Origin of the sequence: Bradyrhizobium sp. 137, assembly GCF_023074095.1 — a bacterium.
Classification (GTDB): Bacteria; Pseudomonadota; Alphaproteobacteria; order Rhizobiales; family Xanthobacteraceae; genus Bradyrhizobium.
This window is the reverse complement of record NZ_JADPKU010000067.1, coordinates 1-228,191: the sequence shown is the minus strand read 5'-3', so window position 1 is coordinate 228,191 and position 228,191 is coordinate 1. Positions and strand designations below refer to the sequence as shown.

Below are 228,191 nucleotides of genomic sequence, written 5' to 3'. Positions count from 1 at the left end.
CCTCGAGGACGAAGGCGCCAGATCGCGCGACCTGTTCCGGCCGGGCGCCCTGCCTGGCCTGCTGCCGCCGGGCACCTATCGCTTTGCCAATTCACCGCACGATGCACGGCTGGCGGCACTGGCCTTCGCGCTCGGCAGCTACCGCTTCGCCCGCTACCGCAAGGCTGACCGGCCCGGCGTCCGGCTGGTGCCGCCTGATGGCGTCGACGCGACCGAGATCGATCGCGTGGCCGATGCGGCGATGCTGGCACGCGATCTCATCAACACGCCGGCCAACGACATGGGACCAGAGCAGCTCGCCGCAGCCGCGCAGGCGCTCGCCGCCGAATTCGGTGCAAGCTTTGCCTGCACCATCGGTGACGATCTGAAGACGAATTTTCCGCTGATCCATGCCGTCGGTATGGCCTCGAGCCGTGCGCCGCGACTGATCGACATCGGCTGGGGCGATCCGGCTCATCCCAAGGTGACGCTGGTCGGCAAGGGCGTCTGCTTCGACACCGGCGGACTCGACCTGAAGCCGTCGAGCGGCATGCTGATCATGAAGAAGGACATGGGTGGCGCCGCCAACGTGCTGGCGCTCGCAGGCATGGTGATGCATGCGAAGCTGAAGGTCCGATTGCGCGTGCTGATTCCGGCCGTGGAGAACGCGGTCGCCGGCAATGCCTTCCGCCCCCTCGACATCTTCACCTCGCGCAAGGGCATCACGGTCGAGATCGGCAATACCGACGCGGAAGGCCGCCTCGTCCTCGCCGACGCGCTGGCGCTGGCCGATGAGGAAAAGCCGGAGCTGCTGATCGATTTGGGCACGCTGACCGGCGCGGCACGCGTTGCGCTGGGGCCGGATCTACCGCCTTTTTACACCAATGATGAGACGCTGGCGGCCGACGTCGCACGTTGCGCGGTGAGGGAGAACGATCCGTTGTGGCGCATGCCGCTGTGGCCGCCTTACGATGCCTGGCTGGACTCCAAGACGGCAACCATCACAAATGCCCCGTCCGGCGGCTTCGCCGGCTCAATCACCTGCGCGCTGTTCCTGCAACGCTTCGTCGAGCATGCCAGGAGCTGGCTGCATGTCGACATCTACGGCTGGACGCCGTCGGCGAAGCCGGCGCGGCCGGAGGGCGGCGAGTGCCAGGCTGCGCGCGCTCTCTATTCATTGCTGAGTGAGCGCTATGCATGATCCACGGCTGACGCCGGTGCGGGGCGACATCGCCGCGAAATATCTCCAAGGCAAGGTGGAGGCGAATCGCTTCGTCACTGGCGAGGAATTCGAGGTGGTCGAGGCCATCGCGGCCGTGCGTGAGCAGCCATCCTCGAATGCGACGTTGATGACCGAGGCGCTGCGCGGTGAGCGCGTCACCATTTACGACCGCAACGGCGAAGGCTGGGCCTGGGGCCAGCTCAATGCCGACGGCTATGTCGGCTGGCTGCCGGATGCAGGCCTGGCTCGCCCCGCGGCAACGCCGACCCACGTCGTCAGTGTACTCCGGACGTTTGCGTTTCCCGGCCCTTCAATCAAGCTACCGCCGGCCGACACGCTGGTGCTTGGATCAAAGCTCACGATCGTGCGCGAGCATGGGGCCTTCGCGGTGACGCGCGACGGAACGTTCTTGCCGAAGATCCATCTCGTCCCGCTCGATCATCGCGAGCCGGACTTCGTCGCCGTCGCCGAGCGCTTCGTCGGCACGTCCTATCTCTGGGGCGGCAAAAGCAGCTTTGGCATCGATTGCTCGGGCCTGGTGCAAGTCTCGCTGACTGCTGCCGGCATCGGCTGCCCGCGCGACAGCGACATGCAGCAGGCAGGCCTCGGCCGCGCGCTCGAGGCGCATGAGTGGGACAAGCTGCAACGCGGCGATCTGATCTTCTGGAAGGGCCACGTTGCCATCGTGCGCGACGGGGCCACCATGGTTCACGCCAACGCCTATCACATGGCCACCGTGATCGAATCGACCGGGCCGGCGATTGCGCGGATCAGGCAAGCCGGCAGCGAGGTCGTCGCGATCAAGCGGCTCGCTTAATCTCGCAGCGGCGGGCGACACCTCTCCCGTAGCGAGAGGTGAAGCACTACGTCGCCACCGAGCCGTTGCCCGCAGTCTCCAGCCGGAACGCGGCGGCGAACAACGCTCGGGTGTAATCCGTCTTCGGGTTCTTGAATAGCTCGGCGGCCTGCCCCTCCTCGACCACCTTGCCGCCGCGCATCACGATGAGATGGCTGGCGAGCGAGGCGACGACGCGCAGGTCGTGCGAGATGAACATGTAGGTGAGCTCGCGCTTGCGCTGGAGCTCGCGCAACAGATCGACCATCTGCGCCTGGAACAGCATGTCGAGCGCGCTGGTCGGCTCGTCCAGCACGACGAAATCCGGCTCCAGCACCACCGCCCGGGCGATGCTGATGCGTTGGCGCTGGCCGCCGGAGAATTCATGGGGATAGCGAAAGCGCGTCTCTGGATTGAGTCCGACATCCTCGAGCGCCTTGACGACGCGGCCCTCGCGCTCCTCACGCGAGAGATTCGGCTGATGCACGGAGAGCCCTTCGGCGATGATGTCGGCGACCGACATGCGCGGGCTGAGCGAGCCGAACGGGTCCTGGAACACGATCTGCATGTCGCGCCGGAAGGGCCGCATTTCCTTGAAGCGCAAGCCCTGGATGTCCTTGCCCAGGAACACGATCCGGCCGTTCGACGAGATCAGCCTTAGCAATGCGAGCCCCAGCGTGGTCTTGCCCGAGCCGGATTCGCCGACGACGCCGAGCGTCTCGCCCTTGCGCACGGCGAGGCTGACGCCGTCGACCGCCTTGATGTGGCCGACCGTCTTGCGCATCAAGCCGCGCTTGATCGGGAACCAGACCCTCAGATCGTTGGCCGACATCACTAACGGCGCACCCGGCTGCGGCGGCGCCGGATCGGGCTTCGGCTCCGCCGCGAGCAGGTCGCGCGTATAGGGATGCTTCGGGGTCTTGAAGACCTGCTCGACCGGCCCGTGCTCGACGATCACGCCGCCCTTCATGACGCAGACCGTATCGGCGATGCGGCGGACGATACCGAGATCGTGGGTGATGAAGAGCAGGCTCATGCCGAGCCGCGCGCGAATCTCAGCGAGCAGCGCCAGGATTTGCGCCTGCACCGTGACGTCGAGCGCGGTGGTCGGCTCGTCCGCAATCAAGAGGTCCGGCTCATTGGCGAGCGCCATCGCGATCATCACGCGCTGGCGCTGGCCACCGGAGAGCTGGTGCGGATAGCTCTTCAGCCGCGTCTCCGGCTCGGGAATACCGACCTGGGTCAATAGCTCGAGCGTCCGCTTGCGCGCCTCGGCATTGCTGGTCGAATTATGCAGCTGGATCATCTCGCCGATCTGCGCCTCGATCGTGTGCAGCGGATTGAGCGAGGTCATCGGCTCCTGGAAGATGATGGAGATGTCGCTGCCGCGAATCTCCCGCATCTGCTGCTCGGACTGCTCGATCAGCTCCTGCCCCTTGAAGCGGATGCTGCCGGAGGGATGCGAGGCGTTCGGATAGGGCAGCAGCTTCAGGATCGAGAGCGCGCTGACCGATTTGCCGGAGCCGGATTCGCCGACCAGCGCCACGCATTCGCCGCGCTTGATCTGGAACGAGACCTTGTCGACCGCGAGCGTGGTAGCGCCGCCCTGGTGGAAGGCGACCGAGAGATCGCGCACGCTGAGCAGAGGCTGGTTGATCGCGTCCATTGGCTCACCTGAACGTCTTGCGCGGATCGAAGGCGTCGCGCACGGCTTCGCCGATGAAAATCAAGAGCGACAGCATGATCGCGACCGAGAAGAAGCCGGAGAAGCCGAGCCAAGGTGCTTGCACATTGGCTTTCGCCTGGGACAGCAATTCGCCCAGCGAAGGCGATCCCGGCGGCAGGCCGAAGCCCAGGAAATCGAGCGCCGTCAGCGTCATCACCGAGCTCGACACGATGAAGGGCAGGAACGTCATGGTCGCGACCATGGCGTTCGGCAGCAGGTGGCGGAACATGATGACCTGATTGGACACGCCAAGCGCCCGCGCCGCCTGAATGTATTCGAAGTTGCGCCCGCGCAGGAACTCGGCCCGCACGAGACCTACCAGTGAGACCCAGGAGAACAGCAACAGGATGCCGAGCAGCACGAAGAAGCCGGGCACGAGGACCGAGGACAGGATCAGGAGAAGGTAGAGCGAGGGAATCGCCGTCCAGATCTCGATGAAGCGCTGGAAGATGAGATCGACCCGACCGCCGAAATAGCCCTGCACCGCCCCCGCCGCGATGCCGATCACCGACGAGATGATGGTGAGACACAGGCCGAACAGCACCGAGATGCGGAAGCCGTAGATCAGTCGTGCGACCACGTCGCGTCCCTGATCGTCGGTGCCGAGCCAGTTGTATTCGAGGTTGCGGCAGCTCTTCAGCCCCTTCTTCTCCACCACCGGCTTGCATTGCTTCTCGGTCAGCATCCAGGTCGGCGGCGACGGCGCCGGCGTCGGCAGGTCAAGATTGTGGGTGTCGTAGGAATAGCGGATCAGCGGCCAGACGATGCTGCCGCCCTTGTCCTTGATCAGCTTCTGCAAATAGGGATCGCGGTAGTCGGCCGCAGTCTCGAAGTCGCCGCCGAAGGTGGTTTCCGAATAGGTCACGAAGGCGGGCCAATAGAGCCGGCCGTCGAACTTGATCAGGAAAGGCCGGTCGTTGGCGATCAACTCGGCGAACAGCGAGACCACGAACAGAATAATGAAGATCCAGAACGACCAATAGCCGCGGCGGTTCGCCTTGAAGTTCTGCCATCGCCGCCGGTTGAGCGGCGAAGGTGCGAACGACTTGCGCGTGATTGGAACGACCTCACCTAGCGGAGACTGCGTCGTGGTCTCGATCGGCGTCGGCGCGGTAATTGTCATCAGACCTCCCGCGCCTCGAAATCGATCCGAGGGTCGATCCACATATAGGTCAGGTCGGAGATCAGGTTGATCACGAGGCCGACCAACGAAAAGATGTAGAGCGTGCCGAACACCACGGGATAGTCACGGTTGAGCACGCTCTCGAAACTGAGCAGCCCGAGCCCGTCCAGCGAGAAGATGGTCTCGATCAGCAGCGAGCCCGAGAAGAAGGCGTGGATGAACGTCCCTGGAAAACCGGCGATCACGATCAGCATCGCATTGCGGAACACATGGCCGTAAAGCACCCGGCCCTCGCTGCACCCTTTGGCGCGCGCGGTCATGACATATTGCTTGCGAATCTCGTCGAGGAACGAATTCTTGGTCAGGAACGTCATGGTGGTGAACGCGCCGAGCCCCATGGCGATCAGCGGCAGCGTCAGATGCCAGAAATAATCGAGGATCTTCCAATACCAGGGAAACTGCGACCAGCCGTCCGAGGTCAGTCCACGCAGCGGGAACCAGTTGAAGAAGGAGCCGCCGGCAAACAGGATGATGAGGAGGATGGCGAACAGAAATCCGGGAATGGCATAGCCAAGCACGAGCACGGTCGACGTCCAGGTGTCGAAGCGCGTGCCGTCCTTGACCGCCTTGCGGATGCCAAGCGGGATCGAGATCAGATAAGTAATCAGAGTCAGCCAGATCCCGAGCGAAATCGAGACCGGCAGCTTCTCCTTGATCAGCTGGATCACGCTGACATCGCGGAAATAGCTCTTGCCGAAATCGAAGCGCGCGAAATTCCAGACCATCAGGAGAAAGCGTTCCGGTGCCGGCTTGTCGAAACCGAACTGTACCTCGAGCTTCTTGATGAAGTCAGGATCAAGACCTTGCGCGCCGCGATATTTCGAGTTGATAGCGTCGCCACCGGCCCCGACTTGCCCCGGTGCACGCTGAGCGAAGTCGCCGCCGCCCGATATGCGCGAGCTGCCGCCGGTGTCGGCGCCGGAGAGCTGCGCGATCACGCGCTCGACCGGGCCACCCGGCGCGAACTGCACGACGATAAAGGACACGAAGAGAATCCCGAGCAGCGTCGGGATCATCAAGAGGATGCGGCGGGCGATATAGGCGCTCATGATTATTTCGCCTGCTCGAGCTTGGCGGCCTTGGCGGGTTCATGCCACCAGATGTCGGGTGCGCCGACGCCGTTGGCATAACGCGGCAGCTTCTGAGGGTGGCCGAACTGATCCCAATAAGCCAGCCGGTGCGTCTTGTTGTACCATTGCGGCACCCAATATCGGCCGGCGCGGAACAGACGGTCGAAGGCGCGGCACGCGACGGTCAAATCTTCTCGGCTGTCCGCCGCCATGATCTTTTCGATCATGGCGTCGATGGCCGGGCTGGCGACGCCTGCGAGATTGTATGAGCCTTTGGTCGCAGCGACCTGCGAAGAAAAGAATGCGCGCATGGCGTCGCCCGGCGTCGCCGACATGCTGAAGCGCTGGATCGTCATATCGAAGTCGAACTCTTCCTGGCGCGCCCTGTATTGCACGGCATCGACGAGGCGCACGCTCGCTTCGATGCCGAGCGTCCCCAGGTTCTTGATGTAGGGCGCGTGGTGCGGCTGGAAGGAGGGCTCGTCCAGCAGGAATTCGATCCTGAACACCTCTCCGTTCGGCAGCACCCGCTTGCCATCCTTGATCGGGACACCGGCTTCGTTTAGCAATTGCTGCGCCTTGCGCAGCAGGCTCCGGTCTTGCCCGGAGCCGTCCGAGACCGGCGGCGTGAATGGGACCGCGAACACGTCGTCCGGCACATGGCCGCGAAACGGCTCCAGCAGCTTCAGCTCGTCCGGCGAAGGAGGCCCGTCGCCCGCCATGAGATCCGAGTTCTGGAACGGTGACACCGTACGGGCATAAGCGCCGTACATGATAGTCTTGTTGGTCCACTCGAAGTCAAAGGCATTGATGAGGGCTTCGCGCACGCGGGGGTCTTTGAACTTGTCACGCCGCGTGTTGATGAACCAGCCCTGCGCGCCTGACGGCGTTTCGTCGGGCACGACCTCGAGCTTGACGCGACCATCCTTGACGGCCGGGAAGTCATAGCGCGTCGCCCAGATGCGTGAGGTGAATTCCTCACGGTAGAGATAGTTCTTGCCGGTGAAGCCTTCGAAGGCGACATCACGGTCGCGATAGAATTCATAACGCACGACGTCGAAATTGTAGCTGCCGCGGCAAACCGGCAGATCGGCAGCCCACCAGTCCTTGACCCGCTCGAATTCGATGTAGCGATTGACCTCGAATCTCCCGACCCTGTATGGCCCCGAGCCGAGCGGAATATCCAGCGTCGATTCGTCGAACGGCCGGGACGTGTAATACGCTTTCGAAAAGATCGGCAGGCCCGCGGCATAGAGCGGCACGTCGCGCGCCCGCCCCTTGGCAAAGGTGACGACGAGCGTGGAATCGTCGATCGCTTCCGCGCTCACCATGTCGCGGAGCTGCACGATGAGCAGCGGATGCCCCTTGGTCTTCAGCGCGGTCAGTGAGAACGCGGCATCATGCGCGGTGAGCTTGGTGCCGTCGTGGAATTTCGCCTCCGGCCGCATCGTGAAGCGATAGACCAGCCGGTCCGGCGATATCTGCACGGATTTGGCGGCCAGCCCGTACATCGCGTCCGGCTCGTCACTCGCCCGCACCATCAGCGGCGAAAACGTCATGTCCATGCCTTGCGCGCCGTCGCCCTTGAGGATGAACGCATTGAGCGAGTTGAAGGTCTGGTAGGACTGGTTATACGATTTCGCCGACGGGATGAGCGAGAACGTGCCGCCCTTCGGCGCGCCCGGATTGACATAATCGAAATGATGGAAATCGGCGCGATATTTGAGATCGCCGAACGCCGAGATGCCGTGGGCCTCGGGCGGCATTTCCGATGCCGTTGCACCGCGCTGCCAGGCGGCGCCGAGCGCACCGGCGGCACCCAGGGCAAGCACATGCCGGCGTGAAAGCTGCGCCATGCGCAAAGGCTCCCTCAAGAGCGTCTTCCGATCCGCGCCGCTTTTTCGGCGTCATACCACCACAGCGTCGGCAGGCCGGACCGTCCATATTTCGGCATTGGCTCGGCGTGGCTGAAGCGATCCCAGCGGGCATAGCGCGCGAACGGATAGGTGAACTGCGGAACCACGTAGAAATTCCAGAGCAGCACGCGATCGAGCGCGTGGGTGGCGGCGACGAGGCCAGCGCGATCCTTGGCGAAGATCACCTTCTCGATCAAGGCATCCACGGCAGGGTTCTTGATGCCGATGGTGTTGCGCGCACCAGGCACGTCGGCCGCCTGCGAGCCCCAGAACTCGCGTTGCTCGTTGCCCGGCGAGAGCGACTCGCCCCACTGATCGATGATCATGTCGAAGTCGAAGCTGCGCAGCCGGTTCTGGTACTGCGCATCGTCGACGGTACGAACCGACGCATTGACGCCGATTCGCTCCAGCGACGGCTTGTAGAACAGTGCGATTCGCTCTGATGAGGGATCCTGCACCAGGATTTCGATCGTCAGAACCTTGCCCGAGGCGTCCACCAGCTTGTGGTCGCGGACTTCGAAACCGGCCTCTTTCAGCAGCTTTGCCGCTTCGCGCAGATTGGCGCGCACGGCCTCTGGAGTGCCGCCGACCGGATTCTGGTAAGGCGTGGTGAAAACTTCCGGCGGCACCTTGTCCTTTACTGTTTCAAGGATCTGCAGCTCCTCCCCCTGGGGCAGCCCGGTCGCGGCGAGTTCCGTGCCTTCGAAATAGCTGTTGATGCGCTTGTACTGACCGAAGAAGAGCTGCTTGTTCATCTCCTCGAAATCGAAGGCATAGTTGAAGGCGCGCCGCACCCGCGCGTCCTTGAATTGGGGACGCCTGATGTTGACGACGAAGGCCTGCATGCGGCCGGAATCGTTGATCGGAAATTCTTCCTTGATGACCCGCTTCTCCGCGACGGCCGGGAAGTCGTAGGCCGTCGCCCATTGCTTGGCGGAGTTTTCCGCGATCCAGTCGGCCTGGTCGGCCTTGAAGGCTTCCAGCGCCACGAGGTTGTCACGGAAGAACTCGAAGCGCAGCTCGTCGAAATTGTTGGTGCCGATCTGGCTAGGGAGATTGGCACCCCAATGATCTTTCACCCGCTCCAGCTTGATCGAGCGTCCCGCCACGAATTCCTTGATCCGGTACGGCCCGGAGCCCAGCGGGATCTCCAGCGTGGTCGCGCTGACGTCGCGTTTGCGCCCCTGGGCGTCGGAGCCTTCCCACCAATGTTTCGGCAGCACGGTCAATTCGCCGACGATGGTCGGCAGTTCGCGGTTGCCCGGCCCGTCGAAGCTGAACTTGATGTCGCGCTCGCCAACTTTCTCCGCCTTGGTCACGTGGCGATAGTAGGACGCGTACATGGGGCTCTGCTGCTTGAACGTCTCCAGCGAGAAAATGACGTCCTCCGGCGTCACCGGCTTGCCGTCATGCCAGCGGGCTTCCTTGCGCAGGCGATAGATCACCCAGGAAAAATCGTCCGGATGTTGTGCCGCCTCGGCAAGCTCGCCGTACTCGGTCGCCACCTCGTCCTGCGCCCGGGTCATGAGCGTTTCGTAGATCATCGCCGCGGCTGGAGCGAGGGAGCCCTTGATGCCGGCGACCGCGAGGTTGAAATTGTCGAAGGTGCCGATCGATATCAGGCGGGCGACGCCGCCTTTGGGCGCATCCGGATTGACGTAATCGAAGCGCTTGAAGTCGGCGGGGTACTTGATATCGCCGAACAGCGACAGAGCATGGCGCCAGGGAAGCCCGTTTTCATTGGCTGATTGCGCCGCTGCCGTGCCGATGACGGAAACGCGGCCCATGGAACCGAGGGCGGGGATAGCTGCGGCCGCAGTGCCGGTGAGCAGGAGATCGCGTCGGGTAATGGCCAAATCAACATTCCCTGTCTTGAAGGAGGCTACTCCTTTAAGTTCCCAATATAGGCGAGGTTTCGACCGAGTATGTTGCTTTTTGCTCATCTTGAAAGCCCAGCCGGCCTATCGGATGCGGCCAAACGCCCCGATAACGTCGCCGCGAGGCCGGATAAGCAAACGGCCAGGCTTTTCAGCCTGGCCGCAGATTCCAAGAGAGAATTTTGAGGCTTACTTAGACGCCGTCGGCAGCGGCTGCGGATGCTCCGACAACGAATTCAGATAGGCAATGACGTCGGCCCGCTCGGAATCCTTCGGGATACCGGCGAAGCCCATTGCAGTGCCCGGGATGAAGCCCTTCGGATTGGCGATGAACTTGTTGAGATCGTCGAACGTCCAGGTGCCGCCCTTGGCTTTCATGGCGGCCGAGAAGTTGAACCCGCGGCCTTCGCCCTTCGGCTCGCCGACAACGCCATAAAGGTTCGGACCGACGCGATTCGGGCCGCCCTTTTCGAAGGTATGACAGGCTCCACACTTCTTGGCGGCCGCCGCGCCCTTTTCGACGGAGGCGGTCTGGAGCAGCTTTTCGATCGGCTCCGAGGAGGCTGCAGCGGCGGCGCCGCCCTCCTTGCCGTGGCCAGCATCTTCCTTCACCGCGATTTCGAAGCCCGGCTTTTCCGGCATCTTCGGCGAGAAAAGCGCCTGGGCGGTGAAGCTCGTCACCAGCAGCACGAGACAGGTGCCAAGAACAGCACCGAGAATCTTGTTGAGTTCGAAAGAATCCATTTCCGGCCAGGCCCCACCGCAAGAAGGAAACGGCGGCCCAAGCGGCCGCCAGGACGAGCCTCGGGAGAAAACGTTCCTTATTGTTTCCCCGAGTTTTGTCATTGAGATATCGGTTTGCCCCGGGTCTGGCAACCCGTATAAGCGACCCGGCTTTCAGCCCGTCCCCACGCCATTTCTCGGCGCGGAAAGCGCTCCGTTTCCAGGCCCTTGACCCAATGATCGATCCCCGCATCCTGGTGCTGATCCCGGCCCGCATGGCCGCCACCCGCCTGCCCGGCAAGCCGCTCGCCGATATCGCGGGCCTGCCGATGATCGTGCACGTGCTGCGCCGCGCCGAGGCCGCTGCAATCGGCCGGGTCGCGGTCGCAACCGACACGGCGGAGATCGCCTCGGTCGTCACAGCCCATGGCGGTGAGGCGGTGATGACCCGCCCGGACCATCCCTCGGGCTCGGACCGCATCCACGAGGCCATGCAGAAGCTCGATCCGGACGGCAAGGCCGAGATCGTGATCAATCTCCAGGGCGATTTCCCGACCATCACGCCGCAGACCATCCGCGAGGTGCTGCCACCCTTTACCGAGCCTGCCGTCGATATCGTGACGCTGGCCTCGCAGATCCACACCGAGGAGGAGGATCTCGCCCCGAGCGTCGTGAAGGCGGTGGGCTCGCCGATCGGGCCGCGGCGGCTGCGGGCGCTCTATTTTACCCGTGCCACGGCCCCCTACGGCGACGGACCGCGTTACCACCATATCGGACTCTACGCGTACCGCCGCGCGGCGCTGGATCGATTCGTGTCGCTGCCACGGTCTCCCCTGGAAGTTCAGGAAAATCTTGAGCAACTCCGGGCGGTGGAAGCCGGCATGCGTATCGACATCATGGTCGTCGATAGCGTGCCCCGTGGCGTGGACACGCCGCCCGATCTCGAAACCGCGCGCAGCATCCTTTCCAAATCCTGAGCCGCTGTTACAAGACCGACCATGAGCAAGCTGAAAGTCGCATTCCAGGGCGAGCCTGGGGCCAATTCCCACATCGCCATCGTCGAGGCCTATCCTGAGGCCGAGCCGATGCCCTGCGCCACCTTCGAGGACGCGCTGTCAGCGATCTCGTCCGGCGAGGCCGATCTCGGCATGATCCCGATCGAGAATTCGGTCGCGGGCCGCGTCGCTGACATCCATCACCTGCTGCCGGCGTCCGGCCTCTTCATCATCGGCGAATGGTTTCTGCCCGTTCGACATCAGCTGATGGCGGTGAAGGGTACCAAGCTCGACGACGTCAAGAGCGTGGAGAGCCATGTCCACGCACTCGGCCAGTGCCGGCGCATCATCCGCAAGCTCGGCATCAAGCCAATCGTGCACGCGGACACTGCCGGCAGCGCCCGCGACATTTCCGAGCGCAAGGACAAGACCGTCGCCGCGATCGCGTCGCGCCTGGCCGCGAAAATTTACGGCCTCGACATCCTCGCCGAGGACATCGAGGACGAGGCCCACAACACCACGCGCTTCGTGGTGCTGGCGCGCGAGCCGAAATGGGCAGCCCAAGGCTCGGGCTCGCTGGTCACGACGTTCGTCTTCCGGGTGCGCAATTTGCCGGCCGCGCTCTACAAGGCGCTCGGCGGCTTTGCCACCAACGGCGTCAACATGACCAAGCTCGAAAGCTACATGGTCGACGGCAATTTCTTCGCCACGCAGTTCTATGCCGACGTCGACGGACATCCCGACGACAAGGGCCTCGCCTTTGCCATCGAGGAGCTGAAATTCTTCTCGCGCGAATTCCGCATTGTCGGCGTGTATCCGGGGCATCCGTTCCGCGCGACGTTCAACGAGGCGCAGGATTGATAACTGTCGTTCCGGGACACGCGAAGCGTGAACCCGGAACCTCGAGATTCCGGGTTCGATGCTTCGCATCGCCCCGGAATGACGGTGAGTGACTAGGACGCCTGCTTCGCCAGTCCGAACGCCTCCGCCAGCAGCGAATATGATTTCTTCCGCGCCTCGTGGTCATACACGGCGGTGATCACCATCAGTTCGTCCGGCTTGCTCGCATAGATCAGCGGCTGAAGCTTCTTCTGCACGGTTGCCGGGCTGCCGACGAACAGGCGCGAGCGGTTGCGGAGGATCGAGATGCGCTCGGCGTCTGTATAGGGATAGGCCAGCGCCTCCTCGACGCTCGGCAGCGGAAGATATTGACCGCGGTCGCGGCGAAGGCGGTTGAGGTCGAAGGAGCTGGCGAGCCTTTCCGCCTCCTCATCTGTGTCGGCCAGGATGGCCGCGACCGCGAGGATCGCATGCGGGCTGGCGCGCCAGGCGGAGGGCTGGAAGCGGTTGTGGTAATGCACCATCGCATCGATCGCGTCGTGGGAAGCGAAATGATGGGCGAAGGCGAAGCCCATGCCGACCTGCGCGGCGAGTTCCGAGGAATAATCGCTTGAGCCGAGCAGCCAGATCGGCGGCAGGGCGGTGTCGTCAGGCATGGCGACGACGCTGTTGTAAGGGTGGCCCGAGGGGAATTCGCGGGTCTCCCACAAGATCAGTTCGTGCAGCCGCTCCAGAAAATCGTCGCCCTCGCGGCGGTCGAGCCGGCTGCGCAGCGCGTAGGCGGTGGCGCCGTCGGTGCCCGGGGCACGGCCGAGACCGAGGTCGATACGTTCGGGAAACAGCGCCTCCAGCATCTTGAAGCGCTCGGCCACGACCAGCGGCGCGTGGTTGGGCAGCATCACGCCGCCGGAGCCGACGCGCAGGTGCTTCGTCACCGCCGCGATCTGCCCGATCATCACGTCGGGCGCGGGGCTCGCGACGGAGGCGAGGTTGTGATGCTCGGCGAGCCAATAGCGGAGATAGCCGAGCCCGTCGACGTGGCGTGCCAAATCGATGCTGTTGCGCAGCGCCGCGGCGGGCTTGGTACCGGTGGTGACGACCGACAGGTCGAGGACTGAGAGCGGGATCATGGCGCGTTAACGTAACGAAGGGCTGCGCGGCGGCAATGGCAGGCTGCGCAGGCCTGACGTGTAAGGGCTTCGCGGGTACGCTGAGACACCTGATTGGGACAATTGTTACCTCATGTGCCAAAATTCGGTCTGCCCACCTGCCAAATCGGAACGAAGAAAAGAGCAATATCGACAATAGAACTTTTGTATCAATACATTACGTCTCTGGATGGTTTTTCCCAATGAGATCGCAAACTGCGCCAGAATTCCTTCTAGTCACATCCTGGTGGGCAATTTCCCATCCCTGATGGGCTGTCGACTAGACCGCCTTTGCCCTATTTTAGGTCTCCGCGAGGTAGACGACCGCCGGCCGAAATTCGGAGTGAATGGTGCCATGACTGACGTGACGACGCCTGGCCAAGCCAACGGGCAAGACGGGCACCTGAAGCGGCCTGCGATTTCCTTCGAGTTTTTTCCGCCCAAGACCGAGGAGATGGAGCGGAATCTCTGGGACACCATCAACCGCCTCGCCCCGCTCGACCCGCAATTCGTCTCGGTGACCTACGGCGCCGGCGGCTCGACCCGCGAGCGCACCCATTCCACCATTTCCCGCATCCTGAAGGAAACCGCGCTGCTGCCGGCGGCGCATCTGACCTGCGTCGGCGCCTCGCGCGGCGAGATCGACGAGATCGTCGACCGCTATCACGAGGTCGGCGTCCGCCACATCGTGGCCTTGCGCGGTGATCCCGTTGGCGGCATCGGCACGCCCTACTTCAGTCATCCCGACGGCTACCAGACGTCCGCCGCACTCGTTGCCGGCATCAAGAAACGGCATTCCGACATCGAAGTGTCCGTATCCGCCTATCCCGAGAAGCACCCCGAGGCGCGCGACTTCGATGCCGACATCGACACGCTGAAGGCCAAGGTCGATGCGGGTGCGTCGCGCGCGATCACCCAGGTGTTCTTCGATAACGACCTCTACTTCCGCTATCTCGACCGCGTCCGCGGGCGCGGCATCAACATCCCGATCGTGCCGGGCATCATGCCCATGCACAATTTCAAGCAGGCCCGTAATTTCGTCACCCGCGCTGGCACCACCGTTCCGGACTGGTTCGCCGCGAAATTCGAGGGCCTCGATGACGATGCCGAGACCCGCAAGCTGGTGGCCGCAACCGTTGCGGCCGGCCAGGTGCAGAAGCTCGCCAAGCACGGCGTCGACACCTTCCATTTCTACACCATGAACCGCGCCGATCTCGTGTTCGCGATCAGCCATTTGCTCGGCATTCGCGCCAAGAGCGCGCAGAAGGCGGCGTAAGACAACATGACCGTAACCATCTCTCCCAAGCGAACTGCCCTGCTCAACGCCGCGCGCGAACGCATCCTCGTGCTCGACGGCGCCATGGGCACGATGATCCAGAACCTCCAGCTCGACGAGACCGCCTTCCGCGGCGAGCGCTTCAAGAACTTTCACCGCGACCTGCGCGGTAACAACGATCTCTTGATCCTGACCCAGCCGCAGGCGATCGAGGACATCCACGCCGCGTACTTGCGCGCCGGTGCCGACATCGTCGCGACCAATACGTTCTCGACGACCTCGATCGCGCAGGCCGATTACGACCTCGCAGACATCGTCTACGAGATGGCGCGTGAAGGCGCCCGCCTTGCAGGCAATGCGGCAAGGCGCGTCGCGGCCGAGGACGGCAAGCCGCGCTTCGTCGCCGGCGCCATCGGGCCGACCAACCGCACCGCCTCGATCTCGCCCGACGTTTCCAATCCCGGCTATCGCGCCGTCACCTTCGATGATCTGCGCCAATCCTATGGCGAACAGATCCGTGGCCTGATCGACGGCGGCGTCGATCTGCTGCTGGTCGAGACCATCTTCGATACGCTCAACGCCAAGGCGGCGCTCTACGCGATCGCCGAGATCACGGAAGAACTCGGCGTCGACATGCCGGTGATGGTATCGGGCACTATTACCGACAAATCCGGCCGCCTGCTCTCCGGACAGATGCCGGAAGCGTTCTGGAATTCGGTGCGCCACGCGAGGCCGATCACCATCGGCTTCAATTGCGCGCTCGGCGCCGAGGACCTGCGCGCGCATATCGCCGATATCGGCCGCGTCGCCGATACGCTCGTCTGTGCCTATCCCAATGCCGGCCTGCCGAACGAGTTCGGCCAGTATGACGAGAGCCCGGAGTACATGGCGCGCCTGATCGGCGAATTTGCCCGTGACGGCCTCGTCAACATCGTCGGCGGCTGCTGCGGCACCACGCCGGACCACATTGCAGCGATCGCCGCCGCGGTGGCCCCGCACAAGCCGCGCATCGTGCCGGAGATCGCGCCGCGCTTGCGGCTCTCCGGCCTCGAGCCGTTCGTGCTGACGGATGCGATCCCCTTCGTCAATGTCGGTGAGCGCACCAACGTCACAGGATCGGCCCGCTTCCGCAAGCTGATCACCGCCGGCGACTACACTGCCGCGCTGCAGGTCGCGCGCGACCAAGTCGAGAACGGCGCGCAAATCATCGACGTCAACATGGACGAGGGCCTGCTCGATTCCGAGGCGGCGATGGTGACCTTCCTCAACCTCGTCGCCGCCGAGCCCGACATCGCCCGCGTCCCGGTGATGGTCGATTCCTCGAAATTCTCGGTGATCGAGGCCGGCCTGAAATGCGTGCAGGGCAAGCCGGTCGTCAACTCGATATCGATGAAGGAAGGCGAGGACAAGTTCATTCACGAGGCCAAGATCGCCCGCCGCCACGGCGCGGCCGTGGTCGTCATGGCGTTCGATGAGGTCGGCCAGGCCGATACGTTCGCGCGCAAGACCGAGATCTGCAAGCGCGCCTACGACATCCTGGTGAACCGGGTCGGCTTCCCGCCTGAGGACATCATATTCGATCCCAACATTTTTGCGATCGCGACCGGCATCGAGGAGCACAACAATTACGGCGTCGACTTCATCGAGGCGACGCGCTGGATCCGCCGGAACCTGCCCGGCGCGCACATCTCCGGCGGCGTGTCCAATCTGTCGTTCTCGTTCCGCGGCAACGAGCCGGTGCGCGAAGCCATGCACTCGGTGTTCCTATATCACGCCATCAAGGCCGGCATGGACATGGGCATCGTCAATGCCGGGCAGATGATCGTCTATGACGACATCGATCCGGAGCTGCGCCAGACCTGCGAGGACGTCGTCCTCAATCGCGATCCGGGTGCGTCCGAACGTCTGCTGGCGCTCGCGGAAAAATTCCGCGGCAAGAAGACGGAAAGCAAGGAAGCCGATCTCGCCTGGCGCGAATGGCCGGTGGAGAAGCGGCTGAGCCACGCGCTGGTGCACGGCATCACCGAGTTCATCGAGCAGGATACGGAAGAGGCCCGCAAATTGTCCTCGCGCCCGCTCGACGTGATCGAAGGACCGCTGATGGCCGGCATGAACGTGGTCGGCGACCTCTTTGGCGACGGCAAGATGTTCTTGCCGCAGGTGGTGAAGTCTGCGCGTGTCATGAAACAGGCGGTTGCTTATCTCATGCCGTTCATGGAGGAGGAGAAGGCGCGCAATCTTGCGAACGGCATCGGCACGGAGGGCTCCTCGTCCGCCGGCAAGATCGTGCTCGCGACCGTGAAGGGCGACGTTCACGATATCGGCAAGAACATCGTGGGCATCGTGCTCCAGTGCAACAATTTCGAGGTCATCGATCTTGGCGTGATGGTGCCGGCAGCCAAGATCGTCGAGACCGTGAAGGCGGAGAAGGCCGACATCGTCGGCCTCTCCGGCCTGATCACGCCCTCGCTCGACGAGATGGCATTCTTCGCTGGCGAATTGCAGCGCGAAGGCCTCAAGCTGCCGCTGCTGATCGGCGGCGCCACCACGAGCCGCGTGCATACCGCGGTGAAGATCGACCCGAGCTATCGCGCCGGCCCGGTCGTGCACGTCAACGACGCCAGCCGCGCCGTCGGCGTGGCCTCCGCGCTGCTCTCGCCGGAGAAGCGCGAGGCCTATGCCGCCGAGGTGCGCGCCGAATACGCCAAGATCTCGGAGGCGCATTTGCGTGCGCAGGCGGACAAGAAGCGGCTGAAGCTGGCGGCTGCCCGCGCCAACCGCGTGCCGGTGGACTTTGCAGCAAACAAGCCGGTGAAGCCGACCTTCCTCGGCATCAAGAGCTTCGACGATTACGACATCGCCGAGCTCGTCGACTGCATCGACTGGACGCCGTTCTTCCAGACCTGGGAGCTCGCCGGGCGCTTCCCCGCCATTCTCCACGACCCCAAGGTCGGCGAGGTCGCGCGCTCGCTCTACGACGATGCGCGCAAGATGCTCGACACCATCGTGAAGGAGAAATGGTTCCGGGCACGCGCGACGATCGGCTTCTGGCCGGCGAATGCGCAAGGCGACGACATCGTGCTCTATGCCGATGAAAGCCGGACCAAGAGCATCGCGACGCTGCACACGCTGCGCCAGCAGCTCGAAAAGCGCGAGGGCCGCTTCAACGCGGCGCTCGCCGACTTTGTCGCGCCCGTCGGCACCGGCGTGCCCGACTATGTCGGCGGCTTCGTCGTCACCGCTGGCATCGGCGAGGACGCGGTCGCCGATCGTTTCAAGCTGGCGAACGACGACTATTCCTCGATCCTGTGCAAGGCGCTGGCCGACCGCCTGGCCGAAGCCTTCGCCGAGCGCATGCATGCCCGCGTCCGCCGCGAGTTCTGGGCCTATGCGCCGGACGAGGCGCTCTCCAGCGAGGATCTGATCCTCGAAAAATATCAGGGCATTCGCCCCGCACCCGGCTATCCCGCGCAGCCCGATCACACCGAGAAGGCGACATTGTTCAAACTGCTCGATGCGGAAAACACGGCCGGCGTGAAGCTGACCGAGAGCTTTGCAATGTGGCCGGGCTCGTCCGTATCAGGGCTCTATTTCGCAAACCCTGCGAGCTATTATTTCGGCGTCGGCAAGATCGAGCGCGACCAGGTCGAGGATTATGCCGCACGCAAGGGCATGAGCGTAGCGGAGACGGAGCGCTGGCTCGCGCCGGTGCTGAACTACATCCCGTCCCAGCCGGAGGCGGAAAATGCGTTTGCCGCGACGCCCGCGAATGACGAGATGCCGAAGGACCTCGCCTCGCATCCGCCGGGCTGCACCTGCGCGGTGCACCTCGTCTGGCAGAAGAAGCGCGCGGGGGCGGGCTAGGCACCCCTCCAAAACAAAACTGAGAAAACAACCCCATGCACAGTAGCGATGGGGTTGAAAAGGCTGAGCAATTTCGGTGTAGCCGAAGCCGCGTTTGCGACGTCGGGCAAAACAGGCGTAGTATTGCATCATCGGCTGCTGCGCGGGTCTTCGCAACTCGGGCCACTCAAGTCCCCACACGCATGCCGCCGATCCTCCCCTGGAGGGGTCCGGGACGAGCGTAGCTCGCCCGTGGATCGGTTCGCATGCAGCGCAGCGGAATGCGGACCGAGGTGGGGTGAAGGTCTATCCGCGCACGCACTGCCCGTGCGGAGAGATCACCCCACCCGCTCGCGCTTCGCGCGATCGACCCTCCCCCTCCAGGGGAGGGTGACGGCCTCACCCCTTCGGCGGAGCCAAGGGCTGCACGATCTCCTGGAACGGGGAGAGTGCCTCGCAGCGCTCGGCGTGCGCCGCGAGGGCCGGATAGCGCGAGGCGTCGAACAGCTGCGGGTGCGCTTCGCGGGTGAAGCGGACGACGCAGGCCACTGCAACGTCGGCATGACCGATGCGGTCGCCCAGCCAGTACGGCGTCGTCACCTTGGCGCGCTCGGCCTCGAGCACCTTCAGCACGTCCGCGATCTGTGCCTGGCAGCGCTCGACCCATAGCGCAAGCTGCTCCTTCCGCAGCACGCGCTCGTAGAGCAGGCTCACCGCCTTGTCGCCGAGGCCGGAGGCGAGCGCGCAGATGCGCAAATGGCGCCGCCGCTCGGCGCCACTGCGCGGCAGCATCGCCTTCTCGGGACCCACGAGCTCGTCGAGATAATCCAGGATGATCGTGCTCTCGATCAGCGCCTCGCCGTCGTCGAGCACCAGGGTCGGCACGCGGCGCAGCGGATTGTACGGCGCGATTTTGTCGGCATCGCCGAAGGTCGACCACGGCTTGTGCTCGAAGGCGAGGCCATAAAGCTTCAGCGCGATGGCGACGCGGCGGACGAAGGGGGAATCGTATTGGCCGATCAGGAACATGGTTCTCGCTTTTCTCGATCATTGAACAAGGCAGGGCCGATCAGTCTCCACGACCAGCTCGGTGCGGCGCAACAAAAATCTCTGAAATGGAGCATTGCGCCGGCTGCAACGAAGCGTCAGCCGCACGGTACGGACCGCCCGCTCAAAGGCCGTCCTGAATCGAGCGCTTGATGGCGGCGATCGCCGTCTCGTTGCGCTTGTACATCGTCCACTGCTTGATCCGTTTGGCGCGCACCAGCTTCGCGGCAGTCAGCACCCGCATGTGTTCGCTCAATGTCGGTGCGCTGACGCCGAGCTTTTCGGCGATCAGCAATCCGCAGACGCCGTCCTCGACCAGATCGCCGTCGGCCTGCTCGCGAAAATGCTTCCGCGGATCCCGCAGCCATTCCAGGATCTGCAGGCGGCGTTCGTTGGCGAGCGCGCGCAAGGCAACGGCAAACTTCATTTAGTCATTTTGCTAATTGCCTAATTGATGTCAACGCTCCCTTGCGCTATTCTGGGCGGTATCATGACAAAGACCATGGACATCACGCGGGAGCGGATTGCGGCGACCGAGGCGGTCATCCGTCCGCATATCAGGCGCACGCCGCTCCTAAAGGCCGATCTCGCCGATTTCGACCTGCCCGCCGCGCCCGTCACGTTCAAGCTCGAAATGCTGCAGCATTCCGGATCGTTCAAGGCGCGCGGCGCCTTCGCCAATCTGTTGCTGCGGCAGGTGCCGCAGGCCGGCGTCGTCGCCGCATCCGGCGGCAATCACGGCGCGGCCGTCGCCTATGCGGCGCAGCGGCTCGGCATTCCCGCCACGATCTTCGTGCCCGACATCACCTCGCCGGCCAAGGCCGAGCGGATCAGGGGGTATGGCGCCAAGCTCGTGATCGCGCGCAGCCGCTACGCCGATGCGCTCGCCGCGAGCGAGGCGCATGTCGCGCAGACCGGCGCGCTGGCCGTCCACGCCTACGACCAGGCGGAAACCCTGCTCGGCCAGGGCAGCGTCGGACTGGAGTTGGAGCAGGAAGCGCCTGATATCGACACGCTGCTGGTTGCGGTTGGCGGCTGCGGGCTGATCGGCGGCATTGCGGCCTGGTACGCCGGCAGGACGCGTATCGTCGCGGTCGAGCCGGAGCAATCGCCGACCCTGCACGCTGCATTTGAAGCGGGCGCGCCGGTCGATGCGCCGGCCGGCGGCATCGCCGCCGACAGCCTTGCGCCGCGGCGCGTCGGCGAATTGATGTTTCCGGTCGCGCGGTCCCATGTCGAGCGCGTCATCCTCGTCAGCGACGATGCGATCCGCCAAGCCCAGGCCGCGCTGTGGTCGCACTTGCGCCTGGTGGCAGAGCCCGGCGGCGCGGCCGCCTTTGCCGCGGTGCTCGCCGGCCGCTACCGTCCCTCAGCAGGCGAGCGCATCGCGGTTCTGGTCTGCGGCGCCAACACCACGGCGGTAAAGTTCGACGGCTGAGTGGGAATGACATGAGGGGACCACGTGGACTGCCGCGCGTTGCCCTGGGAATTGGAAGAGCGATGACGGCGGCCACACGCCGTCATTGCGAGCGCAGCGAAGCAATCCAGAATCTCTCTGCGGAGACAGTCTGGATTGCTTCGTCGCAAGAGCTCCTCGCAATGACGGCGGGGAGACAGCCGCGATTAATCAATGATCGGCACATGCCTCGCCGCCGTGCGCGACACCGTACCATCGAGACGCGGATCGTCCGCCACCTCGATCTGGCGGCGGAAGGCGCGAAAGCCGGACCGCTGGTAGAAGGCAACGGCCGATGGATGGTCGAACGTGCAGGTGTGCACCCAGACGCGGCGGACGTCGCGTGACCACGCAAGCTCCAGCGCGCGGTTCATCAGGAAGCGGGCGGCGCCGGTGCCGATTAGCCCAGCGGTGACGCCGAAATAGGTCAGCTCGCACTGGCCGGGCTCGCGGAAGTCGAGCTCGAGCAGGCCTTCGTCGCTTCCGTCCGCGACCAGGGCGTAGACCTCGATGCCAGGCGCGTGGATGATCGCAGCGAGCTCTGCATCGGTCATGCGGGCTCGTGAGAACCACAACCACTCCTCGCCGACACGGCGGAAGAGGTCGCGGTACCAGGCAAGCGCGGGGGTATCGACCTTGCGCAGGGTCCACGCGCCAAGGGGATCGTCGCGGCGCTCCGGAGGTGCGGTCATCTCCAAATGCGTGACAACCGCCGCGATCTTGCCGGCGGGCACGTCGGAATAGCCGTCCGATATCATCATCGCGGCGTCAGGGTGATGGCTTCTGCGGTAGCGGCTTCGACCGCGGGTTGGCTGTAGAGCAGCGGCACATATTGTCCGGTCGCCCAGAGCGGGGCGAGGTCGCGGTAGTGGCCGCTGAACGGATCGCCGGATTGCCCCGGCGTGTTGATGGTGCGGCTCGCGTCCCAATTGCCGACGTCGAGCACCATCCGAAACGAGGCGCCTGAGATGAGCTGGTAGTCCGAGCGGCGATAGGTGGCGGCGCGCGGAACGTTGGCTGCGCCGCCGAAGGCGAGCGGGCCCACCGACATTTGCGCTGCGGTCGCCTTGTCGGCAAGCGGGATCAGCGCGTGGTCGAACTTGGCAACATGCAGGCGGCCCCAGCGCCAGGTCGATGCATCGTCCCCGAGCTTGCCGGCGACGTCGGCAACCGCAGCGCCCAAGCTCTCGCGCAGGATCTGGTCGCGTGCGGCAGCGGGATCGGCGCCGAGCGCGGCATCAGGGGACTCGAGATAGGCGACGATCGCCGAAATGCTGGATGCCTCGGGCGCAATCAAGCCCACCGCCTTGGGCGCCGTGGTCTTCAGCAGCGTGGGGCCGAGATGATTGGCGATCCAGACCTCGAACAATGCGGCGGCGGCACTGTCGGCGGCATCGCGCGCGTCCCATGGCCTCAACAGCTCGAGACCCTTCTTCACATTGGCATCGTCCGAAGTCAGAGGCTGCAGCAGCTTGACGAGGCGCCGCCCCAGCATCGCGGTATCGTCGTTCTGCAAATCCATGGCGTCGGCGAGTGTCACTTTGCTGTTGGCCTGGAGCACCTCGACGATGCGCTGCCAGCGGGCGCTGTCGGCCCATTCGAAGCCGACCTTGCGTTCGCTGATGGGGTAATCAGGCGGAAGGTTCATCTGGTTGGCCGTGGCCAGAAAGCCCTGCTTGGGCTGATAGGCTTTTGGCAGATCGTCGAGCGACAGAAAGCCCTGCCAGTCATAGCGGCCATCGCCCGGCACCGGCATCAGACCGTCATAGTTGACGCGGCGCGGAGTCTTGCCCGCGGCAACCCAGCCGATATTGCCGCGCGTGTCGGCATAGACCTGGTTCTCCGAGGGCGCGCCCCAGCGCCGCATCGCCGCGAGAAAGCCGTTCCAGTCCTTCGCGGTCATGTAGTCGGACGAGCCGAAATAGGCGGAAGTGCCGGGCTCGAACCAGATCGAGCGCACCGCGAAGGCGCGCTTGTTGCCTTCGTCGACATGAATCACCGGACCGTGCCGGGTGAACTTCAGCTCGATGTCGCGATCGCCCTCGCCTTTCACCTGCTCGGTCTCGTTGACGATGCGCATGTCCTCCCAGCCATTGCCGTAACGGTACTGATTGGGATTTTGCGGATTGAGCTCATAGACGTAGAGGTCTTCCTGGTCGACATTGAAGATGGTGAGGCCAAAGGCGATGGTGCCGTTATGGCCGATCGAAATGCCGGGCAGCGCCGGCTCACCGGCGCCGATCACGGAAAGGCCGGGCGCGTTCAGCCCGACGATATAGCGCAGCGACGGCACGCTGTGCTCGCGATGCGGATCGTTGGCGAGAATCGGGCGTCCGGTCGCGGTGCGCGAAGGCGCGATCACCCAATTATTGGAGCCGATGGTGTCGCGCTGTTGATCGGCCGCGTCCAGATAGGTGTCGGGATCATGCGCGAGCGCGGCCTGTCGCTCTTTCGGCTGCGGAAAGGCGACGGGGCGCGTCGCAAGGTCATAGGCCGCGAGCACCGCCTTCGGGACGCTACAGGGATCGAGGCCATCGGGGACTTTCGTCGTCCAGGCCGGCTCGAGCTTGACGCGAAACGGATCGGCCTCGAGGCCCGCCGCGCAGGCAACCAGGGAGCGCTTGACCTCCGAAGCGATATTGCGGGTGAGCCCATGGCTGCGAATACGGACGACGTCGTCCGCGGTCCAGGGATCCGGCCTGGTGCCGGCGATCCTGAACTCGATCGGCAGCGGCCGCTTGCCATCGCGAACATCCGCGACATAGGCATTGATGCCGGCAACGAACGCTTCCGCGTAGGTCTTCGCCTTGGGGCCATAGGACGCCCACTCCGCGTTCATGTCGCCGCGATACAGGAACAGCCGCAGCGCCTTATCCTGCTCGGCATAGGCCGGGCCGAAATCCCTGGCGAGCAGCCCGAGCCCGCGCTTGCGCCAGAGATCGATCTGCCAGAGCCGGTCGCGCGCGGCGTTGAAACCCTGCAGAAAGAACAGGTCGTGCTCGTTACCGGCATAGATGTGCGGAATGCCCCAGACGTCGACCAGGATCCTGGCGGGCGCATTGAGGCCGGCGACATCGGTCTTGACTTGGCGCGCGTTCGAGAGCGGGTTCTCCTTTTCGCGTGCGGTTGCGCTGGAAGCGAGCAGCACGCTGCAGACCGCCGCGGTGCACAGCGCCCGCATGACCCGGTTGATATCCGTGTTCATTGTCGTTTCTCCCGTTGTTGTTATTTGAGCGAGCGACGTGAATCCGCTTACGCTTACCCCTCCCCTTCGTCGCTCGCCAGCACGCCCTTCACCGCTCTTGCCCATCCGGCCAGTTTTCGCTCGCGCGTCGCCTGGCTCATGTTCGGCTTGAAGCGGTGCTCGAGGCGCCAGTTGTCGGCGAATTTTGTCGGCTCGGGATAGACGCTCGCCTGGAGGCCGGCGAGGTAGGCGGCTCCTAAGGCCGTGGTCTCCTGGATCACGGGGCGATCGACCGGGGCGTCGAGCAGATCGGCGAGGCGCTGCATTGTCCAGTCGGATGCGGTCATGCCGCCGTCGACGCGGAGCACGACGCTGGCGGTTTCCGAGCTCGGCCAGTCCGCGCGCATCGCGGCCCAGAGATCGAAGGTCTGATAGCAGACGCTTTCCAGCGCGGCGTGGGCGAGCTCGGCAGGGCCGGTGTTGCGGGTGAGGCCGAACAAGGCGCCACGGACGCGCGGATTCCAATAGGGCGCGCCCATGCCGACGAAGGCAGGGACGAGATAGACGCTCTGCATGGAATCCGACCGATCCGCGAGCGGGCCGGTTTCGGCGGCGTGCTTGATGATGCCAAGGCCATCGCGCAGCCATTGCACCGCCGAGCCTGCCACGAAGATCGAGCCTTCCAGCGCGTAGGTGCGCTTGCCGTCGAGCTGATAGGCGACGGTGGTGAGCAGCTTGTTCTTCGACACCACGGGCGTGGTGCCGGTGTTGAGCAGCGCAAAGCAGCCGGTGCCGTAGGTCGACTTCATCATGCCCGGGCGGAAGCAGGCCTGACCGATGGTCGCGGCCTGCTGGTCGCCGGCGATGCCTGATATCGCAATAGGCCCGCCGAACAGGTCGGGCGTGCTCTCGCCGAAGCGGGCGGAAGAGTCCTTCACCTCGGGCAGCATCGAGCGCGGCACGCCGATGATCTCCAAGAGCTCGTCGTCCCACTGGCCGGTGTGGATGTTGAACAGCAGCGTGCGCGAGGCATTGGTGGCGTCGGTGGCATGCACCTTGCCGCCGGTGAGGCGCCAGAGCAGATAGCAGTCGATGGTGCCGAACATCAGCTCGCCGCGCGCGGCGCGCGCCCGCGCACCGGGAACGTGATCGAGGATCCAGGCCACCTTGGTGCCGGAGAAATAGGGATCGATGATCAGGCCGGTCTTCTGCGAGATCACGGGCTCGCGGCCGTCGGCTTTCAGCTTGGCGCAGATGTCCGCGGTGCGGCGGTCCTGCCAGACGATGGCGCGGTGCACGGCCTGCCCGGTGGCGCGGTCCCACACCACGGTGGTCTCGCGCTGGTTGGTGATGCCGATCGCGGCGATGTCCTTTGCATTGATGCCGGCCTGCGCGATCGCCTCGCGGCACACCATCACGGTCGAGGTCCAAATGTCCTCCGGCTCATGCTCGACCCATCCCGAGGCCGGGAAATGCTGCGGAAACTCGGCCTGCGCCTTCGCTGCGATCGAAATGTCGCTGCGAAACACGATGGCGCGCGAAGAGGTGGTGCCCTGGTCGATGGCGAGGACGAAAGACATGGCGGCTACCTCAGCGTTTTCTTGGCGTTTCCCTGGAAGGGATCATTGTGTCGCGGCAAGAAAACGGGATTGCCGGCAAGAGGTCAAGGCGGCTCTCCTCTTACCCTCCCCTGGAGGGGAGGGTCGACCGCGCGCAAGCGCGGGCGGGGTGGGGTGAAGCCACAGAGGCGGTCTCGCCTGCGTCGAAGAACGATCTCCGCCGCGTACTCAGAAGCACCGCATGCGCGGATGGTCTGTCACCCCACCCCGCTGCGCATTGCATGCGCAGCGACCCTCCCCCTCCAGGGGAGGGTCAGAGAAGGCGCAGCTAGATCAAGAACGATCTCCGCCGCGTACTCGGAAGCACCGCGTTCGCGGATGGTCTGCCACCCCACCCCGCCGCGCATTGCATGCGCAGCGACCCTCCCCCTCCAGGGGAGGGTAAGAGAAGGCGCGACTATGAGCGGCGATGTTTCAGTGGTTGTGTCTCCGCCTCGCGCGATCCGTACAGCTCGATGTAGATGCGTTCGAGCACGGCCATCAGATCGCTGGCGATCTCCGAATTCCAGAAACGGATGGCGCGGTAGCCCTCGCGCTCGAACCAGAGTTGGCGATCGATATCTCGTTTCGCTGTATCATCTTCATTGTGGTGCCCGCCATCAAGCTCGATGATGAGGCGCTTGGCTGGGCAGAAGAAATCGACGACGTAGGGCCCGATCGGCGCTTGGCGGCGGAAGTGCGAGCCGTCCATCGGGAGGTCTTTGAGGACGCGCCACAGCATCCGCTCGTGCGGCGTGGTGTCGGCTCTCAGTTTCTTCGCGGCGGCGCGTCGGATCGATGTTGAGACCATTTGTGTGGCTTCACCCCACCCCGCTCGCGCTTTGCGCGAGCGACCCTCCCTCTCCAGGGGAGGGTAAGAGAAGCGCTGTCTCAATGCAACTGCAGGTGGCTACACCGCTGCCGTGGTGACGCCGCCGTCGATGACGATGGTCTGGCCGGTCATGAAGCTCGATGCGTCGGAGGCGAGGTAGGCGACGGCGCCGGCGATTTCGTCGGGTTCGCCGATGCGGCGGAGCGGCGTGGTGGCGGTGCGGCGCTTCAGATTGGCTTCGTCTTCCCAGAGCGCGCGGGCGAAATCGGTCTTGACGAGGCCGGGCGCGATGCAGTTGACGCGGACGCCTTTGGGGCCCCATTCGCCGGCGAGCGAGCGGCACAGCGCGAAGTCGGCGGCTTTCGAGATGCCGTAGGCGCCGATCACGGTGGAGCCGCGCAAGCCGCCGATCGAGGAGATGATGATGACGGAGCCATTGCCGCGCTCGGCCATCTCAGGGATCGCGAGCGCGGAGAGCCAGATGTTGCTCTTGACGTTCGAGCCCATGATCTTGTCGAAGGCTTCGTCGGTGATGTCGAGCAGCGGGCCGTAATAGGGGTTCACTGCGGCGTTGCAGACGAGGATGTCGACCTTGCCGTAGTGCTTCGTTGCGCCCGAGATCAGCGCCTCGACCTCGTTCTTGCGCGCGATGTTGCAGGGAATGACGATGGCATCGCCGCCGGCGGCAATGATGCCATCGGCGACCTCCTTGCAGGCATCCGCCTTGCGCGAGGAGACCACGACCTTGGCTCCTAATTTTGCCAGCAGCTCGGCGGAGGAGCGGCCGATGCCGCGGCTGGAGCCGGTGACGACGGCGACCTTGCCGGTGAGATCGAACGGGGTGTTTTTCATTTGTTGGGCTCCGCTATGGCCGCATACTCAGTGTCATCGCCCGCGAAGGCGGGCGATCCAGTATTCCAGAGACGGCGCGGCTGGAATCGAGAAGCCGCGGTGTACTAGGTCCCCCGCCTTCGCGGGGACGACAGGCGTCATATGACTAGATCAATCCGCCCGCGTCGGCGACACGGCGCTGGTGGTAGTCGGTGTCGCCAAAGGTATTCTCGATCATGGTGAGGCGCTTGAAATAGTGGCCGATCTTCGCCTCCATGGTCATGCCGATGCCGCCGTGGAGCTGGATCGACTGCTGGCCGACGAATTTGGCCGACTTGCCGATCTGCACCTTGGCCGCGGCGATCGCATTGCTGCGTTCCCTGGCGTCCTCGAAATCACCAGCCATGGTCGCGAACATCGACATCGAGCGCGCCTGCTCGGCCGCGACGAACATGTCGGAGGCGCGGTGCTGGAGCGACTGGAACGAGCCGATCGGAACGCCGAACTGCTTTCGCGTCTTGATGTACTCGACCGTGGTCTTGAGCGACTCGTCCATCAAGCCGACCGCCTCGGCGCAGAGTGCGATGCGCGCCTCGTCGACGACGCGCTCGATCAGCGCGAGCGAATCCTCGGGGTTGCCGAGCACGGCGTCCGCGCCGATTTCGACGCCGGTGAAGGTGACGTCGGCAGCATGCAGGCCGTCCTGGGTCGGATAGCCCTTCTTAGCTACGCCTTTTGCATTGGCGGGGACCAGGAACACGCCGATGCCCTTATGATCGCGGCGCTCGCCCTTGGTGCGCGCGGTAACGATCAGGGTATCGGCGTTCTCGCCGTTGAGCACGACGAACTTCTCGCCGTCGATCACCCAACCTTCGCCCTTCTTCTTCGCCGTCGTGGTGACGTCGAACAGATCGTAGCGCGAGTTCTTCTCGAGCTGGGCGAACGCCAGCGTCTTGCTGCCGTCGATGATCCCTGGCACGTGCGCGGCCTTCTGCGCGTCGCTGCCGGCATGGCGCAGGAAGCCGCCGCCGATCACCACCGTGGCGAGATAAGGCTCGAGCACCAGCGCCTTGCCGAGCGCTTCCATCACGATCATGGTCTCTACGCCGCCGCCACCGAAGCCGCCATCGGCCTCTGCGAAGGGCAGGCCGAGCAGGCCCTGCTCGGCGAGCTTGAGCCAGACGGTTTTGCTCCAGCCGCCCTTCTCCTTCATGTACTTCTTGCGGCTCTCGAAATCGTAGGAATCGGTCAAGAGGCCGTCGATGCTTTCCTTGAGAAGCCGCTGCTCCTCGGACAGGTCAAAATCCATGTTGCTTGGTTCCTCGTACCCGGAATTTATGCTTCGTCATTCCGGGACACGCGCGGTAGCGCGTGGACCCGGAATCCAGAGGTTGTGGCGCGAGATTCCGGGTTCGCGCTGACGCGCGCCCCGGAATGACGCTAAAGCCCCAGCACCGCCTTGGCGATGATGTTGCGCTGGATCTCGTTGGAGCCGCCGTAGATCGAGACCTTGCGGTTGTTGAAGTAGCTCGGTGCGATCTGGGCGGTCCAGTCCATGGCTTCGTTGGAGCCGTCGTCCCCGTGCACGTCGTAAGGCGCGGCGAACGGACCGATCACTTCCATCAACAGCTCGGTGGTGGTCTGCTGGATCTCGGAGCCCTTGATCTTTAGCACGGACGAAGCCGGATTGGGCTTGCCCTTGCCGTGCTTGCCTTCGTCGGCGACGACGCGAAGCTGGGTCAGCTCCAGCGCCTTCAGCTCGATCTCGCAGGCCGCGAGCTTCTCGCGGAAAGCGGGATCCTGGATGATCGGCTTGCCGCCGGACTCGACCTTCGACGCCAGATCCTTGATGCGGCGGATGCGCTCCTTGGAGACGCCGACGCGGGCAATGCCGGTGCGCTCATTGCCGAGCAGGAATTTGGCGTAGTCCCAGCCCTTGTTCTCCTCGCCGATCAGGTTCTCGTAGGGCACCTCGACGTCGTCGAAGAAAACCTCGTTGACCTCGACGCCGCCGTCGATGGTCTGGATCGGACGCACGGTGACGCCTTTCGACTTCATCGAGAACACGATGAAGGAGATGCCCATCTGCTTCTTGGCACTGGGATCGGTGCGACAGAGGCAGAAGATCATGTCAGCGTGCTGGGCCAGCGTGGTCCAGGTCTTCTGGCCGTTGATGATCCATTTGTCGCCCTTGCGCTCGGCTTTCGTCTTCAGCGAGGCGAGGTCAGAGCCGGAGCCGGGCTCCGAAAATCCCTGACACCACCAATCGTCGACATTGGCGATGCGCGGCAGATACTTCCTCTTCTGCTCCTCGTTGCCGAAGGTGTAGATGACCGGGCCGACCATGCTGACGCCGAAGGCGAGCGGCTGCGGCGCCGGATAGGACTGCAGCTCCTCGTTGAAGATGTAGTGCTGCACGCTTGTCCAACCCGTGCCGCCATATTCCTTCGGCCAGTGGCTGACGCCCCAGCCCTTCTTGTTGAGAATGCGCCACCATGTCACCATCTCGTCCTTCGAGAGGTGGCGGCCCTCGACCAGCTTGCGCCGCGTATCCGGCGGCACGTTGTCGCGCAAGAACTGCCGCACTTCCTCGCGAAACGCCTGCTCTTCTTTCGTGAATGCGAGATCCATCGGATCCTCCTGTGAGCTTCGTCGTCCTGGCGAAAGCCAGACGGTGAACTATTGCAACACCTCGAAAAGTCCCGCCGCGCCCATGCCGCCGCCGACGCACATGGTGACGACCGCGTACTTCGCCTTGCGGCGTCGGCCTTCGATCAGAGCGTGGCCGGTGAGGCGCGCGCCCGACATGCCGTAGGGATGGCCGACCGAGATCGCGCCGCCATTGACGTTGATCTTGTCGGGGTCGATGCCGAGCTTGTCGCGGCAATACAGCACCTGCACCGCGAAGGCCTCGTTGAGCTCCCACAGGCCGATGTCGTCAACCGTGAGATTATGACGCTTGAGCAGGCGCGGCACGGCGAAAACCGGGCCGATGCCCATCTCGTCCGGCTCGCAGCCGGCGGAGACGAAGCCACGGAAGATGCCGAGCGGCTTGAGGCCGCGCTTGGCTGCTTCCTTGTCGCTCATGATGACGGAGGCGCTGGCGCCGTCGGAAAGCTGGCTGGCATTGCCGGCGGTGATGGTGAAACCGTCGCCGCGCACGGGCTTGAGGCCGGCGAGGCCTTCAGCGGTGGTCTCCGGACGCGGACCTTCGTCCTGCGACAGCGTGACTTCTTTCATCGAGACTGTACCGGTCGCCTTGTCGGTAACCGCCATCTGCGTGGTGATCGGCGCGAGTTCGTCCTTGAACTTGCCGCCCTGCTGCGCGGCCGCGGTGCGGCGCTGGCTCTCCAGCGAATATTCGTCCTGGCGTTCGCGCGAGATGCCGTAGCGCCTGGCGACGACCTCGGCCGTGTCGATCATGGGCATGTAGACCTCGCCCTTGATCTTGAGCAGCGCCGGATCCTGGGCGTGAAAGCCGTTCATCTTGTCGTTCTGCACGAGGCTGATCGACTCGCCGCCGCCGCCGACCGCGATCTCGACGCCATCGAAGATCACCGAGCGCGCGGCGAGCGCGATCGCCTGCAGGCCCGAAGCGCATTGCCGGTCGATGGTGGTGCCGGCGACGGTGACGGGAAGGCCGGCGCGCAGCAGCGCCTTGCGCGCGATGTTGCCGCCGGTCGCGCCCTGCTGGAGGGCTGCACCCATCACGACGTCCTCGACCTCCTTGGGATCGACCTTGGCGCGGGCGACGGCCTCGCCAATGGCGTGGCCGAGCAGGGTCGCGCCCTCGGTGGCGTTGAGCGAGCCGCGATAGGCCTTGCCGATCGGCGTGCGGGCGGTGGAAACGATAACGGCGTCGGTCAAGAGCGGCCTCCTGATGCGGTTTTGATGGATTGTGACGATTTCTGCTGCTGGCGCAATTCGTGGCGTGACAATTTTCCGACCGGCGTGCGCGGCAGATCGTCGACGAACTCGACTGCGGCCGGCAATTCATGCTTGCCGAGCTTGCCAGCGAGCTGGGTGCGCAGCTCGTCGAGCGAGAACGGTTTGGCTTCCGGCTTCAGCTTGATAAAGGCCTTGGCGGCCTCGCCGCGATAGGGATCGGGAATGCCGAGCACGATCACCTCGTGCACACCGGGGACGGTGTAGATCGCCTGCTCGATCATCTGCGGATAGACGTTGAAGCCGCCGGAGATGATCATGTCCTTCTTGCGGTCGACCAGGAAGAAATAGCCGTCCTGATCCATGTAGCCGATGTCGCCTGTGAGGAAACGGCCGTCGACGAAGGCCTCCGCGGACCCCTCCGGCTTGTTCCAATAACCCTTGGTGACGTTCGGGCCCTTGATGCGGATCTCACCGACCTCGCCCGGCGGCAGCACGCGTCTTGGATCGTCCAGCGCGACCACGTCGAGCTCGATGCCCGGCAGCATCAGACCGATCGAACCGGGCTTGTCGGGGCCAACAGGCGGATGACCGGTGCCGGGCGAGCAGGTCTCGGTCATGCCCCAGCCGCTGCGCAGCTTCTTGCCGACCTTGCGCTCGAAGAAGCTCGCGATCTCCACCGGCAGCGGCGCGCCGCCAGAGCCGATGGTGGCAAGCGAGGAGAAGTCGCGCTTGTCGAGGTCGGGCAGCGCCGCAATCGCGATCCACATCGTCGGCACGCCCGGAAAGTACGTCGCGCGCTTGATCTCGATGTCGCGCATCACCGCTTCGACATCGAAGCGCTGATGTAGCGAAATCAGATTGCCGCGGCGAAGCGAGGACAAGAGCACGACGGTGAGGGCATAGATGTGAAACAGCGGCAGCACGCAGATCACGCGCTCGACGACATCGCCGCGCGCGGCGCGCGCCGGCTTGCCCCAGACGTCGTAGATCGACACCGCCGCGGTGAGGTTGCCGTGCGTCAGCATCGCACCCTTGGGCAGGCCGGTCGTGCCGCCGGTATATTGCAGCAGCGCGACGTCATCGGCCGTCACGTTCGGCCACTCGGCCGGCGCGGCCGCGCCTTCGACGAACGCTTTGAACGTGACGATGCGGGGATCATCGGGGATCGCCGCCTGCGGCGTGCCCACCTTGCCCCAATCGTCGTCCTCGCAGACGACGAGACGATCGATCAGCCCCTTCTCCAGAAATTTCAGCGCGGTCGGCAGCAGCGCGGCAAGGTTGGAGCTGACGAGCAGGCGCGAGCGGGAATCGGCGACCTTGTGGGTCAGCGCGATCTCGCCGTCAAGCGGCGACAGATGCGCGACGCGGGCGCCGGCCTTGAGCGCACCGAAGAAATTGACGGGATGATCAGGCGTGTTGCCGAGGAACAGTGCGACCGAGTTGTTCCTGCCACAGCCGGCGCGCAGGAAGGCCGCGGCGGCACGCTCGGCCATCGCGGCAAGCGCGCTATAAGTGATGGGTCGGTCGCGAAACTCGATCGCGGTGCGCGCGCCATAATCGGCGGCGGCCTGCGACAGCAGGTCGGGCAGCGTACCCTGGACGATGGTGTCGTCCCAATGCACGCCCTCGGGATAAAACTGTTCGCCGGGATGGGTCATTAAGGTCTCAAGTCCAACAAAGCGTCATTCCGGGGCGATGCGAAGCATCGAACCCGGAATCTTGAGGTTCCGGGTTCGCCTTGCGGGCGCCCCGGAATGACTGGGAATTGGAGCGCGAAGCTCCATCAAGCCGCCTTCGACGCAGCCGCCAGCGACGCGAACGTCTTGCCCTCATCCGCGAGCCTCTTCAGGAGCGGCGCGGGCTCGAGGCTCGGGTCGTTGGTCTCCTTGGCGTAGAACGACAAGCGGTCGGCGATGTGCGTGAGGCCGACGCTGTCGGCCCAGAACATCGGGCCGCCGCGGTAGATCGGCCAGCCATAGCCGTAGAGCCAGACCACGTCGATGTCGGAGGGGCGTGCCGCAATGCCCTCTTCGAGGATCTTCGCGCCCTCGTTGATCATCGGATACATCATGCGCTCGAGGATCTCCTCGTCGCTGACGACACGCTTCTTGCGGCCGAGACGGGCCAGCGTCTCGTCGATCAGCTTCTCGACCTCGGGATCGGGCAGCGGCGCGCGGCTGCCGCCTTCATACTTGTAGTAGCCCTTGCCGGTCTTCTGGCCGAAGCGGCCGGCTTCGCAGAGCGCATCCGCGATCTCCGACTTGATGCCGCGATCTTTCCGCGAGCGCCAGCCGATGTCGAGGCCGGCGAGATCGCCCATCGCGAACGGTCCCATCGGCATGCCGAACTTGGTCACGACGGCATCGACCTGCTGCGGCAAAGCGCCTTCGAACAGCAGCTTCTCGGACTGCTTGCCGCGCTGCGCCAGCATGCGGTTGCCGACGAAGCCGTCGCACACGCCGACCACGGCCGGCACCTTTGCGATCTTGCGTGCGATATTGACAGCGGTGACCAGCGCATCGGGCGCGGTCTTCTCGGCACGCACGATCTCGCACAGCTTCATGACGTTGGCCGGCGAGAAGAAGTGCATCCCGAGAACGTCCTGCGGACGCTTGGTCGACTTCGCGATCTCGTCGATGTTGAGATACGAGGTGTTGGAGGCGAGCACCGCGCCGGGCTTGGCGAACTGGTCGAGCTTGCCGAATACTTCCTTCTTGACCGCCATGGTCTCGAACACGGCCTCGATGACGAGGTCGGCATCGCCGACGCTCTCGATCCCGACCTTGCCGTTGATCAGCGCCATGCGCTTGGCAGGCGCATCGGCCGGGATGCCGCCGCGTGCCGCGGTCGCTTCCCAGTTCTTTTGCATGACGCCCATGCCGCGCTTGAGCTGCTCTTCCCCGGTCTCGATCAGGGTGACGGGAATGCCGGCATTGGCAAATGACATCGCAATGCCGCCGCCCATGGTACCGGCGCCGAGGATGGCGACACGGTTGACCGGGCGCGGCTTAGTGCCTTCAGGGATGCCCGCGATCTTGGCGGCTTCGCGCTCGGCGAAGAAGGCATAGCGCTGCGCCTTGGACTGGTCGCTGGCGACGAGCTTGAGGAAGCCTTCGCGCTCCTTCTTTAGGCCCTCGTCGAACGGCAGGTCGATGGCGTAGCCGACGGCGTCTGCCGCTGCGAACGGCGCTTCCAGGCCGCGCGACTTCTTGGTCATGGCCGCGACCGCATTGGTGAAGATGGAACGATCGGCCTTGGCGGCCGCGAGCTTGGAATCGTCATCGCGCAGGCGGCGCAGCGGGCGCTTCTCGGCGAGCAGCTTGCGGACGAAGGCTTCGCCGCCCGAGGCCGGGCCCTCGATGATCTCCTCGATCAACCCGTTCTTCAGCGCTTCCGCAGCACCAATGGGATCGCCGCCGACGATCATCTTGACCGCGAGCTCGGGACCGACCGCGCGCGGCAGGCGCTGGGTCCCGCCCGCGCCCGGCAACAGGCCGAGCTTCACCTCGGGCAGGCCGAGCTTGGCCTCTTTCACCGCGACGCGGTAATGACAGGCGAGCGCGACCTCGAGGCCGCCGCCGAGCGCGGTGCCATGGATCGCGGCGACGACCGGCTTCGGCGAGTTCTCGATCTCGGACAGCACGTCGTTGAGGGCGGGCGGCTTCGGCGGCTTGCCGAATTCGGTGATGTCGGCACCCGCAATGAAGGTGCGGCCGGCGCAGGTCAGCACGATGCCCTTGATGCCGGGATCGGCGATTGCAGCCTTGACGCACTCCAAAATGCCGCTGCGGACCGCGGCACTCAGCGCATTGACTGGAGGGCTGTCGACCGTGACGATGCCGACTTCGTCATGACGCTCAAGCTTGACCACTTCGCTCACGGTGTCCCTCCTTGGTGGGATTAACTTTTTGTTCGATTTCGCGCTGCGGAATTTAATTCCGCATCTTGACGGCAGGGTTATTTTGAAGCACGGACGTTGTCAACGACTCCGCGCAAGAAGCAGATCAGGGATGAAGCGTACAGGAAAGAAGACTGCGACCGACCGGAATTTCGTCGTCGCGCTTTCCCGCGGACTGGACGTATTGCGCGCATTCGAACCCAATGACGGCCTTCTCGGCAATCAGGAGATCGCGGCGCGGACAAATCTGCCGAAGCCGACCGTGTCACGCCTGACCTACACGTTGACGAAGCTCGGTTATCTTGCGCCGGTTCCCCGCTTCGAGAAGTACCAACTCACGCCGGCCGCGATGTCGCTTGGCTATGCGGCGCTCGCCAATCTCGGTGTTCGGCATTTGTCCGAACCGTTCCGCGAGGAAGTGATGCGCGCGACCGGCGGCGCGGTTGCCGTCGGCGGCCGCGACCGCCACAGCATGATCTATTTCGGGCAGAGCCGGGGCAGCGAGACCGTCGGCGTTCAACTTGACGTCGGCTCCCGCGTGCCGATTGCAACCAGCGCGATGGGTCGCGCCTATTTCTGGGCACTCGATGCCGACGATCGCGCAGAACTGTCGCGTCTGCTGCGCGAGCATTACGGCAGCCGCTGGCCGAAGATGCGCGACGGGTTGGAACGCTCCGGCGAGACCGTGGCGAAATATGGCTTTGCGATTTCCGTCGGCGACTGGCACGACGACATCGGCGCTGCCGGCGTCGCGCTCAAGCTCAACGACGGAACCGGACCCTACGCATTCAATTGCGGCGCGCCCGCATTCCGTTTCACGGAAGAGCGTTTGATCAACGACATTGGACCGCGTCTGCTTGCGATGGTAAGGAACATCGAAGCGGCACTCGGGGGTCTGATGCCGCATTCAAAAAAAGACGTCAGCAAAAAGCTGAAATCAGGAGGAAAAGTTGCGCGTGTGGCCGAGGGATTCAGATAGCCTTTGTCATCACCGGGAGCGGTTCGCATCGCCCCTTCGCCCACTGATTGGTGTGGGCGAGACGAGATGACGCAGGCACAGCTCGCGCAGGGGACATCGCCCCTGCTCGCGGTTCGCGACGTCAGCGTCGTGTTCGGCGGCATCATCGCGCTCAACGGCGTGTCCTTCGACATGCACAAGGGGCAGATCCTCGGATTGATCGGCCCGAACGGCGCCGGCAAGACCACGCTCTTCAACTGCCTGTCGCGGCTCTACCAGCCGTCGTCCGGCGACATCCTGATGGAAGGCGTCAGCATCCTGTCGCGGCCGCCGCACCGGATCGCCGAGATCGGCATTGGCCGCACCTTCCAGAACGTGGCGCTGTTTCCGAACCTTTCGGTGATGGACAATGTCCGTGTCGGCGCCCATTCAAAGACCTCCAGCGACATCATCAGCGACTCCCTGAGATTGGCCTGGGTCCGGCGCAGCGAGACCAGCGTCAACAACAAGGTGCACGAAATCCTCGCTTATCTCGATCTTGAGGACGTTGCCCACACCGTGGTTTCCGGCCTGCCCTTCGGCACGCAGAAGCGCGTCGAGCTGGCGCGCGCGCTGGCGGCGGACCCGAAGATCCTGCTGCTCGACGAGCCCGCCGGCGGCCTCAATCACGAGGAAGTCCATGTGCTCGGCGACCTCATCCGCCGCATCCGCGACGATCGCCACATGACCGTGCTCCTGGTCGAGCACCACATGGGTCTCGTCATGTCGATCGCCGACCACGTCGTCGCGCTCAATTTCGGCAAGAAGCTCGCGGAAGGCACGCCCGCCCAGGTGCAGGCGGACCCCGACGTCATCAAGGCCTATCTCGGGAGCAAGGACCAATGACGACGCTGCTCAACGTCAAGGACCTGCGTGCCTATTACGGCCAGGTCCAGGCGCTCCATGGCCTGTCCTTCTCGCTGAACGAAGGCTCGCTCGTGACGCTGTTAGGGGCCAACGGCGCCGGCAAGACCACGACGCTGCGCGCGATCTGCAACATGGTGCGCTCGACCGGCGGCATCGAGTTCGACGGCAAGCCGCTGAACAACCGCTCCACCGAGAGCATCGTGCGGTTCGGCATTGCCCATGTGCCGCAGGGCCGCGGCACCTTCACCAACATGACGGTGGAGGAGAACCTCCAGCTCGGCGCCATCACCCGCAAGGACAGCGCCGGCATCGTCTCCGACATCGAGCGCATGTACGCGCATTTCCCGGTGCTGAAGCAGCGGCACACCCAGCAGGCCGGCACACTCTCCGGCGGCGAACAGCAGATGCTCGCGGTCGCCCGCGCGCTGATGCTGCGGCCGCGGCTGATGCTGCTGGACGAGCCCTCCTTCGGTCTCGCGCCGCTGGTGGTGCGCGATTTGTTCGGCATCCTCGGCAAGATCAACCGCGAGGACAAAGTGTCGATCCTGGTGGTCGAGCAGAACGCCCAGCTCGCGCTCGAACTCGCCGACCAGGCCTATGTGATCGAGACCGGCCGCATCGTGATGTCGGGCAAAGCGAAAGACATCGCGAACAACGAAGAAATCCGCAAATCCTATCTGGGTTACTGAGGGAGCGGATGATGGCAACAATGTATCGCTCTGGGTACACCTCTCCCCAACGGAGAGAGGTCGGATTGCGAAGCAATCCGGATGAGGGGGCGCAGCTCCACCGAAAGACCTTAACCCCTCACCCGCGCCTACGGCGCGACCTCTCCCAACGGGAGAGGTGGAGCTTTGATGCCGCCGCATCTCAATCCAAATTGAGCAAGCTTTAAGGAGCCGGGACGATGGAGCTTTTTACCAACCAGGTCCTGGCCGGCATCGCCACCGGTGCCATCTATGCCTGCATGGCGCTGGCCGTTGTCATGATCTACCAGGCCATCGACCATCTCAACTTCGCGCAAGGCGAGATGGCGATGTTCTCGACGTTCATCTCCTGGCAACTGATGCAATGGGGCGTGCCCTATTGGGGTGCCTTTCTGATCACGCTGATCTTCTCGTTCATCGGCGGCATCGCGATCGAACGCATCCTGTTCAAGCCTCTGGCGAAGGCGCCGGTGCTAACCAACGTCGCCGGTTTCATCGCGCTGTTCGCGATCATCAACTCCTCGGCCGGCCTGATTTGGGACTTCACGATCAAGCAGTACCCGACCCCGTTCGGCTCCGCCCCGTTCCTCGGCAGCCAGCTGATCTCGACCCACCAGGCCGGCATGATCGGCGTCACCGTGCTGCTGCTGCTCGGGCTCTATTTCTTCTTCCAGTACACGCGGATCGGCCTTGCCATGCGCGCTGCCGCCTCGGTGCCTGAATCGGCACGCCTCGTCGGCATCAACACCTCCTGGATGATCGCACTGGGCTGGGGCATGGCCTCGGCGATCGGCTCGATCGCCGGCATGCTGATCGCCCCGGTCGTGTTCCTGGAGCCCAACATGATGGGCGGCGTGCTGATCTACGGCTTCGCCGCGGCGGTGCTCGGCGGGCTGACCAGCCCGTTCGGCGCCGTTGTCGGCGGCTTCCTGGTCGGTGTCTTCGAGAATCTCGCCGGCACCTACATTCCCGGCGTCGGCAACGAGCTAAAGCTTCCGATCGCGCTCGCGCTGATCATCTCCGTCCTGGTCGTCAAACCCGCTGGCCTGTTCGGCCGGCACATCGTCAAGCGAGTTTGATCATGAGCGCAGTTGAAGATGTCGTAACGGAAGCCCCTGCCGTCGAGGCCGTTCCGAAACGGGCCATGACGCTGGGCACCGGCACCTCGCTGGTGGTGCTCGCGGCGTTGCTCATCGCGCCCGTCTTCGTCAAGAACTTCATCATCTTCCAGATGACGATGCTCCTGATCTACGGACTTGCGGTGCTGGCACTGAACATCCTGACCGGCGGCTCGGGCCAGTTCTCGCTCGGCCAGAGCGCGTTCTACGCCGTCGGCGCCTACACGACCGCAGTGCTGATGGAGCACTTCAACGTCAATTATGCGCTGACCTTGCCGATTGCCGGCGTGGTCTGCTTCGCCTTCGGCTTCCTGTTCGGGCAGCCGGCGCTGCGGCTTTCCGGGGTCTATCTCGCGCTCGCAACCTTCGCGCTCGCCACCGCGATGCCGCAGCTTCTGAAGCTGAACTTCCTCGAGCACTGGACCGGCGGCGTGCAGGGCCTCGTCGTCACCAAGCCGGACGCGCCGTTCGGCCTGCCGATGTCGCAGGACATGTGGCTGTACTACTTCACGCTCGTGGTCACGATCGCGATCTACATCTTCGCGGTGAACCTCTTGCGCTCCCGCTCGGGCCGCGCCTTCATGGCGATCCGCGACAACGAGATCGCGGCCTCCGCCATGGGCGTGGACGTCGCGCTCTACAAAACGCTGGCCTTTGGCGTCTCCGCGGCCATCACCGGTATCGCCGGCTCACTCGGCGCCATCGCCGTGCAGTTCGTGGCGCCCGACAGCTACACCATCACGCTCGCGATCTCGCTGTTCCTCGGCATGGTCGTCGGCGGCGTCGGCTGGCTGCCCGGCTCGATCGTCGGCGCGGCCTTCATCATCTTCGTGCCGAACATCGCGGAGGGCATCTCCAAGGGCCTCTCAGGTGCGGTATTCGGCGTGCTCCTGTTCCTCGTCATCTACCTCGTGCCGCATGGCGCAAGGCAGGTCGCGATTCTGGGCCAGCAACTCGCCGGCAAGCTCAGAAAGAACTGAATCCCTCTCGTCAAGCCTGTCGTTTTAACCAAGGAGAACGAATTGCATTTTGGAAGAACACTGCGAGCCGCCGCGCTGGTCACGGCAACGGCGGCCATTGCCCTCACCTCCGGCGCTGCACTCGCCCAAAAGAAATACGACACCGGCGCGTCCGATACCGAGATCAAGATCGGCAATATTATGCCGTACAGCGGTCCGGCGTCGGCCTATGGCATCATCGGCAAGACCGAAGAAGCCTATTTCAGGATGATCAACGACAAGGGCGGCATCAACGGCCGCAAGATCAACTTCGTCACCTATGACGACGGCTATTCGCCGCCGAAGGCTGTCGAGCAGGTGCGCAAGCTGGTCGAGAGCGACGAGGTGCTGGTGGTTTTCAATCCGCTCGGCACGCCCTCGAACACGGCGATCCAGAAATATCTCAACGCCAAGAAGATCCCGCAACTGTTCGTCGCAACCGGCGCCACCAAGTGGAACGATCCGAAGAACTTCCCCTGGACCATGGGCTGGCAGCCCTCCTACCAGAGCGAAGCGCAGATCTACGCGAAATGGCTGATGAAGGAGAAGCCGGACGCCAAGGTCGCGATCCTGTACCAGAACGACGATTTCGGCAAAGACTACCTCAAGGGCACCAAGGACGGACTCGGCGCCAAGGCCTCGTCCATGATCATCATGGAAGAGAGCTACGAGGTCTCCGAGCCGTCGATCGACGGCCATATCGTCAAGATCAAGGCCGCCAATCCCGACGTGCTGCTGATCTACACCACGCCGAAGTTCGCAGCCCAGACCATCAAGAAGACCGCCGAGCTCAGCTGGAAGCCGCTCCAGATCCTCACCAACGTGTCGATCTCGGTCGGCAGCGTGATGAAGCCGGCCGGCTTCGAGAATGCCCAGGGCGTGCTGTCTGCCGCCTATGCCAAGGATTCGACCGATCCGCAGTGGGCCAACGATCCCGGCATGAAGAAGTGGAACGAGTTCGTCGACAAGTACATGCCGGGCGCCGACAAGTCGGACACCAGCATGGTCTATGGCTATGGCGCAGCGTCGACACTGGCCAAGGTGCTGGAAATGTGCGGCGACGATCTGACCCGCGCCAACATCATGAAGCAGGCGGCATCGTTGAAGGACTTTGCTCCGGACACGCTGCTGCCCGGTGTCAAGATCAATACCAGCGCTACCGACTTCGCCCCGATTTCGCAGCTTCAGATGCAGCGGTTCAAGGGTGAGAAGTGGGAACTGTTCGGCGAGATCATCAGCGGCGACGTCGCCTCCGAGTGACACGCTGACGCGATAGCCGAGCCCTGAAGAGAGCCCCCGCGAACGATCGCGGGGGCTTTTTGTTGACGGAAGACGCCAATCTTGTTCAATGCGGCGCCGATCCAGCTCGGGGTGGGAGAACCATGACCGCCGTTCGTTTTCAGGTTGCGGCCCTGTCGGCCGCGCTCGCATTGTGCACTGCAATGAGCAGCGAGGCGCTGGCGCAAAAGAAATACGACACCGGCGCGTCCGACACCGAGATCAAGATCGGCAACATCATGCCCTATAGCGGCCCCGCCTCCGCCTATGCCGCAATCGGCAAGACCGAGGAGGCCTATTTCAACAAGATCAATGCCGAGGGTGGCATCAAGGGCCGCAAGATCAAGTTCATCTCCTATGACGACGCCTATTCGCCGCCGAAGACGGTGGAGCAGGCGCGCAAGCTGGTCGAGAACGACGGCGTGCTGCTGATCTTCGGCTCGCTCGGTACCTCCACCAACAGTGCAATCCGCAAATACATGAACGAGAAAAAGGTGCCGCAATTGTTCGTGGCGAGCGGCGCCTCGAAGTGGAACGATCCCAAGCAATATCCATGGACCATGGGCTGGCAGCCGAGCTACACGAGCGAAGCGCGGATCTACGCCAAGTACATCATGAAAGAGAAGCCGGACGGAAAGATAGGCCTGCTCTATCAGAACGACGATTTCGGCAAGGACTATCTGAAGGGGCTGAAGGAAGGGCTCGGCAGCAAGGCCTCGATGATCGTGCTGGAAGAGGCCTATGACACGTCGGAGCCGACGGTCGACGAGCACGTCGTGAAACTGAAGGCTGCCGGCGCCGACATCTTCATCAGCATCACCAGCCCGAAATTCGCCGCGCAGGGGATCAAGAAGGCGGCGGAGATCAATTGGCATCCAATGCAGATCATCTCCAACGTTTCGGCCTCGGTCGGCGGCGTGCTGGAGCCGGCAGGCCTCGAGATCTCGCAAGGCGTCCTGTCGGCGAGCTACACCAAGGACGGCTCCGACCCGCAATGGAACGCCGATGACGGCATGAAGAAGTTCTACAACTTCCTCGCCCAGTACAACCCCAAGGCCAACAAGCTGGATGCCGGCGTGGTGTTCGGCTATGCCGCCGCGCACACCATGGTGAAGGTGCTGCAAATGTGCGGCGACGATCTCACCCGCGAGAACGTCATGAAGCAGGCCGCAAGCCTGAAGGATTTCGAACCCGATACGCTGTTGCCTGGCATCAAGATCAACACCGCGCCGGACGATTTCGCCCCGATCGAGCAGCTCCAGATGATGCGCTTCAAGGGCAAGAAGTGGGAGCTGTTCGGCGATATCCTCTCCAGCGAGATCGGACACTGAGCGCTGTAGCGCGGCAATTCAAAATAGCCTGTGCTTTCCAAAACAACCTGTGCGCAGCTGATTGACGGCGCATCCCATCTCGCGCGCCGGAATATTTCGCATCCCCTCAAAAAAAGAGCTCCCCGCTGCGACAGCTCCGGCGGGGCGTTCTCCTTGCTGGCCGCCCGGGAAGGGTATTCAATGTGTGCCGAAGCGACGCGCAACGATCGCTTCCAATCAAGAACACGGCACATTCAAACCTACCTAGGGAGATCAAGATGCCTGCAATGCATGTGCGATTGGGGGCCTTCTCGGCTGCCCTCGTGCTGGCTGCAACCCTGTCCACGACAGCGTCCGCGCAGAAGAAATACGACACCGGTGCATCCGACACCGAAATCAAGATCGGCAACATCATGCCCTACAGCGGACCGGCCTCCGCCTACGGCGTGATTGGCAAGACGGAGGAAGCTTTTTTTCGCAAGATCAACGCCGAAGGCGGCATCAACGGCCGCAAGATCAACTTCATCACCTATGACGACGGCTACTCGCCGCCGAAGACGGTGGAGCAGGCGCGCAAGCTGGTCGAGAGCGACGAGGTGCTGCTCATCTTCAACTCGCTCGGCACGCCGCCGAACTCGGCGATCCAGAAATACATGAACCAGAAGAAGGTGCCTCAACTCTTTGTCGCCACCGGCGCCACCAAGTGGAACGATCCGCAGAACTTTCCCTGGACGATGGGCTGGCAGCCGAACTACCAGAGCGAGACCATCATCTACGCCAAATACATCCTGAAGAACAAACCGGACGCCAAGATCGCGGTGCTCTATCAGAACGACGACTACGGCAAGGACTATTTGAAGGGCTTCAAGGACGGGCTGGGCGCCAAGGCGGCTTCGATGATCGTCATCGAGGACAGCTATGAGATTTCCGAGCCGACCATCGACTCGCACATCGTGAGACTGAAAGCCTCGGGCGCCGACGTGTTCATGAACATCACCACGCCGAAATTCGCGGCGCAGGCGATCAAGAAAAACGCCGAGCTCGGCTGGAAGCCGCTACATTTCCTCAACAACGTCTCGGGCTCGATCGGCAGCGTGATCAAGCCGGCCGGCTTCGAGAACGCGCAGGACATCATCTCGTCGCAATATTTTAAGGACCCGACCGACGCGCAATGGAAGAGCGACCCGGCGATGATCGCCTGGAACGAGTTCCTGGATAAGTACTATCCGGAAGCGAACCGCGCCGACGCTTCAGTCATGTATGCCTACATCGTGAGCCAGGGGCTCGTTCACGTGCTCAAGGCCTGCGGTGACAATCTGACCCGCGAGAACGTCATGAAGCAGGCCGCCAGCATCAAGGACTATGAGCCTGGCGGCCTATTGCCGGGCATCAAGGTCAACACCTCGCCCACCGATTTCGCACCCCTCTCGCAGCTGCAACTGATCCGCTTCAAAGGCGAGCATTGGGAGCGATTTGGCGAGATCCTGAGCGGCGACGTCGGCGGCTAACCTTAACCAGTCGCTAAAGATGTAACCCCGATCGACTAAAGACGAAGCCTCTGCGGCCTTGCCGCAGGGGCTTTTCCTTGAAGCTCTCCGACAAATCGTATTGAATTGCGGCAGCGTCACCAAAACAATCAAGCCAAGAAGAAGGACGCGCACACCAAGAAAATAGGGAGATAGGAATGCCCGCTGTCACCGGCAAATTTGCGGCCGCGTCATTGGCGCTCGCGCTCATTGCGACCTCCGCCTCCACTGCATCGGCCCAGAAAAAATACGATACCGGCGCGACCGACACCGAGATCAAGATCGGCAACATCATGCCCTACAGCGGACCGGCCTCCGCCTATGGCATCATCGGGCGGACCGAAGCCGCCTATTTCAAGAAGATCAATGACGAGGGCGGCATCAACGGCCGCAAGATCAATTTCATCAGCTATGACGACGCCTACTCGCCGCCAAAGACGGTGGAGCAGGCGCGCAAGCTGGTCGAGAGCGACGAGGTGTTGCTCATCTTCAACTCGCTCGGCACGCCGCCGAACTCGGCGATCCAGAAATACATGAACTCGAAGAAGGTGCCACAGCTGTTCGTCGCCACCGGCGCCACCAAGTGGAACGATCCGCAGAACTTTCCCTGGACGATGGGCTGGCAGCCCAATTACCAGAGCGAGACGCAGATCTACGCGAAGTACATCCTGAAGGAGATGCCGAACGCGAAGATTGCCGTTCTGTTTCAGAACGACGATTACGGCAAGGACTATCTCAAGGGCCTGAAGGACGGGCTTGGTTCGAAGGCCGCGAACATGATCGTGGCCGAGGAAAGCTACGAGACGTCGGAACCGACCATTGACAATCACATCGTCAAGCTGAAGGCGACGGGCGCCGATGTCTTCGTCAACATCACCACGCCGAAATTTGCGGCGCAGGCCATCAAGAAGAACGCCGAGATCGGCTGGAAACCGACCCACTTCCTCAACAACGTCTCGGCCTCGGTCGGAAGCGTGATCAAGCCGGCAGGCTTCGAAAACGCGCAGGGTATCATCTCGGCGGCCTATCTGAAGGACACCACAGACACGCAATGGGCCAACGACGCCGGGATGAAAGCATTTCTTGATTTCATGACGAAATACTTCCCCGAAGGCGACAAGACCGACGGCGGCACCATCGTCGGCTACGGCGTTGCGCAGACGCTGGTCCAGGTCCTGAAGAACTGCGGTGACGAGCTGACGCGCGCGAATGTCATGAAACAGGCGGCCAGCCTGAAGGATTTCCGCACCGAGGTGCTGCTGCCCGGCATCAAGATCAACACCTCGCCGACCGATTTCGCGCCGATCAGTTCGCTGCAGCTGCAGCGCTTCAAGGGCGAGCGCTGGGAGCTGTTCGGCGACGTGATCAACGCTGAAGCCGGCGGCTAGCCCTCTGAAACAGATGACGAGAACACCCCCTGCGCGGCTCGCGCAGGGGTTTTTGCTTGCGCGCCGATAATGATCACGCGATTGCATAATCGAATGATGGCAGTGCCCGCTTACGCTTTGGCGCCCGATGCGGTAGGCAGGGGAGCGGCGGTATCGCCGCCATCGCTTCGCCCGAGACCCTGCCCAAGGCCTTCGTCATGACCGACCGCCGTCCCCTGCTCCGCGCACTCTACGACGCTGCCGTTGCTGCCGCCCATCCCAACGTCGTGCTGGCGCCGCACCTGCGGCCGGCGCCCAACGGACGGGTGATCTGCCTCGCCGCCGGCAAGGGCGCAGGCGCCATGGCCGCGGCCGCGGAGCGGCACTATCTCGACACCTTGAAGCTCGCGCCGGAGCGCCTCGTCGGCATCGCCACCACACGCCATGGCTATGGCGTGCCGACGCGCCGCATTCGCGTGGTCGAGGCCGGCCATCCCGTGCCTGACGAGGCTGGCCTCAAGGGTGCGGCCGACACGCTCGCGCTCGCGGGCGAGGCTGGGCCGGACGATCTGCTCCTGGTGCTACTCACCGGCGGCGGCTCGGCGAACTGGATCGCGCCGGTGGACGGCATCAGCTTCGCGCAGAAGCAGGCGGTCAACAAGGCGCTGCTGCGCTCGGGCGCGCCGATCGGTGAGATGAATACGGTCAGGAAACATCTGTCGCGGATCAAGGGCGGCCGGCTGGCGCGCGCCGGCAAAAATGCCGCCGAGATCGTCACGCTGGCGATCTCCGATGTGCCGCACGACGACCCTTCCGCGATCGCCTCCGGCCCGACCGTCCCGGATCCGACCACGCTTTCAGATGCACGTGCGATCGTGGCGAAATACAAACTCGACATCGACGACGCCGTGCGCCGCGCGCTGGATGATCCCGCCAATGAAAGCTGCAAGCCCGATGACGCCGCCTTCGCGCGCGCGCATTTCGAGCTGATCGCGCGGCCCAAGCAGTCGCTCGACGCGGCGGTGAAGCTGGCGCGCGAGTCCGGTTACGAGACCATCGACCTCGGCGCCGATCTCGAAGGCGAGGCCCGCGAGGTCGCTGCCGACCACGCCAAGCTCGCGCTGCAAGCGCGCGCGCAAGGCAGGCGCGTCGCGATCCTCTCCGGCGGTGAGCTTACGGTGACCGTGCGTGGCCAGGGGCGCGGCGGACCGAACCAGGAATACGCGCTGGCGCTCGCGGGCCTCTTGAAGGACGCGGCTGGCATCTCGGCGCTGGCCGGCGACACCGACGGCGCCGATGGCGGCGCCGGCCATCCCACCGACCCCGCCGGCGCGCTGATCGACGCGGCCACGTTCGCCAAGATGAAGGCGCAGGGGCTTAAGCCAGAGGCCTATCTCGACAACAACGACGCGACCACGTTCTTCGAGGCCACCGGCGATCTGCTACAGCCCGGCCCGACGCTGACCAATGTGAACGATATCCGCGTGATCCTGGTGGATTGAGGTCGCTCTCCACACTGCGCTGTCATTCCCCGCCACCGGGTCTCGCCTTCGGCGAGCCCGATGACAAGCTCCGGCGGGCAATCCAGTACGCCGCGGCTTCTCGATTTAGCCACGCCGGCTCTGGAATACTGGATCGCCCGGTCCCGGCTACGCTAAAGCTTCGCCGGGCTCTTCGGCGTTGGGCCGGCGAAGCGTTAGCGAAGACGGCAAGCCGGGCGATGACAGCGGAGAATGTGGCTTGGGCTTGCCACGAGACGGCTCGGTACGCGGTCCTGCCGCCCCTCAAAACTCGTTGGCGATCTTCGCGAGCATCGCGAGCAGGGTTTCGCGGTTGGCCTGCCCGAGCAGGTCGTTCAGCCGCGCCTCGTGCTTGGTGGCGACGAGCTTCTTGGCGCGGGTCAGCACGGCCTTGCCCTTGTCGGTCAGGACCAGGATGTGCGAGCGGCGGTCGTTGGTGGAGCGGATCCGCGCGCAAAGGTCGCGGCTTTCGAGATTGTCGAGCATGGCCACGAAATTCGGCCGGAGAATGCCGAGGGTGGAGGCGATCTCGGTCTGGTTACGGCCCGGATTCTTCTCGACCAGCAGCAGCACCGAGAATTGCGCCGGCGTGAGCTGGAGCGTGGCCATGCAACGCAAAAAATTCTCGAACACCTTGAGCTGTGCCCGCTTCAAGACGTAGCCAAGCTGCTCTGAGAGCTCGCCGAGCTGGAGCGCCTCGGGCTGAGCCTCGGCCGCGTCCTTGCGGCCCTTGGCCATGTCGGCCGGCTTTTCGGAGGACTTTTCAGCAGTTTTGGAAACGGTCATCGCCTCTTGCTCGTAATCCCGCTAAATTCGGCCCGATCGCCCGCGCCACGCTTGAGATTATATTTGATAATTGTTATGGACCATATCAAATATCGCCAGCGTTTTTCAATGGCTGTGAGCGGACCGTCCACCACAATGGGGGGACCGGTCCGTAATCTTTAGGGGGAGCGTCCGGTCTTGAATACCACCATCATGCTGTTCCTGGTGCAGGACGGCATCACTAATGGCGCGATCTATGCGCTGCTCGGCCTGGCGCTGGTGCTGGTGTTCGCCGTCACCCGCGTCATCCTCATTCCCCAGGGCGAATTCGTCACCTATGGCGCGCTGACCTATGCCTCGCTGGCGGCGGGCCAGATGCCGGGCACGGCAAAACTCGCGCTGGCGCTGGGCATCGGCGCCTTCGTCTTCGATCTGTTCGTGGCGCGCAAGGCGCTGCACGGGCGGCTGATCCTGCGCAGCGTCGTTGCCAACATCGTGCTGCCGGCGATCGTGCTGGCGCTGACCGTTTACTTCACCGCCCAGAAGCCGCCGGTGGCAATCTGCATCGCGCTATCGCTGGTGATCGTGGCGATGATCGGCCTGTATCTCTACCGGATCGCCTTCCAACCGCTGGCGCACACCTCCGTGCTGGTGCTGCTGATCGCAGCGGTGGGCGTGCACCTCGCGCTCCAGGGGCTGGGCCTTTTGTTCTTCGGCGCCGAAGGCCAGCGCGGACCGGCCGTGCTGTCCGGCGCCTTCACCGCGGGCGCGCTGCGCTTCACCGGCCAGAGCATCACCGTCTACGCCATCACCATTGCCTTCATCATCGGTCTCTGGCTGTTCTTCGGGCTGACACTCTACGGCAAGGCGCTGCGCGCCACCGCCGTCAACCGGTTAGGGGCACGGCTCGCCGGCATCCGCACCACGCTGTCAGGGCAGATCGCCTTCCTGCTGGCGTCCGTCATCGGCGCGCTGTCGGGCATCCTGATCGTGCCGATCACGACGCTCTACTACGACTCCGGCTTCCTGATCGGCCTGAAGGGCTTCGTCGCCGCGATCATCGGCGGCCTCGTCAGCTATCCCTTAACGGCCGTCGCGGCGCTGGTCGTCGGCATCGTCGAGGCGTTCTCGTCCTTCTATGCTTCCAACTACAAGGAGGTGATCGTTTTCATGCTCTTGATCCCGGTGCTGCTGCTGCGCTCGCTCGCCGCGCCCGCGGTCGAGGAAGAGAAGGACTGACGCGCGATGCAGAGCCGGCTTCCCATCCTCATCTTCGCGCTTGTCATGGCGGCGATCCCGTTTGTGCCCGGCATGCCGCCGTTCTGGATCGTGCTGCTCGACAATATCGGCCTTGCCGCCCTCGTCGCGATGGGCCTCGTGCTGCTGACCGGCGTCGGCGGTCTGACCTCGTTCGGGCAAGCGGCGTTCGTCGGCTTCGGCGCCTACACCACCGCGGTGCTGTCGACGAGCTACGGCCTGTCGCCCTGGCTGACGCTGCCGTTGTCGCTCGTGGTCAGCGGATCGCTCGCGGTGCTGCTCGGGCTGATCACCGTCCGCCTCTCCGGTCATTACCTGCCGCTCGGCACGCTCGCCTGGGGACTCGGCCTGTTCTACCTCTTCAGCAAGCTGGAGTTTCTCGGCCGCAACGACGGCATCTCGGCGATCCCACCGCTGTCGATCGGCGCGTTCAAAATGCTCTCTCCCGGGTCGATCTATTACGCGATCTGGGTCGCCGTCATCGTCTCGGCCCTGCTGACGATGAACCTCTTGGACTCACGCACCGGCCGCGCCATCCGCGCGCTCCGGCGCGGCCATGTCGCGGCGGAAGCCTTCGGCGTGCACACGCCGCGCGCCAAGCTGCTGGTGTTCATCCATGCCGCGGTGCTGGCCGGCCTCTCCGGCTGGCTCTACGCGCATCTTCAGCGCGCGGTGAACCCGACGCCGTTCGGCGCCCAGGCCGGCATCGAATATCTCTTCATCGCGGTCGTCGGCGGCGCCGGCTATGTCTGGGGCGGCGTGCTCGGCGCGGCGATCGTCGTGGTGCTGAAGGAGGTGCTGCAAAGCTATCTGCCGCTGATCCTGCCCGGCTCCGGCCAGGTCGAGACCATCGTGTTCGGCATCATGCTGGTGGCGCTGCTGCAGCTCGCGCCCGGCGGCCTCTGGCCCTGGTTGATGTCGTTCCTGCCCGAGCGCACCAGCGGCGGGAAGCCTGATACCTCGTTGAAGCTCGAATCACGCGCTCGCGCTGCGGGCCCATCCGGCATTCTGCTCCAGGTCGAAAAAGCGAGAAAACAGTTCGGCGGCGTAGTCGCCGTCAACAACGTCTCCTTCGACGTCCAGGCCCGCGAGATCGTCGCGCTGATCGGCCCGAACGGCGCCGGCAAGAGCACGACGTTCAACCTGATCACCGGCGTGCTGTCGGCGACCTCGGGCTCGATCTCGGTGCTCGGCAACAAGGTCGACAAGGCGCCGCCGCAGGAGATCGTCAAGCTCGGCATCTCCCGCACCTTCCAGCACGTCAAGCTCGTCCCCGACATGACGGTGCTGGAGAACGTCGCGATCGGCGCGCATCTGCGCGGCCATTCGGGGCCGATCGCCTCGATGCTGCGGCTCGACCGTGCCGACGAGGCCAAGCTGCTTGCCGAGGCCGCCCGCCAGATCGAGCGTGTCGGCCTTGCCGAGCAGATGCACCAGCTTGCAGGCTCGCTGTCGCTGGGACAGCAGCGCATCGTCGAGATCGCCCGCGCGCTCTGCGTCGATCCGATGCTGCTGCTGCTCGACGAGCCCGCCGCCGGCCTGCGCCATATGGAGAAGCAACGGCTCGCGACCCTGCTGCGCGACTTGCGCGACGGCGGCATGAGCGTGCTGCTGGTCGAGCACGACATGGGTTTCGTGATGAACCTCGCCGACCGCATCGTGGTGCTTGATTTCGGCACCAAGATCGCAGAGGGAACACCCGCGACGATCAAGAGCGATCCCGAAGTGATCAAGGCCTATCTCGGAGTGGCGGCATGAGCGCGCTGTTGTCCGTCACCGACGCACATGTCGCCTATGGCAAGGTCGAGGCCGTGCGCTCGGTCTCGCTCGAGGTTGGGGCCAACCAGATCGTCACCATCGTCGGCGCCAACGGCGCCGGCAAGACCACGCTGCTCTCGGCCATTATGGGCATTTTGCCGCTCATGGGCCGAGTCGCCTTTGCGGGCCAGGATCTGGCGCAGCTCGATATCGAGGACCGCGTCGCGATGGGCCTCGGCCTCGTTCCCGAGCACCGCGAATTGTTCGTGACCATGAATGTCGAGGACAATCTCGAGCTGGGCGCCTTCCGCATCGAGCGACGCAGGGCGAAAGCCTCGATGGAGCGGGTCTACGCCCTATTTCCGCGGTTGAAGGAGCGGCGCAAGCAGCTCGCCGGCACGCTCTCCGGCGGCGAGCAACAGATGCTCGCGATGGGCCGTGCGCTGATGGGCGAGCCGAAGCTCCTGATGTTGGACGAGCCGAGCCTCGGCCTCGCCCCGATCATCGTCGCCGACATTTTCCGCATCGTCACCGAGCTCCGCGCCAGCGGCGTCTCCGTCCTGCTGGTCGAGCAGAACGCGCAGGCCGCCCTGAAGATCGCGGACCAGGCTTATGTGATGGAGCTCGGCGAGTTCGCGCTCAGCGGCAAGGCCAGCGACATCGCGGCAAACGAGCGCGTCGCCGCCAGCTATCTTGGCTTCCAGCACGAAGGCGAGAGTGCGATCTAGATTCGAGGGGCTTCGGCATACTTGCTGTCATCGCCCGCGAAGTGTTTAGACCGGACACATCACTGACAGGTGTTCGGAGACATAGCTGACACATCAAGATGGCTGGAGTGGTCGATTCGGGAGGCCGTCCATGCCCTGGAACCAGGTGTCGGTAATGGATCAGCGACGCGAGTTTTGTGCGGCTTGCTTTGCAGGAAGGAGCGAACCGGCGGGAGTTGTGTCGGCGGTTCGGGATCAGTCCTGATGTGGGTTACAAATGGTTGAAGCGTTGGCAGGCTGGAGACCATGAACTGGCGGATCAGTCCCGCCGGCCTAAGAGGATGCCCAAGCGGAGCGTGCCTGAGATCGAGGCGCGGGTTCTTGCCGTGCGTGACAAGCATCCGGCCTGGGGCGCGCGCAAGATTGCCCATTGCCTGAAGCGCGAAGGCCCGACCGTGCCGGTGCCCTCCACGGTGCATCAGATCCTGTGCCGGAACGAGCGGATCAAGCCGAGCCAAAAGGCCGCGCCGAGCCCTTCAGGCCACCGGTTCGAAAAGGACGCACCCAATCAGCTCTGGCAGATGGATTTCAAGGGCCACACGCCGCTTACCGACGAGAGGCGTTGCCATCCGCGGCTCCTTCGGCTGACTGCCACGTCAGATGAGGCTTGTTCACGCAGGTCAGCTTGATACTAGCTGGCATTACCTCGGAACATCTTCACAAATGCTTCGAGTTCCTTCACGTTCAGATCTGAAATTGCGATGTAGGATCGCTCACGGTCTGACCATCTGACCATATTGAAGCCATTCTCAGTGCGCAACTCGAATGGCACGTCCAGGTGATGATGCACGGAGATTTCGGTCAGACTGATCACGTGCTCGCGTCTGCGATATACCAGGGTCGACAACGGAGTCCTGCCGACGACATCAACGCGTCCGCCGAGAAGTTCGAAGCCTTGAGCAGCAAGATCAACGACCGTTGGCGATTGCGTGATCCGACCGTTGAACCAGGGCTTGACGGTGTGCTTGTCCGAGGAAACGACATCAGTGGGCCGTGCTGCCATTAGCGAGCGGAGATGGCCGTCGAAGAGTTCGGCTACGACGATATCCCGCTGCGCGGTCCCGCGGAGTGCGATTCCCGTCAAGGTGCTTGAGAGGGCAGCTACGACCAAGATCGAGGCTGCCATCTTGGCCCAACTGGGCGTTCGTTGTCTCGTTTGAAGCCCAAAGGTGGCCTCGAGCCGCGATCGGAGCCGCGGCGGAAGCGGCTCCGGCGGGAATTTCTCTGCAAGCACTTTCTTCAAGGCACCAACTTCATCTGCGAGCTTCCGCAAGTCGGGGTCGCTTGCGATCTTGCGCTCGACTGCGAGCGCCACCGTGACGTCGAGTTCTCCGTCGAGATAGGCGTGAATGAGATGCACGTCATTGTCGTCGGAGAGTGTCATGAGCATCTCTCCTCCTTCATTCCTGCAATCAGCTTCTGGCGGGCTCGCGCAAGCCTCGACATCACGGTTCCGATCGGACTACCCGTGATGTCAGCGATGTCGCGATATTCGAGCCCCTGGATATCTCGCAAGACCAGTACTTCCCTGAATTCCGGCGGCAGGGCCGCGATGAACATTTCAAGTTTCGCCGCCTCGGCCGCGGCAATAAGCGCTGCTTCCGGTGATCCTGACGCATCCAGTTCACCTCCCCGCTCGGCAATGGAGCGATCACCCTCGCTCAGTTCGTCAAGGCTGACCAAAGCCGCGGCCTTTTTTTCCCTGAGTAAGGTGAAGGCAGTATTCCTCACTATCGTCAGCAGCCAGGCGCGTGCATTCGGTCCCGAAAACCGCGGCAATGCGCGAAACGCCCTGATGCACGCCTCCTGGACGACGTCCTCGGCGTCTGCACGGTTATGCGTGAGCCAGCGCGCAAACGCATGCGCGTCGGCGAGATAGGGCGCTACGACAGTCGCGAATTTCTTCCTGTCGTCGTTGGGGTTCAAGCTCATCCCCTGCCTAATCAACTCAAATATGGAACCAATTATTCCCGGTCTGCGGAAAAATAGGGGACGCTCGCTGCAGCGTTCTTCAAAGGACAAGCAGCCTCGCAACTCGGAGTACCGGCCGCAGCGGCAGCCAACCTCATTCGAATGGACTATTCCGCTGCAAGTGAGGCGTCGCAAGCAGATTGCCACATCTCGCCGCTGCAGGGCTCTTGCTGGACAAAAGCGGGCGCTTGCCTGAATCGCGACGAACGGCCTACCCGGCACTTGAATCTAACGGCACAACTGGACTCGAAGACGCCGTTGTTTATTCCCAAGCCCCGGCGAAAAAGATTTCTGGTGGCCACCGGGAATTTTTCCGCACCGGGCCAAGTTGACTGAACATCGGTACACTTGGGCAATTCCAGCATTCGCTCAAAGGGGCACCAATGGCGGCGATTAGAGGAATCGCGCGAACAGACATGGACGTGCTGTTGTGGTCCAACCCCCAACACTATGATCCTGACATCTGTCAGCTCGACATTCGGCAGCTTCCATTGGTGCAGGCATTCTTGTCCACGCTCGATGCTGAGACCCGCTGCCGCCGGTTTGGCGTGCCGGTCTCTGACGCGGTGCTTGATCTTCATGCGATCAGCGCACTCGACAATGCTGCGCTCATGCTCGGAATCTTCTCCGAACAGAGGCTTCGCGGGATGCTGGAGCTCTATCGGCGTGGCGGCTCCGACGTGATGGAGCTTCTGATGGTGGTAGAGCGAGGATCGCGTCGGCGTGGAATGGGCAGCCGCCTGCTGAATGCGTCGATGCTTCACGCCTTGAATATGGATGCTCGGAGCGTTGATCTTATCTACGCGAGCGACAACTGGCCGATGCGAAGACTTGTGCAAAGGGCGGGAGCCAGGATCGATCTTGCCTTTGGCACATTCCGTGCCCGGATCGATCTTGCGCAGAGGCCAACGATCGCAAGACATTTGGGAACTCCCATTGCCGATGATTTGCCGGCAATTCGAAGAGCTACGTGAAAGACAAATTTGGCCTCTTCTGCTCCCGAGCCTTATGAGCTGGTTCACAGAAAAGCGCAGGATACTCGGATATTTGGAGTGCAGACATGACTTTGGCAGATTACTCGTTTGGCGCATTCGCATTTTTGAACACAGCGAGACTGTTGGGCTATTTTCCCCAGATCGTGCGCGTCCACCGCGACAGCAATGGCGCCAAGGCAGTTTCAGTCTTTACCTGGCTGCTGTTCTCCGCCGCAAACATAGCGACTGTAAGCTACGCCATGATCGTCTCGCATGACGCTGCGATGGCGACCATTTTCGCGCTTAACACGCTCGGATGTCTGACCATTGTCGGTCTGACGATGTGGAGGCGAGCAGGGATCCGCAAGACGGGGGCCGATGATGGAGCGTCAAATGAGAGAATATTTGGAGCCTCAACGGAGAAAGTACCTCTACGAGCTAAGTCCCAAGGACCGCAGATTTTGGCGGAGATGGCAGATTGGCTGGTCGTTGGCCTACTCCGCCGTTCTGCTCGCTCTCATCGGCGTAGGATACCTTCTGCCTGGACCCACGAACACTGAAGTCATGCAACTTAATTCGCCAGGACAGCACATCCGCATCGTGCGATTTGGCGGATTGAATTGAAGTCGCGCGCTAAACTTCGAACCAGCGTTCCGCGCGAACCCACATCGCCGCTCCATTCGGCATGCGACCACTGTGTTTCTCAACGGGGAGTAATTGACATGACGATAGCAGATCGCATCCAAAACACTTCCTCCGATTTAACGGCTCGCAGTTACGATGGATTGATCCTGCTTGGATATGCCGCGTTCGCGGTGCTTGCGCTCGCTGCGATTTACCTCGCCGCAGAAAGTCCAGGTCTGGCCAGCGGCGATCTTGTGGCGGCGGCAGTCATGCCATGAATTGAATCATCGAGCTCGCGGTCGATCGATTGGAGCTTTGGCTGGGGAAGCTCAAACATGCAAATGGTCAAGCAGGAGCACGCCTTGAAAGCACTCTTGGCGGTCGCAGTCCGCGCGATAAAAACTCCTGCTTGAGCTCGAATAAGAACATCGCCTCCTGGCAATTTCGCGCATTTGATGCACATGGCGAGTGTATGTGCTTGCACGTTGGACTCGCGCCTCGCCGTTTGCTTCACGAGCGACGAATACTCCCCGATCGTCGCCTGTCGGTACTCCTCCACCAGAATCGTGCACTGCATATGCACGCCCTGTATAGCTGCGGCGCTGGCTCCGCAAAATCACTGCGAGTTGCAATCGCGGAGCACCCCGTTCTCCCGGCAAGCGAGGACAGGCGAAAAGCTCAGCTTGCCTTCTCGCTCTTCAACGCCGCAACCTCCGCTTCCAGCTCCGCAATCCTCGCGTCCCTCGCCGCCAGCGCAGCGGCCACATCCGCCGCATCGAACTTCTGCGGGATGTGCTGCGGGCAGTTGGTGTCCCACGCCGCGATCTTGAACAGGATCACCTGCTCCGGCCGCGCGCGATAGCCCTTCGGCATCAGCGACGCGATCAGCGCCTCGTCGTCCTCGACGACGCGCGCCTCACCCCAGATCTTCACCCGGCGGCGATGGGCGTAGTCCATCATGAAGATGTAGGCCTTGGGATTCTCCGAGAGATTACCCTGGGTGATGAACTGCTGGTTGCCGGCATAGTCGGTGAAGGCGAGCGTCTGCTTGTCGAGCACCTTGAGAAATCCCTTCGGGCCGCCGCGGTGCTGGATGTAGGGCTGGCCGTCCGCCGAGGCAGTGGCGAAGTAGAAGCTGTTGGCCTCAGTGAGGAACGCCGCGAGGTTGTCGTCGACCTCGGTGCGCCAGCCGCGCTGCTCGGCGCGGGCATAGGCCTCTCGCGAGCCCTTGCGCGCCTGAATCGCCTTCACCGCCGGCGAAAAGGCGACGTCGCTGGCATAGGTGTGGGCTGCTGTCATCGGAACGTCTCCTGAAATTCCGGCGCATTCTTCCGTCTTTCGCCAGCTAAGATGGACTTGCCAACGCCCAGAACAATCTAGCCGCTTGACACTTCACCGTTGCAATATATGCAATAATGCCATGGATCGCTTGGAAGCCATGCACGTCTTCGTCACCGTCGCCGATTTGCGCGGCTTCGCGCCGGCGGCGCGCAAGCTGCGCCTATCGCCCTCGGCAGTGACGCGGCTGATCGCTGCGCTGGAGGAACATCTCGGTGCGCGACTGTTGCAGCGGACCACGCGACAGGTGACGCTGACCGACGTCGGCACCCGCTATCTCGAGCGCGCCCGCCGCATCCTCGCCGACGTCGAGGAGGCCGACGGCTCGGCGCGGCAAGAGCGCAGCCGGCCGAGCGGACGTCTCGTGGTGTCGGCGCCGGTCGGCTTTGGCCGGCTTCATGTCGGACCGGTCATGACCGCCTACCTCAAGCGCTATCCCGAAGTCACAGCCGAATTGCGGCTGTCCGACAACCTCGTCAATCTCGTGGAAGACGCCATCGATGCCGCCGTCCGCATCGGCCATCTCGCAGACTCTTCACTCGTCGCGCGCCAGGTCGGCGAGATGCGGCGGATCGTGGTGGCCGCACCCGGCTATCTCAAACGTCACGGCGAACCCAGGACGCCGGAGGCCCTCGTCTCGCACCAGACCATCCAGTTCGGCCCTTGGTCCGCATGGCGCTTCCTGCGCGACGGCCGCGACATCGAGGTGACGCCGGCCCCCCGCTTTATTAGCAACAGCGCCGACGCGGCGCTGCAATATGCCGAGGCCGGCGGCGGCCTGACGCGGGTGCTGGCCTATCAGGCCGCCGAAGGACTGCAGCGCGAGCGGCTCAAAATCGTGCTGGCGAAATATGAGCAGCCGGCACTGCCGATCCACATCGTCTATCCGACCTCGCGCCTGCTCTCGGCCAAGGTGCGCGCCTTCATCGATCTCGTGGTGGAGACGACGCAATGGAGGTTCGGATGATGATGATGACTGTCATTCCGGGGCGGTCCGCAGGGCCGAACCCGGAATCTCGAGATTCCGGGTTCTCGCTTCGCGAGCCCCGGAATGACGGTCATCCCTCTTCGGCACCACGCGGAACGTCCCGCTCGCCCGCGCGATCACGGTATCGTCGGCCTTGATCAGGCACTGTGCGAAGCAGATCGTCTTGCCGGTCTTGATCACGTCGCTCTCGATCGAACACCAATGGCCGATCTCGGCGGAGCCGACGAAATCGACCGAGAGCGAGACCGTCACGAACGACGTGGTCCAGCCCGTCGCCTGCGCGCAGCTATAGCCCATGGCATTGTCAGCGAGCGCGGTGATGAGGCCGCCATGGATCAGGCCGCGGCCGTTGGTGTGCGGCTTCGCCAGCCGCAGGCCGATGATGACGGCCTTGTCGGTCTTCTTCGCGTAGAGCGGCTCCCAGGGCTCGGTGAGAGGGCTCTTGCGAAAGAGCGGCTCGAAGCCAGCGGGGATATCGGGTGCGGTCATGGCTGTCTCGCGTTGCTGATCGTTGGCATTGAACGCGATGGACGTGACGAACGCATCACCTACAAAGTTTTAAACGGGATTTGCGCGGGCGTTTGAAACGATCCCGCCCTCACTGCGAGGAGCCTTGCGACGAAGCAATCCAGACTGCCTCCGCGGAGAAATTTCTGGATTGCTTCGCTTCCGCCTTCGCTCTTCGAGCTACGGCGGACAAGTCGCGCGCAATGACGATGTGGACGCACCGTCCTAGAACGGCAGCCCCACATAATTCTCCGACAGCGACGTCATCGCGGCCTGCGAGTGCGTGACGTAATCGAGCTCGGCGAGCTGGATTCGAGCGCCGATGGTGCCGGTGTCAGGGAATTTGTGCAGCATCGAGGTCATCCACCAGGAGAAGCGCACGGCCTTCCAGACCCGCGCCAGCGCCTTGGCGGAGTAGGCGTCGATCCCGGCGCTGGATTTCTCGTCATAGAATTCGCGCAGCGCGCTCGACAGGTAATGCGCGTCGCTCGCGGCGAGGTTCAGCCCCTTGGCCCCGGTCGGCGGCACGATGTGCGCGGCATCGCCGCACAAGAACATCCGGCCAAAGCGCATCGGCTCGGCGACGAAGCTGCGCAGGGGCGCGATGCTCTTCTCGATCGAAGGACCGGTGACGAGGCTATCGGCCGCCTCCTGGTCGAGCCGGCGCTTCAATTCGTCCCAGAAACGCTCGTCCGGCCATTGGTCGACATGGTCCTCGAGCGAGCACTGCACATAGTAGCGGCTGCGCCTGGTCGAGCGCATGGTGCACAGCGCAAAGCCGCGCGCGTGATTGGAATAGATCAGCTCGTGGCTGACCGGGGGCGTTTCGGACAAAATGCCGAGCCAGCCGAACGGATAGACCCGCTCGAATTCCTCGACCGCCGTGGCCGGGACACTGGCGCGGCTGACGCCGTGAAAGCCGTCGCAGCCGGCGATAAAATCGCAATCGATCGTGTGGGTGACGCCGTCCTTGACATAGGTGACGCGCGGGTGAGCACCGTCGAAATCATGCGGCTGCACGTCTCTGGCCTCGTACACCGAAATGAGACCTGCGGCCTTGCGCGCATTCATCAGGTCGAGCGTGACCTCGGTTTGGCCGTAGATCATCACCGTCTTGCCAGTCGTGGCCTTCATGTCGATGCGGTGACGGCGGCCGGAGAACGCGAGTTCGATGCCCTCATGCACCAGGCCTTCGGCATGTGCCCGCGATCCGGCGCCGATCTGGTTGAGCAGCGCGACGGTGCCCTCCTCGAGCAGGCCGGCGCGAATGCGGCCGAGCACATAGTCTGGGGTCTGCCGTTCCAGAATGACATTGTCGATGCCATATGTGTGCAGCAGTTGCCCAAGCAACAATCCGGCCGGTCCTGCCCCGATGATTGCGACTTTTGTCCGCAATACTTGCTCCTTCCGATGCTGTAGGCTTTCGTCGCGGCCTGCTTGTCGCGGCGGCCGGCTGGCGATAATTATATCATATAATCGTTGAGCAAAAGGGGAGCGGTCGTCGCCGCAGCGCGACAAATCCATGCAACATGACTGACGTACATGGCGCGGCGAGGCATGCGTCAGTTCCGGCTTGAACACGCCGGCCAATTAGATAACATGTTAATTAATGAGACCGGGGCCATCGAAGCCCGCCGTCGAAAACAGGGAGAGACGCGTGATGAGGAAAGCCTGTCTGGCGTTGCTGCTGGCAGCAAGCGTGACGCCTGCGCTCGCGCAGGACAAGACCTTCGATTTGAAGATCTCGCACTGGGTGCCGGCCTCGCATCCCCTACAGAAATCGCTGGAAGACTGGGCGGCCGCGGTCGAGAAGGACTCCGGCGGCACCATCAAGGGCAAGGTGTTTCCGGCCCAGCAGCTCGGCAAAGCCTTCGACCATTACGACATGGCGCGCGACGGCATCGCCGACGTCACCTATGTCAATCCGGGGTACCAGCCCGGCCGCTTCCCAATTATCGGCGCCGGCGAGCTGCCGTTCCTGATCTCGGACGCCAAGGGCGGCTCGATGGGGCTGGATGCCTGGTACCGCAAATATGCCGAGAAAGAGATGAAGGACGTCAAGTATTGTCTCGCCTTCGTCCACTCGCCCTCCTCATTCCACTCCCGCACCAAGAAGATCGTGGTTCCCGATGACGTGAAGGGCCTGAAGATCCGTCCAGCCCACGCTACCATGGCGAATTTCGTCACTTCGCTCGGCGGCACCAATGTGCAGTCCTCCGCACCCGAAGTGCGCGACATCATCGAGCGCGGCGTCGCTGACGGCGTCACCTTCCCCTGGGGCTCCCTGGTGCTGTTCGGCATCGACAAGGTGACCAAATACGACATGGAGGCGCCGCTCTACACCACGACCTTCGTGTTCGTGATCAATAAGGACAAGTACAATGCCATGTCCGACAAGCAGAAGGCCGCGATCGACAAGAATTGCACGGTCGAAATGGCAGGCGCGGTCGGCGAGCACTGGGGCAAGTTCGAGGACGCCGGCATCGACAAGGTGAAGGCGGAATTGAGCCACGAGGTCTACAAGCTCACGGGCGAGCAGACCGCGGCCTGGAAGAAGGCCGCCGAACCGCTGGTGAAGACCTGGAGCGACGGCGCCAAGAGGGCCGGCGCCGATCCGGATGCAGCCCTTGCGGATCTGAAGGCATCCCTGAAGAAGTACAACGCGCTGGCGGAGTGATGCGCGCTGTGGCGGCGCACTCGCTGCACCTCTCCCGCTTGCGGGAGAGGTCGGCGCCTAGCGCCGGGTGAGGGCTCTCTCCTCTTGGGGGTCCTCAAATGTGGAAGCACCCTCTCCCCAGCCCTCCCCCGCAAGCGGGGGAGGGAGCGCAGCTCATCGCGGGCACATCTCGAACTCGTCGGAAGGACTCTTTCCCCATGAAGCGCGCCTGGATGGATCGCTTTATCGACTCGATCGAATGGATCGCGGCAGGCTTTGTCGGCCTCGTCGCACTCGACATCTTCCTGTCGGTGCTGCTGCGCAACACGCTGAACTATTCGATTCCCGACAGTTTTGATATCGGCCGCATGCTGCTCGGCATCCTGATCTTCTGGGGCATCGCGGCGACCTCCTATCGCGGCACCCACATCACGGTCGACCTGGTCTGGGGCAATGTCGGGCCGCGTTATCAGCGCTGGATCGACGTGTTCGCAACATTGGTGCTGCTGTTCGTGGTGACCGTGCAGACCTGGACGCTGTTCGACAAGGTGCGCGGCACCTACAACGACAACGTCCAGACTTTCGACATGCACATGCCGACCTGGCCATTCTTCGCGATCGCATGGATCGGCGACGTCTCCGCCGTGCTGCTGATCGCGATTCGCACCTACCGGCTGATCTTCCATCCCGAAGAGATGCACGATCCAAAAATCAAGGCGACGGAGTGATCATGAGCACCGATGCCGTCGCCGTAATCGGCTTCGTTTCCCTGTTTGTCCTGATGCTGCTGCGCGTGCCCGTCGGCATGGCCATGGGCCTCGTCGGCGTCTCCGGTTTCTCCTATCTGGTCGGCGCGACGCCCGCGCTAAAGCTGGTTGGCCAGACCTCGATGCGCACGGTCACCGACTACACCTTCGGCGTCATCCCGATGTTCCTGCTGATGGGCTCCTTTGTCAGCAATTCCGGCATGAGCCGCGAGCTGTTCCGCGCCGCCAATGGCTTCGTCGGGCATCTGCGCGGCGGGCTCGGCATCGCCACCGTCGGTGCCTGCGGCGGCTTTGCCGCGATCTGCGGCTCCTCGGTCGCGACCGCCGCGACCTTCTCCGCCGTCGCCTATCCGGAGATGCGCCGCTTCGGCTATCCACAGTCCTTTGCCACCGGCGTGATCGCGGCCGGCGGCACGTTAGGTGCGATGTTGCCGCCCTCCACCGTGCTCGCGGTCTACGGCATCATCACCGAGCAGGACATCGGCAAGCTCTTCATCGCCGGCATCATCCCGGGTCTGCTCGCGATGACCATGTACATGATCACGATCGGCCTGATCGGCTATGTCAGGCCCGACTTCCTGCCCAAGGGCAAGGTGCTGCCGTGGCGCGAACGCTTTGCCGGGTTGAAGGACATCTGGGCGCCGGTGCTGCTGTTCGTCTTCGTCATCGGCGGTCTCTACGGCCTGCCGTTCCTGCCGCGCTTCACCCCGACGGAAGCCGGCGGCGTCGGCGCCACCGGTGCCTTCATCATCGGCGTGCTGACCGGCCGGCTCGACCGCGAGAAAGTGCTGGCCTCGCTGCTGCAGGCGACGCGCACCGCGGCCGCGGTGTTCACGGTGCTGATCGGCGCGCTGATCTTCGGCTACTTCCTGACGGTGACGCAGACGCCGCAGAAGGTCACGGAATTCCTCACCGGGCTCGGCCTCGGTCCATACGGCGTGCTGGCGCTGATCATGGTGATGTATCTGGTGCTCGGCTGCCTGATGGACGCCATGGCGATGATCATCCTCACCGTGCCGATCATCTTCCCCGTGATCATGCATCTCGGCTTCGACCCGATCTGGTTCGGCGTCATCATCGTCATGACCGTCGAACTTGGCCTGATCCACCCGCCGGTCGGCATGAACGTCTTCGTCATCAAGAGCGTGGTGAAAGACGTCTCCTTCTCCACCATCTTCAAGGGCGTGATCCCGTTCGTGGCGACGGATTTGGTGCGCCTCGTGATCCTGATCGCTTTCCCGCTGCTGGCAACCTGGCTGCCGACGCGGATGATGGCGCATTGACGAGGTGACGCGATGACCACACCGACGCTCGAGACAAAGTACGTCTTCACCATCACAGCAAAAATCGGCGACGTCGTCAGCGCCGGCGAGACCGGGATCGGCGTGCGACGCATCATTCCGATCATCGGCGGCGAGGTGACGGGCGCGATCGCCGGTCGTGTGCTCCCCTTCGGCGCGGACTTCCAGACCATCCGTCCCAACGAGCTGATCGACCTCGAAGCCAGATACGCCTTCCAGACCGACGACGGCGCGACCGTCTATGTCGAGAACAAGGGCATGCGCTTCGGCCCGGTGGAGCTGCTGCAAAAGCTCAAGCGCGGCGAGCCGGTCGATCCGAAGCTGATCTATTTCCGCACCGTGCCGAGATTCGAGACCGGCCACGAGACCTATCGCTGGCTGATGGAACATATCTTCGTGGCGTCAGCCGCGCGCCATGCCGACCGCGTGGTGATCGATGTGCACCAGGTGATGTAAGACACACCCGGCCGTCCTCCTGGCGAAGGCCCGGACCCCTACCGCGTGATCCATCGATTGTAGACGGCCGGAGTACCGGGCAAGGGGTCTTCGCCAAAGTGCTCCTTGGGGGTATGGGTTTCGGCCTTCGCCGGGACGACGTCGCGTTTTGGAGCAGCATTCTGGCGCGCCTGGACCGCCCCCGCCTTGACTCCCCCAAAATTCGTTATACAACATAACTATTCTGGCAAGGACGCAAATGACACAGGGAAACGCCGAGACCGCTAAGGCGGGCGCCTCCGGGCTGTTGAGGATCGAGCGCGCGGACCGGGTTCTGACCGTGGGTCTGAACCGGCCGGCCAAGCGCAACGCGCTCAATGACGGCATCATCCTGGAAATCGGCGAGTGTTTTGCGTCCCTGCCCGACGATATCGGCGCGGTCGTCATTCACGGCATCGGTGACCATTTCTCCAGCGGTCTCGACCTGTCCGAGCTGACCGAGCATGACGCGACCGGCGGCCTGCTCCATTCCCAGATGTGGCACCGGGTGTTCGACCGCATCCAGTATAGCCGCGTGCCCGTGATCGCCGCGCTCAGCGGGGCCGTGATCGGCGGCGGGCTGGAGCTCGCCTGCGCCGCGCATATCCGTGTCGCCGAGCCCTCGACCTATTTCGCCCTGCCGGAGGGGCAGCGCGGCATCTTCGTCGGTGGTGGCGGCTCGGTGCGCCTGCCGCGGCTGATCGGGGTCGCCAGGATGATGGACATGATGCTGACCGGCCGGGTCTATAGCGCGACCGAAGGCGCCTCCTACGGCTTTGCGCAATATCTGACGGATGCCGGTAACGGGCTCGGCAAGGCGTTGGAGCTTGCGACCAAGGTCGCCTCCAACGCGCCGCTGACGAATTTTGCCGTGCTCCAAGCACTGCCGATGATCGCGGAGGCCAATCCGCAGACCGGCCTGCTCATGGAATCGCTGATGGCGACCGTCGCGCAGAGCGACAAAGAGGCCAAGCGCAGGATCCGCGAGTTCCTCGAACACAAGACCGCAAAGGTGAAGCCGAAGTCATGAGCGCGCAGCCGTCCTCTTCCAGCACGGAGCGCGGCGCGAGCACTTTCCCGCTGCGGCCCATCTCGTTCGGCGATCCCGTCGTCGATATCGAGCGCCGCGACGATGGCACGATCTATCTCAGGCCAAAGCAGCCGCTCGGCGACTATCCCCTCCGCATCACCGACCGCCTGCATCATTGGGCGAACACGACGCCCGACCGCGTCTTCATGGCCGAGCGCGAAGGCAGCCGCGGCTGGCGCAAGATCACCTATGCCGAGCTGCTCACGGCGAGCCGGCACATCGCATCAAGCCTGATCGCGCGCGGCCTGTCGGCGGAGCGGCCGGTCGTCATTCTCTCCGGCAATTCGATCGACCACGCACTGCTCGCCTTCGGCGCGTTCTATGCCGGCATTCCGTTCTGCCCGGTGTCGCCGGCCTACTCGCTGGTGTCAAAGGACTATGGCAAGCTGTCCTATCTGATGAAGCTGCTGACGCCCGGCCTCGTCTTCGCGGAGGATGCCGACAAGTTCGCCGGTGCGCTCGCCGCCAATGTTTCGCTCGGCACCGAGATCGCCGCGTCCTATGGCAAGGTGCCGGGCCGCGACGTCACCCTGCTCGCCCACCTCATGGCGACGCCGATCCGCAGCGATCTCGACGGCGTCCACGGCAGGATCGGCCCCGACACGATCGCGAAGTTCCTGCTGACATCGGGCTCGACCGGCAATCCCAAGGCCGTCATCAACACCCAGCGCATGCTCTGCGCCAACCAGGTGATGCTGCGCGAGACGCTCGCCTTCCTCAAGGACGAGCCGCCCGTCATCGTCGACTGGCTGCCCTGGAATCACACTTTTGGCGGCAACCACAATATCGGGCTGACGCTCTACAACGGCGGCTCGATGTATCTGGACGCCGGCAAGCCGGTGCCCGGCGGCATCGAGGAAACGGTGCGCAATCTCCAGGAGATTTCGCCGACGGTCTATTTCAACGTACCCAAAGGCTACGAATCGCTGCTGCCGTATTTGCGCGACGACCAGGGCCTGCGCGCAAAGTTCTTCGACCGGCTGCATGCGATGTTCTTCTCCGGCGCGGCGCTGTCGCCCTTCGTCTGGAACAGCCTCGACGAGCTCGCGGTGAAGGAGAAGGGCTATCGCGTGCCGATGCTGACCGGCTTAGGTGCCACCGAGACCGCGCCGTTCTTCATGTCGGTCAATCCGCGCACCAGCCGCTCCGGCCATGTCGGGCTCCCGGTGTCAGGCAATGACGCAAAACTGGTGCCGAACAACGGCAAGCTCGAGGTCCGCGCCAAGGGGCCGAACGTGATGCCCGGCTACTGGCGCCAGCCCGACATCAGCGCGAAGTCCTTCGACGAGGAAGGATTTTACAAGCTGGGCGACGCGCTCAAGCCCGCCGATCCCAATGATCTCAACGCCGGCTTCGACTTCGACGGGCGCGTCAGTGAAGACTTCAAGCTCGCCAGCGGCACCTGGGTCAGCGTCGGACCCTTGCGCGCGCGCTTCGTTGCGGCCTGCGCGCCGCTGGTGCGCGATGTCGTCATCGCCGGCATCAACCGCGACGAGATCTCCGCGCTCGTGGTGCTCGACCTCGACGGTTGCCGGCTGATCAACCCGACGCTGCCTGCCGACGATCTCGTCGTCGCTGCGCGCGACCGGCTCGTGCGCGAGGCGTTCCGCGAACGCCTGACCGGTTTCCTGTCTTCGGCGACCGGCTCCTCGACACGGATCACGCGCGCGATCCTGATGGACACGCCGCTCTCGATCGACAAGGGCGAGGTCACCGACAAGGGCTCGATCAACCAGCGCGCCGTGCTCGAGCATCGCGCTGCATTGATCGACGAGCTCTATACTGCCAATCCATCGGACCGTGTGATATCGGTCGGGTAAGAAACCATCTCTATAGGAGAACGCCATGTTGTTGAAGGATCAGGCAGCCATCGTCACCGGCGGCGCATCGGGATTGGGCGCGGCGACCGCGCGAAAACTGGCGGCGCAGGGCGCCAAGGTCGCGGTGTGCGACCTCAATGCCAAGCTCGCGGAGACGGTTGCCGCCGAGATCAAGGGCGTGGCCGTGACCTGCGATGTTTCCGATGCCGCCTCGGCCGAGGCCGCCATCGCGCAGGCGACCAAGGCCCACGGCCCGGCCCGCGTGCTGGTCAATTGCGCCGGCATCGGCGTTGCAAAACGCGTGGTCGGCCGCGACGGTCCGATGGCGCTCGCCGATTTCGACAAGGTGATCAAGGTCAATCTGATCGGCACCTTCAATATGCTGCGCCTTGCCGCCGCCGAGATGTCCAAGCTCGAACCGCAGGCAACCGGCGAGCGCGGCGTCATCATCAACACCGCCTCGGTTGCCGCCTATGACGGCCAGATCGGGCAGTCCGCCTATTCGGCCTCGAAGGGCGGCATCGTCGGCATGACGCTGCCGATCGCGCGCGAGCTCGCACAATTCGGCGTCCGCGTGTTGACGATCGCGCCGGGCCTGTTCCTCACGCCGCTGCTCGCCAACCTGCCGCAGGAAGCCCAGGATTCGCTCGCCGCCGCGATCCCCTTCCCTCGCCGGCTCGGCAACGCCGACGAGTTCGCCGCGCTCGCGCTGCACATGGTCGAGAATGCGTATCTGAACGGCGAAGTGGTGCGCCTCGACGGTTCGCTGCGCATGGCGCCGAAATAAGGCGCGTCGCATGTTCGTGAACAGGCGCGACGTCCAGATCCAGTGGGGCGATTGCGACCCCGCCAATATCGTCTACTACCCGCGCTATTTCGCGATGTTCGACGATTCGACGTCGACCCTGTTCGAGGTCGCTGGATTCTCCAAACAGGATCTGGTCCGCAAATACGGCTTGGTGGGGATTCCCATGGTCGACACGCGGGCCAAGTTTTACATCCCCTCGACCTACGGCGACTGGATCACGATCGAGACCAGAATCGAGAGCATCAAGCGCTCGAGCTTCGAGGTGAAGCACAACGTCTACAAGGGTGACGCGCTGGCGATCGAGGGATTCGAGACCCGCGTCCTGGTCGGCCGCGATCCCGTTAACCCCGACAAGCTGAAATCGGCACCGTTCCCCGCGGAAATGGTTACCAAATTCACGGGGAGTTAGAGCCCGGAGCTAAATCGCCGCATCACCAAAAGAGGGGGCTGAATTACCCCCCGATTTCTGCTTTCAAAGAAGAACGTAAAGGGAGGAATAGATGAAACGCTTTTACCTGACCGCTGCCATTACCGCGGCCGCGCTGGCGCTGCCGGCCCTGCCCGCGCAGGCTCAGACCAGCGAGATCACCATCGGCATCACCACCACCACGACCGGCCCGGGCGCTGCGCTCGGCATTCCCGAACGCAACGCGCTGGAATTCGTGCCGAAGGAGATCGGCGGCGTGCCGCTGAAGGTGATCGTGCTCGACGACGGCGGCGATCCCACCACCGCGACCACCAACGCCCGCCGCTTCGTGACCGAATCCAAGGCCGACATCATCATGGGCTCGGCGCTGACGCCGCCGACCATCGCGGTCTCCAACGTCGCCAACGAGGCCGGCATTCCGCATTTCGGCCTCGCGCCTTTCCCGATTACGCCGGAGCGCATGAAATGGTCGGTGGCGATGCCGCAGCCGATCCCGATCGTGGGCAAGGTGCTGTACGACCACATGAAGGCCAAGGGCGTGAAGACCCTCGGCTATATCGGCTATTCCGACTCCTATGGCGACCTCTGGTTCAACGACCTCAAGGTCCAGGCCGTGCCGATGGGCATCACCATCGTCGACGAGGAGCGCTTCGCCCGTCCCGACACCTCGGTGACCGGTCAGGTGCTGAAACTCGTCGCCGCCAATCCCGACGCGATCCTGGTCGGCGCCTCCGGCACCGCGGCCGCGCTGCCGCAGACCGAGCTGCGCGAGCGCGGCTATCAGGGCCTGATCTACCAGACCCATGGCGCGGCCAGCATGGACTTCATCCGCATCGCCGGCAAAGCGGCCGAGGGCGTGCTGATGGCCTCGGGTCCCGTGATGGACCCGGAAGATCAACCGGACACCGCGCTGACCAAGAAGCCGGGCCTCGCACTCAACTCGGCCTATGAAGCCAAGTACGGTCCGAACAGCCGCAGCCAGTTCGCCGGCCATTCCTACGATGCGTTCGAGATCCTCAAGCGCATCATTCCGGCTGCATTGAAGACGGCCAAGCCCGGCACGCCGGAATTCCGCGAAGCGATTCGTCAGGCTTTGCTTACGGAGAAGGAATTGGCGGCAAGCCAGGGCGTCTACAACTTCACCGAAAAGGACCGCTACGGCCTCGACGACCGCTCGCGCATCCTGCTCACGGTGAAGAACGGCAAGTACTCGCTGGTGAAGTAGCCACGGCGAAGGTTTCGCAACGAGAAGAGCCGGCCCAATGGGCCGGCTCTTCTGTTTACGGTTGAGGTAGGCAGCAGCATCGACGCCGCGCAAACAAAGCCCGGCAGCGGGAATCACTCCCGCACATCCAATTATGCAAAGCTCTCGCAAGCGGGAGAGGTGCAGCGAGCGATGGACGCGAATTGCGCCTCAAGCCGCCTGCCGCAACGGGGTCCAGGCGAACTCCGGATAATACGTGTCCATCATGCGGTCGACATAGGTCGTGAGGTTCGGAAATCCCTCGGCGCGCTTGCGCAAGGCAGATTCGAAGAACGGCGTCAGGATCCCGGCAAGTGCGCCGAAAGCGGTGGCATCGACGCCGCAGGGCCTGCTGCCCATCAGATACGACTTGTCGCCGAGCTGCACCGAGAGCGCGAACAGCGAGCGTACGGCGAGATCGACATCGTCGTCGGGCGCGTGGCGGCCCAACCCGGAGAGCAGATAATTCTCGGCAACACGGAATTGCGCGTCCTCGCGCAGCTTCTCGCGGCTATGTTCGGGCGCGCCGTCGAAGAAATGCGACGGGCCCTTGGCGAAATTGACCGGATCGACCCAACGCGCCCCGACCAGCGCCCAATAGACGTGGTGCTCGATCATCCGCTCGAACGCCCAGGCCTGTGCGCGCTCGGTCAGCGACAGGCCGGCGTCGAAATCGAAGCCGTAGCGCCGCTCGATATGGGCGCGGATGAAGGTGGAATCGGCCACCGCCTCGCCGCCGTCGTCGATGAAGGGCAGCTGCCCCTTGGGCGAAGCGGGCGGCATCGCGCGCTCCTTCCGGTAGGGCAACCCCGCCATCTTGAGCTGCACCTCCGTCTTGGTGACGAAGGGGCTGATTTCCGGCAGGCCGAAGCCGGTGCCAAAGCCGTAAAGCGTGATCATGAAACCTCTCCTGAAACTACCGAAACTGACGGAACCTATCTGCCCGCTGCTGCCACCATGGTGGCAGCAGCCGTGATATCTTCTGCGAAACGGGCCCCCTGCCAGGCGCGGCCCATGATGTGGTGGACGAGCGCGTCCGCAGCCTGGATCAGCGAGCGTGCCACCACGCTTGCGAACGCAAATCGGAGGTCAGCAGCCATGAGATCGAACGAGACGAGGCGGCTAAGCCCCCGGGCCTGCCACATCTGGGCGCGCCACAGCGGACTGGCCGAGCCGAAATGGGTTGGAATGATCATGGACAAATCCTCTTCAGTCGACGTGTTGTCCCGGTATAGAACTCCCCTGCTGCCAACATCCTGTCAGCAGCCGCGCGCCGTCTTTTGAAAAGACCACGAACAAGAGACCAGTCATGAGACGTGCCGACCGGCTGTTTCAGATCATCCAGGTGCTGAGGCGTACGCGTAAACCGCTCACGGCGGACGCGATCGCGGCCGAGCTCGAGACTTCGAAGCGCACCGTCTATCGCGACATCGCAACCCTCATCGGCCAGCGCGTGCCGATTCGCGGCGAAGCCGGCATGGGCTACATCCTGGAAAAGGGTTTCGACCTGCCGCCGCTGATGCTGACGCCCGACGAGATCGAGGCAGCAGTGCTGGGCGCGCAATGGGTCGCGGGCCATGCCGACTCCGCGCTGGCGCGCGCCGCCGAAGATTTGATGGCCAAGATCGCCGACACCGTCCCCGAGCGCCTGCGTCCCTTCGTGCTGGAGCCGGCGAGCCGCGCGCGGCCAAGCTGGAACAGGGAGCCGGACCGCCTCGACATGGCGCGCACGCGCACCCAGATCCACGAAGGCAAGAAGATCATGTTGCGCTATCGCGACGAGCAGGGCCGCCCCAGCGAGCGTATGATCTGGCCGATTTCGGTCGGCTATCTCGAAGCCGTGCGCCTGCTCGCGGCTTGGTGCGAGCTGCGCAGCGACTTCCGCAGCTTCCGCACCGACCGCGTGGTGGAGGCAACCTATCTCGACGAAAAATATCCGGAGCGGCGCGACGTGCTGCGCGCAAGATGGCGGCAGAGCCTGGTCTGGGGCCCGCCAAAGGACACGTGACCACGATGGAACAGACCTCGCCGCTCGATCCGTCGAGCTGTTGCCAGAGTTGCGGTGCCTGCTGCGGCTATTCGGCGAACTGGCCGCGCTTCTCGATCGAGAGCGACGAAGAGCTTGCAGCTATCCCGGAAGCGCTCGTCAACGCGCGCCAATCCGGCATGCGCTGCGAGGGCGATCGCTGCTCGGCGTTAAAGGGAGAGATCGGCACGGCGACAGCATGCGGCATCTACGCGGTGCGGCCGGAGGTGTGCCGCACCTGCATGCCGGGCGACGCCGAATGCACGATGGCGCGGCGGAAATTCGGGCTCCCGGCGCTAGAGGCCGTCTAAGCCGGAACGGCTACGCCGATTTCGCCGCTGATCTCGTCGTCGAGCTCGTCCTCGAGTGGGGCCAGTACCGAGAGCGGCTTGGTCGACAGCGTGATCGGCTTGCGCCCGCCCGAGAGCGACGGCGAGGATTTCGCGGCGCCTGCGCGCGACAGCGCATAGAGCGTCGAACCGACGCGGCCGCCGTTCTCGATCAGGTCGCGCTCGCTACAGCTTGCGGCGATCGCGAGCGCCAGCGAATGCAGGTGGCTGCGGCGATAACAGAACAGCGCCAGCCTGGCGCGCGCGTCAGGGGCAACACTCTCAACCAACCTGGGCAGGCCACTCTCGCTGGCGCGGTACATCTCGCCAAGGAGCTCGTCGCGGACCGGGCAGAAATCGCTTTCAAAGGTGTCGCGGCTTGAAAACATTGCAGTTCTCCCTCGTGTACGGAAGATGCCGCGCAATTCTCTAACGAAAGGTTAACCACTCTGCCCGGTAGTCACCCGGGGTCCTTGCGCCCTGGCCGCGAATCACGGGAACGCGACTGCCGCCACAGCGGCATGGCCGGGGCTTTTTATGCCGGTCAGGAATTGCCCCGCATCGCGCTAAGCCCGGCCTCAGTTCGCCGCCATGAAGATGGAGAGCCCGAAGCCGGTGAGGTGATGCAGTGCTTGGTCGACGCCGATCAGGGTCCAGAACCAGGGGTGCGCCATGTCGACACCGAAATTTGCCGAGACCAATCCCTTGGCGCGGTCGATCGTGATGTGGATCAGGAAATCGATGAATGCCACGAACCAGAATTTCGGGGCCACGATCAGGATCAGCGGCAACGCAACCGCAAGGTGAACGAGGCAGTGCACCAAAAGCGGCAGGGCCCAGCCGTGCTTCTGGTCCTTGCCCTGCGCCATCCAGGCGGTCTGGAGGACGAAATCGGCGATGATGTGCTTGAAGGTGAGCAGCAGCATCCAGCCAATGAGCGCTTCAACCGGAACCGCCGATGACATGGGTGGAAACGACAAGCTGACGCCCTCATTGACGTGACAAGAAAAATCGGAGCGTTCAGCGCAACTTCTTCTTGGACCGGTCAAACGGCCGGGACCTCTGATTTATGACATCTCCCGGGGCGGAATGCAGCCGGGGGGAACCGGAAAATCGTCAACTGTGGCTAACTGGTGATAGGATGACCAATCGCCGCGGTGGCGCCGAGTAAGGTTACCTACGGCTCGAAATTTGCATTCCGCAACCTTGGCGCTATCATTGGCGGTAGAGAAATACGTTCTTTTTTTCAGGCGTTTACGAATTACAGGCGCCCGCTGCGCTTCCCGTCCACGCGCCGCCGCCAGCCAAAGAATAAGGCCAGAGTGCTGCCATGAGTGCTGAAGGCCCCACCGCATCACCGATCGAGCCGCCGCCCCGGCGCCCCAAAGTGATCAAGACCAACCAGCAGCAGGTCTTCCTCTACGTCGTGCTGACTCTGCTGCTGTCGCTTGCCACCGTCTGGGCCGGCCGCACGTTGCTGCACAATTCGGAAACGCTGACCTTTGCCGTCGGTGGGCCCAACAGCGACGAGGCGCTGTTCGCGGCCAAGCTCGCCGCTCTCCTGAAGAACAACGCCTCGCGCTTTCGGATCAAGATTGTCAACAATGCGGACAACGGCAAGGCGATTGCACAGTTCGATCGCAAGCAGGCCGACCTCGCCGTGTTGCGCACGGACGCGAAAGTGCCGCTGCGGGCGCGCACGCTTGCGATCCTCGAGCACGATCTCGTGCTCCTGCTTGGTCCCGGCAACAAGAAGATCAAGTCGCTCGCCGAGTTGAAAAAGAAGAAGGTCGCGGTCCTCGCCGAGAACGAATCCTCGCTCGCCTTCGTCCGCAGTGTTCTCGACGTCCCCGACGGCCCCGATGCCACGAAAATCCAGATGGCGCCGCAGGGCGCAACGCTCGACAAGCTGTTTGCCCCGGCAAATGGCTTTGGCGCGGTGATTGCCATCGTCCACGCCTCCAGAGCTGTCAGGGACAAGTCCTATCAGCAGGTCGCCAAGCACGGCGGCTTCACGCTTAATGCGATCGACGAGGCCAAGGCACTGGCGCGCAAATTCCCGGGCATTTCCGACGAGACGCTGACAGCGGGCACGTTGTCGGCATCCCCGCAAATTCCCGAGGACGATCTCGACACCATCGGGCTCGAATGGCTCCTGGTCGCACAATCCAGGATGTCGCCGACCACCGCAGGCGAGCTCGCGCGCATCGTCTACGAGAACAAATCCGCGCTCGGGCTCGACAACGGCTTTGCCACCAGGATAGAGCCGGCCTCTGTCGAGAAGGACGCCTTCGTGATGGCGCATCGGGGCGCCGCCGATTACATCAACGACGACACCAAGTCGTTCATGGATAAGTACAGCGACCTGATGTATCTGGGCGCCGCCGCCCTCAGCATCATCGGCTCGATCTTCGCTGCGATCTACGCCAAGATCACGAGGATCGCGCCGGAGAAGGCCAGCGAGCTCTCCACCGCCATTCTCGACATCGGCGAGCGGATCGAGCACGCCCATTCGCTGGATCAGCTCGAGTGCCTCCAGGACGAGTTGGAGAGCATCTTGCGCGGAGCCGTCGTTGGACTCAGAGACGGTACGATCAGCACCGACGGGCTCGATACCTTCAAGCTGGGCTATGAGCTCGTCCGCGACGAGATCGGGATGCGCCGCGACTATCTGAAACGTCATGCCAGCGAGAATGAACAGGCCGCCCGCGATGCCGGTTCGCCCCACGACGACAGCAATGTCGTGGTGGTCAAGACTGCGCAGAGCGCCTGATCCGCGGGGTTTGATGCCCTCAACTCGGGCCGACGGACGTCCTGCCCGGGAGATCGACGGCGGGAACTCAGGAACCGTCACCAGCCACAACCGTTGGCTCCCGGATTGCAACCGGAGAACGCGCCATGCGTACACTCCTCGTCATCTTCCTGCTGGGAATGCTGGCGGCGGTTGGCTATTTCGCCTATTCCGCCATGGCGGTCGAAGGCGAGCCGATCCCGACGGAAGGCTATTGGGCCCTCGCGCTGGGGGCCGGATTTTCCGTCGTCGTCGGCGTTGGCCTGATGGTGCTGCTGTTTTTCAGCAGCCGCCGCGGCTACGACGAGCCACCGCATTTCAGGTAGCGTCTCAGTCTGGCGCTCCGCCAGGCACCTTACCCGCCCTCAGTGTCCGCCCTGTTCGACGACGCTGCGGCCCGAGCCCGTCGTTGACGGCCTAGGCCCGGGCGGGCACTTTGGCCCTGAAGTCCCAGCCGAGACCACGAGCCAGAACCGAGCCGCCTTCCCCATGTCCAAGCCGCTGATCTCCGCTCTGGGCCAGTTCACGGCCGCCACGGCCGGTCGCAACATGACCAAGGCGGCCTATGTGGCCGTCGGCGTTGGCGTGCTCAGCATGGTGCTGCTGACTGTCGATCCGGCTTATGAGGCGTCGCGCCGCTGGGTCGATATCCTGCTGTGGGCCTGCCTCCTCTATTTCGTATTCGAATGGCTGGTCCGGCTTCGCCATATGACGCGGCAGGGGCGGCTTACGCTCTACATGTCGTCCTCGGCCGGAATCGTCGACGCGGTCGGAGCGCTGGCCGTGCCGACTGCGCTGGTTCTCGGCGTCGAGCCGAAGACGGCATGGCTGCTCAGCGTGCTCTGGGTGCTGAAGGTGGTGCCGGGCATTCCGGGCTTGCGGCAGCTGCGCCGCGTGCTGGTGCTGGAATCGGGACCGCTGATCAGCGTGCTCGTGATCTTCTTGATGGTGATCTTCCTCGCCTCGGTCGCCGAATATTTCCTGGAAAGGGACGTGCAGCCGCAGACGTTTGGCAGCGTCCCTGCCGCGCTATGGTGGGCCGTCGCCACACTGACGACGACGGGCTATGGCGACATCGTGCCGATCACTCCGCTCGGACGCATGGTGGCGGCGCTGGTGATGATCTCCGGCCTCGGCGTGTTCGGGCTGTGGACCGGTATTCTGGCGACCGGCTTTGCCGCGGAGACCAGGCGCGACAATTTCCTCAAGACCTGGGAAGCCGTCAGCAAGGTGCCGTTCTTCGCTGCGCTCGGGCCTGCGGCCATCGCCGACGTCACCCACATGCTGCGTACCATGGAGCTGCCAGCACGCACCATAGTCATCCGCAAGGACACGCAAGGCGACTGCATGTATTTCATCGCCGCCGGCGAGGTCGAGGTCGACCTGCCCGGCAAGAAGGTGCAGCTCGGCGAGGGCGCCTTCTTCGGTGAGATGGCGCTGCTCGGCAACAACAAGCGCGGCGCCAATGTCTCGACCACGAAAGTGTCGCGGCTGTTGGTGCTCGACCTCGTCGATTTCCGCGTGCTGATGGCGCGGCATCCCGAGCTCGCCGAGACCATCGACGCCGAGGCGAAGCGGCGCGCGCTCGAAAACACATGAATGGAGACAAGAATGTCGGACGCAGCCGACGCGACCAGCCCCGTGCTCGAAATCACTGGCGCACGCGCCACCATCCGCCTCAACCGACCAAAGCATCTCAACCGGCTCCAGGCGGAGGATCTTGACGAACTGGTCAAATTGTTCGACCGGATCGAAAGCGATCCTGGTATCCGCGTGCTGGTGCTCACCGGCACCGGGCGCGCCTTCTCCGCGGGCTACGATCTCAATTCGGTGGCGGAACGCGCTGTCAGCGCACAGGAGCAGCAGAGCGCGGGCTCGGCGTTCGAGGCGGTCGTCAATCGGCTCGAGGATTTGGGCGTACCGACGATCTGCCGGCTCAACGGCGGCGTCTACGGCGGCTCGACCGACCTCGCGCTGGCCTGCGATTTCCGCATCGGTGTCGACACCGCCGAGATGTTCATGCCGGCGGCGCGGCTCGGGCTGCATTATTACCCGAGCGGCATCAAGCGCTACGTGACCCGGCTCGGCGCCGACAATGCCAAGAAACTGTTTCTGACCGCGCAGAAGATCAGCGCTCCCGAAATGCTGCGCATCGGCTATCTCACTGCCATGGTGCAGGTGGAATTCCTGGACGAGGAGGTCGACAGGCTCGCCACTATCCTCGCCGGCAACGCGCCGCAGGCGATGGGCGGCATGAAGCGCGCCATCAACGAATTCGCCCGCGGCGAGCTGGACGAAGCCGCCGCCGATCAGCGTCACCGCGACAGTATGCGCGGCGACGAGATCAAGGAAGGCATCAAGGCCTTCGCGGAGAAGCGGCCGCCGCGGTTTTGAGAGCTTGTGGGGGACGATGCCGCCACATATTGCATCGTCGTCCCGACTAGCGCGCCTCGGGCGCGCGACCCTATCATCCTCCAGCGGCCGCCGCATGCTGCGCGGCCATCTCCTCATCCGCCGCATTGATGCGCTGGAACGCAGGCCGCGATGTCATGCGCTCGGCATAGCGGACGAAAACGTCCTTCTTCGGCAGGATGCCGAACATCATGGTCCAGCTTAACGCGACGCCCCACAGCACGTCCGCCGCCGTCATGCGCTCGCCGAGCAGATACGGCCCCTTCGCCAGCTGCGCCTCGAGCGCGCCCAGCATGGTGTCGTAATCGGCATAGGGCGATTGCGTGATCGGCGCCGGCTCGCGCTGCATGAACTTGTCGATGAGGGCCGGCTCGAAGGATGAGCCGTAATAGGCAATCCAGCGCAGGTAAGGCCCGCGCAGCGGATCGTTCAACGCGGGCGTCAGCCCCGCCTGCGGGAAGAGATCGGCGAGATAGATGGTGATCGCGACCTGCTCGGTCACAAGCGCCTCGCCGTGGCGGACCGCGGGCACCTTGCCGAGCGGGTTGATGGCGAGATAGGCGGGCTTGCGCTGCTCGCCGGCTTTCATGTTGAGGACATGGAGATCATAGGGCGCGCCCAACTCCTCCAGCAACACCCGCGTGCCGGTGGCGCGGCTCTGGGGCGAATAATACAGCGTGATGCGGTTCGGATCGGTCATGGCGGGTCTCCCATCTGGCCTTTTGGCTATAGCGCAGCTTGTAGCGGATCATACCTGACATCTTGTGTCAGGTATGATCTAAGGAGATCATGCGCGCGAGCCGGATGTTGTCGATCCTCACCACCCTCCAGGCCAAGGGGCAGGTCACCGCGCCCGAGCTCGCGGAAGCCTGCGAGGTGTCGGTGCGCACGATCTATCGCGACATCGATGCGCTCGCCGCGTCCGGCGTGCCTGTCTACGCCGACCGCGGCGCGGAGGGCGGCTATCGCCTGCTTGACGGCTATCGCGTGCGGCTGAATGGACTGTCGCAAAGCGAGGCAGGCGCGCTGTTCCTGGCGGGATTGCCGGGCCCGGCCGCGGCGCTGGGGCTCGACGCCGCGATGATCGCCGCGCAGAACAAGTTGATGGCGGCGCTACCCGCGAATCTGCGCGAGGACGCCGGGCGGATGCAGGAGCGATTTCACCTGGACGCGCCGGGCTGGTTCGGCGAGGCCGAAGACCCAAAGCATCTGCGCACCATCGCTGGCGCAGCTTTGCGGGGGACGCTGATCAAGATCCGCTATCAAAGCTGGCGCGCAGAGAAGCAACGCCGCGTCGCTCCGCTCGGCCTCGTGCTGAAGGGCGGCAGCTGGTATCTCGCAGGGCAAGTCGACGGCAATGTGCGCACCTATCGCATCGCGCGGGTGCTCGACTGCACGGCGCTCGACGATCGCTTCGATCGTCCCGCCGGGTTCGATCTCGCTTCCTACTGGCAGGCCGCGACACTTCGTCTCGAGGCCGAGATGCACCCCAAGGTGGCGATTGTCCGGCTGTCGCCATTCGGCGTCAAGCTGCTGGATGCGTTGAGCCAGCCTTACGTCAAGGCACGCACGCAGCTTGAAGAGACCGCCGACGCAGATGGCTGGCGCATCGCCAGGGTCCCGGTCGGCAAGACGTCATGGCATGCCGCGGCCGAACTGCTGCGGTTGGGCCCCGAGGCTGAAGTGCTGGAGCCCGCCGATCTCCGCGACAAGTTGGTGGAGCTGACGCAGGCGATGGCCGCACGCTATCACGTGGCGCGGAAAGCCTGACGGCGGCACAATTGTCGCGGCGCACGAAACAATCCTGAAACACGATTCTCAGCCGACGCCATGAACGCATTCGCGTCTCGGTCCGACCGAGATGCAGGGACACAACAATGGCACTGCGCCAAATGGAGAATGAAGATGTTTCGTAAGCTTGCACTTGGTCTGATCGCTGCCGGCTCGCTCGGCGTTGCCGCGCTCGCTCCCACCGCCGCCTCGGCCGGCGGCTTCCATCACCACTGGGGTCATCACCATTGGGGTCCCGGCTGGGGCTTTGGCGGCGTCTACGTCAACACCGGCGTCAGCAACTGCTACCAAGAGCGCCTCGTCCAGACCCGTCACGGCCTGCGCGTGCGCGTCGTGAATGTCTGCGCCTACGGGATCTACTGATACCTCGCATCGTCGACAGAGCCCCGATCACTCCGCGATCGGGGCCTTTGCGTGGAGCTAGCTAGCCAACCTGCCGCTGCCGGCGAAACCAGGCCCAGGTCTCGCGCGTCGTTCTGATGTAGCCGCGGCCGCGATGGACAATCTCGCCATCGACGATCTCGTTCAGCTTCGGCAGCGCATGAAAGGGGATCGAGGGATAGGCGTGATGCTCGACATGATAGGGCATGTTCCACGCGAACCATTTGACGATCGCGCCGGTATAGGTCGTGCGGGTATTCTGGAAGGCGCTGCGGGTGCGGTCGCAGCCAGTATGCTCGGCGTAGAGATAGGGCCGCAGGAAAAACTGCCCGATCACGAGCGGGACGATCCAGACCCAGAGCAGCATGGCCGACGAGAGCCACAGCGACAGCGCAAGCAACATCGCGTAGAGCGCGACATAGGCGCGCGCCTCGGCCACGATGATGGAGCGCTTGCTCTCGGGGATCCAGGGCACGACGACCTTGCCGGTGATGGCATGGCCGAGCATCAGCCATAGCCGGCCGGCGACCTGAAGCAGGCCGCTATAGGCGATCGCGAGCTGGGTGTCGGATTTCGGCTTCACGCCGACGATCAGCTCGGGGTCCTTGTCCGGATCCTGGGTGTAGCGGTGGTGATCCCAGTGGAACAGGCAATAATATTCGTAAGGCAATCCAATGATGAAAGCCGAGAGATAGCCAACTGCGAGATTGAGGCCGCGGCTTTTGAAAGCGGTCTTGTGCGCTGTCTCGTGCACCGCCATGAACAGGAAGGCAACGACATAGCCCTGCACAGCCATCAACGGCAGCGCCCAAAGCACGCCATGGCGCGAGGCGACCATCCAGATCACCATGCCCACCAGCACGATCGCGCCATAATGGCCGAGGCTCTGCGCCGCGCCCCTGAAGTCGGAGCGGACCGACAATTGGCGCAGCATCGCCGGTGTCAGCGGTTTCAAGCGATGGCCGGGTTCTGAAACAATTGTGTCAGCCATGTCAGGATGCCTGCCTACCTGCTGAGAAGCGCTGCGATCTCGGCCTGGATGAAAGCCTGATCGCGCGGATTGTTGAGGGGGTTGCCGGCGCGATGGCCGTGCAGCGACGGGATCGGATGCAACACCGCCGATTTCGCGCTGGTCAACCGGCCGAGTTCATCTTCGTTGTCGCGGACGTCGAAATAGCGATCGGTCGCACCCGGCATCAGCAACATATGGGCCTTGATCGCGCCGAGCGCGCGGCCGAAATCGCCACCGAATGCGGCGCAGCGGCTGACGTCGCCATTCTGCCAGATCTCGATCTGCGCCAGGAGATCGTTGGCGTCGCGTCGCGCAAAGGCGGCATCCCAGCCACGCACGAGATAATCTTCGAGCGAGGTGAAACCGGCGTCGCGCCAAATCTCGCCGCGATAGAAGCCGTGCGACATCGCCCAGCCGGCATAGACACGTCCCATCGCGCGGTAGCCGGCGACGGGCTTCTCGACGAAGCGGCCATCGCGGAAGGCGGGATCGGCGGTCAGGGCGGCCTTCACGCTTTCGAGAAAGACATGATTGTAGGGCGCGCAGCGTGCACTGCCGCAGACGATCGCTGCGCGCTCCACCATATCAGGGTGTAGCGCCGCCCAATGATAGGCCTGCATACCGCCCATCGACCAGCCATAGACCAGCGCGAGCTTCGAGATGCCGAAACATTCGGTGAGCAGCCGGTGCTGGACCGAGATCGCGTCGTGATAGGTGACCTTCGGGAACGGCGCGGCGGTATTCGACGGCGATGAGGACAGGCCGTTGCCGAAGAGGTTCGGTATGATGATGAAGTAGCGCGTCGGATCGAGCACTCCGTCGGGCCCGATCAGCCATTCGGTGTCGACGTGCTGCGCGCTGAAAGAGGTCGGATAGAGGATGACGTTGTCCCTGGCCGGGCTCAGCGTTCCATAAGTCTTGTAGGCGAGCTTCAGCCCGGGAAAGACGGTGCCGGACTGGAGCGTGACGTCGCCGGCCTCGAATATCCCGTAGTCGCTCTCTGCCGTCATGGGCCAAACTCCCGCTCACGCATCGCAAGGCGCGCGGCGTTTGGCAATGCACCGATCATGCCGAATCCGCCAGCGCGCCATCGCCCGCGCTCAATAATTGTACTTATAGTACAGTTATTCGGGCGCGGCAAGCGCTCCCAAAACGGCATGTGGCTCAGGCGATGGCCGCCAGATAGCGTGCGACCGAGGTAGCAAAAGCGGCCTTGGCGCCTGCGGCGACGTTGCGGCCCGACCAGGCGCCATAGATGCGGTCGAAGGCGAGCGGCTCAACGGCAGATGCGATCCGCCGCACCGCGGCGGCGTTGAGCGGCATGTAGTTGGGGTAGGAATACATGAAGCTGACGAACCGGCGATCCATCGTCACCTGCGCGATATCGCTGGTGAGCAGCGCGCCCCTGCCGTCCGCACCGTGCCGCCAGTGCAGCACGGTGGCACCGGCGAAATGACCGCCGGTGCGCAGCAGCAGCACGTCGTCGGAGATGCGGTGGTAATCGCCGGTCCAGTGCACGATCGATGCATGCGGCCGCGTCACCCATTGGCGATCATCTGAGTGTAGATAGACCGGCACGCCGCCGAACGCCTCGCTCCAGTCGGCGAGCGCGCCATAATAATGCGGATGCGAGATCGCGATCACCTTCAGTTCGCCGAGCGAACGCACATGCGCAATCGCCTCTGGTGTTGCCAGCGGTATGCAGTCCCACATCATGCAGCCGCCGCTGAGCGGGACCAGCAGCGCGCGCTGGCCGATGGCGAAGCTCGGCTCGAGCGAGAGGCCGGTCAGGCCGAGATCGTCGCGCCAGACGACGCGGTGGCGTTCTGCCAGCGCCTCGCGAGTCAGGAAACTTTGCCCTTTCCAGCCCACAAACTGCCGTTCGTCCTCGCAGATCGGACAGGATGCGGGCGGATGTCCGCTGTCCGGAAATTGCGCGCCGCAGGTTTCGCAGGTCCAGAGTGGCATGGCCGAGATCCTGATCGAGACAGTCGCAAGTATGACATGACGTCGCGGTCATGCGATCGCAAGGGCGATCGGAACCAACGCGACGAGCGCAGGTTAGGTTCTGGTCCGCCCGGGCGCCCATGGGCCCGAACTCTCCGCCTCATGCGAGATCCTATTCGATCGGCAGCATTGCGTTCAGCGTCTCGATGACATCGCGCCCTTCACCGTCTCGTATCTGGCCCCTGTTCGCGCTCAACTTCTTCATGGCCGACATGCAGTCGGGCATCGGGCCGTTCGTCGGCGTCTTCCTCCAGGAGCGCGGCTGGGCGAGTGGATTGATCGGCACAGCACTGACGATCGGCAACGTCGCGGGCATGTTGATCACCACCCCGATCGGCGGCTTAATCGATTCCAGCCGCAACAAGCGCATGTGGGTCGTCATCCCCGGCATCTGCGTGGTGCTGGCATCTGCAATCATCCTGATCTCGCAAAATTTCTGGGCCGTCACCTTTTCCCAGGTCGCCCAATCGCTGGCGAGCGCCGCGATCGTGCCGGCGGTGACAGGCATCACGCTCGGCATCGCCAAGCAGAAGGGCTTCAACGCGCTCAACGGCCGCAACCAGGCATTCAACCACGCCGGCAACATGGTCGGCGCCGCGCTGTCGGGCTATCTCGGCTACAAGTTCGGCTATATCGCCGTGTTCGTGCTGGCGGCCATATTCGGCGCCATCGCGATCGCCTGCGTGCTGATGATTCCCGCCAAGGCGATCGATGATCGCGCCGCGCGCGGCAGCAAGGAGGACGACTCCAAAGCTCCGCCGGATGCAATGACGATGCTGCTCAAGCACAAGCCGCTGCTCGTGCTGGCACTCGCGCTCGCCCTTTTCCATCTCGGCAATGCCGCGATCGTGCCACTCTATGGACTTGCGGCAGTGGCCGACGGGCAGGCCAATGGCCCGAGCTTCGTCGCGACCACCGTCGTGATTGCGCAGGGCGTGATGATCGTGACCTCGCTGATCGCGATGAAGGCCGCGAGCAAGCGCAATTACTGGCCGGTGATCCTCATCTCCTTCATGTTCCTGCCCATCCGCGGCGTGCTTGCTTTCTTCGTCACGGGATGGTGGGGCGTCGTGCCAATGCAGGTGCTCGACGGCATCGGCACCGGACTCCAGACCGTTGCCGTCCCCGGCATGGTCGCGCGGTCCCTTAACGGAACCGGTCGCATCAATCTAGGCCAAGGCGCGGTAATCACGGTGCAGGGCGTCGGCGCGAGCTTCAGTCCCGCGCTCGGTGGCTGGATCGCGCAATGGATCGGCTACGGCCCGACCTTCCTACTGCTCGGCGGCTTTGGGCTAGCCTCGATGGCGCTGTGGCTGGCGTTCGCCGCGACGGTGAAGAAGTATTGAGGGCGCATCTCCGCAATGACGATGTGGAAACGCTGTTGTTCCAAGGCTGACTGCGGAGTCGCGGGGCCCCTCACCCGGGATTCTCTCTCTCAAATTCCAGCTCTCCCCGCACGCATGGAGAGGCGAAAAGCGCGTTCATGTTGCAAAATTCTTCTGGATCGCCTTGTCGAGCGTGTCGCCGCCGACGAAACGCTGGCGCAGCTCCCGCTTGAGCAGCTTGCCGCTCGGATTCTTCGGCAAGCTATCCACGAAGATGACGCGCTTGGGGACCTTGAAAGGCGCCATCTGGCCGGCGCAATGCTTGATGACGGACTCTTCGTCCAGCGTCTCGCCGTTCTTGACCACGATGATCGCGGTCACCGCCTCGATCCAGCGCGGATCGGGCAGGCCGACGACGGCGACCTCGGAGACAGCGGGGATGCGGTAGACTATTTCCTCGACCTCGCGGCTTGCGACGTTCTCGCCGCCGGTCTTGATCATGTCCTTGACGCGATCGACCACGGTGATGTGGCCCTCGTCGTCGACGGTAGCGAGATCGCCCGAGTGAAACCAGCCGCCTGAAAACGCCGCCGCGGTCTTCTCCGGATCATTGTAATAGCCGGAGAGCAGATGCGACGAGCGGTGCACGATCTCCCCGACCTCACCCACCTTGACGTCCTCCATCGCAGTGTTGACCACCCGCGTCTCGACGTTGAGCACCGGCTTGCCGGCCGAGCCGGCCTTGCGCAGCTGATCCTCCGGTCGCAGCACGGTCGCGAGTGGCGCGATTTCGGTCTGGCCGTAGAAATTCCAGAATCTGACGTTGGGCAGGCGGCGCTGCAGTTCGAGCAGCACCTCCACCGGCATGATCGAGGCGCCGTAATAGCCCTTCTGCAAGCTCGACAGGTCGGTCTTGTCGAAATTCGGCGAGCGCAGCATCGCGATCCAGATCGTCGGCGGCGCGAAGAACGAGGTGATCTTGTGCGCCTGGATGTGCGCCAGGATGTTGTCGGCGGTCGGCTTGCCCGTGATCACGCCGGAAGCGCCGAGATAGATTTGCGGCCCCAGAAACACGTCGAGCTGGGCGCAATGATAGAGCGGCAATGCGTGCAGGAACTTGTCGTCCACGCTCATGCCGCCGTCGATGATGCAGCTGACATACTGCCACATCACGGCTTCATGGGTCAGCATCGCGCCCTTGGGCAGCGATTCCGTGCCGCTGGTGTAGACGATCTGTGCGAGATCGCGGCTGTCGACCGGCGCATCCAGGAACGAGCCGTCGGCGTGCAAGAGATCATCGAAGGTGGTGAGGCCCGAAGGTGCCGTGGCCGGATCTTCGCCCGGCAACCAGATCATCTTCTCGACGGCGCAATCCTTGGCGCTGGCCGCGCGCGCTTGCTCGACGAAATCAGGACCGGTTGCGAGCAGCTTTGCCCCAGAACTCTTCAGGATAAAGTTGATCTCGTCCGGATTGAGCATGAAGTTGATCGGCACCAGCACGGCGCCGATCCGTGCCACGGCAAAGCGCAGCGCCGCGAAGGCGTGCGAATTGCGCGAGAGCACGGCGAGACGGTCGCCTTTTTTGACGCCGAGACCGAGCAGGCCGCGGCCGAGCCGGTTGCAGATCGTGTCCATCTCGGCAAAGCTCCAGCTCATATTGCCGCAGCTCACCGCGAGCTTGTTCGGCTCGCGGCCTGCCGACCGGCGTAGGAGATCGCCGATGGAATGCTCGCGGGCTTTCGCGATGGTGGCTGCGGTATCGCTGGTCATTTCCGTCCCCTAATTTGCGATCGCGCAGAGGCCGGCCCGAACATTCGTCAGGCGGGTTGCATGCGCACGCTTCCCATGTTTGCGCAAACCGTAGTTGGCGCAATCGCCCGCGTCAATTCAGCCGATGAGCGCGGCGCCGTTACGCAAGAATTGGCACTTCAGAGAGGCAATCTGGGCTGGTGCACCAATTATAAATATCAGAGGAAATGCCATGTGCCGGATTATGCGTGCCGCTTTCGCGGCCGGACTCGCCGTGCTCGCGACCAGCTCGTCTTCTGCCCAGCAGGCACCGCTCAAGATCGGCGTGCTCTCCGACTTCTCCTCCGTCTATTCCGACATCGGCGGCATGGGGAACGTCGAGGCCACCAAAATGGCGATCGAGGATTTTGGCGGACAGATGTTCGGCAAGTCGATCGACCTGGTCTCGGCCGACGTGCTCAACAAGCCCGACGTTGCCTCCAGCATCGCCCGCAAATGGTGGGAGACCGAGGCCATCGACATGATCATCGACCTGCCGACTTCGGCCACTGCGCTCGCAGTGATGGAGCTGTCGAAGCAGTACGAAAAGATCATGATCGTAACCGATGCGGCCAGCTCCGACATCACCGGGAAATCCTGCTCGCCTTACACCGCGCACTGGACTTACGACACCTATTCCAACGCCCATACCGTCGGCAGCGCCATCGTCAAGAACGGCGGCGACAGCTGGTTCTTTCTCACCGCGGACTACGTGTTCGGCCATTCCATCGAGCGCGACACCGGCGACGTGGTGAGGGCGGCTGGCGGCAAGGTGCTCGGCAGCGTCAAGCATCCGCTCAACACCGCGGACTTTTCGTCATTCCTGCTCCAGGCCCAGGGCTCCAAGGCCAAGATCATCGGCCTCGCCAATGGCGGCGGCGACACCATCAACGCGATCAAGCAGGCCGGCGAGTTCGGCATCGTCGCCGGCGGCCAGAACCTGGCTGCGATCGTGATGTTCATCTCCGACGTGCACAGCCTTGGCCTCAAACTCGCGCAGGGGCTGATCGTCACCGAGGCCTATTACTGGGATCTCAACGAGAGGACCCGCGCCTTCGGCAAGCGCTTCCTGGAGCGCGTCAAGCGCATGCCGACGATGAACCAGGCCGCGACCTACAGCGCCACGCTGCATTACCTCAAGGCCGTGCAGGCCGCGGGCACGAAGGACACCAAGACGGTCATGGCCAAGATGCGCGAGCTGCCGGTGCGCGACGCCTTCACCGACAACGGCGTCCTGCGAGAGGACGGCCGCATGGTGCACAGCATGTACCTGTTCCAGGTGAAGAAGCCGGAGGAATCGAAGGGGCCATGGGACTACTACAAATTGCTCGCCGAGGTGCCCGCCGACCAGGCGTTTCGGCCGTTGAAGGACGGTGGCTGTCCGCTGGTGAAGTGAGGCTCGCGGCAAGCATAGAACCCGTCAGTCGGCCTCAGTTGGTTCGCAGTGACGCTGAGGTCGGCCGCAGCGGTGCCGTCGCGGATCCCACCGGAGTCAGGTCAGCTCGTCGCCCCGCGCCAGCATGTCGTTCAGCATCGCCTCGGCCTTGTGCTGGAGCGGCCGCGCGCCGCTCTCGGAGGCGATCGCGATGCTGGCGCGCAGCGCGGCGAGGACGGCGGCCTTGCCTTCGGCGCTGGACGCCGGCGTCACCACGGCTTCGCCGAGCAGGGCCTCGGCCTCGAGGCCCGAAAACCCCTGCTGGCGCGCCGTGTTGCGCGCCTCGCGCAGCATGTTCTGCGCAGTCCCGGCGTCGCCGAGGCGCCAAGTCGCCAGCGCCAGGTAGATCGAGCTGCGCAGCACCGCCGAAGTATAGCCGACCGCCTTCGCCTCCTCGCGCGCCTCGGTCAACATGCCCCGCGCCCGGTCGAACAGGCCCTGGTCCAGATAGGCCATGCCGAGATGGCAGGCGAGCACCGGCACGAACAGCCGGATGCCGTGCTTCTGCGCGAGGACAAACCCGTCCTCGAGGATGGAAGCGGCGGCTGCCGGATCATTCTGCCCCAGCTTCAGCCAGCCGCCGCTATAGGCGGCCGCGACGCGGTCGTAGGGCCGACCCGTCTCCCCGGCTATCGCAGCGGCCTCGCGCTGGAGCTGCTCGGCGGCATCGAGCTCGCCCATCACGGTGTGGGTGATGCTGTTCATCATGCAGCAAAGGAGGAGCAAAGATCGTGGGGTCGTGCCGATCGGAGCACTCGCTGTTGGACCCGCGAGATGGACGCGGGCCGTGGCCAGCATCTTCTCGGCGTGATGGTAGCGACCGGAAAGAAAATAGGCCTGCCCAAGACCATATTGGGCGAGATTGCGCCAGCCGGGGTTGCCCGAGCTCTCCGCCAGATCCACCACGTCTTCCCCGATCGCGACAGCTTCGACCGGCGCTCCATAGAAGTTCTGTGCGCCCGCCCTCATGGTCATGGCCGCGACCTTGCGCTCAATATCGTTGATTGCATCGGCTCGCCGTTCGGCCTCCCTTCCCAGATCCAGGGCTTCCGCGACGCGCCCAGATCCGGCAAAGGCCAGACGTGCTTCCATTCGGATGTCAATGGCGTTCACCTCGCGCGCGTGCGTCACTGGGGTCTTGTCGAGAGATCCCATCGCAATCTCGAAATAGTCGACCGCGCCGGCATAGGCCGAGCGAACCAAACATTTTCGAGCAGCGCTCCTGCCATGGTCGAACGCCTTCTGCCAGTCCTTTGCTCGCGTCGCGTGATAGCAGAGCGTATCCGGATCGTCGGCCCATGCCTCGTCGCCTTCGAGGGCGGCAAGTATGCTGGCATGGATGCTTTCGCGCACCTTCTCGACCATGGAATCGTAGGTCACCTGCCTGACCATCTCGTGCCGAAATTCGAGCGAGTCCTCCAACTCACTGTCGATCTTGACCAGCAGTTCGGCCCGGTCGAGTGCGGCGAGGCAATCCTGCAGAACCTTTTCCGGCAGGGCCGCTACTTTCCGCAACATGGCTTGGTTGGCCCGGCGTCCGAGCGCCGCGGCGATCTGAAGAAGTGACCTTTCCTGCCGCGACACGCGATCGAGCCGTGCCGCGATCACACCTTGAATGCTGCTGGGGATGCCGAGCTCGTCCACAGGACGCGCAACGGAAAGATCACCCCACTGGCCAAGAAGCAGGCCGCTGTCCTTCAGACTTCGGCAGACCTCCTCGATGAACAGCGGAACGTTGGCCGTGTGAGAGATGATTCGATTCTTCAGATCTGTATTCGAGGTAGCGGGGCCAAGCATCTCCGCGAGCATGGCAAGACCCGAATCGTCGTCGAGAGGCCGCATCGCCACGATCTCCGCCTGACAATTTGCGATCCACACCGGCATTCCGTTGGGCCGCGTCGTCAGCAGCACAAGCAAATCGGGGCTTTGCAGCCCGGAGAGGGTGGCCACAATCGTGTCGCTGGCCCGATCGATCCAATGCAGGTCTTCGATCAGAAGGACAGTGCGTTGGCGACGGGCGACGCTCGCGACGATCGCGCAGCTCGCGTCTGAAATCGCGCGGCCGCGGGCGTGAGGCTCCAATTCGTCCCATTGCGGATCGGAAATCGGCAAGTCCAGGACGGCGTCGATGGCGCGCTGCTGCACCACCGGCAACGCGTTTCTGGGATCATCCGTCCTGGTCTGATCCCTCGCAGCTGCATCAAAGACCGAGAGCAACAGGCGCTTGAGGGCGCTGTACGGAGCGCCCTGGAGATTCGGGCTGCACTCGGCATCGATCAGCCGCCAGCCGCTGGCTCGAAGGTCCTGGGCGAACTCATGTGCGAGCCGCGACTTACCAATGCCGGCATCCCCCATCAGCAGAACCGTTTGCCGGCCGGCCGCAATCCTTTCCGTCGCGCGCCATAGCAATGCCCGCTCCGTCGTGCGATCGACGAAACGGGAAACGCTGCGCGCACGTCGGACCCGCCAGCTCGACAGATCGCTTGCGCCCATGATCCGGTACACGGGCATGGGCTCGCCAAAACCACGGAGCGCTTTTCGGCCGAGGAATTCAAAGCGCACATGTCCGTCCGCGAGCTCCTGGCAGGCTTGCGAGACATAGATCTGGTTCGCCTCGGCCGCTGCTTCCAGCCGGGCTGCCAGATGCTGGGCGGCTCCGCCGATCTCATAGACTTTGGAAAATTCGCTGGCGACCATGTAGGCCACCACATGGCCTGAGTGGAGGCCAACTCGGACCTGAAGCCCGGGATCTCCCAGGCTGCCGACACGCCGGACAAGTTCGATGGCTGCGTGGCAGGCCAGCGGGGCATGGTTGTCGTCGGCGATCGGAGCGCCGAATACCGCGGCCAACCCATCGCCCAACTCTTTACTGACGATGCCGCCAAACTGGCGCACCGCGCCTCTCATCGCCGCAAGAGCCGGTTCGAGACGCGACACCGCCGCCTCCGGCTCGAGCTCGGCAACAAGTCCCGTGGAATCGACGACGTCAGCGCGCAGAATGGTCACAAAGCGTCGCTCGCTGTCGGGATCAACGCGCTCGCGCACCGCCGCTCCGCATTTGGAGCACCAGCTATCGCCGGGATCAATCGTCGACTGACACGCGAAGCAATGCATTTCAGCGCCTTCAACGAACTGCCTCGGCAGTCCCGCTCCAACGCCTGCGAGGCGTTTGGCGGACATTACCCATAGAGGAATGCATGGCAATCGGGCTTGCGGGATACGCGATGTTACCGGATCGCCGCTCTCTGGACGAAGTACAGTCGTGGGTGGTAGCGTGCCTGCACACAACGAATGTGTGATCGGCGGCAGCGTGACGCGTATTTCGGCCGCCAGCACCACGTTTTGACAACGGACATATCGGGGAAAGAGGCGATGGCCGGACTGGTATATAGCGGCAAGGCATTTCGAGACTTGATGAACAGAAATTACTATCCCCTGGCGAACATGAAAAAGAGCGTCGCGAAGCTCAAGGAATCGGACGACATCGATCTGCCGACGCTGGAATATGGCCAGTACCACCTGATCCTGAACCCGCCATCCAAGTGGCCGCAGGGAAGCGCCAAGTACTGGCACAAGGAGAAGGGCCGGGCCCGCGTCGACCTCAGCACCCAGCCGAACACGGCTCCGCTGTCCAAGGACGAGCCCGGTGTCATCCCTCTGACGCGATGCGATCTGCTCGATGCCTGCGTCCGGAAGTGCTTCAATTCCGAACCGCCGATCCCGATGAAGACGAACATCATCACGCACAAGGCGAGCGATGCCTATGCGCACCGCCACGAGATCCGGCTGGAGTGGGAGTACAGGAACGGCGAGGACAAGGCGCCGACGCTGCTCTATCTGACGATGGTCTGTCCGCATCGATCGTGATCTTCAGAAGCATTCTTCTTGGTTCAAGAACCCATTGCCGCCCGCGACAGGCGCGCGGGCGTCTTGTTGCGACTGATGCCACTCGCCAAGGCGTGCCGTCCGTCGCTCTACCCCTTCGAGCGCACCCCATGACAACCTCGTTGTCAGCATCGTGTAGCCGAGAGCTGAGGCCACGGCCGCAACGCGTCGCGCCTGTCCTAGCCGCCGTCATGGGCCTGTCGCACGAAGATGCTCGGTTACGCCTCACTGTTCGCGCGAATCGCTTCCTTAGAAGTCGTCGTGCGCCGTGACAGGAGCGGCCGATGCCCGTTGGACTGTTGGAGGTTGAAGGTACGATTGATGTCGGCCAGTTCTGGCCGGAGGGGCGGTCGGACGCCGACACCACCAAGGTCGTGGTGGCCATCGCGCCGGACGCGATCCGCTTCCGCAAGAACGACTCGTCGCCATTCCAGCCGACCCACGCCTTCGAGGGCGCCAAGGTCAAGGGCCGGACCGCAACGGCACCGATCAAGAACGGCAAGCTCACCGTCCGCCTCCAGGGCATCGACGCACCGGAGCAGCACTACCAGCCCTCGCCACTCTCGACGGCCGAGAAGAAGGGTCTGACGCAGGCCAAGCGGCAGGCCTATCACGAGGTCACGCATTCCTATCGACAATTCCTCGGCGCCACCGCGAGCAAGGTGCTGCACGATTTCCTCAGCCGTCCCGGCGAAGTCACCCTTCCCTGCCGCGTGTTCACCCATGTCGATGCGCCGAACGAGGTGTTCGACACCTATGGGCGGCTGGTCGGCGACATCGAGGTGACGGTTGGTGGCGAGACAATCGACATCAATCACTGGCTGGTCGAGCAGGGCTTTGCCTATCCGACGTTCTACTCCTCGATGAACGAGGACGAGATCAAGGCCTTCCTCGCGCTCGCCAAGACGGCGCGCGCGAACAAGCTGCCGGTCTGGAAACATCTCGCCAAGACGATTGGCCCCTTCGACTTCGGCCTGCGCGAGCCCAGGGCCGGCGAGACCGCCGTGCTCGCGACCGACAAGGGCCCGGTGATCCTGCCAAAGCTCTACCGCCGCTACACCAACTGGTCGGCGCGCAAGAAGGCCAAGATCACGAGCCAGACCTTCCAGAAGTTTTTGGGCGAAGGCTCCGGCGGCAAGCCCGACACCTGTTACGAGATCGATGACTTCCTGGCGAACGGCGTGCACTCGGCGACGCCGCGCAATTTTGCGGAGTTCGTCGAGAGCGGGAAGACGATCAAGTTTCAGCCAGAGGGGCTGGTGTTTGGGGAGGCACCGTCGACGCTGGTGGGCGCGGACGGGAAGGTGGTTAGGGAGTTTTGAGGCGCAGGATTTAGCAAACAAACATTTACCAAACAAAAATGGCCCGCTTCATGCGGGCCATTTTCATATCAGATCCGGTCAATCCGAATTTGGTTGCGGGGATAGGATTTGAACCTATGACCTTCAGGTTATGAGCCTGACGAGCTACCGGGCTGCTCCACCCCGCGTTAAACACTTGCTTTGCCTTCGCCAAAGGCCGGGGACGGTCGGTTAAGGCCGGCGCTGTTCGCGTGGCTTGCTTCGTCCGTCCCAAAGGCTTCCTTGGAAGGCGACCCGGGGCAAAGCCCGTCGGGTGCGGGGCGTATGTAACAAGGCGGGCTGCCTTTGGAAAGGGCTGCGGGAACGTTTTTTTCGACTTTGTGACAGGCGGATGGACCGGTTTTGGGGCCGTTTGGGCATGCACTTGCCAGGAGTTCCGCAAAGAGCCAGCTTGGCCGTAACAAAATCAGGGCGCAACGCCATTTAGGGGATGCTGCCATGGACCGTGCCTTGGACCACACCTTGGACAATCCCTGACAAACACCCCGCTCAGGCGCTGGAGGATGCCTTTCGCGCCCTGGTCGCGCGGTTGCGGCCGAGCCGGCTCGCGGCGGCCGCGGGACGCAATCTGACGCCTGTTGCTTTGTCCGGGACGAGATCGGAGTAAAGCTCTCGCGCGCCAATAGCGCAGCGTAGCTCAATTCAATAAGAACCCGCCGTCCACCGTCACCACACTGCCCGTCATGTAGCGCGAGGCGTTCGATGCCAGCAACAGGATCGCGCCGTCGAGATCGGACTCGGCGCCGACGCGGCGCTGCGGGATGCGCTTGGCGAGGCGCTCGCCTGCGGGCGTCGACCAGAAGGCGTGGTTCATCTCGGTATCGATATAGCCGGGCGCGAGCGCGTTAATGCGGATGTTCTGGCCCGCAAGCTCCAGCGCCATCGCTTTGGTCGCCTGGAGAATGCCGGCCTTGGAGATCGCGTAAGGAGAGACCGCCTTCAGCACGCCGGTGCCGAGCACGGAGGCGATGTTGACGATGTTGCCCGGCTGCTTGCGCGCGATCATGCGCCGCGCCACTTCCGTCGCGAGGAAATAGGCGCCCTTCAGGTTGGCACCGATCACGGCGTCCCAATCAGCCTCGGTCTGCTCGGTCGCGAGCTTCTCGATGGCGATGCCGGCATTGTTGATCAGCACGGTGACCGGCCCGAGCGCGGCTTCCGCCGCATCGACGGCCCTGGCGATCGACGCGGTGTCGGTGACGTCGAGCGCGACAGCGGCGGCGCGACCACCCGTGCCGCGGATCTCTTCTTCCAGGCTCTTCAGCTTGTCGGTCTGCCGCGCCGCGAGCGCGACGGATGCACCATGGGCCGCCAGCACTCGGGCAAATTGCCGTCCCAGCCCCTGGCTCGCGCCGGTCACGAGGATGGTTTCTTCACTGACGTCGAATAGGTCTGCCATGACGATTTCCTTGGCGTAATCCCTGAGCTTTTGAAGCCATCAATACAGACGATTTTAGCGATCTGAAACCGGAATGATCGGCTCGGCGTTCATTCGTTCCAACACAGCAACGTTCCCCGAGGTAAGCTCGCAGGCATGAACAGTTTCGATCTCGCTGTCTATTCGGCACTCGCCATCGCGGTCGGCCTCGGTTTCAGGACCGGGCTGCTGCGCAGCGCTATGACCATCCTCGCCTATCTGCTCGCCGCGCCGATGGCGGTGGCGCTGATGCCGCTGATCGCGCCGCAGATCGCAGCCAACGCGAATTCACCGCTGCTCCAGAACTGGATCTGGTTCTTCGCCATCTTTGTGGTGATCGGCATGCTGCTCGGGCATATCGGCCGCACCGCCCTGAACGACACCATCGGCGAGGCCGGCATCGGCGACCGGCTCGGCGGCGCCGCGCTCGGCACCATCAGGGTCGGCCTCGTCGCCACCACGCTGGTAGCGGTGTTCGACCAGATCGTGCCGGCCAACCGCCAGCCGCCTTTTCTCGCCGGCTCGCATCTGCGCCCGCTGTTCTCGACGGTAGGACAGATGGGATTCAAGTCGCTGCCGCCGGAGGCGGCTGCCGCGATCGACCGCCTCAAGCAGGAGCGGCGCATCTGAGGCGCGATCAGATCGTGCTTTGTTGTTTGGGCATGATCTCTTCGGAGGACCGCGATACATTCTTCCAGACCATGCCTGCGCATTTGCATCGCCGCAGCGCGCGCCATGCATTTTGAAGCGGGCCCGTCCCTTATCAGCAGCGTCGAGGTTGGATAAAGTAGCCGCCGTCCAAAACCTGCCTGACATTACGGGAGTGAAACAGTGGATCTTGGGATCAAAGGTCGCCGCGCCATCGTCTGCGCATCCAGCAAGGGCCTCGGGCGCGCCTGCGCCATCTCGCTGGCCGAGGCCGGGGTTCATGTCACGCTGACCGCGCGCGGCGCCGAGGCCTTGAAGAAGACGGCCGACGACATCCGCAAAGCCTATTCCGGCGTGACCGTCACCGAGATCGTCGGCGACATCACGACGCCGGCAGGCCGCGAGGCCGTGCTGAAGGCCTGCCCCGAGCCTGATATCCTGATCAACAATGCCGGCGGCCCGCCGCCCGGCGATTTCCGCAACTGGACCCGGGACGATTGGATCAAGGCAATCGACGCCAACATGCTCACCCCGATCGAGCTGATCAAGGCGACGGTGGACGGCATGATGGCGCGCAAGTTCGGCCGCATCGTCAACATCACCTCGGCCGCCGTGAAGGCGCCGATCGACATCCTCGGCCTTTCCAACGGCGCGCGCGCCGGCCTCACCGGCTTCATCGCCGGCCTGTCGCGCAAGACCGTGATCAACAACGTCACCATCAATGGCCTGTTGCCTGGCCCGTTCGAGACCGACCGCCTGACCGGCACCGCCAAGGCCGAGGCCGACAAGCGCGGCGTCACGCCGGAGCAGATCCTGGCCGAGCGCGCCAAGCAGAACCCCGCCGGCCGCTTCGGCCAGCCCGACGAGTTCGGCTATGCCTGCGCCTTCCTTTGCGGCGCCAAGGCCGGCTTCATCACCGGGCAGAACATTTTGCTGGATGGCGGCGCGTTCCCGGGGACGCTGTAGTCGCGCATCTCGCTCTCCCCGTTCTTACGGGGAGAGCATTCTCCGTCTCACCGCTGCTTGGTCGGTTCGTCCTCGTCCTGCTGACTTGGAGCCGAGGAATCAGCGGTGGTGCGCTCATCGGTCCAGTCGATGCCGAATGCGTCGAGACCGTCGGCGAGCAGATCGCCCAGCATGGGCTCGCCGAGCAGATAGTGCACCGTTTCGCGGCGCGGACTGCGATATTCACTCCGCGCCTCCACTGCGCGGGTGCGCAAATCGTCCCAATCATCGATCGTGCCGTCGCCGCGGCCGAGCCACGTCAGCGCGACGAGATCGAGCTGCTCGTCCTCGTTCAGGGCAATCATGAAGCTCCCGAGCTCTTGGACGACAGGATCGGAGCCGTCGTCCTCGAGAACGTCGAGCGCATCGTCATCGCTCGGGTTCGAGCCGGAATCCGGATCGGAATCGCCCTCCTTGACGTCCAATTCGCGCGCCTTCTCGATGATAAAAGCGACTTTTTCAGCGGATATTGCAAGCTCTGGCATGGCTCCTCCTCCGGTTCCCGCGATAACGCCGCATCGCGTCAGATGATCCATTGCGCTCCATGGCGGAAGGCCGCATGTTTCGGCACCAAAACAAGAACATGGGAAGGCGCCGATGCAGTGGAAGGTGGGCAGGGTCAAAATCACGAAGGTGGTGGAATTGGAGACGGTCGGCTCCACCCGCTTCATCCTGCCGCTCGCAGGGAACGCAGAGATCCAGAAGTTGCCGTGGTTGATCCCGCATTTTGCCACCGAAGAAGGCCGGCTGAAGATGTCGATCCATTCGCTGGTGGTGGAGACGCCGACGCGCCGGATCGTGGTCGACACCGGGCTCGGCAACGACAAGCAGGGCCGCAACGTCCCAACCTGGAATCATCGCAGCACACCATTTCTGGAGACGATGACGGCGGCAGGCTTCGCGCCTGACAGCATCGACACGGTGCTGTGCACGCATCTTCACGTCGATCATGTCGGCTGGAATACGAAGCTGGTCGACGGCAAATGGCTGCCCACCTTTGCGAATGCGCGCTACGTGTTCGGCAAGACCGAATACGAGCACTGGCGCGACCACTCCGCCGAACCGGACAAGGCAGCGGTGTTCAATGATTCCGTGCAGCCGATCGTCGATGCCGGCAGGGCCGATCTGATCGCGAGCGACCGCCAGCTCTACGACGAGATCAGCATGATCCCGACGCCAGGCCACAGCCCCGGCCATATGAGCATCCTGATCCAGTCCGACGGCGAGCAGGGCCTGCTCACTGGCGACGTCGCCCACCACCCCTGCCAGATGGCGCATCTCGACTGGTCCTCGACCGCGGATTCCAACCAGGCGCAATCGGCCGAAACGCGGCGCGACTTGTTCGGCCGCTTTGCCGACACGCCGACGCTGGTGATCGGCGGGCATTTCTCGGCCGGGCATATCAAGCGGGATGGCGACGCGTTCAGGTTTGTGGCGCTGGGGTGACGGTACTCCTCATGGTGAGGAGCGCGTCTTCGCGCCTCTCGAACGATGAAGGCCCCGCCCGCGGCCATCCTTCGAGATGCCCGCCTTCGGCGGGCCCTCAGGATGAGGGGGTGTAATGCGGAAACGCCCGGCAGTGAGCGGTTGAATTTCCCGCCGCCCTGTTCCATGAAGCTGTTCAACCGATCGGTCTATTCCCAGGGAGAAACGAGAATGAAGCTTGTTCGTTATGGCGAGAAGGGTGCGGAAAAGCCCGGCCTGATCGATAAATCCGGCCAGTTGCGCGACCTGTCGGCGCATGTGAAGGACCTGACCGGTGAGGCCTATTCGCCGGAATCTCTGAAAAAACTGGCGAGCCTCGACCCCGCCTCGCTGCCCGCGGTGTCCGGCAAGCCCCGCTTCGGCGCACCGGTCACCGGCATCTCGAAATTCGTCGCCATCGGCCTCAATTACAGCGACCACGCCAAGGAGACGGGCGCTGCGATCCCGACCGAGCCGATCATCTTCATGAAGGCCAACACCTCGCTCTCTGGCCCGAACGATCCGGTCGAGAAGCCGCGCGGCTCGACCAAGCTCGACTGGGAAGTCGAGATCGCCGCGATCATCGGCACCCGCGCCAAATATGTCTCGGAAGCCGACGCGCTGAACTACGTCGCCGGCTATTGCGTCTGCAACGACGTCTCCGAACGCAACTTCCAGACCGAGCGCCTGGGCCAATGGACCAAGGGCAAGTCGCACGACACGTTCGGTCCGCTCGGCCCATGGCTCGCCACCAAGGACGAGATCAAGGACGTGCAGGACCTCTCGATGTGGCTCGACGTCAACGGCCAGCGCCGCCAGACCGGCTCGACCAAGACCATGATCTTCTCCATGGCCAAGTGCGTCTCCTATGTGTCGCAGTTCATGACGCTGTTGCCCGGCGACATCATCACCACGGGCACCCCGCCCGGCGTCGGCCTCGGCATGAAGCCGCCGACCTTCCTCAATGTCGGCGACGTCGTCACGCTCGGCATCGAAGGTCTCGGCGAGCAGCGCCAGGAGATCATCGCGGCGTAGGCTCTCCGCCCTCATCCTTAGGAACGCGCAATGCGCGTCTCGAAGGATGCGCCAATAACACGGTCACCCGACGCATTGGCCGGGTGACGAGAGAACGCCTCCCATTCCATCCTTCGAGACGCGCGCCGAAGAGGCGCACTCCTCAGGATGAGGCCTGTGTGTTTGGATAGAGGTTATTCAGATGAAACTCACCTTCTCCCCCGCCTCGCCCTTCGCCCGCAAGGTGCGCATCGCTGCGATCGAGCTCGGGCTGATCGACAAGATCGAGCTCGTGCCCGCAACCGTCGCGCCGGGCACGGCCAACGAGGACTATTCGCGCATCACGCCGCTGAAGAAGCTGCCGGTGCTGATCACCAATGACGGCGACGTGATTTTGGACTCCTACGTCATCGTCGAATATCTCAACGAGATCGCCGGCGGCAGCCTGATCCCGGACTACGGTCCGCGGCGCTGGAAGACCAAGACCAACCACTCGCTGCTCAACGGCATGCTCGATTCCATGCTGCTGTGCCGCTACGAGAAGATGGTGCGGCCGCAGGGCCTGCAATGGCAGGCATGGTCGGACGACCACTGGAACAGGGCCTGGACGGGCATGGCACGCTTCGAGAATATGCCAGAGGTGCTGAACGGCCCGTTCGACATCTCGCAGATCGGCCTCGTTTGCGTGCTCGGCTATGCCGACTTCCGCTTCGCCGATTGCGGCTGGCGCAAGGCCTATCCCAAGCTCGACGCCTTCCATCAGAGAATGCTGGAGCGGCCTTCCGTGAAAATCTCGGTGCCGCCTCCGGCATAATTCGCAGGAACTCTCATGAGCCTCAAATACTCCGTCGGCGATCTCACCATCCATCGCGTCATCGAGCAGGAAGTCCCGTTCTTCCCGGCGCTGAAGTTCATTCCCGGGCTGACGGCGGAGGTGCTGGCCGAGAACCGCGCATGGATGCGGCAGGCCAAGGCACTGGACGAGCAGGACACGCTGATCCTGTGCTTCCAGTCCTACGTGGTGAAGACGCCGCATCACACCATCCTGATCGACAGTTGCATCGGCAACGACAAGCCGCGGCCGCAGCGGCCGAAATGGCACATGAAGACCGACGACACGTATCTGCACGGGCTCAATGCTGCCGGCGTGTCGGTGGACGACATCGACTTCGTGATGTGCACGCATCTGCATGCGGATCATGTCGGCTGGAACACCCGGCTCGAGAACGGCCGCTGGGTACCGACCTTCCCCAAGGCGCGCTACGTCTTCGCCAAGCGTGAGTTCGACTACTGGACCGAGCAGAATGCGAAGGCGGAGGTCCCGCCCTTTGCCGACAGCGTGCTGCCGGTGGTGGAGGCGGGGCGCCACGAACTCGTCGGCAGTGACCATGAGATCGGCGATCACATCCGCATCCTGCCGACGCCGGGCCACACGCCGGGCCATGTCGCCTTCACTGTCGGACGCGGCAAGGACGATGCGGTGTTCTCCGGCGATCTCATCCACTCGCCATTGCAGGCGCTCTATCCCGAGCTGTCGATGAAGTTCGACGTCGATCAGGCGACAGCGGCGAAAACGCGCCGCGGCTTCCTGGAGCGCTATTGCGACACCGACACGCTGTGCTGCACGGCGCATTTCCCCTCGCCGTCGGTGGGCAAGATCAAGCGCAAGGGCAGCGGCTTCGTCTGCGCGGCGGCCTAGCGGAACGACCTCTCTTCACATGCCCGGGCTTGTGCCTGGCATCTAGGTTCTTACAATCAACGGCAACGAAGAACGTAGATGGCCGGGACAAGCCGGGCCATGACGAGGAAGCGCCTATGGCCGATCTCCCCGACGTCCCGCTCCCCGCCGGCATCCGCGCACGCTATGTCGATGGCATCAACGGCTTGCGCATGCATGTGCTGGAAGCCGGGTTCGAAACCAAGGGCCGGCCGTGCATTCTCTTGCTGCACGGCTTTCCCGAGCTGGCCTTCTCCTGGCGCAAGGTGATGCCGGTGCTAGCTGCGGCGGGCTATCACGTGATCGCGCCGGACCAGCGCGGCTATGGGCGCACGATGGGATGGCGCGCCGAGTACGACGGCGATCTCGCGCCCTTCTCGCTCTTCAACCTGGTGCGTGATGCGCTCGCCCTGGTGGCGGCTTTCGGCTACCGACAGGTCGATGTGGTCGGGCACGATTTCGGCAGCGCGGTCGCGGCCTGGTGCGCCCTGATCCGGCCCGACGTGTTTCGCTCGGTGACGATGATGAGCGCGCCGTTCGGTGGACCGCCGCCGCTGCCTTTCAACACAGTCGACACGCCGGCAAAGCCTGCGGCCGAAGACGCCGTTCATCGCGAGCTCGCCGCGCTGCCGCGTCCGCGAAAACACTATCAATGGTACTATTCGACACGCGCAGCCAACGCCGACATGCACTGCGCGCCGCAGGGCGTGCACGATTTCCTGCGCGCCTACTATCATCACAAGAGCGCGGACTGGTCCGACAACAAGCCCTATCCGCTGGCATCATGGTCGGCGAATGAACTGGCGAAGCTGCCGACCTATTACGTGATGGACCTGAACGAGACGATGGCTGAGACGGTGGCCAAGGAGATGCCGTCGCCGAGCGCGATCGCCGCCAATCAATGGCTACCGGACCGCGAGCTCGCCTACTACAGCGCCGAATATGGCCGCACCGGATTCCAGGGCGGGCTGCAATGGTATCGCTGCGGCACCTCGGGCGCTTTCAATCGCGAACTGCAATTGTTCTCTGGCCGCGGCATCGACGTGCCCTCCTGTTTCATCTCGGGCAAGCAGGATTGGGGCACCTATCAACGCCCCGGCGCGTTCGAGGCGATGCAGGCGCGCGCGTGCACGAAGATGCTCGGCTGCCATCTCGTCGATGGCGCCGGTCATTGGGTGCAGCAGGAGCAGCCGGCCGAAGTCAGCCGGCTGTTGCTGGACTTCCTCGCCAAGGCCCGCACCGGCTGATTTGACCGGGGAACCGCGCCGACCTATAGTTTAGAATAATTCTAAACTAATGGCAGGACCGTCGTGAAGAACTTTGCCGACCTGACCGAGCGCGAGGTGCTTGCGGTCGCGATTTCCTCCGAGGAGGAGGACAGCCGCATCTACATGACCTTCGCCGAGGACTTGCGCGAGCGCTACCCGGACACGGCCAAGATCTTCGAGGAGATGGCCGAGGAGGAACGCGGCCACCGGCATCGCCTGCTCCAGCTCTATGAGGAGCGTTTTGGTACGCATCTGCCGCCGATCCGCCGCGAGGACGTGAAGGGCTTCCTGCGCCGCCGCCCGATATGGCTGACCAAGAACCTGCCGCTCGACACGATCCGGAAGGAAGTCGAAACCATGGAGCTCGAAGCCGAGCGCTTCTACGCGCGGGCTGCCGAGCAGGCTGAGGATGTCGGTGTGCGCCGCCTGCTCGGCGATCTCGCCGAGGAAGAGAGGCATCACGAGAACCGGGCCGTCGCGCTCACCGACGAGATCCTCAAGCCCGACGTGCGCGCCGAGGAAGATCGCACGCGGCGGCGGATGTTTGTGCTGCAATATGTGCAGCCGGGCCTCGCGGGCCTGATGGACGGATCGGTCTCGACGCTCGCGCCGCTGTTTGCGGCCGCCTTTGCCACGCATCAGAACTGGCAGACATTTCTGGTCGGCCTTGCCGCGTCGATCGGCGCCGGCATCAGCATGGGCTTTGCGGAAGCTCTCTCCGACGACGGCTCGCTCACGGGTCGCGGCTCGCCCTGGCTGCGCGGCCTCACGTGCGGCGCAATGACGACGCTCGGCGGGCTCGGCCACACCGCGCCCTATCTCGTGCCCGACAGCTGGGCCAACGCATTCTGGGTCGCGACCGCCATCGCCTGCGTCGTCGTGTTCTTCGAATTGTGGGCGATCGCCTTCATCCGCTCGCGCTACATGGACACGCCGTTTCTCCAGGCCGTGTTCCAGATCGTGCTCGGCGGCGCCATCGTGCTGGCGGTGGGGATCGTGATCGGGGCGGCGTAGTAGCCTCACCCCCGGTGTCATCGCCCGCCTTGGCCGGCTGGAGAGAGCTTGGCGACGCCCGAGACGGCGCTACTCCCGCACTCTCTGCTCCAACCGCGCCATCGCGATGCCGTCCCGCGCCAGCTGATCGGCGCGCTCGTTCTCCGGATGCCCGGCATGGCCCTTGACCCAATGCCAGCGGACCTCGTGCTGCTTCAGCGCGGCATCGAGACGCTGCCATAGCTCGACATTCTTCACCGGTTTCTTGTCGGCGGTGCGCCAGCCGTTGCGCTTCCACCCGAAGATCCACCCCGTGATGCCCTGACGGACATATTGGCTGTCGGTGTAGAGATCGACCGTGCACGGCCTCTTCAGTGCTTCGAGCGCTGAGATCGCCGCCATCAACTCCATCTGGTTGTTGGTGGTGTGACGCTCGCCGCCGTTCAGCTCCTTCTCCTTGTCGCCGAACTTCAGGATTGCGCCCCAGCCGCCCGGACCGGGATTTCCCGAGCAGGCGCCGTCGGTATAGATCGTGACGTTAGGGAGCTCGCTCACGCCACCAGTCCTGACGGCATCAGCCCATAGTCGCGCACGCTCGTCACGCTCTGGTGGAAGCGCAGCTTGCGGACATATTCCAGCGGATCCTTTGGCCGCACCAGCGCGCCCGGCGGCACGTTGAGCCAGTCGACCAACCGCGTCAGCAGGAAACGGATCGCAGCGCCGCGCGCGAGCAGCGGCAGCGCCGCCTCTTCGGCTTCGGAGAGCTTTCGCACCCGGCCATAGGCATTGAGGAAGGCGCGCGCCTTGGTGACGTTGAAGGAATGATCCGGCTCGAAACACCAGGCGTTGAGGCAGATCGCGACGTCATAGGCCAGCATGTCGTTGCAGGCGAAGGTGAAGTCGATCATCCCCGAGAGCCGGTCGCCGAGAAAGAAGACGTTATCGTTAAAGAGGTCGGCGTGGATCACACCGTCCGGCAGATTGGTGGGCCAGACCCCGCTCGAGAGATGATCGAGCTCGGCGGCGAGCAAGGCGCGCAGCCCCGGCTGCACCTCGTCGGCGCGGCTTGCGCCCGCATCGAACAGCGGCCGCCAGCCCGCGACCGAGAGCGCATTGGCGCGCTTGATCGCAAAGTTGGCGCCAGCCAGGTGCATTTTCGCCAGCGCCTCGCCGACGCCGGCGCAATGGGCCACATTCGGCTTGCGCGGCCACATGCCCTCGAGAAAGGTGATGATCGCGGCCGGCCGGCCCGCCAGCTCGCGCAGCGCCTCGCCGTCCCTCGCCTTCACCGGCAACGGGCAGTTGATGCCATGCTCGGCGAGATGCGTCATCAGCGCGAGGAAGAACGGCAGGTCGTTCTTCGCCACGCGCTTCTCATAGAGCGTGAGGATGAACGAGGCCTGCTTGTTTCCCTGGCTCGTGTGCAGCAGGAAGTTGGAGTTTTCGACGCCCTCGGCGATGCCCTTGTAGGAGAGCAGTTCGCCGAGATCGTATTGCTTCAGGAAATCCGCAAGCTCATCGGCGGCAACGTCGGTGTAGACCGCCATGCAGATTTACTCTGCGGCGGCTTCGGGGCGCACCGAGCGCGGCAGCGGGAAGAACTCGTTCTCTTCCGCGGCCGAGACCGTCTCCACATGCAGCGTGTAGCGCTCTGCGAACGCGTCCATGATCTCCTCGACGATCACTTCCGGCGCGGATGCTCCCGCGGTTATGCCGAGGCTGGCGATGTTGTCGAACTTGCCCCAGTCGATGTCGGCGGCGCGCTGCGCCAGCACCGCGATCTTGCAGCCCTCGCGCTCGGCGACCTCGCGCAGGCGCTGCGAGTTCGACGAGTTCGGCGCGCCGACCACGATCAGGGCGTCCACCACCGGCGCCACCTTCTTCACCGCGAGCTGGCGGTTGGTGGTGGCGTAGCAGATGTCTTCCTTATGCGGCCCGTTGATGTTCGGGAAGCGCTCCTTGAGCAGCGCCACGATCTCCGCGGTGTCGTCGATCGACAGCGTGGTCTGGGTCACGAAGGCGAGGTTGTTGGGGTCCTTCGGAGTGATGGTCTTGGCGTCCTCGGCGGTCTCGATCAGGGTCACGGCGCCGACCGGAAGCTGGCCGAGGGTGCCGACCACTTCAGGATGATGGGAGTGGCCGATCAGGAAGATCTCGCGGCCCCGCTTGAAGTGGATCGCGGCCTCGCGGTGCACCTTGGTCACCAGCGGGCAGGTAGCATCCAGCGAGAACAAATTGCGGGACTGGGCATCGGCCGGAACCGACTTCGGCACGCCATGGGCCGAGAACACCACTGGCGCGGTGGTATTCTCAGGGATTTCCGCGAGCTCCTCGACGAAGATCGCGCCCTTCTTCTTCAACCCGTCGACGACGTACTTGTTGTGCACAATCTCATGGCGAACATAGACGGGAGCGCCGTATTTATCGAGCGCCCGTTCCACGGTGTCGATCGCCCGGACCACCCCGGCGCAGAAGCCACGGGGAGAACAAAGCACGATCTTGAGGTCTGGTTTGGCTGACATTGAGCGATCTCGGGACCGAATCACCCGTTTCGCCTTCTGGCGGGGGCGGTCGATGGATGGATTGGGCTTAAAACAGTCTGCCTGGACTTTACAGGGACTTCAAAGGGAATTGGGCCCCCTTTCGGGCGCTGTCAAGGCACTATCTATAGCAGAACCATTGCGTGGCTACCCCCTCCGGGCTTATATAGCGCGAATTCCCTGTCATCGCTGATGACCACCGGTTTCGCCTCCAGAGGGGTGGGCGAAGCACAAAGGAGATTTGCCATGAGCAACGCACCTCTGATGCCCAAGGCGACCGCCGTCTGGCTGCTCGACAACACCGCGCTGACCTTCGACCAGGTCGCCGATTTCACCAAGATGCATCCCCTCGAGGTGCGTGCGATCGCCGACGGCGACGCGGCCCAGGGCATCAAGGGCATGGACCCCCTCTCCAACGGCCAGTTGACCCGCGAGGAGATCGAGAAGGGCGAGAAGAACCCGGACTACCGGCTCCGCCTCCAGGAGAGCAAGGTGGTGCTGCCGCCCCAGCCCAAGCGCAAGGGCCCGCGCTACACGCCGGTCTCGCGGCGCCACGAGCGCCCGAGCGCCATCCTCTGGCTGCTGCGCAACCATCCTGAGCTGAAGGACGCCCAGATCATGCGTCTGGTCGGCACCACCAAGAGCACGATCGCGAGCGTGCGCGACCGCACCCATTGGAACACGTCCGCGCTGACCCCGATCGACCCTGTCACCCTCGGCCTGTGCTCCCAGATCGAGCTCGATTTCGAGGTGCAGCGCGCAGCCAAGGAGAAGCCGATCGACGCAGCCTATGGGGGCGCCACGCTGCTGCCGGCCTCCGAGACCACCCGTAAGGACGAGTACGAGCCCGCGCAGAAATCCAGCGACGACCTCAATGTCGACGCCGTATTCGCCAAGCTCAAGACGCTCGGCGGCAAGAAGCAGGAGGACGAGCAGGAGTAGGGGCTTACTTCCCTGCACCGCATCCGGTTCGAACGCGGCGGAGCGATCCGCCGCGTTTTTGTTTGCGAGGGGAACCTTCGCGACGCCTCTGCCGGGAACGATGCGGCCGACCTCGCATTGTTTCCAGCGCGGAGGATCAGCGATGCGGGACGACGAAGACCATTTTGCGTTGATGCTGGGACGCGCTGTCCTGGCAGCCTGGGGCGACATGCCCCGGGATATCCAGGAAGCCTTGTTCGAGATTGCCATCAGGGACCGCCCTGGCGATCGCGACGACCTGGCGAAGTTGCTGCATGATCGGCATCCGCGGACGGTGCACGCCGGATAGCCGCGTCCCCCCGTGTATCACATTCGCCGGTGTGACGGCGCCAACCGCACCGTCAATGTCAGCTCCTCTTCAGCTATTTCTAGCGCGTTGTTGCGCGAGTCAGCGTCAGAGCAGAGACCGGACAAAGATTTCGACTGCTGCGTTGCAGGCGGATCACGGGAGACGTGAATGCGAGCAAGCGCCGCGGCACTATAATTTCGGATCGGCACTCACGGCCGTTCGGGATGGTTCAGCATGTATTCGCCGAGATCACGCTGACGGCGATCGGCACGCGCGGTGGCTGCATTGCGCTGGACATCACGGTCCTTGCGGCAGGCCACGTATTCCGGCGAGCCCTGCGCATAACCGCGGCTCTGGCAAACCGCGTCGTCATCGTCGCCGCCGACCGCTACGGGCGTCTGGTAACGCGCGGAGCAGGCGGAGAGTACGATGGCGAGCAGGGAGATGGCGCCATACTGCGCGAGCTTGGCTGACATTGATCGGTCCTGTCTCATTCGTCATTGCCGGGCTTGACCCGGCAATCCATCGAAATCAAGGCAATTGCCTGCTCATTGATGGATGCCTGGGTCAAGCCCGGGCATGACGACCGGAGAGCACAATTCACATCCGCCCCTTCAGCGCCGCGCCGATCTCGTCGAGCACCTTGGGGTCCTCGATCGTCGCCGGCATGGTCCAGGCTTCGCCGTCGGCGATCTTCTTGATGGTGCCGCGCAGGATCTTTCCGGAGCGCGTCTTGGGCAGGCGGCCGACGGTGATCGCAAGCTTGAAGGCGGCGACCGGGCCGAGCTTATCGCGCACCAGCGCGACGATCTCCTTCTCGATCTCGGCGGGCGCACGCGTCACGCCGGCTTTCAGCACTAGGAAGCCGCAGGGCACCTCGCCCTTGATCGCATCCTTGACGCCGAGCACGGCGCATTCGGCCACGTCCGGGTGCGACGCCAGGATCTCCTCCATGCCCCCGGTGGAGAGGCGATGGCCGGCGACGTTGATGATGTCGTCGGTACGGCCCATGACGAAGACATAGCCGTCCTCGTCCTTGTAGCCGGCGTCCGAGGTTTTGTAATAGCCGGGGAATTCGCTGAGGTAGGCTTCCTTGAAGCGCGCGTCCTGATTCCACAGCGTCGGCAGGCAGCCCGGCGGCATCGGCAGCTTGATGACGATCGAGCCCATGGTGTTGGGGCCGACCGGCTTTGCGGATTCGTCGACGATCTCGACCTGATACCCCGGCATCGGCACCGTCGGCGAGCCGTGCTTCACCGGCAGCATGCCGAGCCCGACCGGGTTGCCGGCGATGCACCAGCCGGTCTCGGTCTGCCACCAATGATCGATCACCGGCACCTTCAACTGCTGCTCCGCCCATTCCACCGTCGGCGGATCGGCGCGCTCGCCGGCGAGGAACAGCGTGCGGAATTTCGAGAGATCATACTTCCGGATGAATTTGCCTTCCGGATCCTCCTTGCGGATGGCGCGGAAAGCGGTCGGCGCCGTGAAGAAGGCGACCGCCTTGTGCTCGCTGATGACGCGCCAGAACGCGCCGGCATCGGGCGTGCCGACCGGCTTGCCCTCATACATGATCGAGATCGCGCCGTGCAGCAGCGGGCCGTAGACGATGTAGCTGTGACCGACCACCCAGCCGATGTCCGAGCCGCACCACCAGACCTCGCCCGGCTTGACGCCATAGAGGTTGAACATCGACCATTTCACCGCGACGAGGTGGCCGCCATTGTCGCGCACCACACCCTTGGGAATGCCCGTTGTGCCCGAGGTGTAGAGGATGTAGAGCGGATCGGTTGCGGCAACAGGCATGCAGGGCGCCTTCTTGCCGTCGTTCAGCGCCTTGCGCCGCAGGCTCGCCCAATCATAGTCGCGTCCCGGGGTCAGGTCGCAGGTGTGCTGCGGACGTTGCAGCACGATGCAGGCCTTCGGCTTCGCGCTCGCGAGCTTGATCGCCTCGTCGAGCAGCGGCTTGTACTGCACGATACGGCCAGGCTCGATACCGCAGCTCGCGGAGAGAATGAGCTTTGGCTGCGCATCGTCGATGCGCGTGGCGAGCTCCTTGGCGGCAAAGCCGCCGAACACCACGGAATGCACGGCGCCGATGCGCGCGCAGGCGAGCATCGCGACCACCGCCTCCGGCACCATCGGCATATAGAGGATGACGCGATCGCCTTTGACGACACCAAAATCCTGCATGATTGCGGCGAGTGCCTGCACCTCGCTCAAGAGCTCGGCGTAGGTGAATTTGGTGATGCTGGCCGTCAGCGGCGAATCATGGATCAGCGCGACCTGGTCGGCGCGGCCGCGTTCGACATGGCGGTCGAGCGCATTGTAGCAGGTGTTGACCACGCCGCCGGTGAACCAGCGGCCGTAGGTTCCTTGCGTCGCATCGAAGATCCTTTTCGGCGGCTCGATCCAGTCGATCTCCTTGGCCGCCTCGGCCCAGAATCCTTCCGGATCGGCCAGCGAGCGCGCATGGACCTCGTGATAGAGACTCTTGCCCTGGACGTTCATTCCCGCGCTCCCGTTCCCTTTGGTGGCCTGGTCTTGACATGACGGCAGGAGAAGCGTCCCGCCAGGACCAGGATCAAGTGCCGGCCTTGCTTGACGGGTATTTTCCCGGGAACGGGCCGCGGTTCAAGCCGAAAAGGATGGGCCTTTTGGAGGAGAGGCGTAGAGCTTGCGCGCATCGGCGCTGCGCTCCCTCTTCCGCCTGCGAGGAGGCTGGGGTGCCTCCGCGTCGGGAGGCCTATGGAGGAAGTCTCCAAGAGGGGAAGGCCCTCACCCGCCGCGCTCTGGACGATGCTTCGCACCGCCGGGGACGCGTCGACCTCTTCCGCAAGCGGGAGAGCTAACCGAGCCAGCCGTGCGACTTCGGTTCTTCAGCGCTTCTCAGCTTGCCATCGCATCGAGCCGCTGCAGGCGGTCCTTCATGACCTTCTTCAGATCATAGCCGGGGCGGCCGAAGCTCGCGTTGCGCGTCGTGAGGAAATCGCGCTGGGTCTTGCGCAGGTCGTCCGCGAGACGCGCTGTCGCAGCCCGCAGCACACGCTCGTAGGTCTCGGCGATCTGGCGGTCCAGCACGCCGAGTTGCGGATCGGCACAGATCACCTTCTCGACCTCGCGCGTCGCCGTGGCGCAATCGAACGACGCAGCGTTGCCGGAAGCCGCATTCATCGCACGCAGCGGCTCGGATCCGAATTTCGCGATCTCGGCGATCATGGCGCGGCGGCCGCTCGCGGCATTGTCATTACTCGGGTCGAGCCGCAGGGCCGTTTCGTAATCGGCCAGCGCCTTCTTGCGTTCACCCATCAACAAGGCTGATTGCCGCGCCGAGGAAGAAGGCGCGCAGCGAAATTTTGGCAAACCAGGGCATTTGCGCGGAAGAATGTGTGCCGCACATGGCATAGGGCTCCGTGACGTCGGGTTCTCACCGTTGTTGCGGCTGGCAAAGGATGGGTTCAAATCGGGCGTGCGGAGAGCTGCCCGCACTCCGCCCCGCTTGCGGAGAGAGGCGGAGGTCCCGTCAATATCCATCCACACCGTTCAGCCGCTGCAGGCGCTCCTGCATCGCCTTCTTCAGGTCGTACCCTGGCCGGCCGAATCCGGCATTGCGACGCGCGACGAATTCATCCTGCGCGCGCTGGAGCGTCTTGGCTTCACCCGCATTGCGCGCCTCGCGGACTACGCGCTCATTGGCGGCAAAGATCTCCCGGTCGAGATCGGCGAGCTCGCGATTGCCGCAGATCGCCCTTTCCACGGCGCGTCGCGCACGGGCGCAATTGAAGCTTGGCTTGCCGGCGACCGCTATCTGCGCCCCGATCCGCTCCAGCTCGCGCGCCATTGCCTTGTGATTGGCCTTGGCCTTCTCGTGGTTGGGATCAATCTTCAATGCCGCGCCGAAATCCTGCACTGCCTTGGGCCTGTCCCCCTTCTTCAGCCAGAGCTCACCGCGCGCGTTGAAGATGTCGGCGAGACCGGGATCGAGCTGCAAAGCCCGGCTGTCGTCCGCGATCGCACGGTCGATCTGCTCGTGCCGCGCATAAAGCGCGCCCCGCGCGACCAGCGCCTTGATCAGGTCTTCCTTCGCGGTCTTCTCATGCTCGATCACGGCCGCGCAGGCCGTAACCGCCTTGTCCATATCGTCGGCCGCCGTCGCCGCAAGGCATGGCGCGACATCGACCTGCGCCACCGCGACCGGCTCGCCGCCCGTCGCCGCATGGGCCGCGGCGACCGAGAGCGCGCAGAGCAACCCGGCGCCCGACAGTTGAATGAGAAAGGAACGCATGTTCGTCACGATCGGAACGCCTTGCCTTCAATCTTGCCTGGTCGCCCCACTATCCATCATTACGGCCGGATTGGTGCTAGCTTGTGGCGCCGCTCAAATCGGTTTCGGGAATCACCGTGTCGACATTCGAATGGATCATCGTGCTTCTGCTCGGCGCCGTCGGCTTATCGGCGCTGGCGCGGCGAATCAAGGTCCCCTACCCGACCTTCCTCGCCATTGGTGGCGCGCTGATCGCTTTCGTGCCGTCGAGCCCGTCCTGGACGCTGGAGCCGGACCTGGCTTTGGCGCTTTTTGTCGCACCGGTCCTGCTCGATGCCGCGTTCGACACCTCGCTGCGCGATCTGCGCAACAATTGGGTTCCGGTCTCGACCCTGGTCGTCGCCGCGGTCGGCTTGACCACGGCCGCCGTGGCCTATGTCGCGCACCGGCTGATGCCCGATATGCCCTGGGCTGCCGCGGTCGCGCTCGGCGCCATCGTGGCGCCGCCGGATGCCGCGGCTGCGGTCGCGATCCTCAGCCAGGTGAAGCTGCCCCACCGCATGGTGAAGGTCCTGGAGGGCGAGAGCCTGCTCAACGACGCGACTGCGCTCTTGATCTATCGCATCGCGGTGGGCGCGGTTGCCACCGAGCACCTGACGTGGAGCCAGGTCGCACCGACCATGGCGCTAGCGCTGGTTGGCAGCGTCATCGCCGGCCTGCTCGCGGGCCGCATTGTTCCGCTGTTCATTGAACGGGTGAAAGAGGCACCGAGCGCGATCATCTTGCAGTTCGCCACCACCTTCCTGGTCTGGATCGCCGCCGAGCATCTCGGCCTTTCCGGCATTCTCACCATCGTCGTCTATGCCATGACGATGGCACGCAGGGCGGGGCTGCGCATGCCGGCGCGGCTACGGGTGCCCTCCTATGCGGTGTGGGAGACGATGGTGTTCGTGCTCAACGTGCTCGCGTTCATGCTGATCGGCATGCAGATGCGACCGATCTGGACGCGGCTCGATGCCGACGTGCGCTGGGAATATTGCGTCGCCGCGCCTGGATCCTGCTCACGGTGGTGCTGGTCCGGCTGCTCTGGGTGACGTTCTACCGGACGACTCTCCGCGCGCTGATCGCCCAGCGGATCTATCGCCCGAAGGATCCGAAGCAGGTCGCCTCTGCCAAGGGCGGCCTCATCATCTCCTGGTGCGGCATGCGCGGCCTCGTCACGCTCGCCACCGCTTTTGCCCTGCCGGAACACTTTCCACATCGGGATTTCATCGTCTTCATCGCCTTTGCGGTGGTGCTGGGTTCGCTGGTGATCCAGGGCCTGACGCTGCGGCCGCTGATCCTGGCGTTCGGCCTCAAGGACGACGATCCCGTCGGCATCGAGGTCGCGCGCGGACGCGCGGTCGCCTATCGCGCCGCGCTCGCCGCCATCGAGAGCGATCCGTCGGAGGAAGCGGAAATCCTGCGGCTCGAATATCGCGCGGTCCTGATGCAGGCGGAAAACGATCCGAACGGCGGCATCGCCAATGGCGAGCTGCCCGCCGATCCCCTGCGCCGCCGCGCCATCGAAGCCGCGCGCAAATCGATCTTCGACCTGCGCGCGACCGAGGTGATCGGCGACGACGCGTTCCACAAGCTTGAGGAAGAGCTCGATCGCGCCGAGTTGAGCGCGGGGGGATAGTTTCATCGTCCGGGACAAGCGCGCCCAGAGCGCGCGCGATCCGGGATCTCCGCGCGAGCGCTTGTGCGGGACGACAGTGGGATTGAACCAAACCCCGCCTTGCCAGACTCATTCCAGATGACGACCCTGATCGACGACCGTCGTGTCCGCGCGCGTGATGCGTCGCCAGCACGATATTTCTATCTCCACATGTCGCTCGCTTGCGCGGCCACCGCGTTTTTGGGCTTTGCACCGACCTATTGGGTGCCGCTTGCCAACGGGACATTCTCCGCAAGTCCCGTGATTCATTTTCACGGTCTCTTGTTCTTCACCTGGTCGCTCTATTTCGTGCTTCAGACCTGGCTCGCAGCCTCGGGCCGCGTGGTCAATCACCGCGCACTCGGCATGGCCGGCGTCTCGCTCGCGACCGCGATGACGATCTTCGGCTTCCTGGCCTCCGTGCATGTGATGCAGCATTCCGCCACGCTCGGGCAGAAGGAGGCCGGCATCGCGTTCTCGATCGTCCCGATGAGCGGGATCGCGTTTTTCGCGATGGCATTCGTGCTCGCGATTGTGAACGCTCGGAGGCCCGAGGTCCACAAGCGCCTGATGCTGCTCGCGGCGGTGTCAATTCTGGATGCCGCGATCGCGCGCTGGTTCCTCACCTTCCTCGCGCCTCCAGGACCGCCGGGCGCGCCGCCGGTGCCCGTCACCATCGCGCCGGCCGCCGTCGCCTCGCTCCTGCTCGTCGTCGCCATGGTGCGCGACTGGCGCACCATGGGGCGCGTGCATCCCGTCTACATCTACGGCACGCTCGCACTGCTGGCGGTGAAGGTGCTGAACTGGCCGGTCAGCGAGACGGCGGCCTGGCACGCGTTTGCCGGCGGGATTCTGGCGCTGGCACAGTAGGTAGCTCTAACCTCCGCTGTCGTCCCGGATGAGCGAAGCGCAGATCCGGCACGACGGCGGCGCCTAGGCCCCCGCCTTGCAGGTGATCCCGCCGTCAACCACGAGCTCGATCCCCGTCACGTATTTCGACTCGTCTGACGCCAGGAACAGCGCTGCGTTGGCGACGTCGAAGGCGTCGCCCATGTGTCCCATCGGCACCTGCGCATCGCGCGCGCGCCACATCGCCTCGACGTCGCCCTTGGCATAGCTCGCGGCAAGCCCGGCAGAGTGCTCGACCATCGGCGTCTTCATCAGGCCCGGCAGGATCGCATTGACCCGCACATGATGGCGCGCGAACTCGATCGCGGTGGTGCGCGTCATCTGGTTCATCGCCGCCTTCGAGGCGCCGTAGGTGACGTAGGAGATGCCCATGTGGCGGATCGAGGCGATCGAGGAGATGTTGATGATCGAGCCACCGCCCTGCTTCACCATCACGGGAATGACGTGCTTCATGGCGAAATAGGCGCTCTTGAGGTTGACGCTGAAGACGCGATCCCAGCTCTCCTCGCTCACCTCGACCACGCTGCCCATCTCGGCGATGCCGACATTGTTGTCGAGCACGTCGATGCGGCCATGGGCCTTCAGACACGCCGCCACCATCGCCTCGATCTCGGCGGGCCGCGAGACGTCGGCCGTGAATGCCGTCGCCTTGCCGCCTTCGTCATTGATGATCTTCGCGGTCTCCTCGGCCGCCGCACCGTTGCGATCGACGCAAAACACCTGCGCGCCCTCGCGCGCAAAGGTCACCGCGGTCGCCTTGCCGTTGCCCCAGCCGGGTCCAATCGAGCCGGCGCCCACCACCATGGCAACCTTGCCGTTGAGCCGATCCATCGTGATCTCCCTTATTTCTCTTGTTGTTCGCAGATGCTCATTTTGGTGACGTTAGCACCGATCGGATGGCCGACAATCTCCGACAATGTCCGGCACTTTCCAGCATGGCACAGCCGCCACTCCCCCGCCGTGCCCGAATTACCCAGCACGACCTCCGGCATTGGCGCGCGGTTCGGTTGCCACTGAAACCAGCCGTCGATCAGCCGGGCCTCGGGCGGCGGCTCCATACCGGGGCCAGTGCCCTTGACGCGGGCCTGCACCAATTCGAGGCCGGCGGGCGTGGCCCGCCAGTCTTCCTGCCATTCGACCTTCGCGATCGAATGCGTCCAGGCCAACGTGAAGGCGGACAGCGCCAGCGCCTTGACGCCGCCTGCCGTTGCCAAGCAGAGGCTCACACCGCCTCGACCGCCGCCGGCGGACGCCGGCGCCATTGCCACAGCACGAGCGCCGCGGAGAGCACGAAGCCGGCCGTGTCGCTGAACGGGAATTCGCCGAGCAGGCAGAACGCGGCGCCGAGCGCGACCAGCCGCTCGACCAGCGTCAGCCGCGTGAACAGGAAGCCGATCGCGACCATGCCGAACAGCGCGATCGCCACCAGCGCCTTGAAGCTCGCGAGTGCCACCGCGCCGTAGAAGCCGAGCTTGGCCGCCATGGGATCGCCGGCCTGCAGCATCAGCGCAGGCGAATAGACGAAGATGAAGGGGATGACGTAACCGGCGAGCGCGATGCGCATCGCCTCCCAGCCGATCTTGTCCGGGTTCTCCTTCGCGATCGGCGCCGCCGCGAGTGCGGCGAGCGCCACCGGCGGCGAGAGGTCGGCCATGATGCCGTAATAGAACGCGAACATGTGGCTCGCGATCAGGGGAACGCCGAGCTTGGCGAGCGCCGGCGCGGCGAGCGCGGCGGTGATGATGTAGGTCGGGATGGTCGGGATGCCGGTGCCGAGCAGAATCGACAGCAGCATGGTCATGATCAACGCCAAGAACAGGCTCTTCTCGCCGAGGCCAATCACCCAGCCGCCGAAGATGGTGCCGACACCGGTCTGCGACATCATGCCGATGATGACGCCGACGATAGCGCAGGCCATGCCGACGGTGATGGCGGATTTGGCGCTCTCGGCCAAGGAATCGCGGCAGGCGCGCAACGCCGCAAAGCCGCCGCGCACGAACGCCGCGATCACGATCAGCCCGACCACGACGCAAGCAACCGGCACGATCTGGAGGCCGTCGCGCGACAGCGCGGCGACGACCAGCGCGAGGCCGATCCAGAAGATGTAGCGAATGACCGGCGCGGACACGCCGGCCGTGATGCTGGTCCCCAGGATCAGCGCCACCGTCAGCGCAAGGCCCATGCTGCCGGCATAGAGCGGCGTAAAGCCTTCGAACAGCATGTAGACGAGGGCGGCGAGCGGCAACACGAGATACCAGCGCGTCACCAGCGCCTTCCAGGCGCTCGGGATCTCCGAGCGCTTCATGCCGACGAGCCCGTGCTTGCCGGCTTCCAGATGCACCATCCAGAACGCTGAGGCGAAATAGAGGATCGCAGGGATTGCCGCCGCCTTCACGATCTCCGAATATTGCACGCCGAGCGTCTCGGCCATGATGAAGGCAACCGCGCCCATCACTGGCGGCATGATCTGTCCGCCCATCGAGGCCGTCGCCTCTACGCCCGCCGCGAACGCGCGGCGGTAGCCGAACCTGATCATCAAGGGGATCGTGAACTGGCCAACCGTGACGACGTTGGCAACGCCGGAGCCGGAGATCGTGCCCATCATGCCCGAGGCGAACACAGCGACCTTGGCAGGTCCGCCGCGGGTGCGGCCGAACAGGCCGAGCGAGACGTCGGTGAAGAGCTGGATCATGCCGGCGCGCTCCAGGAAGGAGCCGAACAGGATGAACAGAAAGATGTAGGTCGCCGAGACGTAGATCGGCACGCCGTAAAAGCCTTCCGTGCCGAACGACAGATGCGTGACGATCTGGTCGAAATCATAGCCGCGATGGTTGAGCGGCGACGGCAGATATTGGCCGAAGAACCAATAGACGAGACAGGCGCCGCACATCAGCGGCAGCGCCGCGCCCATCAGCCGCCGCGTGCCCTCGAAGATCAGCACGGCCAGCAGCGTGCCAACGACGAGATCAAGCCGCGTCGGATCGCCGTCACGGGCGATCAGGTCAGCATAGAAGATCCATTGATAGAGCCCGCAGAAGAAGCCGGCGCCGCCGATCACCCAACCGAGCGCACGGCCGAAATTGCTCTTCGCGGTGAAATTGCCGATCAGGCCGAAGGTAAGCAGCACGAGGAAGCCGACATGGACGCCGCGCACCACCTGGCTCGGCAGATAGTTGAAGGCGGCGACATAGAGCTGGAAGGTGGCAAACGCGATCCCGATCCAGTAGGCGAGATGGCCCCACCAGCCCGGACCAAAGCCTTCCGGAAAGCCGTGCTCGAAATTGTCGAACTCGACCTTGATGGGCGCAGCTTCGGTGCCCTCTGCCTGCAACATCGATATGTCCCCGCGCCCTGAAATCGTCATGCCCGGGCTTGCCCCGGGCATCCATCGAAAGATGAGTCCTGGTGGATGGATGGCCGGGTCAAGCCCAGCCATGACACCTGTATTACTTGATCAGCCCCTTTTCCTTGTAATAGCGGATCGCGCCGGGGTGCAGCGGAACCGGGCTGCCGCTGGCGGCCGTCTCGAGCTTGATCTCCTTGCCGGCTGCATGCGCGTTGGCGAGCTCGGGGAGCGACTCGTAGACCAGTTTGGTCATCTGATAGGCGAGATCGTCCGACACCGCCGAACTGGTCACGAGGTAGTTCACGACGGCAGCCGTCGGCACGTCCTTGTCCTGCCCGGTATAGGTGTTGGCCGGAATGATCGCGGAAATGAAGGGCGAGCCGATCTTGTCGACGGTCTCCTTCGGCACCGACACAACCGTGATCGGGCTCGAGGTCGACAGGTCCTTCAGCGAGGCGACGCCGAGGCCGGCCGATTGCAGCGTCGCAGCGAGCTGGCGGTTCTTCATGAGATCGACGGATTCGGCGAAGGGCAGATATTCGACCTTGCCGAGATCCTTGTAGCTCATGCCGGCGGCGGCGAGGATCGCGCGGGAATTGAGCTCGGTGCCGGACTTGGGCGCGCCGACCGAGAGGCTCTTGCCCTTGAGGTCGGCGAGCGTCTTGATGCCGGACTCAGTGGTCGCAACGATCTGGATGTAGTTCGGATAGATCGCGCCAATGGTCCTGAGCTTGTCGAGCTTGGTCTTGAAGCCCGCCTCCTCCTCGCCGTTCCAGGCGGCTTTGAGCGAGTCACCCAGCGTGAAGGCGAGCTCGCCGCGGCCCTGCTGCAACAGGATGAGGTTCTCGACCGACGCTTTGGTGGCCTGCACCTGCGTCTTCACATTCGGAATCTTGTCGCCGTAGATCTTTCCGATCGCGACCCCGAGCGGATAGTAGACGCCGGAGGTGCCGCCGGTCAGCACATTGATGAAGGATTGCGCCTGAGCGCAAGGTGCCGACGCCGCCAGAGCAAGAGCCGCGGCTACGCCGAAGAACGTCCGTTTCATGGTTGTTGTACTCCCCAAACCGGCGGCGAAATTGGCCGGATGAAGGGGGCGGGTCAACCCATCCAAAAGGCAAAACAGGACTGCGGTAAACGGCCGTTCCAGCTCGATTTTTTTGGGGAACCCGGCGGGTGCGGCGAGGTGGCGCAGTGCTCAGCTCTCCCGCTCGCGGAGAGGTCGCGAGGCTCTCTCCTCTAGGGGGATTGCCCCACCGCGGATGCCCTCTACTCCCCCGCAAGCAGGAGGGAGCGCACCCTCACTGGAACGTCATGTCCAGACACTTGGAGATATCGGAGCCGAGGCCGGAGGAGATGATGATGCAGCCGCGCACCTTTTGCGCGCTGGCATCGGCGGCCCAGACCGAATAGCCGCCGGGGCCGAAGAACGAGTTGGTGTTCGGCGGCTCGGTCTCGGTGGCGTCGAAATCGTATTTGCCGTCGGTCTCGAAGATGCGCGGCTTCCTGGTGCAGCCGCCGTCGGTCTGGACGTTGATGACTTCCTTGTTGTCGCGGGTCAGCGCCAGCGAGACCTGGCAGCGGAAATATTCCGAGGTCTTGGTGTTGAACAGATAGGTGTAGGACTTGCAGGTCGCGGTGTTCAGCTTGCCGGGGGCAAGGCCGCGGCTGCACGAAATGCGCTGGTTGTGGCTGAGCTGGTAATCATCGGCCCGGGCGGCCGGTGCCAGCGCCGTCAGTGACAATGCAGCAGCCCAGCAGAGTTTAATCACATGGCGCATCCGAATCATCCCCACCCATAATTTGTCGAGTTGCGTTCTAGACGGAAAGCGGAACATAGTCGCGAGGGGACGAAGGGAAAATCACAAACCGCTGGGCGAGACGTGATGCGCTGCGGCGCTTTCGCGAATTGACCCGGAAATACCGTTCGTGATTTGTTCAAACCCGGAATGTCCCGACGGTGGGAGGATGGGAATGACGGGATTTTCAACCAAGTCATTTGCAATCGCAGTCGCGCTCGGCGCCGTTGCCGCGCCCGCATTGGCGCAGACCGCGGCAACGCCGTGGGAGCTCAAGCCCGACACGGGCTACGCCTACGACAAGGAGGGCAAGACCTATTCCTACAAGATGGGCACCAGCAATGCCGGCGAGCTGCTGAAGGGCGCCAAGAAAGTGCCGAAGGGGACGCTGTTCTTCATCGGCCACAACGGCCAGCTCTACATGCGCACCGGCCCGTATCTGGAAAGCGACGGCAAGTTCAAGTTCGGGCCGGATCAGTAGGGCTTGACCTCGCGGCGATAGCGGCGCCACCCACTCGGCGTCATCGTCCGCAAAGGCGAACGATCCAGTATTCCAGAGGTCGTTGTAATTGAATCGAAAGGTCGCGGCATACTGGATGCCCCGGTCAAGCCGGGGCATGACAGCGGAGAATGTAGCTGCCGTAGGTGAGCAAAGGTGCCTTAGCGCCGTGCCCGCCATTGGTCAGCGCATTCCGGTCGAGAATGGTGGGCACGCTTCGCGTTGCCTAACCTACGACAGCGCTAACTAAAACGCCCCCGCCAGCTCCCTTGCGCCGGCTTTGCTGCTGTTCAAGTCCATGCGCTCATCCGTCACCGCCAGCAACTTCGCCACCGTGTTGTGGCGGATCGCGACCGGGTTGCGCTCGTAGCCGCCGCGCTGGAAGAAGTTCGAGGTCGGCACCTGTTCGCGCAGCGCCTGCGGCATCGTCACCATGTCGAGGCCGGTGCCATCGCCGGTGAGGTTCATCATCTCGAGCTCGGCCGCGGTGAGCGGCCGGGTGTAGCCCTTGGCCCGCGCGAACAGCACCGAGGTCAGGAGCTTGTGGGTCTGGAGCATCGGGCCGACATCGACGTCGAGCACCATGGCATGCATGGCCCAGCCCTGGGCGGTGTTGCCGATCTTCTCGTGCTCCGACCAGGTGTCGGGCACCGACTTCGCATGCGCAACCATTTTCTTCAGTACCGCGAGCTTGTGCTCGAGCGCTTGGCGCGCCGGCCCCGAGCTGCGCGCTACCTTCTCCGAAAGCGCACGGATCAATTCATGGCCCTGCTCGGCCAAGAGCTCGACGCTGTTGGTGGTGAGCAATTGGTTGTAGCCCATCGCGGTCGAGATCGCGCGCTTGCCACCGTGCTCGATTCCCGCCTGCACGTCGTAACTGCCGGTGCCGCCGGTCTCGAACGAATAGACCCGCACGGCCTGCTCCCGCGTCAGCCCCGAGGCGAGCGCGTAGCGCGCATAGGCGCGCTTGAACTCGACCTCGTTGGTCGGGCGCTGCGGCGTGAACTGGTAGAGCTCCTGTGCTGCGCGCAGGAAATCAGCGACCACCGGAATGGGTTTTCGGGGCGGGCGCTCCGGCGTTTCCTCCGGCTCCGGGTTCACCGGCCGCTTCGGCCCGTTGTAGAGCGGCGGATGCTCCAGCACGTAATCGTCGAGCGTGATCTGTTGTCCGCTGCGCCGCTTGGCGTTGCGGGTGCGGCGCTTCTCCGAAATCTGGCTCCAATAGGCGCCTGCTTCGGCGTCGAAGGCGGCCCGCGCCGCCTGATATTCCGCGAGCTTGCGGCGATATTCGAGCACAGCCGGCGAGGCCCCACCTTGCGCAAAAAACTGCGACAGGAGCTGAGCGTTGGCATTGCTGACGGCGGGCGGAAGCGCGTCGGCACCGCCGCGCGCGGCGGGCGCGAGCAGCGCGAGCGCGAATGGAACCAGCGTCAGGGCGCGTCGAATCGGTGGGTGATGCATGCTGCCCTCTTAGCAGGCATCCGGTAACCGTCACGTTAACGTGCCGTTTACCATCGTCATTTCCAGGCGAACACCGGCTGTTCCAGCTCAGTCACGCGGGTGTGCCGGCCTGCCAGCACCTCGCGGAACTGGTAGATCAGCGCCGCCGTCGGCGCGTGGATCAGGCTCGCCTGGTGATGGAAGCGAATCACGCGTCGCGCGCTTTCGGGGATCGCGACGAAGTCGAAAGCGTCCTCGCGCTCGATCGTGGCGAGCGCGACGCGATGGACGGACGCGACCTCGTCCGGGTTCGGCCTGATCACGGCGCTATCCGACGCCCAGACCACGACCGGCGTGATCAGATAGCCGGAGCGTGTCGGATAATCGTCGAGCGTGCCGAGCACGTCCGTGCTGGTGAGGCGAAGGCCAAGCTCCTCGTCGAGCTCGCGCAGCGCCGCCTCGACCGGCGTTTCGCCGGGATCGCAACGTCCGCCCGGCAAGGCCCATTGGCCGCGATGGGCACGCAGATGCGATGCGCGCAGCGTCAGCAGCAACGCAGTGTCATCGCCCTCGCCTGCCGCAATCAGCGCAACTGCCACCGCGGCACGCTTCAATGCCGCCGGCGCTTCTTCCTCAGGCAGGCGCGCGAAGGCCGCGCAGGCGGCGGCGATATTCCGTCGTGTGGCATCGTCGAACGGTCTCATGATGCTTGACTACACCACGTCCGGCCTCGATGAAATGAGATCGCAAGGTCCGCACAGGAATGGACGACGACATGACCAACAAGGCCGCCGCAAGGCTGAAATCAGAGGGCTGGACCATTCTCGAGACCACCGGCTTCATGCACCTGATCGGCCCCTTGTGGGAGCGCAAGGTCGAGGGCCATTACGAGTTCGCACTCGCCACCGAAGACAAGCACCACAACCGCCGCGGCATGGTCCAGGGCGGCGTGATGATGACCTTCGCCGACCGCACCTGCGGTATGACCGCCCGCTACGTCTCCGGCAAGGAGTTCATGGCGACGGTGCAGCTCGACACCCATTTCGTCGAGGCCGGCCAGATCGGCGACATCCTGATCTCCCGCCCGCGCGTCGTGCGCGCGACGCGCAGCCTGATCTTCATGAGCACCGAGGTCTCGGTGGATGACCGCTGCATCGTGATGGCCAATGGCGTGTTCAAGTTCTTGAAGGGACCGGGGTAAATTCCACACCCACAACTGTCATTCCCCGCGAAGGCGGGGAATCCAGCACGCCGCGGCCTCTCAATCAATCACAACTGTCTCGGCGTACTGGATCGCCCGCCTTCGCGGGCGATGACACTGAATATAAGGCACAAGCGTACCCACCGTCATCGCGAGCGCAGCGAAGCAATCCAGAATCCCTCCGCAGACACATCTCTGGATTGCTTCGCTGCACTCGCATTGACCGGCGTTGCTGGCTATGCTGCCCTCCACCAATATCGAGGACAGCCCATGCAATACCGCCAGCTCGGCCGCAGCGGCCTGAAAGTGTCGCCGATTTGTCTGGGCACCATGATGTTCGGCGGGCCGACCGATGAAGCCGCATCCAAGCGGATCGTCGCGAAGGCATTCGATGCCGGGATCAATTTCATCGACACCGCAGATGCCTATTCGAAGGGCGCATCCGAAGAGGTCGTCGGACGCGCGATTGCCCACAATCGTCACGCCTGGGTGCTCGCCACAAAACTCGCCAATCGCATGAACCATGATATGGGAGACGATCCCAATCGCGGCGGGCTGTCGCGGCGCTGGGTGTTGCAGGCAGCGGACGAGAGCTTGACGCGGCTCGGCACCGACCACATCGACATCTACTATCTGCACAAGGAAGACCACGCGACGCCGCTGGAGGAGACGGTGCGCGCGATGGGCGACCTGATCCGCGCGGGCAAGGTGCGCTATTTCGGCGTATCGAACTACCGCGCCTGGCGCGTCGCCGAGATCTGCAACATCTGCGACCGGCTCGGCATCGACCGGCCCGCGGTGAGTCAGCCCTATTACAACGCGATGAACCGCATGCCCGAGGTCGAGCATTTTCCGGCCTGCGCCTATTACGGTCTCGGCATCGTGCCCTACAGTCCCTTGGCGCGCGGCGTACTCACCGGCAAATACAAGCCCGATGCGCCCCCCGACAAGGAGACGCGCGCGGGCCGCAACGACACCCGCATGATGCAGACCGAGTGGCGGCCGGAATCGCTCCAGCTCGCCCAAGAGATCAAGCATCACGCGGAGAACAAGGGCATCACCGCCGGCCAGTTCGCGGTCGCCTGGGTGCTGAACTCCGCTTTCGTGACCTCCATCATCGCCGGCCCCCGCACGGAAGAACAGTGGAACGACTACATCCGCGCGCTCGACTATCGCTTCACCGCAGAGGACGAGGCACTGATCGACCGGCTGGTCGTGCCGGGCCATCCCTCGACGCCAGGCTACAACGATCCCGCCTATCCGATCGAAGGACGCCGGGCGCGGACGGCTTGAACTGCGGAGACGCCCATGGCTCACGAAGACCGCTACGGCCTGCCGCTCTCCACCACATCCGATGCGGCAGCCTCCGCCTATCGCGAGGGCGTCGACCTCATGCTCTCGGGGTGGACCGGCACGGCAGAGGCGCTGGACCGCGCGATTGCGACTGACCCGGATTTCGCGCTGGCCCATATCGCCCGCGCCCGCGTGCACGCGTTCTACCAGCAGGGCGATCTCGCGCGCGGCAAGGCGGCGATCGCGCGCGAGCTCGTGGCCAAACGCGGCACCGAACGCGAGCGCTCCCATGTCGAGACACTGGCGTTGGCGATCGCGGGACGGCTGCCCGAGGCGATCGCCGCGATGCGCAAGCACGTCGAGACATGGCCGCGCGATGCATTGGTGCTGTCGCTGCCGCTCGGCGCCTTCGGTCTGTTCGCCTTCTCCGGCATGGCCGATCATGACCGCGCCCGGCATGAGCTCTGCGAGCGCGTCGCGCAGCACTATGGCGAGGATTGGTGGTTTCTCACCATGTATGGCTGGGCGATGACGGAGAACGGCGACGTCCCCCGCGGCCGCGACGTCACCGAGCGCGGCTTCGAACTGCGCCGGGCGAACGCCCATGCCGCGCATGCCGTGCTGCATGCGATGTTCGAGGACGGCTCGATCGAGGCGGCCGATCGTCTCGTTGACGATTGGATCCCGTGTTACGACCGCGCCGGAATTTTGCACGGTCACATCCGCTGGCACCAGGCTCTCGGCGCGCTGGAGCACGGCAATGCAGCCCGGGCGCTGTCGATCTATGCCGACGTGCTTCAGCCATCGGTCACGCTGGCGCCGCCGCTCAACGTCATCACCGACGCCGCATCGCTGTTGGGGCGCCTCTCGACCTACGGCCACACCGTACCGAAGGCGCTCTGGCTCGATGCCGATGCCACCGCGCAAGAGCTGTTTCCGAAGTCGAGCCTGCCGTTCGCCGACGTCCACATGGCACTGTTCGCCGCCGCAACGCAGAATCACGAGGCGCTTGCCGCGCGCCTTGCGGTGATCGAACAGCGGCTCGCGGACGGCAAGCTGCCGGCCGGCCCGGTGGTGCCCGCGATCTGCCGCGCGCTTCTGGCCTTTGCGGATGAGGATTACACCGCGTGCGCGCAAACGCTCGCGCCGGTGCTGGCTGACGTCGCGCGCATTGGCGGCAGCCACGCGCAGCGCGAATTGATCGAGGACACCTACCTCGTCGCGCTGATGCGCAGCGGTGAGCTCTCCCGCGCCCGCGCCCTGCTCGACGCCCGCCTGCACCGCCGGCCATCCTTGCGCGATAGGCGTTGGCAGGCGGCGATGGGCTAGCTCTGCCACCAAAAAAACACTAGCCTGACGGCAAGTGCCGGCTGGGACAGGCTGGGCGATTTCGACGAATCGCCGTTGGGGTGACGCGGTGGTATTCCAGATGGGTCGGGCAAGGCAAACGGGATCGCAGCCAATTGGCGGTTCGATGGTTATCGGACGGAACTTGTCCCTGGTTCTCTGGCATATGAGCCTTCCGATGCGCCTCCGCCGACCGGTCCTCGGTGCCGCCCTCATTGCCCTGGCAAGCCCTTGCTTTGCCGAGTCTTCCGCTCCCATTCCCGTCAAGAATCCGCTCGAGCAGCAGAACGCCTTCATTGACCTGCTGGCGCTGATGTCGGGCAAGTGCAAAACGCTCAAAGTCGCCGGGCGCACCTATGCCTGCAAGACGATCGCCTACGCCCATGGCGACAAGGGCCGGGTCAATTTCGCGGTGGCGGTCGACGATCCCACCGACGCAAATCACGTGGTGTCGTTCTCGGGCGAGAACGGCAAACGCGCCGACGACAATTCCTACGAGCTGCCGATCGACCGCATGCTGCTCAACTCCAAGGACCGTCCCAAGGTCGACGGCCTGCCGGTGCCGTCCGAGCAGACCTCCACCGGAATCTGCCGCCAGACCGGCAATTTCGCCGCCAGGAAGGTGAACGACGTCACCTGCTCCGCCACCGACAGCGAAGGCCGGCGCTACGAGCTCTTGTTCGTCTCCGACGGCACGCCGGTCAGCGTGCGCCGCATCCGGCAATCGGCGCCGTCGATCCAGGATCCGTTCAAGTAGCATCCTCTATTGGCGTCAGCATGTATGATCGCGGCCATGCTCCGGAGCGACCCATGATGCGCGATCGTCTGTTTCTGCTGCGCCCCGATTTCGAGGACCCGGCCTTTCCGGGCCGCCGCTTCTACTGTTGGCATTGCGCCCTGATCGAGGGCGTGCTGGCCTCCTTCCCGCTGGCGGCCGAACAGCTCGACGTCGCGCGCATTGCGTGGCCGCGCCCGCGGCAGGCCGTGATCAGGCTGGTCGGCGAAGAGAATCAATCGCTGCCGCTGCTTGTGCTCGCGATTGGGGCAACGTCGCCGCACCAGACCGGCAGCCATCATGGCCGCGCCTTCATCGCCGACAAGGACGCGATCCTCGCCGCGCTGTCCGAGCGCCACGGCTTTCCCGATCCGCATCCGTGAGGGACGTCCGAGCTGGTGGCCTCATTCGCGGCGGCATGATGGCAGCGGCACAACAACGCCTACCTTGCGACGCCGACGACACGCGATCATTCGCGCGAACCGGACGTCACACGCTGCGTCGTTTCGACGCCCGCTCTGGCGGGAACGCGCTGCATGCTCATCTGTTGTCACACGACATTCAACCGGAGTGATGACATGAAGTATCTCTTTGTCGCGATCGCCATCGGTGCTGCGGCGCTTGCCGGGGGATCGGCGGCGAACGCGGCCAATAATTCGAGCACGAAGCAGAACGCGCAGGACAGCCGATCGACCGACATCAGCGCGCAGCATAGGCACTATTATCACGGCCACCGGCACCATCATCACTGGCGTCATCACCACCATGGCCATTATCGCCCCCATTACCGCAGCTACGGCTATTACCCGCGGCACCACGGCTATTATGGCGGCAGCCCGTACGGATATTACGGCGGTGTCCCGGCGTAACTTTTAGCTTCGGCGGCGGACGCTGGTGAGACAAATGGCCCGCAGAGATGCGGGCCTTCTTTCTTAGCTCCGCAAGATCACCCCTGCCGTCTCCAGGCCGCTCGTCAGTGCCGCTTCGACCGTGCCCATATCGCGGCCGCGATAGAGCGCTTCGCCGGACAACAGCACCAAGCCGTCGGCGCGGGCGAGTATCGCTTGCGCCTCGCGCGTCCGTGGCGTGGCCCAGGAATAGGCGCCGCGGGCAAAGGGATCGTGCGCCCAATTGCTCGCGGCCGCCGCCACGAGATCGCGCGCGATGTCCTCGCGTGACCGCTTGAAGATGGCGGCGAGCGAATCGAGCCCGGCCTCGATCAGTCCTTTCGAATCGAGATGCGACAGCGCCGCCGTCCGTGGACCGCCGAACCAGCCGGTGAGCAGGGGATGCTGGTCAGGATATCGCGTCCACCACACCGGAATCGCTTCGTCAGACAGCAGGAAGGTCATGTCGGCGAAGTCGTCTTGTCGGTCGCGCCACCATGGCCGCGCGAAGCGGAGCAGGATCTTGATGACGTTGCCGAAGCCGATGTCGTCGGCGGCAGCAAGCCTCGCGCTCACGCTCGCCGGCAGCGCGATCTCGCGCAGCAGCGGCAGCGGCACGGTGAGGATCGCCCCGTCGCAGGCAAGCCCATCACCGCCGGCGCAGCGAACCGCTACGGCGCCGCCCTCTTCCGTGATCGCCAACACGGCGCAACCGAGCCGGATCGCAACGCCGCAGGCGCGGCACTCGGCCGCCAGAAAATCGATCAGCGCGCCATAGCCACCATTGATGCGCGCCTGCGGAGAGTGGCCGCCATCCATCCACTCCTCGCGCAACGCCAGCGTCGAAGCACGCTCGGGGTCTGCCGCGTCATAGCCCTCGACCATCCGTTCGATCGAATGGCGCAGCCGGGCATAGTTCTCCCCGGCAAAATGACGGCGCAGGAAATCGGCCACAGTCAGATCGTCCTTCAAATCCCGCAGCGCGGCTTGCAGCTCCGCCTCATGCGGATCGTGGCGGTCCTCACGCGAGAGGCTTGCGCCGTCAAAGCTCCATTGCGTGCCTTCGATCTTCTGAAGGGACAGCCCGGCTTCGCGCAGCAAGGCCCGCGTGACCGGCGCCTCGCCATGGACGAACTCGGCTCCGCCGTCGGCGGGATAGCCGAACTGCAATCCCGGCAGCGGATGGATGCGCCCGCCGCAGCGCTCGCGCGCCTCCAGGATGGTCACGCGTCTGCCCGCACGCGCCAGCTCCCGCGCTGCCATCAGGCCGGCGGCGCCGGCGCCGACGATGACGATGTGCTCCGATGGTTCCGACATGCCGGCGCTTACGTGGCCACGGCCTGCGGCTCGTTCTGGATCAGATAGCGCAGCAGCAGGACACCGCCGCCGAGCTCCCGCGTGCTCTCCAGCGTCATCGCCATGATGGGCGCGCGCTTGTCGCTGTCCGCAGCCGTCGAGTCGAACACGAAGGGCGCACCGCTCGCGCCATCCACTGCGGGGCTGAGGATCAGATTGAATTCGTCGATGAGACCCGCGCGCAGGAACGCGCCATTGGCGACACCGCCGCCCTCGACCAGCAGACGCTTCACGCCGAGCTCACGGCTGAGAATGTCCAGCGTCAGCGCCAAATCGATCTCGGACTTGCCGGCGAAGACGTAGGACACACCCTCGCCGCGCACCCCTGCGAGATGCGAATCCGGCACGCTTTCGGTTAGCACGACGACAATTGGATCCCCGCCGATGTCGGAGCGGCCCCAGCCGATCTTGCCCTGCGCATCGAGCACGACCCCAAAGCTTTTCGCATCGCGTCGTGCGAACCAGTTCTCGCGCGGAAATTTCTCGCTCGTCCCGGTCGGATACGGCTTGCCCTTGGCGAATTCCGAGCCAGTAACGCGGCCGATCACCCAGGCGTCGCCGCCGAGCTCGTCATGGATTTTCTCGAACCAATCCGTGCCCGCACCCTTCGGACGCCAGCGGCTGGGATGCGTGCGGCCATCCAGGCTGGCGTGCATCAGGCAGATGACATAAGGCTTCATGTGATTCTCCGGTCTCAGGCCGCCGATCCGCCAGCCTTGGCGCGTTCATTCACGATGACCGCGAGCGGATTGAGCTTTGGCGGCGCGACGAGCTTGAGCGTATTGGTGTCGCGGTGATTGAACGGCGCGCCGCGCACGAACAACTCGGTCTGGATCAGATAGGTCCAGCTGCCGTCGTCATGGAAGCTGATGTCGCAGCGATAAGACTCGGTGCGGAAGGCCTGCTCCAGGAAACCGGTCGAGCAGATCCCGTAAGCGGTATCGCCGCGCTTCGCCGTGACGGAGATCTTCCTGTCGTCCGGCCCGGCCTTGCCCGAGGCGAGCAGCACCTGCCCGCGCGGGATCGCCAGCGTCTGCATGATCAGCCCGGTCGCGGGCTCCCACAGCCAATAGCCGACCTGGTCGTGGAAGGTGACGTCCTCCTCGGGCGTGTTGATGTGGATGTGATAGCGCAGCCCGTAGAACAGCTGCGGCCCGTTGGCCTGGGGATCGATCGGCTCCATCCGGATGCGCTCGATGAAGGCGCGCTGCTCCGGCCCCTCCGCCTTCGGATTGACGTCGATGCCTTTGTCCGCCTGCCAGCTGCCGGCAAGACGGCGGAGGGGACCGAGATTGGCAAGGCCGTCGGGCGAAACGTCCTCGGGCTCGGTGAAGATGTCGGCGGGAATAGGGAGCATGGGGGCCTCGCGGGATTGCGAGGAGCAGCAATAGCACGGAGGCGGGAATGCGGCTCGTGCTCAAGTCTCACAATTGCGAATGGACATAGGCGCCACGCGCAGACGGTTGTTGGAAGGACCTTGCCAAGGGAGCGAAGTGGAGCTGAACCTACTCAGTCGACCCGTCGCCGACTTTAGTGGCGCCGCGGCCGCACGCGCCGCGCGGGTGCTGTTCATAGCGCGAAGCCAGGCGAAGCGGCCTTAAGCTTTGGTTGGGGCAAAGCTCAATAGCTGACGACATCCGTGTGACCACGGAGGTCGGCTGGAAGGCGACAGCATTGGTTATCGGTCCCGGCCTCTCACATCGCGCGCGCCAGAACGATCGTGCCGGACAGGATGAGGACCGCGCCCGCCGCATAACTCAATCGGCGGCCGAGCGGCAGTAGTTTCTCAGCGGCGACATAGAGCGCAATGCCGATGACCCAGGCCAGATTCATCGCGCCGCCGACGAACAGCAATGCCATCAGAAACCAGCAGCAGCCGACGCAATAGCTGCCGTGGCGAAGTCCCATCCGGAATGCTCCGCGCGTGCCGGGCCGCCAATGCCGGCTGAGAAACAGCAGCGGGCTATCGCAGTAGCGCAGGCAGGCATGTTTGATCGGCGTGAACTGGTAGAGGCCTGCGGCAAGCAGAATGCTGCCGCCGAAGATTGCGCTGGTGCTGGCCATCGCCATCGACAGCAATCCCAAGCGTTCCAACACCGATTGCGCCAGGACCGCAACGACACTGAACCCCGCCCATGTCACGAGATAACCGGCGAGAAAGATCCAGGCATCGATTGCGGCCCGGGATGCAGTCTCCTGCTTGCGCTTGACGGTCGCATACAAGAGAACGGTGGGCGCCGCGCTCGGCGCCATCATCGCGATCATCATCACCCACCACATCACGAACAGCAGCGCAGCGTAGAGTGGCGTCCACGGTATTGGCGCCATGTCCGGCATGGCGGCCATCATCTCGGTGTCCATGCCGGCGCCCACCGCGAGATAGGCCCAGGCGAGCGCCGCCACTGTGGCGGTCCCGATTGCGACGATCAGCCGGTCGCGCTGAAGTAGGCGTTCCAGCATCAAGGGCCCCCGCATGGACTTTTCCAGGATCGCGATGAGGAGCCGACACCGAGGCCTCGTCTCGACGTCAGCGCCGCATCATGCCGCAATGCCCTCGGGCGTTTGCACGACATTGGCGAGCGAGCTGTGCGTGCCCTGGGTCTCGAACGGGATGGCACCGGTCGAGCGGATGTTGGCGGACGCGATCTCGGCAGCCCTGTGCTCGAATCCCTCGGGCATCACCACCTGGATGCGGTGCGGATCACCCGTCACCGGATTCTTGATCGGCTCGACGTCGGTCTCGAGCACGCCCGTGGCGACGAGTTTTGCGACGCGGCCGTCCTTGTCGAAGGAAAATTCGAAGGGCGCAAAAATCGGATCGTGGATCTTGGTGACGATGAGGCTGACAATCTGAAAAAGCGTACCCTCGGCCGAATGTTTGCCTGAAAAGATATTGAACAACGCCTGGCGCTGTTCCGGCGCGGCGCGTTCGTCGATGATGGGCTGGATTGTCCCGTTGCCTTCATGCAGCGGGCCGGGGAAATCGACCGTGATCGCGAAGCAGAGACCGTCGAGCCTGGTTCCCTCGAAATGTCCTTTGGCGATCCGCATGCCGAACATTCCCTTGCAATAGCCCTTGGTCGGCGGTGCATTGAAATCGCAGGGGCAGCCAAACGCGCAGGTGCAATTCTTCATCCATTCGCCTTCGAGACGCCAGTCCGATGCAGCCATGGCACATCTCCCAATGTGAGCGAGGGACGCGGCAGCCGTAGACGAATTTGTTCAGCGTTATGTCGAGGCCTTGAGAGAAAGTGCGAGCGGGATCGAATCCGATCAGAAGGCCGGCATCGCGGGAAAGTCTGTGGCCAGCTGCCATTTACCGTCCTATGGCCAAGAGCATATCAGCTGCAGCCGGGCGCGTACAGCGAACGGATGCGGCAGAGCAGCCGGCTCTTGGGACGTCCGAAAATCAGAGGAATGGTGTCCTGGCAGGGCATCATACGCGACCAGTTGAAGACCGTTCGTCTGCGGCGTCCGTCCTTCGAGACACCCGCCCTTGGCGGACCTCAGGATGAGGACGGCGTGTGCGGCAGCAGTTTCAACGAGCACCGATGCCGCTTGGCCTCATCTTGACGAGACCGCGAAGCGGTCGTCTCGAACGACGAGGCGTGCGCTCAGGCGCCGCCAAGAGCCATGTGCGATAGCCCTGCGACGCGGCAACCGGGGCGCCCGGGAGACGATGAGCGCGCTCCGAACTGCCACCTTTCAGGCCATCTGCAGCGATGCTGGCTCGGTGCCGCATTGAAGTGAGCCGGCGGAGATGGCGCTCATTTGCGCAACGCCGGCTTGCTAGGCGGTTCGGGAGGCGCTGCAGACACGGCGAAGGTCACCCACGTGCTCCAGGTCGATGCCCGGTTCTCGACCTCCAAGTCCTTGTAGCCTTTGAGGTTGAGATAGCCTTGATACCCCTCGGCCAGCGGAATGATGAAGCCAATCTGGGGACCGAGGCCGATCGCACGTCCCCGGAAGCCGCCGAGCTTGGCGCCCGGTCCGCTGTCGTCGGTGATCTGCTGGTAGAGATAGCCGGCAACCCCGATGTGTACGTTCTTGGTCACGAATTGCGAGGCCGCCCAATCGACGTGGAAGTCGATGCCGTTCTGGTACTGCAGGTGCGGGTTGGGCAGGCTGTAGCTGAAGCCGCCGACGACGGAGAATTCATGCCCAGTCTTCGGGTCCAAGTAGGTGTAGCCGGCGCCGGCGTCCCACGCGACGAAGCCGAGGTTGAGATTGGCGAGACGGTTCGGATCGTAAGTCCCGCTCGGAATGTTGCCGGTGACGTAGACCATCTGGTTATGGACGCCCTGGTTCCACTTCAAAGTGCCTTGATAGATGACGTCCGAGAGCGTCGTGCGGGTGTCGGTTGCGACGCCCGAGATGGCGTTGCCGCGCGGTCCCGTCAGCGTGGCGTCGATGCCGATGCCGGCGTTACCCGGCGCCGTGATGAGCGAGAAGGCGGCCTGGCCGCCCAGGACCGACAAGGGAGAGGTGTAGGTGATGCCAAGAGCAAGGGCGTCCGCATGCGCGTTGAGTCCGGTCACAACCGAGCCGCGCGCCAGTGCTGGTGACGAAATTCTGCGCCGCTGCGGCGTTCGCCTGGAGGTGCAGGTAGACCGTGGCATATGCCCAGCCAGGAACGGCCGGCGCCGCTGCGAGGCTGCCGAATATACCGGGCAGCCAGAAGCCGACGCCGCCAGCATCGGCCAGAGCTTGGGATGGATGCGCGACGGCCGCCAATCCGAGCGATGCCAGCGCCAGACGCGATGCCACGCTTCTCATGCTGCCTCCTTCAGAACGGAACGAGCACCTTCTTCTTGCTCGCCTTCCCGGTTCGGCATCTCGAACTTGCGGGGACCGCCGGGCTGCGAAACCTCTATGGCGTCCTGCAAGGCATGAACACCCTTGAGGTGATCTGGATCGTTCGGGTCACAAGAGTGCGGACGCCCCGCGAGCGCGTAACGCGTGCCGATCTTGGCTTAGTCAGCTTCGTGCTTCAGCGCGGGAAAAGCGTAGTTGGTGCCCAGGGGCGGAATCGAACCACCGACACTGCGATTTTCAGTCGCATGCTCTACCAACTGAGCTACCTGGGCGTGCTCCAAGAGAGGGGCCAAAGCCCATCGAGCGGGCGGTTTATAGTGGGCCGAGAGCGGCCTGTCCACCCGGCTTCGCGTGAAGGCTGCGCCGGGCGCGGCCCGGCTGTGTACAAGGTGGGGCAGTGTCGGCGCGGCTGGCGCCTGGCGCTTCCTGAACTTAACAAATCATTGATATTACTTTCTATTCTACGTCATCCACCTCGTCGTCGCGGCCGGGGATGACGTAGGAGCCCTTCAGCCACCGGTTCAGGTCGACGTCGCGGCAGCGCGAGGAGCAGAACGGGCGGGTGGCCTGCGACTGCGGCTTGCCGCAGATCGGGCAGGTTTTGAGGGGTTTGGCGGGCGTTTTGAGGTGATCGTTCATGCCCGGGGCAGCTTACACGAGGTGAGGCAGTTCAAGCGCCAGCCGGCAAACGGGTTCCTCGCGCGGCGGGGCAGGCGTTCGCGCGGCGGGCCGGTGGGGCCATTCTACTGCGCATGGGGTTGTTTCGCGATTTTTGTCGACGGCGCTGTCGTGCTCACAGCGCGGTGGCGTTAAGCCAGCCGAAGCGGATCGGAAAGCCCTCGCCGCCGAGCAGGGTCGTGGTCTCGTACAGCGGCAGGCCCACCACATTGGTGTAGGAGCCGACCATCTTGACCACGAACGAGCCGGCGATGCCCTGCGCCGCATAGCCGCCGGCTTTGCCGCGCCATTCGCCCGAGCCGATATAGGCCTGGATGTCGTCTTCCGACAGGCGCTTGAAGCGGACGCGGGTCTCGACCAGGCGCTGACGAAAGGCCTCGCGCGGCGTGACGACGCAGATCGCGGTGTAGACGCGGTGGTTGCGGCCCGAGAGCAGCCGCAGGCACTGCGCGGCTTCGTCGACCAGGTTGGCCTTGGGCAAGATGCGGCGGCCGACCGCCACCACGGTGTCGGCAGAGAGGATGAAGGCGCCGCGCAGCTCATCATCCAGCTGCACCGATTTGAGCGCCGCATCGGCCTTGGCCCTCGCAAGGCGGTTGGCGCAGGCGCGCGGCAGCTCGCCCCGCTTCGGCGTCTCGTCGACGTCGGCCGGCCGGAGCGCGTCCGGCTCGATGCCGGCCTGATTGAGCAGCGCAAGGCGCCGCGGCGAACCGGAGGCAAGTACGAATTTGGGGCGGCCGAGCATCAGGTGATTTGGGGGATGAAGCGGGGTGAATTGCGCGCGGAACCTATCGGAAGGGGGCCGGTTTCACAACCCAGGAACCGGAGGTTTGGTGATTCGAGGTTGCCAACACGCGTGTGCCTGCGCTCTGTGACGCGGGTGTTACGCACGCCGCATGCTACCCGCTCGCCGCGCCCACCTTCGCGAACCGCCTGCGGATGCGCATCAAGAGCTGATCGCAAACCGCGCGATAGGCGGCGAGCTTCTGGTCACGGCTGCCTTCGATCGTGGTGGGATCCTGCGTCGGCCAGTATTCGACCTCGGCGGCGAGCGTGCGGGTCAGCTCCAGCGCCTTGTGGTGGGCCTCCGGCGACAATGTGATGATGAGGTCGAAATTCAGGCCCTCCCAATCCTCCAGCTCCTCGAAGGTCTGCGGCTTGTGGGCGGAGATGTCCTGGCCGAGTTCGGCCATCACGGACACCGCAAATGGATCGAGGTCACCCTTCCTGGCGCCGGCCGACCTCACGTAGAGGCCCTGCGGAAACATGTGCTGCAACAGGCTCTCGGCCATCGGCGAGCGCACGCTGTTCATCGCGCAGGCGAACAGCACCGATTGCGGATCGCGTGCGCGTGGCGGCGCCGCCATCGCGCTTAGCCTTTCCAGTGCAGGACAGTAATGAGCGTGAACAGCCGGCGCGAGGTCTCGAAATCGACCCGCACCTTGCCCTTCAGCCGCTCCTGGAGCGTGCGCGATCCCTCGTCATGGATGCCGCGGCGGCCCATGTCGATGGCCTCGATCTTGTCCGGCGTCGCGGTCCGGATCGCCTGATAATAGCTGTCGCAGATCATGAAATAGTCCTTCACAATCCGTCGGAACGGCGTCAGCGACAACAGATGCGCGACCACGGGCGTGCCGTCCTCGCGGCGAATGTCGAACATCAGGCGGTTGCCGGTGATGCCGATATGCAGCGTGAACGGGCCCTGCCCTTCGGCACCGTCGGGCGCGAACAAATTCTGCTCGATCAGGTCGTAGATCGCGATCGCGCGTTCATGCTCGATGTCCGGCCCGGAACGGCCGATCGAGTCCTCGTCCAGCGAGACGCCGACGATGCGATTGGTCGAGTCGTCCTGTTCGGGCGGCCTTGTCATGACTGATTGAGGCGCAATCCAATCGAGCGCGAATGGGCATGCAGCCCTTCCGCTTGTCCAAGCGTCATCGCGGCCGGACCTAGCGCACGCAGCTGATCCCGGCCGCATTTCAGGATCGAGGTGCGCTTGATGAAGTCGTGCACCGACAGGCCCGAGGAGAACCGCGCCGAGCGCGCAGTCGGCAGCACGTGGTTGGAGCCGCCGACATAGTCGCCGATCGCCTCCGGCGTATGCGCACCGAGGAACACTGCACCTGCATTGCGGATCTTCGCGGCGAGCGCATCGGGATCGCTCGTCATGATCTCGAGATGCTCGGCGGCGATCGCGTCCGCGAGCGGGATGGCGCCAGCAATATCCTTCACCATGATGATGGCGCCGAAATCGGCCCACGAGGCGCCGGCGATCGCAGCCCGCGGCAGCGTCTTCAGCTGCGCCGCGACCGCCTTTTCGACCTCGGCGGCAAGCCGCGCGGAATCGGTGATCAGGATCGATTGCGCGCTGGCATCGTGCTCGGCCTGTGCCAACAGATCCGCGGCGATCCAGTCGGCATTGCCGGTGTCATCGGCGATCACCAGCACCTCGGAGGGGCCGGCGATCATGTCGATGCCGACCTTGCCGAACACCAGCCGCTTTGCGGCGGCGACATAGGCGTTGCCGGGCCCGACGATCTTGGCAACCGGCGCGATCGTCGCGGTGCCGTGCGCGAGCGCGGCCACGGCCTGTGCGCCGCCAACCCGGTAGATCTCGGTGACGCCGCCGAGATGCGCTGCCGCCAGCACCAGCGGGTTGAGCTTGCCGTCGGGCGAGGGCACCACCATGACGAGGCGCGCAACGCCGGCGACCTTCGCGGGCACGGCGTTCATCAGCACCGAGGAGGGATAGGCCGCGGTGCCGCCGGGCACATAGAGACCGGCGGATTCGATTGCGGTGTAGCGCCAGCCGAGCTCGACGCCGAGCGGGTCGGTGAAACGCTCGTCCCTCGGAAGCTGGCGGCGGTGATAGATCTCGATGCGGTCGCGCGCGAGCTTCAGCGCGTCCAGCGTCGCGGCATCACAGGCCTTTGTCGCGGCTTCGATCTCGGCGGCGGTGACGCGCAAGGAGGCGGCATCCAGCGAAAGCCGGTCGAATTTTTTCGTGGCCTCGAGCAGGGCCGCATCGCCCCGTTTAGCGACGTCGTCGACGATCGCGCGCGCGGCGGCCTCGACGTCCGCCGAGACCTCGCGTTTGGCGGCGAGGAAGGCCGCGAATCGCTGGTCAAAATCGGCGCTGCTGCGGTCGAGACGAACGGGCATTTTGGCTGGGCTTCTGGCTGGTCTTTTGGGGCGGATTGGCTCACCCGACCCCCTGCTCAATGGCGCGGCGGGGAAGCGGCGTCAACCCTTGGGCCGGGTCGTTTCCCTCCGCTGCCGTTCTGGCTTTCGCCAGACCGACGACGGAATGCGTTGGCTTGGCATGCCATTCTCACCCCTCGATCCCCGGGCCCGCCCCCAGCGCATCCGTCCCGAGGTCGGTCAGCTCGCATTCCAGGCATTCGACGTCGAGGCGGATGGCGCCGCCCTGGGCGAACAGAAGCAGGGCACTGCCGCCGGGCTCCTCGTTGCGGCCATCCTGGGGGTGAAACTCGATGCCGACGAGGTCCAGCACCTTGTCCGGCGCGGCGAGGTCGATGTTGCGCGACTTGCAGGCAAGCACGCGGTCGAAGCGGAGCGCGGCGACCAGCCGGCGCGGCTCGGCCTCGCCTTCCAGGGTCTGCTCCCAGTCGAGCCGGCTCATGCCGACGACAAGCCGCTTCTCGCTCTGCCGCCAGATGATGTCGGAGGCCTGGACACGGGCGTCCTGGACATGGGTCGAGATGACAGCGAGATCGTCGGCGTCAAGTGCGATCAGTTTGAGCTGGGGAGACATCGCCGACGCTTCTCCTTCAAGGGCGGACGGGACTCAACGCGCGCGGCGCCGAACTTTCCGCACCAAACTAACTGCGCAGCGGACTAGAGGCTATTGATATCCTCCATTTTCAGCATCTTACCTCTCTCGGGCGACGCGGATCATGGCGCGGCCGATCCGCTCGGTCGAGGTGACGAGCGATGGTGAGATCCGACGGAGCACGCGAAGCTTCACTCCTTGAAGAACGCCAGGAGGTCCGCGTTGATGGTCTCGGCGTGCGTGGTCGGCATGCCGTGCGGGAAGCCTTTGTAGGTCTTGAGGATGCCCTTCTTCAGCAGCTTGGCCGACAGCGGTGCGGAATCGGCGTAAGGCACGATCTGGTCGTCGTCGCCGTGCATGACCAGCACCGGCACGTTGATCTTCTTCAGGTCCTCGGTGAAGTCGGTCTGCGAGAACGCGACGATGCCGTCGTAATGCGCTTTTGCGCCGCCCATCATGCCCTGGCGCCACCAGTTCTGGATCACCGCTTCCGACGGCTTTGCGCCGGGACGATTGTAGCCATAGAACGGGCCGGCGGGGAGGTCGCGATAGAATTGCGCGCGGCTGGCCGCGAGCTGCGCCTGGAGACCGTCGAACACGCTCTTCGGCAGGCCGCCGGGATTGGCCGCGGTCTGCACCATCAGCGGCGGCACTGCGGACAGGAGCGCCGCTTTCGCGACGCGGCTCTCGCCGTGGCGCGCGATGTAGTGCACGACCTCGCCGCCACCGGTGGAGTGGCCGACATGGATGGCGTTCTTGAGGTCGAGATGGGCGGTCAGCGCGGCAAGGTCGTCGGCGTAATGATCCATGTCGTGGCCGTCGGCGACCTGCGCCGAGCGGCCGTGGCCGCGGCGGTCATGCGCGATGACGCGGTAGCCATGCGAGACGAAGAACAACATCTGCGCGTCCCAGTCGTCGGCCGAGAGCGGCCAGCCATGGCTGAACACGATCGGCTGGCCCGAGCCCCAATCCTTGTAGAAGATCGCGACGCCGTCTTTGGTGGTGATGGTGGGCATTGCTAGGCTCCTTGAACGATCAGGCAAACGCCATCGGCCTGAAGCGGCGCCAGGCGCCGATGGTGAGCAGGACGAAGAACACCAGCACGATGCCCTGCACCACCGCGAACACCGGACCCGACGGCGGCGCCGGCGGCACGGCGGGCGCGAGCGCGGCGAGCGCCGGCACCTTCAGGAACGACTGGATGACCAGCACGAAGACGTTGAAATAGAGCGAGACCATCGCGGTCACGATAAAGACCGGGCGCCAGGCACCTGCGAGCTTCATGCCGTAGAGCGCGATGCAGGCGATCGCGAGCAGCAGCAGCGAGATGATGCCGATGACGTGCGACGGCAGCAGCTTCTCGAACGGAAACAGGAAGCCGGTCGCGCTGGTCAGGATCGTGAACAGCAGGAAGATCGCGGTGAGGCCCGGCATCGACTTCGAGCCGAGCAGGCCGAACATCACGACGAGGCCCGCGACAATGGCAATCAGGCTGATGACGACATGGATCATCGTAAAGGCGGACAGGCTCAACCCAAGCACCATGACGTCTCTCCTACGTGTCCAGCATTGAGATCAGGCAATTGATATTACGGTCCTCATCGGATTGCCACATGCGATGGCGTCGCACATGCGCCCTGAGCCATGCGCCATCGTGCGAATTGACAAACGCGTGCTCGGATTTTTTGCAGCGCTGTCACAAACGACAGCAGGTTTTCGACGAACTTGAATCATCTTCGGCAAGAGCGGCCCGCGATATGTGGGCCGCCCTTGCGCGTGGTTCACACTTCCTTGGTGTCGAAGATCAGCAGGTCGGCGCCGCCGCTGGCGAATTTCGGCACGTCGCCCGCTGCCGCCTTGCCTTCTGCGCTGCCGAATGCCGCCTGGATGGCGGCCACGCTGTCGAAGGTGAGTATAGCGACGAGGTGGACTCCGGAAGGACCAGCGGGAGAGCCGACCGGGCCGGTGCTGACCGCGTACTTCTTCAAGCCGGGCAGTTTCTTGGCAAGCGGGATGTGGGTCTCGGCATAATGCTTGTCGAAGGCCGCAGCATCCTTGGGCGTCTTGTAGAGCACGACGAGTTCAGCCATTTAGTCCTCCCTGTGAAACTTGTTGTGTTTAGATCCTCATGGTGAGGAGCGTGCGAAGCACGCGTCTCGAACCATGAAGGCCCGGCTGTGACAGCTGGGCCTCGATCCTTCGAGACGCCGCTGTCGCGGCTCCTCAGGATGAGGGGATAGTCCGCGGGATGTCGCACGATGACAACCCATATTCCGGTTGTCTTCTGCTTGCCTAAAGCGCCGGTTTTGCGGCGTCGCCGAGATAGCCGTGCAGGGAGGCCACGACCTGCGCGCCTTCGCCAATGGCGCCGCCGACGCGCTTGACCGAGCCGGAGCGGACGTCGCCGACGGCATAGACGCCGGGCACGGAGGTCTCGAGCGGCGCCACCAGCCGGCCCTGGTTCTGCTCGGACTGCGCGCCGGTCACGATGAAGCCGCCGCGGTCGAGCGTGACGCCGCAGCCGTCGAGCCAATTGGTGGCGGGATCGGCGCCGACGAACAGAAAGAGATTGCGGATCTCGGCAGAATCCTCGTCATCGGAAAGCCGGCTCTTCCAGCGGATGCGGCGCAGCAGCGAGGCCTCGTCGCCTTCGAGCGCGGTGATCTCGGTGTTGAACATCAATTCGATGTTCGGCGTCGCTTCGATGCGTTCGATCAGATAGCGCGACATGCTCGCGCCCAGGCCACCGCCGCGGATGATCATCAAGACCTTCTTTGCATGACCCGACAGGAACACGGCGGCCTGGCCGGCCGAATTGCCGGCACCGACTAGCGCCACCTCCTCGCCGGCGCAGAGCCGCGCCTCGACAGGAGATGCCCAGTACCAGACGCCGCGCCCCTCGAACTTGTCGAGGTTCTCGATCTCGGGACGGCGATAACGCGCGCCGCTCGCGACCACCACCGCGCGTGAGCGCAACGTGTCGCCGCAATCCAGCGCCAGCGCGAACGTACCGGCGCTGCGCGAGCAGTCCAGCGACTTCACCGACATCGGGATCATGATCTCGGCGCCGAATTTCTGCGCCTGGGTGAAGGCGCGACCCGCAAGCGCCTGGCCCGAGATGCCGGTCGGAAAGCCCAGATAATTCTCGATGCGCGCGCTTGCGCCGGCCTGGCCGCCGAAGGCGCGGGTGTCGAGCACGGCGACGGACAGCCCTTCGGACGCCGCGTAGACCGCCGTCGCAAGGCCTGCCGGTCCACAGCCGACGATCGCGACGTCGTAGATGCGGTCATCCTTCGCCCCGCCGATCATGCCGATGGCGCGGCCGAGCGCGGTTTCGCTGGGGTTGCGCAGCACGGTGCCGTCGGCGGTGACGACGAGCGGCCAATCCTCCGGCTCGGGCGAATAGCGCGCGATGATCTCGGCGGCGTCATGCTCGCTATTGGGATCGAGCAGATGATGCGGTTGGCCGTTGCGGGTGAGAAAGCCTTGCAGGCGCACCACGCCGGCGGAGTTCGACGGACCGATCAACACGGGGCCGCCAATGCCGCCCTGGATCAGGCTGACCCGGCGCAGGATCAGCGCGCGCATGATGCGCTCGCCAAGCTCGGCTTCGGCCACCAGCAGCGCGCGCAGCCGGTCCGGGCGTACCAGCAGCACCTCGACATCGCCCTCGGCGCGTCCGTCGACCAGCGCCGGCCGTCCCGAGAGCTGGCCGAGCTCGGCTAGGAATTGCCCCGGCCCCTGATCGATCACGGGCGTGACGTGGCCGAGCCCGTCGCGCTGGGTGATGGCAACGTGGCCAGACAGCACGACGAACATGCCGGGCCCGGGCTTGCCGGTCTCGAACAGGAACTCGCCGTCGGCATAGCTGCGGACCTCGCCGAAATGCCTGATACGCGCGATCTCGGCTGATGTCAGCGTCGGAAAGGTCTGCTCGGGACGGGTGAACCGCGACATCAGCGCGTCGCGGTCGGTTCGTTGCTGTCCGTCCTGCCCCATTGCCACTTCCATGCACTCCAAAATGTTAGCCGTCGGCCTTCAACTGCCGGTCTTGCCGGCGGTCCCCTTACCCAGGGAATCATCGTCGTTCGGCGAGGGCTCGGTCCTTGCGGCGCGTTCGCGCGCCTGCACCTTCCGCCGCTTCAGGTTTTCGCGCAGCGCCGATTTCAGCCGGTCCTGCCGGGGATCAGCGGCCCGCGTCTTGTCAGTCTCGTCGCTCATCGTGGCCCATCACGTTGTCGGCGGCAGGATGCCACCGAATGACGACATCTCAAGAGGTACAAGAGGCCGGCGCAACGAAGCCAGCGAGATTTGGTCGAATTCGAGGGCGGGACCAACTGGCCAGATGGCTGGGGCTCGCCGGCAGAAAAATCACCCCAAAATCGGTCATTTCTGGGCAATAAGGCCGCCTCGGTCGGACAACCGCGCCGATTTTCTCGATTTGGCAGAGCCGGCAAGCTTGCACATGAGGGGCCCTTGTGGCATCCATCGCCCCGCTTGGCGGGCCCGGTGGCGGCCCGATTCTGTGCCAGCATCTGCTGCCGTAGCTCAGTGGTAGAGCACTCCCTTGGTAAGGGAGAGGTCGACAGTTCAATCCTGTCTGGCAGCACCATCCATCCTATTGGATGCATTGATTTTCTTGAAAATTCGGTCCTGAGTGCCACACAAGAGTGCCACACAGACCAATGGTTTCAATAAAGCGTCGCATGGACAAACGTGCCAACTCCAGCGTCCCGCAATTCCGCTGTCGGGTTCCAACAAAGCTCTTAGGTGAGTTACGCGGCAAGCGGATCTTGCTGCACTTATCGCGCCATACAGAGCCCGCGTGCATCAAGATCGTCACGATCGGCGCAGACGTCGCGTTCAGTCTGGAGACCACGGATGAAGCGATCGCTTCGGCGCGCCACGCCGATGCGCTTGAGCACCTGCAACGGCTATTCGATCTGACAGCCGCACCACCAACCACGATGTCGTATCGTGACATGGTCGCACTGTCTGGCGAGACCTATCGTCTCTATTGCGAAGTTCACGAAAACAATCCAGGCGACCCTGGCAAGTGGGCGTACCACAAGGCGATCAGCCGAGCCGTCCTGGAAGGTCGCATAAAGGATGCACCGCCAGCGACTCTCAAGGTGGACGACGCCACAGCAGCGACGGATTTATTCGGAGCCCAGGACCTTACTGCGGCAATCGACACTCTGCCTCCCGATCAGCACGACGGGCTGGAGAATCGGTTTGGTCTACTGGCGGACTGGGTTCTCATCCGACATCGAGTACGTCTTGCTCAATCCCACCGCCGAAGATTTCTTCAGCTGATCGGTACCGCTTCGCTTGATGCCGGTTGGCAGCTAAAGCGCAACGCAGCGGGCGACTACACTCCTGACCCGAAGGCGCAACGCTTCCCTCGTATCGACAGCATTGCAGCGATCAAGCCTAAGCAAACCATCACCGGCCTGCTTGAACTGTGGTGGAGAGAGGCCAAGGCGACCGGACGCAGCCAAAACACTTACGACGCCTACAAGGGTGCCATAGAGCGGCTCGTTAAGCACCTCGGTCACGACGATGCTGATCGCGTCACTGAGGAGGACATGCTGGCCTTTAAGGACGCTCGCCTGAAGGTCGTCTCCGCGAAGACCCTGAAGGATGGAGATCTGCCCGGGATCAAATCGGTGTTCGGCTGGGCCGTAGACAATCGAAAGCTGCCCCTGAATCCAGCTGATGTGGTCAAGGTAAAGGCCGAGAAGAAGATCCGGTCGAGATCCAAAGGCTTCACAGATCAGGAGGCAGGAGCGATCTTTGACGCGTGCATTGGGTATATCCAGAAGCCGAAGGAAGATCCGAGGACGGCGGCGGCCAAACGATGGGCACCGCTGATCGCTGCCTACACCGGCTGCCGGATCGCCGAAGCGCTTCAACTTCGGAAGGAGGACGTTCGTGAAGAAGCGGGGCATCACATTTTCGACCTGAATCCGCTCGCGGGCAGCATCAAGAGCGGAACCTACCGGCTAGTGCCTATCCACCCTCACCTTCTTGAGCTCGGCTTGCTGCGCTTCGTTGAGAGCTCCGAGGACGGTCCGTTGTTCGCGAAGGGAAGCTACAAGCGGGTCGTGGATTTTGTTCGAGCGGTAGTCACTGATAGCAGGGTTCAGCCGAACCACGCCTGGCGACATCGCCTGAAGTCCATCGGACGCAACCTCGGTTTAAACGAGCGCGTAGTGGACGCCATTCAAGGTCACGCACCTCGAACAGCAGGAGAAGATTATGGCGATGTTTCCGTCATTGCTATGGCTCGAGTGATCGCAGCGATCCCAAGACCACCCGGCAGAGCCACCTCAGTCAACCGGAACTGATGGTGGTTGCAATTCTTTCCAATCAGAGTGGAGTCTGCTTGTAGCTAGATGTTTGGCATCAAGTCGGTTTGTCACTTTTTGCCTTCGCTCTTTCGCGTCGGCTCTGCAGCCGCCTCGCCAATCTCGCTTGGCCAGACTCCTCGCCTGAGTACTCCACTCCTGGGGATGCGAATATTCGTCTCGCCCTTCGCGAACTTTCAGCTCCGGGCGCGTTGGCCTGAATGCGACACAGACGTCGCATATCCTCGATATCGGAGAGCGTCGTGTAGTGCTTTCCGGCGATCACCTCATAGGCGAGCCGCCCACGTGAAATCTCGCGGCGCAGCCCCGCCAAAGTCATGGAGCCGTCGGGGAAGGCAATTCTCGCTGCGACCGCTAGCCTTAACGGCGTCGTCGGCGTCAAGGACTCCTGAGGTAATTCGGTCTTTCTGTTCGACTGGTCGGACATTTCTTGGCCTGTATTTCTTGATCGAACGAGAACTTACCATGCGACTCGGCGTTCAGGAATTTGCATTCATGCAAATCCGAAATATTTTGGACGGCGATTGTGCTCGCCGTCCACTTTTTCAGGTGTACTCCGATGTCGTGTCGTGCGTACGCCAGTTCATCGACTCGTCGATGCGGCGCTGCACCAGCGTGGCCAGCGCTTCTGGATCGTGGCTGGTGCCGTTGATGTTGATGCTCACCAAGCCGCCAGCACCACCGACTCCGCCGCGCGGTACGCCCAGGCTCGCGTCACCACGGATCGGCGATGGGACGTTCCGGATTGCATCTGCCGGCGCTGGCACATTCTTCCACGGCTGCATCCCGTTCCACTCGAAGTGCATCGGGTCGTTGTACTTCCGGGACCAATCACCACCCCATGACAGACCGTACTTGGCCGCCATGTCGCGAACGTTCGCCGGCATGTCCGTCCGTCCGGTGCCGTCCTGAGCGTTCTTGCCCGGGTTGATGTCGATCGCGTTTCCATAGGCATGCTGCGACCATCCACCGCCCTTGCGCTTGCCACGCATGGAGTAGCCGCCGATCGAGCTGATCTTATAGCCGGAGCCTTCCAGTTCATCGACGAAGCCCTTGAAGGACTCTGCCGCAGCCGCGTTCACCGTCAGTCTTTTGCCGGAGGCTAACGTGATGGTCGCCAGGTGCTGCCCCACGCCGCCATACTGTCCATGCATGAAGTTCGCTTTGCCACGCAGCCCCAGCCTGTCGGCCAATCCAGGCGTGACGCCGGACGCGATTGCCGCAGCAGAGTTGCTGGCCATTTGCGATCCGGCGCTCATCTCACCCATGAACCTCTGGACACCGGGGAGCCAGGAGCCGTTCAATCCCCTCGGGTCGTTCTTCGCACCGAGCGGAGCGTAAGAGTCGCGTATCTTGGCGAGGTCACCCCCGGCCGCATTGTAGTTCTTCGCGACCGCGAGCGCCGTCCTGTCGATGCCGGAGTCGAGATCGCCGAACTGCATCAGGCCGCCCCTACCCATGAGGCCACCGGGATTGTTGCCCCTCATGTGCTGTCCGCGACCTGTCTCCTGCGCCATGACTGACGCAAGCAGTGTGGGGTTGACTCCTGCTCTTCGAGCTGCTGCCACGACCGCGTCATACTTGCCTGCGAGCGGCGTCCCGGTAAAAGTGCTCTCGAACGCGCTCCTGTTGAGCGAGCTGGGAATACCACCCGGACCGACTCCGCCGAACGACGGGATTTTGTCACGTCGGATGATGCTTCCGAGGTTGGCGTCGGGCGAGAAGAACGACCCAGGCTGGCTCCTCAGCATGTCCGGGACGTTTCCAGTCAGGCCTGAGCCGAGCCCGCCGCCGCTGCGTCCGAGACCCCTGCCGGACCCACCCATAGCCGCATACTGCAACCCACCACCGAGACTGCTGTTGATGAACGCGGCGCGCTCGACCTTGCCAGTGAACTTGTTCAGCTCGCCTGACAGATCGCTGGTGCGACGACGACCAGAGAAGTCGGTCGGACCCTCATAGCTGGACTTTTTGTATAGCTCTTTTCTGTGTTCGCGCTGGCGGGCACGCCAATCGCTGGTAGATTCGCCGGGGTGCTTGATGTTGGCCTCGGGCACACCGTAATTCTGGTAACGAGTCGCGAACATGCTCAGCAATGCGACCGCGGCCGGCATCCCGGCGATGAACGCGAGCGCGTTTCCAAGTCCCGTTAGTCCGAGAGTGACCGCAGCCAGAACCGAGATGAGTGGCGACAACGCCGCCAAGGCGACGGTCAATCCGGTCAGCTGCGCGACGAGGTTGCCCATCTCCCTGGCATCAGACGGGTTCTTACCAGCGAGGAATCCCAGCGCTGAGAAGGCCGTCTTGAGACCGTTGGCAAATTCGCGAAGGCCCTCCGCGAAGCCCTTGCCGAACTCCCGCCACTTCGCGACGGTCCCGGCATCAAAGTTGTCGGCCATGGATTTGACGACTTCGCCCCAGTCATTCAGCCCGAAGCCCTCGCGGGCACCATCAACCAGGGCTGCAAAATGTTCGCGGACCGATTCGAAGTTGAAGCTGTCCGCTAGGTTGATGACGGTGCCCGAGATTTGGTTAAACCAGGTCTCAAGACCAGCGCCAACCTTCTCCCAGACGAGACCGAGCGCCGCGCTGATGGACGCCCACCGACCCTGCATCGATTGAATTTTCTGCAACGCGGTCTTGTCGAGGAAGCCAGGCTTCCTCTCGATATCCCGTACAACATCCCTCAGCTTGTCGCGACCAAGGACGAGAGTCAGAAGTTCGTCCATCCACTCGCGGCCACCGATCTGCTTTGCGATCTTCGTCCGCAGCCGCTCCGGCATCTTCGCGAGACCGTCGAGGATCTGTGTGATCGCCTCCATGGGCCGTTCGCGCATGGTCTTAGCCATACCGCTGCGGCCACCGAAACCGAGGGCGTTCGCGGCAGAGTTCAAGTCGGAGGCCTGTTGGCCCCTGGCAGAATCCGCGCCAGCGATCTGCGAGGTGAGGAAGCTAGTGAACGTGCCCATCTTGTGCGGCTGCACGCCAAGCGAGATGCCGGTGGCATCGATCGCGGCCAACTGCTCTGGGGTCATCCTCGTCGCGGCGAGCGCGGACAAGCTCCGGCGCATGGCCTCGATGATCTCATTTCCATCGGCGGCGGTGGCATTGTTCGCGACCGCGACTGCGTTGAGGATGCTGCCGAAGCGGCCGGTGTTCCATGGCATCTGAGTCGCGAGGCGACCGAGCAGCTTTCCGACTGCTTCGGGGTTGACGTCGAGACCTGCCTGAGCCTTAAAAGCCAGGTCGGCGAACTCACCCGCGAACTGCTTTGCAACACCAGCCTTGAGTCCTTCCACCGCCGTGTCGATGACTTTGCTGCTTCCGATGCCGTACTTGATGCCGGCGCGATCGGCAAAGCCCTGGCGCAGGTCCGCGACTTCTTTGGACGTGAGATCGCCGAACATCTGGGCGCGGACTTCGGCCGCCTGGACCTCCATGCGCTTACGGAGGGCAGATGCGACACCAGCCCCAGTGATGGCCGCACCGGCTGCAATGGTGCGGATGTTCGGTGCCGGCAGGCGGGCGACTCCACCGCCGTAGGACCGGCCGGAGCTTGTCCGACGCTCCAGGGCAGCACGGCGCGCAAGCTCACGCTGATAACCGACCTCGAGTCGTTCAAGAGCAGCATACGTCCGCCGCGCGTCGCTCAATCGCTGGGCGTTCGCTCGATTCCAATCAGCAGCGTATTCGCGTGCGGCAGACCGGCCTATGTTGGACAGGCCCCGCATCTGATCTGAGACTGCCTTCGCAGAGCGATTGAACCCGTCCAGCGCCGACATGCCGGCGCGTCCCATTCCGTTCAGTTGAACGTTGACCCGTTTCGCGACGCCTTCGAACTTCTGGATGTCGCTGAGGACGCGCTGGAGCACGGGGCTCAGTTCGTTGACGGCCGTAAGGCGCGCCCTGATGTCGAGGTTGTTGTCGGACATTTTTCTTTCTTGATGTGTTGGCGGCCAGGCTGGACGCTAGGTGTGTAAAGCCCCTTTTTGGGGTGCGGCACGGTGGCCAGATGGAAAGGGTGACGCCCGATTCAGAGGGCATGCCCACTCTGGGCAAAATGGCCTTTTGGGCTTGATTTCGGAGAATCTGACAGACGATGGCGGCGGTAGTGCTCAATAAAAAAATCTTGCCTTCACCTATCCAGTGCTTTCGCTTGCTGGGAAACCTCTACGGGTTCGGTGCAGCGGCGAGCATGACGATGATGGCCATGGTGCTCTGACCTGACGACAATTTGACCTACCGCGGTCAGGTCGAGTACAGGGTGACAACCAAGTCGAGCTATCGACCTGTGCGCCCTGCATTTCTTGCGGGGTGCGTGCTCATCGCAACGATCTTCAACGCATCAGATGCACAACGCCATGGCCGTCACCGGCCTGGTGAATGAAGGATCATTGTCATGAGCAATACAGTCACGTTCACCGCGGCCCGCCGTCGTTTCGAGCGCGCCCACCACAACCACCGCACGATCAGCAAGCTGAGCCGGGCCGAGATGCAAGGCTTGGGTGGCTCACCCTTCGCTGTGCTGGAGGGCAACCACGTCGTGGACCATGGGACACGGCTGCGGTCGAACGTTGGTGCCGAGACGCAGTCGTGCTCAGTCCGGGCGAGGCTATCACCACCTAAGTATCGATCGGTGGAGCGCGGGGACTGGTTTACTAGAACCAGCCCCGCCGCCTTGCGCCTTGCTTCTGGGTGTATTACAAACTAGTCAACGAACGTCGGCTAGAACGTAAAGTGAGGCTGAGGATGGCTGCAACGGGCAAATGGGTCGCTTATTACCGGGTCTCGACGGATAAGCAGGGCCGCAGCGGACTAGGTCTTGAGGCACAGAAGGCAGCGGTCATGACCCACCTCAACGGTGGTGACTGGAAGCTGGTCAAAGAGTTCACCGAGATCGAAAGCGCCAAGCGGACCGACAATCGCGCCCAACTCCAAGCGGCCTTCGATGCCTGTCACCTCTACGGTGCGAAGCTGATAATCGCAAAGCTCGACCGACTGTCCCGTGATGCACACTTCCTGTTGGGATTGGAAAAGGCTGGCGTCGAGTTCGTATGCGTTGACGATCCGCACATGACTCCCCTGACACTCGGCATTCGTGCGGTCGTAGCCCAACATGAACGCGAGCTGATCTCCTCCCGCACCAAGGCCGCTCTACAGGCGGCGAAGGCCCGTAATGTGAAGCTTGGTGGTCGTCGTACCTATGCAGACGGCAGTCCGGTCACTCTGAGCCTGGATGCCATTGCAAAGGGCAGAGAGACGGTTGCGAAGCGTGCTGATGACAAGGCCGCACGGATCATGCCGGCCATTCGCGAGCTACAGGCGGAAGGCGTAACGTCTCTGACCGCCATCGCGGCCCGCCTGAACGAACAGGGCATCCCAACGCCACGCGGCGGCCGATGGCAGGCGGTCCAGGTCTCGCGGGTCTTAGAACGACTCGCATGAGTCGCTCGCGGGCGCCTCACCGGAACGCCTTGCACGCATCCCCGCTGCGGAAGGTACCCGTTGGGCAACTCTTGCCAGGGATCACCGGGAAGGCGTGCGGCGTGTCCTGGTGCAGTGCCTCACAGAAGGCGCCCTTGCCGACGAATCCGGTCGGGCAGGTCCCGGCGCGTTGAATGCGCTCCCGGCCATCCCGCGTCGGTGCTGGATAGGCCGACTCGGCGAGGGCAGGGAGCGCGCCAGCGAAGGTCAACGCGAACGCCAGTCCTGCGATTCGTCTCATCCTGTCGCGCTCCCCTGTGAACGGCTGGCTAGCGTATCCTTCCGCCGGCCCGATCCGTCAACCTGCCATCAAGATATTGGTTGCGTTGCCCTCCGCCTCGATGGCGGCAATCCTGGTCTTGGTCGCCCCGATGGCAGCCTCTGATTCAGCCACAAGCGCAATCGCATCTTGATGTGCCTGTGTGACGACAGCTAGTTCATGTTGGGCATCAGCAAGCCTCTGTAGCCGGTCACGGGCGATCAGATGGGCAGCACGGTTCTGCCGCACCAGCGGTGACAGGTGTTCGATATCCTGCCGGGTGGCAACTGCGCTGCGTAGTCTGCGAGACATGATGATGGCTCCTATCGGTTGGTGCTGCGAGATGCAGCAAGCTCTGTCATGTGGGTCCGGGTGAGCCCTGTGTATTTGGCGATTTCATCAGCGGTGATGGTGGGGCGTCGCCTGCGCATCTGGCTGACGGTCCGTTCATCTTCCGGCTTGGCGGGCTGCTGCAGCCGGCTGAAGCCGCTCGGCGCCCTGGCGTGCAGGTCTGCCAAGTAGTCCTTGATGGATAACGTCCCCTTGTTTGGGATCGTGATCATGGCGCCGTCCAGCGACGATCCGGCCAAGTCGATTGCGACCGTCTGCATGACCGCGCTGTTGATCTGGAAGCCCCTGGCGCGTGCGGCAGAGATGACCGCGTCCTCAATTTTTTCGGTGCTCATTAGGCGGCATCCTTGGACGGGGTGGCCGCCTTGGTCAGTTCGTTCAGAATGAGGCGGCGCACCCATCCAGATTTTGACGCCAGTTCCAGCTTTGCGCGCTGCTCGATTTCGTCAAACAGCGAGGTCGGAATGGCAACGCCAATAGTTCGGTTGGGCTCGAAGCGAGCCCGATCAAGATCGATCAAGTGAAACTCCATAGACAGATCGCCGGCACCGCGAAAGGCGCGGTCCGGTGGATGCAGGATTGAGAAGGGGAGGCAGGAATCAAAAACTCCGCCAGCGATTAAGCTTGACGGAGTTCGACACTTACCCAAACACAGTACAGGGTCCCCCGAAAAAAGTCAAGGGAGCCCTCGTGGCCTGCTGCAAAGACACGACGTCGAAATTTTTAACAACTGAATTTCGGCGGTGTTGAAAACCCCTATACTTGTAGGGGTTTTGAGCACTTTGGCGCCATGGTCTCGTAATTCTCGCGCTTTTATAGCTGCGCGGGTTCTCGGTCGGCGAGAATGACCCGCCGTATCGCCGGGTGAATGCCATCAAGATCGTGGTGGAAGACGTGCACTGGTCGCGGGCTTCGGGGCTCGATGTCCGCATCGTGATCTTCAGAAGCGTAGTTGTAGCGAGTGCTCCGCGCTGATATTGCAGATCCCGATCGCTCGGTCGGCGATGGGGGTGACGGTGAGACTGCTGACGTTGATCTCGATGGCTTTTCTCCTGACCGCGTGCGGAGGAGGGCATGGCCGCTACGAGCCGCCGGCCGTCGATAGCTACGGCAAGTCCCCCGAGCAGCTCGCCAAGGACCAGCACGAGTGCATCGAGGCGAAGCGCGCCCATGGATGGGTGGGCGACGCCGGCATGATCACCAGCTGCATGGAGCAGCGTGGCTACACCATCCTGACCCCGAAGGGTTGACGTAGATAGGACTCCCATGCGCCAGATCGCGCCGCTCGTGGCGACCCTGCTCCTGGCCGGCTGCGGCTCCGGCGACTTCACCTGCTCCTCGGCTCCTGTCGTCGAGCAGCTCACCGCTTACTTCAAGAACGCCACCGCGTCGGTCGGCGTGCCGCTCGATTTCGACGCCTCGAAGACCGTCTATCGCTTCGAGAACGCCCGTCAGATCGGCGGCAACGACCATCAGCGGGCCTGTGCTGCGACCTTCTACACCACGATGGTGCCGAAGCCTGGCGCCACCTACGACAAGGCCGCTCTGGAGTGGGCGAACAACCTGGCGCAGCCGATCAACTACACCGTCGAGAAGCTCGACAAGGGCGGCGTCTACGTCACCGTCCGCTGATGAGGGCTGGGCTGCCGTCAAAAGGGCGGGTCTTCCTCGAAGTCGATGTTTTCGCCGTTGTCCTCCGGGTCATCTTGTCCCGGCGTCCATACCTTTCCACGGACGCAGTCGACGAACGAGTGATCGGGACCGGCTTGCTCGATGTTCATCACAGCCAGTTCGAAGTAGACCCGGCCTGATGCCTCTTGGAAAGCCTTCCAATTGCCGTCCACCAGGACGACCTGGCCATCTTCTTCATCTCCATCAGCGACGGGGGTGTCAGCGACTGGCCGACCGAACTTGCGCTCGTAGAGACTCTTCAGGACATGAAACTGCTGCCGTGCTGACATACAGTCGGACGTTCTTATGGAGTGCCCATCAGCCTCATCAACGAACGAGCCGGCGCCAATGAGCGATGCGAATTGCACATGCGTGTTCTTGAGGTGGGTTGATGAGGTGAGTGAATAAGGTGAGTCGGGTCCACGCCGTGGACCGTTTCCATGTGCGCCGTGGACGGTTTCCGCATCGTCGCGGACCGTTTTCGAATCTTCGTGGACCGTTTCAGAACGGTCTTCCCCGTGGACCGTTTCTCGCAGACCGTTTTGGTCGCTATCGACAGCGCCGAACACATTCCACAGCGGCAACCAGTACATGTTGAACCGGCCAGCGCCGCCTTTGCCCCGCTCCCCCAGGCGCTTTACCTTGATCCGCCAGCGTTCCGGGATGATCTTGTCCGCCTCCCTGGTCCCGTCGGCGCGCTTGCGTCCCTTCATCACCCCTGTCTCCAGGGCCGCGATGTTGTTTTTTGCTGCGCTTACCGTGCAACCGCATTCCCTCGCCAGGGTCAGGAAGTTGGGATAGGCGTGCCCATATCTTTCCGGATCGTCACCACGACCTTCATTGATCTTGTCGATCATCCGAATGTAGAGGCGCTTCTGAAGGTCGCTCAGTTCCCTTTTCGGAGCGCTCTGCACGGCGGTGATGAACTTCAACTTATTGCCAGCCGTTATCTGAAGTTCGACTCCATAGGGTTTGATGATGGGGGTCGGCTTAAGGTTGCTTTTCTTTTCGTCGTATGACACTACTTGGTTCTCATTCTTATTCGGTTACGGACTTCCAAGCCCCGGCGCGCCAACGCTGGGGCTTTCGCTTAGTGGTCACTTCGCCGCGGCCTGAAGCCGCTGCAGACGCTCCTCGATGGCCTGCCTAACGAACTCCGACCTGCCCTGACGTAGGTTCAGGCGCGCTTCATCCAGCGCAGCCAGTTGGTGCGCTGAGAGCCGGAGCCCGATGTAGGGCCGGGCCGTATCGGGATCGTAGAAAAGGCGGTTAGTCATAGTTCCTCCAAAACAAAAACGCCCCGGCGATTGCCGAGGCGCGGACGTGTGACGCAAAAAGCCCCACTTGGAGCGAAGCTTTTCTCTGCGAAATGATCGACGATGTAGCTGCTGATTAGCACAAAACAAGAACGCCGTCAAATATTTGGTCCTTTATGCCTGTGAGGAGGCACTGGAATCATGAGCATCATCCTCCCCGCTGCCTCCTACGGCTCGCGCGACGGAAGGGTGCGAAGGACTCAACTAAGGTAGGCAGGATTTACTAGGTGATAGGGGTACTGCAGGTTTGTCCGTTACCAAGCTGCGCGCTAAGACTGTCTTGACAGCGGGAGTCGTGTAGTTCGGCTCGACTTGCACGCGGGCTTAGGGAAATAAGGGGCGGGCCGGGGAAAATGCTTCAGACAGTGAAAGACGCGTGCAAGTTCGATCCTAAGGCGATCGACTACGCGCTCAGCGACCAGATCGAGAATCTCGAGGACCTGATCGGCCACGACGCCAAGGCCGCGAAGGGGTTCTTCGACAAGACCTACGTCACGGGCGGCATGAAGACCCTGCTCCGGCAAGGCCTGCAGCGGCTGGCCGGCACGTCGGGCCAGGCGGTGTTCGAGCTCAAGCAGGCGATGGGCGGCGGCAAGACGCACTCCATGCTCGCCCTCGGCTATCTCGCCGCGAATCCTTCGCTGTTTCCGCTGGTCGACGGCGAGATCACGAAGGGCGTCAAGTTGCCGTCGGCGACGAAGGTGGTCGCGATCTCCGGCCGGTCGATCTCGCGCGAGAGACACCTGTGGGGCGACATCGCCGACCAGATCGGCAAGGCGGAGCAGTTCCTGCCGTTCTACAAGGGCGCGCCATCGGCGCCGAACGAGAAGGACTGGATCGCGCTGATCGGCGACGAGCCGACCCTGATCCTGCTCGACGAGCTTCCGCCTTACTTTAAAAACGCCATCACCCAGCCGGTCGGCGGCGGTACGCTCGCCGACGTCACCACCTACGCGGTCTCGAACCTGCTGTCGGCCGCGCTGAAGCTGCCGCGCCTGTGCATCGTGATCTCGAACCTTTCAGGCGCCTACGAAGGCGCGACGAAGGAGATCACCGCGATGGTCGCCAAGGCGACCCGCGACCTCCAGAACGAGACCGGGCGTCAGGCCAAGGGCATCACGCCCGTCGAACTAGGGTCGGACGAAATCTATAGCATTCTCCGGACCCGCCTGCTGAACGAGCAGCCAAACTCCAAGGTCGTCGGTGCCGTCGCGACCGCGTTCTCGGACGCGATCTCCGACGCCGTGAAGTCGAAGGCCGTCGCCAAGTCCGCGACCCAGATCGCCGACGAGATCGCCGCCAGCTATCCCTTCCATCCGTCGTTCAAGCACATCCTCGCCCTGTTCAAGGAAAACGAGCGCTTCCGTCAGACCCGCGGCCTGATGACGATGGCCGCGCTCATGGTGAAGTCGGTGCTCGCAAGACCCATGAACGACGTGTTCCTGGTCGGCTGCCAGCACATTGACCTGTCCAACCCGGACGTGCGCGACGCCATCACCAATGTGTACGACTTGTCCGGCGCTATCGCGCACGACATCGCCGGCACCGGTGCCGAAAAGGCGCATGCCCAGACAATCGACGAGCAGATGGACAACGACTCGGCGAGCCAGGTCGCCCGCCTCGTCCTGATGGCCTCGCTCTCCGAGGCGAACGACGCGGTCAAGGGTCTGGCCAAGGCCGAAGTCGTCCAGAATCTCGTCGCGCCGCACCGCTCGCCGATCGAGTTCGACGAGGCATTCGAGAAGCTGCGCATCGAGTGCTGGTACCTGCACCGCAAGGAAAACGATGCCTGGTACTTCTCGAAGAACGAGAACCTGAAGAAGAAAATCGAGAAGTACGCCGTCACAGCTCCGCAGCCGAAGATCGACGCCGAGATGGAGCGCCGTCTCACTCTGGTGTTCGAGCCCAAGCGTAGGAGCGCCTATTCGACCGTTCTGCCGCTTCCGAAGGTGGAGGACATCAAAACCAGCGGCGAGCGGATATTGCTCGTCCTCAGTCCGGACAAGCGGGTACCGCCGGAAGAGGCGGAGCGTCTGTTCAACGCCGTGGCCGAGAAGAACAATTTTTGCGTCGTCACAGGTGACGGCACCGACCTCGCGAAACTCGAGGACAAGGTACGCCGCATCTGGGCGACCGCGAAGGTCATGCAGGAGGACGGCGGCGAACGCTCGCCGAACCTCGCCGAGCTCGAGGAGGAGGCCGAGACCGCCGAGTTCGAGTTCAATTCCGCGCTGATCAACCTGTTCAACCGCGTCTACTATCCGGCCAGGCTGCCGAAGGGCGGCGTAGACGGATTGGCGTACGCCGCGCTCAAGCTGGTCGAGCGCCGCAGTCAAGGTGGAGGTCCCGCCACGATCGACGGCGAAGCTGCCGTCGAGGAGGCATTGAGCGCCACCGGCGCGTCCAAGCTCATCCTGGATCTCACCACCGAGCAGACCCTTTCCGGGCTGCGCTCCCGGGCGGAGGACCAGCTGTGGGGCACGACAGAGCGCAAGACGCGCTGGAAGGACGTCGAGGAGCGCGCGATTTGCAACGTACGTTGGCCGTGGCTGCCGCTACGCGGTCTCGACGAGATCAAGCGCGCTGCGCTGGCGAACGGGCAATGGCGCGACAACGGCGACGGCTACGTCGAGAAAGGTCCCTTCCCCGCCGCCAAGACCTCGGTGAAGGTGCTCACGCGAAATTACGACGATCAGACCGGCATGGCGACGATCGAGTTGACCGCGACCGACGCCGGCGCCAACGGTAAGATCCATTTCGCGCCGGCGTCCGACGTCTCCGCGACCTCGCCCATCGTGCCCGATCTGATCATGGAGCGGGACGAGACTGTGCTATGGTTCGTCGCCGTGGATCCGGACGGCAAGCACGAAACCGGCGAGCCGGTGAAGTGGACCAATACGCTCACCCTGACCTATGAGCCGAAAGAGGTGATGGGCAAGCGCAGCGTGGCGTTGACGGTGAAACCGCGGGGCAAGATACGCTGGAACACCGACGGTACAAATCCGCGCGAAGGTAAGCCGTACACAGGCCCGGTCCCGATCGACGGCAACGAGGAAGTGAAGATCTACGCGTACGCGGAAGACGCGGGCGTGGAGACCACGAAGACCTTTGTCATCCGCCCAGTGAAGGGCGGCGAAGTCCAGATCGATCCGGACAGGCCGGTGCTGCTCAGGAAGCGGCAGAAGATCGCCTCGACCAAGGACGTCTTCGTCCTGATCAAGGCGCTCAAGGCCGCGCGCGGAAGGGTCCGCGGCAGCCTGTCGGCGACCGTCGGTCAGGGCGACGTCAACGCGACGACACGTTTCGGGCCCAAGACGGAGCTCACGGCGGACATACTGGAGAGCTTCCTCAGCGCCGGCCGCGCCGCGCTCGCCAACGAGTTGGCGGAGGTGGAAGTCGGTTTCTCGGAAGTCGAGTTCTCGACCGGCCGCGAGATGGAGGAGTTCATCGCCGCGGTCGGCTGGGACGTGCAGCCCAACGAGGTCGAACAGCAGTGAGCGATCGCAAGACCACCGGCTTCGGCGTGCCGAACGACATCGATCCCCACCACTTCGTGGTGGAGATCCCGGCCGTGCGCGAGAATCCCGTGGTCGTCACCGAGCACTTCGGGCTCACCGGCGGCACCAACGGGCTGCCGGACGCCGTGATCCGCTGTAAGCTTCCGCAGGATCATTGGAATGCGGTCCGCAAGGACCTCGAACGCGTGCTCAACGAGCGCCTTAAGGAGAAGAAGCTCGGCACCGCCCGATGGAAGAGCGGCAAGAATCAGGTCGAACGCCTGCTCGGCCGGGAATTGTGCGTCCTGCTCTGGGCGATCGAAGCTGCGCCGAAGGATTTGATCCCGAGCGCAATCCGCAACTGGACCGGCCTCAAGCCCGAAGAGCGCTGGTGGTTGTACGCGATGGCTTCCTCCGTCACCGGGACCTCCGACGACGTCGATGTCGGCTGGCGAAAGGCGCTCCGCGTCGCGATGACGGAAAATCCCACCGGTGAGGAGGTCGGGGCCATCCGCGCCAAGAATCCCCGTCGCCTCGAGGAGCGTCCGACGCTTCCTCTGTTCGAGCGCATCAAGTGAAGAGTGTCGCCATGGATGCTGTGACCCCGACGTCGGCCGTCGTACCGTTCTCGCTCAAAGACGCACCATCGCTGATCGAGCGCGTCTGGCCCGCGCAGAAGATCTCGATCGAGGCGCAACGCGAGCGCAAAGCCGTTCATGGCCAGACCCTGACGGGATTGGGGTCGTATTGGAAAGGACGGAAGCCGCTAGTGCTGGTGCGGGCCTGCGTCTTAGGTGCGCTGCTTCCGTCCACCGGCGACGACGAGAAGGACCTAGAAATCTTCGAAATCCTCATGGGGATGAGCGACCAGCAACTGCCGGTCCGGTTCAAAGAAAAGCTCTCAATCGACGAGATCCGTTGCTTCGGGACCCCTGCCCAACAAGCGCGATTGATGGAAGGGGAAGCCCTGAGAAAGCTTCCCAAGGTCGAGCGGGAAGCTCTCATGACCGATATCATTCGGAATATGCCGTACGACCTGCGTGCCCAGAAACTGCTGCGCCCGGAAGAAATCGAAGAAGTCGACCTGACCGGTCCTCATATCGGTCTCGCTAACGCGCATTTGGGAACGAGCGCTCAGAGCCTACCGGATCTAATCGAGCAGCTTGGCGTCATGCGCTTCGGTCGGCGTCCGATCGTCGTGGACACGTTCTCGGGGAGCGGATCGATTCCATTCGAGGCAGCCCGTCTCGGTTGCGAAGCGTGGGCTTCCGATCTCAATCCCGTGGCATGTATGCTGACTTGGGCTGCGTTGAACCTCGTCGGTGGATCGGATGAGGTTCGAAAGGATGTCGAGAAGGCTCAACGCGAACTGGCCAAGTCTGTCGATGAGGAGATTACGCGCCTAAAGATTGAGCACGACGAGAGCGGAAACCGCGCCAAGGTGTACCTCTATTGCCTCGAAGCACGCTGTCCTCAGACCGGATGGCTCGTTCCGCTGGCTCCGACATGGGTCATTTCCGAAGCCCGCAACGTCGTCGCCCGCCTCGTCCCCAACAAGCGCGAGAAGCGCTTCGACATAGAGATCGTGGCCGACGTCAGCCGCGCGGAGTTGAAGAGCGCCGCAGCCGGAACTATCCGCGACGGCAAGATGGTCTACACCCTCAACGGCGAAACCTATTCGACGCCGGTGAAGACAATCCGCGGCGACCGTCGCGGTCCGAACGGCCAGACCGTGAACGACCTGCGTCTATGGGACAAGTCGGATGTCTCGCCGCATGACGACGACATCCTCGGTGAACGTCTCTACTGCATTCAGTGGATCGAAGCGGACACGATCGGGAAGAGCCGCCAGGCGACCTTCTTCGCTGCGCCGACGACCGCCGACCTTGACAGAGAGAAGCGTGTACGCCGGCTCGTCGAGCGCAAGTTGGCCGATTGGCAAAGCCGCGGCTGGGTTTCCGACATGGAGATTCAGACCGGAAAGGAGAACGAGGGTCCGATACGTACTAACGGCTGGAAATACTGGCACCAGATGTTCATGCCAAGGGCGATCCTCACCGCTGCGCTGATCGCGGAGCATGGCGACCGCTCGCCTGATTCCGCGCTCGCGCTCTGCAAGTACCTCGACAACAACTCCAAATCTTGCCGATGGGCGGTCGCTCAGTCCGGCGGAGACGGCGGAGCGAAATCGACATTCGACAATCAAGCGCTCAAGACCATCTTCAACTGGGCATTCCGCACGGTCACCGTGGCGCCCTGGGAGCTGGAGCGCATCCCGGCCTATCCGATAACGACACGCAATTCGGTCGTCTGCGCCGACGCGCGGCACGTCGATGCGGGAGGCGACATCTCGATCACGGATCCGCCGTACGCCGACGCCGTGAACTACCATGAGATCACCGAATTCTTCATCGCGTGGATACGCAAGAACAGACCCGACGAGTTCGCGAAGTGGACGTGGGACTCGCGGCGCCCGCTCGCGATCAAAGGAGACGGGCAAGATTTTCGCGAAGGGATGATCGAGTCCTACAGGACGCTCGCCGGAGGCAGCGCGGCGAACGGGATCCACATTGTGATGTTTACGCATCAGTCGGCCTCGGTGTGGGCAGACATGGCCGAAATATTTTGGGCCGCCGGACTGCAGGTCATCGCCGCGTGGTACATCGCGACCGAGACGACGTCGGAGCTTAAGAAGGGCGGGTACGTGCAAGGCACCGTCATCCTCGTCGCGCGCAAGCGTCAGAGCGGCGAGAGCGGTTACAAAGACGAGATCGTGCAGGAAGTGAAGGCCGAAGTCGCCGATCAGATCGATACGATGGCAGGCCTGAACCAAAACCTGAAAGGCCATGGCAGAGCCGAAAATCTCTTCGAAGACGCTGATCTGCAGATGGCCGGCTACGCGGCGGCACTGCGGGTACTCACCCGATACGAAAAGATCGATGGTGTGGACATGACCAAGGAGGCCTTGCGCGCCAGCCGCGCAGGCGAACGCGACTTGGTCGGGGAAATCATCGACTATGCGGTGCAGGTCGCGAACGAGCACATGGTGCCGGAAAATCTATCTCCGGAAATCTGGAGCGGACTGACCGGCCCCGAGCGTTTTTACTTCAAGATGATGGATATCGAGACCACAACGCTCCGCAAACTCGACAATTATCAGAATTTCGCGAAAGCCTTCAGAGTACCTGGCTATGCGGAACTCATGGGCAGCGTCGAGCCAAACAAGGCCCGGTTGAAGACGGCCAAGGAATTCAAGAAATCCGGCTTTGAGATCGCCGAATTCGGCCCGTCGGTGACGCGAGCCGTTCTCTACGCGATCTACGAACTTGAGGGCGAGGTGGAGGGAGACGAAGTCCTTTCGCATCTCCGGGATATTCTGCCGTCCTACCATTCGAAGCGGGACGACCTGGCCGCCGTCGCGGAATACATTGCTCGCAAGCGCGAGAAGGTGGACGAGACAGAATCGCGCGCAGCACGTATTCTTCACGGTCTGATCCGGAACGAACGCTTGGGGTAGCAGAAGATGGAGATGCAGGCGCCTGGCCGCACGACCGGCCTCCTCGGGGGCGGCAACCTGCAACGTTTTTCGTCGCGAACGCATCGGCTTTCGCACGTCTACCTCAAGGACCAGCTTAGAGGCGCTTCAGAATATCGCCGGATCGCCGGCTACTTCCGGTCGTCCATCTTCGACCTCATCAACGAAGAGGTCGAGACGATCGGCAAGGTCCGGATCGTCTGCAATTCCGACCTCGACCAGCTCGACATCGACGCTGCCCAGAAGGCCCGCGAGCAGCTGCTCAAGGAGAAGTGGAACGAGGTCGACGACGCCGTCGAGAGCTTCTTCCGTCGCCCCCGCTATAAGCGGCTTTTTGAGATCCTCACCCGCGGCAACGTCGAGATCAGAGTAGTCTCGCGGCGGGACGCTCCGTTCGTGCACGGCAAGGCTGGCGTCATCCGGCGTCCGGACGGCGCTGCGTCGGCGTTCATGGGCAGCCTCAACGAGACGCGGGAAGGCTGGACCAGCAACTACGAAATGGTCTGGGAGGACACCTCCGCCGACGGCGTGGCCTGGGTGGAGGAGGAGTTCGAGGCCCTCTGGGAACGCGGCAAGCCGCTGCCGGACGCGATCGTCGAGGAAATCGGCCGCAGCGCCAGGCGTGTCGAGGTCCAGCTCGAGGAATTGAAGCCCGAAGAAGTCGCCCCGGCGGCCCTCGTCGAGGCGGACATCTATCGGAAGGGTGAGGAGTTGATGCCGTGGCAGCGGGCCTTCGTCGGCCTGTTCCTAGAACACCGTGAGACCTACGGCGACGTCAGGCTGCTGCTTGCGGACGAGGTCGGAGTCGGCAAGACGCTGTCGCTCGCCGGCGCGGCCCTAGTATCGGCTCTCCTGGGCGATGGGCCCGTGCTCATCCTGTGCCCGGCCACCCTCACGACCCAGTGGCAGATTGAGCTCAAGGACAGGCTGAACATCCCGTCGGCGGTCTGGCTTTCGACGGAAAAGGCCTGGCGGCTGGATCCGGACGAGATCCCGATGCCCTCGATCGGTCCGGAGGGGGTGACCAAGTGCCCCCGCCAGATCGCCTTGGTCTCGACCGGCCTGATCTTCCACAACACGGAGGAACGCCGTCTTCTGATGTCGAAGTCCTTCGGCATGGTCATCCTGGACGAGGCCCACCGGGCACGCGGCAAGGACGACATGGACGCGGACGAGCGGGCGCCGAACAACCTGCTGTCCTTCATGCACGAGGTGGCCAAGCGGGCGCGGCACGTCCTGCTCGGCACCGCCACGCCCATCCAGACCGACGTCGAAGACCTCTGGGACCTCCTCAAGGTCCTCGGCATGGGGGCGGAGCACGTGCTCGGCGACGCCTGGAGCGAGTGGCGGTCGGCCGAAAAGAGCGTACCGGTCATCAGCGGCAAGCAGCAGGTCACTGACGAACGCGAAGCCTGGACGCTGTTCCGGAATCCGCTCCCCGCAGCGGCTGAGAACGAGGTCATCTTCGGGCTGATGCGGGACGCCGTGGCGCTCGCCAAGAACCGCTTCGTCTCCTCGACCCCGTTCAGCGAGATCGACGACCAGTTCTGCCGCGACCAGTTCGTCGACGACGTCCTGACGCCACGCGGTTCGCTCGGATTCTTCCAGCGCAACAATCCCGTCGTCAGGCACGTCGTTCTGCGCAAGCGCTCGACGCTCGAGGAACTCGGCTTGATCCCACGGATCCCGGTCGACATTCACCCGCTGCCCGGCGCCCACATGCCGCCCATGTTCGACGGTCTCGGGTTGCGGACGTCGAGCGCCTTCGACGCGGCGTACGTCGCCGCGGAAAAGTTCACGAAAGCGCTGCAGAAGCGCAAGAAGTCGGCCGGCTTCATGCGGAGCCTGATGCTGCAGCGGCTCTGTTCGAGCTACGCCAGCGGCTTGGCCACCGCCGAGAAGCTGCTATCCGGGCGCGTTCTCGACGACGAGGAGATGCAACTCGAACTCGGCGACGAGAATCTCGACTTCGTGGGCGAGGAAGTCCGGCAGCTTCAGGCGATCATCGACGTCCTGTCGCCGCATCCGACCGATCCCAAGCTCGACGCGGTCCTCTATTTCCTTCTTGAGCGTCCGGATCCCTGGCTGCCGAAGGGATGCATCATCTTCAGCCAATATTTCGACACCGCCAAATGGGTGGGCGAGGCGCTCACGCAGCGGATCCCGGGCGAGCCGATCGCGGTCTACGCTGGCGCCGGCAAGTCAGGCATCTTCATCAGCGGCGAGTGGAAGAGCGTCGAGCGCGAGCAGATCAAGCGGGCGGTGAAGGAGCGCACCATCCGCCTGGTGGTCGCCACCGATGCGGCCTGCGAGGGCCTGAACCTCCAGACGCTGGGCACCCTGATCAATATCGACCTGCCGTGGAATCCCAGCCGCCTGGAGCAGCGCATCGGCCGCATCAAGCGCTTCGGTCAGCGCCGCGACCGCGTCGACATGCTCAACCTCCTGTACCACGGCGTGCTGCAGCCCACCGTGGACGAGAAGGTGTACGCCAAGCTGTCCGAACGGATGCGCAACCGCTTCGACATCTTCGGCACGCTTCCGGACGTCATCGACGACGACTGGATCGAGGATGAGGAAGAACTCGAGGCTCGCCTGAAGGAGTATACGGCGCGACGAACCAAGGCGAACGCGTTCGACCTGCGCTATGCGGGCGACGTAACGCCTAAGGGCGAGCGCTGGGAGCTTTGCGAGAAGGTGTTGGCGCGGCATGACGTGAAGCAACGGCTGTCGCGCGGATGGGGAGAGCGGGAGCGGAGTGAGATATCCTGAGCGAATTCGGCTTATGTTAAACGCAAGCTCATGAATTCACCGCGCTATCTTCAGTATCTTCGCTTATAGGACCAGGAAGAGTCTTGTTCCTCCATCATCTCCGCGTCCGTGAACGTTAGGAGAGTGAGGATCTCGTCGTTCGGCAGAGGGAACGTGTGCTCGAACATCTGGTGGCGCTCGGCGCCGCGGCGGTCGAACCAGGCGTCGGCATCGATTTTCCGCGGGTGCGTCTGTTCGACCTTGGAGCCATAGAGAGTCTCGAAGGCATAGCTTTCCCGATCCAGTTCGTCGCGCGGAAACCAGCGGTCGGGAACGCAGGGGGGCCGGAGAAACCACTTCCGTCCGTTCCTGCCGTGGCAGACGAGCATCGCGTGGAATTTATTGCTTTGGACCAGGCGGATCGCGGTTGCCGTGCGGCTCGCCTTGAAGGCGGTAGAGATGTCGCTGACGGTTTTGAGATTCAGCACCTTGTATTGGGCGATGATGGGCCGAAGGATGTAAGCGGGCAGCAAGAGCTCCGACGCGAACTGGTCGGCCACGGATTCCGGATTGGTCGTTCCCCTTCCGCCAAAGCTTCCGATGTCCTTCGAGCGGCAGACGAGAAGCTGTCCGCGATGGTAGGTCCAATGTCCTATTTCGTGCGCCACTGAGAAGCGTTGACGCTGCGGGATCTTGGTGTCGTCGACGGATATGATCGCCTTGTCGCCGCATCCGCAGATCCGCGCTTCGCACGATTTGAGCGGCCGATACTTCACCTTCGCGCCCACGCTCCATGCGACGGCCTCCAGGTCGATCTCCTCGGGCTTCTCTATCCCCAACGAGCGCAACAACCGTTCGGGTGCCGAGTAGCTCATTAGCTCTCTCCTTCACCCTCCCCCGGAATGGCTCCCAATTCCATGAAGTCGGCCATTATCCCTTCGGCATCGTCGTCGAGCGATCCGGTCTCATTGCGGGCCGCCATCGTCAACTTGCTGGCCGCCTCCTGGTTTCGAGCGAGTATGCCTCGGAGGCTGGCCTGTGACGCGCCCCGTACTGGCCGCAACGGCGGTCTCCTCGAATCCTGCTCTATCTCGCGCCGAATGGCCGCCATGCGCCGCCTTCCGACGACGAGCTGGGCCCGATCAAGCGCCGCAAGCCCGGCCCGACCAACCTCCTCTAGGTCGACGCCGTCCTCGATCGCCTCCTTCAGGAGCTCCTCGTCCGAAATTGAGGACAGATCGTCCAGTACGAAGTCGTCCATCCGTTCGAGCCGATCCCTCGCCTTCTTGTCATCGGACATGGGGGTTCCTTTCGGCATAGTCGTTCAGGCGGCGGCGCACGAAACGCCTCTTGGAATCGAAGTCCTTCTGCGGGAGCTCCAGCAACTCCCGGAGTTCCTGGCCTTCGACCCCGTCGATGATCCCATCAAACATCATCTCGGCCGTCGCGTCTCCGTCGAAGGCAGCGACGACCTCGGCCAGGATCTTTTGGGCGTCCATGGTCGAAGCCGCGGGATCGGCTGGCTTCGTCAAGTCGGTCAGTCCAGAAGCCGCGCGTTGCTGCGCCTCCAACGCTTCGGAAAGATGCACGTGGCCTTCGGACCCGTCGGCCTCCGAGGCGATGCTGCGGATCGCGTTTCCCAGGAAGGTGGTCACCGCAACATTCCTGGGGCAGTTCCGGCGGCCGTCAAGGCTTCGGACCAGGGCTTCGTTCTGAAGCTCGCGCCATTCGAGACGGCACCGCTTGGAGAAGTGGATCGCCGCCTTCCTGACCCGCAGCCAGTCCAACGGTGTGAACGCGGCGATCAGCGTCCGGAGCTCGTCCGGCGAGTAAGTCCCACCGTCCGGCTGGCCTTCGGCTGATTCCTCCATCACGGCGTTCGGCATCTCTTCCCTGGAACCTTGCCATCTCCGGCTTAGGCGCGGCCCGCCCCCCGGCGCGGACAAGAAAAATCGATGTCCGCGTGGGCCGCGAGGGCGCGCCTAAACGCATGATGACACAGTTCCCGCCACCTACAACCCAGAGAGGTCAAATGACCGCGAAGATTACTTTCTTTCCCCTCGGCAACGCCGATACCACCCGGATCGACCTGGCCAACGGCCAGACAATCCTGATCGACTACGCCAATATGCGCTGCGCCGACGACGATTCCGACCGCCGGTGCGACCTGCCGGCGCTGCTCCGGCGGGCGCTCGACGACACCGACCGCGACGACTACGACGTCGTCTGCTTCTCCCACCTCGATACCGACCACGTGAAGGGTGCCGCGGACTTCTTCTGGTTCCGCCATGCCTCGAAGTACCAGGGCGGCGACCGCATCAAAATGAACGAGATGTGGGTGCCGGCCGCGGTGATCACCGAGGACGGGCTCGACGGCGACGCCCGCGTCATCCGGCAGGAAGCGCGCTACCGGCTGGAGAAAGGCGAGGGCATCAAGGTCTTCTCGCGGCCGGCGCGCCTCCACGACTTTCTGGCCTCGCGCGGCCTGACGGTGGCCGACCGGGAGCATTGCATCGTGGACGCCGGCCAGACCGTGCCGGGGTTCAGCAAGACCGGCGGCGCCCGGGCCGAGTTCTTCGTCCATTCGCCGTTCGCCTGGCGCGTCAACGACCGCGAGGTCGAGGACCGCAACCAGGATTCCATCGTCTTCCAGGCCACGTTGGACGAGGGCGGCAACGAAACCTACGCCATCTTCGGATCCGACGTCGACTACGACACCCTCTCCAAGATCGTGCAGACGACGAAGCGTCACGGACGGGAGGACCGGCTGCTCTGGGACGTGCTGAAGCTCTTCCACCACTGCTCCTACCTGTCCCTCGGCCCGGACCGCGGCACCGACGAGACCGTCGCGGTGCCGGACGTGAAGTGGCTGTTCGAGGACCGAAGCCGCGAGGGATGCATCATCGTGTCCCCGAGCTTGCCGATCCCGGTCAAGGGCACCACCGAGGACAAGGACGTCCAGCCGCCGCACCGCCAGGCCGCCAACCACCACCGGCGCGTCGTCGACGACAAGGCCGGCGACTTCAAGGTCACGATGGAGTCGCCGAACGCGACGTCGCCCAAGCCGCTCGAAGTCGAGATCACCAGCCGCGGCACCCGCCTCAGCGTCGTGGCGCCGACCGTGATCGGCACCATCACGTCGACCTCGGCCCGGGCGGGCTGACCATGCTGCACCCGTGGCTCGGTCTGTGGGGCGAGGAGTGCGATCCGCACGATTTGCGGATCCCGCTCGCCTCGCAGCTGATCCGCCTCCTGTCGACCGACGGCGGCGGCGTCGCCGAGATCCGCGGAGCCCGCCGGTCCGGACAGGCGGAAGTGCTGGTGCTCGACGTCCGGACGGGCCGCCCGCAGCGGCCCGCGTCCCCGCTGGACCGGACCGAACCCATCGCGATCCTGTTTCCGAAGGAAGGCGCACCGCCGATCGTGCTGGCCCTGCGGGCCGACTTTCCGGACACGCCCCATCAGAACTGGGTGCCGGAGCACATCCCCGCCTGCCTGTGCGTCGACGACCGCCCGTGGGTGGAGGCGAGGCTGACCTACACCGCGGGAGGCCTGCTGTACCGCATCCTGAACTGGTTCAAGCTGGCTGGGATGGGAGAACTCCACGAAGCCGGCCGGGCGCCGGATCCCTACTTCACCGGAGCGACCTTCGAGATCATCCTGCCCGCGTCGGCGGTCGACGACGCTGATCTTGTCGGCTTCATCCAGGCGGGCAAGCGGCATCCCGTGATCATCGCGGAGACGTATTCGGCCGAGCGCCACGGGTCCGTCTCCGTCGGCGGCATCGTCATGACCTCCTACGCGATCCCGCCGCAGCACATGCGGCGGCTGCGGCACGTGCCGACCACCCTGGAAGGACTTGCGGCCGAACTGCGCGGACACGGCATCGACCTCGTCGCGGATCTCGGCGCCAGGATCGACGGATGGGCCGGCGTGCAGCGGCGCGACGCCTTCCGCTTCGCGTCGAGACTGGCCGTCATGCTGAAGGTGCCGGTGACCGACCCGGCGTCAGGAGAAACGACACGCACCGACAATCTGGCCTTCGTGACAGACCAATCCCTCGGCGAGGTCGGCGTTGCGATGGGCCGCCTGCTCGAGAACCGCTCAGACGTGGGCGACCCGCAAGGCTTCGTCCGACACATCGTGCCGGCCGTCACGGGCGCCGGCGGCCTTGCGACGATCGTGCTCCGCACCGCGATCGCGCACGGCGAATTCGACGCCCGGACGGCGGCGACGATGTCCGGCCTCGATGCCCCTGACGATCGCAAGGCCGTGATGGTCGGAGCCGGATCCATCGGATCGAACCTCTGCGAGGCGCTCGTCCGCGAAGGGCGCTTCTCCTGGACCGTCGTCGACAAGGACTACCTGCTGCCGCACAACCTGGCGCGGCATACGCTGACGCTGCAGTCGTCCGGCGCCTTCAAGGCGGACCATCTCGCCGCGAGGATAGGCACGCTGCGGTCCGGCATCGCCTGCAAGGCGATCGTCGCCGACTTCCTTGAACCGCACGACGCCGAATTGACCGACGCGCTCGCCGCCGCAGACGTCATCATCGACACCTCGGCCTCCGTTCCGGTCGCGCGCGCGATCTCGGATCTGGAGACGGACGCCCGCCGCGCCAGCGCGTTCTTCAATCCGGCCGGCACCGCTGCCGTGCTGCTGATCCAGGACCGCGCCGGCGAGGTCGACCTGCGGGCGCTCGAAGCCGCGTACTACGCGGAGATCTTGGCGAGGGGCGAACTCGCCGACCATCTGTCTCAGTCGGCCGACGCGATTCCCTACGCTGGCGCCTGCCGCTCGGTGACAAACCGCATTCCCGCGGCAAGGGCGATCACCCTCAGCGGGCTGGCGGCCACGGGCCTGTCGAAGGCCATCGACCGGGACGAAGCGCTCGTCCGGGTCTGGTCGCTCGCCGAGGACGGCGCCGTCGGCGTCGTCACCAGACGCGTGGAGCCGCCGCTCCGCCACGCGTCGCTGTGGCAGATCGTCCTCGATCCGGAGGTGGAGCGGCGGCTCCGGAGCATGCGTGCGGAAAGGCTTCCGGTCGAGACCGGCGGCGTGCTGATGGGCGTGGTTGACGTCGCCGCGAAACGCATCGACGTCGTTGACGCGTGGGACCAACCGCCGGACAGCCGCGGATCGCTCGCCCTCTTCGAGAGAGGTACGGGCGGCCTCGGGCGGCGCGTCTTCGCCGCGATGGAGCGCACGCTCGACCAGGTCAGGTACGTCGGCGAGTGGCACTCGCACCCGCGCCACCACTCTACCGACCCCAGCACCATCGACGTCGCGCAGATCGCATGGCTGACCGACAGCCTCGCGTCCGACGGATGTCCCGCGTTGATGATCATCGTCGGCGACGAGGGCATCCGTGTCTGCATGGGCACGACGCTGGAATCCCTCAAGGCCGACATGTCGCGATAGCGCGGGCGGCGGCGGTCAGCGCGGCCAGGTCCGCTTGGCGCCGTAGCGCTGGCGGAGCGTGTCGCCGTTGGCGTCCAGGATGCCGCTCTTCTTGGAGAACAGGCCTTCGACGCGCGACGATTCCTTCGTCGACCGCCCGATGAGGTTGATCACTTCGTAGCCGCCGGTGTGGTCCCCCGTCGAGCGCACGATGACGTCGCCGGTCTTCGTGGTCTTCAGGTGGATTCCCTGTTCGTGCAGCAGGTCGCGGATCTCCTGGCGGGGATGGTCGTACATGTTGTCGTAGTCCGACGAGCAGATCGCCACCTCCGGTTCGATGTGGTTCAGGAATTTCTTGGTGGTGAAACCGTTGTCGGCGCCGTGATGCGCCAGGATCATCACGTCGACCTCGCTCCTCAGCACGCGCTGGCGCCGGAGTCTGGCGCCGATGATCGGCGACATGACGTCGCCGAGACTGAGGACGTTGAAGCTCCCCTTGCGGAAGAGCTTGACCGTCGAGTTGTCGTTGGCGTTCTCGAAGATCTGCACCGGGTTGTAGAGCGTGTCCCGGAACGCCTTCGCCGAAGCCGGCTCGAGGCCCTGGATGTACTGCGGCGTGATGTGCCTTATGATCGGCGTCGTGCCGGTGTTGCGGCGCCTCGACCGGTATTCGGCGATCATCTCCAGGCATTCCTCGCCATGGCCGGAGTCCTTGTACGGATCGTAGCCGGGACACTCGATCTTCATCGGCCGTATCAGATTCAGCAGGTCCGGAAGTTCGTGCTTGTTGCAGTGATCGGCGTCCCAACTGGTGATGTGCAGGACGTCGGCGTGGTCGACGCCGCACCGCACGGTCATCTCATGCTCGACCTGCGCGCGGCTCTCCTCTGTCAGGCGGGCCTCGATCATCGTGAAATGCCCGTCGGCGAAGTAGGAGAACGACGATCCCGCGGATCCCAGGTGGTAGGCGCGGAAGCGCGTGCGGATGCTTCTCATGAACAGTGGTCCTCCCAGTAGTGCGGCGTCCCGAACCGCGGGGCGGCGTAGGTGGTCAGCGTCGCGTCGGCGACCTCGAATCCGTGCCTGGCGAGCGCGTCGAATCCCGCGGCGGAGAGCGCCCTGAGATCGGTCGGATACTGGAGCGCCATTGCCGCCTGCTCGTCGGTCTGGAAGCGGTCGTAGAAGCCGACCGGCCGCCCGAGACCGTTCTTGACGTCCACCGCCCGCACCGAATTGCCCATCCGCAGCAACACACCGTCGACGGTGCCGGACGCGATGTCAGCGATCAGCACCCGCGACCGGAGCGCGCGTATCTGGTCGCCGGCGACATCGAACAGGCGCGGGCTCGACAGCCTGCCGCCGAGCAGCGCCCCCAGCGGCGACCTTCCCGGCGGCCGCAGCGAACCGGATGCGTCGCTGCAGATCAGGAAGTCGCAATGGCGCAGGCCCTTACCCGGCTTGGTGACCGCTTCGAGGCCCATGTTGTCGTAGGCGCCGCCGTCCCACAGCCGGACCCGGTCCCGGGACGGGGCGCGCATGCGGACCTGCTTGCCCGTGGCGGGATCGGTCTCCCACCACCCCGCTGGCGGCAGCGGGAGATCGACCGCGCCGATGACGTAGGGGACCGCGGCGGACGCCGCGGCTGCGACCGCCAGCGGCACCTCTGGCGCGTAGTGGCGGCCGAAATTCCAGTCGCCCATCTCCCGCCTGGCGAAGCGCCAGTTCTTGCCGGTCTCGATGCAGGTCGCGTTGATGAGCCAGTGAGGCGCGTCGGGCAGGTCCGCGAGCGAGCCGGAAACGCCCCAGTTCCGCTCCAAGAGCCGTGCGAGCACCGATGCGCGGTCGCGGATCAGACCGACGTTGAAGTCGAGCAGTCCGCGCCAGCCGATGGCACCGAGACTGAAGAGATCGCAGGACGTCATCTTGGCCCGGACGGCCGGGTAGACCTTGGTCAGGTAGTCCGTTGAGGAAGGCCACACCATCCCGGATCCGGACATGATGGCCGCCGTCACCAGGCTGCCGCCGGAGACCGTCGAGACCACCGACACCTGCTCCAGCAGGCCCTCGGCCGCCAGGCGTCTCAAAACCCCCATGTGGAACGTCGCCGCCCGCACGCCACCGCCCGACAGGGCCAGGCCAATACGCGGCGCGCTCCACTTGCGGGGGTTCGATGTCGTTACTTCGCCGGTGTCGGTTCCTTCCACGCGCGGGCTCCAAAAGGCTTTGATCGGCAGAACGCCTTCCCGGTCCGCACGGTCGATATCGCGTTAGGCGCGGCAATCGAACGATGCGGACATCGCAGGCTGGACTCTTTTGTTCTTGTTATGTTCTAATTGGGAAATGACCGACCGCCCCGCCAGCTGGCGCATGCCGACTAGGAAGCAAATAGACATGATGGCTCGCCACGTCGGCAGGAACGCGCCGCCAGCGCGCGGGCTGGCTCCGGATGACGACCTGCCTCCTGAATACTGGCAGGCGCTCCTGGACGACCCGCGCGCGGACAGCGGCCGATCGCGCCAAGCCGCGCCCGGCATCCAGACGCGTCGGCTGGCTGATGTCCCGCAGCACCTGCTGCGGGTCGCCTGCCGGCGCTGCAACAGAACCGTCGAAATCCAGAAGGCCGACGCCGTCAGGTTGTACGGTCGGGACGCCATCTGGCGGGACGTCGGCCAGCGCCTGCTGGACAATACCTGTTCTAATCGGACCGGCCGCCATGAGGAAGACGGCTGCTGGCCGTCCTTCGACTGACCGCGTCGACCATGGCGCCTAAACATCATGGGACTCCACTCTCCGGAGGCGACCGCAAGGCGCTGCAGAAGGAGCTCGGCCGGGCCCGCGCCATGACCAGCATCCTCGCCGCCCAAGCCGCCGAGGCCCGCGCCCAAGGCGAGGCCCTGATCCGTCAGGCCGACAAGTTGCTCGCCGAATCCTGGAACGAACGGATGTGGGCCGACGGCAGCCCGATCTACCCGTCGCCGACTGTCGACCAGGCGATCAACGGTGGTTATCCCTGGCTCGAAATCGAATGCTCGCGCTGCAAGAACAAGCGCGACGTCGATTTGGCTGCGCTGCGCCATCCGCCGACCACGTTTGTCCACGACCTAGCGAGCCGGCTTCGCTGCAGCAAATGCGCCAAGGCCAATCGCCGACCTGCTGCCACGCTGCTACAGTTGGCGCAGCGCCCTCGCCAGGCCGCTCCGGAGACCTGACGATGTGCAATTTGTATTCGATTACTACCAACCAGGCCGCCATCAGCGCGCTGTTCCGCGTCGTCAACCGCTACGTCGGCAATCTCGCGCCGATGCCAGGCGTCTTTCCCGACTACACGGCGCCGATCGTCCGCAATGGCGCTGCGGGTCGGGAGGTCACCACCGCCCGATGGGGTATGCCGTCGTCGTCGAAGGCGCTTATGGACGCGACGAAGAAGCGGGCCGAGAAACTGCAGGCCAAGGGCAAGAGGGTCGACTTCAAGGAGCTGCTGCGGATGGAGCCGGACAGCGGCACCACAAACATCCGAAACGTGAAGTCGAAGCACTGGACGCGCTGGCTCGGCGTCGAGAATAGATGCGTGGTGCCGTTCAACTCGTTCAGCGAGTTCAACAAGGCCGAGGGCGGCGACATCTGGTTCGCGTTCGACGAGACCCGCCCGCTCGCCTGCTTCGCCGGCATCTGGACCAACTGGACATCGGTCAGGAAGGTCAAAGAAGGCGAGACTACCAACGACCTCTACGCATTCCTGACGACGGAGGCCAACGCCGAAGTCTTCGCCATCCATCCGAAGGCGATGCCGGTGATCCTCACGACGCGGGACGAGGTCGAAACCTGGATGACGGCACCCGCCGAGGAAGCCCTGAAGCTGCAGCGCCCTCTTCCGGACGGGACACTCCGGATCGTCGCTCGCGGCGTGAAGGAAGACACGGCGCCGATGGACGGCTCTGGTCACCCTTAGCCTGTCGAGGCGCTTGACTCTGAGGGTGGCCCTCGAACAAAAATAGAACAACGATTCTGCCCCGAAGGTCCGCTTGGCCAAATTGCCGCAACTGCCCGTCTACTATTATCTCGACCACTTCGCTGAAATGTTGGGGTTCGTGGAGAGGACCTATGCCCCCGTGCTTGGTCCGGAGCATCACGCCTTTATAGGGCGGTTCGAGGGTCTTTCGAGGGATGCGAGATGCCTGTTGGTCCGCATGATCAACCGGCGCGGTGCCATATTCAACCGATCGCTGTTCAACTATCCCGAGATCGATGACGTCGAGCGGGCGGCATCCGATCTGACCGCGGCCGGTCAGGCACGCGAGCTCGGCGAGGGGGACTATGCGGTCTTCGTCTCGTGCCTGCCGAAGGACGTCCTTGTGACTGGTGCACAGGCGGCCGGGCGTGGAGACGTCCGGAAGTCCTGGTCAAAGCCGAAGTTCATCGAGTACTACCTTGAGCGAATACCATTTTCGGTCGCCGCGCAGCACTGTGGGGCGCGCAATTTCATCGCGCTCGACGGTACGCGTCCCATCGAGTTTCTGCTCTACCTCTACTTCGGCAAGACCGAGGTGGATCTGAAGAACTTCGCGCTGCGCGATCTGGGAATCCTCCGCACCAACCAAGAGACCTCGTTCAGCGCGCGCTTCACCGATGCCGAGGAGGCGCTCGCCTCGTTCCATTACAGCCAGGTTCTGGACAGTCTGGAGGACGGATCGGAGGCTGCCCACAGACGGGCCGCCATCGACGTGCTCGGCGGACCCGCCTGCACGACCGAGTTCGCCGCCGATCTCCGCAGCCGAGCCGCGCATCAGACTGGGTTCTTCTTCGAGAAAGCGGGCGAGAGCGATCTCGCCCGGCAGCTCTACCGCGCCGAGCCGTCTCCGGATTGCAACGCGCGGTTGGTTCGCCTGCTCTACAACACGGGCGACAAGGCTGAGGCCGAAGCGCTGTTGCAGGGGATGATCGAGGATCCCGCCAGCGATGGCGAACACCTCTTCGCCACAGACTTCTATGCCCGTAAGTTTGGCGGCAGGCGTACAGGGATCTACACCGAACTTTTGCGGTCCGGCCGCACGATCGGTGTCGATGACACCCATCGCGGCAATCCCGAGGCGGGCGTCGCCGGCGTGCTGCGGCGCGAGGGCATCAAGGTTTTCTTCACCGAGAATGTGCTGTGGCACAGCCTGTTCGGCCTGCTCTTCTGGGACGAGCTGTTCGAGAGCACCCGGATGCCCAGCGGGTTCGATTGGCTACCTCACTGCCTGAAGGATCGCAGCTTCCGCCGGCTCTTCGCCGCGACAATCGACGAAAAGCTGGCAGTCATCGCGTCCGGATCCGCCCTCCCGTTGATCCTCCGCACCGTCGCAGCGAGATGGGGCCGCCCGAACGGGATGTTTAGCTGGGATCACGTGCAAGTGGAGGCGCTGCGCGCGCTGCTCGAAGGGTCCGATCCGGCTGGCATCGCCAGCATCCTCGGCAGCATGTGCGACGACTTCCGCGGCATGCGCGACGGCTTCCCCGACCTCATGTTGGTCCAGGACGACAAGGCGTCCTTCATGGAGGTCAAGGCCGAAGGGGACGTGTTCCGCCGCAACCAGCTGACCCGCCTCCGCCAACTCGGCGACGCCGGCATTGTGGCTGAGATCGGTCGGGTCGACTACCGCTTCGACCCCGAGCAGGACTACGTGGTGGTCGACATCGAGACCACCGGCTCATGGTCGAACGGCGACCGCATCACCGAGATCGGAGCGGTGAAGGTCCGCAACCACCAGGTCGTGGACGAGTGGCACTCTCTCCTCAACCCGCAGCGTTCCATTCCTGCCAAGATCGTCCAGCTGACGGGCATTACGAACGAGATGGTTCGCGACGCTCCTTTGTTTGCCGAAGTGGCGGATTCCTTCATGCAGTTCATGGCCGACGGCATCTTCGTCGCCCATAACGTCAGCTTCGACTACGGTTTCCTCTCCTACGAATTCGAGCGGATCGGGCGTCGCTTCAGATTTCCGAAGCTCTGCACATGTGCCGGGATGCGGCGGCGCTATCCGGGACACAAGTCCTACGGACTAGGGAAGCTCTGCGGGATCTACGGCATATCACTCGACAATCACCACCGCGCCCTATGCGACGCGCGGGCCTCCGCCCAGTTGTTGAATCTCATCAACCAGAAGCGGAGTGCGGAGAGATATATCGGCGAGGCCGCCTAGCGGTTCGAGCCGATCGGGTGGCTTGGAAACGGCTCGAGAGAATTCCGATAAGGCGAAATTTTGTCTTGCTCCGTCGGGCAAAACAGTGGTTCATAAGGCGCTGGTCCTAGGGAGACGAAGGAGCCAGCCCGATGGCGAATGACGTGGACACCTCCTCGGAATTGTCCAAGATCGCGAAACTGAACGGTGACTTCCGAAGGAATTACGGCACTCTCATCGGTGCGATTTTGTACCTCCGCACCGTGAGCGCCGCGCGCCGAAGCCCTTGGCTTTGGGCTGGCCTGATCTCGATTGCTTTTTCGGCGGTGCTGAGCTGGTTGGGGCGGCATGGGTGGTTTTTGCCAGCGCTGCTTTGATGGCCGCGAAGAGTGCCCCCCTTTCCCGGTAAAGCGCTCCGCGATGGCGGCGAAGGGAGCCTGATGCGAGCCAGACGTAGCGTCCCGACCTCAACGAGGCAGGCAGTAGAACGTAATCCTCGATCTTGCGATTTGCCGCATCCAACCGCATCACGGCAAGCAGGCCCGATGAAATCTGCCTTCGATAGGCCTTCCATTGCGCAGCGTGATCCTCTCCCCGTCGCGCCAGCCGTCGCGCGACGAGAAACGAAACTATCCGCCTGCCTTCGACATCGACGCCGATCCCGTCCTGAGCGAGCTCCGGCCGAAGACCAAGGTCCTTTCGCAACACCTCCGCGAGCTCGGTTGCGTGCCTCGCCTGCTCGGCAGCCCAAAACTCCCGGGTGTCGATCCAGTCGCAGTCGCGCGGCGACACGTAGCCGATCAGCGCATAGGTCTTGCGCAGTGAACCGAAGTGCTTCACGTAGGAGGAGACGTGATTGAGTCCTAGGGTTTCGTTGATGATGCGGGAATTGAGCTTACCGCGCCGACGGAGCGCAAGGCGAAGGCGCAACAACATCTCGTCTTCCGGAATCTCAACTCGGCGCTCGGCAAGCAACTTCCGTGCGCGTGCGAAGATGCCCGGATCCACAATAGGCTCGATCGCCGCAGCGCCCCGGACCCAGGCGTGATCCGGGTTTTTGACCAGCTTCTGCCCTAAACGTCGCGAGGTACGGTTGTAGACGGTCTTGCCGATGTAGTTCTCGTTCGCGAGGATGGTCGGGATCATGCCGTCGGTCCACGGCCGACCGTTGTGATTGGCGATGCCGGCGTCGTTCAGTTGGCGCCTGATGTCGCTGTACGATTTCCGGCCGTTGACGAACTGATCGAAAATGATCCGGACCACGGCCGCCTCCTCGGCGGAGCCGGGCTGCAGTCGAACGCGGTCCGATTGCAAAGCCTTGAACTGGCCCTTTTCGAGGAAGCCCTTCGGATGCTCGCTCTCGTCGACCATCAAGCGCCGCAGGCCGTAGCCCACGGGAGCGCCGACGCGGTATCCAAGGCTCGCGACCCGGCAGTGTCCCGCATGCACCTTGACCGAGAGTTCCCGGCTCCACTCGGCGGCCATGCCGCGCTTCAGGCTTTTCGCGATCCCTGAAACGAATGTGCCGTCGTTCTTGAAGAGCTCCGCGCAGTATTCGACCTGAACGCCGCTCCGCTTGCACAAAAACTCGTAGTAGGCGCTCTCGTCGACGTCCTGGAAGCGGCCCCAACGACTGACGTCGTAGACGAGGATGTGGTCGAAATCAGCCTGCCCCGACTGCACGTCCTCGATCAGTTCGATCAGACCGGGCCGTCCCTTGATCCGGAGGCCGCTGCGGCCCTCGTCCGAATAGGTGCGGACGATTGTAAGAGCGTTCGCCTCGGCATAGGTGGCGATTGCTGCCATCTGGTTCTTGATCGAGTAGCGCTGCAGCTCCCTCGACATCCGGACATATTGCGCGGCGCGACGCGCTCGGGTCCGCCTCGCCAGGCCTGTCCCCTTGGGAACGACGAGCCAGTTACCCATACACCCCTCCTGCTACTTCAGAGGTACCAAGCCTAGCAAATACACCTTGCGCGTTCGGGCTGGCAACGCCGATCAAACTTGAGACGGCCCGGTCCATCCGGCCAGCGCTTCTGGTTTATGCACAGCGACGCGGAACAGGGGGACAAGCCTCAGTCCTACCAATTGCGAATCCCTGACCCGTGCTAACCGCCCGGAACGGGCAGGCGGGGGCAGGATTCGTCCTGGCAGGAGCGATGTCGATGCTGATGACGAAGGAAAGACGACCGGCGATCCGGACGCTGCGCGGCTGGGCGATCCACGTGCTGCAGGAGGCGGGCGCTATCCGCGAATGCGAGGAGCACGGCTGGGCTTGGGATCGGGCCGACCCTCATGCGCGCGAGCACGCGTTGGACATCGCCAGGCAGGAGCCGCCCGAGGGCTTGTCTCCGGATCAGGCCGTCGAGGAAGTGCGCGAGGTTTTGGGTTCTATCGGTGATGCGTGCCCGGAGTGCCCCCCAGGCAAAGATTAGTTCGGCTGCCCTGCCGCACCGCTCGGATGGCAGCGGATGCGGGCGAGTTCGAGCCAAGCCTGCGCGAGTTGGAGCCAGCGCTGCCGCTCGGAGCCATCGGCCGATAGGGCCTCCTTCACCGCTTCTTCCGCACGGTCCTTGGGCTCGAAGTCGTTATCCATGATGGGGAACGTCGTAGCCTACCAAGGTAAACGCCCGGTGGCCCTAAAAGTCCGTATTAACCCGGGTGGGCCCGCCCGTCGTCCATGGCGGGCCCTTCAAGGAAGCAAGTCGAGTGCGTTCTGGAGCGCGGCGCCGGCGGCGGTGTTGTCGAAGATGCACCAGGCCTCGCCTGAGGACGATGCAGCACTGAGCCGTGACTTCAGCGCGCCAAGGTATGCCCGGTTGTAGGCGGAGTAGTAGATGCGCGGCGCTCCATGCAGCCGAAAATAATGCAATCCCGGCCACCCGCCCGGCAGGTCGGCATCGGGCACGCGCGCCGGGTCCGCAGCGACGCGGCTAATCCGACGCTCCCTGAGCCAAGCACCGACCTCGGGCGTGAACCAGCTGACGTGACGTGGTTCGCAAGCGAGAGCGGCTGAGGTCCCTTCCCGCAGTGCGCCGAACAGGATTTCCGCATCTGATTCAACGAACATCTTGCGAGGCGCAAACTGAACGAGCAAAACCCCGAGCTTCGCACCGAGGCCGGCGCTTTCTTCGATGAACCGATCGAGTTCAGCCCGCGCAAGCTGGTTCGAATGAGTGACGGACTTAGGGACTTTGACTGAAAATCGGAAGTCATCCGGCGTCGAGTTCGCCCACTTCTCGTACGTCGAGCGCCGGTGCGGCCTGTGAAAGGATGAGTTGATCTCGGTGGCATTCAACACCGCCGCGTAACGTTCAAGGTGGCTACCTGCGCCGCCAACCCTTTCCTTACAGCTTCGAGGAACATTCCACCCCGCTGTTCCGATCCGAAGCTCGGCTTTGACATGCGCGTCCTCTTCCATGTCAGTCTACAACCGCCATGGAGCGTCACCCGGTGATTCTCAATCTCAAGCCGACTTCCGCCGCGTTCCTGCTGCAGGCTTCTTCGCCGCGTCCTTCGCAGGCTTCTTGCCGGCGATCGGCATCAGCATCTCCTTCTGACCCGCGGCCGTTTTTTTCGCCTTCTTGGCAGGTTTCTTTGCAGCCTCGGTCTCGGCCGCTGCGCTCCCGACGCTCTTGCGCAGTGCGTCCATCAGATCGACGACGTTGTCGCCTTTCGGCCGATCCTTCGGCACGATCGGCTTGCCGGCCCTTTTCTGGTTGATGAGCTCGACCAGCGCGCTCTCGTAGTGGTCCTCGAACTTGTCCGGTTCGAACCGCCCCGCCTTCTGGTTCACGATGTGCTTGGCGAGGTCCAGCATGTCCTTGGTGACCTTGACGTCCTGGATCTCGTCGAAATATTCGGCCTCGCTGCGCACCTCGTAGGGGTAGCGCAGCAGCGTGCCCACCAGGCCCTTGTCCATCGGCTCCAGCGCTATGATGTGCTCGCGATTTGTCAGCACGACGCGCCCGATAGCGACCTTGTCCATCTCGCGGATGGTCTCCCGGATAACGGCGAAGGCGTCGTGCCCGACCTTGCCGTCGGGCCGGATGTAGTAGGGGCGGATCAGGTAGCGCGGATCGATATCGGACTTGTCGACAAACTCGTCGATCTCGATGGTGCGCGTGGATTCCAGCGCGATCTCCTCGAGCTCCTCCTTCGTGACTTCGATGAACTGATCCTTTTCGAGCTGGTAGCCCTTGACGATGTCCTCGTTGGGCACCTCGTCGCCGGTGTCAGCGTCGACCTTCAGATACTTGATGCGATGGCCGGTCTGCCGGTTCAGCTGGTTGAAGGAGATCTTTTCGCTTTCTGACGTGGCCGGATAGAGGGCCACCGGACAGGTCACGAGTGACAAACGCAGGAAGCCTTTCCAATTGGCGCGGGGGGCCATGAACGCGGTACTCCGGAGGGACGGTGCTGGATTCAAGACGAACGGAGCCTGCCGGTTCCGACATGCTCCGGGAGCGCCAACAGGAAAATTGGCCATCTGCCCGCAGCGCCCTCGGGCACGTCCGAAAACGTCGTGATTCGCTTGTTTTCCAGGTACCTCGTGGAGCTTTCGGCCGGTATTGTGGGTCCATGGACGCGCTGACCCAGCCCCCGAGAGAAGAGCATACTCTGGAACAGGTGGACTTGGCCGCAATGGCTGAGGCTTTAAGCCGGTCACCCGACTACCGGATCCTGAGGCGCCTGGTTGCCTGACCGACCTATATTGCGACAGCAGAACAGGAGGTCAGGACCGGCGTCTTGCTCGACACCGAGACGACCGGCCTTGACCACGCCAAGGACGAGATCATCGAGCTCGGGATGGTGAAGTTCGACTACACTCAGGATGGGCGGATCGTCGGGGTGCGCGACACCTTCTCCGCCTTCAACGAGCCGAGCGCGCATCTCTGCGGAAGTGACGGCACTCACCGGCATCACGAACGAAATGGTCGCCGGACACAAATTCGATGATGACGCTGTCGCCGCCTTCGTCGAAAGTGCAGTCATCACGATCGCGCACAACAGCGGCTTTGACAGAAAATTCGCCGAACGCTACTGGCCCGTGTTCGAGCACAAGGCCTGGGGCTGCAGCATGAGCGAGATCGACTGGCGCAAGCACGGTTTCGCAGGCTCGCAACTCGGCTATCTCCTGAACGGAGCCGGCTACTTCCACCACGCACATAGGGCCGTCGACGACTGCCACGCCCTGCTGGAGGTCCTGGCGTTCGAATTGCCGACGATTGGCTCGCCGGCATTGGCGCTCCTGCTGGAGACCGCCCGTAAGCCGACGATGCGGGTCTGGGCGGAGCAGACCGCGTTCGAGCTCAAGGACTCATTGAAGCGCAGGGGCTATCGCTGGAACGATGGCAGCGACGGCAGGCCCAAGTCCTGGTTCATCGACGTGGACGTGACTGCCCTGGACGACGAGATATCGTTCCTGCGGACGCAAATTTACATGCAGGATGTCGATCCCACCGTGCAGAGGCTGACCGCTTTCACGCGCTTCTCCGGACGGATATGAGGCTCAGCGGCCGAGACGCTTCTCGACTCGTTTGCGGGAGTTGCCGACCTTCTTGACCGCCTTCTTCACGGCCGATGCCGAGCGGCCGCTCTTCTTGGCCTCGTATGCCACTTCGTGCTTCTGTCCGCCGGCCACGCGCGCCCGGTCCTGTTTGCGACCGCGTGCCGTCGTCTTTTTAACTGCCGCCATCGGATCCTCCTGATGCGAATGATGCGTTCCAACGCCGCAAGGATTCGCGTGGTTCCTTGCCGTCACGAGGCCGCATTTGGGCCGAAGGGACGAAGGCTGGCTCAACGGCCGCAGGGATGCCTGTGCATGATGGCAACCCACCCGTCCAGCAACAGCCCGTCCCAGGATACGACCCCTTCATCCCACGTGGTGCCGTGTTCGCGGTACACCTCAGCCCATTGAGGTCTCCATTCGATCATCTGGTCGTTGAGCCCATCATGTACTTGGCAGGCACGATCCGGATCGAACGTTTCCATAGGATTCACGCGGGGTGTCCGGGGTCGACATCCTTCGGCGTCTTCTTCTCCCGCTGGGGCGTCATCTTCGCTGGACTTTCCCGTCCGGGGACCCCGCGGGGACCAAGCTGTTCACGCTGGATATCGTCCTCGGAGCGTTCGGGCTCGACACCGTTGATCGGCCTGTCAGGCATCATTCGATCCTCGCCTTTTCCTGCAGATCTCGTATCCGGATCTCGGCCTCCTCCTTGGAGGTCACGATCTCAGATTCATCGGGCACGCGCGCGATCGCGCTGAGCCTCTTGAGCTCGGCGAGCTGTTCCGGGGTAGGCTTTTCCATTCTCGAGTCCTCGATCGCCTGCACAACGGCTTCGTCGTCGAGCACGTCCAGCAGCTTGTTTATGGTTTGCGCGCAATTTCTGGGGCCGGGCTCGACATGCCGGGCCAAGATGCCTTGTGCGTCTTCCAAGGCCTTCGCAATTCGCCTTTCCGGATCCATGACCGGTACTCCACATACTCCGCGGGAAAACGCGGCTATGAACGCCGCGTTCCTTTGCTCAGGCCCTTGAAAGAGCTGGCCCGCAGAAGGCCTTCGGAGGTGATGTCGCGGTACTCGATGTCTGCGAAGAACTTGGGCTCGACCCAAGTGGCCTTCGGCTTCCGGATGGTCTTCGTCAGCTTCTGCTTCGGGCTCACGACGGTGTCGAGCGCCTTGCGGATCTGCGCTGACGTTGTCCGGCTCCATCCCGTGCCTACCTTGCCCATGTAGACGAGGTCCTTGCCTTCCTTCCTGCCCAGATAGAGAGCGGCCACGCCGGACGGGTCCTTGATGAAGCCGACCACAGGGAATTTGCCCTTCTGAACGACTTTGATCTTCTGCCAGGCCTCCACCCGATCCGATCGGTAAGGTGCGTCCACCCGCTTGGAGACGATGCCTTCGTAGTTCAGCTTGCTCGCCGCGGCGAACAGTGCCTGGCCGTCCTCTTCGTGGTGCTCGCTATAGAGCACGGGCTCCTTGAGGTCGTGCTGCTCGATCAGATCCTTGAGCAGCCTCTTGCGCTCGATTTGCGGCTCCTTGCGCAGATCTCTACCGTCGAGCCACAGCAGATCGAATGCGAAGTAGAGCAAGCGATCCTGATCGCCTCTGCCCAGGTCCGCCTGCAGCTCAGAGAAGTTCGTGCGCCCCTCATGGATGACGACCACCTCACCGTCGACAATGGCCGGTCCTTCGATATCGAAGGCGCCCGCAATCCTTGAGAACCTGCTGACCCAGTCGTAACCCTTGCGCGTGAAGGCTCGGCGATCGTCCCCGTCGATCCGGAGCTGGACGCGGTAGCCGTCGTATTTGATTTCGTGAATCCACTGCGCGCCCGAAGGCGCCTTCGCCTTCAGGGTAGCAAGTTGGGGTGAGATGAACCCCGGCATCTCGGGGCCTCCCGGCTTCGCCGCCGGTGCCTTTGTACGCTTCGCCACGCTACGCCACTCACAAAAAACCTACCGCCGGGTTGGGGCCGGCGGCGGGCAGTCTACCTACCTTACTCAACGACTCTTCAAACTTCGGAAGCTGTCATGTGTTCCGGGGCCCCGCTAGGCCGCCGCGCCGCCCCGAGAGTGAGCGACGCCGCGCTCCGCTGTTCCTATTTGACCGCAAACGAGGCCCTTACGAACTATGGGCGCGCCCCAGCGTTGACCAAGATCATGTCAGACGCTTTTGACTACGTCCGCGCTTACGCCGTCCGAGCTCTTTGCAAGGCTCGCTCGATGCCGCAAGGCAAGATGAAGCACCTGCAGCTCTTGGCTGGGCGAATTTATAACCTCCTCAAAAAGGAGGCTGCTTACGCTCCGAACATGCAGCACCTCGAGGACTTCCGCGCAGCGCAGAAGCTCGAGAGGTCTCTCGATCGAGAGCTTGACGTCGCTGCGACCGCTCAACGCCGTGTCGGTTCACCGGGATCGCAGGACGTGGGGCGGGAGGCTAGTTGAGTGCCAGTCCTCGACACCCGCGCTGTAGCAGCCCTCCTTCGAGAATATGCGCAGCGAACAGCATTGCGCGGCGGCAACCCGTACCGCGCAAAAGCCTACTCTCGGGCCGCAGATTCCCTGGCCGTCCTTGCTGATCCGCTCGATGTGCTCATCGCCGAGGACCGGCTTATCGAGATTCCTGGCGTCGGTGAGGCGATCGCCGAGATCATCACCAAGCTGCACAAGACGGGCACTCATCCGAGCCTGGAAAAGCTGCGGAAGGAGATCCCTGAGGGCGTGCTCGAGATGCTCGCTGTGCCCGGCCTTCGTCCGGACAAGGTGCTGCGCCTGTACAAGGTTCTAGGCATCGGCTCGCTCTCCGAGTTGGAGGCCGCCGCCAAGGATGACCGCATCAAGAAGGCCAAGGGGCTCGGTGCCGCGCTGCAGACCAAGATCCTGCAAAATCTGGCCATTGCAAAAAGTGGAGAAGGCCGCCTCCATCTGCACCGAGCCGCCTCCCTGCTGGCGCACGCCAAGGATTCGATCCAAAAGTCCCAGCCCCAGCTGAAGCGCGTCACCATCGCCGGCGACTTCCGACGGGGCTGCGAACTCGTCGGCGATCTCGCAATCGTTGCCGAGACCCCCAAGACCGTCAAGGCGGCGAAGCCGTCGCCGACGGACGGACTGCAGATCTGCCTGTCGGACCGCAAGCACTTCGGCGCCACGCTTTTGTTCGCGACCGGCTCCGCCTCCCACATCGAGCAGCTCAAAGCGTTGGCCGCCGAGAAGGGGATGCGGTTGGACACCGACGGCTTGCACAAGGACCGGACCCTGATCGCCGGCGAGGAGGTCGAGATCTACCGCGCCCTCGGTCTGCCCTTCATCGACCCCGAGCTTCGGGAGGGCCGCGGCGAGGTCGAGCTGGCTCTGAAAGGCAAGCTCCCGAAGCTCATCACCGACCAGGACCTGCGCGGCATCCTTCACTGCCACACCGATGCCTCCGACGGCACCGAGACCCTTGAGAAGATGGCGAAGGCGACGCGCCAGCGAGGCTTCGAGTATTTCGGCGTGGCCGACCATTCCAAATCCGCCCATTACGCCGGCGGTCTCTCCGTCGAGGAGATCGCGCAGCAGCAGCGGGAAGCCGACCGCCTGAACAAGCGCTTCGGCAAGGATTTCCGGATACTCAAAGGCATCGAGTCAGACATCCTGGCCGACGGCTCGCTCGACTATCCGGATGACGTGCTGGAGCGTTTCGATTTCGTTGTCGCCAGCATCCACGGCCGCTTCAAACTGGATCGCAAAGCGCAGACGCAGCGACTGCTTCGCGCCGTCTCCGATCCTCATACCACTATCATCGGCCACATGACGGGGCGGCAGCTTCAGCGGCGGCCCGGCTACGAGATCGACATCGAGAAGGTGTTGCGGGCCTGCTCCAAGCACGACGTCGTCGTCGAGATCAACTCCCATCCATGGCGGCTTGACCTGGACTGGCGCTGGCACCAGGCTGCGCTCGAGTTCGGCTGCATGCTCAGCATCAATCCGGACGCGCACTCGATCCCCGAACTCGACCACATGCACTGGGGCGTCGAGATGGCCCGCAAGGGCGGCGTCCCTGCCGACCGGGTCCTGAACGCGATGCCGCTTCCCGATATCACGCGCTACCTCCGCCAGAAGCGGCGCTCGCTCGCCCGAGCTGCCTGATGTCACACGTGCACGCCCTTTTCACCCGAGAGAAGGGTAGTTGCGGTTGCCGCCGATCACGGCCACCACAGCAAGCAGCCACGGGATCAGATCGTTTTGGTGGTAGACCATGGCGTCGAAGGCGACGCGCCGCTGGCGTTTTCGTCAAGCATCGCTAACTCGCTCGTCGCCGACCTGGCCTGCCCAATCTCCGGCAGGTTCACTGATCGCATGATTCACGACAGGGAGGAAGCGACAGGAAGGATGAGGACTATCGGCGGCCGGGGCGCGAGCAAAAATCGCGCGTGCTGGCAGCTCAACCAATAGACGATCGCGCAAGGGGAAATCGGCAGGCAGCACTATTCTCCGGAAAAATAGTCCCAGAGGTCTTGTTCGCGATTGCGCTCCAGAACGGATCGACAAGTTCCTTACGGAATTGATCCCGATCAGGCATTGCCGAGAGCGGTACCGCGAACAGCCAAGCGCGCTTCGTCCAGTCCGCGTTGTCCTGCTCCTCTGGCTCCAAATATTGGATCAATCTGCCGCCTTCGTGAGCTACAAACAAATCTGCGAGGACGGGCCACCCGTCCGTAGTGAACTGAAGGGAGACCGGATCATAGGTCTTGTCAGTGACGTTGTTGCCGGCGATGAAGACGCAAGTCAGGAAGCTCTCTGTGGAATGAGGCAACGTGGTCCGGACGACGGCAGGAGCGGTTTGTCGGAACAGGTCCATGCAAAGGAGCAAGCGTCCGATAGGTTTGTTCTTTTTCTGTCCCTCAGCAAAAACCGTCGCACCGATGGCTGACCAGACGTACACCCACTCGTGGTCCGCCATTTTCTCATGCGGAGTCCACGCGAACGAAGAGAGGCCGTATCCCTCCGGCGCTTGAAATAAATCTCGAGCCGACTGCTGGAGGGTCGAGAGCTCGCTGGTGATCTTCACGACGTTCGCAAACGAATTGTAGATGTTGGACATCCTCGATCTCCTTACCGCAGGGAAAAACTGACTGGCGTAACCTCGATCAAATGATCAACAGGCAGCCCTCGCCATACCGATAGATCCATCTCTTCGATCGTCACCGGCGCCAGATTCAAAACTCCGAAACCCTTGAACGTGCCGACTCCAAGTTTTTCCAGAAACCGGATCGCATCTCGGCACCACAACAAGCTGGCCCCGTCCGCTGCGTTGGCGCGCAGGACATCTTGAAGGATAGCGAGAGCTTGGTTCCACTGGATGATCGTGGTGGGCGAATCGAATGCCGCCAGCTCGGCTGACTTGACCAAAGATATGTGGCGCCATCCTTTCAGACCTTTTGTGCAAATCCTGATCTGATCCTCAATCTGGTGACGAAGTAGAACGGCGTCCCATTTCACTTCAATGATCCAACGAAACGGTTGGTCATCCACAGTTCCGTCAAGCACTAGGTCTGGCTCAATCGTGTATTCGTTCGCAGACTTGTCATCCGCTGCAAAGCGTGGCCACAGCTGCAAGCTATGGACGTTGGCCGTCATGTCGCGCTGGGGCCCGGTCAGCCAAGACAAGATTTGGCCAGCATCGCGGGGGGTCATGAACTTCAACGGGCTGAACAAGGTCGACGTGACCGCGTCTTCGATGACCCTCCGTCCGTCACTGGCCTCTGTCGGCAGTCTTGCGCCTTTCCTCAAATATGCGTCGAGCATTCAGGAACTCCAGAAGCGGCTGATTATCGTGAGACCGGCGCGCAATCTGGTCAAGCTGACTGGTTGCGGGCGGCGATGATTGCGACTAGCAACTGAGTTCACGCAACTGAAACATTTGAAGGATCGATACCAGTGCCGTGGGGCGCTTTTCAAACCGGAGACCAGACATTCGACCTAAGCCATCTCGACGATCGCATTGCTGTGGTCAAGGTCGGCGGCGTTGACGTTCCTATCCTGGTGACCTTCTCTGATCACTGCTTCACGGAAGAGCCAAAGCCCAATGATGAGCGACCTGTATTCCCCGGGTGCAGCCGCCCTGATGGTCGTTTCTGCACAAAACGGTACGCCGCGTCGCTAGAGATGTGGGGGCACATTGAGCGCGCGATGCGCGGCCGTGTGTGGATGGGAGAGCGCGACCGCTATCTAGTGCTCACCGTGGATTTGGGTAACGCGCACTACATCATCGCGCTGAGCTTGGAGAAGTTGAAGGGCCGGGCAGATGCGAAATTGCTGATGCGGGTTCGTACCGGTTTCCACCGGACCGATGACAAGCATGTTGCCACTTACGGCGAGGTCCGTTTCGTCAATCTGGTCGGGCTGATCCTCAAGGGGAAGTTGCCCCCACGCATCTACGATCAAAAGCGCAGAACGCCATGGTAGAAATAGAAACAGGCCCTTTCGGGCCTGCTCGACACCTAAGTGTCTCGGGGCGAACCTCTTGACCCGTGAGGGCTGCCCATCCGTTCGGATGGTCCTAGTTTTACCTAGGCGGGGCTGGTTATGCTCACGCCCTATATCCAGCGATCTCCGAGAAAATTACAACTTCCCCGGTCCTTTGGCAACGTTTTTCTCGGCTTCCGGTTCAGGGGTTCCGGCTGGAAATCAGACCTGGAACCGCCCCTATGCGGCCACCACCACATGGACACCTGGATCAAGGTCCGCAAGGCCCGAACCCCTCGTTAACGACGCCAATGCATTCCTACGTTGCACGGGAGGCCGCATGAGTTCATCCGCTGCCAATGCTCACCATCGCTGGCAGGATGCCCCAAAATCCAGTGGGAATCGCCGCCCGCACTTGGTAGCCTGTCAGCGTGGGGCGCCGCCCCGCAAGAGTGCCACACAAAGGCAGACCACCGGACCGAAAAATTCAATAAAATCAATATAAAGCGGGATCGTTACCTCAGTTCAATCCTGTCCGGCAGCACCAGTGTTCCACACATGACAAGGCATTCTCGCGGCTCGATGCGCCCGAGTTTTGCTCTATTCCGTGCCCCTCTTCGGTGAAGAGGGCGCAGGGAAGGCCGGGTGCCGGCTGGCACCCACGGTCCGCCGTGCGAATGCACACGCAGAAAAACTGCACAGCGGCATACAGGTGAAGCCGAACACACGGCCTTCCCTGCGCAGTGGTTTGACGGCTTATGCCTGCTCTCCCCGGAGCCGAGTTCCTTCTGGCCTCCGTCACCTCGCGAATGGCGATGCCTCGAGGGCCCGGTTGGGCCTCAAGATATCTCCGCAAGGCTTGACCGTAGCAACGACGGTCAGGACCACACGGTTTTGCCGTACGCAGCAATCCGGCTTCACCCAAAGGGCTTCGCCGGACACGGGCGCCGTCCGTCCGCACGCAGTCAAGGACCTCACGAGGTTCATCTCGCCCTGGTCTCGCCTACGCGTGCCCGACGCTGCCGCGTCCACCGCACCCCGGCCCACGTTTCGTTACGACGTACGATCGTCCCTCTCCTCGGGCCGGGATGGGTGGGAGAATGCCGCAATTCCGAATTTCGGTAAAGTGGAATATTTTTACGGCAGGGGATTGACGAGGTTTTGTATGGGGCGGGTGTTTTGCCCGACGGGTAAAAATTGCAGTGACCCGATATCAGCTTTGTTACGGCGGCTTTCCCTTGAACCTGTACGAGCGACCAACGAATAGACTTGCCAATAGCAATGCAACGATGCCGCCGAAGCCAACCCACGCGCCCCATGGACCGATGTTGCCATGCCGGGAAAGCCCGACCATACACATGCATACCAGTCCTGCCGTAACTCGCAGATTTCCCAAACAACCCGCTTGCCACCACTTATCACGGACCTGAGCAGCGCTAAGACAACGAAGACCACTAGCCCCCCGCGAGGAGATTAACTATTAGCTTGGCCGTAAAAAGCTGGTCCATACTCTTAATCGGCTCGACAGTTTTGAGTGGCTTCTTGTTTCAATATCTCGCAATAGCGACGCACTTGAGGCGCAACCAATTCCTTCACGAGCGTAGCGCATGCATTGTTTTACTCACAATCCGCTAGGCTGCTTTATGGCTCGCTGTTTAACGGAGCGTTAGTGAAGCACAGACCAAGTCGACGTCTGCTAGCTCGTAAGATGGCTAGAGCGAAGCGAAACCCATCGAGGCCTTGCCTCAGTGACGAAGCATGATGGGTTTCGCAAGCGCTGTACCCGTCTACGCACTGTCAATTGTCGTCACGCATCCGCTGTCCCATGAAGCGATCGTCGGCACGGCGCAGCCGTCGGCACAGTTCGCGATTGATGTTCTGCAGGACGATCACATAGGCGTGGATATCGGCCTTGTAGCAAGCGTAGAGCTTTTGGGCGGTCAGTTCGTACAGCGCCGTCGGAGTCTCCGCCACCACCGTGGCGGAGCGATTCTGCATTTCAATCAGCGTCATTTCACCAAAGAAATCGCCAGGCTCCAGAGCGGAAATTGGGATGACGTTGCCCGAATTCGCCCGTTTGCGCACCGCCAGCCGACCGGATTTGACGATGAACATCGAGCGTCCCTGCTCGCCCTCCGCCACGACAGTTGCTCCGGCATCAAAGCGGCGCTCGACCAGCATCGAGATCAGGAGGTCGAGACTCGGTTCCGGGAGACCACCGAAGAACGGCGTGGCGAGCAGGAACGCCTTCAGATCGGGAGCGCTGACAGCCATCGCGCAAGGATACGCCCCGCCACCATCTGCGGCAAGCAGAGCAGACATCGGCGCTGACGATGCCCGACGTGTTCGCAAGAAGAGGCAACAAAATACGCGTAGGATGCATAGAGCGACTTGTCCGCCGTAGCTCAGGGAGCGAAGGCGGTGGCGAAATCCATCAAGCTCGTTCAGTGGCGAAACGTCGCGGATTTCGCAAGTGCTCTACTCATCCTACGCTTGCCGCCACGCAACACTCTCGCCGCGCACCGTTCGCTTTTTCCAGTGGCGTAACCCGGATGGAGTGCAAGCGTAATCCGGGGCCATTAGCCGCGGACGCAATCCGTTTGACCCCCAAATTCATGGTGATAATGTCGTAATCTGCCGTCTGTCCGGGAGGACACAATGGGATGGTTTGACCGGCTGTTTGGAAGGACGTCGGCGCCTACGACCCCACTCTTTGCGAGATTTAGGCGGAAATCACGGGCACCGACTGATCCCGATCTTCTGAAGATCGCCAAAGACCGAAAAGGGCATATTTCGCGGAGAGCCGTGAGAGATGAATATAATCGGCTGCTTCTGGAGAAGTACGCGCACGACAAATCGTGATTTCTAATCACGTCCAGCTCGTGGCGTGGGTAGGGCGACTAGTCCGCCGTAGCGCAAAGAGCCAAGGCGGCAGCGAAGCCCGTCGAGGCTTGCCGATGACGAAGCACGATGGATTTCGCAAGTGCTCTATCCATCCGACGCCTACTGCCGCGCAATGCCCTCTCCGCGCAACGTCCGCTTTCTCCAAACCAGATCAGCCATCACTTTGATGGCCGCCGCGAGAACGAGCGCACAAAGCACAATCTTGGAGATCGTCTCCATCGTCCCCTCGATCAGCAGGCAATGGGCCACGCTGGCTGCGACGATGACGATCGCGAGGGGAATATGGACGATGCGCCAGGTTCGCAGCCGCAGTCCCAATCGCCGGCGCAAGACAGCCAAAGGCGCGACAGCGAAGATGGCCCACATGGCGACCACGCCAAAGGGGGAGAACGGCGTCGGCGATGAGAAGGTAAGGGCGTCGATCATGTCGGGCGGACTGGTAATCCAGAGGCCGGCGACATGGATCACCACCGCAAAGGCCAGCGCGCCGCCGATCCAGTGATGGGCACGCCGTCCGCGATAAGCCGATAGCCCCGGCAAATATCCGCCGATCAGCAGGGGCTGAACGAGCACAAGACCGAGGGCGACGATCCCTGCGAAGCCGGCGAGGATGTAGACCGGACCGCGCCAAGCGAGCAGGTCGCTTCCTGCTGCGGCGGCGATCGGCACGCAAATGGCCAAGGCAAGGGCCACCCAGATCAGGGTCGCCCGGGCCGATTCCCATCCCTTCATTTGCAATTCGCGGCTCAAGCCGGCTGCAGGACGAAGTGCGCCTCGAGGCTGGTTTCCTTTGCGCTCCGCATCACCGGACGCAGAAAGACGGTTTTGAACTCGCCGCTGTCATAGGCGAGGTGACCATGCGGCTGGCCGAAGATGGGAATGATCTGCGGCATCTCGAGCCGGAACTTGCCGTCCTTGTCGGTGAGCGTGGCGCCATGACTCTGCGGCTCGTGCTCCTGCCCCTCGACGGTGTGCGCCCAGATCTGGATGCGCTGCCCAGCGAGCGGAGCCCCGTCGCCGGCGCGGCGCACGGTACCGCTCATCCAGAAGCCGCCCTTTCCGATCCGCTCCACGATCGCCGCGCCCTTGCGGTAGTTGTTCGCCCCGCCCGACATCGACTCGGTCGGCGCGAGGCCTTCGGCACGGGCGGGCAACAGCAGCCCGGAAACTCCGCTCGCCAAAACCCCGGTTGCGAGCACCGAGCCGCCAGCGGCGAGGAGGTTGCGGCGGTTGAGTACGACCGTGGTCATGTCAGTTCCTCCTGGCAACCGAGCAGTGCTCCGGCAATCTATAACAACAGGCGCAGAACGCCCAGTTGCGACGAAGGGCGCCATAGGTCGCAATAACAGTGTTGTGAACGGGCAGCGCGGGCTGCAGCGTCAAGGATGCGCTGCTCCGTCAAGATCCAAGTCGCGACAGGTTCGAGCAGCATTCCTATCCCTGGTCCCCTATATGTGAGGTCCCCGCGCACACGCGCCCTTCACGGGTACCACACATGATCCCCTTCTCCGTGCTCGACCTCGCGCCCATCCGCCAAGGTGGCGACGCCGCGCAGGCGTTTCGCAATTCGCTCGATCTCGCCCGGCATGCGGAGGCCTGGGGCTACAAGCGGTTCTGGCTGGCCGAGCATCACAACATGACGGGGATCGCAAGCGCGGCGACGTCGGTGGTGATCGCCCATATCGCGGGGGGAACGAAAACCATCCGCGTCGGGTCCGGCGGGATCATGCTGCCGAACCATTCGCCGCTGGTCATCGCCGAGCAGTTCGGCACGCTGGAATCGCTCTTTCCCGGACGGATCGATCTCGGGCTTGGGCGCGCGCCGGGCACCGACCAGTTCACAGCAAAGGCGCTGCGGCGCGACCTTGCGACGGCTGCGGAGAACTTTCCGCACGACGTGCTGGAATTGCAGGCGCTGCTCGGCGATGTGCAATCGAACCAGGCGATCCGCGCGGTGCCGGGCATGGGCACGAAGGTGCCGCTGTGGATCCTGGGATCGAGCACTTTTGGCGCGCAGCTTGCGGCGATGCTGGGCTTGCCGTTCGCGTTCGCCTCGCATTTCGCGCCGCAGATGATGATGCCGGCGCTGCGCGAATATCGCGCGCGCTTCGAGCCCTCGGCGCAACTCGACAAGCCTTACGCGATGATCGGTGTCAACGTGTTTGCCGCCGACAGCGACGCCGAGGCGCAGCGCATGTTCTCATCGCTGCAGCAGCAGTTCATCAATCTGCGCCGGGGCACGCCGGGCCCGCTGCCGCCGCCGGTCGACGACATGGATGTGCTGTGGTCGCCGGCGGAGAAGGCCGGTGTCGGCCAGGCGCTGTCCTGCTCGGCGGTCGGCTCGCCCAGAATCGTGGAGGAGAAGCTGAAGGCACTGATCGCCGAGACCGGCGCGGACGAGCTGATGACGACGGGCCAGATCTACGATCACGCCGCCCGGCTGCGCTCGTTCGAGATTGCGGCCGAGGTGCGGAATCGGCTGGCGGGGCAGAAGGGAGCGTGAGCGCGTTGGGCCTTGATGTGCTGGAGGCTGACCGTGAGCTGGCCGAACGCGAACTGCCCCATCGCCATCCTCGCCGCGATGCCGGCGCAGGACGCGCGAAAGATCGTCGCGGCCAACGAGAAGAGATTCGAAGCCTACCAGACGCGGAGATCTTGCTGCGCGAGGCCGGGATCATCGAGCGATCCGGGGTTAGAGGCGCTGTCAATGGGCTGACGCAGCGCTTCTTTTTGTGGCACAAGGGCGGCCTCCGCCGATCGACCAACGAGGCCACGCATGCCCGCGCCAAAGCCGCCTGCCTTCGAGACCCTGAGCCTGCATGCGGGCCAGCATCCGGATCCCGTAACCGGCGCCCGCGCCGTGCCGATCTACCAGACCACGTCCTACGTGTTCCAGGATTCCGATCACGCCGCCGCGCTGTTCAACCTGGAGCGCGCCGGCCACATCTATACGCGCATCTCCAATCCGACCACCGGTGTGCTGGAGGAGCGGCTCGCGGCGCTCGAAGGCGGTGTCGGTGCGATCTGCACCGCCAGCGGCATGGCCGCGCTGCATCTGGCGATCGCGACACTTTTGAACGCCGGCGACCACATCGTGGCATCGAGCTCACTCTATGGCGGCACCATCAACCTGCTGGGGCATACGCTGCCGCGCTTCGGCATCACCACCAGTTTCGTCAAGCCGCGCGATCTCGACGCGTTCCGCGCCGCGATCGGGCCGAACACGAAGCTCGTGATCGGCGAGACCATCGGCAATCCCGGGCTGGAAGTGCTCGACATTCCCAAGGTCGCGGCGATCGCGCATGAGGCAAAAATTCCGCTGCTGATCGACAACACCTTCGCCACGCCCTATCTCAGCCGCCCCATCGAGCTCGGCGCAGACATCGTCATGCATTCGGCGACCAAATGGATCGGCGGACACGGCATTGCGATCGGCGGCGCCATCATCGACGGCGGCCGCTTCGACTGGCGCGGCTCGGGCAAGTTCGGCGTGCTGACCGAGCCCTATGGCGGCTATCACGGCATCGTCTTCGACGAGCAGTTCGGCACCGCGGCCTTCATCATGCGCGCGCGCACCGAGGGCCTGCGCGATTTCGGCGCATGCCTGTCGCCGACCAACGCGTTCCAGCTGCTTCAGGGCGTCGAGACCCTGGGCGTGCGTATGGACCGGCACATGCAGAACACGCATCTCGTGCTGGACGCGCTGAAAGCCAACAAGGCCGTCGATTGGGTGCTGCATCCCTCGCTGGAGAACCACCCGGACTTTCAGCTCGCAAGGGCGCTGCTGCCGCGCGGTGCCGGCTCCATCGTCTCCTTCGGCATCAAGGGCGGCCGGCCCGCCGGGCGCAAGTTCATCGAATCACTGCGCATGATCAGCCATCTCGCCAATGTCGGCGATGCCAAGACCTTGGTGATCCACCCCGCCTCGACCACGCATCAGCAGATGGACGCCGAGCAGCTCAAGGCCGCCGGAATCGGCGAGGAGCTGGTGCGGCTCTCGGTCGGCATCGAGACGGCAAGCGACATCATCGACGATCTCAACCAAGCGCTGCGCATCTCGCAAAAGGTCTGACGCCATGAAGCTTTCCGTCAACGGCACCGACGTGTTTGTCGCAACCGGCGGCCGCGACTTCGACAAGTCGCTGCCCGCGGTCGCCTTCATTCACGGCGCCGGCTTCGATCATTCGACCTGGGCGCTGCACACGCGCTGGTTCGCCCATCACGGCTTTTCGGTGCTGGCGCCAGACCTGCCCGGCCACGGTCGCTCGGCCGGGCCGTCGCTGTCGACCATCGCCGAGATGGCCGACTGGACCGCGGCGCTGCTGGATGCGGCAGGCGCCGCGAAGGCCCACCTGATCGGCCATTCCATGGGCTCGTTGATCTCGCTGGAGGCGGCGGCGCGGCATCCGGACAAGGTGTCCGCGCTGAGCCTGATCGGCACCGCCGCGACCATGACCGTCGGCCCGGATCTGCTCAAAGCCGCCGAAGCCAATGACCAGGACGCCGTCGACATGGTCTCGATCTGGGGTCTCGGCTTCAAGGCCGAGCTCGGGGGCAGCCTCGCGCCGGGCCTTTGGATGCATGGCGGCGCGCAGACCGTGTTGAAGCATTGCGAGCCGGGCGTGCTGTTCAGGGATCTGTCGGCCTGCAACAGCTATGCGAATGCACTTGCCGCGGCTGCGAGCGTGAGGGTCCCGACCACGCTGATTCTCGGCGAGCGAGACATGATGACTCCCGCGAAAGCCGGCAAGGCGCTGGCGGCGGCGATCCCGCATGCGAAGACCGTCATCGTGCCGGGCGCAGGGCACATGATCATGGCCGAGCGTCCCGACGAACTGCTGGCGGCGCTGAGGAACTGAACAGGATCAATCGTCCGGGTTATGCGTTGCGGTGAGACATCCCTGTCATCTCGAAGGGAACTCGACTCATGCCAAGTCAGGAAATCATTCGCAAAGCGAAGCAGGACAAGCGCGCCGGCAAATCTGCGAGCACGCAGGCCGGCGAATTCGTCAAGGACGAGATCGACAAGATTCGTAAAGGCAAGCACGGCGCACGCTCGACAAAGCAAGCCATTGCCATCGGCCTTTCCGAGGCACGCGGCGCCGGCGTCGATCTGCCGCCGCCACGCAAGGGGCGCACCAAGAAATCGACGCGCCGCAGCGCCAAATATGCCTATGAGGTCGGCCAGGGCAAGCGCTCCCCGAAGCGCCGGCCGCGCGTGTCGCGCGCCGTGGAAAATGTCCTGAAGAAGGAGCCGCGCTCGACGGCGTCGCGCAGCGCGTTGTCAAAACAGGCCAAAAGCGCCGCGAGCCGGCGAACCGCGGCGTCACGTTCGGCTGCTGCGCGGAAAGCGAGCCGCACCAAGGGCGCCAAGACCCGCTCCGCCGCCGCCAAGAAGGCGGCGCGCACCAGGGCGCGGCGGCGGCGCTAAATTCATGTAGCGGCCTTTTGATTTGAACGGCAGTGGCCGACGCCCGACGATCCCGCTGTGATCGGATCGGAGTTTCTCATGTCAGACAGTCTGAAGGGGCGCACGGCGCTCGTCACCGGCGGCTCGCGCGGAATTGGCGCGGCCGTCTGTCGCGCGCTGGCCAAGGCCGGTGCCGCCGTAGCGATCAACTGCCGCGAGCAGATCGGTCGGGCCGAGCAGTTGGCGGGCGAGATCGGCAAGCAGGGCGGCCGCGCCATCGTCGTCGCAGCCGACGTCTCGCAGCGCGAGGCCGTGACGGGCATGCTCGAGCGCGTCACGGCCGGACTCGGACCGATCGACATCCTCGTCAACAATGCGGGCATCGCGATCACGCGCGGCCTCGATGATCTCAATGAAGACGATTTCGACCGAACCATCCTGGTCAATCTGAAATCCGTGTTCCTGTGCACGCAGGCCGTGCTGCCGTCGATGCGCTCCCGGAAGTGGGGCCGCATCGTCAACATCTCCTCTGGGGCTGCGCGCGGTGCCGGCTCTATCGGCCCGCACTACAACGCGTCCAAGGCCGGCATCGAGGGCCTCACGCGAGGTTATGCCGCGCGCCTGGTGAAGGAGGGCATCACCGTCAACGCGGTGGCGCCGTCGCTGATCGAGACCGACATGATGAGCGGCCAGCAACAGCTCGTCAGCCGCATCCCGCTCGGCCGCTTCGGCACGGCGGACGAGGTGGCGAAGGCAGTGATGCTGCTGGTCGACAATGCCTACATGACGGGTCAGACCATCGCGCTGAGCGGCGGCATGGCGTTTAATTGAGGTGAGCCGCCGCCGCGGACTCGTTCTTCCCTTCTCCCCTTGTGGGAGAAGGTGGCATAGGCGGCCTTCGGCCGCCGTTCTCAAGAACGTCGAAGCGAAGCTTCGGCTATGGCGCCGGATGAGGGGTATCTGTCCGCGAGATCAGCTGTGAGAGGGTCGCTCGCGGAGAGATACCCCTCACCCGTCTCGCCGCTATCGCGGCGAGCCACCCTCTCCCGCAAGGGGAGAGGGTAAGAAAAGTCACCACATCGTCGCTGCGGCTCGCGCGGGCCAGGCGCGGTCGTACTCCGCGCCGCCGACCTTGTTCTCGCTCATCTCGGCCAGGATCTGGCCGGGCGTCGGCAGGGTCTTTGGGTCGACGCGCCTGTCGGGATTCCAGAGGTCGGCGCGGACGATGGCGCGGGCGCATTGGAAGTAGATCTCGTCCACGCTCATGACCATGACGCTGCGCGGCGCCTTGCCTTCGACCTTGAACGAGGCCAGCAGTTCGGGATCAATCGAGAGATGGGCGCGGCCGTTGGCACGAACCGCATTGCCGGAGCCGGGAATCAGGAACATCAGCGACACCCGGGGATCGCGCACGATATTGCGCAGGGAATCGACCCGATTGTTGCCGCGGCGATCGGGCAGCATCAGTGTCTTCGGGTCATGAATGCGGACAAAGCCGGGGAGATCGCCGCGCGGCGAGCAGTCGATGCCCTCCGGCCCGATCGTGGCGAGCGCCGCGAACGGCGCCTTCTCGATGTAGATGCGGTAGAGTGGCGTGACATGGTCGGCGACTTTCACGGTCGAGGCATCGTTGGTGACGCCGTAGATGGCCTCCAGCTGTTCAACCGTTTCGATCACCGACATTCTTCCACTCTCCTGATCGTGCCTGCCATCATTCATGCCAGCCTTCATTCCTGATCACGCGCACGAGCTGTCGGCTGTGATATTCCGCGCTGCCGGCGTTGAGGATGGTGATATCGGCATGCGCCCGCGCGTCATCGACACTGCGCGACAGCCGCGCCGCGATATTGCCGTCGCTGTGCCGCGCCCGCGCGGCAAGCCGCTGCGCCAGCACGTCCGGCGGTGCGGTGATCGCGACCACCACGACATTTGCATAGGCTTGGCGCAGCGCGCCGATCACCGTGCGCGAGACGTTGACGACCACCGTGCGTCCGGCACGGATATCGTCGTTGATCCCGAGCGGCAGTGCGTAGGAATGCCCGTGCGCCTCCCAGTGCATGGCGAAATCGCCATGCTGCTGACCGCGGCGGAATTCGTCAGGGGCGAGCGTGAGATTGTCTTCGGCAGCGGAGGATTCCCGCGTCACAAGGCGGCGTGGAAAGACGATGTCGTGATCATCACTGCACGCCGCCCGCGCCAGTCGCAAAAGCGTGTCCTTGCCGGCGCCGCTGGGACCGACCACAAGTACCAGCCGCCCGGGTCCGATCGCGCCCGCTGCCTCCTGCGCCATGGCCGCGGTCTCGCTCATGCGACACGACTCCCTTCGCGCCAGACGCTGCGCACGACGGGGACGCTGCCGGCAACATGCACGCGGATCAGGTCGGCGCGCTTGCCGATCGCGATCTCGCCGCGATCGGTGAGCCCGACCGCATCGGCAGGCGCCTTGGTCACGGTGCGGATCGCCGACGGCAGATCGATCGCCGGCACATGCTCGGGAAGCTGCAGCGCACCCATCAGCAGGCTCGACGGGATATAATCCGACGACAGGATATCGAGCAGGCCTTCGCGGGCGAGATCGACCGCGGCGATATTGCCGGAATGCGAGCCGCCGCGCACGACGTTGGGAGCGCCCATCAGGATGTCGATGCCGGCGTGATGCAGACCGCGCGCGGCCTCGAGCGTGGTGGGGAATTCCGCCACCGCGACGCCGTCGCGCACGGCATCGGCGACGTTCTCCTCGGTGGTGTCGTCATGACTTGCGAGCGGGATCTTGTACGCATGCGCCAGCGTCACGATCTCGCGCAAATTGGTCGCGGCATAGACCTTCTGATAGGCAAAGCGCTTCGCGAACAGTTCGTCGAGCTCGGCGTCGGTCTTGCCGCCACCCTTGCCGCGATAATAGTCGCGCAGCTTGACCTCGTCGCGAAACTGGCGCTGGCCCGGCGTGTGATCCATCAGCGACATCAGCTTGACGTCGGGCCGGTCGATCAGCTCCTTGGCCTCCTCGACGACGCTCGGCATCGGGATTTCACAGCGCAGATGCAGGAAATGGTCGGCGCGCAAGAGGCCGGCATCGCGCGCGGTCGTGATCGCGGCGGCGAGCACGCCGGCGCGGCCATCGACTTCCTCCGCGCCGTCCTCGCGCCAGACCCGGAGCGAATCGAACACGGTGGTGATGCCGGAGGTCGCGAGCTGGCCGTCATAGGAGATGACAGCGGCGACCGGATTCCAGAACACCTTCGGTCGCGGCACGTAATGCGCTTCGAGATGGTCGGTGTGAAGCTCGATCAGGCCGGGCATGACGAGGTCGCCGCCAGCATCCTCGGCGCCGGCGGGCGCCCTGCCCTCGCCGATCTCGGCGATGCGTCCGTCGACCAGAGCAAGCCAACCCTGATCGATCACCCGGTCAGCCAGCACGATCCTGGCGTTGGCGATGACGGTTTCCTTCGGCTTGGCGTTCATGTCGATTTCCTTCAGGCCGCGGCGGCGAAGCTGGTGACATCGACGATGCGGTCGGCAATCAGATGCCGGATTTCGTCGTCATGGACAATGGCGACCATGGCGACACCCTGGCGTTTTTTCTCAGCGATCAGCTCGACCACCACAGTGCGGTTGGCGGCATCGAGCGAAGCGGTCGGCTCGTCGAGCAGCAGGATCGGCAGATCCGAGATGAAGCCGCGCGCGATGTTGACGCGCTGCTGCTCGCCGCCGGAGAAGGTCGCGGGCGGAAGCTGCCACAGCCGCTCGGGAATATTGAGACGATGCAGGAGCGCGCCCGCGCGGGCTTGCGCTTCCGGGCGCGCCAGGCCGTTCACGATCAGAGGCTCGGCGACCACGTCGATGGTCGCAACGCGGGGCACCGCGCGGAGGAACTGGCTGACATAACCGATGGTCGCGCGGCGGACATTGAGCACCTGCCGCGGCTCGGCGACGGCAAGATCGATCAGCCCGCCGCGGTGGCGGATGCCGATGCGGCCGGAATCGCAGCGATAATTGCCGAAGATCATCTTCAGGATCGACGACTTGCCGGCGCCTGATGGCCCCGAGAGCACGACGCATTCGCCGGGATCGACATGGAACGTCACGCCGCGCACGACCGGCAATTCGATGCCGCCTTGCAGGTGCATCGTAAAGGTCTTCCGGGCGTCGGTAATGTCGATCATGGCGGTCATCGCAAGGCACATGTTGGCAGGCTCATGGCGGCAGAATCGAGGAGACGAGGAGTTGCGTATAGGGCTCGCGCGGATCGTCGAGCACCTGATCGGTGAGGCCGGTCTCGATGACGCGGCCGCCCTTCATCACCATCACGCGGTGCGACAAAAGGCGTGCCACCGCGAGATCATGCGTGACGATGATGACGGCGAGGTGCAGCTCGGCGACCAGGCTGCGCAGGAGATCGAGCAGGCGCGCCTGCACCGACACGTCCAGGCCGCCGGTCGGCTCGTCCATGAACACCAGCCGCGGCTCGGTGACGAGGTTGCGCGCGATCTGGAGCCGCTGGCGCATGCCGCCGGAATAGGTGCGCGGCGCATCGTCGATGCGCGCGACGTCGATCTCGACGCGCGTCAGCCAGTCGGAGGCGGCGTCGCGGATGCGGCCGTAATGATTCCATCCCACCGCCATCAGCCGCTCGCCGACATTGGCGCCGGCCGAGACCGCCATGCGCAGACCTTGCGCAGGATCCTGATGGACATAGCCCCAGTCGGTGCGGAACAGAAAGCGCCGCTCGGCCTCGCCGAGCGTCGTAAGATCGCGGGCGACGCCGTCGCGCATCCGGTAAGAGACCCGGCCGGCGCTCAGCGTGAGTTGACCCGACAGCATTTGCAGCAGCGTCGACTTGCCCGAGCCGGATTCGCCGACGATCGCCAGCACCTCGCCGGGATAGAGCGCAAAGGACACCTCTCGGCACGCGGCAATGCGGCCGAAGGACTTGCTGAGCGACTCCGCCACCAGCAGCGGCTGGTCGCTTTCGAGCGTATCGAGTTCAGCCATGTGAGCCCGCCTTCTCCTTGTACGGTGCGGCGCTCAGGCTGCCGTGATGGCCGGCGGCCTGCCGGCCCTCGCAATAATCGGTGTCCGAGCAGACGAACATCCGACCGCCCTTGTCGTCGGTGACGATCTCGTCGAGATAGGAGTTCTCCGCGCCGCACAGCGCGCACGGCGCGTTGAAACGGTACGGCTCGAACGGATGATCCTCGAAATCCAGCGACACGACTTTCGTGTAGGGCGGGATCGCGTAGATGCGCTTCTCACGGCCGGCGCCGAACAATTGCAGCGCGGCACAATTGTCCATCTTGGGATTGTCGAATTTCGGCGTCGGCGACGGGTCCATCACGTAGCGCGCGTTCACCTTGACCGGATAGGCATAGGCAGTCGCGATATGGCCGAAGCGGGCGATGTCCTCATAGAGTTTGACATGCATCAGGCCATATTCGGCGAGCGCATGCATGCGCCGCGTCTCGGTCTCGCGCGGCTCGAGGAAACGTAGGGGTTCAGGGATCGGCACCTGATAGACCAGCACCTGGTTTTCATGCAGCGCCGTCTCAGGAATGCGGTGGCGCGTCTGAATCACGGTTGCCTCGTCTGTCGCCGTCGTGGTGGCGACGCCCGCGGTCTTGGCAAAGAACTTTCGGATCGAGATCGCGTTGGTGGTGTCGTCGGAGCCCTGGTCAATCACCTTCAGCACGTCCTCAGGTCCCAGGATCGCCGCCGTCACCTGCACGCCACCGGTGCCCCAGCCATAGGGCATCGGCATTTCGCGGCTGGCGAACGGCACCTGGTAGCCGGGGATCGCGATCGCCTTGAGGATCGCACGGCGGATCATCCGCTTGGTCTGTTCGTCGAGATAGGCGAAATTATAGGCGGGCGCGTTCATTCCGCGGCCTCCTTCATGGCATCGGGCGCATTGGCCTCGGCAAACTCCTGGCGCAGCTTGCGGAGCAGGCCGAGCTCGGACTGGAAGTCGACGTAATGCGGCAGCTTGAGATGCTCGACGAAGCCGGTCGCCTGCACGTTGTCCGAATGCGACATCACGAACTCCTCGTCCTGCGCGGGGGCACGCACCTCCTCACCGAGCTCGCGAGCGCGCAGCGCCCGATCCACCAGCGCCATCGACATGGTCTTGCGCTCACTCTGGCCGAAGGCGAGGCCATAGCCGCGGGTGAAGCACGGCGCTTCCGTCGCCGAGCCCTTGAACTGGTTGACCATCTGGCACTCGGTGAGCTCGATCGAGCCGAGCGGCACGGCGAAGCCGACGTCCTCGGCGAAAAATTCGACATCGACCTCGCCAAAGCGGATCTCGCCGGCAAAGGGATGGTTCCGGCCGTAACCGCGCTGGGTGGAATAGCCCATCGCCAGCAGAAAGCCTTCGTCACCACGCGCCAGATTTTGCAGGCGCAGGTCGCGGTCCGCCGGAAAATTCAGCGGCTCGCGGGTGAGATCGCCGACGCTGGCGCCGTCCTCGGCCTGCGGCGAGGACTCGATCAGTCCGTCGCGGCCAAGAATATCCGTCACGCGCGGCGTGGGTGCCGTTGATGCTTCCGCCGTCACTGGCGCTTCCGGCACAACGCCTTCTGCGAGCGAAGGATCGAGCAGGCGGTGGGTATAGTCGAAGGTCGGCCCGAGGATCTGGCCACCTGGAATATCCTTGAAGGTCGACGACACTCGCCGCTGCATGCGCATCGCGCCGGTGTCGACCGGCTCGCTCGCGCCAAAGCGTGGCAGCGTGGCGCGGAAGGCACGGACCAGGAAGATCGCCTCGATCAGATCGCCCCGCGCCTGCTTGATCGCAAGCGCGGCGAGCTCGCGGTCATAGAGCGAGCCCTCGCTCATGACGCGGTCCACGGCGAGGCCGAGCTGCTCCGAGATCTGATCGAGCGTGACTTCCGGAACGCTTGGGTCACCGCGCCGCGCGTTTGCAAGCAGGAGATGGGCGTTCTCGATGGCGCGTTCGCCGCCTTTGACTGCGACATACATGCGGTCAGCTTTCCTTGTTCGCGACGCGGGTGGTGCGCGGGATCGCAACCACCGCATCATCGGCAACCAGCACCACATCGAGGCCGCGCGGAAACAGCGCCTCGTTGAACCGCAGGCGCTCGAACAGGTCGAACGGCTTGATCGACGCCTGGAGCGTCGTGGTGCCATCGATGCCGGGGCCGCGCAGCTCGACGCTGCGTCCCGAGCCCAGACTATCGACCTGAAGGATCAATGTGGTCGAGCGATCGGGATATTCGTTGGTGCCGAGCGCGAAGCATTCGAGCGGCGGCAGCGCCGCGCCGTCGCTGATCAGCGCGAAGCTGGCAATCGAAGTGTCCTGCACCACCGGCGCGCCAGTGTGGAACTTGAGCCATTTCATCACGTCGGAAGTTTCTGCCATGCGCGCATCGAGCCAGAGTGGCGTGTCGTGATCGAACAGCGTCAGTGCGATCGCGGCGGTGCCGCGCATCATCGTATGGGGCGCTCCGGCTGTCGGGACGATGCGCTGGACCGAACCCGGCCGCGCCATCGCATCCATGACCGAACGAAAGGTCGATTGCGCCGACAGAACCCTGTCGGCGAAACCCGGCGGCAGTTCCGCAATCGTGGTCATGATCTCACCCCTCACCGCGCACCATGGTGTAGAAATCAACCTTCGTCGCGGCGGTCTTCCCCGCTGCCTGCTGGCGCATCGTCATAAGCTGCTCGCGCAACGGCGCGATAATTTCGCGCTCGACGGCTGCGCCAAAATCGCTGGACTGCACCAGCGCGTCGCACAGCGCGATCAGCCGCGCCTTCTCACCATCGCGGCCGAGCGTGTAGCCGAAGCCGACCTCGCCACTGGCAAGCCGGACCGCCGCACGCGACACCGTGGCTTCGCCGAGGTTGAACGGTGCGCCGTCGCCGCCGACCCGGCCGCGCAGCATGACGAGACCGTTTTCGCCTTCGCGCAGATTTTGATGGGCCGGCAGGGCGAGTGCGCGGAGGCGGGCGGCGATCTCGCCCGCCTCCGCGTGCGCCAGCACGGCCATCGCGGCCTTGCGCTGGGCTTGCTGGTTATTCTGCTGGGTCACGAAATCCACCGAACTTGCCGATTCTAAGTTGTCTATGATACTAGACAACTTCATAAAGGAGCGCCATGACTGTTTCGTGACAAAGGCCTGATTTCTGAGCTAGGCTGACCAGCGATATGAGCATGCAAGACACTGCATCGTCGGGCGTCGCGCTGTGGCGCCTCGTCGCCGACGGCATCGAGCGCGGTATCGCCGACGGCCGCTTTGCCGCCGGCGACAAATTACCGGGCGAGATGGAGATCGCGGAAACCTACCGCGTGAACCGCCACACCGTGCGGCGCGCGCTGGCCGCGCTGGCCGAGCGCGGCCTGGTCCGGGCCGAGCGCGGCAGCGGAACCTATGTCGAGGCGCAGAGGCTGGCCTATCCGCTGCGCTCGCGCACCCGGTTCTCCGAGATCGTCGGCGCCGGCGGCCGCGAGCCGCGCGGCCAGTTGATCGAGACCTCCAATGAGGTCGCGACCCGGGAGCTGGCGCGCGAGCTCGGCTTGAAGGCCGGCGCGGCGCTGGTGCGGATCGAGGCGATCCGCCTTGCCGATCGCACGCCGATCTGCGTCTCCACCACCTGGCTGTCGGCTGAGTTGTTTCCGGGCGCAGGCGCCGTGTTCGCCGCGACGCGCTCGATGACGAAGTTGCTGGAGCACTACGGCATTCGCGACTACCGCCGCGGCGCGACCCGGATAACGGCCGGCATCATCGACGCGACTGACGCCGCCCGGCTCGATCTTGCACTGGGACGACCGATCCTGGTGGTCGATGCCACCGACCACGCTCTCGACGGCAAGCCGCTGGTGACCAAGCACTCGCGGTTTGCAGCAGAGCGGGTGGAGTTTTTGGTGGACAACGGGTGAGCTGCCGCCCTCTTCCCCTCTCCCCTTGTGGGAGAGGGTGGCTCGCCGCGGAGCGGCGAGACGGGTGCGGGGTTCTCTCCGCGAATCCGGCTCTCATTTGAATGCGCGGAGACGGACCCCTCATCCGGCGCTTCGCGCCACCTTCTCCCACAAGGGGAGAAGGGAAGAAGACTGCGGCCGCAGCTGAGTTAAGCGACAACCCTTCGCCCAATGATCGCAAAGCGCAGCTTGCCGGAAATGAAATCGATCGCGGCAACCGCAACCAAGATCATCAGGATCAGGAAAGACACCTTCTGCCATTCCAAGACGCGGATCTGCTCGGCGAGCTGGAGGCCAATGCCGCCGGCGCCGACAATGCCGATGATGGTGGCCGAGCGGGTGTTGGATTCGATGAAATAGAGCACCTGGCCGGCGATGACAGGCAGGACCTGCGGCAGCAGCCCGAAGCGGATCTCGTGCAGCGCGCTGCCGCCGGAGGCGCGGATGCCCTCGACCTGCTTCTGGTCGGCGCCCTCGATCGCCTCCGAGAACAGCTTTCCGAAGGCGCCGAAATCCGACACGGCGATGGCGAGCACGCCGGCGAACGGGCCGAGCCCGACCACATTGATCCACACCAGCGCCCAGATCAGCGTGTCGACGCCGCGGATCGAATCCAGCAAGCGACGAACGGGAAAGCGCAGGATCTTCGACGGCACCACGTTGCGCGCGGCCAGCAGACTGACCGGGAGCGCGAACAGCGCCGCCAGCGTCGTGCCGAGCAGCGCGATCGACAGCGTCTCGCCCAGCGCCTTCAGATAGACCGGCAACGAGGAGCCGGGATCGGGCGGGATCATCATCAGGCCGATCCAGCCGAGCTGGCTGAGGCCTGCGAGGAATCGTGACGGCGAGAAATCGAGATCGACCAGACCATAGATCAGGATCGCGAACGCCGCGATGATCATCGCCGGCGTTGCAAGCCGCGCCGAGGCCGGCCGGTCGAACACATCGGGGTAGCGGGCGCGGATTTCTCGCGTCTCGACTTGCTGCGGCCCGGTCACGTCCGCGCCTCCTTGCCGAACAGGCGGCCGCGCAGCCAGCCGGTGGTGATGTCGATGATGAAGACGGTCACGATGATGGTGAGCAGGATCGCGCTGACGTCGGAGTAATAGAACTTGCGGATGGCAACGACGAGCTCCTTGCCGATGCCGCCGGCGCCGACAAAGCCCATCACCGAGGCTTCGCGGACGTTGATCTCGAAGCGCAGCAACGCGTAGCTGGCATAACCCGCAGTGACCTGCGGCACCACGGCGAAGCGCATGCAGGAGAGCCAGCTCGCCCCGGTCGAGCGGACGCCCTCGACCGGCTTCATGTCGGCGTTCTCGACGATCTCCGAGAACAGCTTACCGAGCGCGCCGGTGGAGTGGATCGCGATCGCGAGCACGCCCGCCATCGGACCTAACCCGAAGGCGATGACGAAGATCAGCGCGAACACGATGCCGGGAACGGTGCGGGCGAATTCGAGCAGGCGCCGCACCGTGAAGCGCAGCCAGGGCGCCGGCGAGGTGTTCTCCGCCGCGAAGAAGTTCAGGGCAAAGGCGAAGGTGGCGCCGATCAGCGTGCCGACATAGGAGATCAGCAGCGTCTCGCCCAGCATCTTCAGCCATTTGCGCCAGCCCCAGAGCCACTCGCCAACATCGGTCCAGACCCGCTGGCCGTTGTCGAGCGTGAGGATGCGGTCGAAATAGCTGATGAAATTGCCGAAATAAGTGAACAGCGTGCGCAGATTCACTTCGGCGCCGATCGCTGCGAGAATAAACGCACCGGCAAAGATACCAGCTCCCAACAGCAGGCGCCATCGCCTGCGCGCGACCGCCTGGCGATAGGCGGCGTTGAGCACGGCAAGCTGCTGCTCGGGGAGGATCGAAACCGCGACGGTCATCTGGTCAGAACAAGTGGTCGATCAAAGAGAAAGAGCCGGGTCCATCGACCCGGCTCCAGTGCATCGTCCCAAAAACTCAGGACGCCTTCTTCTTACGCAGCGCATCGACGAACTTGATCAGCTCGATCGTGCCATCCCAGTCCTTGGTGGTGGCGGGATGAAAGCCCTTCTTCTGGCCATCGGAGAGACGGTCGAACGCGGCCTTGTCCTTGGCCGGCGCATCGAAGAATGCCTTGGCGATGGCGGCCTTGGCATCCTCCGGCAGGTCGGAATTGTAGGCATAAGGGCCGTTGATGATCGGCGCCGACTTGTGGATGATGCGGAAATCGTCCTTCTTCATCGCCGAGCCGTCGGTGTTCTTCAGCATGCCCTTGGTCAGCATCTGCGCCAGCGTGGAATCGTCATCGCTGGTCCACTGGTTGGCGGCAACGTCGACCGTGCCCTGCGCCAGCGCCAGCATCGCATTCTCGTGGCTGCCGGTGAAGACGACCTTACCGAAATAGGTGTCGGTATCTGGGATGCCCATCTTGTCGAGTTCGAAGCGCGGCACGTTGTTGCCGGAGGTCGAGTTCGGGTCGACGAGGCCGAGATTCTTGCCCTTGAGGTCATCGACCTTCTTATAGGGGCTGCTCGCCTTGACGAAGAACACCGAGTAGTAGCCGGTCGAGCCGTCGGCGTTGATGTCGTTGGCGAAAGCGTCGGTCTTGACGCCGGTCAGGCGGGCGCGGGCGAACGAGGCCGAGCCGTAGCTCGCGATCTGGATGTTGCCGGCACGCTGGCCTTCAATGACGGCTGCATAGTCGTTGGCGATGCGCAGCGTGACCTTCACGCCCAGTTCCTTGGAGAGATAGCTCACGAACGGCGCCCAGCGCTCGGTGACGCCGGAGGCGTTCTCCGCCGGCACGACCGCGAAGGTCAGCTCGGGATATTTGGCTTTCCAGCCGTCCGCCGAGGCGGAGGTGGCAAAGGCGAGCGCGGCGACGCCGGCAAGGATTAATCTGCGAGTGATCATGATACCCTCTTCGTCGGTTGGGGTCGGTTGACGCAAAAGACTTGAACTAATCAGGCGAGGCTCAGGCGGCAGCCGCCGTTCCAAGCGCCGGAACGCCCTCGGGCGCCGGGATGGGCATGCCGCCCATGACGTCGGCGGCTTCGAGATCGTAGAGCTCGCGCGCCACGTGATCGGTCAGCGCGGCCGGCGCGCCATCGAACACCACGCGGCCCTGCGCCATGCCGATCAGGCGGTCGCAATAGCTGCGCGCCAGATCGAGCGAATGCAGATTGCAGAGCACGGTGATGCCGAAATGCTTGTTGATGCGCAGCAGCGCATCCATCACGATTTTGGTGTTGCGCGGATCGAGCGAGGCAATCGGTTCGTCGGCGAGGATGATGTCGGGCTGCTGGACCAGGGCGCGGGCAATCGCCACGCGCTGCTGCTGTCCGCCGGAGAGCTGGTCGGCGCGCTGGGCGGCGAGCGCGGCGATGTCGAACTGCTCCAGCGCGGACATCGCCAGCGCCTTGTCCTGCTCGGGCCAGAGCTGCGACAGCGAGCGCCAGGCGGGCATCGTTGCGAGGCGCCCCATCAGGACGTTGGTGAGGACATCGAGCCGGCCGACCAGGTTGAACTGCTGGAAGATCATCGCCGAGCGCGCCCGCCACTGCCGCAGCTCCTTGCCGCGCAGCGCGGTGACATCGATGCCGTCGAACAGGATGCGGCCCTCGGTCGGCGTCGCCAGGCGGTTGATGGTCCGCAGCAGGGTCGACTTGCCGGCGCCGGACCGTCCGATCACACCGACGAAGCCGCCCGGGGAAACTTGAAACGAAGCGTCGTCCACCGCGGCCTTTGCGCCGAAGCGACACGTCAGACCTTCCACGACCAGCATGCAGGGCTCCAGATTAATCGGACCCACCGCTAACGCCGGCGCTTAACACTTGTGTGACATCCGCGTTGCGGTGCGGCGATCCAACACACGTCATCCCCTGTCATCGCCACGTCATGACGTTGTCATCAAAGCATTGTCATCAATGCCGCTCCAAGAAAACGCCCCACCCTCGCGCTTCGGATGCAACATGGCCGCCAAAGCTCTTTCGATTCAGCCGACCATTGATCCCTCGGCCAAGCTGCACGAGGCCAGGCTCGGCGCCTACACCGAGGTCGGCGCGCGCACCGTACTGCATGAAGTGGCGATGGCCGATTACTCCTATGTCGTCAACGATGCCCAGATCACCTACACCATCATCGGAAAGTTCTGCTCGATCGCGGCAATGACGCGGATCAATCCCGGCAATCATCCGATGCATCGTGCGACCCAGGCGCATTTCACCTACCGTTCAAGCGCCTATTTCGAAGGCGAGAGCGACGACACCGAGTTCTTCGACTGGCGCCGCCAGCATCACATCCATGTCGGTCACGATGTCTGGATCGGCCACGGCGCGATCGTGCTGCCCGGCCGCAATATCGGCACCGGCGCGGTGATCGCGGCGGGCGCTATCGTCACCAAGGACGTGCCGGCCTACACCATCGTCGCCGGCAATCCGGCGCGCATCGTGCGGCGGCGGTTCTCGGAGCAGATCGCCGGCCGGCTCGCCAAGCTCGCCTGGTGGGACTGGGATCACGACAAATTGCGTGAAGCGCTGCCCGATTTCCGCAAGCTCGGGATTGAAGATTTCCTCGCGACATACGAAGCACGGGCGAGCTCTTCCACCGGTTCTCCTGCCAGCAAACGAAGCGCGGTCGCGTGACAGACATTTTCCTTGAAGGCGGCCGGGCCCTGATCGGCGCCGGGCTCGTCGAAACCTCACTTCTCGTGTCCGGAACGGACATTGCGTTGGTCGATGTCTCTCGCGCCCGCGCGCGGCTCGCGATCGATGCCCGCGGCCTGCTGGTGCTGCCAGGCATCGTCGATCTGCATGGCGATGCCTTCGAGCGCCAGATGATGCCGCGCGCCGGCGTCGATTTCCCGATCGACGTCGCGCTCGCCGACAGTGATCGTCAGGCGATCAGCAACGGCATCACCACGGTGTTCCACGCCACGACCTGTTCGTGGGAGCCTGGCCTGCGCAGCGCTGGCAACGCGCGCGGCCTGATGGAGGCGATCGAGCGGCAACGTCCGCAATTCGCCGCCGACACCCGCTTCCATCTGCGGCACGAGACCTACAATCTCGATGCCGAGACCGAGATCAGCCAATGGCTCGCGGAAGGCCGCGTCGACCTGTTCGCCTTCAACGACCACATGGACGGCACGGTTGCCGACATGGCCAAGCCGCGCAAGCGCAACCGCATGGTGGAGCGCACCGGCCTTTCGAGCGAGGAATTTGACCGGCTGGTCGAACGTGTGGTGGCGCGCGCCGCCGACGTTCCGGCGTCGCTCTCGCGGCTTGCGGCGGCGGCCCGCGCCGCCGGGGTGCGAATGCTCTCGCATGACGATGCGACGCCGGCGATGCGCCAGGAGTTTCGCAATCTCGGTGCGATGATCGCCGAGTTTCCGATCAACGAGGAGACGGCGCGGGCGGCAGCAAGCCACGGCGACGCCGTCGTCTATGGCGCCCCCAACGTCGTGCGCGGCGGCAGCCACACCGGCTGGACCAGGGCGTCGGACATGGTCGCCAAGGGTCTCTGCTCGGTGCTGGCCTCGGACTATTACTATCCGGCACAGCTGCTGGCCGCATTCCGGCTCGCGGCCGACCGCGTGCTGCCGCTGGAGCAGGCCTGGGATTTGGTCTCTGCCGGACCTGCGCGTGCAACCGGCCTTACCGATCGCGGCGCCATCGCGGAAGGGCGCCGCGCCGACATTCTTTTGGTCGACGACAGCGTGGAGTTGCGGCCGCGGCTAATCGCCGTGATATCAGGCGGCAAGCTGGTGCATCTCACCGATGCGACGCGGCTGCTCACAGCAGCAGCGGCGGCGCCGCGCGAGGCTGTCGTTGCGGCTTAAATTGGTTATGCTGAGGCGATGACAGGTTTTCCCCGCTGCGCGATCTATTTTGCGGCCGGCGCCCACAGCGCCCTCTCCCGCTTCGGCGCCGAGCTGCTCGGCTACGATGCCTACACCGGCGACGAAGTGCCGTTTCCGCGCGAGGCACTGGATGTCGCGCCGGACTGGCGCGATATCAGCGCCGATCCCCGCAAATACGGCTTTCACGCCACACTGAAGGCGCCGATGATGCTGGCGCCGGGCAAGAGCGAGGCCGAGCTCGCGGCGGCCTGCGCGGCATTTGCTGGTAAGGAGCGACCGATTCCGGCGATACGACCGGTCGTCGATTCCATAAGCGGCTTCATTGCCGTGATTGCGGCCGAGCCGGTCGATGCGCTCCAGCAGCTCGCCGCCGATTGCGTCAGCGAATTCGACTCGTTCCGCGCCCCTCTGAGCGCGGAAGATCGCGCGCGTCGCAAGCCCGAGAAACTGAGCGAGCGGCAGCGCGATTACCTCGACCGCTGGGGCTACCCTTACGTGATGGAAGAATTTCGCTTTCACATGACCCTGACAGGACGGCTGGACGCAGAGCGCCGCGCGCCGATTCTGGAGATGCTGCGGAGCAGGTTTGCAGCGCTAGGATCCAAGACGCTCGTGATCGACCGCATCGTACTGTTCAAACAGGACGACGCGAAGGCACGCTTCCGCATCGTCGGCGAGTGGGCTTTGACGCGCTAGGCTTCACCGCCAGCTCGATACATTGAAGGCGAGCGCCACGACGCCAACCACAATGAGACTGGTCGCCCAGATTGCATCCAGATTGAACCAGCTTCGCGAGACGAACCTCAATCCCAGATAACGATAGACAAGCCACGCCAGACATCCGCCCGCGCTGATCATGGCGGCAACGTGCACCACAGACACCAGCACCGTCATCCCGAGACTTGCCTTCACAAGACTTGCCTTCATCAGCGCGCCGGCGGCCTCATGGCCGGCATCGAGTTCGAAGGCCTGGCAGAGACCGAGATAGATCGGCACGAGCATCAAGGCGGCGCCGTGAGCAATGGCAACGGCAAACGACCAGAGCGCCAATTGCGTTGGCGGAATTCGTGCCAGCGTGCGCGGATGACGCCGCTCGATCAGCCGATAGACGCCGAAACCGATGACGAGAAGGCTCGCGACTAGCTGGATCGAACGCTGCCACTCGGCCAGCACGAGCAGCAGCGCGAATGGCAGCAGCACGAGAAGCGTTGCCAGGAGATGCCCGGCCGCCAGAGCCCACAACGCACGGAACAGCGCGCGCGGGCTCTTGTCCATGAGCCCGGCCGACACGGCGAGCGGCCATCCCATTCCCGGATTGACCCCGTGATAGAAGCCGCTCGCAACGAGAGCGAGCCAGAGCCAGCCAAGCCCCGGGCTCGCGTGTCCCCAATCTAGGCCGACGGGTAGCAAAAGGAGTCCGTCGAACAATCGCCGCCTTCCAGCCTGATCTGGTGCGCACGATATCCGTCGGGGAAGCTCACGAAATAGTCCTTGTCGAGTTCGAGACCGCCGTCGCGACCGACATTGGCCATGACCTCCACGCCCGGAACTCCGTCGGGATAGAACTGGTCATCCCAGGTGGAATACAGCGAATTGGTCCAGTACACGCGCCTGCCGTCGCGGCTGATCTCGACCATCTGCGGACCGGCAGCAAATGCCTTGCCGTTCGGATGAGGCGTGCGGCGCGCGATGCCACCGATGTGGACCGAGCCTGCATGCTTCGGCTTTCGCGGATCACTCACATCGTACTGGCGCATTTCACCCGTGCCCCAGCACGAGACATAGAGAAACCGATCATCCATCGAGAGGTCGATGTCGGTCACCAGCGGCGGCACGGCACCAAAGCCCTGGAGCAGCGGCGGGAGCTTCTCCTTTGCCGCGGGCTCGGGCTGGATTGTCGCCGTCTTCTCCACGTGGAATGTCCCGCCGTCGCGCCACCAGGTCCAGATCGATGCTTCGAGATTCGTGGTGTCGACCACGACGCCAACGAAGCCGTATTCGCGAACCGGATCGTGCGCGGGCCGCACCTCTAGCGCCATCTGATGATTGGCGCCGAGGTCGATGGTCTGGACGTTGCGACGGGCGCGAAGATCCCAGAAGTGGAGACGATGGCCATATTTATTCGCAAGCAGATCTTCCGGGACGATCCCGTTCTCGAACTGCGGCGGCAATGCCCATTCACTCGTCACCATGTAGTCGCGCGGCAGGTTCCACCAGAAATCATAGTGCAACGTCTGCGGACCGCGGTCGATCTCCCATCGTCCCAGGACCTCGAACGTCTCGCAATCCATGATGAAAACGCCTGGAGGACCGTTGGTGCCGTCTTGGCCGCCGCCGCCCAGCGTGCTCACATAGATGCCGTCCGGCCCGCAATGGATGGTATGCGGCCGCGAGTAACCGGTCTTTTTGAAGACTTCTTCCGGCTCGATGATCTTGTGGATCTTGGCTTTGGTCGGATCCGGCTTGGTATCGATGATGTAGATCCGCGACGAGCGCAGTCCGGGGATGATGAGATAGCGCCGCTCGATGAAGGCATGTCCGGCGAGCGGCGACAAGGCGGAGGAGCAGGCATTCCAGCCGAAGTGGTGAAACTCATCGCCCTTGTTGGGCATCGTCACGGTGTGGACGATTTGGCTGTAGGTCGGCGACCCCGGCTTGACGTCGATAACCGCGAGAGCATCAGGTTTTGAGAAATCTGGACTGAGCAGCAGCGTGTAGGCAAAGTTCTCCGCTGGTGCTTCCATCGCAAGCTTGGGCGATGCGTGAAAGGTGGGATCCGGCCTCATCGTCATGGCACTGCCTCCCTGTTCCGTCGGTTCACGCCAACCTGGCTCGAAATAGCGGCAAAAGAAGAGCTGTTACGTGATGTCCTGAGATTCTCCGCAGGCCTGGTTGGCGAACGTACAATATGTCATCGCCGGGCAGCGGGAAACCACCCGAACCGCGCCAATTCGACGCCTTCAGCCGAAATGGGCGGACCCCGTCGTTGCGAGCGAAGCGAAGCAATCCAGACTTTCTCCGCGGAAACGGTCCGGATTGTTTCGTCGCTTCGCTTCTCGCAACGACGGTGGAGAGCCCTACTTCCCCCACCGCAGCGCCAGCGCGTCGCGCTCCTTGGCTAGCTCCAGCAGCCCCGCGCGCGTCGCCGGATGCAGCGGCTGCAGCGGATGGCGCACCGTGTCCGACTTGATCACGGCACCGGCCTGCATCATGACCTTGCAGGCGATCAGGCCGCATTGGCGGTTCTCGTAATTGATCAGCGGCAGCCAGCGCTCGTAGGCCGCCTTGGCCTCCTCGCGCTTGCCGGCGAAATAGGGATCGATGATCTGGCGAATGCCGTCGGGATAACCGCCGCCGGTCATCGCCCCAGTGGCGCCGGCATCGAGATCGGCGAGCAGCGTGATCGCCTCCTCGCCGTCCCAGGGGCCCTCGATGTCCTTGCCACCCGCATCGATCAGGCTGCGCAGCTTTGCGGCAGCGCCGGGCACCTCGATCTTGAAATAGCGGATGTTGGAGAATTCGCGCGACAGCCGCGCGAGCAGCTCGACCGAGAGCGGCGTGCCGGCAACCGGCGCATCCTGAATCATGATGGGAATGGTGATCGCGCCCGAGAGCACCTTGAAGAATTCGACGATGCCCTTCTCGGGGACGCGGAAGGTCGCGCCGTGATAGGGCGGCATCACCATCACCATGGCCGCGCCGGCCGCCTCGGCCTGCCTGCTGCGCGCCGCGCAGACGGCCGAGCTGAAATGCGTGGTGGTGACGATCACAGGAACCCGTCCGGCGACATGCTCCAGCACCGTATGCATCACGGTTTCGCGCTCGGCATCGGTGAGCACGAACTGCTCGGAGAAATTGGCGAGGATGCACAGACCATGCGAGCCGGCGTCGATCATGAAATCGATGCAGCGGCGCTGGCCTTCGAGGTCGAGCTCGCCGCGCTCGTCGAAGATAGTGGGCGCGACCGGGAACACGCCGCGATAGGGGCGCTGGACCTTGTGTGGGGTGACCGGCATCGAACTCTCCATCCCTGATGTGTCTTACGTCTGGCGCCGCGCACACGCTGCGAGGCGGCACAGATGTACCCGCCGCGGCGACCTGCGGCAATGCCGAACGCGCGACGTTGGAATCAGGAATGAGGCGAAACTAGGCGGTCTTCACCGCTCCCAAAAAGCCCTCGACCGCGACGCGGAGACGATCGGAGTCGGCCGACATCTTCCTGACGGAGTGAGACAACACCGTGCCGGCATTGCCGGTCTCCTGGTTGAGCCTGGCGACGCTGCCGATGGTGTCGGTGACCTCGCGGGTGCCTTGTGCGGCCTGCTGGAAGTTGCGCGAGATCTCGGTGGTGGCCGCGCGCTGCTGCTCGACGGCGGCGGCAATCGCCGTCATCTTCTCGTCGATGCCGCTGATGGCGCCGCCGATGGACCGGATGGCAGCAACGGCTTGGCCGGTGGCGCCCTGGATTTCCTCGACCTGGCGCGAGATCTCTTCCGTCGCGGTCGCCGTCTGCGCCGCGAGGCTCTTGACCTCGCCGGCGACCACGGCAAAGCCGCGGCCGGCTTCGCCCGCGCGCGCGGCCTCGATCGTGGCGTTCAATGCCAAAAGGTTGGTCTGGCCGGCGATCGCGTTGATCATCTTGACGACCTCGCCGATGCGGCTCGCGGTCTGGTCGAGGATCTCCACCGTCGCGTTGGTCTGCGCGGCCTGCGACACGGCTTCGCGGGCCTCGCGGGCGCTGGCCTGCACCTGCGCGGAGATCTCGCCGACGGACGCGGAGAGCTCCTCGGTCGCCGCCGCAATGGTCTCGAGATTGTTGGTGGCCTGCTCGGCCGCGGAGGAGACCGCCGCGGTCTGGCTGCTCGATTGCGAGAACAGCGAGCGCACGCCGCTGGCGGTGTCATCGAGCTCCCGCGTCGAGGCCGCAACACTCTGGATGACGGCCTGCACGGTGTCGTCGAAGCTGCGGCAGGCGGAATCGACGGTGCCAGAGCGGGCGAGCTGGAATGCCTGCTGCGCTTCACGCTCCTGCCCCAGCCGTTCCGCGGTTGCCGCGCTCTCGCGCAGGCTTTCGAGTGCGGCGGCCATGGTGCCGAACTCGTCGGGATGCCGGGATTGCGGCACCGGCGTCGCATAGTCGCGCGCGCTGATGCGGGCGATGGCGTCGAGAAGGGCGCGCACCGGGCCCATGAGGCGGTTGCGCACCACGAACACGCCGGCCAGGGTCACGGCCAACGCGAGCAGAAATGCGAACGACTGCACGATGAGGTTGGTGAGGGCTTTATTCTGAACCGTCTCCGCGCGCGCGATCGACTGGTCGAGGGCCTTGTTCGCGACAGCGACGATGGACGCGAACGGCGACTGGCACAACGCGTTCCATTCCGAAGCGGGCATCGCGGGGCGGCCGCTGCCGTCGAAGTTCTTGGTCAGCTCGCCGATCTGCTTAAGAACTCCATCGGTCTTGGCTCGTGCCTCCTTGGCCGCATTGGCGAGGTCCGCCGTCACGTCGGGCGCAGCCAGCAGCTCCTCCATGCCGGTCCAGCCGGCGGTGACGATGCCATTCCAGCTGGCCACGGTCTGCTTCTGGGTCTCATCGAGCGGCTTGGAGCTGTTGACGTTCGGGCGCAAGGTCGAGCACTGGATGCCATAGCGGTCGCGCACCTGCCAGGCGAGGCGGCGAGCCTGGATCATGCGGGCGATGAAAGGATCGTTCATCCAGGCGCGGTTCGACACCGCCGTGGACGCGAGATTGGCGGTCTCGATCACCTTCGTGACGGAATCGTACCAGGCGGCGGTGCGCTCCACCTTGCGCTCGCCGCGCGGCAGCCTGGCCTCCTCGTAGAACAGCTGGAATTTCGGCGGGGCCTCGCTCCAGCGCTGCTTCAACGTGTTTGCGAGCTCGTCGCGCCGGGCGAATTCCACGGTGGAGAGGGCGGCGATGATGGTATCAAAGCCGGCCTGCTCTGCCTTTTCGGCGGCGCTGAGCTTGGCACGCGGATCGTCCTCGCCGAGCAGCGCGCTCTGGGCATCGCCGCGATTGTTGCGCAAGGACAGCACGCCCTGGAAGATCGCCTTGTCCGCGTTCGCAAGCCGTTCGGTCTCCAGACTGTCACTGTAGCGGCCGAAGGCCCCGAACATCTGGATTGCCGTGCTGGCCAGCGCGCCGGCGGCCAGCAGGGCCATCAAAGTCAGGAGAAGCGAGCTTACCGATTTCTTAAACATTGCCATGGTCGGGGGCCTAGTCTTCACGAGCAGCCACCTTGCACCCCGACATGCCAAGGTTTGGTTAAGACTTTAATCGAATACCTGGGTTGTACTCGCTGCGACTCCGGCAGGCCGCGTTCCCTCACGCAACCCTGGTGAAATCCGGCGGTCGGCGCTCGGCAAAGGCAGTGAACGCCTCGCGCGCTTCGGCGGTGCGCAGGCGCTGCGTGAACTGCTCGCCCTCCGCGTTCATCTGCGCAACCAGCGCCTCGCCATTGCGCATCAGCTTCTTGGTGGCGATGAGCGCACCAGCCGGCTGGCGGGCCAGGCGCTGCGCGAGCGCAAGCGCCTCGGCATCGAGCGTGTCGAGCGGCACCACCCGGTTGGCGAGGCCCCATTCCAGCGCGGCCTGCGCCGGGACGGTCTCGCCAAGTGCGAACATCTCATAAGCTCGGGCGTAGCCGATCCGCGCCGGCATCAACAGGCTGGAGGCCGCTTCCGGCACCAGCGCGAGACTGACGAAGGGCGTCGACAATTGCGCATTGTCGGCGAGCACGACGAGATCGCAATGCAGCAGCATGGTGGTGCCGACGCCGACAGCGCGGCCCTGCACCGCCGCAACCAGGGGCCGGGTGCAACGTGCCAGCGATTGAATGAACCGCACGACGTTGCGGCTGCCTTCCGACTTGCCCGCTGCAACCGCGGCAAATTCGCCGACGTCGTTGCCGGCAGTGAACATGTCGCCCTCGCCGCGGATCAGGATCACGCGAGCGGACGGATCGAACTCGGCGGATTCGATACTGTCGGCGAGCTTGCCGTACATCGCGTCCGTCAGCGCGTTCTTCTTGTCGGGGCGCGCCAGCGTGAGGGTAAGAATTCCGCTGTTGTTCTCGATCCGGACGTACTCGGTCATTCGTCTGCTCCTCTTGGAAACTTGTCCTGAATGCTCATCAGCCAGCGTGCGACGATGTCGATCTCCGCAGCCGTAAATCCTTCCGTCAGCGCCGCATTGACCTCCGCCGCGCTGGCCTTCGCCTGCGCCAGCGCGCTGCGCCCCTTCGGCGTCAGCCAGATCCGCCAGGCGCGTCCGTCCTCGCGATCGGCCCGCCGCTCGATCAGTTTGGCGGCCGCCGTGCGATCGACCAGGCCGGAAATGCCGGCCGGGCCAAGATCGAGCGCCGCGCCCGCCTCGCCGATCAGCACACCATCCTGCTTGCCGAGAATGAACAGCAGCCCGGCCTGCGCCGGCGTTACCTCGCTCTCGGGCCGAGCCGCCATGCAACGCTGCAACCGGCGTTGCGCGACGCTCAGCAGATAGATCAGCCGATGGTGTCTTGCGCCGGCTTCTTTATTTCGCATGCGAAATATCTAGCCAGGCGCGAGATGGTTGTCAAACGGGCCGTTTCACGGCGCGCAGGTGAAGCTCGACGCCTCGATCACCGGGCCGCTCTTGTAATGCGGCCAGGCCGGCCAGCGGCACAGCGGCAGCGCGCGCAGCGTCGCGAACGACGGCGCCTCGACCTTCTGCTCGGCGACTTCGAGATCGCCGGGTGCCTTGCCCTCCTCGACCCAGTCGACCAGCACGCTCAGCATATCGACATTGGCCGGCGCGCCGGAGCCGACATGGTCGACCCCGGGCGCGGTGTAGAGCCGCGCGAACTCCGCGGTCTCCGCCTTACCGAGCTTGCGCTCGACGCTGTCGAAATAGCGGATGCCGGCATAGGGGCTCTGCGCATAGTCGGCCATATGCTCGAGCATGATCAGCCGGCCGCCGCGGGCGCGGAAGCGGCTGAGATCGGGATCGGTCGAGTCCATCAGCGTGGAGACCTCGAGCAGCCGCGCCTTGTGCTCCTCCACCTTGTAGGTAGTGACGTCGAGCTTGGGATCGCGCGCGAATACATATTGGATGCCGCCGGCGCCGTAGATCCAGGCGATGCCGTTGTTGTGTGCAGGCGGCTGCGCGGGCGGCGCGGTGCCGAGCCACCATGCGACCCAGCCGCCGGTCGGGCCGATTGCCGGCGTGTCCTCGCCGGAGACGCCCCAGCCCGGATAATCGTCGAGACCATTGGCGAGCGCGAACGGGAATTTGTAGGTCGCGTGCAGCGTGTTGACGGCCTTGATCTGCGCGTCAGTGAGGCACTGATCGCCGCTCTGGCCCGCCGCGCAGCGCAGCGTCTCGACCTTGAACGCCGCCTTGCAGGAAACGGGATCCTGCACCAGCGCATCGTCGGAGCCGTCGGCCTTGTCGCAGGCCGCGCGCACGGCATCGCCGACGAGCTTGACCTGCGCCGGATTGATCCAGCCCTCGCCCATGGTCACGAGGCCCGAGCGGGTGCCGGCATACTGCAAGCCGACCCAGTTGATGACGGGGACGCGGGCGAAGATGCCGTCGAAATCGTCGGGATAACGCTGCGCCATGGTAAGGCCTTCGCGGCCGCCTTCGGACGAGCCCATGAAGTACATCTTGTCCGGCTTCCTGCCGTAGGCGCGCTGCATCAGCGCAACCGCAGCATCGCGCACCTTCTTGTAGGCGCGATGGGCGAAATTCTCGAACGCTTCGTCGTTGAGCGCGAACAGCTGCGGCGGCTCGCCCTGCTTGGTCTCGTGGCCGGAATCGGTGCCATAGGTGACGAAGCCGCGCGCGAGCGGTGACGGTTTGTCGAAGGGATAGGCCGGCGGCAGCGCAAGGCCGGTGATCAGCACGCCATTGAAACCGCCGCCACCATATTGCAGCGAGCGCCCGTTCCATTCGACCGGAAGGTTGACCTGGAATTTGATCCGCGGCGCCTTGGGGTCGGTGGGATCGATGTGGCCGAGCACCTTGCAGAAGCGCGGATTGGCCGGCGTGATGCGCCCCGACGGGGTCGGCCCGCGCTCGGCGACGACGAGCTGCGACGGCGCCAGCAATGTTGCGGAATCGATCTTCACCGCATCAATGCCGCCAACAAGACCGTTGCAGACCGTTTCGGCGTCGTCTGTCAGAGTCGCCGCCGAGGCGCTACCCGCCGTCAATGCAGCCGCCGTCCCTACGAGCAGCGCACAGAGCTTCACACGCATTTGCGCCATGGTTTCCCCTGTTTTCTGTTCTCGTTCGATCCGCCAGGAGGCGGCATTGAAGGCGACTTACCGCCGGCCGTCAATGATGCGCTAGTGCTCGAACACCAGCCGCGCGCCGACCGTACCCTCGAGGCTGCGGATCTGCTGGAGCAGCGCCGCTGAATCCTGGCCGGCTAAGTCGGCATCGAGCACGACGTAGCCGAGATCGCCGGCGGTCTCCAGATATTGCGCAGCGATGTTGATGTCGCGTTGGAGAAACACTTCGTTCAGGCGCCGCAGCATGCCGGGTACGTTGCGATGGACGTGGCTGAAGCGCGCGCCAGAGGGCCGCAAGTGCAACTGCACCTCCGGGAAATTCACCGCGCCCATGGTCGAGCCGGTGATGAAAAAGTCGACCAGCTTGCGCGCAACCTCACCGCCGATCCGCTCCTGCGCCTCCTCGGTCGAGCCGCCGATATGCGGCGTGAGGATGACGTTCTCGAGGCCCTGCATCGGGCTGTTGAAGCGATCCGCGTTCGAGGACGGCTCGACCGGAAACACGTCGACGGCCGCGCCGGCGAGATGGCCGTCGCGCAAGGCGCCCGCGAGCGCATCGAGATCGACCACGGTGCCGCGGCTGTTGTTGATCAGGAACGAGCCTGATTTCATCGCCCGCAGCTCCTTCTCGCCGATCATGCCGGCGGTCTCCGGCGTCTCGGGCACGTGCAGGCTGACGACGTCGCTCTGCGCCAGCAGCTCCTCCAGTCTCTCGACCGGCTCGGTGTTGCCGTGACGGAGCTTGTCGGTGCGGTCGAGGTAGATCACGCGCATGCCCATGGCCTCGGCGAGCGTCGAGAGCTGCGAGCCAATATTGCCGTAGCCGACGATGCCGAGGGTGCGGCCGCGCACCTCGCGGCTGCCGGTCGCCGACTTGTCCCAGCCGCCCCCATGCGCCGACACCGAGCGCGGAAAGATCCGCCGCAGCAGCATCACGATCTCGCCGATCACGAGTTCGGCGACGCTGCGCGTGTTGGAGAACGGCGCGTTGAACACGGGAATGCCGCGCTTGCGCGCCGCGGTCAGATCGACCTGGTTGGTGCCGACGCTGAAGCAGCCGACCGCGAGAAGCTGGTCGGCGGCCCCAAGCACCTCATCGGTGATCTGGGTGCGCGAGCGGATGCCGAGCAGCGACACGCCCTTGAGCGCCCGCCGCAGATCCTCGCCGTCCAGCGCCTTGGTCAGGCGCTCGATATTGGAGAAGCCCGCGCTTTTGAACAGCTCGACTGCGCTATCATTGACGCCTTCGAGCAGCAGCGCCTTCGCATTCCGCTCGGGGCTTTGGCCGGGGGCTGGCATTGTATCTCCGTAAGTAGACCTTTGCCGCAGCTCATAGACCGCGGACGGTGCGCGGCACAATAGGGCCTGGATACGGGGAGAAGATGGCGGGAGCCCGCCATGCTTGCGTCAGCAATTCCGCCATCCCGAGAGGGTGAAGGGTAACAGAGTCAGATCACATAAAACCCGTGCGTTCCGTCCCGGCGGAGCTGCTCGACCAGGCCATACTCCCAGTTCAGATAGGCCTGCATCGCACCTTCGGCGACGTCGGTGCCTTCATAGGGGCGGCGGTAACGATGTGCCGGATCTGGCTTCGGCAATACGCGCGGCGGGCCGATCTCGAGCGCACCGTCATAGCCGCCTTCGAGCACATAGACCTCCCAGCCCATCTGCGCGAGCCAGGACGCCGTCATGTCGGCACGCACGCCCTTGTCGTCAGTCAGGAGAATGCGCGCCCCACGCACCGGTGCGGCCATGTCGGTCTCCTGAACGAGCTGGCCGCCAGGATAGTGGCGGAAGCCGGGAAGGTGGCCGGCCGCATATTCCTCGGCATCGCGCACGTCGAAGCGATAGAGCGTGCGGTCGGTCCGCGCGACAAGCGCCGCCGCCTCGCTCGCGCCGATATGACGAACGCCGGCCCGATAGGCGAGGTCGCGGGCATTGGCCGGGCCGCCTTCGAACGGCCCGAGCCCGCCGCGCCTGCCGGCGCCGTGATCGAGCCTGTGCCGCGCCAGCGTCCAGCCGATGGTGCCGTTGCGCAGCGCGCACACCTTGTTGGGCACGCCGGCATTGATCAGCGACTGGGTGCCGATGATCGAGCGCGTGCGGCCGGCGCAATTGACGATGATCGTGGTGGCGGGATCGGGCGCGGCGCTGCCCGCGCGCAGCACCAGCTCCGCGCCCGGCACGCTGACCGAGCCCGGAATGTTCATGGTCGCATATTCGTCGAAGCGGCGAACGTCGAGAATGGCGATGTTGGCCTTCTCGGCAATGAGCTTTGCCACCTCGTCGGCGCTGAGCGAAGGCGTGTGGCGGCGCGCCTCGACCAGCTCGCCAAATGCTTTTGAATAGGAATTGACGTCCTCGAACACCTCGTAGCCGGCCTTGCGCCAGGCCCTCAGCCCACCATCGAGCACGCTGATGTTGCTGTAGCCGAGCGCGGCCAGACGTTCGGCGCCGGTCGCAACCAGCTCTTCCCCATCGTCATAGAGCACGATCGCCACGTCCTTGCGCGGCAGCCTGACCTCGGCTTCGACCGCGATCCGGTCGGCAGCCATGTTAGCAGCGAACAGCGGATGGCCAGTCGCGAACGCCGCCTCGTATCTGAGATCGAGCAACGCGATTTCTTCGCGCAACAGCAACGCGCGGCGGATCTCGGCGGGATTGACGGTGCGGCGCTTCATGGCGTGAACCTTGACGAGAACAGGCCATGGGCTTTTGAACGATTGTCGCGCGCTTGGCTAGCCTTCGCGTCGCGGTCACTCGCCTGGAACGAGCTGCCCGAGCGGGGGCTGCGCCGGTCGCCGCAGCTTGCGATGCCGGTGACCGAGAACAACGGCATCAGCGCCACGACGCTCATCGAGGCGAACTTGCCGGCCATCCCAGGATCGCACCGCGATGGTTGTCGCAGATGCCGGCGATGATCTTCTCGCCGAACGTCTCGTCACGCGAACCGCGGCAGTGTACCGCGATTTCGTGGGATCTCAGGCGATGGCAGGCGCCATCAACGCGTCGAGCTTCCGCTGGAACGCGGCGCCGTCGGACAACGCGCGGAGCGGCGGTCGCACACGCAGCCAGCTGGCATCGCCCGTCTGCGCCGCGAGGATGGCCTTCAGCGTCGCGACCAGAGATGGCGTCTTGACCACGACGTCGATCGCGGCCTGCATGCGCGCTTCGACATCCTTGCCGTCGACCATGGCCTTGACCAGCTCCGGCACGACATTGGCCATGCCGCAGATAGTGCCGGCGCCGCCGGCGGCGATCGCACGGGCGATGTCGGCTTCGTTGCCGACGGTGATGGCGAGGTCGGGCGCGGCGTTGTGGAACGCCTGGAATTGCTTGAAGTCGCCACTGGAATCCTTCAGGCCCGCAACCACCTTGCCGTAGCGCTTGCGCAGATTCGCAGCGACGCTGGTCGGGATCACAACGCCCGAGACCTGCGGAATGTGATAGAGCGAGGCGCGCAGGCGATCGTCGCCGACGCCGTCGATGATCGCGGCGAAGGCATCCTCGATGCCTTCAGGGGTGACGTTGCGATCGAAGTAAGGCGGCAGCAACAGGACGTGACGCAGGCCGAGGCCGAGCACGGCGCGCGTCAATGCGATGCCGTCGGTGATGGCGGGGAAGCCGCCGCCGATGCCGATACGCTCCGGCGCGACGCCGGCCTTGAGCACGGCTTCGATGGTCGCGATACGTTCGGCTGCAGTGAACGAGGTGCCCTCGCCAGTGGTGCCGAACAGCACGACACCGTCGATCCCTCTACTGAAGAGTTGCTTGGCATGAGCCGCGAGCTTTGTGGAATCCACGCTGCCGTCCGTCGCCAGGGGCGTCACTGATGCCACCCAGAACCCGCGAATTGCCTCCATCATCAACATCACCCTCTGCTGCGGCTTCGGACTAAGCCTCTGATCCATCACGATCTTCAGCGCCTGTCGAAGCATTGTTTTTGCTTTACATTTCGCCTTGTACCTTACATACAAGGCGAATGCAAACCCGCGCCCGTCGGCGCCCCCCAAGGAGGTCTCGCATGGACATGGCGCCCCCCGCTGAGCTTCCCGACCAGTTGCTCGGCGCACTTCGCGACAAGCTCGGCCCCGCTGCGGTGCTGACCGGCAGCGACGTGCCGGCGCGCAATTGCAACGATTGGAGCGCGAGCCTGCCGCAAACGCCGCGCGCGGTGATCCGTCCGCTCGATGCGCAGGGCGTTGCCGATGCGATTCTGGCCTGCCGGCAGGCGCGGCTTCCCTTCGTGCCGCAGGGCGGATTGACCGGGCTGTGCCGCGGCGCATCGCCCGAAACAGGCTGGGTCGCGATCTCGCTCGAGCGCATGACCGGCATCGAGGAGATCGATCCTGCGTCGGCAACGATGACGGTAAAGGCAGGCACTCCGCTGGAGACGATCCAGAAGGCCGCAGATGAGGCCGGCTTCTTCTTTCCGCTCGATCTCGGCTCGCGCGGCTCCTGTGCCATCGGCGGCAATCTCTCGACCAATGCCGGCGGCAACCGCGTGATCCGTTACGGCATGACGCGCGAGCTGGTGCTCGGGCTCGAAGTGGTGCTGCCCGACGGCACCATCATCACCAATCTCAACAAGCTGATGAAGAACAACGCCGGGTACGATCTGAAGCATCTCTTCATCGGCTCGGAAGGCACGCTCGGCATCATCACCCGCGTGGTGCTGCGGCTGTTTCCAAAACCGCGTTCGACCATGGCTGCGCTGTGCGCGCTGAAGGACTATGCCGCGGTGATCGCGCTGCTCGGCGCGGCGCGCAGCGGGCTCGGGCCGCTGCTGTCGGCCTTCGAGGTGATGTGGCCGGACTATTGGGACGTGATCACGATTCGCGCCGGCGTGAAGCCGCCGGTCGCAGCTGGCCACGGCCTCTACGTGCTGGTGGAGGCGCAAGGCACCGACGAGAGTATCGACGCGCCGCGCTTCCAGACCTGGCTCGAAGAGCTAATGGAGCGCGGGCTGCTGACTGACGCGGCGGTGGCGCAATCGCTGGCGCAAACGCAAGCGTTCTGGCGCGTGCGCGACATCTGTGCCGAGTTCGGCCAGGTGCTGGGGCCGCACATCTCCTACGACATCGGGCTGGCGGTGGCGCGGATGGACGAGTTCGCGACGCGCTGCAAGGCCGCACTCGCTGATGGCATCAAGGGCTGCGAGAGCGTGTATTACGGCCATATCGGCGACGGCAATCTGCATCTCGTCTCCTGGGTCAGGGGTCTCTCCGTCGCGCAGCAGCCGAAGGAGGAAATGGACGCGATCATCTATGGTCTCGTGCGCGAGATGGGCGGCAGCGTCTCCGCCGAGCACGGCATCGGCACGCTGAAGAAGAAGTGGCTGGATCACGCCAGGAGCGAGCCTGAGATCGCGCTGATGCGCACCCTGAAGGCCGCGCTCGATCCCGAGCATCTGCTCAATCCCGGCAAGGTGATCTGACCGAGCCCATGAAGTCGTTGAAGCTCGATACGCCGAAATCGCTGTCGCAGCGGGTGATGCAGCGGCTGCGCCAGGCCATTATCGACGGTGAGTTCGCGCTCGGCGCCGCCATCTCCGAGGAGATGGTGGCAAATTCCTTCGGCGTCAGCCGCACGCCGGTGCGCGAGGCGATGGGCCAGCTGCAGGCGCAAGGCCTTGTGGTGATCCGGCCGCAGGTCGGCAGCTTCGTGTTCACGCCGAGCGCGGAGGACATCCATGCGCTCTGCACCTTCCGCATCGCGCTCGAGCCGAAGGCGGCCGAGTTCGCCTTCCGCCACGACCGCGACGGTGCTGTCGCCGCGATCAGCGCAGCGATCGCCGCAATGGAGCCGGCGATCGCGGCAAGAGACAACATCGCCTATGGCCGCGCCGACGCCGCTTTTCACGAGGCGCTGTTCGCCCATTGCGGCAACCGCTACCTCGCCGAATCCTATCAGCTCGTCTCCGGCCGCGTCGCCGCGCTCCGCACCAATTTGACCTCGCCGATCGACGTGCGCACCCGCTCGTCGTTCGAGGAGCATCGCAGGCTGCTCGATCTGTTCGCACGCGGCGAGCAAGCCTCCTTCGAAGCGCTGATGACGACGCACATCACCAATTCGGGCTTGGTCTATGCCAAGGCGCTGAAATTAGAGGCGCTGAAAGTAGAGGCGGTGAAGATGAAGATGGAGGCGCCGAGGATGGATTGAGCGCCGTCACGGCTCCTCCTCCGGTCCCGGCCTGTCCAGAAAATCCAGCGCGGTGTTGATCTGTTCGAGCTGGTGCTCAAGCCTGTCGCGGTCTTCGACCGACTGCGCTGTCTCGAGCTGTTCCACGAGCTTCTGCTTCCGCATCAGCAAGTTCTCTATGACGGTGCTCACAATTCCCCCATCGCCAGAGGCGACGTCACGAACGCCGAGATGGTGGAGGCGCGCGCGACACGGGCCCGGTTAGAACCCTGGACCAGAATGTCCGCAGCGGCGATTGGTTCCCGCGGCCGACACCCGATCAGCGCGGCCGCGAGGATGGAACTCCGCGCTCCACGCGTCATGACGATGCCGCCAAGCTGCATCGGCGAGACATCGGCAAGGCCGCGCATCGATCGGTTGAATTCACCCGCCCGGAGCCCTATGCCTATCCGTATGGACACCCAGATCGTCACCGCCGAAAAGCCCCTGATGGCACAGGCGCGCCCGCGCAAGCCGGCGCCGTTCCTCCCCATGAGCCGTGCCGAGATGAATGCGCTCGGCTGGGATGCTTGCGACATCGTGCTGGTGACGGGCGATGCCTATGTCGATCATCCGAGCTTCGGCATGGCGATCATCGGCCGGCTGCTGGAGGCGCAAGGTTTTCGCGTCGGCATTATCGCGCAGCCGGACTGGCACTCGGCGGAGCCGTTCAAGGCATTGGGCAAGCCAAATGTGTTCTTCGGCGTCACCGGCGGCAACATGGATTCCATGGTGAACCGCTACACCGCGGACCGCCGCCTGCGCCATGACGATGCCTATACGGCCGGCGGCGAAGGCGGCAAGCGGCCGGACCGCTGCACCATCGTCTACGCCCAGCGCTGCCGCGAGGCGTTCAAGGACGTCCCCATCGTGCTCGGCGGCATCGAGGCCTCGCTGCGCCGGATCGCACATTACGATTACTGGTCCGACAAGGTGCGCCGCTCGGTGCTGGCCGACGCCAAGGCGGACCTTCTGCTCTACGGCAATGCCGAGCGCGCCGTCGTCGAAGTGGCGCAGCGGCTCGCCGCCGGCGAAGCGCCGCGCGAGCTCGACGACATCAGGGGCGTCGCGCTGTTCCGCAAGGTCCCTGCGGATTACACCGAGCTGCACGCCGACGATCTCGACTCCGCCGACGAGGGCGCATCGCGCCAACGCGGCGCCACGGTGATCCGCCTGCCGGCCCTTGAGCAGGTCGAGCAGGACCGCGAGGCCTATGCGCGCGCTTCACGCGTGCTGCACCGGGAGAGCAATCCGGGCAATGCGCGGCCGCTGGTGCAGCGTCACGGCGATCGCGATCTCTGGCTGAACCCGCCGCCGATCCCGCTCACCACCGAGGAGATGGACGCGGTCTATGACCTGCCTTACGCGCGCGCGCCGCATCCGTCCTACGGTGATGCAAAGATCCCCGCCTGGGAGATGATTAAATTCTCGGTGACGATCATGCGCGGCTGCTTTGGCGGCTGCACCTTCTGCTCGATCACCGAGCATGAGGGCCGCATCATCCAGAACCGTTCGGAGGGCTCGATCCTGCGCGAGATCGAGAAGATCCGCGACAAGACGCCGGGCTTCACCGGCGTGATCTCCGACATCGGCGGCCCTACCGCCAACATGTACCGGATGGCGTGCAAGGATCCGAAGGTCGAGGCGGCGTGCCGGCGGCCGTCCTGCGTCTTCCCCGAGATATGTCCGAACCTCAACACCTCGCATGACGATCTGATCCGGCTCTATCGCAAGGTGCGCGAGACCCGTGGCATCAAGAAGGTGATGGTCGCCTCCGGCGTGCGCTACGACCTCGCGGTGGAGAGCCCCGAATACATCAAGGAGCTCGTCACCCATCACGTCGGCGGCTATTTGAAGATCGCGCCGGAACATACCGAGCGCGGCCCGCTCGACAAGATGATGAAGCCGGGCATCGGCGCCTACAACCGCTTCAAGCGGATGTTCGATGAAGCCGCCGAGCAGGCCGGCAAGAAATACTATTTGATCCCCTATTTCATCGCGGCACATCCCGGCACGACCGATGAGGACATGATGAACCTCGCGCTGTGGCTGAAGAAGAACCGCTATCGCGCAGATCAAGTGCAGACCTTCCTGCCCTCGCCGATGGCGACCGCCACCGCGATGTACCACACCGGCGTCAACCCCTTGCGCGGCGTCCGCCACGGCGGCAGCGACAAGGTCGAGGCGATCAAGGGCCTGCGCCAGCGCCGCCTGCACAAGGCGTTTCTGCGCTACCACGATCCCGACAATTGGCCGGTGCTGCGCGAGGCGCTGAAGGAGATGGGCCGCGCCGATTTGATCGGCTCGCAGCCCCACCAGCTCGTCCCCGCGCACCAGCCCCCCGGCACCGGCAAGGCCGCCGGCACGAAGCGCCCGCTGCGCCCCGGCGGCAGGACGCAGCGGTTTACAACCAAGGGCGTGCGGGTGATGAAGTAGCGGGACGAGTGAGCTTTGCTGCCCCCGCAACAAAAAATGTCGAAAACAACCCCATGCACAGTAGCCGGCCCTAGCGGGATCAATGGCTTAGACACTTCGCAAAAGACGGTTGACCCGTCGGGCAAAAAGTCGTTGCCCCGTCGGGCAACACAGGCGCATGATGGCATCATTGGGCACGTGGGATAGAGCGAGCCCGGTCTCTGCCCGCATCGATAGTCTCGAGCTTCACACCGCGTCCCACGCGCAGGCTGTCGCACGCCTGTTCGACGCGTTGCAGGGGGATTTATACTTCCCCGGGGGATTAGCACCTTAGTAGGGCGACACCGGCTTCACCCTCCGCGGCTGGGTGGCCCGCCTGAGCCGTTACAGCTTCGTCAACACAGCCGGGCACCAAATCCGGATGCGCTAGCGCGTGCCGCGATGGAGCCGGTCATCAGAGGCGTGTTCGAGGAATTTGCCAACACCCAGGAATTCTGCTTTGGCTCAAAGGCTGCCTTGGCCAATTGCCTGGCCCTAGTCGGGTCCTTTACGGAAGCAACCTTCCCGGCGCTCTGAGCTAAGTGCAGCTATGGGTCTTGGTTGTGTGCAAACGGATAGGTCGGCACGCGGCCGTGGTCGCCCATCATTGCGGGCGGCCGATGTTGTCGCGTCGGATCGTCCAATGGCGGCCAAAGTGGGTATCACGACGCGGTATTGCGCTTTTGGACGCACTTTCCGGCCTTCAGGAGGCGCGGATGGCTGCAATCAGGCTCGGTTTGCCGACGATGTTCATCACCCGTGTGAGGTTGTAGGCGAGAACATGCAGCGCCATCTCAGCGGCGACATTCCGTAGGCGCTTCATCAGGAAGTGGGTCGCACCCATACGGGCTTTTATCGTGCCGAAGGGATGCTCGACGGTCTCGCGCCGCGTCCGCATGGCGTCGGGATTGGAATCGAGCCGTCTCTGGACCTCCTCGACCACATGCTCATGCTCCCAGCGCGTGATGCGGCGCTCCTTGGACGGCGTACATTGGCTCTTGATCGCGCAGCCTTGGCACGCCGCTGTCGACCAGTAACGGCGCAGCGTCATTCCATGCTCGATGTTGGTGTAGTGATAGGGCAGCAGCTGGCCGGATGGGCAGCGGTAGACGTCCGCATCAGCCAGGTAGGCGAAGTCCTGTTTGCCGAACCGGCCCTCCGCCTTGGCGTTCGACGTCATGGGCTTAGGCAAGGTGACTGCAACGCCGGCCTCTTCGCAGGCTAATATCTCCTCTCCGTCGAAGTAGCCACGGTCGGCGACCGCCTCGAGTTTGTCCACTTCGAGCACTTCTTTGGCTTGCTTCGACATCCGAGCAAGCTGCCCACGGTCGCTGCCGACGTTTATGACCTCGTGCGTAACAATCAGATGGTGTTCGGTGTCCACCGCGACCTGGACATTGTAGCCGACGACACCCGATCCGCGTCCGCTGGTGGCCATCGAACGGGCATGCGGATCGGTGAGCGATATCTGTTGATCCGGCGTGTTGCGCATCTGCGCATCAAGCACTTCCAGGCGGCTCATCTCCTGTTTTAGCCGAGCGATCTTTTCCTTGATCCTCGTCGTCTTGATGCTGATCGCTTCCGATGGCTCCTGCCGATCGGCGCTATCGAGTTGATGCAGATATCGACCGACGCTTTCCTCAATCTGCGCCATCCGCCTTGCCATCTTGGCATGCGTGAAGTTGCGGTCGCGGTTGTTCACCGCCTTGAACTTGCTGCCGTCGATTGCGACGCTTGGGGTCTGCAACAGGCCCATTTGCCGGCATAGTGCAATGAACTTCGCACAAACCTTCCGGATCGCCGCGCCATTGTCCTTCCGGAAGTCGGCGATCGTCTTATGATCGGGAGCCAGGCGGCCGATTAGCCACATCACCTCGATATTGCGGCACGCCTCACGTTCCAGGCGGCGACTGGACTGCACCCGATTGAGATAACCGTAGATGTAAAGCTTCAGAAGGACTGCCGCATGGTAGGAAGGCCGGCCCGTCTCCTTGGCGATCACACGCTCAAACCCCATTCCATGCAGGTCGAGCGCCTCGACGAACACATCGATCACATGGACCGCGTTGTCCTCGCTTACCCAATCCTCCAGACATTCCGGCAAGAGCGTCAGCTGGGATCTGTCCGCGCCTTCAACGAAGCGTCCCATCCGTGTCCTCCATCAGGAAACGGAGGAATCGTAGCCGACTCGTGGCTTTTCACACAGCCAGGGCCAATACCAGACTTGGGACCATTTAGCGGAGTGGACGAAGGTCTCTGCAGGTTCAAAGGCAATCATAATGTCCGGCGGCTCCCGCGACGGAAGGGGTTCCTTTTTGCTCGCTGCTGGTGTTTCCTCTGCGCGGAGGACAGGCATGCGGGGATCGCTGGGGGAAAAGATCGGTGTAGGCGCCTTCTCCGAAGTCTACGCCTGGGCGCCCGGTCAGGTCATCAAACTGTTTAAACCCGGCGTGTCGCGTTGGATGCCCCGGCACGAGGTGCGCATGATCCGCGCCGTGCGCGCCGCCGGCGTCCCGGTGCCGGAGGTGTTCGGCGACGTGACGCTGGATGGGCGCTTCGGCATCGTCTTGGAGCGCCTCGACGGACCGACCCTGTGGCACCTCTCGCGGACCGGCGCGGTGCCGTTCGCGCAGGCGGGCGCGATCGTCGCGGCTCTGGCCATGTCTCTTCACAAGACGTGCCCGCCGCCGGAGGTCCTCTCCATGCGGGAGCATATGGAGCGCGAGTTGCGGCACGACGACGGCAAGGTCCCGAAGCACATCGCTACCGATATCCTCGCCATGATCGACCGCCTGCCGACCGACGACGGGCTTTGCCATTGCGACCTTAGCCCCGGCAACGTGATCATGACGGCGGAAGGCCCAAAGCTCGTCGACTGGACCTTCGCGATGCGCGGGCCCGCCGCCCTCGACCTTGGGTTCTTGCATGTCATCCTGTCCGAGCTCGGCCCGGAAATCGCAGACGATCCGCAGCGGCCGCGCGCCACCAATGCGGCGGCGCAATCCGAATATGCGCGGCTGGCCGGCATGTTGCTCGCGGAGTTGACGGCAGCCATGGAGCCGTATTTGCCCATCGTCCGCACCTTCGTCGTCCTTGGCAACGTGGTGCCTTCCTTGCGGGAGCGGTTGATCCAACGCATCGAAGCGGGGCTGCGCTCGGAAGACTGAACCATCTTCGCGCGAGCCGAAGTGGCCTGTCGAAGCGAGACGTCGGCCGTTTGCTCGCTGAGAGGCAGCTCTATGTTCCGAGTCCGCTCCGGTCAACAGCGGTGATTTGAGCCTCGGCCATTGACTTCCGGTCTGCCCCGCACGTCGGACATGTCCGTGCGCCGGACAAGCGGTCGCGAACGGCCAGAAGCAGTTCTTAATCATTGGCCCTCGTCTGCCCGTAGGCCAAGGCCATGAGATTCCTGTCGCGTCATTGCTCGCGGACGCCGGCTTTTCTGAGTCCTTCGATGATGCCGTCGTACTCACGACGAAACTGCGGATTGCTCGAACGTGCGTAGCCGATTTGCTTGAACCACTGGATCGTGAAGTCCGGTCGGATTGCATTTAATTCGACCATTACTTGCTGGGCCATTTCCGATTGGCCGGTGGCTCCATAGGCAGCAATCAGATCTGCATACGGAAACCAGTCCGATTTGTTCAAATTTATGGAGCGCCTACATTCCTCAATACCTTCCTTGTATTGGCCTAGATGAACATGAGCGTGACAGAGGAAAAACGCCAAGTCCCAGCAGCCGGATCTTTGGGGCTCAGGCGCAAAGCGATCTGAATCGGAGAAAACGCTTCGGCCGCGCGTCCCGCCGTAACAAGTACGATCCCCTTGGATGCATACGCGACGGGCGAATTAGGA

At 63.8% G+C, this 228,191-nt stretch carries 209 protein-coding genes, 3 tRNA genes and 8 pseudogenes (1 of these 220 running past the window's edge); 98 read left to right on the top strand and 122 right to left on the bottom strand.

Annotation, left to right across the window (positions count from 1 at the left end):
- Together IVA78_RS22145 and IVA78_RS22140 are read left to right on the top strand one after the other, a co-directional pair.
- Window positions 1-1,180, top strand: the 3' portion of a protein-coding gene (locus IVA78_RS22145) for a leucyl aminopeptidase family protein (protein WP_247467868.1). It extends 194 nt beyond the left edge of the window; 1,180 of the gene's 1,374 nt are visible here — the last part of the coding sequence; its start codon lies off the left edge, out of view; the stop codon is at window positions 1,178-1,180.
- Complete coding sequence (locus IVA78_RS22140; protein ID WP_247467865.1) at window positions 1,173-2,018, top strand: NlpC/P60 family protein; 846 nt, start codon at window positions 1,173-1,175, stop codon at window positions 2,016-2,018. The genes IVA78_RS22145 and IVA78_RS22140 overlap by 8 nt, the downstream gene beginning before the upstream one ends.
- 46 nt (window positions 2,019-2,064) lie before the next feature.
- Here the strand turns inward: IVA78_RS22140 and IVA78_RS22135 are convergent, their stop codons facing one another.
- The 6 genes from IVA78_RS22135 to IVA78_RS22110 form a co-directional block, all read right to left on the bottom strand.
- Window positions 2,065-3,702: an ABC transporter ATP-binding protein gene (locus tag IVA78_RS22135; protein ID WP_247467863.1), complete on the bottom strand. Its 1,638-nt coding sequence runs from the start codon at window positions 3,700-3,702 to the stop codon at window positions 2,065-2,067.
- Between the two features lie 4 nt (window positions 3,703-3,706).
- On the bottom strand, window positions 3,707-4,885 hold the full coding sequence (locus tag IVA78_RS22130; RefSeq protein ID WP_247467860.1) for an ABC transporter permease: 1,179 nt from the start codon (window positions 4,883-4,885) through the stop codon (window positions 3,707-3,709).
- Window positions 4,885-5,994, bottom strand: a complete 1,110-nt coding sequence (locus tag IVA78_RS22125; RefSeq protein ID WP_247277848.1) for a microcin C ABC transporter permease YejB — start codon at window positions 5,992-5,994, stop codon at window positions 4,885-4,887. Before IVA78_RS22125 ends, IVA78_RS22130 begins: the two co-directional genes overlap by 1 nt.
- Window positions 5,995-5,996: 2 nt before the next feature.
- A complete protein-coding gene (locus IVA78_RS22120; RefSeq protein ID WP_247467857.1) occupies window positions 5,997-7,871 on the bottom strand; it encodes an extracellular solute-binding protein in 1,875 nt (624 codons plus the stop codon).
- A gap of 14 nt (window positions 7,872-7,885) precedes the next feature.
- Window positions 7,886-9,787, bottom strand: coding sequence for an extracellular solute-binding protein (locus IVA78_RS22115; protein ID WP_247467854.1), 1,902 nt, complete (start codon window positions 9,785-9,787; stop codon window positions 7,886-7,888).
- 210 nt (window positions 9,788-9,997) lie between these two features.
- Window positions 9,998-10,552 (bottom strand): cytochrome c family protein, encoded by a 555-nt coding sequence (locus tag IVA78_RS22110; protein ID WP_247277851.1) that lies wholly within the window; start codon window positions 10,550-10,552, stop codon window positions 9,998-10,000.
- Between the two features lie 215 nt (window positions 10,553-10,767).
- On the opposite strand from IVA78_RS22110, the gene IVA78_RS22105 reads away from it, so the two are divergent.
- Both IVA78_RS22105 and IVA78_RS22100 read left to right on the top strand, forming a co-directional pair.
- Window positions 10,768-11,508, top strand: coding sequence for a 3-deoxy-manno-octulosonate cytidylyltransferase (locus tag IVA78_RS22105; RefSeq protein ID WP_247467852.1), 741 nt, complete (start codon window positions 10,768-10,770; stop codon window positions 11,506-11,508).
- A 21-nt stretch (window positions 11,509-11,529) separates the two neighbouring features.
- Window positions 11,530-12,387, top strand: a complete 858-nt coding sequence (locus IVA78_RS22100) for a prephenate dehydratase (protein WP_247467847.1) — start codon at window positions 11,530-11,532, stop codon at window positions 12,385-12,387.
- Window positions 12,388-12,479: 92 nt separating this feature from the next.
- Here IVA78_RS22100 and IVA78_RS22095 read toward each other — a convergent pair whose 3' ends face one another.
- Entirely contained in the window at window positions 12,480-13,496 is a 1,017-nt protein-coding gene (locus IVA78_RS22095) for an LLM class flavin-dependent oxidoreductase (RefSeq protein ID WP_247467843.1), read from the bottom strand.
- Window positions 13,497-13,869: 373 nt separating this feature from the next.
- On the opposite strand from IVA78_RS22095, the gene metF reads away from it, so the two are divergent.
- Both metF and metH read left to right on the top strand, forming a co-directional pair.
- Window positions 13,870-14,790 (top strand): methylenetetrahydrofolate reductase [NAD(P)H], encoded by a 921-nt coding sequence (metF, locus tag IVA78_RS22090; protein ID WP_247467840.1) that lies wholly within the window; start codon window positions 13,870-13,872, stop codon window positions 14,788-14,790.
- 6 nt (window positions 14,791-14,796) lie between these two features.
- Window positions 14,797-18,654: a methionine synthase gene (metH, locus tag IVA78_RS22085; RefSeq protein ID WP_247467837.1), complete on the top strand. Its 3,858-nt coding sequence runs from the start codon at window positions 14,797-14,799 to the stop codon at window positions 18,652-18,654.
- Between the two features lie 378 nt (window positions 18,655-19,032).
- Here the strand turns inward: metH and IVA78_RS22080 are convergent, their stop codons facing one another.
- Window positions 19,033-19,662 (bottom strand): glutathione S-transferase family protein, encoded by a 630-nt coding sequence (locus tag IVA78_RS22080; protein ID WP_247467834.1) that lies wholly within the window; start codon window positions 19,660-19,662, stop codon window positions 19,033-19,035.
- A gap of 142 nt (window positions 19,663-19,804) precedes the next feature.
- Entirely contained in the window at window positions 19,805-20,107 is a 303-nt protein-coding gene (locus IVA78_RS22075; protein ID WP_247277858.1) for a winged helix-turn-helix domain-containing protein, read from the bottom strand.
- 63 nt (window positions 20,108-20,170) lie between these two features.
- Here IVA78_RS22075 and IVA78_RS22070 point away from each other — a divergent pair, with 63 nt between their 5' ends.
- Window positions 20,171-21,118: a threonine/serine dehydratase gene (locus tag IVA78_RS22070; protein ID WP_247467832.1), complete on the top strand. Its 948-nt coding sequence runs from the start codon at window positions 20,171-20,173 to the stop codon at window positions 21,116-21,118.
- 185 nt (window positions 21,119-21,303) lie between these two features.
- On the opposite strand, the gene IVA78_RS22065 is transcribed toward IVA78_RS22070, so the two are convergent.
- The 10 genes from IVA78_RS22065 to IVA78_RS22020 form a co-directional block, all read right to left on the bottom strand.
- The gene (locus IVA78_RS22065; protein ID WP_247467829.1) at window positions 21,304-21,897 is read right to left on the bottom strand and encodes a GNAT family N-acetyltransferase; all 594 of its coding nucleotides are present in this window, start codon (window positions 21,895-21,897) and stop codon (window positions 21,304-21,306) included.
- Window positions 21,894-24,341 carry a penicillin acylase family protein gene (locus tag IVA78_RS22060; RefSeq protein ID WP_247467826.1) on the bottom strand — a complete coding sequence of 816 codons (2,448 nt, stop codon included), beginning with the start codon at window positions 24,339-24,341 and terminating at the stop codon, window positions 21,894-21,896. Before IVA78_RS22060 ends, IVA78_RS22065 begins: the two co-directional genes overlap by 4 nt.
- Window positions 24,342-24,394: 53 nt before the next feature.
- Entirely contained in the window at window positions 24,395-25,900 is a 1,506-nt protein-coding gene (gene glpK, locus IVA78_RS22055; protein WP_247467823.1) for a glycerol kinase GlpK, read from the bottom strand.
- Window positions 25,901-26,336: 436 nt separating this feature from the next.
- Window positions 26,337-26,729 carry an endonuclease domain-containing protein gene (locus tag IVA78_RS22050; RefSeq protein ID WP_256468137.1) on the bottom strand — a complete coding sequence of 131 codons (393 nt, stop codon included), beginning with the start codon at window positions 26,727-26,729 and terminating at the stop codon, window positions 26,337-26,339.
- Between the two features lie 99 nt (window positions 26,730-26,828).
- Entirely contained in the window at window positions 26,829-27,602 is a 774-nt protein-coding gene (locus tag IVA78_RS22045; protein ID WP_247277864.1) for an SDR family oxidoreductase, read from the bottom strand.
- Window positions 27,603-27,747: 145 nt separating this feature from the next.
- On the bottom strand, window positions 27,748-28,890 hold the full coding sequence (gene pimD / locus IVA78_RS22040; protein WP_247467817.1) for a pimeloyl-CoA dehydrogenase small subunit: 1,143 nt from the start codon (window positions 28,888-28,890) through the stop codon (window positions 27,748-27,750).
- A gap of 131 nt (window positions 28,891-29,021) precedes the next feature.
- The gene (gene pimC / locus IVA78_RS22035) at window positions 29,022-30,212 is read right to left on the bottom strand and encodes a pimeloyl-CoA dehydrogenase large subunit (RefSeq protein WP_247467814.1); all 1,191 of its coding nucleotides are present in this window, start codon (window positions 30,210-30,212) and stop codon (window positions 29,022-29,024) included.
- Window positions 30,213-30,260: 48 nt separating this feature from the next.
- A complete protein-coding gene (locus IVA78_RS22030; protein WP_247467812.1) occupies window positions 30,261-31,448 on the bottom strand; it encodes an acetyl-CoA C-acyltransferase in 1,188 nt (395 codons plus the stop codon).
- Entirely contained in the window at window positions 31,445-33,127 is a 1,683-nt protein-coding gene (gene pimA, locus IVA78_RS22025; RefSeq protein WP_247467808.1) for a dicarboxylate--CoA ligase PimA, read from the bottom strand. The genes IVA78_RS22030 and pimA overlap by 4 nt, the downstream gene beginning before the upstream one ends.
- Before the next feature lie 125 nt (window positions 33,128-33,252).
- Window positions 33,253-35,349, bottom strand: a complete 2,097-nt coding sequence (locus IVA78_RS22020; RefSeq protein ID WP_247467804.1) for a 3-hydroxyacyl-CoA dehydrogenase NAD-binding domain-containing protein — start codon at window positions 35,347-35,349, stop codon at window positions 33,253-33,255.
- Window positions 35,350-35,479: 130 nt separating this feature from the next.
- Between IVA78_RS22020 and IVA78_RS22015 the strand changes: the two genes are divergently transcribed.
- The 10 genes from IVA78_RS22015 to IVA78_RS21970 all read left to right on the top strand — a co-directional run bounded on the left by IVA78_RS22015 (window position 35,480) and on the right by IVA78_RS21970 (window position 47,037).
- The gene (locus IVA78_RS22015; RefSeq protein WP_247277870.1) at window positions 35,480-36,346 is read left to right on the top strand and encodes an IclR family transcriptional regulator; all 867 of its coding nucleotides are present in this window, start codon (window positions 35,480-35,482) and stop codon (window positions 36,344-36,346) included.
- A 66-nt stretch (window positions 36,347-36,412) separates the two neighbouring features.
- Window positions 36,413-37,210 carry an ABC transporter ATP-binding protein gene (locus IVA78_RS22010; RefSeq protein ID WP_247277871.1) on the top strand — a complete coding sequence of 266 codons (798 nt, stop codon included), beginning with the start codon at window positions 36,413-36,415 and terminating at the stop codon, window positions 37,208-37,210.
- Window positions 37,207-37,920, top strand: coding sequence for an ABC transporter ATP-binding protein (locus IVA78_RS22005; RefSeq protein ID WP_247277872.1), 714 nt, complete (start codon window positions 37,207-37,209; stop codon window positions 37,918-37,920). Before IVA78_RS22010 ends, IVA78_RS22005 begins: the two co-directional genes overlap by 4 nt.
- Window positions 37,921-38,138: 218 nt before the next feature.
- Window positions 38,139-39,017, top strand: a complete 879-nt coding sequence (locus IVA78_RS22000; protein ID WP_247277873.1) for a branched-chain amino acid ABC transporter permease — start codon at window positions 38,139-38,141, stop codon at window positions 39,015-39,017.
- Window positions 39,018-39,019: 2 nt separating this feature from the next.
- Window positions 39,020-40,036, top strand: coding sequence for a branched-chain amino acid ABC transporter permease (locus tag IVA78_RS21995; RefSeq protein ID WP_247417227.1), 1,017 nt, complete (start codon window positions 39,020-39,022; stop codon window positions 40,034-40,036).
- A 42-nt stretch (window positions 40,037-40,078) separates the two neighbouring features.
- Window positions 40,079-41,314 (top strand): ABC transporter substrate-binding protein, encoded by a 1,236-nt coding sequence (locus IVA78_RS21990; protein WP_247277875.1) that lies wholly within the window; start codon window positions 40,079-40,081, stop codon window positions 41,312-41,314.
- A gap of 122 nt (window positions 41,315-41,436) precedes the next feature.
- The gene (locus IVA78_RS21985) at window positions 41,437-42,663 is read left to right on the top strand and encodes an ABC transporter substrate-binding protein (protein WP_247467802.1); all 1,227 of its coding nucleotides are present in this window, start codon (window positions 41,437-41,439) and stop codon (window positions 42,661-42,663) included.
- 257 nt (window positions 42,664-42,920) lie between these two features.
- On the top strand, window positions 42,921-44,150 hold the full coding sequence (locus IVA78_RS21980) for an ABC transporter substrate-binding protein (protein WP_247467799.1): 1,230 nt from the start codon (window positions 42,921-42,923) through the stop codon (window positions 44,148-44,150).
- A gap of 176 nt (window positions 44,151-44,326) precedes the next feature.
- Entirely contained in the window at window positions 44,327-45,556 is a 1,230-nt protein-coding gene (locus tag IVA78_RS21975) for an ABC transporter substrate-binding protein (RefSeq protein ID WP_247467796.1), read from the top strand.
- Between the two features lie 197 nt (window positions 45,557-45,753).
- The gene (locus IVA78_RS21970) at window positions 45,754-47,037 is read left to right on the top strand and encodes a glycerate kinase (RefSeq protein WP_247467793.1); all 1,284 of its coding nucleotides are present in this window, start codon (window positions 45,754-45,756) and stop codon (window positions 47,035-47,037) included.
- A 282-nt stretch (window positions 47,038-47,319) separates the two neighbouring features.
- Here IVA78_RS21970 and IVA78_RS21965 read toward each other — a convergent pair whose 3' ends face one another.
- Complete coding sequence (locus IVA78_RS21965; protein ID WP_247277880.1) at window positions 47,320-47,841, bottom strand: MarR family transcriptional regulator; 522 nt, start codon at window positions 47,839-47,841, stop codon at window positions 47,320-47,322.
- Window positions 47,842-48,018: 177 nt separating this feature from the next.
- Between IVA78_RS21965 and IVA78_RS21960 the strand changes: the two genes are divergently transcribed.
- The 4 genes and pseudogenes from IVA78_RS21960 to IVA78_RS21945 form a co-directional block, all read left to right on the top strand.
- Window positions 48,019-49,059, top strand: a complete 1,041-nt coding sequence (locus IVA78_RS21960; RefSeq protein WP_247467790.1) for a branched-chain amino acid ABC transporter permease — start codon at window positions 48,019-48,021, stop codon at window positions 49,057-49,059.
- Window positions 49,060-49,065: 6 nt separating this feature from the next.
- Window positions 49,066-50,835: a branched-chain amino acid ABC transporter ATP-binding protein/permease gene (locus tag IVA78_RS21955; RefSeq protein WP_247467787.1), complete on the top strand. Its 1,770-nt coding sequence runs from the start codon at window positions 49,066-49,068 to the stop codon at window positions 50,833-50,835.
- On the top strand, window positions 50,832-51,563 hold the full coding sequence (locus tag IVA78_RS21950) for an ABC transporter ATP-binding protein (protein WP_247467784.1): 732 nt from the start codon (window positions 50,832-50,834) through the stop codon (window positions 51,561-51,563). The genes IVA78_RS21955 and IVA78_RS21950 overlap by 4 nt, the downstream gene beginning before the upstream one ends.
- A 130-nt stretch (window positions 51,564-51,693) precedes the next feature.
- Window positions 51,694-52,138: pseudogene (locus tag IVA78_RS21945) on the top strand (helix-turn-helix domain-containing protein); the annotation flags it as partial.
- Between the two features lie 95 nt (window positions 52,139-52,233).
- Here IVA78_RS21945 and IVA78_RS21940 read toward each other — a convergent pair.
- Window positions 52,234-52,986: an anti-sigma factor gene (locus IVA78_RS21940; protein WP_247467779.1), complete on the bottom strand. Its 753-nt coding sequence runs from the start codon at window positions 52,984-52,986 to the stop codon at window positions 52,234-52,236.
- Window positions 52,983-53,528 carry a sigma-70 family RNA polymerase sigma factor gene (locus IVA78_RS21935; protein WP_247467775.1) on the bottom strand — a complete coding sequence of 182 codons (546 nt, stop codon included), beginning with the start codon at window positions 53,526-53,528 and terminating at the stop codon, window positions 52,983-52,985. The genes IVA78_RS21940 and IVA78_RS21935 overlap by 4 nt, the downstream gene beginning before the upstream one ends.
- Window positions 53,529-53,989: 461 nt before the next feature.
- Between IVA78_RS21935 and IVA78_RS21930 the strand changes: the two genes are divergently transcribed.
- The 3 genes from IVA78_RS21930 (at window position 53,990) to IVA78_RS21920 (ending at window position 55,449) form a co-directional block, all read left to right on the top strand.
- Window positions 53,990-54,547, top strand: a complete 558-nt coding sequence (locus tag IVA78_RS21930; RefSeq protein ID WP_247467772.1) for a GNAT family N-acetyltransferase — start codon at window positions 53,990-53,992, stop codon at window positions 54,545-54,547.
- Window positions 54,548-54,633: 86 nt separating this feature from the next.
- Window positions 54,634-55,107, top strand: a complete 474-nt coding sequence (locus tag IVA78_RS21925) for a hypothetical protein (protein ID WP_247467769.1) — start codon at window positions 54,634-54,636, stop codon at window positions 55,105-55,107.
- 162 nt (window positions 55,108-55,269) lie between these two features.
- Window positions 55,270-55,449: a hypothetical protein gene (locus IVA78_RS21920; RefSeq protein ID WP_247277887.1), complete on the top strand. Its 180-nt coding sequence runs from the start codon at window positions 55,270-55,272 to the stop codon at window positions 55,447-55,449.
- A gap of 400 nt (window positions 55,450-55,849) precedes the next feature.
- Here IVA78_RS21920 and IVA78_RS21915 read toward each other — a convergent pair whose 3' ends face one another.
- Window positions 55,850-56,470: a pyridoxamine 5'-phosphate oxidase family protein gene (locus IVA78_RS21915; RefSeq protein WP_247277888.1), complete on the bottom strand. Its 621-nt coding sequence runs from the start codon at window positions 56,468-56,470 to the stop codon at window positions 55,850-55,852.
- Between the two features lie 121 nt (window positions 56,471-56,591).
- On the opposite strand from IVA78_RS21915, the gene IVA78_RS21910 reads away from it, so the two are divergent.
- Window positions 56,592-57,476 (top strand): LysR family transcriptional regulator, encoded by an 885-nt coding sequence (locus IVA78_RS21910; protein ID WP_247467765.1) that lies wholly within the window; start codon window positions 56,592-56,594, stop codon window positions 57,474-57,476.
- Between the two features lie 96 nt (window positions 57,477-57,572).
- On the opposite strand, the pseudogene IVA78_RS21905 reads toward IVA78_RS21910, so the two are convergent.
- Both IVA78_RS21905 and pobA read right to left on the bottom strand, forming a co-directional pair.
- Window positions 57,573-57,986: pseudogene (locus tag IVA78_RS21905) on the bottom strand (PaaI family thioesterase); the annotation flags it as partial.
- Window positions 57,987-58,229: 243 nt separating this feature from the next.
- Window positions 58,230-59,399, bottom strand: a complete 1,170-nt coding sequence (gene pobA, locus IVA78_RS21900; RefSeq protein WP_247467762.1) for a 4-hydroxybenzoate 3-monooxygenase — start codon at window positions 59,397-59,399, stop codon at window positions 58,230-58,232.
- 265 nt (window positions 59,400-59,664) lie between these two features.
- On the opposite strand from pobA, the gene IVA78_RS21895 reads away from it, so the two are divergent.
- The 9 genes from IVA78_RS21895 (at window position 59,665) to IVA78_RS21855 (ending at window position 68,572) form a co-directional block, all read left to right on the top strand.
- Window positions 59,665-60,681, top strand: a complete 1,017-nt coding sequence (locus IVA78_RS21895; protein ID WP_247467760.1) for a TRAP transporter substrate-binding protein — start codon at window positions 59,665-59,667, stop codon at window positions 60,679-60,681.
- A gap of 197 nt (window positions 60,682-60,878) precedes the next feature.
- Window positions 60,879-61,388, top strand: coding sequence for a TRAP transporter small permease (locus tag IVA78_RS21890; RefSeq protein WP_247277892.1), 510 nt, complete (start codon window positions 60,879-60,881; stop codon window positions 61,386-61,388).
- A 2-nt stretch (window positions 61,389-61,390) separates the two neighbouring features.
- Window positions 61,391-62,710 carry a TRAP transporter permease gene (locus IVA78_RS21885; RefSeq protein ID WP_247294557.1) on the top strand — a complete coding sequence of 440 codons (1,320 nt, stop codon included), beginning with the start codon at window positions 61,391-61,393 and terminating at the stop codon, window positions 62,708-62,710.
- Window positions 62,711-62,722: 12 nt separating this feature from the next.
- Entirely contained in the window at window positions 62,723-63,184 is a 462-nt protein-coding gene (locus IVA78_RS21880) for a DUF3237 domain-containing protein (protein ID WP_247467758.1), read from the top strand.
- Window positions 63,185-63,422: 238 nt separating this feature from the next.
- Window positions 63,423-64,232 (top strand): crotonase/enoyl-CoA hydratase family protein, encoded by an 810-nt coding sequence (locus IVA78_RS21875; protein ID WP_247277895.1) that lies wholly within the window; start codon window positions 63,423-63,425, stop codon window positions 64,230-64,232.
- The gene (locus IVA78_RS21870; protein ID WP_247467755.1) at window positions 64,229-66,112 is read left to right on the top strand and encodes a feruloyl-CoA synthase; all 1,884 of its coding nucleotides are present in this window, start codon (window positions 64,229-64,231) and stop codon (window positions 66,110-66,112) included. Before IVA78_RS21875 ends, IVA78_RS21870 begins: the two co-directional genes overlap by 4 nt.
- Before the next feature lie 25 nt (window positions 66,113-66,137).
- Complete coding sequence (locus IVA78_RS21865) at window positions 66,138-66,899, top strand: SDR family NAD(P)-dependent oxidoreductase (RefSeq protein ID WP_247277897.1); 762 nt, start codon at window positions 66,138-66,140, stop codon at window positions 66,897-66,899.
- A gap of 10 nt (window positions 66,900-66,909) precedes the next feature.
- On the top strand, window positions 66,910-67,329 hold the full coding sequence (locus IVA78_RS21860; protein ID WP_247467752.1) for a thioesterase family protein: 420 nt from the start codon (window positions 66,910-66,912) through the stop codon (window positions 67,327-67,329).
- Between the two features lie 91 nt (window positions 67,330-67,420).
- Window positions 67,421-68,572, top strand: a complete 1,152-nt coding sequence (locus tag IVA78_RS21855; protein ID WP_247277899.1) for an ABC transporter substrate-binding protein — start codon at window positions 67,421-67,423, stop codon at window positions 68,570-68,572.
- Window positions 68,573-68,761: 189 nt separating this feature from the next.
- Here IVA78_RS21855 and IVA78_RS21850 read toward each other — a convergent pair whose 3' ends face one another.
- A complete protein-coding gene (locus IVA78_RS21850; protein ID WP_247467749.1) occupies window positions 68,762-69,490 on the bottom strand; it encodes a glutathione S-transferase family protein in 729 nt (242 codons plus the stop codon).
- A gap of 35 nt (window positions 69,491-69,525) precedes the next feature.
- A complete protein-coding gene (locus IVA78_RS21845; protein WP_247277901.1) occupies window positions 69,526-69,786 on the bottom strand; it encodes a hypothetical protein in 261 nt (86 codons plus the stop codon).
- A gap of 113 nt (window positions 69,787-69,899) precedes the next feature.
- On the opposite strand from IVA78_RS21845, the gene IVA78_RS21840 reads away from it, so the two are divergent.
- Together IVA78_RS21840 and IVA78_RS21835 are read left to right on the top strand one after the other, a co-directional pair.
- On the top strand, window positions 69,900-70,598 hold the full coding sequence (locus tag IVA78_RS21840) for a YafY family protein (protein ID WP_247467746.1): 699 nt from the start codon (window positions 69,900-69,902) through the stop codon (window positions 70,596-70,598).
- Between the two features lie 5 nt (window positions 70,599-70,603).
- Window positions 70,604-70,927, top strand: a complete 324-nt coding sequence (locus tag IVA78_RS21835; RefSeq protein ID WP_247277903.1) for a YkgJ family cysteine cluster protein — start codon at window positions 70,604-70,606, stop codon at window positions 70,925-70,927.
- Here IVA78_RS21835 and IVA78_RS21830 read toward each other — a convergent pair.
- Both IVA78_RS21830 and IVA78_RS21825 read right to left on the bottom strand, forming a co-directional pair.
- Window positions 70,924-71,334, bottom strand: a complete 411-nt coding sequence (locus tag IVA78_RS21830; RefSeq protein WP_247467744.1) for a hypothetical protein — start codon at window positions 71,332-71,334, stop codon at window positions 70,924-70,926. The genes IVA78_RS21835 and IVA78_RS21830 overlap by 4 nt on opposite strands.
- Window positions 71,335-71,523: 189 nt before the next feature.
- The gene (locus IVA78_RS21825; RefSeq protein WP_247468065.1) at window positions 71,524-71,871 is read right to left on the bottom strand and encodes a DUF3307 domain-containing protein; all 348 of its coding nucleotides are present in this window, start codon (window positions 71,869-71,871) and stop codon (window positions 71,524-71,526) included.
- A 404-nt stretch (window positions 71,872-72,275) separates the two neighbouring features.
- Here IVA78_RS21825 and IVA78_RS21820 point away from each other — a divergent pair, with 404 nt between their 5' ends.
- The 4 genes from IVA78_RS21820 (at window position 72,276) to IVA78_RS21805 (ending at window position 76,130) form a co-directional block, all read left to right on the top strand.
- Entirely contained in the window at window positions 72,276-73,718 is a 1,443-nt protein-coding gene (locus IVA78_RS21820) for a TAXI family TRAP transporter solute-binding subunit (protein WP_247467741.1), read from the top strand.
- Between the two features lie 125 nt (window positions 73,719-73,843).
- Window positions 73,844-74,062, top strand: a complete 219-nt coding sequence (locus IVA78_RS21815; RefSeq protein ID WP_247277906.1) for a hypothetical protein — start codon at window positions 73,844-73,846, stop codon at window positions 74,060-74,062.
- A gap of 163 nt (window positions 74,063-74,225) precedes the next feature.
- Window positions 74,226-75,335: a cyclic nucleotide-gated ion channel gene (locus tag IVA78_RS21810; protein WP_247467738.1), complete on the top strand. Its 1,110-nt coding sequence runs from the start codon at window positions 74,226-74,228 to the stop codon at window positions 75,333-75,335.
- Window positions 75,336-75,347: 12 nt separating this feature from the next.
- The gene (locus tag IVA78_RS21805; protein WP_247467735.1) at window positions 75,348-76,130 is read left to right on the top strand and encodes an enoyl-CoA hydratase/isomerase family protein; all 783 of its coding nucleotides are present in this window, start codon (window positions 75,348-75,350) and stop codon (window positions 76,128-76,130) included.
- Window positions 76,131-76,203: 73 nt separating this feature from the next.
- On the opposite strand, the gene IVA78_RS21800 is transcribed toward IVA78_RS21805, so the two are convergent.
- Window positions 76,204-76,848, bottom strand: coding sequence for a glutathione S-transferase family protein (locus IVA78_RS21800; RefSeq protein WP_247467732.1), 645 nt, complete (start codon window positions 76,846-76,848; stop codon window positions 76,204-76,206).
- An 89-nt stretch (window positions 76,849-76,937) separates the two neighbouring features.
- Between IVA78_RS21800 and IVA78_RS21795 the strand changes: the two genes are divergently transcribed.
- A complete protein-coding gene (locus IVA78_RS21795; protein WP_247467730.1) occupies window positions 76,938-77,918 on the top strand; it encodes a YafY family protein in 981 nt (326 codons plus the stop codon).
- Between the two features lie 135 nt (window positions 77,919-78,053).
- On the top strand, window positions 78,054-78,302 hold the full coding sequence (locus IVA78_RS21790; protein ID WP_247417203.1) for a hypothetical protein: 249 nt from the start codon (window positions 78,054-78,056) through the stop codon (window positions 78,300-78,302).
- A 61-nt stretch (window positions 78,303-78,363) separates the two neighbouring features.
- On the opposite strand, the gene IVA78_RS21785 is transcribed toward IVA78_RS21790, so the two are convergent.
- From IVA78_RS21785 to IVA78_RS21775, 3 genes are all read right to left on the bottom strand, one after another.
- Window positions 78,364-79,311 (bottom strand): fatty acid desaturase, encoded by a 948-nt coding sequence (locus IVA78_RS21785; protein ID WP_247467725.1) that lies wholly within the window; start codon window positions 79,309-79,311, stop codon window positions 78,364-78,366.
- 14 nt (window positions 79,312-79,325) lie between these two features.
- Window positions 79,326-80,342, bottom strand: coding sequence for an alpha/beta fold hydrolase (locus tag IVA78_RS21780; protein ID WP_247467723.1), 1,017 nt, complete (start codon window positions 80,340-80,342; stop codon window positions 79,326-79,328).
- Between the two features lie 154 nt (window positions 80,343-80,496).
- Complete coding sequence (locus tag IVA78_RS21775) at window positions 80,497-81,300, bottom strand: MBL fold metallo-hydrolase (protein WP_247467720.1); 804 nt, start codon at window positions 81,298-81,300, stop codon at window positions 80,497-80,499.
- A 185-nt stretch (window positions 81,301-81,485) separates the two neighbouring features.
- On the opposite strand from IVA78_RS21775, the gene IVA78_RS21770 reads away from it, so the two are divergent.
- Window positions 81,486-82,685 (top strand): MFS transporter, encoded by a 1,200-nt coding sequence (locus IVA78_RS21770; protein ID WP_247277915.1) that lies wholly within the window; start codon window positions 81,486-81,488, stop codon window positions 82,683-82,685.
- 135 nt (window positions 82,686-82,820) lie between these two features.
- On the opposite strand, the gene IVA78_RS21765 is transcribed toward IVA78_RS21770, so the two are convergent.
- Entirely contained in the window at window positions 82,821-84,434 is a 1,614-nt protein-coding gene (locus tag IVA78_RS21765) for an acyl-CoA synthetase (RefSeq protein ID WP_247467717.1), read from the bottom strand.
- Window positions 84,435-84,645: 211 nt separating this feature from the next.
- On the opposite strand from IVA78_RS21765, the gene IVA78_RS21760 reads away from it, so the two are divergent.
- The gene (locus IVA78_RS21760) at window positions 84,646-85,848 is read left to right on the top strand and encodes an ABC transporter substrate-binding protein (RefSeq protein WP_247467714.1); all 1,203 of its coding nucleotides are present in this window, start codon (window positions 84,646-84,648) and stop codon (window positions 85,846-85,848) included.
- A gap of 96 nt (window positions 85,849-85,944) precedes the next feature.
- Here the strand turns inward: IVA78_RS21760 and IVA78_RS21755 are convergent, their stop codons facing one another.
- Window positions 85,945-89,001, bottom strand: coding sequence for an AAA family ATPase (locus tag IVA78_RS21755; RefSeq protein WP_247467711.1), 3,057 nt, complete (start codon window positions 88,999-89,001; stop codon window positions 85,945-85,947).
- Window positions 89,002-89,259: 258 nt separating this feature from the next.
- Between IVA78_RS21755 and IVA78_RS21750 the strand changes: the two genes are divergently transcribed.
- Together IVA78_RS21750 and IVA78_RS21745 are read left to right on the top strand one after the other, a co-directional pair.
- Window positions 89,260-89,754 carry a hypothetical protein gene (locus IVA78_RS21750; RefSeq protein ID WP_247277917.1) on the top strand — a complete coding sequence of 165 codons (495 nt, stop codon included), beginning with the start codon at window positions 89,260-89,262 and terminating at the stop codon, window positions 89,752-89,754.
- 302 nt (window positions 89,755-90,056) lie between these two features.
- The gene (locus IVA78_RS21745) at window positions 90,057-91,094 is read left to right on the top strand and encodes a thermonuclease family protein (RefSeq protein ID WP_247467707.1); all 1,038 of its coding nucleotides are present in this window, start codon (window positions 90,057-90,059) and stop codon (window positions 91,092-91,094) included.
- 90 nt (window positions 91,095-91,184) lie between these two features.
- Here the strand turns inward: IVA78_RS21745 and IVA78_RS21740 are convergent.
- Both IVA78_RS21740 and IVA78_RS21735 read right to left on the bottom strand, forming a co-directional pair.
- Window positions 91,185-91,261: transfer RNA gene (locus tag IVA78_RS21740), tRNA-Met, on the bottom strand.
- Window positions 91,262-91,770: 509 nt separating this feature from the next.
- Window positions 91,771-92,532 (bottom strand): SDR family oxidoreductase, encoded by a 762-nt coding sequence (locus tag IVA78_RS21735; protein WP_247467706.1) that lies wholly within the window; start codon window positions 92,530-92,532, stop codon window positions 91,771-91,773.
- Window positions 92,533-92,667: 135 nt separating this feature from the next.
- Here IVA78_RS21735 and IVA78_RS21730 point away from each other — a divergent pair, with 135 nt between their 5' ends.
- A complete protein-coding gene (locus IVA78_RS21730; protein WP_247294507.1) occupies window positions 92,668-93,180 on the top strand; it encodes a CvpA family protein in 513 nt (170 codons plus the stop codon).
- A gap of 201 nt (window positions 93,181-93,381) precedes the next feature.
- Window positions 93,382-94,164, top strand: a complete 783-nt coding sequence (locus tag IVA78_RS21725; RefSeq protein ID WP_247277921.1) for an SDR family oxidoreductase — start codon at window positions 93,382-93,384, stop codon at window positions 94,162-94,164.
- 47 nt (window positions 94,165-94,211) lie between these two features.
- On the opposite strand, the gene IVA78_RS21720 is transcribed toward IVA78_RS21725, so the two are convergent.
- Window positions 94,212-94,688, bottom strand: a complete 477-nt coding sequence (locus IVA78_RS21720) for a DUF3775 domain-containing protein (RefSeq protein ID WP_247467703.1) — start codon at window positions 94,686-94,688, stop codon at window positions 94,212-94,214.
- A 112-nt stretch (window positions 94,689-94,800) separates the two neighbouring features.
- Here IVA78_RS21720 and IVA78_RS21715 point away from each other — a divergent pair, with 112 nt between their 5' ends.
- From IVA78_RS21715 to mbfA, 6 genes are all read left to right on the top strand, one after another.
- The gene (locus IVA78_RS21715) at window positions 94,801-95,649 is read left to right on the top strand and encodes an MBL fold metallo-hydrolase (protein ID WP_247277923.1); all 849 of its coding nucleotides are present in this window, start codon (window positions 94,801-94,803) and stop codon (window positions 95,647-95,649) included.
- Between the two features lie 210 nt (window positions 95,650-95,859).
- Window positions 95,860-96,702 carry a fumarylacetoacetate hydrolase family protein gene (locus tag IVA78_RS21710; protein WP_247277924.1) on the top strand — a complete coding sequence of 281 codons (843 nt, stop codon included), beginning with the start codon at window positions 95,860-95,862 and terminating at the stop codon, window positions 96,700-96,702.
- Window positions 96,703-96,883: 181 nt separating this feature from the next.
- Window positions 96,884-97,495 carry a glutathione S-transferase family protein gene (locus IVA78_RS21705; protein WP_247467700.1) on the top strand — a complete coding sequence of 204 codons (612 nt, stop codon included), beginning with the start codon at window positions 96,884-96,886 and terminating at the stop codon, window positions 97,493-97,495.
- Between the two features lie 15 nt (window positions 97,496-97,510).
- The gene (locus IVA78_RS21700) at window positions 97,511-98,380 is read left to right on the top strand and encodes an MBL fold metallo-hydrolase (protein WP_247467698.1); all 870 of its coding nucleotides are present in this window, start codon (window positions 97,511-97,513) and stop codon (window positions 98,378-98,380) included.
- A gap of 116 nt (window positions 98,381-98,496) precedes the next feature.
- A complete protein-coding gene (locus tag IVA78_RS21695) occupies window positions 98,497-99,645 on the top strand; it encodes an alpha/beta hydrolase (RefSeq protein WP_247467695.1) in 1,149 nt (382 codons plus the stop codon).
- Between the two features lie 63 nt (window positions 99,646-99,708).
- Window positions 99,709-100,680, top strand: a complete 972-nt coding sequence (gene mbfA, locus IVA78_RS21690; protein ID WP_247467692.1) for an iron exporter MbfA — start codon at window positions 99,709-99,711, stop codon at window positions 100,678-100,680.
- Window positions 100,681-100,749: 69 nt separating this feature from the next.
- Here the strand turns inward: mbfA and rnhA are convergent, their stop codons facing one another.
- Genes rnhA through ispH form a run of 3 tightly spaced genes read right to left on the bottom strand, consistent with a single transcriptional unit; the run spans window position 100,750 to window position 103,181 of the window.
- Window positions 100,750-101,214 carry a ribonuclease HI gene (gene rnhA, locus IVA78_RS21685; RefSeq protein ID WP_247467690.1) on the bottom strand — a complete coding sequence of 155 codons (465 nt, stop codon included), beginning with the start codon at window positions 101,212-101,214 and terminating at the stop codon, window positions 100,750-100,752.
- On the bottom strand, window positions 101,211-102,206 hold the full coding sequence (locus IVA78_RS21680; RefSeq protein WP_247467687.1) for a homoserine kinase: 996 nt from the start codon (window positions 102,204-102,206) through the stop codon (window positions 101,211-101,213). Before IVA78_RS21680 ends, rnhA begins: the two co-directional genes overlap by 4 nt.
- A 6-nt stretch (window positions 102,207-102,212) precedes the next feature.
- Entirely contained in the window at window positions 102,213-103,181 is a 969-nt protein-coding gene (gene ispH, locus IVA78_RS21675; protein WP_247277930.1) for a 4-hydroxy-3-methylbut-2-enyl diphosphate reductase, read from the bottom strand.
- Between the two features lie 264 nt (window positions 103,182-103,445).
- On the opposite strand from ispH, the gene IVA78_RS21670 reads away from it, so the two are divergent.
- Both IVA78_RS21670 and IVA78_RS21665 read left to right on the top strand, forming a co-directional pair.
- Window positions 103,446-104,141 carry a cell cycle transcriptional regulator TrcR gene (locus IVA78_RS21670; protein ID WP_247277931.1) on the top strand — a complete coding sequence of 232 codons (696 nt, stop codon included), beginning with the start codon at window positions 103,446-103,448 and terminating at the stop codon, window positions 104,139-104,141.
- Window positions 104,142-104,283: 142 nt separating this feature from the next.
- Window positions 104,284-104,469, top strand: coding sequence for a hypothetical protein (locus tag IVA78_RS21665; protein ID WP_247467684.1), 186 nt, complete (start codon window positions 104,284-104,286; stop codon window positions 104,467-104,469).
- Window positions 104,470-104,678: 209 nt separating this feature from the next.
- Here IVA78_RS21665 and IVA78_RS21660 read toward each other — a convergent pair whose 3' ends face one another.
- The 4 genes and pseudogenes from IVA78_RS21660 to IVA78_RS21645 form a co-directional block, all read right to left on the bottom strand.
- Complete coding sequence (locus IVA78_RS21660) at window positions 104,679-104,945, bottom strand: hypothetical protein (protein WP_247467681.1); 267 nt, start codon at window positions 104,943-104,945, stop codon at window positions 104,679-104,681.
- Window positions 104,946-105,069: 124 nt separating this feature from the next.
- Window positions 105,070-106,980, bottom strand: a complete 1,911-nt coding sequence (locus tag IVA78_RS21655; protein WP_247467678.1) for a propionyl-CoA synthetase — start codon at window positions 106,978-106,980, stop codon at window positions 105,070-105,072.
- A 378-nt stretch (window positions 106,981-107,358) separates the two neighbouring features.
- Window positions 107,359-107,787: pseudogene (locus IVA78_RS21650) on the bottom strand (lysozyme inhibitor LprI family protein); the annotation flags it as partial.
- Between the two features lie 205 nt (window positions 107,788-107,992).
- A complete protein-coding gene (locus IVA78_RS21645) occupies window positions 107,993-108,754 on the bottom strand; it encodes a tetratricopeptide repeat protein (protein ID WP_247467676.1) in 762 nt (253 codons plus the stop codon).
- 83 nt (window positions 108,755-108,837) lie between these two features.
- Between IVA78_RS21645 and IVA78_RS21640 the strand changes: the two are divergent.
- Both IVA78_RS21640 and IVA78_RS21635 read left to right on the top strand, forming a co-directional pair.
- Window positions 108,838-110,414, top strand: a pseudogene (locus IVA78_RS21640) (sodium:proton antiporter).
- 117 nt (window positions 110,415-110,531) lie between these two features.
- Window positions 110,532-111,302 carry a hypothetical protein gene (locus IVA78_RS21635; protein WP_247467675.1) on the top strand — a complete coding sequence of 257 codons (771 nt, stop codon included), beginning with the start codon at window positions 110,532-110,534 and terminating at the stop codon, window positions 111,300-111,302.
- Window positions 111,303-111,365: 63 nt separating this feature from the next.
- Here IVA78_RS21635 and IVA78_RS21630 read toward each other — a convergent pair whose 3' ends face one another.
- From IVA78_RS21630 to IVA78_RS21610, 5 genes are all read right to left on the bottom strand, one after another.
- Complete coding sequence (locus IVA78_RS21630) at window positions 111,366-112,172, bottom strand: glucose 1-dehydrogenase (RefSeq protein ID WP_247467673.1); 807 nt, start codon at window positions 112,170-112,172, stop codon at window positions 111,366-111,368.
- Window positions 112,173-112,183: 11 nt separating this feature from the next.
- On the bottom strand, window positions 112,184-112,603 hold the full coding sequence (locus tag IVA78_RS21625; RefSeq protein WP_247467672.1) for a DUF1850 domain-containing protein: 420 nt from the start codon (window positions 112,601-112,603) through the stop codon (window positions 112,184-112,186).
- A complete protein-coding gene (locus IVA78_RS21620) occupies window positions 112,564-114,675 on the bottom strand; it encodes a TRAP transporter permease (RefSeq protein ID WP_247467670.1) in 2,112 nt (703 codons plus the stop codon). The genes IVA78_RS21625 and IVA78_RS21620 overlap by 40 nt, the downstream gene beginning before the upstream one ends.
- A gap of 112 nt (window positions 114,676-114,787) precedes the next feature.
- A complete protein-coding gene (locus IVA78_RS21615; RefSeq protein ID WP_247467668.1) occupies window positions 114,788-115,735 on the bottom strand; it encodes a TAXI family TRAP transporter solute-binding subunit in 948 nt (315 codons plus the stop codon).
- A gap of 253 nt (window positions 115,736-115,988) precedes the next feature.
- Window positions 115,989-116,468: a hypothetical protein gene (locus IVA78_RS21610; protein WP_247281447.1), complete on the bottom strand. Its 480-nt coding sequence runs from the start codon at window positions 116,466-116,468 to the stop codon at window positions 115,989-115,991.
- A gap of 193 nt (window positions 116,469-116,661) precedes the next feature.
- Between IVA78_RS21610 and IVA78_RS21605 the strand changes: the two genes are divergently transcribed.
- Entirely contained in the window at window positions 116,662-116,967 is a 306-nt protein-coding gene (locus IVA78_RS21605) for a hypothetical protein (protein WP_247467666.1), read from the top strand.
- Window positions 116,968-117,231: 264 nt separating this feature from the next.
- On the opposite strand, the gene IVA78_RS21600 is transcribed toward IVA78_RS21605, so the two are convergent.
- Window positions 117,232-118,446, bottom strand: coding sequence for a hypothetical protein (locus IVA78_RS21600; RefSeq protein ID WP_247467664.1), 1,215 nt, complete (start codon window positions 118,444-118,446; stop codon window positions 117,232-117,234).
- Between the two features lie 56 nt (window positions 118,447-118,502).
- Window positions 118,503-119,129, bottom strand: a complete 627-nt coding sequence (locus IVA78_RS21595) for a CoA pyrophosphatase (protein ID WP_247467663.1) — start codon at window positions 119,127-119,129, stop codon at window positions 118,503-118,505.
- A gap of 71 nt (window positions 119,130-119,200) precedes the next feature.
- Here IVA78_RS21595 and IVA78_RS21590 point away from each other — a divergent pair, with 71 nt between their 5' ends.
- From IVA78_RS21590 to IVA78_RS21565, 6 genes and pseudogenes are all read left to right on the top strand, one after another.
- Window positions 119,201-119,626 (top strand): PaaI family thioesterase, encoded by a 426-nt coding sequence (locus IVA78_RS21590; protein ID WP_247467660.1) that lies wholly within the window; start codon window positions 119,201-119,203, stop codon window positions 119,624-119,626.
- 270 nt (window positions 119,627-119,896) lie between these two features.
- Window positions 119,897-120,919, top strand: coding sequence for an aldo/keto reductase (locus IVA78_RS21585; protein WP_247467657.1), 1,023 nt, complete (start codon window positions 119,897-119,899; stop codon window positions 120,917-120,919).
- Window positions 120,920-120,934: 15 nt separating this feature from the next.
- The gene (locus IVA78_RS21580; RefSeq protein ID WP_247467655.1) at window positions 120,935-122,248 is read left to right on the top strand and encodes a tetratricopeptide repeat protein; all 1,314 of its coding nucleotides are present in this window, start codon (window positions 120,935-120,937) and stop codon (window positions 122,246-122,248) included.
- 196 nt (window positions 122,249-122,444) lie between these two features.
- A complete protein-coding gene (locus IVA78_RS21575) occupies window positions 122,445-123,023 on the top strand; it encodes a hypothetical protein (protein WP_247281454.1) in 579 nt (192 codons plus the stop codon).
- A gap of 53 nt (window positions 123,024-123,076) precedes the next feature.
- Window positions 123,077-123,424, top strand: coding sequence for a DUF3088 domain-containing protein (locus tag IVA78_RS21570; protein ID WP_247467653.1), 348 nt, complete (start codon window positions 123,077-123,079; stop codon window positions 123,422-123,424).
- Between the two features lie 195 nt (window positions 123,425-123,619).
- Window positions 123,620-123,939: pseudogene (locus IVA78_RS21565) on the top strand (hypothetical protein).
- A 34-nt stretch (window positions 123,940-123,973) separates the two neighbouring features.
- On the opposite strand, the gene IVA78_RS21560 reads toward IVA78_RS21565, so the two are convergent.
- The 18 genes from IVA78_RS21560 to IVA78_RS21475 all read right to left on the bottom strand — a co-directional run bounded on the left by IVA78_RS21560 (window position 123,974) and on the right by IVA78_RS21475 (window position 138,791).
- Window positions 123,974-125,245, bottom strand: a complete 1,272-nt coding sequence (locus IVA78_RS21560; protein ID WP_247467650.1) for an NAD(P)/FAD-dependent oxidoreductase — start codon at window positions 125,243-125,245, stop codon at window positions 123,974-123,976.
- Between the two features lie 8 nt (window positions 125,246-125,253).
- Window positions 125,254-125,964, bottom strand: a complete 711-nt coding sequence (locus IVA78_RS21555) for a dihydrofolate reductase family protein (RefSeq protein WP_247467648.1) — start codon at window positions 125,962-125,964, stop codon at window positions 125,254-125,256.
- Window positions 125,965-125,978: 14 nt separating this feature from the next.
- Window positions 125,979-126,641, bottom strand: coding sequence for a heme-binding beta-barrel domain-containing protein (locus tag IVA78_RS21550; RefSeq protein WP_247467646.1), 663 nt, complete (start codon window positions 126,639-126,641; stop codon window positions 125,979-125,981).
- Window positions 126,642-126,979: 338 nt separating this feature from the next.
- Window positions 126,980-127,759, bottom strand: coding sequence for a DUF2182 domain-containing protein (locus tag IVA78_RS21545; RefSeq protein ID WP_247467644.1), 780 nt, complete (start codon window positions 127,757-127,759; stop codon window positions 126,980-126,982).
- A 63-nt stretch (window positions 127,760-127,822) separates the two neighbouring features.
- Window positions 127,823-128,455, bottom strand: coding sequence for a DUF1326 domain-containing protein (locus IVA78_RS21540; protein ID WP_247467642.1), 633 nt, complete (start codon window positions 128,453-128,455; stop codon window positions 127,823-127,825).
- Window positions 128,456-129,051: 596 nt separating this feature from the next.
- Entirely contained in the window at window positions 129,052-129,822 is a 771-nt protein-coding gene (locus tag IVA78_RS21535) for a transporter (protein ID WP_346275311.1), read from the bottom strand.
- A gap of 473 nt (window positions 129,823-130,295) precedes the next feature.
- Window positions 130,296-130,371: transfer RNA gene (locus IVA78_RS21530), tRNA-Phe, on the bottom strand.
- A 184-nt stretch (window positions 130,372-130,555) separates the two neighbouring features.
- Entirely contained in the window at window positions 130,556-130,738 is a 183-nt protein-coding gene (gene yacG / locus IVA78_RS21525; protein ID WP_247281461.1) for a DNA gyrase inhibitor YacG, read from the bottom strand.
- A gap of 154 nt (window positions 130,739-130,892) precedes the next feature.
- Window positions 130,893-131,522: a Maf-like protein gene (locus IVA78_RS21520; protein WP_247467640.1), complete on the bottom strand. Its 630-nt coding sequence runs from the start codon at window positions 131,520-131,522 to the stop codon at window positions 130,893-130,895.
- A gap of 154 nt (window positions 131,523-131,676) precedes the next feature.
- Complete coding sequence (locus IVA78_RS21515; RefSeq protein ID WP_247467637.1) at window positions 131,677-132,144, bottom strand: arsenate reductase ArsC; 468 nt, start codon at window positions 132,142-132,144, stop codon at window positions 131,677-131,679.
- A gap of 5 nt (window positions 132,145-132,149) precedes the next feature.
- Window positions 132,150-132,647, bottom strand: coding sequence for a UPF0262 family protein (locus IVA78_RS21510; RefSeq protein ID WP_247467635.1), 498 nt, complete (start codon window positions 132,645-132,647; stop codon window positions 132,150-132,152).
- On the bottom strand, window positions 132,644-133,939 hold the full coding sequence (hisD, locus tag IVA78_RS21505; protein ID WP_247467632.1) for a histidinol dehydrogenase: 1,296 nt from the start codon (window positions 133,937-133,939) through the stop codon (window positions 132,644-132,646). The genes IVA78_RS21510 and hisD overlap by 4 nt, the downstream gene beginning before the upstream one ends.
- Before the next feature lie 169 nt (window positions 133,940-134,108).
- Window positions 134,109-134,552 (bottom strand): DUF2948 family protein, encoded by a 444-nt coding sequence (locus IVA78_RS21500; RefSeq protein WP_247467628.1) that lies wholly within the window; start codon window positions 134,550-134,552, stop codon window positions 134,109-134,111.
- 209 nt (window positions 134,553-134,761) lie between these two features.
- Complete coding sequence (locus tag IVA78_RS21495; protein WP_247467625.1) at window positions 134,762-135,586, bottom strand: alpha/beta hydrolase; 825 nt, start codon at window positions 135,584-135,586, stop codon at window positions 134,762-134,764.
- Window positions 135,587-135,605: 19 nt separating this feature from the next.
- Window positions 135,606-136,115: a hypothetical protein gene (locus tag IVA78_RS21490; protein ID WP_247467623.1), complete on the bottom strand. Its 510-nt coding sequence runs from the start codon at window positions 136,113-136,115 to the stop codon at window positions 135,606-135,608.
- Window positions 136,116-136,351: 236 nt separating this feature from the next.
- Complete coding sequence (locus tag IVA78_RS21485) at window positions 136,352-136,660, bottom strand: EthD family reductase (protein ID WP_247281469.1); 309 nt, start codon at window positions 136,658-136,660, stop codon at window positions 136,352-136,354.
- A 202-nt stretch (window positions 136,661-136,862) separates the two neighbouring features.
- The gene (locus tag IVA78_RS21480; protein WP_247468063.1) at window positions 136,863-138,569 is read right to left on the bottom strand and encodes a cyclic nucleotide-binding domain-containing thioredoxin-disulfide reductase; all 1,707 of its coding nucleotides are present in this window, start codon (window positions 138,567-138,569) and stop codon (window positions 136,863-136,865) included.
- A gap of 39 nt (window positions 138,570-138,608) precedes the next feature.
- Window positions 138,609-138,791: a hypothetical protein gene (locus IVA78_RS21475; RefSeq protein WP_247467621.1), complete on the bottom strand. Its 183-nt coding sequence runs from the start codon at window positions 138,789-138,791 to the stop codon at window positions 138,609-138,611.
- Window positions 138,792-139,107: 316 nt separating this feature from the next.
- On the opposite strand from IVA78_RS21475, the gene IVA78_RS21470 reads away from it, so the two are divergent.
- Together IVA78_RS21470 and IVA78_RS21465 are read left to right on the top strand one after the other, a co-directional pair.
- Window positions 139,108-139,182, top strand: a tRNA-Thr gene (locus IVA78_RS21470).
- Between the two features lie 94 nt (window positions 139,183-139,276).
- Window positions 139,277-140,920: a hypothetical protein gene (locus IVA78_RS21465; RefSeq protein WP_247467619.1), complete on the top strand. Its 1,644-nt coding sequence runs from the start codon at window positions 139,277-139,279 to the stop codon at window positions 140,918-140,920.
- A 566-nt stretch (window positions 140,921-141,486) separates the two neighbouring features.
- Here the strand turns inward: IVA78_RS21465 and IVA78_RS21460 are convergent.
- Window positions 141,487-144,873, bottom strand: coding sequence for a phage tail tape measure protein (locus IVA78_RS21460; RefSeq protein ID WP_247467617.1), 3,387 nt, complete (start codon window positions 144,871-144,873; stop codon window positions 141,487-141,489).
- 817 nt (window positions 144,874-145,690) lie between these two features.
- On the opposite strand from IVA78_RS21460, the gene IVA78_RS21455 reads away from it, so the two are divergent.
- Window positions 145,691-146,386: a recombinase family protein gene (locus IVA78_RS21455; RefSeq protein ID WP_247467615.1), complete on the top strand. Its 696-nt coding sequence runs from the start codon at window positions 145,691-145,693 to the stop codon at window positions 146,384-146,386.
- A 337-nt stretch (window positions 146,387-146,723) separates the two neighbouring features.
- Here the strand turns inward: IVA78_RS21455 and IVA78_RS21450 are convergent, their stop codons facing one another.
- Genes IVA78_RS21450 through IVA78_RS21440 form a run of 3 tightly spaced genes read right to left on the bottom strand, consistent with a single transcriptional unit; the run spans window position 146,724 to window position 147,555 of the window.
- Window positions 146,724-146,996: a hypothetical protein gene (locus tag IVA78_RS21450; protein ID WP_247467613.1), complete on the bottom strand. Its 273-nt coding sequence runs from the start codon at window positions 146,994-146,996 to the stop codon at window positions 146,724-146,726.
- Between the two features lie 11 nt (window positions 146,997-147,007).
- Complete coding sequence (locus tag IVA78_RS21445; protein ID WP_247467611.1) at window positions 147,008-147,370, bottom strand: hypothetical protein; 363 nt, start codon at window positions 147,368-147,370, stop codon at window positions 147,008-147,010.
- Window positions 147,370-147,555 (bottom strand): hypothetical protein, encoded by a 186-nt coding sequence (locus tag IVA78_RS21440; protein WP_247467608.1) that lies wholly within the window; start codon window positions 147,553-147,555, stop codon window positions 147,370-147,372. The genes IVA78_RS21445 and IVA78_RS21440 overlap by 1 nt, the downstream gene beginning before the upstream one ends.
- Before the next feature lie 490 nt (window positions 147,556-148,045).
- On the opposite strand from IVA78_RS21440, the gene IVA78_RS21435 reads away from it, so the two are divergent.
- Both IVA78_RS21435 and IVA78_RS21430 read left to right on the top strand, forming a co-directional pair.
- Window positions 148,046-148,285, top strand: a complete 240-nt coding sequence (locus IVA78_RS21435; protein WP_247467606.1) for a hypothetical protein — start codon at window positions 148,046-148,048, stop codon at window positions 148,283-148,285.
- A 16-nt stretch (window positions 148,286-148,301) separates the two neighbouring features.
- Window positions 148,302-148,667, top strand: a complete 366-nt coding sequence (locus IVA78_RS21430; RefSeq protein ID WP_247467604.1) for a hypothetical protein — start codon at window positions 148,302-148,304, stop codon at window positions 148,665-148,667.
- Between the two features lie 17 nt (window positions 148,668-148,684).
- Here the strand turns inward: IVA78_RS21430 and IVA78_RS21425 are convergent, their stop codons facing one another.
- Window positions 148,685-149,728: a helix-turn-helix domain-containing protein gene (locus tag IVA78_RS21425; protein WP_247467602.1), complete on the bottom strand. Its 1,044-nt coding sequence runs from the start codon at window positions 149,726-149,728 to the stop codon at window positions 148,685-148,687.
- Between the two features lie 75 nt (window positions 149,729-149,803).
- Window positions 149,804-149,983 (bottom strand): ribbon-helix-helix protein, CopG family, encoded by a 180-nt coding sequence (locus IVA78_RS21420; RefSeq protein WP_247467600.1) that lies wholly within the window; start codon window positions 149,981-149,983, stop codon window positions 149,804-149,806.
- A 392-nt stretch (window positions 149,984-150,375) separates the two neighbouring features.
- Between IVA78_RS21420 and IVA78_RS21415 the strand changes: the two genes are divergently transcribed.
- The 4 genes from IVA78_RS21415 to IVA78_RS21400 are packed head-to-tail and all read left to right on the top strand — an operon-like array spanning window position 150,376 to window position 159,826.
- Complete coding sequence (locus IVA78_RS21415) at window positions 150,376-153,519, top strand: anti-phage-associated DUF499 domain-containing protein (protein ID WP_247467598.1); 3,144 nt, start codon at window positions 150,376-150,378, stop codon at window positions 153,517-153,519.
- Window positions 153,516-154,097 (top strand): anti-phage-associated DUF3780 domain-containing protein, encoded by a 582-nt coding sequence (locus IVA78_RS21410; RefSeq protein ID WP_247467596.1) that lies wholly within the window; start codon window positions 153,516-153,518, stop codon window positions 154,095-154,097. Before IVA78_RS21415 ends, IVA78_RS21410 begins: the two co-directional genes overlap by 4 nt.
- Window positions 154,098-154,108: 11 nt before the next feature.
- A complete protein-coding gene (locus IVA78_RS21405; protein ID WP_247467594.1) occupies window positions 154,109-157,036 on the top strand; it encodes an anti-phage-associated DUF1156 domain-containing protein in 2,928 nt (975 codons plus the stop codon).
- A gap of 12 nt (window positions 157,037-157,048) precedes the next feature.
- A complete protein-coding gene (locus IVA78_RS21400) occupies window positions 157,049-159,826 on the top strand; it encodes a phospholipase D-like domain-containing anti-phage protein (RefSeq protein WP_247467592.1) in 2,778 nt (925 codons plus the stop codon).
- 50 nt (window positions 159,827-159,876) lie between these two features.
- Here IVA78_RS21400 and IVA78_RS21395 read toward each other — a convergent pair whose 3' ends face one another.
- Genes IVA78_RS21395 through IVA78_RS21385 form a run of 3 tightly spaced genes read right to left on the bottom strand, consistent with a single transcriptional unit; the run spans window position 159,877 to window position 161,691 of the window.
- On the bottom strand, window positions 159,877-160,680 hold the full coding sequence (locus IVA78_RS21395) for an ImmA/IrrE family metallo-endopeptidase (RefSeq protein ID WP_247467590.1): 804 nt from the start codon (window positions 160,678-160,680) through the stop codon (window positions 159,877-159,879).
- A complete protein-coding gene (locus IVA78_RS21390) occupies window positions 160,680-161,105 on the bottom strand; it encodes a hypothetical protein (RefSeq protein WP_247467589.1) in 426 nt (141 codons plus the stop codon). Before IVA78_RS21390 ends, IVA78_RS21395 begins: the two co-directional genes overlap by 1 nt.
- Entirely contained in the window at window positions 161,095-161,691 is a 597-nt protein-coding gene (locus IVA78_RS21385) for a hypothetical protein (protein WP_247467587.1), read from the bottom strand. Before IVA78_RS21385 ends, IVA78_RS21390 begins: the two co-directional genes overlap by 11 nt.
- A gap of 146 nt (window positions 161,692-161,837) precedes the next feature.
- Between IVA78_RS21385 and IVA78_RS21380 the strand changes: the two genes are divergently transcribed.
- Window positions 161,838-162,968 carry a hypothetical protein gene (locus IVA78_RS21380; protein ID WP_247467585.1) on the top strand — a complete coding sequence of 377 codons (1,131 nt, stop codon included), beginning with the start codon at window positions 161,838-161,840 and terminating at the stop codon, window positions 162,966-162,968.
- A gap of 2 nt (window positions 162,969-162,970) precedes the next feature.
- Window positions 162,971-165,226, top strand: coding sequence for a ThiF family adenylyltransferase (locus IVA78_RS21375; RefSeq protein ID WP_247467583.1), 2,256 nt, complete (start codon window positions 162,971-162,973; stop codon window positions 165,224-165,226).
- A gap of 15 nt (window positions 165,227-165,241) precedes the next feature.
- Here the strand turns inward: IVA78_RS21375 and IVA78_RS21370 are convergent, their stop codons facing one another.
- Both IVA78_RS21370 and IVA78_RS21365 read right to left on the bottom strand, forming a co-directional pair.
- On the bottom strand, window positions 165,242-166,201 hold the full coding sequence (locus IVA78_RS21370; RefSeq protein ID WP_247467581.1) for a hypothetical protein: 960 nt from the start codon (window positions 166,199-166,201) through the stop codon (window positions 165,242-165,244).
- The gene (locus tag IVA78_RS21365; RefSeq protein WP_247467579.1) at window positions 166,198-167,409 is read right to left on the bottom strand and encodes a patatin-like phospholipase family protein; all 1,212 of its coding nucleotides are present in this window, start codon (window positions 167,407-167,409) and stop codon (window positions 166,198-166,200) included. The genes IVA78_RS21370 and IVA78_RS21365 overlap by 4 nt, the downstream gene beginning before the upstream one ends.
- A 136-nt stretch (window positions 167,410-167,545) precedes the next feature.
- Here IVA78_RS21365 and IVA78_RS21360 point away from each other — a divergent pair, with 136 nt between their 5' ends.
- From IVA78_RS21360 to IVA78_RS21345, 4 genes are all read left to right on the top strand, one after another.
- The gene (locus tag IVA78_RS21360) at window positions 167,546-167,953 is read left to right on the top strand and encodes a hypothetical protein (protein ID WP_247467577.1); all 408 of its coding nucleotides are present in this window, start codon (window positions 167,546-167,548) and stop codon (window positions 167,951-167,953) included.
- Window positions 167,954-167,964: 11 nt separating this feature from the next.
- The gene (locus IVA78_RS21355) at window positions 167,965-168,414 is read left to right on the top strand and encodes a hypothetical protein (RefSeq protein WP_247467575.1); all 450 of its coding nucleotides are present in this window, start codon (window positions 167,965-167,967) and stop codon (window positions 168,412-168,414) included.
- Window positions 168,415-168,416: 2 nt separating this feature from the next.
- Window positions 168,417-169,154 carry an SOS response-associated peptidase family protein gene (locus IVA78_RS21350; RefSeq protein WP_247467573.1) on the top strand — a complete coding sequence of 246 codons (738 nt, stop codon included), beginning with the start codon at window positions 168,417-168,419 and terminating at the stop codon, window positions 169,152-169,154.
- A 73-nt stretch (window positions 169,155-169,227) separates the two neighbouring features.
- Window positions 169,228-171,384, top strand: a complete 2,157-nt coding sequence (locus IVA78_RS21345; RefSeq protein WP_247467571.1) for an exonuclease domain-containing protein — start codon at window positions 169,228-169,230, stop codon at window positions 171,382-171,384.
- A gap of 213 nt (window positions 171,385-171,597) precedes the next feature.
- On the opposite strand, the gene IVA78_RS21340 is transcribed toward IVA78_RS21345, so the two are convergent.
- Window positions 171,598-173,289 (bottom strand): recombinase family protein, encoded by a 1,692-nt coding sequence (locus IVA78_RS21340; RefSeq protein WP_256468131.1) that lies wholly within the window; start codon window positions 173,287-173,289, stop codon window positions 171,598-171,600.
- Between the two features lie 239 nt (window positions 173,290-173,528).
- Here IVA78_RS21340 and IVA78_RS21335 point away from each other — a divergent pair, with 239 nt between their 5' ends.
- Window positions 173,529-173,798, top strand: coding sequence for a hypothetical protein (locus IVA78_RS21335; protein ID WP_247467568.1), 270 nt, complete (start codon window positions 173,529-173,531; stop codon window positions 173,796-173,798).
- Here IVA78_RS21335 and IVA78_RS21330 read toward each other — a convergent pair.
- The 3 genes from IVA78_RS21330 to IVA78_RS21320 all read right to left on the bottom strand — a co-directional run bounded on the left by IVA78_RS21330 (window position 173,795) and on the right by IVA78_RS21320 (window position 175,756).
- A complete protein-coding gene (locus tag IVA78_RS21330; protein ID WP_247467566.1) occupies window positions 173,795-173,959 on the bottom strand; it encodes a hypothetical protein in 165 nt (54 codons plus the stop codon). The two genes, IVA78_RS21335 and IVA78_RS21330, sit on opposite strands and share 4 nt — an antisense overlap.
- Before the next feature lie 96 nt (window positions 173,960-174,055).
- On the bottom strand, window positions 174,056-174,784 hold the full coding sequence (locus tag IVA78_RS21325; protein WP_247467564.1) for a DUF72 domain-containing protein: 729 nt from the start codon (window positions 174,782-174,784) through the stop codon (window positions 174,056-174,058).
- Between the two features lie 45 nt (window positions 174,785-174,829).
- On the bottom strand, window positions 174,830-175,756 hold the full coding sequence (locus IVA78_RS21320; protein WP_247467562.1) for a Ku protein: 927 nt from the start codon (window positions 175,754-175,756) through the stop codon (window positions 174,830-174,832).
- Window positions 175,757-176,076: 320 nt separating this feature from the next.
- Between IVA78_RS21320 and IVA78_RS21315 the strand changes: the two are divergent.
- A pseudogene (locus IVA78_RS21315) lies at window positions 176,077-176,872 on the top strand (3'-5' exonuclease).
- A 3-nt stretch (window positions 176,873-176,875) separates the two neighbouring features.
- Here IVA78_RS21315 and IVA78_RS21310 read toward each other — a convergent pair.
- From IVA78_RS21310 to ligD, 4 genes are all read right to left on the bottom strand, one after another.
- A complete protein-coding gene (locus IVA78_RS21310; RefSeq protein ID WP_247467559.1) occupies window positions 176,876-177,061 on the bottom strand; it encodes a DUF3606 domain-containing protein in 186 nt (61 codons plus the stop codon).
- Window positions 177,062-177,362: 301 nt separating this feature from the next.
- Window positions 177,363-177,533 carry a hypothetical protein gene (locus IVA78_RS21305; RefSeq protein WP_247467556.1) on the bottom strand — a complete coding sequence of 57 codons (171 nt, stop codon included), beginning with the start codon at window positions 177,531-177,533 and terminating at the stop codon, window positions 177,363-177,365.
- Window positions 177,530-177,835, bottom strand: coding sequence for a hypothetical protein (locus tag IVA78_RS21300; protein ID WP_247467553.1), 306 nt, complete (start codon window positions 177,833-177,835; stop codon window positions 177,530-177,532). The genes IVA78_RS21305 and IVA78_RS21300 overlap by 4 nt, the downstream gene beginning before the upstream one ends.
- A gap of 35 nt (window positions 177,836-177,870) precedes the next feature.
- The gene (gene ligD / locus IVA78_RS21295) at window positions 177,871-178,761 is read right to left on the bottom strand and encodes a non-homologous end-joining DNA ligase (RefSeq protein ID WP_247467550.1); all 891 of its coding nucleotides are present in this window, start codon (window positions 178,759-178,761) and stop codon (window positions 177,871-177,873) included.
- 558 nt (window positions 178,762-179,319) lie between these two features.
- Between ligD and IVA78_RS21290 the strand changes: the two genes are divergently transcribed.
- Window positions 179,320-181,002: a DNA polymerase/3'-5' exonuclease PolX gene (locus IVA78_RS21290; protein ID WP_247467548.1), complete on the top strand. Its 1,683-nt coding sequence runs from the start codon at window positions 179,320-179,322 to the stop codon at window positions 181,000-181,002.
- 295 nt (window positions 181,003-181,297) lie between these two features.
- On the opposite strand, the gene IVA78_RS21285 is transcribed toward IVA78_RS21290, so the two are convergent.
- Together IVA78_RS21285 and IVA78_RS21280 are read right to left on the bottom strand one after the other, a co-directional pair.
- The gene (locus IVA78_RS21285) at window positions 181,298-181,957 is read right to left on the bottom strand and encodes a hypothetical protein (protein ID WP_247467546.1); all 660 of its coding nucleotides are present in this window, start codon (window positions 181,955-181,957) and stop codon (window positions 181,298-181,300) included.
- Window positions 181,958-181,968: 11 nt separating this feature from the next.
- Window positions 181,969-182,661 carry a hypothetical protein gene (locus IVA78_RS21280; RefSeq protein ID WP_247467544.1) on the bottom strand — a complete coding sequence of 231 codons (693 nt, stop codon included), beginning with the start codon at window positions 182,659-182,661 and terminating at the stop codon, window positions 181,969-181,971.
- A 132-nt stretch (window positions 182,662-182,793) separates the two neighbouring features.
- On the opposite strand from IVA78_RS21280, the gene IVA78_RS21275 reads away from it, so the two are divergent.
- Window positions 182,794-183,321: a hypothetical protein gene (locus tag IVA78_RS21275; protein ID WP_247467542.1), complete on the top strand. Its 528-nt coding sequence runs from the start codon at window positions 182,794-182,796 to the stop codon at window positions 183,319-183,321.
- Between the two features lie 1,797 nt (window positions 183,322-185,118).
- Here the strand turns inward: IVA78_RS21275 and IVA78_RS21270 are convergent.
- The 3 genes from IVA78_RS21270 to IVA78_RS21260 form a co-directional block, all read right to left on the bottom strand.
- Complete coding sequence (locus IVA78_RS21270; RefSeq protein WP_247468061.1) at window positions 185,119-185,595, bottom strand: cyclic nucleotide-binding domain-containing protein; 477 nt, start codon at window positions 185,593-185,595, stop codon at window positions 185,119-185,121.
- Window positions 185,596-186,324: 729 nt separating this feature from the next.
- Window positions 186,325-186,957: a ferric reductase-like transmembrane domain-containing protein gene (locus IVA78_RS21265; protein WP_247468059.1), complete on the bottom strand. Its 633-nt coding sequence runs from the start codon at window positions 186,955-186,957 to the stop codon at window positions 186,325-186,327.
- 14 nt (window positions 186,958-186,971) lie between these two features.
- The gene (locus IVA78_RS21260) at window positions 186,972-187,475 is read right to left on the bottom strand and encodes a Twin-arginine translocation pathway signal (RefSeq protein ID WP_247281471.1); all 504 of its coding nucleotides are present in this window, start codon (window positions 187,473-187,475) and stop codon (window positions 186,972-186,974) included.
- Window positions 187,476-187,720: 245 nt separating this feature from the next.
- Here IVA78_RS21260 and IVA78_RS21255 point away from each other — a divergent pair, with 245 nt between their 5' ends.
- From IVA78_RS21255 to IVA78_RS21235, 6 genes and pseudogenes are all read left to right on the top strand, one after another.
- Entirely contained in the window at window positions 187,721-188,728 is a 1,008-nt protein-coding gene (locus IVA78_RS21255) for an LLM class flavin-dependent oxidoreductase (protein ID WP_247467540.1), read from the top strand.
- 60 nt (window positions 188,729-188,788) lie between these two features.
- Window positions 188,789-188,872, top strand: a pseudogene (locus IVA78_RS34610) (IclR family transcriptional regulator); the annotation flags it as partial.
- 129 nt (window positions 188,873-189,001) lie between these two features.
- Window positions 189,002-190,297, top strand: coding sequence for an O-acetylhomoserine aminocarboxypropyltransferase (locus IVA78_RS21250; RefSeq protein WP_247467539.1), 1,296 nt, complete (start codon window positions 189,002-189,004; stop codon window positions 190,295-190,297).
- Between the two features lie 4 nt (window positions 190,298-190,301).
- Window positions 190,302-191,084 (top strand): alpha/beta hydrolase, encoded by a 783-nt coding sequence (locus tag IVA78_RS21245; protein WP_247467537.1) that lies wholly within the window; start codon window positions 190,302-190,304, stop codon window positions 191,082-191,084.
- 68 nt (window positions 191,085-191,152) lie between these two features.
- Complete coding sequence (locus IVA78_RS21240) at window positions 191,153-191,656, top strand: DUF6496 domain-containing protein (RefSeq protein WP_247467535.1); 504 nt, start codon at window positions 191,153-191,155, stop codon at window positions 191,654-191,656.
- Between the two features lie 78 nt (window positions 191,657-191,734).
- A complete protein-coding gene (locus IVA78_RS21235; protein WP_247467533.1) occupies window positions 191,735-192,466 on the top strand; it encodes a 3-oxoacyl-ACP reductase family protein in 732 nt (243 codons plus the stop codon).
- 240 nt (window positions 192,467-192,706) lie between these two features.
- On the opposite strand, the gene IVA78_RS21230 is transcribed toward IVA78_RS21235, so the two are convergent.
- The 9 genes from IVA78_RS21230 to phnG are packed head-to-tail and all read right to left on the bottom strand — an operon-like array spanning window position 192,707 to window position 199,692.
- A complete protein-coding gene (locus tag IVA78_RS21230) occupies window positions 192,707-193,318 on the bottom strand; it encodes a pyridoxamine 5'-phosphate oxidase family protein (RefSeq protein ID WP_247467532.1) in 612 nt (203 codons plus the stop codon).
- Between the two features lie 28 nt (window positions 193,319-193,346).
- A complete protein-coding gene (gene phnN, locus IVA78_RS21225) occupies window positions 193,347-193,943 on the bottom strand; it encodes a phosphonate metabolism protein/1,5-bisphosphokinase (PRPP-forming) PhnN (protein WP_247467530.1) in 597 nt (198 codons plus the stop codon).
- Complete coding sequence (locus tag IVA78_RS21220) at window positions 193,940-195,097, bottom strand: alpha-D-ribose 1-methylphosphonate 5-triphosphate diphosphatase (RefSeq protein ID WP_247467528.1); 1,158 nt, start codon at window positions 195,095-195,097, stop codon at window positions 193,940-193,942. The genes phnN and IVA78_RS21220 overlap by 4 nt, the downstream gene beginning before the upstream one ends.
- Window positions 195,098-195,108: 11 nt before the next feature.
- Window positions 195,109-195,807, bottom strand: a complete 699-nt coding sequence (gene phnL / locus IVA78_RS21215) for a phosphonate C-P lyase system protein PhnL (protein ID WP_247468057.1) — start codon at window positions 195,805-195,807, stop codon at window positions 195,109-195,111.
- A gap of 22 nt (window positions 195,808-195,829) precedes the next feature.
- Window positions 195,830-196,627 (bottom strand): phosphonate C-P lyase system protein PhnK, encoded by a 798-nt coding sequence (gene phnK / locus IVA78_RS21210; protein WP_247467525.1) that lies wholly within the window; start codon window positions 196,625-196,627, stop codon window positions 195,830-195,832.
- Window positions 196,620-197,510 (bottom strand): alpha-D-ribose 1-methylphosphonate 5-phosphate C-P-lyase PhnJ, encoded by an 891-nt coding sequence (locus IVA78_RS21205; protein WP_247281482.1) that lies wholly within the window; start codon window positions 197,508-197,510, stop codon window positions 196,620-196,622. Before IVA78_RS21205 ends, phnK begins: the two co-directional genes overlap by 8 nt.
- The gene (locus IVA78_RS21200) at window positions 197,507-198,610 is read right to left on the bottom strand and encodes a carbon-phosphorus lyase complex subunit PhnI (RefSeq protein ID WP_247467523.1); all 1,104 of its coding nucleotides are present in this window, start codon (window positions 198,608-198,610) and stop codon (window positions 197,507-197,509) included. The genes IVA78_RS21205 and IVA78_RS21200 overlap by 4 nt, the downstream gene beginning before the upstream one ends.
- A 4-nt stretch (window positions 198,611-198,614) precedes the next feature.
- Entirely contained in the window at window positions 198,615-199,223 is a 609-nt protein-coding gene (phnH, locus tag IVA78_RS21195) for a phosphonate C-P lyase system protein PhnH (protein WP_247467520.1), read from the bottom strand.
- A gap of 4 nt (window positions 199,224-199,227) precedes the next feature.
- The gene (gene phnG, locus IVA78_RS21190) at window positions 199,228-199,692 is read right to left on the bottom strand and encodes a phosphonate C-P lyase system protein PhnG (RefSeq protein WP_247467518.1); all 465 of its coding nucleotides are present in this window, start codon (window positions 199,690-199,692) and stop codon (window positions 199,228-199,230) included.
- A 107-nt stretch (window positions 199,693-199,799) separates the two neighbouring features.
- Here phnG and phnF point away from each other — a divergent pair, with 107 nt between their 5' ends.
- Window positions 199,800-200,531 (top strand): phosphonate metabolism transcriptional regulator PhnF, encoded by a 732-nt coding sequence (gene phnF / locus IVA78_RS21185; protein ID WP_247467516.1) that lies wholly within the window; start codon window positions 199,800-199,802, stop codon window positions 200,529-200,531.
- A gap of 188 nt (window positions 200,532-200,719) precedes the next feature.
- Here phnF and phnE (IVA78_RS21180) read toward each other — a convergent pair whose 3' ends face one another.
- The 4 genes from phnE (IVA78_RS21180) to phnC form a co-directional block, all read right to left on the bottom strand.
- On the bottom strand, window positions 200,720-201,568 hold the full coding sequence (gene phnE / locus IVA78_RS21180; RefSeq protein ID WP_247467513.1) for a phosphonate ABC transporter, permease protein PhnE: 849 nt from the start codon (window positions 201,566-201,568) through the stop codon (window positions 200,720-200,722).
- Complete coding sequence (phnE, locus tag IVA78_RS21175; RefSeq protein WP_247467510.1) at window positions 201,565-202,449, bottom strand: phosphonate ABC transporter, permease protein PhnE; 885 nt, start codon at window positions 202,447-202,449, stop codon at window positions 201,565-201,567. The genes phnE (IVA78_RS21180) and phnE (IVA78_RS21175) overlap by 4 nt, the downstream gene beginning before the upstream one ends.
- A gap of 76 nt (window positions 202,450-202,525) precedes the next feature.
- The gene (gene phnD, locus IVA78_RS21170; protein WP_247467507.1) at window positions 202,526-203,461 is read right to left on the bottom strand and encodes a phosphonate ABC transporter substrate-binding protein; all 936 of its coding nucleotides are present in this window, start codon (window positions 203,459-203,461) and stop codon (window positions 202,526-202,528) included.
- 61 nt (window positions 203,462-203,522) lie between these two features.
- Window positions 203,523-204,332, bottom strand: a complete 810-nt coding sequence (gene phnC, locus IVA78_RS21165) for a phosphonate ABC transporter ATP-binding protein (RefSeq protein WP_247467504.1) — start codon at window positions 204,330-204,332, stop codon at window positions 203,523-203,525.
- Window positions 204,333-204,519: 187 nt separating this feature from the next.
- Here phnC and IVA78_RS21160 point away from each other — a divergent pair, with 187 nt between their 5' ends.
- The 3 genes from IVA78_RS21160 to IVA78_RS21150 are packed head-to-tail and all read left to right on the top strand — an operon-like array spanning window position 204,520 to window position 207,101.
- Window positions 204,520-205,191 carry a chloramphenicol acetyltransferase gene (locus IVA78_RS21160; RefSeq protein ID WP_247467501.1) on the top strand — a complete coding sequence of 224 codons (672 nt, stop codon included), beginning with the start codon at window positions 204,520-204,522 and terminating at the stop codon, window positions 205,189-205,191.
- A complete protein-coding gene (locus tag IVA78_RS21155) occupies window positions 205,188-206,384 on the top strand; it encodes an alpha-D-ribose 1-methylphosphonate 5-triphosphate diphosphatase (protein WP_247467498.1) in 1,197 nt (398 codons plus the stop codon). Before IVA78_RS21160 ends, IVA78_RS21155 begins: the two co-directional genes overlap by 4 nt.
- A gap of 18 nt (window positions 206,385-206,402) precedes the next feature.
- Window positions 206,403-207,101 carry a DUF1045 domain-containing protein gene (locus IVA78_RS21150; RefSeq protein WP_247467496.1) on the top strand — a complete coding sequence of 233 codons (699 nt, stop codon included), beginning with the start codon at window positions 206,403-206,405 and terminating at the stop codon, window positions 207,099-207,101.
- A 3-nt stretch (window positions 207,102-207,104) separates the two neighbouring features.
- Here the strand turns inward: IVA78_RS21150 and IVA78_RS21145 are convergent, their stop codons facing one another.
- The 11 genes and pseudogenes from IVA78_RS21145 to IVA78_RS21095 form a co-directional block, all read right to left on the bottom strand.
- Entirely contained in the window at window positions 207,105-207,713 is a 609-nt protein-coding gene (locus IVA78_RS21145) for a hypothetical protein (protein WP_247468054.1), read from the bottom strand.
- An 83-nt stretch (window positions 207,714-207,796) separates the two neighbouring features.
- A complete protein-coding gene (locus IVA78_RS21140; RefSeq protein WP_247467493.1) occupies window positions 207,797-209,197 on the bottom strand; it encodes a selenium-binding family protein in 1,401 nt (466 codons plus the stop codon).
- A 285-nt stretch (window positions 209,198-209,482) separates the two neighbouring features.
- On the bottom strand, window positions 209,483-210,421 hold the full coding sequence (locus tag IVA78_RS21135) for a dihydrodipicolinate synthase family protein (RefSeq protein ID WP_247467490.1): 939 nt from the start codon (window positions 210,419-210,421) through the stop codon (window positions 209,483-209,485).
- Between the two features lie 130 nt (window positions 210,422-210,551).
- Entirely contained in the window at window positions 210,552-212,633 is a 2,082-nt protein-coding gene (locus IVA78_RS21130; protein WP_247467487.1) for a methyl-accepting chemotaxis protein, read from the bottom strand.
- A gap of 118 nt (window positions 212,634-212,751) precedes the next feature.
- Window positions 212,752-213,522, bottom strand: coding sequence for an enoyl-CoA hydratase (locus tag IVA78_RS21125; protein ID WP_247467484.1), 771 nt, complete (start codon window positions 213,520-213,522; stop codon window positions 212,752-212,754).
- A complete protein-coding gene (locus IVA78_RS21120) occupies window positions 213,519-213,968 on the bottom strand; it encodes a MarR family winged helix-turn-helix transcriptional regulator (RefSeq protein ID WP_247467482.1) in 450 nt (149 codons plus the stop codon). Before IVA78_RS21120 ends, IVA78_RS21125 begins: the two co-directional genes overlap by 4 nt.
- A 45-nt stretch (window positions 213,969-214,013) precedes the next feature.
- A complete protein-coding gene (locus tag IVA78_RS21115) occupies window positions 214,014-215,675 on the bottom strand; it encodes a tannase/feruloyl esterase family alpha/beta hydrolase (RefSeq protein ID WP_247467480.1) in 1,662 nt (553 codons plus the stop codon).
- 81 nt (window positions 215,676-215,756) lie between these two features.
- Complete coding sequence (gene serA, locus IVA78_RS21110) at window positions 215,757-217,001, bottom strand: phosphoglycerate dehydrogenase (RefSeq protein ID WP_247467478.1); 1,245 nt, start codon at window positions 216,999-217,001, stop codon at window positions 215,757-215,759.
- 149 nt (window positions 217,002-217,150) lie between these two features.
- Entirely contained in the window at window positions 217,151-218,383 is a 1,233-nt protein-coding gene (locus IVA78_RS21105) for a rhodanese-like domain-containing protein (protein WP_247467476.1), read from the bottom strand.
- 75 nt (window positions 218,384-218,458) lie between these two features.
- Window positions 218,459-218,645: pseudogene (locus IVA78_RS21100) on the bottom strand (PepSY domain-containing protein); the annotation flags it as partial.
- A 38-nt stretch (window positions 218,646-218,683) separates the two neighbouring features.
- A complete protein-coding gene (locus tag IVA78_RS21095) occupies window positions 218,684-219,568 on the bottom strand; it encodes a dihydrodipicolinate synthase family protein (protein ID WP_247467474.1) in 885 nt (294 codons plus the stop codon).
- 158 nt (window positions 219,569-219,726) lie between these two features.
- Between IVA78_RS21095 and IVA78_RS21090 the strand changes: the two genes are divergently transcribed.
- Both IVA78_RS21090 and IVA78_RS21085 read left to right on the top strand, forming a co-directional pair.
- Window positions 219,727-221,139, top strand: a complete 1,413-nt coding sequence (locus IVA78_RS21090) for an FAD-binding oxidoreductase (protein WP_247467473.1) — start codon at window positions 219,727-219,729, stop codon at window positions 221,137-221,139.
- Window positions 221,140-221,147: 8 nt separating this feature from the next.
- Window positions 221,148-221,864: a GntR family transcriptional regulator gene (locus tag IVA78_RS21085; RefSeq protein ID WP_247467471.1), complete on the top strand. Its 717-nt coding sequence runs from the start codon at window positions 221,148-221,150 to the stop codon at window positions 221,862-221,864.
- A gap of 6 nt (window positions 221,865-221,870) precedes the next feature.
- Here IVA78_RS21085 and IVA78_RS21080 read toward each other — a convergent pair whose 3' ends face one another.
- Window positions 221,871-222,008, bottom strand: coding sequence for a hypothetical protein (locus IVA78_RS21080; protein ID WP_247281505.1), 138 nt, complete (start codon window positions 222,006-222,008; stop codon window positions 221,871-221,873).
- A gap of 23 nt (window positions 222,009-222,031) precedes the next feature.
- On the bottom strand, window positions 222,032-222,253 hold the full coding sequence (locus tag IVA78_RS21075; RefSeq protein ID WP_247467468.1) for a hypothetical protein: 222 nt from the start codon (window positions 222,251-222,253) through the stop codon (window positions 222,032-222,034).
- A 43-nt stretch (window positions 222,254-222,296) separates the two neighbouring features.
- On the opposite strand from IVA78_RS21075, the gene IVA78_RS21070 reads away from it, so the two are divergent.
- Complete coding sequence (locus tag IVA78_RS21070; RefSeq protein WP_247468051.1) at window positions 222,297-224,318, top strand: YgiQ family radical SAM protein; 2,022 nt, start codon at window positions 222,297-222,299, stop codon at window positions 224,316-224,318.
- A 721-nt stretch (window positions 224,319-225,039) separates the two neighbouring features.
- Here the strand turns inward: IVA78_RS21070 and IVA78_RS21065 are convergent.
- Window positions 225,040-226,485 (bottom strand): IS1182 family transposase, encoded by a 1,446-nt coding sequence (locus IVA78_RS21065; RefSeq protein ID WP_247467466.1) that lies wholly within the window; start codon window positions 226,483-226,485, stop codon window positions 225,040-225,042.
- A gap of 205 nt (window positions 226,486-226,690) precedes the next feature.
- Here IVA78_RS21065 and IVA78_RS21060 point away from each other — a divergent pair, with 205 nt between their 5' ends.
- Window positions 226,691-227,503 carry an aminoglycoside phosphotransferase family protein gene (locus IVA78_RS21060; protein WP_247467464.1) on the top strand — a complete coding sequence of 271 codons (813 nt, stop codon included), beginning with the start codon at window positions 226,691-226,693 and terminating at the stop codon, window positions 227,501-227,503.
- 250 nt (window positions 227,504-227,753) lie between these two features.
- Here IVA78_RS21060 and IVA78_RS21055 read toward each other — a convergent pair whose 3' ends face one another.
- Window positions 227,754-227,984, bottom strand: coding sequence for a hypothetical protein (locus tag IVA78_RS21055; protein WP_247467462.1), 231 nt, complete (start codon window positions 227,982-227,984; stop codon window positions 227,754-227,756).
- Window positions 227,985-228,191 lie beyond the last annotated feature (207 nt).

Coding starts and splice junctions, on each gene's coding strand:
- IVA78_RS21455 (WP_247467615.1), top strand. CDS start 145,691: ATGGCTGCAACGGGCAAATGGGTCGCTTATTACCGGGTCTCGACGGAT.
- IVA78_RS21720 (WP_247467703.1), bottom strand. CDS start 94,688: ATGCCAGAGCTTGCAATATCCGCTGAAAAAGTCGCTTTTATCATCGAG.
- phnC (WP_247467504.1), bottom strand. CDS start 204,332: ATGCTGGTCGTGGAAGGTCTGACGTGTCGCTTCGGCGCAAAGGCCGCG.
- IVA78_RS21925 (WP_247467769.1), top strand. CDS start 54,634: ATGACTTTGGCAGATTACTCGTTTGGCGCATTCGCATTTTTGAACACA.
- IVA78_RS21510 (WP_247467635.1), bottom strand. CDS start 132,647: ATGACAAGGCCGCCCGAACAGGACGACTCGACCAATCGCATCGTCGGC.
- IVA78_RS21950 (WP_247467784.1), top strand. CDS start 50,832: ATGAGCGCGCTGTTGTCCGTCACCGACGCACATGTCGCCTATGGCAAG.
- IVA78_RS21590 (WP_247467660.1), top strand. CDS start 119,201: ATGACCAACAAGGCCGCCGCAAGGCTGAAATCAGAGGGCTGGACCATT.
- IVA78_RS21485 (WP_247281469.1), bottom strand. CDS start 136,660: ATGGCTGAACTCGTCGTGCTCTACAAGACGCCCAAGGATGCTGCGGCC.
- IVA78_RS21320 (WP_247467562.1), bottom strand. CDS start 175,756: ATGGCCCCCCGCGCCAATTGGAAAGGCTTCCTGCGTTTGTCACTCGTG.
- IVA78_RS21890 (WP_247277892.1), top strand. CDS start 60,879: ATGAAGCGCGCCTGGATGGATCGCTTTATCGACTCGATCGAATGGATC.
- IVA78_RS21360 (WP_247467577.1), top strand. CDS start 167,546: ATGACCGACCGCCCCGCCAGCTGGCGCATGCCGACTAGGAAGCAAATA.
- IVA78_RS21930 (WP_247467772.1), top strand. CDS start 53,990: ATGGACGTGCTGTTGTGGTCCAACCCCCAACACTATGATCCTGACATC.
- IVA78_RS21605 (WP_247467666.1), top strand. CDS start 116,662: ATGACGGGATTTTCAACCAAGTCATTTGCAATCGCAGTCGCGCTCGGC.
- IVA78_RS21310 (WP_247467559.1), bottom strand. CDS start 177,061: ATGGCGGCAGTTAAAAAGACGACGGCACGCGGTCGCAAACAGGACCGG.
- IVA78_RS21630 (WP_247467673.1), bottom strand. CDS start 112,172: ATGGATCGGCTCAACGGCAAGGTTGCCATGGTGGTGGGCGCCGGCTCG.
- IVA78_RS21355 (WP_247467575.1), top strand. CDS start 167,965: ATGGCGCCTAAACATCATGGGACTCCACTCTCCGGAGGCGACCGCAAG.
- IVA78_RS22125 (WP_247277848.1), bottom strand. CDS start 5,994: ATGAGCGCCTATATCGCCCGCCGCATCCTCTTGATGATCCCGACGCTG.
- IVA78_RS21875 (WP_247277895.1), top strand. CDS start 63,423: ATGACACAGGGAAACGCCGAGACCGCTAAGGCGGGCGCCTCCGGGCTG.
- IVA78_RS21830 (WP_247467744.1), bottom strand. CDS start 71,334: ATGTTTTCAAGCCGCGACACCTTTGAAAGCGATTTCTGCCCGGTCCGC.
- IVA78_RS21350 (WP_247467573.1), top strand. CDS start 168,417: ATGTGCAATTTGTATTCGATTACTACCAACCAGGCCGCCATCAGCGCG.
- IVA78_RS21125 (WP_247467484.1), bottom strand. CDS start 213,522: ATGACCGAGTACGTCCGGATCGAGAACAACAGCGGAATTCTTACCCTC.
- IVA78_RS21805 (WP_247467735.1), top strand. CDS start 75,348: ATGTCGGACGCAGCCGACGCGACCAGCCCCGTGCTCGAAATCACTGGC.
- IVA78_RS21265 (WP_247468059.1), bottom strand. CDS start 186,957: ATGAAGGGATGGGAATCGGCCCGGGCGACCCTGATCTGGGTGGCCCTT.
- IVA78_RS21135 (WP_247467490.1), bottom strand. CDS start 210,421: ATGCCGGTCACCCCACACAAGGTCCAGCGCCCCTATCGCGGCGTGTTC.
- IVA78_RS22045 (WP_247277864.1), bottom strand. CDS start 27,602: ATGAAAAACACCCCGTTCGATCTCACCGGCAAGGTCGCCGTCGTCACC.
- IVA78_RS21940 (WP_247467779.1), bottom strand. CDS start 52,986: ATGACACTCTCCGACGACAATGACGTGCATCTCATTCACGCCTATCTC.
- IVA78_RS21755 (WP_247467711.1), bottom strand. CDS start 89,001: ATGCATTGCTTCGCGTGTCAGTCGACGATTGATCCCGGCGATAGCTGG.
- IVA78_RS21835 (WP_247277903.1), top strand. CDS start 70,604: ATGGAACAGACCTCGCCGCTCGATCCGTCGAGCTGTTGCCAGAGTTGC.
- IVA78_RS21810 (WP_247467738.1), top strand. CDS start 74,226: ATGTCCAAGCCGCTGATCTCCGCTCTGGGCCAGTTCACGGCCGCCACG.
- IVA78_RS22075 (WP_247277858.1), bottom strand. CDS start 20,107: ATGAAGTTTGCCGTTGCCTTGCGCGCGCTCGCCAACGAACGCCGCCTG.
- IVA78_RS21730 (WP_247294507.1), top strand. CDS start 92,668: ATGAACAGTTTCGATCTCGCTGTCTATTCGGCACTCGCCATCGCGGTC.
- IVA78_RS21995 (WP_247417227.1), top strand. CDS start 39,020: ATGAGCGCAGTTGAAGATGTCGTAACGGAAGCCCCTGCCGTCGAGGCC.
- IVA78_RS21375 (WP_247467583.1), top strand. CDS start 162,971: ATGCTGCACCCGTGGCTCGGTCTGTGGGGCGAGGAGTGCGATCCGCAC.
- IVA78_RS22015 (WP_247277870.1), top strand. CDS start 35,480: ATGAAGCGTACAGGAAAGAAGACTGCGACCGACCGGAATTTCGTCGTC.
- IVA78_RS22005 (WP_247277872.1), top strand. CDS start 37,207: ATGACGACGCTGCTCAACGTCAAGGACCTGCGTGCCTATTACGGCCAG.
- IVA78_RS21705 (WP_247467700.1), top strand. CDS start 96,884: ATGAAACTCACCTTCTCCCCCGCCTCGCCCTTCGCCCGCAAGGTGCGC.
- IVA78_RS21240 (WP_247467535.1), top strand. CDS start 191,153: ATGCCAAGTCAGGAAATCATTCGCAAAGCGAAGCAGGACAAGCGCGCC.
- IVA78_RS21115 (WP_247467480.1), bottom strand. CDS start 215,675: ATGGCGCAAATGCGTGTGAAGCTCTGTGCGCTGCTCGTAGGGACGGCG.
- IVA78_RS21670 (WP_247277931.1), top strand. CDS start 103,446: ATGAGCAACGCACCTCTGATGCCCAAGGCGACCGCCGTCTGGCTGCTC.
- IVA78_RS21870 (WP_247467755.1), top strand. CDS start 64,229: ATGAGCGCGCAGCCGTCCTCTTCCAGCACGGAGCGCGGCGCGAGCACT.
- IVA78_RS21895 (WP_247467760.1), top strand. CDS start 59,665: ATGAGGAAAGCCTGTCTGGCGTTGCTGCTGGCAGCAAGCGTGACGCCT.
- IVA78_RS22065 (WP_247467829.1), bottom strand. CDS start 21,897: ATGATGATATCGGACGGCTATTCCGACGTGCCCGCCGGCAAGATCGCG.
- IVA78_RS21200 (WP_247467523.1), bottom strand. CDS start 198,610: ATGTATGTCGCAGTCAAAGGCGGCGAACGCGCCATCGAGAACGCCCAT.
- IVA78_RS21330 (WP_247467566.1), bottom strand. CDS start 173,959: ATGGATAACGACTTCGAGCCCAAGGACCGTGCGGAAGAAGCGGTGAAG.
- IVA78_RS21745 (WP_247467707.1), top strand. CDS start 90,057: ATGCCCGTTGGACTGTTGGAGGTTGAAGGTACGATTGATGTCGGCCAG.
- IVA78_RS22105 (WP_247467852.1), top strand. CDS start 10,768: ATGATCGATCCCCGCATCCTGGTGCTGATCCCGGCCCGCATGGCCGCC.
- IVA78_RS21825 (WP_247468065.1), bottom strand. CDS start 71,871: ATGCTGCTGCTCACCTTCAAGCACATCATCGCCGATTTCGTCCTCCAG.
- IVA78_RS21380 (WP_247467585.1), top strand. CDS start 161,838: ATGACCGCGAAGATTACTTTCTTTCCCCTCGGCAACGCCGATACCACC.
- IVA78_RS21150 (WP_247467496.1), top strand. CDS start 206,403: ATGACAGGTTTTCCCCGCTGCGCGATCTATTTTGCGGCCGGCGCCCAC.
- IVA78_RS21880 (WP_247467758.1), top strand. CDS start 62,723: ATGACCACACCGACGCTCGAGACAAAGTACGTCTTCACCATCACAGCA.
- metF (WP_247467840.1), top strand. CDS start 13,870: ATGACTGACGTGACGACGCCTGGCCAAGCCAACGGGCAAGACGGGCAC.
- IVA78_RS21570 (WP_247467653.1), top strand. CDS start 123,077: ATGATGCGCGATCGTCTGTTTCTGCTGCGCCCCGATTTCGAGGACCCG.
- IVA78_RS21260 (WP_247281471.1), bottom strand. CDS start 187,475: ATGACCACGGTCGTACTCAACCGCCGCAACCTCCTCGCCGCTGGCGGC.
- IVA78_RS21710 (WP_247277924.1), top strand. CDS start 95,860: ATGAAGCTTGTTCGTTATGGCGAGAAGGGTGCGGAAAAGCCCGGCCTG.
- IVA78_RS21550 (WP_247467646.1), bottom strand. CDS start 126,641: ATGCTCCCTATTCCCGCCGACATCTTCACCGAGCCCGAGGACGTTTCG.
- IVA78_RS21160 (WP_247467501.1), top strand. CDS start 204,520: ATGGCCGCCAAAGCTCTTTCGATTCAGCCGACCATTGATCCCTCGGCC.
- IVA78_RS21750 (WP_247277917.1), top strand. CDS start 89,260: ATGGCCGGACTGGTATATAGCGGCAAGGCATTTCGAGACTTGATGAAC.
- IVA78_RS21920 (WP_247277887.1), top strand. CDS start 55,270: ATGACGATAGCAGATCGCATCCAAAACACTTCCTCCGATTTAACGGCT.
- IVA78_RS21665 (WP_247467684.1), top strand. CDS start 104,284: ATGCGGGACGACGAAGACCATTTTGCGTTGATGCTGGGACGCGCTGTC.
- IVA78_RS21120 (WP_247467482.1), bottom strand. CDS start 213,968: ATGCGAAATAAAGAAGCCGGCGCAAGACACCATCGGCTGATCTATCTG.
- IVA78_RS21840 (WP_247467746.1), top strand. CDS start 69,900: ATGAGACGTGCCGACCGGCTGTTTCAGATCATCCAGGTGCTGAGGCGT.
- IVA78_RS21085 (WP_247467471.1), top strand. CDS start 221,148: ATGAAGTCGTTGAAGCTCGATACGCCGAAATCGCTGTCGCAGCGGGTG.
- IVA78_RS21845 (WP_247277901.1), bottom strand. CDS start 69,786: ATGATCATTCCAACCCATTTCGGCTCGGCCAGTCCGCTGTGGCGCGCC.
- IVA78_RS21420 (WP_247467600.1), bottom strand. CDS start 149,983: ATGACTAACCGCCTTTTCTACGATCCCGATACGGCCCGGCCCTACATC.
- IVA78_RS21130 (WP_247467487.1), bottom strand. CDS start 212,633: ATGGCAATGTTTAAGAAATCGGTAAGCTCGCTTCTCCTGACTTTGATG.
- IVA78_RS21820 (WP_247467741.1), top strand. CDS start 72,276: ATGAGTGCTGAAGGCCCCACCGCATCACCGATCGAGCCGCCGCCCCGG.
- IVA78_RS21205 (WP_247281482.1), bottom strand. CDS start 197,510: ATGAACGCGCCCGCCTATAATTTCGCCTATCTCGACGAACAGACCAAG.
- IVA78_RS21520 (WP_247467640.1), bottom strand. CDS start 131,522: ATGCTCGGCCGCCCCAAATTCGTACTTGCCTCCGGTTCGCCGCGGCGC.
- IVA78_RS21095 (WP_247467474.1), bottom strand. CDS start 219,568: ATGATGGAGGCAATTCGCGGGTTCTGGGTGGCATCAGTGACGCCCCTG.
- IVA78_RS21105 (WP_247467476.1), bottom strand. CDS start 218,383: ATGAAGCGCCGCACCGTCAATCCCGCCGAGATCCGCCGCGCGTTGCTG.
- IVA78_RS21970 (WP_247467793.1), top strand. CDS start 45,754: ATGACCGACCGCCGTCCCCTGCTCCGCGCACTCTACGACGCTGCCGTT.
- IVA78_RS21400 (WP_247467592.1), top strand. CDS start 157,049: ATGCAGGCGCCTGGCCGCACGACCGGCCTCCTCGGGGGCGGCAACCTG.
- IVA78_RS21405 (WP_247467594.1), top strand. CDS start 154,109: ATGGATGCTGTGACCCCGACGTCGGCCGTCGTACCGTTCTCGCTCAAA.
- IVA78_RS22000 (WP_247277873.1), top strand. CDS start 38,139: ATGGAGCTTTTTACCAACCAGGTCCTGGCCGGCATCGCCACCGGTGCC.
- IVA78_RS21395 (WP_247467590.1), bottom strand. CDS start 160,680: ATGAGCTACTCGGCACCCGAACGGTTGTTGCGCTCGTTGGGGATAGAG.
- IVA78_RS21270 (WP_247468061.1), bottom strand. CDS start 185,595: ATGGCTGTCAGCGCTCCCGATCTGAAGGCGTTCCTGCTCGCCACGCCG.
- IVA78_RS21385 (WP_247467587.1), bottom strand. CDS start 161,691: ATGCCGAACGCCGTGATGGAGGAATCAGCCGAAGGCCAGCCGGACGGT.
- IVA78_RS21790 (WP_247417203.1), top strand. CDS start 78,054: ATGTTTCGTAAGCTTGCACTTGGTCTGATCGCTGCCGGCTCGCTCGGC.
- ligD (WP_247467550.1), bottom strand. CDS start 178,761: ATGCCGGGGTTCATCTCACCCCAACTTGCTACCCTGAAGGCGAAGGCG.
- IVA78_RS21615 (WP_247467668.1), bottom strand. CDS start 115,735: ATGAAACGGACGTTCTTCGGCGTAGCCGCGGCTCTTGCTCTGGCGGCG.
- IVA78_RS21490 (WP_247467623.1), bottom strand. CDS start 136,115: ATGGTGCTTGGGTTGAGCCTGTCCGCCTTTACGATGATCCATGTCGTC.
- IVA78_RS21430 (WP_247467604.1), top strand. CDS start 148,302: ATGCGCCAGATCGCGCCGCTCGTGGCGACCCTGCTCCTGGCCGGCTGC.
- IVA78_RS21335 (WP_247467568.1), top strand. CDS start 173,529: ATGCTGATGACGAAGGAAAGACGACCGGCGATCCGGACGCTGCGCGGC.
- yacG (WP_247281461.1), bottom strand. CDS start 130,738: ATGAACGATCACCTCAAAACGCCCGCCAAACCCCTCAAAACCTGCCCG.
- IVA78_RS21090 (WP_247467473.1), top strand. CDS start 219,727: ATGGACATGGCGCCCCCCGCTGAGCTTCCCGACCAGTTGCTCGGCGCA.
- IVA78_RS22110 (WP_247277851.1), bottom strand. CDS start 10,552: ATGGATTCTTTCGAACTCAACAAGATTCTCGGTGCTGTTCTTGGCACC.
- IVA78_RS21065 (WP_247467466.1), bottom strand. CDS start 226,485: ATGGGACGCTTCGTTGAAGGCGCGGACAGATCCCAGCTGACGCTCTTG.
- IVA78_RS22100 (WP_247467847.1), top strand. CDS start 11,530: ATGAGCAAGCTGAAAGTCGCATTCCAGGGCGAGCCTGGGGCCAATTCC.
- IVA78_RS22140 (WP_247467865.1), top strand. CDS start 1,173: ATGCATGATCCACGGCTGACGCCGGTGCGGGGCGACATCGCCGCGAAA.
- IVA78_RS21325 (WP_247467564.1), bottom strand. CDS start 174,784: ATGGAAGAGGACGCGCATGTCAAAGCCGAGCTTCGGATCGGAACAGCG.
- IVA78_RS21070 (WP_247468051.1), top strand. CDS start 222,297: ATGGACACCCAGATCGTCACCGCCGAAAAGCCCCTGATGGCACAGGCG.
- IVA78_RS22060 (WP_247467826.1), bottom strand. CDS start 24,341: ATGAACACGGATATCAACCGGGTCATGCGGGCGCTGTGCACCGCGGCG.
- hisD (WP_247467632.1), bottom strand. CDS start 133,939: ATGCCCGTTCGTCTCGACCGCAGCAGCGCCGATTTTGACCAGCGATTC.
- IVA78_RS21255 (WP_247467540.1), top strand. CDS start 187,721: ATGATCCCCTTCTCCGTGCTCGACCTCGCGCCCATCCGCCAAGGTGGC.
- IVA78_RS21460 (WP_247467617.1), bottom strand. CDS start 144,873: ATGTCCGACAACAACCTCGACATCAGGGCGCGCCTTACGGCCGTCAAC.
- pimA (WP_247467808.1), bottom strand. CDS start 33,127: ATGACCCATCCCGGCGAACAGTTTTATCCCGAGGGCGTGCATTGGGAC.
- IVA78_RS22120 (WP_247467857.1), bottom strand. CDS start 7,871: ATGGCGCAGCTTTCACGCCGGCATGTGCTTGCCCTGGGTGCCGCCGGT.
- phnN (WP_247467530.1), bottom strand. CDS start 193,943: ATGAGCGAGACCGCGGCCATGGCGCAGGAGGCAGCGGGCGCGATCGGA.
- metH (WP_247467837.1), top strand. CDS start 14,797: ATGACCGTAACCATCTCTCCCAAGCGAACTGCCCTGCTCAACGCCGCG.
- IVA78_RS21780 (WP_247467723.1), bottom strand. CDS start 80,342: ATGACGGCAGAGAGCGACTACGGGATATTCGAGGCCGGCGACGTCACG.
- IVA78_RS21975 (WP_247467796.1), top strand. CDS start 44,327: ATGCCCGCTGTCACCGGCAAATTTGCGGCCGCGTCATTGGCGCTCGCG.
- IVA78_RS21080 (WP_247281505.1), bottom strand. CDS start 222,008: ATGCGGAAGCAGAAGCTCGTGGAACAGCTCGAGACAGCGCAGTCGGTC.
- IVA78_RS21955 (WP_247467787.1), top strand. CDS start 49,066: ATGCAGAGCCGGCTTCCCATCCTCATCTTCGCGCTTGTCATGGCGGCG.
- phnE (WP_247467510.1), bottom strand. CDS start 202,449: ATGACCGTCGCGGTTTCGATCCTCCCCGAGCAGCAGCTTGCCGTGCTC.
- IVA78_RS21700 (WP_247467698.1), top strand. CDS start 97,511: ATGAGCCTCAAATACTCCGTCGGCGATCTCACCATCCATCGCGTCATC.
- phnF (WP_247467516.1), top strand. CDS start 199,800: ATGAGCATGCAAGACACTGCATCGTCGGGCGTCGCGCTGTGGCGCCTC.
- IVA78_RS21985 (WP_247467802.1), top strand. CDS start 41,437: ATGACCGCCGTTCGTTTTCAGGTTGCGGCCCTGTCGGCCGCGCTCGCA.
- IVA78_RS22010 (WP_247277871.1), top strand. CDS start 36,413: ATGACGCAGGCACAGCTCGCGCAGGGGACATCGCCCCTGCTCGCGGTT.
- IVA78_RS21645 (WP_247467676.1), bottom strand. CDS start 108,754: ATGCGTTCCTTTCTCATTCAACTGTCGGGCGCCGGGTTGCTCTGCGCG.
- IVA78_RS21585 (WP_247467657.1), top strand. CDS start 119,897: ATGCAATACCGCCAGCTCGGCCGCAGCGGCCTGAAAGTGTCGCCGATT.
- IVA78_RS21965 (WP_247277880.1), bottom strand. CDS start 47,841: ATGACCGTTTCCAAAACTGCTGAAAAGTCCTCCGAAAAGCCGGCCGAC.
- IVA78_RS21300 (WP_247467553.1), bottom strand. CDS start 177,835: ATGGATCCGGAAAGGCGAATTGCGAAGGCCTTGGAAGACGCACAAGGC.
- IVA78_RS21865 (WP_247277897.1), top strand. CDS start 66,138: ATGTTGTTGAAGGATCAGGCAGCCATCGTCACCGGCGGCGCATCGGGA.
- IVA78_RS21250 (WP_247467539.1), top strand. CDS start 189,002: ATGCCCGCGCCAAAGCCGCCTGCCTTCGAGACCCTGAGCCTGCATGCG.
- IVA78_RS21390 (WP_247467589.1), bottom strand. CDS start 161,105: ATGTCCGATGACAAGAAGGCGAGGGATCGGCTCGAACGGATGGACGAC.
- IVA78_RS21580 (WP_247467655.1), top strand. CDS start 120,935: ATGGCTCACGAAGACCGCTACGGCCTGCCGCTCTCCACCACATCCGAT.
- IVA78_RS21515 (WP_247467637.1), bottom strand. CDS start 132,144: ATGGCGGCGCCGCCACGCGCACGCGATCCGCAATCGGTGCTGTTCGCC.
- IVA78_RS21600 (WP_247467664.1), bottom strand. CDS start 118,446: ATGCATCACCCACCGATTCGACGCGCCCTGACGCTGGTTCCATTCGCG.
- IVA78_RS21655 (WP_247467678.1), bottom strand. CDS start 106,980: ATGAACGTCCAGGGCAAGAGTCTCTATCACGAGGTCCATGCGCGCTCG.
- IVA78_RS21450 (WP_247467613.1), bottom strand. CDS start 146,996: ATGTCTCGCAGACTACGCAGCGCAGTTGCCACCCGGCAGGATATCGAA.
- IVA78_RS21885 (WP_247294557.1), top strand. CDS start 61,391: ATGAGCACCGATGCCGTCGCCGTAATCGGCTTCGTTTCCCTGTTTGTC.
- IVA78_RS21475 (WP_247467621.1), bottom strand. CDS start 138,791: ATGAGCGACGAGACTGACAAGACGCGGGCCGCTGATCCCCGGCAGGAC.
- IVA78_RS21540 (WP_247467642.1), bottom strand. CDS start 128,455: ATGGCTGCATCGGACTGGCGTCTCGAAGGCGAATGGATGAAGAATTGC.
- IVA78_RS21635 (WP_247467675.1), top strand. CDS start 110,532: ATGACGACCCTGATCGACGACCGTCGTGTCCGCGCGCGTGATGCGTCG.
- IVA78_RS21230 (WP_247467532.1), bottom strand. CDS start 193,318: ATGTCGGTGATCGAAACGGTTGAACAGCTGGAGGCCATCTACGGCGTC.
- IVA78_RS21555 (WP_247467648.1), bottom strand. CDS start 125,964: ATGAAGCCTTATGTCATCTGCCTGATGCACGCCAGCCTGGATGGCCGC.
- IVA78_RS21715 (WP_247277923.1), top strand. CDS start 94,801: ATGCAGTGGAAGGTGGGCAGGGTCAAAATCACGAAGGTGGTGGAATTG.
- phnL (WP_247468057.1), bottom strand. CDS start 195,807: ATGACCGCCATGATCGACATTACCGACGCCCGGAAGACCTTTACGATG.
- glpK (WP_247467823.1), bottom strand. CDS start 25,900: ATGTCTTTCGTCCTCGCCATCGACCAGGGCACCACCTCTTCGCGCGCC.
- IVA78_RS21695 (WP_247467695.1), top strand. CDS start 98,497: ATGGCCGATCTCCCCGACGTCCCGCTCCCCGCCGGCATCCGCGCACGC.
- IVA78_RS21445 (WP_247467611.1), bottom strand. CDS start 147,370: ATGAGCACCGAAAAAATTGAGGACGCGGTCATCTCTGCCGCACGCGCC.
- IVA78_RS21560 (WP_247467650.1), bottom strand. CDS start 125,245: ATGTCGGAACCATCGGAGCACATCGTCATCGTCGGCGCCGGCGCCGCC.
- IVA78_RS21060 (WP_247467464.1), top strand. CDS start 226,691: ATGCGGGGATCGCTGGGGGAAAAGATCGGTGTAGGCGCCTTCTCCGAA.
- IVA78_RS21660 (WP_247467681.1), bottom strand. CDS start 104,945: ATGTCAGCCAAGCTCGCGCAGTATGGCGCCATCTCCCTGCTCGCCATC.
- IVA78_RS21625 (WP_247467672.1), bottom strand. CDS start 112,603: ATGGCGCCGGCGTCCGCCGGCGGCGGTCGAGGCGGTGTGAGCCTCTGC.
- IVA78_RS21785 (WP_247467725.1), bottom strand. CDS start 79,311: ATGGCTGACACAATTGTTTCAGAACCCGGCCATCGCTTGAAACCGCTG.
- IVA78_RS21620 (WP_247467670.1), bottom strand. CDS start 114,675: ATGTTGCAGGCAGAGGGCACCGAAGCTGCGCCCATCAAGGTCGAGTTC.
- IVA78_RS21285 (WP_247467546.1), bottom strand. CDS start 181,957: ATGTCCAACATCTACAATTCGTTTGCGAACGTCGTGAAGATCACCAGC.
- IVA78_RS21340 (WP_256468131.1), bottom strand. CDS start 173,289: ATGGGTAACTGGCTCGTCGTTCCCAAGGGGACAGGCCTGGCGAGGCGG.
- IVA78_RS22080 (WP_247467834.1), bottom strand. CDS start 19,662: ATGTTCCTGATCGGCCAATACGATTCCCCCTTCGTCCGCCGCGTCGCC.
- IVA78_RS21910 (WP_247467765.1), top strand. CDS start 56,592: ATGGATCGCTTGGAAGCCATGCACGTCTTCGTCACCGTCGCCGATTTG.
- IVA78_RS22095 (WP_247467843.1), bottom strand. CDS start 13,496: ATGATCCCGCTCTCAGTCCTCGACCTGTCGGTCGTCACCACCGGTACC.
- IVA78_RS21280 (WP_247467544.1), bottom strand. CDS start 182,661: ATGCTCGACGCATATTTGAGGAAAGGCGCAAGACTGCCGACAGAGGCC.
- pimD (WP_247467817.1), bottom strand. CDS start 28,890: ATGGATTTTGACCTGTCCGAGGAGCAGCGGCTTCTCAAGGAAAGCATC.
- IVA78_RS21770 (WP_247277915.1), top strand. CDS start 81,486: ATGACATCGCGCCCTTCACCGTCTCGTATCTGGCCCCTGTTCGCGCTC.
- IVA78_RS22070 (WP_247467832.1), top strand. CDS start 20,171: ATGACAAAGACCATGGACATCACGCGGGAGCGGATTGCGGCGACCGAG.
- phnH (WP_247467520.1), bottom strand. CDS start 199,223: ATGACCACGATTGCGGAACTGCCGCCGGGTTTCGCCGACAGGGTTCTG.
- phnK (WP_247467525.1), bottom strand. CDS start 196,627: ATGGCTGAACTCGATACGCTCGAAAGCGACCAGCCGCTGCTGGTGGCG.
- IVA78_RS21415 (WP_247467598.1), top strand. CDS start 150,376: ATGCTTCAGACAGTGAAAGACGCGTGCAAGTTCGATCCTAAGGCGATC.
- IVA78_RS21800 (WP_247467732.1), bottom strand. CDS start 76,848: ATGACCGATCCGAACCGCATCACGCTGTATTATTCGCCCCAGAGCCGC.
- IVA78_RS22130 (WP_247467860.1), bottom strand. CDS start 4,885: ATGACAATTACCGCGCCGACGCCGATCGAGACCACGACGCAGTCTCCG.
- IVA78_RS21680 (WP_247467687.1), bottom strand. CDS start 102,206: ATGGCGGTCTACACCGACGTTGCCGCCGATGAGCTTGCGGATTTCCTG.
- serA (WP_247467478.1), bottom strand. CDS start 217,001: ATGCCAGCCCCCGGCCAAAGCCCCGAGCGGAATGCGAAGGCGCTGCTG.
- IVA78_RS21075 (WP_247467468.1), bottom strand. CDS start 222,253: ATGCGCGGCCTTGCCGATGTCTCGCCGATGCAGCTTGGCGGCATCGTC.
- IVA78_RS21235 (WP_247467533.1), top strand. CDS start 191,735: ATGTCAGACAGTCTGAAGGGGCGCACGGCGCTCGTCACCGGCGGCTCG.
- IVA78_RS21860 (WP_247467752.1), top strand. CDS start 66,910: ATGTTCGTGAACAGGCGCGACGTCCAGATCCAGTGGGGCGATTGCGAC.
- IVA78_RS21140 (WP_247467493.1), bottom strand. CDS start 209,197: ATGACGATGAGGCCGGATCCCACCTTTCACGCATCGCCCAAGCTTGCG.
- IVA78_RS21245 (WP_247467537.1), top strand. CDS start 190,302: ATGAAGCTTTCCGTCAACGGCACCGACGTGTTTGTCGCAACCGGCGGC.
- pimC (WP_247467814.1), bottom strand. CDS start 30,212: ATGGATCTCGCATTCACGAAAGAAGAGCAGGCGTTTCGCGAGGAAGTG.
- IVA78_RS21220 (WP_247467528.1), bottom strand. CDS start 195,097: ATGAACGCCAAGCCGAAGGAAACCGTCATCGCCAACGCCAGGATCGTG.
- IVA78_RS21610 (WP_247281447.1), bottom strand. CDS start 116,468: ATGCGCCATGTGATTAAACTCTGCTGGGCTGCTGCATTGTCACTGACG.
- IVA78_RS21545 (WP_247467644.1), bottom strand. CDS start 127,759: ATGCGGGGGCCCTTGATGCTGGAACGCCTACTTCAGCGCGACCGGCTG.
- IVA78_RS22135 (WP_247467863.1), bottom strand. CDS start 3,702: ATGGACGCGATCAACCAGCCTCTGCTCAGCGTGCGCGATCTCTCGGTC.
- IVA78_RS21480 (WP_247468063.1), bottom strand. CDS start 138,569: ATGGGGCAGGACGGACAGCAACGAACCGACCGCGACGCGCTGATGTCG.
- IVA78_RS22050 (WP_256468137.1), bottom strand. CDS start 26,729: ATGGTCTCAACATCGATCCGACGCGCCGCCGCGAAGAAACTGAGAGCC.
- IVA78_RS21980 (WP_247467799.1), top strand. CDS start 42,921: ATGCCTGCAATGCATGTGCGATTGGGGGCCTTCTCGGCTGCCCTCGTG.
- IVA78_RS21915 (WP_247277888.1), bottom strand. CDS start 56,470: ATGACAGCAGCCCACACCTATGCCAGCGACGTCGCCTTTTCGCCGGCG.
- IVA78_RS21815 (WP_247277906.1), top strand. CDS start 73,844: ATGCGTACACTCCTCGTCATCTTCCTGCTGGGAATGCTGGCGGCGGTT.
- IVA78_RS21735 (WP_247467706.1), bottom strand. CDS start 92,532: ATGGCAGACCTATTCGACGTCAGTGAAGAAACCATCCTCGTGACCGGC.
- IVA78_RS21500 (WP_247467628.1), bottom strand. CDS start 134,552: ATGTCTCCCCAGCTCAAACTGATCGCACTTGACGCCGACGATCTCGCT.
- IVA78_RS21765 (WP_247467717.1), bottom strand. CDS start 84,434: ATGACCAGCGATACCGCAGCCACCATCGCGAAAGCCCGCGAGCATTCC.
- IVA78_RS21850 (WP_247467749.1), bottom strand. CDS start 69,490: ATGATCACGCTTTACGGCTTTGGCACCGGCTTCGGCCTGCCGGAAATC.
- IVA78_RS21305 (WP_247467556.1), bottom strand. CDS start 177,533: ATGATGCCTGACAGGCCGATCAACGGTGTCGAGCCCGAACGCTCCGAG.
- IVA78_RS21795 (WP_247467730.1), top strand. CDS start 76,938: ATGCGCGCGAGCCGGATGTTGTCGATCCTCACCACCCTCCAGGCCAAG.
- IVA78_RS21760 (WP_247467714.1), top strand. CDS start 84,646: ATGTGCCGGATTATGCGTGCCGCTTTCGCGGCCGGACTCGCCGTGCTC.
- ispH (WP_247277930.1), bottom strand. CDS start 103,181: ATGTCAGCCAAACCAGACCTCAAGATCGTGCTTTGTTCTCCCCGTGGC.
- IVA78_RS21775 (WP_247467720.1), bottom strand. CDS start 81,300: ATGCCACTCTGGACCTGCGAAACCTGCGGCGCGCAATTTCCGGACAGC.
- phnD (WP_247467507.1), bottom strand. CDS start 203,461: ATGATCACTCGCAGATTAATCCTTGCCGGCGTCGCCGCGCTCGCCTTT.
- IVA78_RS21595 (WP_247467663.1), bottom strand. CDS start 119,129: ATGAGACCGTTCGACGATGCCACACGACGGAATATCGCCGCCGCCTGC.
- IVA78_RS21465 (WP_247467619.1), top strand. CDS start 139,277: ATGGACAAACGTGCCAACTCCAGCGTCCCGCAATTCCGCTGTCGGGTT.
- IVA78_RS21855 (WP_247277899.1), top strand. CDS start 67,421: ATGAAACGCTTTTACCTGACCGCTGCCATTACCGCGGCCGCGCTGGCG.
- IVA78_RS21145 (WP_247468054.1), bottom strand. CDS start 207,713: ATGGGATGGCCGCTCGCCGTGTCGGCCGGGCTCATGGACAAGAGCCCG.
- IVA78_RS21575 (WP_247281454.1), top strand. CDS start 122,445: ATGCGCCTCCGCCGACCGGTCCTCGGTGCCGCCCTCATTGCCCTGGCA.
- IVA78_RS21370 (WP_247467581.1), bottom strand. CDS start 166,201: ATGAGAAGCATCCGCACGCGCTTCCGCGCCTACCACCTGGGATCCGCG.
- IVA78_RS21495 (WP_247467625.1), bottom strand. CDS start 135,586: ATGCCCACCATCACCACCAAAGACGGCGTCGCGATCTTCTACAAGGAT.